Below are 224428 nucleotides of genomic sequence, written 5' to 3' on the forward strand. Positions count from 1 at the left end.
AGAACAACGAGGCGGCCAAAGCGGCCGAGGTCTCGCGCATCGAGGGGCTGATCCAGTCGCTCACCCGCAAGGTCGCGGAGACGCAGGCGGCGGCGCAGGTCGCGTCGGACGAGTTCTACGCCGCCCAGCAGGCCTACTTCGCGGCGATCACCGAGGCGGACAACCTCCAGGCGGAGGCCGATGAGCAGTCCGCGCTCGCCGAGTCCTCCGCGAAGAAGGCCGGACAGATCGCGGCGCAGCTGTACCGCAGCGGCGGAGACGACACGTCGCTGCAGCTGTTCTTCGCCGGCTCCGGTGCGAGCGCCGACCAGCTGCTGTCGCGGCTCGGGACGATGGACAAGTTCCTGCAGTACAACCAGTCGGTGTACGACAACGCCGTCGCGGCGCGCAACGCCGCCCAGTCGCTGAGCGACCAGGCCGCGGTCGCCCGCGATGAGCGCGACCGGCTGCAGCAGGTCGCCGAGCAGAAGATGGAGGCGGCACAGCAGGCCGCGGAGGCCGCGCAGGCCGCGCTCGACGAGCAGTCGGCGAACCTGGCGACCATGCAGGCGCAGCTCGCGGCCCTCAAGGACACCACGGCCACCACGGTCGCGCAGTACCAGGCGGGTGTCGCGGCGCGCGAGGCCGAGGAGAAAGCCCGACGGGAGCGTGAGGCCGCGGCGGCGGCCGCGGCGGGCGGCGGCAACGGCGGCGGGGGAGGCTCGGCCGGTTCGGGCGGCTGGGTGCGGCCGCACGGCGGGGCCCGCAGCTCCAGCTACGGACCCCGCACGTCGATCTGCGGCCCTCGGGGCTGCTCGTCGAGCTTCCACTACGGCGCCGACCTGGCGAACGGCTGCGGTGCCGCGATCTACGCCGCGAACTCCGGCACCGTGGACTACGCCGGATCGAACGGCAACTACGGCAACTACGTGCGCATCCAGCACGGCGGCGGCGTGAGCACGGGCTACGCGCACATCAAGAACGGCGGCATCATCGTGCGCCGCGGCCAGTGGGTCAACGCGGGCCAGGTCATCGCGTACGCCGGAGACACCGGCCGTTCGTTCGGCTGCCACCTGCACTTCGAGGTGTACATCAACGGCGGGTACACGAACCCCGTCCGCTTCATGGAGGACCGCGGCGTCTACGTCTGACCCCGCGGAGGCGCGGCGATCCACCCGGTGGCGGGCCCTCTGCGCAGCCCGCCTGCCACTCGGCTCAGCTCGACGGATACGACGGCGGAGTAGCGGCCGCGTTACTGAGGTTTATGGGTGCTAAAGCTCAGTAACGATCTCGTTACTGAGCTTTATGGATGCTAAACCTCAGTAACGCCCCCGCGTCAGCCCACGCTGACCGGGCGCGAGCCGAGCTGGAGCACGGTCGGCGCGCCGCAGCAGCCGCCTCCGGCTTCGGCGTCGAACCCGCCCGCACCGCCGCACACCCCGGTGGCGGGGAGCACGAGCTCATTGCGCGCGGCGGCCTCGTGGTCGCCCGCGAGGTGCGCGACCACGCTCCGGACCTGTTCGAAGCCGGTCAGTGCGAGGAACGTCGGCGCCCGGCCGTACGACTTGGCGCCGACGACGAACAGGTCCTGTTCGGGCTGGGCGAGCTGTCGCGCACCGGTGGCGGGCACGGAGCCGCACGAGTGGATGTTGGGGTCGATGTCGGCGGCGATGCCGGCGACGGCGTCGAGGGTGGGGTCGAGGGCGATGCGCACCTCGCGCAGGAAGCTCGTGTCGGGCCGGAACCCGGTGAGCGCGAACACCTGGGCGACCCCGGCGATCTCGCGGCCGTCCTCCGCGTGCAGCGAGAGCGTGTCGCCGTGGGAGGCGAGCTCGGCGACGCGGAACCCGGTGACGAGCTCGACCGTCCCGGCGTCGACCACCTCGCGCGCGCGGCGGCCGAGGGCGGCGCGCTCGGCGAGGTCGTCGGCGTCACCTCCGCCGAAGGTGTGCCCTGTGCTGCCGCGCCGCAGGAGCCAGGTGACGCGGGTGCCCGGTTCGCGGCGGGCCAGGTCGGCGAGGCGGAGAGCGGTGTGCGTCGCGGAGTGCCCGGCCCCCACGACCACGACGTGCCGCCCGGCGAACGCGGACACGTCGTCGGGGATCCGGTACGAGACCCGGTCGGCGGCTGCGGTCTCGCCCAGGGCGGGGAAGCCGTCGGCGCCCGCGGGGTTGGGAAGGCCCCAGGTGCCGCTCGCGTCGATGACCGCTCGGGCGACGATGCGGCCCTCCACGCCCTGGCGGTCTCGCGTGTGGACGACGAACGGCTGCGCCGCGCGGCCGCTGTCCACGACCCGGTCTCGTCCCTGTCGGGCGATCCCGGTGACGGTGGTCGCGTAGCGCACCCGCTCGCCCAGGCTCGCGGCGAGGGGTGCGAGGTAGCCCTCGACCCATTCGGTGCCGGTGGGGTACCCGCGGCTCGGCGCGACCCAGCCGGTGGGTTCGAGCAGGCGGCGCGCCGCCGCGTCGGTCAGCTCGGGCCACGCGGAGAACAGGCGCACGTGCCCCCATTCCGCCACGGCTGCCCCGGCGGCGTCGCCGCGTTCCACGACGATCGCGTCGAGACCGCGCTCGGTCAGGTGGGCGGCGGCGGCGAGGCCCTGCGGGCCGGCTCCGATGACGACGACGGGTAGTGCGGACATGCGATGCTCCTCGTATCGATGAATATCAATACGGGGAGCATCACGGATCTATCGAAGAATGTCAATACGTGAGAGACTGGACAGGTGAGTCTCCCCACCGTGATCGACCAGACCGCGTGCTGCGTGCCGCGGGTGACCTCCGCCCTCACGCCGCACGACGCCGAGCGGGCGGCGCGCGTGTTCAAGGCGATGGGCGATCCGACCCGGGTCCTGCTGCTGTCGCTCATCTCGGGCAGCCCGGAGGGGGAGGCGTGCATCTGCGACCTCACCCAGCCCGTCGGGCTGTCGCAGGGGACCGTGTCGCACCACATGAAGCTGCTCGCCGAGGCGGGACTGGTCACGCGTGAGCAGCGCGGGCGGTGGGCGTACTTCGCGGTGAACGACGAGGTGCTCCGCGCCGCCGCCGACGCGCTCCGCCCGGCCTGACGCTCCGCCCGCTCCACCAAGCCGTACGAGACGGGAGGGCCCCCGACGCGCGGTGGACCCTCCCGTGCGACCCCGCGGGATCAGCGCTTGAGGTTGGTCAGCTCCTGCAGCACCTCGTCGCTCGTGGTGATGATGCGTGCGTTCGCCTGGAAGCCGCGCTGGGCCACGATGAGGTTCGTGAACTCCTGCGACAGGTCGACGTTCGACATCTCCAGCGCGCCGCTGATGATGCCGCCCAGGCCCGCGGTCCCGGCCTGACCGAGCTCGGGCTGACCCGAGTTGCCGCTCGGGCGGAACTGCGAGGAGCCGACCTTCTCGAGTCCGCCGGGGTTGACGAAGCCGGCGAGCGCGATGCGGGCGAGCACCTGGGTGTCGCCGTTGCTGAACGTCCCGACCAGGCTGCCGTCGTTGGTCAGCGCGTAGGAGGCGAGCGTGCCGGCCGGCTTGCCGTTCTGCTCCTTGAGGGCGAGGTCGCTCACGTCGGCGAAGCCGGTCACGGCGGACAGGTCGACCGTGATGCCGCCCGACACGATGCTGCCCGCGCCGTTCTGCTTCCCGTCGGTGAAGGTGAGCGAGGTCGTGGCACCGGCACCGTCGGCCACGTCCCACCCGGTCGCGGTGCGGGTGAACGTGAGGCGCAGCGTGGTGGCGGCGCCGTCGGCGTCATAGGTCTTGATGTCGCGGACGAGGGTCTCACCCACGGCGGCACCCGAGGGCAGGTTCCCGGTGGCGCGGGCGGTCGTGGTGGCCGCGGCGGGGCTCAGCGCTCCGACCGGGAGGGTGATGTCGCCGATGCCCTGGCCGGGAACGATCGCGCCGTTCTGCGCCGTCCAGCCCTGCACGAGCGCGCCGCCCGCGCCGACCAGGCGACCGGTCGCGTCGAACGTGAAGCCGCCGTTGCGGGTGTACAGGGTCTCGCCGCCCGACCGCACCACGAAGAAGCCGTCGCCCGAGATCATCAGGTCGGTGGGCACACCGGTCGGCTGCGGGGCACCGCCGGCGAAGTTGGTGCTGATGCCGGCGACCTGCACGCCGAGGCCCACCTGGGCGGGGTTCTGACCGCCCTGGGCCTGCTGCGGCAGCATCGAGTTGCGCAGCAGCTGCGACAGCGAGTCCTGGAACTGCACGGACGACGCCTTGAAGCCGGTCGTGTTGACGTTGGCGATGTTGTTGCCCGTCACGTCGAGCATGGTCTGGTGCGAGCGGAGGCCGGAGATTCCGGAGAAGAGCGAGCGGAGCATGGTGATGCCTTTCTGGGGAGAGGGGTCAGGCAGCGGAGCCGGGAGCGAGGGAGACGCCGGAGACGGCGTCGAGGGGGATGGAGACGTCGCCGATCATGACGAGCGGCACCGCCCCCTTGTAGGACACCGCGGTGACGATGCCCTTCTTGGTGGTGCCGTCGGCGTCGACGTACTGCGCCTCGCGCCCGATCAGCGCGGCGGCGGTCTGGCGCATGCTGAGCGCGAAGTTCTCGGTGGTGGTCGTCGACAGCGCGGTGAGCTGCTCCATCGAGGCCAGCTGCGTGGTCTGCGAGATCATCTCGTTGGTGTTCATGGGCGAGCTGGGGTCCTGATTGGTCAGCTGTGTCACGAGCAGCTTCAGGAACACCTCGGAGTCGAGGGTCTTCTTGCGCTCGGACGCGGGGGTGGTGCTGCCCGTCTGCACGCCGGACGCGGGCGTGCTGCCCGGGGGGATCGTGCCGGGGATGGAGTCGACCGTGGTCATGGGGTCCTCTCTGATCAGGCGTAGACGTCGATGCCGCCGTGCGGCGGGGCGGTCGGGACGGGCGGCGGTGGTGCGGGCGAGGTCGACGGCAGGGGCCGCGCGGCCGCGGGCTGCCGGTCGGTGCCCTGGCCCCCGGCGGCGCCCTGGCCTCCGGCGGTGCCCTGGCCTCCGGCGGAGGGGCCCTGCGGGGTGGACGAGCCGGGGCCGTCCGACGACGAGGCGAGACTCAGGGTGGCCTGGGGCGCGGCGACGGCGAGGTCGCGGCGGAGGTCGGCGAGGATCGCCCGCAGCGCCTCGCGGCCGAGCTCACCGGGCGCCTGCAGCTCGATGCGGATCGCGGCGCCGGAGATGTGGGCGCGCACGGTCACCGGTCCCAGGTTCTCGGGCGACACCGTGAGCGTGATCCGGTGGTCGCCGTCGGACGCGCGGGCGAGCGAGACCACGGGCGCCGACAGCTGCGGCAGGAGCGGGGTCCGTGCCGCGGCGGCGGGCGCGGCGGCGGGTGGAGCGGCGGCGGAGGCCGGGCTGCTCGGGGCGACGGCGGCCACGGGGGCTGCGCCCTCCGACGCCGGGGACGGACCGGCGGCGGGGCTCGCGGTCGCGGCGGTGGCGGGTGCGGATGCGGGGGTCGTCGCGGCGTCGGTGGCGGCGTCGGGGGCGGAGCCGGTGTCGCCTGGCACGAGGCGCAGGGGCGGTGCGGTGTCGGTCGTCGCGGTGGCGGGCGCGGGGGCGGACGACGTGGTGGAGGGCACGGGAGTCGCAGCCGCGGCGGGCGCGGGGGCGGCTGCGGCGGCCGCGGGGGAGGACGCGGCGGGCGCGTGCGCGGGGGAGGCAGCTGCGGGGGAGGCGGCTGCGGGGGAAGCGGCTGCGGGGGAAGCGGCTGCGGGGGAGGCGGTCGTGGCCCCCGCCGGGGAGGCCGCCCCGTCCGCCGCGGTCGCCCCGAGCGCGGAACCGACGGCACCCGGGAGCGGCGCGGGAGCCGTCGCCGGAGCGAGGGCTGCCGCGGCGGTCGCGGAGGGTGCGGGCGCCGCGCGGACGGGGAGGGCGTCGGCGTCGGCGCGGAGTGCGCGTAGCGTGTCGCCGCCCGGGGCCATGCCACCGGAGGCGGTGTCACCCGCGGGCGTCGCGACCTCGGGCACGCCGGGTGCCGCGGGCCCGGTGCCACCCGCGAGCGTGCCGTCGGCCGGGGCAGCGGGGGTCGCCGCAGCGGGGGGTGCGGGCGGCGCCGTGGTGGGGGCGGGGTCGAGGTCTCCGGCGCCGGCGCCGGTGGGGTCGGCCGGCGCCGGGCGCGGCTCGGTCGGGGCGGCCGTCCCGGGGGCGGACTCCGCGGACGGAACCGGCGTCTCGGCGGCATCCGCGGATGCCGTCGCGCTGCGACCGCGATCCTCGGCGGCGTTGCGGCGCTGGGCCGAGCGCTCGGCATCGCGCACCGCGTCGGCGAACGCCGCGGCCCCCGCCGACGGCGCGGCCGCCGGGCCGCCGGAGGGGCGGGGTGCGCGCGCGCCGAGCGCGCCGAGGAGGTCGATCGGGGTCACCGGGGGTCCTCCGTCCGCGTGCGCGTGCCGATCTCGTCGAGCTCCGCCTGCTCCGCGTGCAGGTCGGTGGCACGGAGCTCGGCCGCGTGGGCGTCGGCCAGGCGCTCCAGGCCGCGCAGCGTGCGGCGGGCGTCCGCGTGCTCCGCGCGCGCCTCGGCGACGGTCTCGTGCTGCAGTTCCGACAGCGTGCGCAGGTCGGCGAGCAGCGCGCGGCCAGCCACCCGGGCGGCGGCGAGCGCGGCGAGCGAGCGCACGTCGACGGCCTCGGTGTCGGCGCCGGACAGGTGCGCGCGCAGGGCCCGGTCGCGCGCCTCGGTGTGCTGCGCGTCGATCACGGCCCGCGACAGCCGCTGCGCCGCGGCACGCTCCTGGATCTCCCGCACGCGCAGGAGACCGGCCAGCGAGAACGAACGACTCATGCGACCCCCTCGAAGGCGCCGACCAGGGCGTCCAGCCGGCGCCACGACTCCTCGATGTCGCAGGTCTCGTCGAGCGACTGCGTGAGGAAGGCGGAGATCTCCCGCTCGTGCGCGATGGCGGCGTCGATCCGCGGATCCGCTCCCGCGTGATACGCGCCGATGTCGATCAGGTCGGTGGCGCGACGGCGCGCGGCGAGCACGGCCCGCAGCGTCGCGGCGTGCGCCCGGCGCTCGGCCCCGGTGATCTTGCCCGCGACGCGCGACACCGAGCCGAGCACGTCGATCGCGGGGTGGTGGCCGGACAGCGCCAGGGCACGGTCGAGCACCACGTGGCCGTCGAGGATCGAGCGCACGGCGTCGGCGATCGGCTCGTTGTGGTCGTCGCCGTCGACGAGCACGGTGTAGATGCCGGTGATCGACCCGGTGCGGTCGGTGCCGGCGCGCTCCAGCAGCCCGGCGAGGATCGAGAACGTCGACGGCGGGTAGCCGCGCGTGGCCGGGGGCTCGCCCGCCGACAGCCCGATCTCGCGCTGGGCCATCGCCACGCGCGTGAGCGAGTCCATCATGAGGATCGCGTGGGCGCCGTCGTCGCGGAACGCCTCGGCGATGCGCGTGGCCGTGAACGCCGCCCGGATGCGGGCCATGGCCGGCTGGTCCGAGGTCGACACCACCACGACCGACCGGGCGAGGCCGGCAGGTGCGAGGTCGTCCTCGATGAACTCGCGCACCTCGCGTCCGCGTTCGCCGACCAGCGCGATCACGGTGACCTCGGCCTCCGTGCCGCGCGCGATCATCGACAGCAGCGACGACTTGCCCACCCCGGAGCCCGCGAACAGGCCGACGCGCTGACCGCGGCCGACGCTCACGAGCGTGTCCAGGGCGCGCACGCCCAGGGGGAGCGGGGCGGTGATGCGGTCGCGCTCCAGGAGGGAGGGCGTGGCGTGGTCGAGGCTCACGGTGGGGGCGACGAGCGGGCCCTTGCCGTCGATCGGGCGGCCGAGCCCGTCGAGGATCCGCCCGAGGAGCGCTCGTCCGGTGGGCACCCGCACCGGACCGCCGCTGCCGCGGACGGGCGCGCCGACCGTGAGCCCGGCGACCGGGGCGAGCGGCATGCACCGCAGCCCGTCCTCACCCGTGGCCACGACCTCGGCGTCGATGCCGTCGAGCGTCACGACGTCACCCACCGCGCCGTCGAGTCCGCGCACGTGCACGCTGAGCCCGCGTACCCGGGTGACCTCGCCGATGCGCTCGGGTCGTACGGCGTCGCGCACCGCGCCCCAGGCCGTCATGTCGCGCTCCCGTCGAGCGCGCGGCGGGCACGGTCGAGCGCGGCGGAGACCCGGGCGTCGACCACCCCGTGCTCCGGCACCGCGACGGCGTCTCCGCGGTCGAGCGTGGCGTCGGCCACGAGGGTGAAGCCGTGGCCGGCCGTCTCGGGGTCGCGCTCCAGCACGCGCAGGTCGTCGGGGTGCACCCGGACGGTGCGGGCGGCCGCGGCCTCCGGGGCGGCGAGCACGCGGCGCAGTGCGGCGGCGGCGGAGGCCCCCGGTTCGCTCAGCTCGGCGGCGAGGATCAGCTCGGCCAGCTCGATCGCATGACGCAGCACCTGCTCGTGGGCGACCGCGGCGAGCTCCTGCTCGCGCGCTGCGATCGATGCGGTGGCCGCGTGGAGGGCGGCCACCGCGGCGGCGGTCTCGTGCGCCCTGGCGGCCTCACGCTGCGCCCGCTGCTCCTCGGCCGCCCTGGCCTCGGTCTCCGCCTGGGCGGCACCCGCGCGGTACCCCTCGGCGTGGCCCTCCGCGTAGCCGCGACGGCGTGCACGCTCCTGCTCGGCGCGGTGGTCGGGGCCGCCGAGCCGCGGGAAGGCCGCGGGGGCGAAGGCGTCAGTAGACATATTCGTCCTCGTCGGCGCGCTGCACCGTGATGTCGCCCGCCGCCTCCAGGGCTCGGATCGTGCGGACGATCTCGGCGCGTGCCTCCTCGACCTGCGACATGCGGACGGGCCCGAGCGTGCGGGCCTCCTCGTCGAGGTTCTCCCTGTTGCGCTCGGAGACGTTGCGGCGGATGAGGTCGACGATGGGCTGCGGGGCTCCCTTGAGGGCCAGCGCGAGCGAGCGGATGTCCATGCCGCGCAGCACGCGCTGCGTGTCCCGGTCGTCGAGCTTGACGATGTCGACGAACGTGAACATGCGCGAGCGGATGTCCTCCGCGAGGGCGCTGTCGCGGTCTTCGATGCTCGCCAGCAGCGCCTTCTCGATCGTCGCCCCGGAGCGGCCGATGATCTCCACGAGCGGCTCGACACCGCCCAGCACCTCCGGGGCGTCGCGCGACGCGAAGCTGCCGGTGCGCGACTTGAGGGCGTCGGCGACGATCGCGATGGCCTCCTGCGACGCGGTGCCCATGGTCGCGATGGCCTGGGCGACGTCGGTGCGGGCGGGGTCGGGGAACGCGGCGAGCACCGCGGCGGCCTGATCCGCGGAGAGGTGGGCGAGCACGAGCGCGACGGTCTGCGGCAGCTCGCCGTCCAGCAGCGTGGCCAGTTGCGCGGGGTCGGCCGAGGTGAGGAACTCGAACGAGGCGCTCATCGAGGTCGAGCCGACGCGGCCCAGCACGGCCGCCGCCCGTTCGGCGCCGAACGACGCCTCCAGCAGGCCGGCCGCGATGTCGCGTCCGCCGCGTGCGGGCGGCAGGTGCCCGGCGGCGATGCGGTGGAACTGTCCGAGTGCCTGCGCCGTCGTGGCGGCGTCGAGGTCCTGCAGCCCGATGATCTCCGCGGCCACCGCCTCCGCCTCGGCCTCGGACAGGTGCTTCATCACCTCCACCGCCTGGGCGCGGTCGAGGTTCATGAGCACGACCGCGGCGGTCTGCCGGTCGGTCAGCCCGGTCACGCGTGCGACCGATCGTCGATGAGGGTGCGCAGCAGCTCGGCCGTGCGCTGCGGATCCTGCCGGGTGAGGGCGCCGATCTCGGCGCGGCGGCGCTCGAGGCTGACCTGGGCGGGCTCCGGGTCGGGCTCGGGCTCCGGGTCGAGGTCGGGCGCCGGCTCCAGGAACGCCAGCGGGGTGGTCGGGGCCTCCAGCACGGCGGTGGGCGCGTCGGCGGACAGCGCCGACAGGGCGGGCGGCCGGTCGCCGAACAGCTGGTCGAACTCCTCCACGCGTCCGGCCCGACGGCGGGCGCGGATGATGAACGCGGCGATCGCGGCGATCAGGGGGATCGCGATGGCCGCGGCGATGATGACGGTGTTGAGCAGGGCGGCCTGTCGTTCCGCGTTCTCGGCGTCCTTCGCGGCCTGCAGCGCCGCCTGCGCGGACTCGGCGTCGGTCTTGCTGAACGCGACCAGCTCGACGGTGAGGTCGTCACCGCGGGCGCGGTCGATGCCGGCGGCCGTGGACACCAGGTCGCTGAGCTGCGCGGAGCTGAGGTCGCCGCCCGCCCCGGCGTCGACGGCGACCGACACCGACTGCCGCAGCAGCGTGCCGGCCGGGGTCGAGGTGCTCTCGGTGGCCTTGTTGACCGCGTTGGTGCGGCTCTGCTCGGTCGCCGACGACGTGCCGCCGTTCTCGCTGGGCACGGCGATGTTGTCGGGGCCGAGCACGCCGGCCTCCGAGCTCGCGCCGTTCTGCGTCTGGCTGCGGGTCTCCTCGGTCAGCGGCGGGGCGCCCTCGGCCGGGGTGTAGGTCTCCTCGATGCGCTCGTTCACCGACCGGTCGATCTCGGCGACCACCGTGACGGTCGCGTTGCCGGGGCCGACCACCGTGTCGAGCATCTGCTGCACGCTCGCCGTGACGCGCGCCTCGTAGTCGCCCGCCTGCTGGTCGAGGCCGCCCGTCGAGCCGACGCCGACGGCCGACAGCGTGCGCCCGGTCTGGTCGACCACGGCGACGTTCTCCGGCTTCATGCCGCTGACCGCCGCGGAGGTGAGGTGCACGATCGCCTCGACCTGCTTCTGGTCGAGGGTGCTGTTGCCCGCGGTCTCCACGAACACGGAGGCGGTCGCGTCGACGGTCTCCGACACGAAGACGCTCTCCTCGGGGATCGCGAGCTGCACGGAGGCGGCGGAGACCCCGTCGATCGCGGAGATCGTGGCGGCGAGCTCGCCCTCGATGGCGCGCTTGTACGTCACCGACTGCTGGAACTCGGAGGTGGTGACGCCCATGTCATCGAGCAGCGAGTAGCCGGCGCTGTTGGCGCTGGGCAGTCCGGCGGATGCGGCGGCGAGGCGCTGGTCGTACACGTCCTTCTCCGGCACGAGGACGGTGGCGCCGCCGTCGGCGAGCTCGTACGGCACCGACGCGGAGCGGAGCTGCTCGACCACGGCGTTGGCGTCGGTCGCGCTCAGCCCGGAGAACAGCGGGGTGTAGGTGGGGCGGGTGAGCCAGCTCGACAGGGCGATGATGCCGAGGGCGAGCACGGCGACACCGATGATGGCGATGGTGCGCTGGGCGAGCGAGAACCCCGCGATGACACGGCGGATGCGCTGGAACGCACCGGCGACGGCCGGGGGCATCAGGCCTGCATCCGCATGATCTCGTTGAACGCGTCGACGCCCTTGTTGCGCACGGCGGCGACGAGCTCGAGCGTCACGGCCGCGCGCGACGACGCGATCATGGCCGCGTGGATGTCGTCGAGGTCGCCCGTGACCGCGGCGACCTTGAGCGCGTCGGAGTCGGACTGCAGCGAGCGCAGCTCGTCGATCGCGCCCGTGACGCTGTTCGCGAAGGCGGAGCCGTCGGTCGTCTTCGCCCCGGTGACGGGGGAGGTGGTGAGACCGAGGGACGAGGCGACGGCCTCGATTCCGGAGACCGCGCTCATGCGTTGCGTCCGATCTGCAGGGCCGACTCGTAGGTCGTGCGGGCTCGGTCGACGATCGCCGCGCTGGCCTGGTATCCGCGCTGCGCGAGGATGAGCTGGCTCATCTGGTCGCCGAGGTCGATGTCGGGGTAGCGCACGTAGCCGTTCGCGTCGGCGAGGGGGTGGTCGGGCTGGTGCACGAGGCGGCCCTCGGCGCTGCCCTGCACGGTGCCGGCGACGTAGACGCCCGGCGACTGGGCGCTGGTCTGCGCGAGCACGTAGCGCGCACGGAACGCGGCGCCGTCGGTCGAGCGCACCGTGTTGATGTTGGAGATGTTGTCGCTGATGGCGTCGAGCCACTTGCGGTGCACGGTCAGTCCGGTGCCGGCGATGCCGATCGCGTCGAAGGTCATGAGGTCCTCATCGCGGTGCGCATGGAGGAGAACGAGCCGTTCACGGCCTGCGTCGCGAACTGGTAGCGCAGCATGGTGTCGATGCTGGAGAGGGTCTCGGTGTCGAGGTTGACGTTGTTCCCGTTGAGCCTGGTCGGCTCCAGCGAGGTGCCGACCGTCGCCGACACGCGTCCGTCGCCGCGGGCGATCGAGTCCGCGAGGGCCTCCTCGAACCGCACGCGCTTGGCGTGGTAGTCGGGGGTGTTGATGTTGGCGATGTTGTCGGCGATGGCCCGCTGGCGCAGCGAGAGCCCATCGAGCGCACTCGTGAGTGCGGTGATGGTGACAGAGTCGAACACGAACCGGCTCCCAGTGTGTGGTGGAAATGGCCGATCCCTGGCCGAGTCTTGCGAGCCATCCGTGCTCACGGTGCACTGTCGGCAGGCAGGCCGGGTGCGTTAGGCGGCCGTCAGCCGTCCACGTCGAGGTAGGCCGGTGCGTCGGGTTCGCGCGGTGCCGGTACGCGCCCCACGGCGCCGAGGTGCTGGCGGACGCCGTCGATCTCGTGGCGTACGCGGTCCATGGCCGCGCGCTGGCGGTCGATCACGCGGCGGGCGCGGTCGGCGAGGTGCGCGGGCAGCGGCGCGGGCGGCGGCGTCCAGGGCGGCAGCTCGTGCGTCTCGACGGCTCCGTCGGGTGCGGCGAGGATGCGCTCGGCTTCCTGCTCCAGCCGGTCCAGCAGCTCCTCCCAGGCGTCGGCGCTCACGCGCGACTCTCCGCGAGCGACCGGGACGCCTCGTGCCAGGCGTCGCGCAGCGGGGCGACGATGCCGTGGCAGGCCCTGGTGCGTTCGGGGTCGCGGCCGATGTTCGCGCCGATGAGCGTCTGACTGAGGAAGACGTAGAGCGAGCGGAGGCCGGCGCTGCCGTTCCACTCGTCGGTGAGCGAAGACGACAGTTCGGCGACGATGGCCTGCGCGTGCTGCAGCTGCGCGTTCGCCTCGGCCCAGTCGCCCGCGCGCTGGGCGGTCTCGCCGCGTTCGATGTCGAGCAGCAGGCGGTCGTAGAGCATGGTGACCAGTCGCTCCGGCGGCGCGGAGAGGATGGCGTCCTCGCGGTAGCGCTGCTGGGCGCGCAGGGCGGCGTTCATGCTCACGAGTCCGATCCGGAGCGGCTGCTCGGCAGCGAGTTGATCTGCGACGCCAGGTACGACGATTGCGACTGCATCTGCGACAGCATCACCTCGAGCCGGGCGTAGGTGCGCTCGAGGGTGGCCTTGCGCTGCGCGAGGCGCACGTCCCAGCGCTCCATCTGCTCGCCGAGGCTCTTGACCTCGCTCTCCTGCCCGGTGATGCGGGTGGTGAGCAGTCCGTCGTACTTGTCGGAGAACGACGTCGCGGTCTCCTCGATGCGCGCGGCGACCGCGGAGAAGAGCGCGCCGACCGCATCCGGGTCCTTCGCGAGCTCCTCGGCGAACTTGTCCTCGTCGAACGTGAGCTTGCCGTACATGTCGGTCGAGATGCCGATGGTGGAGGGCGAGACGCCGTCGACCGGGTGCTGCACGGCGTCGGCGAGGGCGGTGCGCATGCCGCGGATGGTGCTGTCGCCGGTGAACACGCCGAGGGTCGTCTTGCCGCCCTGACCGGTGGGGACTGTCGCCTTCGAGCCGTTGTCGATGCGGGTGAAGATGTCGGTCACGAGGGCGATGAACTCGCCGGAGGCCTTGGTGCGGGCGGCCGTGTCGACGGCGACGGTCACGGTGACCGGGGTGGTGGAGGGGGTGGAGACGGTGACGTCGACGCCCTCGAACAGGTCGGTGAAGGTGTTGCTGGTCGAGGTGAGCACCTGCTCGGCGCCGGTTCCTGCCCACAGGCGCACCTGCGCGTCGGTGCCGGTGGCGATCACGGCCGCGCCGGTCTCGGTGGCGACGTCGGTCGCGGTTCCGTTCTGCACGGCGGCGATATCGCCGCGGTAGACGCGGAAGCGCCCGGCCTCGCCGGAGTCCTCGGCGCGCAGCTGCAGGCGGTGCAGCGGGTTGCCGTCGGCGTCGCGCCCGGCGGGCACGGCGGTGGCCACGATCCCCGTGTCGGCGTCGTTGATCGCCTGCGCGATGTCCTGGATCGACGCGGAGTCGGCCTGCACCTGCACGCGCTCGCCCGCGGCGTTCTCCAGGGTGAGCACGGGCGGGTCGACGGCCCAGCCGCGCGAGGCGGCGGTGACGACGGTGTGGGTCTGGGCGACGCGGTCGACGACGATGTCGGTGGTGAGCGGGACGGCTCCGGCCCGTAGCGCGACCTTCACGGTGTCGGACGACGAGGTGCCGGTGAAGCGGTCGAGACCACCGGGGGCTGCGGCCTTCTCGGCGGCGGTCGCGAGGTTCTGCACGGCGGTGTTGAGGGTGCGCAGCTGCGTCATGACGGCGTTCTTGTCGTCGATCTTCGCCTTGAGCAGCGTGCGCGGGATCGCGTGCACGTCCATCAGCGCCTTGATGATGTCGGTGGTCTTCAGGCCGGACACGAGGCCGTCGAGCGAGAGCGACATGCGCGATCCCTTCCGTGTGGGGGAGGGTCCGGGTGACGGACGGCGCCGTCACCCGGACCCCCGCTGCGATTCAGTGCTGCGGTGCGGATCAGCGCAGCAGCTGGAGCACGCCCTGGTTGGCCTGGTTGGCCTGCGCGAGCATCGCCGTTCCCGCCTGCGACAGGATGTTCGCCGACGTGAACTTGACCATCTCGGACGCCATGTCGGTGTCGCGGATGCGGCTCTCGGCGGCGGCGAGGTTCTCGGCCGACACGTTGAGGCTGTTGATGGTCGACTCGAAGCGGTTCTGCAGCGCACCGTAGCCGGCACGTGCGGTCGAGACCGCCTGGATCTGCGTGTCGATGCCCGCCAGAGCAGCGCCGTACGATGCCGCGTCCGTCATGCCCGTCGCGAGCGTCTTGATGTCGGCACCGAGCGTGGCGAAGTTGGTCAGGTTCACCGAGATCTGGTCTTCGGCGGCGACCGCTCCCGCGCCCACCTGGAACGTCAGCGTCGTGCCGCCCGAGAGCAGCTTGATGCCGTTGAAGTTGGTGCTCGCCGCGATCCGGGTGAGCTCGTCGCCCAGGGCGGAGATCTCGGTCTGGATGGCGTTGCGCGACTTCGCGTTGTTCGAGTCGTTCGCGCCCTGGTTGGTCAGGTCGCGAACGCGCTGCAGGATGGAGTGCACTTCGGTCAGGGCGCCTTCTGCGGTCTGGATGACCGAGATGCCGTCCTGGGCGTTGCGGGCCGCGACGTTCAGGCCGTTGACCTGCGAGCGCAGGCCCTCGGAGATCGCGAGGCCGGCGGCGTCGTCCGCTGCGCGGTTGATGCGGAAACCGCTCGAGAGCTTCTCGAGCGACTTCGACACGTCGTTCTGCGTGTTGGACAGGTTGCGGTAGGCGTTGAGCGCCGACACGTTGGTGTTGATCTGCATACCCATGAGGGTTTCCTCCGTGATGTGTTGTACGGGGGACCGTCCGTGGTCTCCCGCTCACACCTATCGGCGGAGGAGGCGCGCGCGTTAGGGATGCGGCGTGGTCAGGCGGGGGCCGCGGTGCGGAACACCTCGCCGATGCGGGCGCCGGCGGCCTCGGCGATCCGGCCGAAGTAGGCGTCGCGGGCGGCGGGGGAGATGCGGGTGGAGGCGACGGGTTCCACCGTGCCCTCGGCGAAGTAGCGGTCGAGCGCGTCGCGCAGCAGCCGCACGGCCTCCGATCGCTGCTGCGAGACGGCGGAGTGGGTCACCCCCAGCTCTTCGGCGATCTCCTTCACGGGCCGTTCCTCGATGTACACGGCCAGCACGATGCGGCGCATGCGCTCGGGAAGGGCGGCGATCGCGTGCTCCAGCACCTCGCGGCGCTCCCCGACCAGGGCGGACTCCTCCGGCAGGGGCACGTCGGCGACCAGGTCGCGGGCGGCCGGGTCGTCGATGGTGGAGACGGTGCGCGCGGCGTCGGCGAGTGCTTCCGACACGGCCTCCCTGGGCGAGCCCATGGCCGTCGCGACCTCGGTCACGGTGGCCGTGCGGCCGAGGGCGGCGGTGAGGGTGTCGCGCACGGCGACGGTCTCTTTGATGCGCTTGCGGATGCCGCGGGACGCCCAGTCCATGGAGCGCATCTCGTCGGCGAACGCACCGAGGATGCGGCGCCGGGCGTAGGCGCCGAAGGGGACGCCGAGCGCGGGGTCGTAGGCGTCGGCGGCGGTCACGAGGGCGAGCGCGCCGACGGCGGCGAGCTCTTCGCGGGGGATGTGGGTTGCCCGAGCATGGGTGTCCGCAGCGAGATAGCCGACCAGGGGAAGGTTGGCCTCGACGAGGCGGTTGCGCTCAGCGCGCGACGACATGGGGGATGATCCACCTCTCTGGATGCACTCCGGAAGCTCCATGGCGAGGGGTAGATGCGCATATCACATAATTCGCGATATGTACATGGGGAGAACTAACCACCGCCGTTCCACATAGTAACCTTATGGGCGCGGCGGCCGATAGGGATTAATGAACCGTTAACAGGCGGGTCGATCGCACCGGCGTTGGGGCGGGGGATCGCTGGGGAACAAGGGGATCATGGGAGCCAACGAACTATCGATGCAGCTCTGGCGCGAGCGCGAGCTGCTCGAGATGCTGCTTTTCAAGCTCGACGAGCAGCAACTGCTGCTCGCGGCTGGCCGATCGCACTGGATACAGTTTGCGGCACGCGAGATCGATCAGGTACTCGATCGTCTGCGCAGTGCAGGACTGTCCAGGGCCGTCGAGGTCGCCGGAGTCGCGCAGGAGTGGGGCGCCTCGGACGAGGCGACCATCACGGAGCTCATCGAGCACGCGCCGGAGGGGGCGTGGGCCGACGTGCTCACCGACCACCTGCGCGCGCTCGTGCGGCTGACGGCGGAGGTCGAGCAGATGCGCGACTCCACCGCCGAGCAGCTCAGCGGCGTGCTCCGCGCGACGCAGGAGACCATCGCCGCACTCGGCCTCGAGAGCGGCGAGTACACCACCCGTGGAGACCGCGCCCGCGAGGACTCCGCCCGCATCATCGACACAGAGATGTGACCGAGAGGGGACCATGTCGACCTTCAGTGGACTGAACACCGCCGCGAGCGGACTCGCCGCGGCACGCCGCGGCATGGACGTCGTCGGACAGAACATCGCCAACCAGAAGACCGAGGGGTACACGCGGCAGCGGGTCGAGACCTCGTCGATCGCCGCCGTCGCCCAGACGGGCCGCTTCAGCATGGGGGCGCTCCCCGGCCACGGCGTGTCGATCGACGGCGTCGCCCGGCTCGGTGACGCCCTGCTCGACGCGCGGGTGCGCGACACCCTCGGCACCTCGGGCTACTGGTCGGCGCGCGCCCTCGCCGCGACCACGGCCGAGGCTGCTCTGGGCGAGCCGACCGACAAGGGCCTCGCCAACCGCCTCACCTCCTTCTGGGCGGGGTGGCAGGAGCTCGCGAACACGCCCGACTCCGGCGCCGCCGCGGCGAGCGTCCTGGAGTCCGCGAAGGAGCTCGCCGCGCACGTGGCCGGCGGCTACCGCACGGTGGCAGCGCAGTGGACGGCCGCACGCGAGTCGGCGGGTCGCGCGGTCGATCAGGCGAATGCGGCCGCCGAGCAGATCGCCGTGCTCAACAGCGAGATCCGCGACGCGCTCGCCGCCGGGCGTTCCGCGAACGAGCTGATGGATCGCCGGACCGTGCTCGCGGAGGATGTCGCCCGCCTCACGGGCGGCACCGGGACCCTGGAGAGCGACGGCACGCTCACGCTGCGCCTCGGCGGCAACGCCCTGGTCTCCGGCGGTGACGCCCGCCGTCTCGCCCTCACCGGGCCGACCGCGATCGAGGCGGGGCAGCGCGTCGGAGTGATCTGGGAGTCGGCACCCGACCTTCCGGTCTCGGTCGACGGCGGCGAGCTGGGCGGCACGCTGTCGGTGCTGGCGCCGGCCGCCGACGGGGGCATGCTCGCGCAGCTCGCCTCGACCTACGACCGTGTGGCGACCGCGCTGGCCGAGTCGCTCAACGCGCAGCACCGGGCCGGTGTCACGGCCTCCGGTCAGCCGGGCGGCGACTTCTTCACCCTCCCGGCGACGGGTTCCGCGGCCCTCGGGCTGCGCGTGGCCGTGACGAGCGCCGACCAGCTGGCCCTGGCGGCTCCGGGCGCGGGGGCGAAGGATGCGAGCAACGCCGATCTCATCTCGCAGATCGGACGGCGCGCCACCTCGCCCGATGCGCTGTGGACCGACCAGGTCACCCGCTTCGGCGTCTCGACCGCGGCCGACGTGCAGCGCGCGAAGGTGTCGGAGTCGGCGGCGGCGGGGGCCATCGGCGCCCAGCAGTCCGTCGCGGCCGTCGACGGCGACGAGGAGACGATCAGCCTCCTCACCTACCAGACCGCGTATCAGGCGGCCGCCCGCGTGCTCACCGCCGTGGACGAGGCCCTCGACGTCCTGATCAACCGCACGGGCGTCGTCGGACGCTGATCGGAGGAGCACCGTGATCTCTCGCGTGACGCAGTCCACCATGACCCAGACGGCCATGCGCCAGTTGCAGGCCAACCTGTCCGAGCTCGCGCGGCTGCAGGACCAGGCGACCTCGCAGAAGGCGTTCGCGTCACCGTCGGACGACCCGACCGCCGCGGCCGCGACCCTGGCGCTGCACGCCGAGCAGCGCCGCACCGAGCAGTACGCCCGCAACATCGACGACGGGCTGGCGTGGGTGACCGCGGCCGACAGCGCCATCACCGCCAGCACCTCGCTGCTGTCCCGTGTGCGCGACCTCACGGCGCAGGGCGCCAACGACGGCGCGCTCGACGCGACCGCCAAGGAGGCCCTGGCGGTGGAGCTGGAGGGCATCAGGGGCGAGCTGCTCGCGCAGGCGAACACCCGTCTGCTCGGCCGCTCCGTGTTCGCCGGCACGTCGGACACCGCGGCCTTCGCGGCCGACTACTCGTACAGCGGCGTCGCGGGCTCCGAGGTCACGCGCCGCGTGTCCGACGCCGCCTCGGTCCGCGTCGACACCGACGGCGCGGCCGTGTTCGGCACGGGGGACGACTCCGTGTTCGCGCTGGTCGACCGCATCGTGGCGGATCTCCGCTCCGGCACCAACGTCGGGCCGCGGCTCGGCGAGATCGACGACCGCCGCACCGCGATGCTCGGGGTGCAGGGCTCGGTCGGCACCCGTCAGTCCCAGATCGAACGCGCCAAGGAGGCGGCCGTGCAGAATTCCGTGTCCCTCGAGTCCCGCCGCGCGGCGGTCGAGGACGTCGACTCCGTGGAGGTCCTCATCCGCCTCCAAGCCCAGGAGCTCGTCTACCGGTCGGCGCTCGCGGTGAACGCCCGCGTGCTGCAGCCCTCGCTGATGGACTTCCTGCGATGACCGCGGCGCTCACCTTCACCGCCCCGCCTCCCGGGCTCGCCCCGCACGTCGACTTCTCGCTCGCGCCGATCGACGGCGCCGACGGGCTGTTCGCGCTGCGGGCCGTGGCCGACGAGGCGCTGCGGCTGTACCTGGTCGACCCGAGCACCGTGCTCGGGGAGTATGCGCCGACGCTGAGCGACGCCCAGGTGGACGACCTGGCACTGCGCTCGCCCGACGATGCCCTGGTGCTCGTGGTCGCGCACCCCTCGGCGGATGGCGTGAGCGTGAACCTCCTGGCGCCCGTGGTCGTGAACCGGACGACGGGCGCGGCCGCCCAGGTCATCCTGGAGGATCAGGACTACCCGGTCAGGGCGCCCCTGGGCTGAGCGGGCGGCCCCTCCTGCACGGCGCCGGAGGGCCCGTGACGACTACCCTGGAGGGGTGATCCTCGCCGTCGACACGTCCCTTGGCACCGCCGTCGCTCTCATCGACCCCGACGGGACGCCGCGGGCCGAGGCGGGCACCGCCGATCCGCTCGGTCATGCGGAGGTGATCGGCGATCTGCTCGCCGGGGTGCTCCGCGACGGAGGCTCCGACGGCATCACCCACGTCGTGTCCGGCATGGGTCCTGGACCGTTCACCGGGCTGCGCATCGGGATCGCCGCCGCCCGCGCGTTCGCCCTCGGCCGCGGCCTGCCCGTGCTGCCGGTCCCGAGCCACACCGCGGCGGCGCTCACGGCCCTGCCGACGCAGTCCGGCCCGTTCGCGATCGTCACCGACGCACGCCGCCGCGAGGTCGCGGTCACGGTGTTCGACGGGCTCGACGACGACGGACTGCCGGTGGTCGTGGCCGACACGGTGCTGGTGCGGGCCGTCGATGCGGACACCCACCTCGACGGCATCCCGCGCGTCGACACGACTGTGCTCTCCGCGGTCGACCTGGCCAGGGCGGGCGCGCGGGCGCTGGCCGCGGGCCGCACGCTCGCCGACGCCGAGCCGCTGTACCTCCGTCACCCCGATGTGACCCTGCCCGGAGCGCCGAAGAAGGTGGGTTCGTGACGCTGCGGGAGGCGGTGCCGGGCGACCTCGACGCGATCATGGCGATCGAGGAGCGGTCGTTCCCCACCGACGCCTGGAGCCGCGAGACCATGGCGAGCGAGCTGTCGAGTCCGCACGGCCGCTATCTGGTCGACGAGGTCGACGGCGAGATCGTGGGGTACGGCGGGGTCAGGGCTCTGCAGGGCGGCGCCGACGCCGACATCCAGACCATCGCCCTGCTCGCGGAGCACCGCGGCCGGGGCCGGGGGCGTGCGCTGCTGCACGCTCTGCTCCGGGCGGCGGCCGCCCGGGGACCCAGGGAGATGTTCCTCGAGGTGCGGGCCGACAACCCGCCGGCGGAGGGGCTGTACCGGGCCGAGGGCTTCGAGGAGATCGGCAGACGCCCCCGCTACTATCAGCCCGACGACGTCGACGCGATCGTGATGCGTCTGGACCTGCGCCGCCACCCCGCGGTCGCCGATACGCCGGAGGAGGCGAACGCATGAGCGAGCCCCTGGTGCTCGGCATCGAGACGAGCTGCGACGAGACCGGTATCGGGATCGTGCGCGGCCGCACGCTGCTGTCCAACACGATCGCGTCGAGCATGGATGAGCACGCCCGTTACGGCGGCGTCGTGCCGGAGGTCGCGGCTCGTGCGCACCTGGAGGCGCTGCAGCCGGCGATCGACGCCGCGCTCGCCGAGGCCGGGGTGCGCCTGGACCAGCTCGACGCGGTCGCCGTCACGAGCGGTCCGGGACTGGCGGGCGCGCTCATGGTGGGTGTCGGCGCGGCGAAGGGGCTCGCGGTGTCGCTCGACAAGCCGCTGTACGCCGTCAACCACCTGGTCGGTCACATCGCCGCCGACATCCTGACGCCGGAGTCGGAGCCGCTCGAGTACCCGACGATCGCGCTGCTGGTGTCGGGCGGGCACACGTCGCTGCTGCACGTGCGCGACCTCACGACCGATGTCGAGCTGCTGGGCGAGACGGTCGACGATGCGGCGGGCGAGGCGTTCGACAAGGTCGCGCGGCTGCTGTCGCTGCCGTACCCCGGAGGCCCCGAGATCGACAGGGCCGCGGTGGGCGGGGATCCCGAGGCGATCCGGTTCCCGCGCGGGCTGTCCCGGGCGTCCGACCTCGCGAAGCACCGGTACGACTTCTCGTTCTCCGGGCTCAAGACCGCCGTCGCGCGGTGGGTGGAGCGGTTCGAGGCGGAGGCCGCGGCGGCGGGCGACGAGGCCCCGGCGCTGCCCATCGCCGATGTCGCCGCGAGCTTCCGCGAGGCTGTGGTCGATGTGCTCGTCACGAAGGCGCTGGCCGCCTGCGCCGACCTGGGAGTCCCGCGGCTCCTGCTCGGCGGCGGCGTGATCGCGAACCGGCGGCTGCGCGAGGTCGCCCTGGCGCGCGCCGCGGAGGCGGGCGTCACGGTCCGCATCCCGCCGCTGTCGCTGTGCACCGACAACGGCGCGATGATCGCGGCGCTCGCCGCCGAGCTGATCTCGTCTGGTCGTCCGCCGTCGACGCTCGCGTTCGGCGCCGACTCGACCCTGCCGGTGACCGAGATCCAGGTCGCGGAGGCGGTGGCGGTATGAGCGACGTGCCGCGACCGGCGGGAGACGCGACCCCGACGCCCCCTGCGCGACTCGAGCGGGCGAGCGAACAGGTGGACCGTTCGGCGGCGACGGCGCGGATCCCCGGCGCGCGGCGCGACGGATACAGCAAGCTGCCCACGGGTCCGGTCGGCATCGAGCCCGTGGTGGTGAGCGGCCCGGACATCGACCGTCACGAGGATGCGGAGTGGGAGCCGTCGGTCACCGAGCCGGCGCCCGTCGACGACACGCGGCTCGCGCCCTGGGCCCTGCTGGCGGCGATCGTGGCGCTGGGCGCGTCGTTCTTCGTCGGCTGGGGGATCCCGGTCGCGGTGGTCGCGGTGATCGCGGCGATCATGTCGCTGCGGCGTCCGATGGAGAACCGCGCGATCGCGCGCTGGGCGCTCGCTCTCGGCCTGTGCGCGACCGTGTACAGCCTGGCCTGGCTGGTGTGGGCCGGTATGCAGTTCGAGAGGCTCGGCTAGCGATGCCGTCGGCGGGGGGCGACGACGAGCTGCGGGCGCTGCAGCGGAAGGCCTACGCCCGCGATGGCGCCCTCACGGCCGCCGAGGCCGCCCGGCTGGCCGCTCTCGAAGAGCTCCGGCGTGCGGGGCGTGCGGACGCCTCCGGGGTGCCGGCTCGCGATGCCGCGGCATGCGACACCGGCCCGGCTTCCGATGCCAACACGGCCTCGGCATCGGGCGCGGACGCGGTGTCCGGTGGCGGCCCGGGCGACGCGTCGCCGGAGAGTGCAGACGGCTCGGATCCGGGTGCCGGCGTCGACAGCGAGTCTTCGGGGCGCACCGACGCGACGGGCGTCCTCGGGGCGCTGCGGAACCGTCGTCCCCTCGTCCTCGCGCTCGCCGCGGTGCTCCTGGTCGCGGTCGGCGTGGGCATCGGCTGGGCGGCGTTCGGCCGATCCGCGGCGCCGGCGGTCGCGCTGACGGCCGAGCAACAGGTGTGGCACAACGACCTCGTCGCCTCAGGCGTCTACGACCCCGGGTCGGTGCGGGCGCTCGCGGTGGAGGACGACGTGGTCATCTGGACGGCGACCCAGGAGCAGCGCGCGCGCATCTGCCTCGTCCTGGGGTCGGGCAAGAGCACCATGCCCAGTTGCGGTCCTGCCGAGCAGGTCGAGAACACCGGGCTGTACGGCTCGCTGACCCTCGGCGCCGACGAGGAGCGGCAGAGGCAGGTCAGCGCGCAGCTGCTGCTGACCGCGAGCGGCGAGGCCGCGGTCGCCGCCGCCTCCTCCGACTACTCGAGCACCGTGACCGGCATCGAGTACGCGAACGACGAGGAGACCGCCACCGCCGAGCGCTTGGCGGAGGACGGGTTCGATCCGAACTCGATCTGGGTGGCCGGGTACGACGGCGATGTTCCGCTGTGGGTGGCCTCGCGGATCGGCGAGGGACGGCAGTGCCTGATCTACGACGGCTCGACCGCGGAGGCGCCGATGACGTGCGAGGCCGCCGAGACGTTCGGCGAGTACGGACGCGGGCTCACGCTGGAGGTCGCCGATGTGGCCTCGGGCGCGATGACGCGCTACGAGCTGCCGATGGATGCGGGGCCCATGTTCCTGGTGATCACGCGCGAGGGGGGTGTCGCCGGTGCCGGAGGGGACTGAGACGCCCGACGCCGCAGCGACGCCCGGCACCGAGGGGTCGTGGACCGACGCGGCGGAGCGTGAGCTGCGCGAGCTGGAGCGTCGCGCCTACGGCCGCGGCCCCGGGCTCGACGACGTGCAGGCGCGCCGCCTCCGCACGCTGCACGACGCCCGCCGCGCCTCCGCCTCCGCCTCCGGTGTGTCCGGCCCCGGTGCGTCCGGCCCCGCCTCCGCCTCCGCCTTCGCGCGGCACGAGAGCGCGGCGTCCGGGCCGCGCGAGGCCGCCCCGGAGGCCGCCGCCGGGCACAACGTCGACCCCTCGTCCGAGGGGGACGCTGTCCCGAAGCCCCACGGCACCGCGGCGGAGGACGCGCCGTCGCTGCCGCTCGCGCGGCGTCGCCGGGCGTCGATCGTCGTCGCCGCGGCCCTCGCACTGGTGGCGGTCGGGGTGGGAGCGGGCTGGGCGTTGTTCGCCCCGCGCGACGCCGCGCTGCCCTTGACCGCCGCGCAGGAGCAGCGCCGCGCCGAGCTCGCGGCCGAGGACTACGACCAGGGATCGGTGCGGGCGGTGGCGCAGAGCGACGACGCGCTCGCGTGGTTCGCGACGCAGGACGACGCCCGGCGACTGTGCCTGGTGCTCGATGTGGGCGACCGCTCGCAGTCGACCTGTCTGCCCGCGGACGACGCCGCGGACGGCATGAACGTCACGGTCCCTGTCCCGATCGACCCGCCGGGCGACGAGGGCGGGGCCGCGGTCGAGAACGTCGTGGCGACGCTGCTGCTGTCGGTCGACGACGAGCCGATGGTGAGCATCCAGCGCTGGAGCATGAACTCGTCGGTGCTGTCGCAGTTCGAGGGCGAGCAGCGCACCAGGGCCGAGGAGCTCCTAGCGGACGGCTACGAGCTCGGGCTGTCGCTGGTGGGGTTCTTCCACGGCGAACCGGTGTGGCTGGCCGACCGTCCGTCGGACACCGGTGTGTCCCTGCGGTGTCTGATCGTGGATGCCGACGCCTCGCGCCAGTGCGCCCCGATCAGCGAGGCCCTGGAGTCCGGGCTGGGGGTGCAGGTGGTCGACGTCGATCAGGAGTCGGGAGACGTGATCGCGGTCTCGGTGGTCCAGGTGGAGTTCACGCGCTGGCAGGCCCCGTACCTGTCGGTCACGACCGGGGCGGTGTTCTCCGAGGCGCCGTCCGGAGACTCGTATCTGGTGACGACGGGTCCGCCCGGCGATCCGATCCGGGTGGAGATCCCCGATCGCGACCCGGACGGCTGAGCGATCAGTCGGCCGCGGACACCCGGTCGGCGAGGATCGCGCGGCGCCGGTCGCCGATCCGCACGAGGATCAGGGTCGCCTCGGCGTCGCCCTTCAGCGTGAGCGTGCGCCGGAACGCCGCGGGATCCACGTCCACCCCGCGCTTCTTGATCTCCAGCCGCCCGATGCCGTTCGCCTTCAACGCCGCGTTGATGCCCTTGGTGTTCATCGGCAGCACGTCCCGCACGCGGAAGCTCTGCACGAACGGGCTCGTCAGGGCGGTGTCCGACGTGAGGTAGGCGATGCGGGGGTCGAGCATGCCCGCGTCGAGGCTGCGCGCGACATCCCCGATCAGGCGGGCGCGGATCACGGCGCCGTCCGGCTCGTGGAGGAACGCGCCGAGGTCGCGCACCGGGGCGTCCTCCGCATCCGCCGCGGCGGTGAGCTCGTGGGACCGGTCGCCGCGGACGAGCAGCGCCGAGCGGCGCACACCGTCTCGCGCGAGCTCGCGCGTCCACACCACGAGCTCGACCACGCTCCCGTCGGCGCTGATCCACTGCGTCTCGGCGTCGTCGGGCAGGGCGTCGCGGTCGTGCGCGGGGCCGAGCTTGATCCCTGTGGGCTGCCGCGCGGCGACCCCGAAGGCCCAGTCGAGCGAGGGGGAGTAGTCGTCCGCGGCGACGCGGCGGGTCTCACTGTGCCCAGAGGTGCGGCGGGCGGGGTCCATCCATACGGCGCGGCCGGGTCGTGGCTCCCCGAGTGCGTCCTCCGCGGTGTCGTGCCGCACGGTGACGCTGTCGCCGAAGGGCGCGAGGTTGTAGGCGGCGATCGCGGCGGTGACCTCATCGGCGTCGACCGCCAGCACGTCGAGTCCGGCGCCCGCGAACGCGAGCGCATCACCGCCGATGCCGCAGCCGAGGTCGGCCACGGCCGTCATCCCCGCGCTGCGCAGGCGCTGCGCGTGCCGGGCGGCGACACCCAGGCGCGTGGCCTGCTCGAGGCCGGCCCTGGTGAACAGCATGCGGGCCGCGAAGGGGCCGAACTTCGCGGCGGCCTTCGCCCGCAGGTGCGCCTGGCCGACCACGGCGGAGACGAGGTCGGGGGAGTGCCCGGCCGCGCGCAGACGCGACACCGCGGCGGCGGCCTCTGCGGTCGAGCCCACCTCGCCGGTGCCGTCGAGCAGTTCGAGGCCGGCGGGGGTCAGCAGGGCACGCAGCTCGGACATCTCCACGCCTTCAGCCTAGGCGCGCGGGGGCGGACGTTCCCGGGCTGGCACTCGCATTGCATGAGTGCCAGCCGACCGCCTACACTGGCATTAGCACTCTCGGGTTGAGAGTGCGAACGAGTCTTTCGTGTCAGCGTCAAGAAAGAAGAGGTAGACCGTGTCGGTTTCCATCAAGCCGCTCGAGGACCGCATCGTCATCAAGCAGGTCGAGGCCGAGCAGACCACCGCGAGTGGCCTGGTCATCCCCGACACCGCCAAGGAGAAGCCCCAGGAGGGCGAGGTCGTGGCGGTCGGCCCCGGCCGCATCGACGACAACGGCAACCGCGTTCCGCTCGACGTCGCCGTCGGCGACCGCGTGCTCTACAGCAAGTACGGCGGCACCGAGGTGAAGTTCGGCGCCGACGAGTTCCTCGTCCTGTCGGCTCGCGACGTCCTCGCGGTCGTCGTCCGCTGATCAGCTGAATCCCGTCCCCGCCGCGCGCGGGGCCACGGATCCGAAGGGGTCCGGATGCCACGGCATCCGGACCCCTTCTGCGTTTCCGCCAATCGTCGGTCACTTCCCGCCGATCTTCCCGAGCGGCCCGGTGACCGGCGCGGTGGGGTCGCGCCGCGGGCATAGGGTTGTGCGGTGACCCCCGAGACCGCCCGCGCCACCCCGACCGCGGGCGTCGTCTACGCCGCGTCCGCCTACGTCCTGTGGGGGGTCCTGCCGCTGTACTTCCTGCTCCTGGCGCCGACGGGCCCGTGGGAGGTCGTCGCGTGGCGCGTGGTGCTGTCCTTCGTGTTCTGCCTGCTGCTGCTCACGGTCACGCGCGGGTGGGCGGCCATCCGCGTGATCCTCCGCACGCCCCGGCTGCTCGGGTGGACGGCACTGGCCGGTCTGCTCATCTACATCAACTGGCAGGTGTTCCTGCTGGGCACGCTCAGCGGCAACGTGGTCGAGACGGCGCTGGGCTACTTCATCAACCCGATCACGACCGTGCTGCTCGGGGTGTTCGTGCTCAAGGAGCGCATCCGCCGCCTGCAGTGGGTCGCGGTGGGCATCGCCGCGATCGCGGTGGTCGTGATCATCGTGGCGTACCGCTCCTTCCCGTGGATCGCGCTGTCGCTCACCGCCTCGTTCGGTGTGTACGGGCTCATCAAGAAGAAGATCGGTCCGGCGGTCGACGCGGTCAGCGGGCTCACGCTGGAGTCGTTCTGGCTGCTGCCGATCGCGGTGGTGCAGCTGGTGGTGGTGGCGCAGACCTCCGGCCTCACGATGGGCGCGAACGGTGTGGTGCACGCGCTGCTGCTGGGTTTCGCGGGCGTCGCGACGGCGGTGCCGCTGCTGTTGTTCGCGGCGGGGACGCGCCGCGTGAACCTGGCCGTGATCGGCATGATCCAGTTCCTCACGCCGATCATGCAGTTCCTGATCGGCGTGGTGGTGCTGCACGAGCCGATGCCGCCGGAGCGATGGATCGGGTTCGTGCTCGTGTGGATCGCGATCGCGGTGTTCGTCGCCGACCTGCTGCTGGCCGGGCGGCGGGGACGCCGGATCGCGCGCGCCGCCCTGCTCTGATCCCCGGGCTCGACCGCGGCGACACCCGGTGTCGGATCGTTAACGCACCGAGATACTTGCACCCCCTGCGCGCTGACCTCACGCCCTAGTGTTAGAGCACCCGCCTGTGGTCACAATCCACGTTCAGTCACGCAAGGGAGCATCCATGAACGCACTGAAGGGCTCGCGCACCGCGAAGGTCTTCGCCGGGATCGCGCTGGTCAGCGCATCCGCCATCGTCATCGCCGGCTGCAGCAGCACGCCGAACGCCGAGCCGTCGGAGGGTGGCGGCGACAAGCCGGCCGCCGACCTGACGCTCAAGCTCGGCTCGCTGCTGCCCGCCACCGGATCGCTCGCCTTCCTCGGCGCTCCCATGGAAGCCGGCGTGCAGCTCGCCGTGCAGCAGATCAACGAGGCCGACGCCGGTGTCACGATCGACCTGACCACCGCCGACGAGGGCGACCTCGACAACAAGGCCTACGAGACGTCGATCACCAACCTGCAGAACGCGGGCATCACCGCGATGATCGGTGCCGCGTCGTCGAGCGTCACCAAGCTGATCCTCGACAGCAACGCCGGTGCGGGCATCCTCACCGTCTCGCCGTCGAACACGTCGCCCGACTTCACGGGCATCAACCCGCTGTACTTCCGCACGGCGCCGAGCGACAACCTGCAGGGCGAGGTGCTGGGCAACCAGATCGCCGAGGATGGCCACAAGACGCTGGGCATCATCTACCAGAACGACCCGTACGGCACCGGCCTGTTCGAGGCCATCAAGGCCACGTTCGAGGGCACCGGCGGCGAGGTCGTCGCCGACGCGTCGTACAACCAGGGTGACGGCCAGTTCAACGCCCAGGTGTCGGAGATCGCGGCCGCCAAGCCCGACGCGGTCGCCGTGGTCTCGTACGACCAGTTCGCGACCATCGCGCCGCTGCTCGCCAACGCGGGCATCGACACCGGCTCGCTCTACCTGGTCGACGGAAACCTGAAGGACTGGGGCTCCGACATCCCGGTGAGCCTCGAGGGTTCGAAGGGCACGCGCGCCGGCGCCGAGCTGCCGCAGGACTTCCTCGACCAGCTCAACGGGGTCTGGACGGCCGACGGCAACGACCCGATCGACGCCGTGACCTACTCGGCCGAGGCCTACGACGCCGTGATCCTGATCGCCCTGGCGGCCCTGAAGGCCGGCTCGGTCGAGGGTGCCGACATCGCCGAGCAGATGATCACCGTCTCGGGTGGCGAGGGCGACGGCGAGAAGTGCAAGGACTTCGCCGAGTGCGCCGCGATCATCAACGACGGAGGCACGCCGGACTACGACGGCCTCTCCGGTGAGATCACGTTCGACGAGAACAACGACCCGAAGGGCGCCGCGATCGGCGTCTACGAGTTCGGCGCAGACAACACCACCACGCGGATCAAGTAAGCCGCATAGCGAAGGCCCCGGGCTCCGGCTCGGGGCCTTCGTCGTGTCCCACGGCGGGCACGGCGCGACGCGTTCCGCACGCAGAAGGGCCCGGCATCCAGCGGATGCCGGGCCCTTCGCGGCGCGTGTCAGGCGGCGTCGGTGCCGAGCGTTCCCAGGTAGAGGCCGATGACCTTGGGGTCGTTCAGCAGCTCGCGGCCCGTGCCCTCGTAGGCGTCGCGGCCCTGATCGAGCACGTAGCCGCGGTCGCAGATCTGCAGGCAGCGGCGCGCGTTCTGCTCGACCATGATCGTGGTCACGCCCGCCTTGTTGATGTCGGAGACGCGGATGAACGCGTCGTCCTGCCGCACGGGGGAGAGGCCGGCCGACGGCTCGTCGAGCAGCAGCACCGACGGGTCCATCATGAGAGCGCGCGACATGGCCACCATCTGGCGCTCACCGCCGGACAGCGACCCGGCGCGCTGCTTCAGGCGCTTGCCGAGTTCGCCGAAGATGCTGGAGACGAACTCCAGCCGCTCCGCGAAGATCTTCGGGTTCTGGTAGAGCCCCATCTCGAGGTTCTCCTGGATCGTGAGCGACGGGAACACGTTGTTCGTCTGCGGGACGAACGCGACACCGCGCGCCACGAGCTTGTCCGCCTTGAGGCCGACGATGCTCTCGCCCTTGACCGTGATGTCGCCGTCGCGCACGTTCACCATGCCGAAGATGGCCTTCAGCAGCGTCGACTTGCCGGCGCCGTTGGGGCCGATGATGCCGATCAGCTCGCCCTTGTGGGCCACGAGGTTCGCGCCGTTGAGGATGTTCACCCCGGGGAGGTACCCGGCGTGCACGTTGGTGAGCTCGACGACCACGTCGTCGTTCTTGATCTCGTTCCGCTCGACGGGCGCGTCGGTCATGGCTTCTCCTCCTCGGCCTCTTCGGCCTCGACCTCGGCTTCGACCTCGGTCTCGATCTGCTCGCGGATGCGCTCCGCGTCGGCGTCCGAGATCACGGGCAGACGTCCGGTCACGGCACCCAGGTCCACGTCCTGATGCGCGCCCAGGTAGGCGTCGACGACCGCGGGGTCCTCCATCACGGTGTCCGGCGGCCCCTCGGCCACGACCCGTCCCTCGGCCATCACGACCACCCAGTCGGCGATGTGACGCACCATGTGCATGTCGTGCTCCACGAACAGCACCGTCATGCCCAGGTCCTTGAGGTCGAGGATGTGGTCGAGCAGCGACTGCGTCAGCGCCGGGTTCACGCCGGCCATGGGCTCGTCGAGCATCACCAGTGTCGGGTTGCTCATCAGTGCGCGCGCCATCTCCAGCAGCTTGCGCTGGCCTCCGGAGAGCGACGCCGCGAAGTCCTGCTCCTTGGCGTCGAGCTTGAACCGCGTCAGCAGCTCGTGGGCGCGCTGTTCGATCTCCTGGTCCTGCTTGCGCCAGAGGAAGGGGAAGAGCCCGGCCCAGAAGCCCTCGCCGCGCTGGTCCTTCGCGCCGAGCTTCATGTTCTCCAGCACGGTCAGCAGCGACAGCGACTTGGTGAGCTGGAACGTGCGCACCTGCCCCATGCGGGCGACCTTGAAGGAGGGGATGCCGGAGAGGTTGGTGCCGTCGAACGACCAGGTGCCGCTGTTGGGCTTGTCGAAGCCGCACAGCAGGTTGAACAGCGTCGTCTTGCCGGCGCCGTTCGGGCCGATCAGGGCCGTGATGGCGCCGCGCGGGATCTCCAGGTGGTCGACGTCGACGGCCGTGAGGCCGCCGAAGCGCCGCTGCACGGCGTCCACGACGAGGATCGGGTCGACCTTCTTGACGCCGGGCACCGCGGGGCCGGCGGTGAGGCCGGTCGTCTTGGCGCGCGGGGTGCTCTTCGCGGGCGTGACCGCCGCGTCGTTCTCACTTGACAAAGGTCATCTCCCTCTTGTTTCCGAGGATGCCCTGCGGGCGGAAGATCACGATCAGCATCAGCACGATGCCGATGAGGATGTACCGCACGACATCGGCCTGCGCGCCCGACATGGGCAGGTAACCGGCGTTCGCCATGGCGGGCAGCAGCGCGCCGAGGAACGCGAACACGATCCAGAACAGCACGGCGCCCAGCGTGGGCCCGAGCACCGTCGCGGCGCCGCCGAGCAGCAGGATCGTCCACAGGAAGAACGTCAGCGACGTGGAGTAGCTGCCGGGGATCACGGCCGACGGCAGGATGAACACGATGCCGCCGAGCGCGCCGATGATGCCACCGACCACGAGCGCCTGCATCTTGTACGCGAAGACGTTCTTACCGAGCGAGCGCACCGCGTCCTCGTCCTCGCGGATGCCCTTGAGCACGCGACCCCACGGGCTGCGCATGAGCGCCCACACCACCAGCACCGCGAGGGCCAGGGCGATCAGGCCGACCACGCGCACCCACAGGTCGGTCGCGTTGTAGGTCCAGGGACCGAAGCCGTACGTGCCGGTGGGGAAGGGGTTCGCGTCGCGGAAGCTCTGGTGGTAGCCGGAGAGGCCGCCCGCGGAGTTGGTCCAGTCCTTGAACAGCTCCGTCACGAACATGAGCCGCACGACCTCCGCGGCCGCGATGGTCGCGATGGCGAGGTAGTCGGCGCGCAGCCGCAGCGTGGGGATGCCGAGCAGCAGGGCGAACAGGGCCCCACCCAGCACGCCGACCAGCACGCCCGCCCACCAGGGGAAGCCGAACGTGAGGATCGAGATCGCGTAGCCGTAGCCGCCGATCGCCATGAACGCGGCCATGCCGAAGTTGAGCAGTCCGGTGTAGCCGAAGTGCACCGCGAGGCCGGTCGCCGCGAGCGCGTACGCGATCGTCGTCGGGCTGAACAGATAGGAGGCGGTGTTGCCGAAGATGCTTCCGAAGTCCATGTGTCAGCCCAACCTTTCCTTGCGTCCGAGGATGCCCTGCGGTCGCACGAGCAGGATGATGATCAGCGCGACCAGGGCGCTGGCGTACTTGAGGTCGGAGGGGACGCCCAGCAGCGTGGACACCTCCACCGCGAGCCCGACGATGATCGAGCCGATCAGGGCGCCGATCGCCGAACCCAGGCCGCCGAGGGTGATGGCGCAGAACATCAGCAGCAGCATCTGCATGCCCATGTCCCACTTCACTCCCGGGCGGAAGTAGGCCCAGAGGATGCCCGAGATGGCGGCGAGCGTGCCGGCGAGGATCCACACGATGCGGATGACCTTGTCGACGTCGATGCCGGAGGCGGCCGCGAGCTGCGGGTTGTCCGAGATCGCCCTCGTCGCCTTGCCCGTCCGGGTGCGGGTGAGGAAGAACGCCACGCCGAGGATGACGATGATGCTGGTGGCCATGCCGATCATGTCGATGTACGACAGCGAGATCGGCCCGAGGCGGATCGGCTCGGGGCTCGCGCCGGGGAGCTGGTAGGTGTTGCCGCCGATGATGTACTGCAGCGTGTACCGCAGCGCGAGCGAGAGGCCGATGCTCACGATCATGAGCTGCACCACCCCGAGGCCCTTGCGGCGCAGCGGCTTCCAGATGCCGGCGTCGAGCGCCCAGCCCAGGGCCGCGCCGCCGATCACCGCCGCGATGATGCCCGCCCACAGCGGCAGCTGCCAGAAGGTCGTGAACACGAGGGTGATCACGGCGCCCCAGGTCACCATCTCGCCGTGCGCGAAGTTCGACAGCCGTGTGGTGCCGTAGATGAGTGCCGCCCCCATCGACGCGAGGCCGAGCAGGAGCCCGAAGTTCAGGCCGCCGACGATGCGCGACAGCAGCTGATCGAGGAACGACACCGTGACCCGCTCGCCCGCGCCGAGGAAGAGGTTGACGATCTTGGTGCCGGTGAGCCCGAACTCGAGCTCGAACGAGGCCGTCGTGCCCGACACCGGCTGGATGCCCTCCGGCAGCTGCGAGGCGTCGACGATCACGCCGTCGGGGAGCGTGGACTCGTCCACCGTCAGGGTGTACGTCTCCTTCTCCGGCACGTACAGACGCCACTTGCCCTCGGCGTCGGTCTCGGTCTCGGCCTCGAAGCCGTTGCCCTCGATCGTCATGACGACACCCTGGACGGGCTCATCGGCGTTGGTCACCACACCCGCGAAGTAGAAGTCGGTGACCTCTTGACCGTCGTCGGTGGTGTCGGCGGAGGCCGCCGAGGGAGGGAGCAGCAGTGAGGCCGCGAGCGCCATGAGGATTCCCAAGAAGACGAAAGCCCAGGGGCGCTTCCGCGGTCCGGCGAGTGCTGTGGGTCCCACGCAACCTCCACTGTGAGTGCTGTCTCCGCGGACTCGGGTCGAACCGCGGGGATGGACGACGCACTTGAGCGTAATGGGCGATCCGCGAATCACCTACCTCCCCGGCCAACGGTCCGGTAACGACGGGGCGCTGGGAATGTTCTCGGGCGTGTCTCGCTTAGAATCTGCATACGGGCTCAGCCCCGCCCCGGCCGATGTCGACCACCCACTCGCACCCGGACCCGCGCCACGCGCGCAGGAGGAGATTCCATGGACCAGCACGATCCCTTCGGCTTCGTCGGACTGACCTACGATGACGTTCTGCTCCTGCCGGGGCATACCGACGTCATCCCCAGTGAGGCCGACACGTCGTCGCGGATCACGCGTCGCATCTCCGTCGCGACGCCTCTGCTGTCCAGCGCCATGGACACCGTCACCGAGTCGCGCATGGCCATCGCCATGGCGCGCGAGGGCGGCATCGGCATCCTGCACCGCAACCTGTCGATCGCGGATCAGGCCGCGCACGTCGACCGGGTCAAGCGCAGCGAGTCGGGCATGATCACCGACCCCATCACCACGACCGCCGACGCGACGGTGGAGGAGGTCGACGCGCTGTGCGCCAAGTACCGCATCTCCGGCCTTCCCGTGGTCGACGCCGAGGGCCGCCTGGTGGGCATCATCACGAACCGCGACATGCGGTTCGTCTCGGGTTTCGAGCGTCAGACCACGTTCGTGAAAGACGTCATGACGAGCGAGAACCTCGTCACCGCACCGGTGGGCGTCGCGGCGGGCGAGGTCATCGCCCTGTTCGCGAAGCACCGCGTGGAGAAGCTGCCGCTGATCGACGAGGACGGCAAGCTCGCCGGGCTCATCACCATCAAGGACTTCGACAAGAGCGAGAAGTACCCGCTCGCGACCAAGGACGACCAGGGCCGCCTGCGCGTCGGTGCGGCGATCGGCTTCTTCGGCGACGCGTGGGAGCGGGCCGAGGCGCTGCGTGACGCGGGCGTCGACGTGCTCGTGGTCGACACCGCCAACGGCCAGTCGCAGGGCGTGATCGACCTGGTCAAGCGCCTCAAGGCCGACGAGTCCTTCGCCCACATCGATGTGATCGGCGGCAACGTCGCGACGCGTGAGGGCGCACAGGCGCTGGTCGACGCGGGCGTCGACGCGGTCAAGGTCGGCGTCGGCCCCGGCTCCATCTGCACCACGCGCGTGGTCGCGGGCGTCGGCGTGCCGCAGGTGACCGCCGTGTACGAGGCGTCGCTCGCCGCCCGTCCGGCCGGCATCCCCGTGATCGCCGACGGTGGCCTGCAGTACTCGGGCGACATCGCGAAGGCCCTCGTCGCGGGCGCCGACGCGGTCATGCTCGGTTCGCTGCTCGCCGGTACCGACGAGTCGCCGGGCGAGATCGTGTTCCAGTCGGGCAAGCAGTTCAAGCAGTATCGCGGCATGGGCTCGCTCGGGGCGATGCAGACCCGCGGCAAGCAGACCTCCTACTCCAAGGACCGCTACTTCCAGGCCGACGTGCCCAGCGACGACAAGCTGATCCCCGAGGGCATCGAGGGGCAGGTGCCGTACCGCGGCCCGCTCTCCGCCGTCGCCTACCAGCTCGTCGGCGGGCTGCGGCAGTCGATGTTCTACGTCGGCGCCCGCACGATCGAGGAGCTCAAGGCCCGCGGCAAGTTCGTGCGCATCACCTCGGCCGGGCTCAAGGAGTCGCACCCGCACGACGTGCAGATCGTGGTCGAGGCGCCCAACTACAAGAAGTGAACAGCGCCCCGCACCGGGGCGACGACGAGGGGCCGGATGCGCGCAGCATCCGGCCCCTCGTGCGTGTGTGTTGCGGGTTCAGCCGCAGCGGTAGGTGACGCCGCCGACCTCCCACACGCCGGGGCCGAGCTCGGCGCACATCCCGAAGATGCCCGCGAACACGGTCACCAGCAGGATGATTCCGATGATCTCCAGGATGGTCAGCACCGCGCCGACGATGATGCCGGCGATCGCGAGGCCCTTCGGCGCGTGCGCCTTCCCCAGCTGCACCGCGGCGATGATGCTGAGGATGAGGCCGATCGGCGGCAGCAGGAACGCCAGCACGAGTCCGACGATCGACAGCACGCGTCCGGGAGGCGAGGCCGGCGCGGTCTGGCCGTAGGCGCCGGGAGCCGCGGGACCGGGCGGCGGCGGGTACGCGGCGGCCGGGTCGTTCGCGGGGGTGCTGTTCCAGGCGGGGGGAGGGGTGTCGGGCTGCGACGCCTCGGGGGGCGGGGGGTTCGTCATGATCTCTCCTCGGTTGAGCGTGCGTAGCCCAGAGCGTAGCGACGGCGCCGTCGGCGTGCCATCCCCTGGGCGTCAGCGCGGTCGTGCGAGGTTCGCCGCGTTCACGAGGTACGAGCACCGGATGGCGACGACATACTTCTCGCTACTCGACAGCGGGCGGTCACCGGCGAGCACGGTCTGGACGACCTCCGTGGAGAGACCGGTCAATCGCGCGATGTTCCCCGGGGTGAGGTGCAGTGCTCCGGTGAGGGACTCGAGGGTCGCGCGGAGCCGATCATCGTCGCCGATCCCGCTGGCTTCCGTGAGTTGGGCCACGAGCGCGGAGAGACGAGCCGCTTCGTGCCCGGTGAGCACAGCCGGTGACGAGTCCATTCCGACGGCCGCCGGTGCTACGACGAGGACCTTCCGCAGCCTCACGTGATCGATACCCGTCATCGCCTCGAGCGCCTTCATCGTGATGGCACCTTCTTCGAGGAGGCGAGCCAGTTCACGGGAAACGTCGAAGCTGGTCGATGACATGCTCACTCCGGGTCAGGGGTAGATGTACAAGGTGTTGTTCGGTACGACATGAGCCACGATAACCTCGGCGAAATCCGCGGTTCCGGTGAGCGTGCCCCAATGCCTGTGATTGTGGCGGGTGCTCGTCTGTGCTTCCGCGGGGGAGGGGCGGGGCGTAGCGTGCGGGTATGTGCCGGAACATCGTGCCCCTGAACAACCTGGCCCCCGCGGCGACCGATGAGGAGTGCCACGACGCGGCGCTCCAGTTCGTCCGCAAGATCTCCGGGGCGACGGCGCCCTCGCGCGTCAACAGGGACGTGTTCGATCGCGCCGTCGAGGAGATCGCTGCGGCCACGCGACGGCTGCTGGACGACCTCGTGACGACCGCGCCGCCCAAGAACCGGGAGGCGGAGGCGGCCAAGCGCCAGGCCCGCTCGGCCGAGCGGTACGAAGCCATCCGGGTGTACCAGCAGGAGAAGCGGGCGGCGCGGGCGGCGACCTGACGCCGCTGCGCGGCCGGGTCTGCCCGCCTGTGCCAGAATCGACGTACCCCGCTCGACTTTCCCCGCGGATCCGGTGATGAAGGCACCGGGATCGCGACGCCGGCCCCCACCGGCAGGGAAGCTCCCCAAGGAGAGCCGTACATGTCTGAGGACGCCCCCCGCATTCTCGTCGTCGACGACGACCACGATGTCGCCCTGCTGGTGAAGACCGTGCTGGAGCGCCGTGCCGGCTGCATCGTCGACCTCGCGGAAGACGGGCGCTCCGCGATCGACCGCGTCGCCGAGGTGCGCCCCGACGTGGTGGTCACCGACATCGAGATGCCGGGTCTCAGCGGGCTCGAGCTGCTCGCCGAGCTGCGCCGCACGATCCCCACCGTGCCGGTGATCGTGATGACCGCGCACGTCTCGGTCGAATACGCCGTGTCCGCCCTGCGCGCGCAGGCCGACGAGTTCCTCACCAAGCCGCTCGACAACGCCCGGCTCGTGGAAGCCGTGACCCGCCTGGTGGAGGAGGGGCGACGGCGACGCGAGGAGGCGAGGACGACCGAGGTGGTGCTCGCGATCGGCGCCCACCCCGACGACGTCGAGATCGGGGTCGGCGGCATCCTCGCGGCCCACGCCGCCGCCGGCGACGCGATCACGATCCTCACCCTGTCCCGCGGAGCCAGGGGCGGAGACGCCGACAGCCGCCAGAACGAGTCGCTCGCCGCGGCCGAGCGGATCGGCGCCCGCCTGTTCCTGAAAGACCTCGTCGACACGGAGATCTCCGGCGGCGGCTCCACCGTGCGACTGATCGAAGAGGTCGTGCGCGAGATCCAGCCGACCATCGTCTACACGCACTCCCCGCACGATCGGCACCAGGACCATCGCGCCGTGAGCGAGGCCACGATCGTCGCGACCCGTCGTGTCGGCACCGTCGCGTGCTACCAGAGCCCCTCCTCGACGATCGACTACCGACCGACGCGCTTCGTGCGCATCGACCGCTTCCTCGACGAGAAGCTGCGCCTGCTGGAGTGCTTCCAGTCGCAGGCCGCCGCGAGCCGTGACTACCTCGCCCCCGAGTTCGTCACCGCGACCGCGCGGTACTGGTCGCGATTCGGCGGGGGCGACGCGGTGGAGCCGCTGGAAGTGGTGCGCGAGACGGCGGAGTTCGTCGGCGCACACGAACTCACACGACGGGAGAGCTGAATGACGCAGCGCGTGCTGGTGACCGGGGCGGGCGGACCGGCCGGGGTGGCGGTGATCCGCTCCCTGCTCCGTCGCTCCGACCTGACGGTGTTCGCCGCCGACATGGACGGCTGGGCGAGCGGGATCTACCTGGTGCCGCCGGAGCAGCGTCGCCTGGTGCCGCCCGGACGCGACGACGACTTCGTGCCCGCGATCGCGCGACTCGTGGCCGAGGACGACCTCGACCTCGTGATCTCCACCGTCGACGTGGAGCTCATCGCGCTCGCGGACCGCCGAGACGAGCTGGCTCCCGCGGTGCTGGCCGCGCCGTCGTCGGACACGCTGCACACGGCCCTCGACAAGCTCGCCCTCGCGGAGCGCTGCGCCCCGACCGGACGCACCCCGCGCACCGTGCTCGCCGGTCCCGACGCCGCCGCGGTCGACTGGGAGTTCCCGGTGTTCGCCAAGCCGCGCCAGGGAGCGGGCAGCCGGGGCATCCGCCTCGTGCCCGACCGCGCCGCGCTCGACGCCCTGCCGACCGACGAGGGCCTCATCGTGCAGGACTTCCTGCCCGGCGAGGAGTACTCGGTCGACGTGATCTCCGACGCCTCCGGTGCGGTCGTCGCCGCGGTGCCGCGCACCAGGGCCAGGGTCGACTCGGGCGTCGCGATCGCCGGACGCACCCTGCGCGACCCCGAGCTGGAGGAGACCGCGTCCGCGATCGCCCGGGCGATCGGCCTGGTGGGCGTCGCCAACGTGCAGCTGCGCCGCGACCGCGACGGCCGTGCCGTGCTGCTCGAGGTCAACCCGCGCTTCCCCGGCGCGCTCCCGCTGACGATCGCCGCCGGCGTGGACATCCCGTCGCTGGTCGCCGACCTGTTCCTGGGCCGCGAGCTGCCCGTGCAGGTGCCGTTCCGCGAGGTCGCGTCGGTGCGGTTCCTGGAAGACGTGATCGTCGAGGTCGACGACGTGCTCGTCTCGGAGCACGCCGGTCATCAGGAGGACGTATGAGTCACGCGGTGCTCCGGGGGGACCATCACGTGCACTCCACCTTCTCCGACGACGCGGTCTCCACACTCGAGGAGAACGTGGCGGCCGCGGTCGCCGCGGGGCTCGACACCGTGCGCCTGGTGGATCACGTGCGCCAGAGCACGACCTGGGTGCCGGAGTACCTCGCCGCCGTCCGCGCCCTGCGAATGCCGGACGGGCTCACGGTGCTGACGGGCGTGGAGGCCAAGATCCTCGACGCGTCCGGAGCGCTCGACATCCCCGCGCTCCCCGCCGGGATCGACCGCATCCTGATCGCCGACCACCAGTTCCCGGGCGAGGACGGGCCGCTCGGCCCCACCGCCGTCCGCGAACGCATCGCCGCGGGCTGGGCGGCCGACGACGTGCTCGACCAGTTCGTGGGGGCCGTCGTGGCGACCATGCACCGCCACCCCGGCAATCAGCTCGCGCACTGCTTCTCGATCCTGCCCAAGATCGGCCTGTCCGAGGAGCAGCTGGGCGCCGAACGGCTGCGCGAGTGGGCACGCGCCGCCGCGGCCACCGGCACGCTCGTCGAGGTGAACGAGAAGTGGGCGTGCCCCGGGCCCGACGCACTGGCCGCCCTGCGTGACGCGGGCGCCGAGGTCGTGGCGTCGACCGACAGCCACGTGGCCACCGACGTCGGCCGCTACTCCCGCATCCTTCCGCTGCTCGACGGCGTGGAGGTGACCGGCTGATGCCCGACCTCGCCTGGTACGAGACCGTGATCGTGGTCGTCCTGCTGCTGTGCGTGCTCGTGGGCACGCTGCCCGTCATCAACACGGGCCTGCAGTTCCTGGCGCTCCCGCTGCACGCGTTCCGGAACCACTACCCGAAGGCCGCCCCATACCACCCGAACGTCGCGGTGGTGATCCCGGCGTGGAACGAGGGCATGGTGATCGGCCCCGCGATCGAGAGGCTGCTGCAGCTGGAGTACCCGGCGGAGCGGCTGCGCGTGTTCGTGGTCGACGACGCCTCCACCGACGACACCCCCGAGATCGTGGCGCAGAAGGCCGCGGCATACCCCGGACGGGTCGTGCATCTGCGGCGCGAGCAGGGCGGCCAGGGCAAGGCGCACACGCTCAACCACGGGCTCGACGTGGTGCTCGCGGACGACTGGACCGAGGCCGTGCTCATCATGGACGCCGACGTGATCTTCGCGCGCGACTCGCTGCGCAAGCTCACGCGTCACCTCGCCGACGAGAAGGTCGGCGCGGTCACGGCGTACATCGCGGAGGGCAGCCGCGACCGCAACTACCTGACGCGCTTCATCGCGATCGAGTACGTGATCGGACAGCTCTCGGCCCGCCGCGTGCAGAACGTCGGCGGCGCCATCGCGTGCCTCGCGGGCGGCGCCCAGCTGCACTCCCGCGCGAACCTGGAGGCCATCGGCGGTCGCATCCCGACCGGGACCCTCGCCGAGGACACGATGACCACGTTCGAGAGCCAGCTCCACGGACGCCGGATGGTGTTCGAGCCGCACGCCGTGGTGCTCGCGGAGGAGCCGCGCACGATCGACAGCCTGTGGAAGCAGCGGCTGCGGTGGGCTCGCGGCAACGTGCAGCTGACGTCCATCTACAAGAAGCTGTGGTTCCGCCCGAGCCGCGATCACAACCTCGGCAGCGTCGGCTTCGGCCTGGCGTGGTTCACGATCCTGCTGCTGCCGGCGTTCATGCTGCTCGCCGCCGCCGGCCTGATCGCGCTCCTGCTGCTGCACAGCGACATCGCCGAGTTCGTGTTCCGCTTCATGTGGATCGCCGCCGCATGCATCTACATCTTCTCGATGCTGTACTCCGTGCAGCTCGACCCGCGGATCGGCCGGCAGTCGTGGCGCGAGGCGATCATGTTCCCCGGCCTCGGCGCGCTGATCCTGATGTTCATCGCGCTGTTCCCGTGGACGCTCGACGGTCTGCTGAACCTCTTCGGCGAAGAGGCGACGGATCAGGCGCGATTCGGGTGGCTGCTGTTCTTCTACCTGTGGGGCCCCGTGTCGATGCTCGGCATCTGGCTGGCGCGCGCCGTCGAGCCCCTGCCCGGAGGGCGTTTCTTCGCCGGGCTGCTCCTCTACGTGTGCGGCTATGGCTCCCTGCTGTGCGCGATCACGGTGGACTCGTACCTCAAGGAGTGGCGCCGCGCCGACGCCTCGTGGATCAAGACCGAGAAGGTCGGACGGGTGGACTCATGACGGACGCACCTTCGCATGACGCCGAGGTCGAGGAGATCGCCGAGGACGCCCGGCGCGAGAAGCGGCTCATCCCGCAGGCCCTGATCTCCCTCGGCATCGTGGTCGTGATCGTGGTCGTGCGAGAGCTGCTCCTCCGATGACCGGGAGGCCGCTGGCGCTCGTGGTCGAGGACGCGGCCGATCAGGCGACACTCCTGGGGCGGTACCTCGACCGGGAGGGCTTCGACGTCTTCATCGCGCCCGATGCCGAGTCCGCGATCGCCGCCTTCCCCGACATCCATCCGGTCGTCGCCGTGCTCGATCTGCTGCTCCCCGGCATCTCCGGTCACGCCTGCTCGCGTCTCATCCACGAGCGCTTCCCCGACTGCTACCTCGTGGTCAGCTCCGTGCTCGATGTCGCGGACTACCCGCCGGCCGACGCGGCGCTGCCGAAACCCGTCACGGGGGCCGACCTGCACCGCGTGGTCGAGGGGGTGCCGCGATGAGGGCCACGCCGCTCGAGCGCGCCGAGAGCCGCTGGTACCGGGTGTTCGACAACCCGAGTCCGATCGTGAAGCAGGCGCCCACCCTGGTCGCGACGGTGATCGCGGGCAGCATGACGTGGGCCATCCCCGGCCTGCCGTTCACGCACCTCGGCGCGGCGCTGATCGGCATCGGCATCGTGCTGCTGGCCACGCTGCAGGCCGGGGTGCTCAGCGCCCTGCACGTGCGCGAGGGCTGGATCGTGCTGGCGGTCCCCATGCTCGACATCGTGGGGCTCGGCCTCTTCCGTGCGGGGACGGGCGGGGCAGCGTCGCTGTTCAGCTCGCTCGTGCTGCTGCCGATCATCTGGATCGCGGCCGCCCCCGGCATCCGGTGGGTGTTCGTGGTCGGCGCGCTGTCGTCGCTCGCCCTGCTCATGCCGTACATCACCGACCCGCCGTCGAACGCCGTCGTGTGGCTGCGCGGCGTGGTGGGGCCGCTCGTGTTCGCGGCGGTCGCCGCCGTGGTGAACGAGCTGTCGCGGCAGCAGAGGATGCGGGTGGAGCAGGCCGAGGATCTGGTGACCGAGCGCACGAGGGCGCTGTCCGAGAACGTGGCGATGATCGTGCAGCTGCGGCAGAAGGAGCACGAGTACCGGGTGCTGCTGGACTCGTTCGAGAGCCTGTGGTCCTCGATCACCGCGCAGGCCGTGATCGCCACCGACCGCGCGGGGCGCATCACGGCGTGGAATCCCGGGGCCGTGCGGCTGCTCGGGCTCACGGTCGACGAGGCGCTCGACGACGTTCGCATCGACCGGTTCTTCTCCCGAACGGTGCTGTCGATGCTCGCGGAGGACACGGCAGCGCGACGGGAGGCGTCGGGTGAGGCGTCCGTCGCGGGGGCGAGTGCGGGGCCGGCGCCCGAGGGCATCCGGGCGCTGTTCGCGCAGGCCGACGAGGGGGTCACGGTCGACGGCGACGTGGAGGTCACCACGGCGGGCGGCACGACCGTTCCCGCGCGCGTGACGGTGAGTCCGCATAAGGACGGCTCCGGTGCCCAGCAGGGCTACCTGTTCGTGCTGACCGATGAGACGCGGGCGGTCGAGGTGGCCCGCATGAAGGACGAGTTCGTGGGCATGATCTCGCACGAGCTGCGCACGCCGCTCAGCGCGATCATCGGCTTCCTCGACCTGTTGCAGAACGATCCGGGCCAGCCGCTGACCGAGGATCAGCAGGAGTTCGTCGGGATCATCGAGCGCAACGCGAAGCGCCTGCTCAACCTGGTGGGCGACCTGCTGTTCACCGCCCAGGTGGAGTCGGGGCGCTTCCCGTTGGAGCGCGTGGAGGCCGACGTCGCCGAGCTCGTGCGGTCGGCGGTCGCATCCGCGGGCCCGCACGCGCAGCGGGAGGGCATCGAGCTGGTGGCGGACGCGGGCGACGAGCCGATCCGGCTGCTCGTGGATCCGGGGCGGATCGGGCAGGCCGTCGACAATCTCCTGTCGAACGCGATCAAGTTCACGCCGAGCGGCGGCCGGGTCACGGCGGCCGTGCGGCGCGTGGACGGCGGCGTGCAGATCTCGGTCGCGGACACCGGCGTCGGCATCCCGGAGGACGAGCAGGGCATGCTCTTCACGCGGTTCTTCCGGGCCTCGACGGCCACGCGGAATGCCGTGCCCGGCGTGGGGCTCGGCCTCACGATCACCCGCGCGATCGTGCTGGCGCACGGCGGTTCGATGGACGTGACGAGTCAGGAGGGCGTGGGGACCGAGTTCCGCTTCGTCCTGCCGGCGGCGCCGAAAACCGAGGTGCTGCAGACCCTGAGCCGCGCGGACTGACCTTCGGCGGCCCGGGCCACGGGGAGGAGCTCGGTGGTACGCTGAGGTCATGGATACCACGTTCGTCGCTCCGATGGGCGATCGCGGTCGGCTGGTGATCCCGGCCGAGTTGAGGGCCCGACAGCACTGGGAGCAGGGCATGCCGCTGCTCATGATCGAGTCGAACGGGGGTGTCGTGCTGGTGACGAGGGAACAGGCGAAGGCGCTGGTCCGCGCTCAGCTCGATGGCGCCAGCGCTCTGGAATCCCTCCTCGCCGAGCGTCGAGCCGCCGCGGCCGCCGAAGACGCCGCCGCGTGATGGTTCTCGACGCGTCGGCGCTGCTGGCGTTCCTGCAGGGCGAGCCGGGCGCCGACCGCGTCGAGGAGGCCTTGGACGGCGCCGTCGTCGGGGCGGCGAACTGGGCGGAGGTCGCGCAGAAGGTCCGCGCGGCTGGGGCGGACTGGGGTATCGCGTCGGGGCTACTGCTCAGCTACCGCCTGACGGTCGAGCCGGTGTCGGTGGCCGATGCCGAGGCGGCCGCGGCGATGTGGCGGCGGGGGAGCGGGCTCTCGCTGGGGGACCGGCTGTGTCTGGGGCTGGCGGAGCGTCTCGGCGCGACGGCGCTCACCGCGGACCGCGCGTGGGGCGAGTCCGAGCGCGTCGAGCAGGTGCGTGGCTGAGTCGGACTGACCTTCGACCACAACGGTCGCAGCATCCTGATAGTCTGGTCGGCTCGCTGTGCGCGGGCGGAAGGACGGCCACGCGCTGTGGGGTACATCGACGCATCAGGCATCTCGCTGACGCTTCCCGACGGAAGACCGCTGCTCGACGAGGTCTCGTTCCGGGTCGGCGCCGGCTCGACGAGCGCGCTCATCGGGCCGAACGGCGCGGGCAAGACCACGCTCCTGCGGATCATCCGCGGCGACCAGGCGGCCGACGACGGCGTCGTCACCATCGACGGCGGACTCGGCGTGATGGATCAGTTCGTCGGGCACGGCGAGCCGGGGCAGACCGTGCATGAGCTCCTCGTGCGCGTCGCCCCCGCCCGCATCCGCGCCGCCGCCGAAGCCCTCGACGCGGCGGAGAACGCCCTGATCGACCGTGATGAGCACGACACGCAGATGGCGTACGCCGCAGCCATCGCGGAGTACGCCGACGCCGGCGGCTACGAGCACGAGACCGTATGGGACCAGTGCACGATGGCGGCGCTCGGCGTGCCGTTCGAGCGGGCGCGGTACCGCGAGCTCACGTCGCTGTCCGGCGGCGAGCAGAAGCGCCTGGCGCTCGAGGCTCTGCTGCGCGGACCCGACGCGGTGCTCCTGCTCGACGAGCCGGACAACTACCTCGACGTCCCGACCAAGCGGTGGCTGGAGGAACAGCTTCGGCAGACCGCGAAGACCGTGCTGCTCGTGTCGCACGACCGCGAGCTGCTCGCCCGCGCGGCCGACCGGCTCATCACGCTCGAACCAGGGGCGGCCGGTTCGACGGCGTGGGTTCACGGCGGCGGCTTCGCGACCTACCCGCAGGCGCGCATCGACCGCATGGAGCGGCTCGACGAGCTGCGCCGTCGGTGGGACGAGCAGCACGAGAAGCTGCGCGTGCTGGTCGCGAACCTCAAGGTGAAGGCCTCGGCGAACGACGGATTCGCCTCCCGCTACCAGGCGGCGCAGACGCGACTGCGCAAGTTCGAGGAGGCGGGGCCGCCCGAGGAGCGTCCGCCCGCGCAGGAGTTCGACATGCGCCTGCGGGGCTCGCGCACGGGCAAGCGCGCCGTGGTGGCCGAGCGGCTCGAGCTCACCGGGCTTATGCGTCCCTTCGACGCGGAGGTGTGGTTCGGCGACCGCGTGGCCGTGCTGGGCTCGAACGGCTCGGGCAAGTCGCACTTCCTGCGACTGCTCGCGCGCGGCGGCAGCGACCCCGACCCGACCCTGGGTCACGTCTCCTCCGCCGCGGAAGACCTGAGTCCCGTCGCGCACACCGGTCGCGCGGTGCTGGGGGCGCGCGTGGTGCCGGGGCTGTTCGCGCAGACCCACACGCACCCGGAGTTCGTCGGACGCACGCTGCTGGAGATCCTGCACCGCGGCGACGACCGCCGGGCGGGGATGCCCCGGGACGCCGCGAGCTCGGCGCTCGACCGCTACGGGCTGGTGCGGCAGGCGCTGCAGACGTTCGAGTCGCTGTCCGGTGGGCAGCAGGCGCGGTTCCAGGTGCTGCTGCTGGAGTTGTCCGGCGCGACCCTGCTGCTGCTCGACGAGCCGACCGACAACCTCGACCTGGAGTCGGCGGAGGCGTTGGAGCAGGCGCTGGCGCGGTTCGAGGGCACGGTGCTCGCGGTCACGCACGACCGCTGGTTCGCGCGGTCGTTCGACCGGTTCCTCGTGTTCGGCTCCGACGGCGAGGTGTACGAGTCGGACGAGCCGGTGTGGGACGAGCGCCGCGTGGCACGGGCCCGGTGACCGCGGGCACGCGCCCCCTCGGGGTGCCCGGTAGGCTGGACGGGTGACCATGGAGATCGAGCTCGGCCGAGGAAAGCGCGCCCGTCGCGCGTACACGTTCGACGACATCGCGGTGGTGCCCTCGCGGCGCACGCGCAACCCGGAGGACGTGTCGACCGCCTGGACGATCGACGCCTTCGGCTTCGAGATCCCGGTGCTCGGCGCGCCGATGGACTCCGTCGTGAGCCCGCGCACGGCCATCATGCTCGGCCAGCTGGGCGGCTTGGGCGTGCTCGACCTCGAGGGTCTGTGGACCCGGTACGAGGACCCGGAGCCGCTGCTCGCGGAGATCGCGGGTCTCGCCGACGACCGGGCGACCGTGCGCATGCAGGAGCTGTACGCCGAGCCGATCAAGCCCGAGCTCATCACGCGGCGCCTGGCCGAGATCCGCGAGGCCGGTGTCACCGTCGCCGGTTCCCTCACGCCGCAGCGCACCCAGGAGTTCTACGACACCGTGGCCGCGGCGGGCGTCGACCTGTTCGTCATCCGCGGCACCACCGTCTCGGCGGAGCACGTGTCGAGCGTGGCCGAGCCGCTCAACCTCAAGAAGTTCATCTACGACCTCGACGTCCCGGTCATCGTGGGCGGCGCTGCCACCTACACCGCGGCGCTGCACCTGATGCGCACCGGCGCGGCCGGCGTGCTGGTCGGCTTCGGCGGGGGAGCGGCGTCCACCACGCGCGCCACCCTCGGCATCCACGCCCCGATGGCCACTGCGGTCTCCGACGTCGCCGCTGCGCGCCGCGACTACCTCGACGAGTCGGGCGGGCGCTACGTGCACGTGATCGCCGACGGCGGCGTCGGTACCTCGGGCGACATCGTGAAGGCTCTCGCGATGGGCGCCGACGCGGTCATGCTCGGCGTGGCCCTCGCCCGCGCGACCGACGCGCCGGGGCAGGGTTTCCACTGGGGCCCCGAGGCGCACCACCCCAAGCTCCCGCGCGGCCGCCGGGTCGAGGTGGGCGGCATCGGCACGCTCGAGGAGATCCTGTACGGCCCCGCGCCCGTGGCCGACGGCACCGCGAACCTCATCGGCGCGCTGCGCAAGTCGATGGCGACCACCGGATACTCCGACCTCAAGGAGTTCCAGCGGGTCGAGGTCGTGCTCGCCCCGTACGAGGCCTGAGCCGCCGCCGCTGCACCGTGACCGCCCCCGCCCCGTTCCCGCCGACCCTCCGTGAGGTCATGCTGCGCGGACGCTGGATCGGCATGCTGCTGCTGTGCCTCGTGGTCGCCGGGGTGTTCGCGTGGCTCGGGCAGTGGCAGCTGGAGCGCGCGATCGAGACCGACCCGCCGCCGCCCGGCGTGACCGAGCAGGTGCGGCCGCTGTCCGACGTGGTCGAGCCGGGGCAGTACCTCGCCGAACCCCTCGTGGGGCAGCGGGTCGAGACGAGCGGGACGTGGATCCCGGACGACTTCCTGGTGGTGTCGAGCCGCTTCAACGACGGCGTCGAGGGGTTCTGGGTCACCGGACAGCTGCGGGTGGACGAGCGTGTGTCGATCGCCGTGGCGATCGGCTGGGCTCCCGACCGCGCGGCCGCCGATGCCGCGGTGGAGCGCCTGGCCGCGGAGGCCGACGGTCGCCCGGTCGAGGTCGCGGGGCGCATCATCTCGGACGAGGGGCCGTCGGTGCCGCCGCGCAGCGACCCGGAGCGTCTCGACCGCATGTCGCCCGCCGCGCTGCTCAGCCGCTGGCACGACACGGAGCAGCTCGACGTGTACCGCCCGTACCTCGCCTCGACCACCGCGACGGCGGGGCTCGAGGACATCTCCTCGCCGGCACCCGACGAGCAGTCGCCGGTGAACTGGCTCAACGTGTTCTACGCGGTGGAGTGGGCGATCTTCGCGGGCTTCGCGTTCTACCTCTGGTACCGCCTGGCGAAGGACGCGTGGGAGCGCGAGGTCGAGGAGTTCGAGGACGCGGCGGCGGCCGAGAGCGTCTGAACGGCGTGCGCATCCGCGCGACCTCCGGTGCGCTTCTGCGCGCGGCCGTGCCCCGATGTGAACCTTCGTCAGGGGTGCGCGCGGCCCTTCGGTGAGCAGTCGGTGACCATCGTGAAAACTCCGTTGAGGATGTCCGACCCGCTTCGTATGCTCGCTCCATGTGCGCACGCTGGGAGTTCCCGATGCGTGCGGTGACAGCGTCCTGAGCAGGGTCGATACACGATCGAGGAGACAGCACCGATGATGTCCGCTTCAGAGCACGGGGAGCCCATGACCCCCCTCTCGCACCGCAGAATCAGGGGGCGCATCGGCGCTCTCGCCGTGACCTGCGTCGCCACCCTGGGCCTCGGCTCGCTGGTCGCGACGCCCGCCGTCGCCGATCCGACCGGGACCGGGGTGGTGATCAATGAGGCGTACCTCTCCGGAGGCAGTGCCGGTGCGGCGTACACGAACAAGTTCGTGGAGCTGTACAACCCCACGTCCGAGGCGGTGTCGCTCGACGGCATGTCCCTGCAGTACCGCTCGGCGACCGGCTCGGCGGCGTTCACCGGGATCGCGCCGCTCACCGGCAGCATCCCCGCCGGCGGCTACTTCCTGGTGCAGGGCAACAGCAACGGCACGAACGGCGCCGCGCTGCCCACGCCCGACGCGGTCACCGGCCTCACCCCGAGCGGCACGAACGGCACCATCGCCCTGGTCGAGGGCACCACGGCGATCACGCTCGCCCCCGGGTCCGCGGCGGGAGCCGACGGCGTCGTCGACCTGCTCGGCTACGGCACCTCCAACACGTTCGAGACGAAGGCGGCCACGGCGCCGTCGGGCAACACCGACGTGCGGTCGCTGAACCGCACGAACGGCGCGGACACCGACGACAACGGCGTCGACTTCTCGCTGTCCGCCACCATCACCCCGCAGAACTCCGGTGGCACCGACCCCGGCACCGACCCGGGCACCGACCCCGGCACGGAGCCGCAGAAGGCGACCATCGCCGAGGTGCAGGGCACCACCGACGTCTCGCCACTGAACGGCACGCGCGTGCAGGTCGAGGGCGTCGTCACCGCCGACTACCGCACGGGCGGCTACAAGGGCATCGTCATCCAGACGCAGGGCTCGGGCGGCGCGACCGACGCGACCCCCGGCGCCTCCGACGGCGTCTTCGTCTTCCTGAACGCGCTGGCCCCCACGCTCGCGATCGGCGACCTGGTCTCGGTCACCGGCACCGTGAGCGAGTACTACGGCCAGACGCAGGTGAACCCGGCCGCCGCGGCGGACGTGACGGTGGTCACGCCGGGCGTCGGCGTGCCCGCGGTCACTCCGCTGCCCGCCACGGTGCAGGGCGCCGACCGGGAGCAGTACGAGAACATGCTCGTCGCGCCCGAGGGCACCTACCGCCTGGCGTCGAGCCACCAGCTGTACAACTACGGCACGCTGTGGCTGAACGCAGGAGATGCCCTGGCCGTGAAGAGCACCGAGACCACGCGTCCCGGTGCCGACGCCGCCGCGATCGCCGCGGCCAACCGCGCCAACCGCATCCTGCTCGACGACGGCTGGTCGATCCAGGTGACCAACAGCGGCCACCCGGGTCAGCAGCCCTACTTCACGAAGGACCAGGTCGTCCGCAACGGCGACACGGTCGACTTCGGCGACAACGGCTACGTGCTGCAGTGGGGCTTCGACGACTGGCGTCTGCAGCCGGTCGTGCCGATCGACGACTCCTCGCCCGCCGAGCTGAAGGTCGGCTTCGCGGCGACGAACCCGCGTCCGACGGAGGCGCCCGAGGTGGGTGGCGACGTGCAGGTGGCGTCGTTCAACGTCTACAACTACTTCACGACGCTGAAGAGCGAGAACTCCAACGCGCGGGGCGCCGCGAACGCCGCGCAGTTCGCGATCCAGAAGTCCAAGATCGTCGCGGCGATCAACGGCCTCGACGCCGAGATCGTCTCGCTCATGGAGATCGAGAACTCGGTCAAGCTCGGCAAGCCGGTCGACACGGCGCTGAAGGATCTGGTCGCCGGCCTGAACGCCGACGCCGGCAGCGACGTGTGGGGCTACGTGCCCACGCCCGAGGCGCTGAACGATGCGGCGACGACCGACTACATCACCAACGCGATCATCTACAAGAAGGACGCCGTGAAGCGGGTCGGTGACAGTCTCACGACGACCGACGAGTCCGTGTGGGGCAACGCGCGCGAGCCGATCGCACAGGCGTTCGACATCGACGGCCGCGTGGTCACCGTGGTCGCGAACCACCTGAAGTCGAAGTCGCCGCCCGAGGGTGCGGGGGCGGAGCCGGCCGACGGCCAGGGCTTCTTCAACGCCGACCGCGTGGCGCAGGCGAACGCGATCCTCGCCTTCACGGCGGAGCTGGAAGAGACGACCGGCAGCAGCGACATGCTCCTGATCGGCGACTTCAACGCCTACGGCAAGGAAGACCCGATCGACGTCTTCACCTCGCAGGGGTGGAGCGACCTGGTCGCCGACGAGACCGACGGTCAGTACACGTACACGTTCGACGGCGAGCTCGGCTCGCTCGACCACGTGATCGCGTCGCCGTCGCTCGTCTCGTCGATCACCGGCGCGGGCGTCTGGGGCATCAACTCGCCGGAGTGGAGCGACCGCGGCTACGCGTTCGGCGCCACCGAGGAGGGCACTCCGTACCGCTCCAGCGACCACGACCCGATCATCGTCGGCGTCTCCGCGGAGATCCCGCCGGTGAGCATCGACGTGGTCACGGTGAACGACTTCCACGGCCGCATCGAGGCCGACGGGGCCGCGGCCGGTGCCGCGGTGCTCGCCGGTGCGGTGCACCAGTTCCGTGACGCGAACCCGAACCTGATCTTCGCGGGAGCAGGCGACCTGATCGGCGCGTCGACGTTCACCTCCTTCATCAACGACGACAACCCCACGATCGACGCGCTCAACGCGGCGGGCCTCGACGTGAGCGCCGCGGGCAACCACGAGTTCGACCAGGGCTGGGAGGACCTGCGCGATCGCGTGCAGGACCGTGCGGACTGGGAGTACATCTCGTCGAACGTGTTCGTCACTGAGACCGGTGAGCCCGCGCTCGCCCCGGCCTGGGTGAAGGAGGTCGACGGCGTGCGCGTCGGGTTCGTCGGCGCCGTCACGGAAGACCTCGACTCGCTGGTGTCCCCGGAGGGCATCGCCGATCTCGAGGTGCGCAGCATCGTCGACTCCGTCAACGCGGTGGCCGACGACCTGCGCGACGGTGACGCGTCCAACGGCGAGGCGGATGTCGTGATCCTGCTCGTGCACGAGGGTGCCGAGAGCACCGCGCTGTCGGCCATCACGGAGGACTCCCCGCTGGGTGAGATCGTCTACGGGGTGGACGACGACGTGGACGCGATCGTGTCGGCGCACACGCACCTCGCGTACAACCACGTGATCGACGGTCGCCCCGTGGTCTCCGCCGGTCAGTACGGCGAGAACCTCGGGCTGATGAACCTGCAGGTCGACCCGACCACGAAGGAGCTGCTCTCGATCACCAACGAGATCAAGCCGCTCACGGCCGCCGGCAAGCCGCTGTACCCGGCGGTGCCGGAGGTGCAGGCGATCGTCGACGCCGCCAAGGCCGAGGCCGACGTGCTGGGCGCCGTGAAGGTGGGTGACATCACCGCCGACTTCAACCGGGCGCGGCAGACGAACGGCTCGGAGAACCGCGGCGGCGAGTCCACGATCGGCAACTTCGTGGCCGACGTGCAGCAGTGGTCCACGGGCGCCGACCTGGCTCTCATGAACCCGGGAGGCATCCGCGCGAACCTCACGTACGCGTCGTCGTCCGCGAGCGATCCGAACGGCAACGTCACCTACCGCGAGGCGGCCACGGTCCAGCCCTTCGCCAACACGCTGGTCACCCTGACCCTCACCGGCACGCAGCTCAAGGGCGTGCTCGAGGAGCAGTGGCAGCCGGCGGGGTCGGCACGTCCGTTCCTCAAGCTCGGCGTCTCGAAGGGTCTCGTCTACACGTACGACCCGACCGCGGTGCAGGGCTCGCGCATCACGTCGATCACGCTGAACGGCGCCCCGGTCGACCCGGACGCGCAGTACACGGTGGCGGCGAACTCGTTCCTCGCGGCGGGTGGCGACAACTTCGCCACCTTCAAGGAGGGCGCGGGCAAGCGCGACACCGGCAAGATCGACCTGCAGTCGATGGTGGACTGGTTCGACGCGAACAAGACCGCGACGCCCGATCTCGCCCAGCGCGCGGTCGGCGTGACGCTCAGCCCGGCCGATGCCGACGGGTACAGCGCCGGCGACCAGGTGACGGTGTCGCTCTCGTCGCTCGCGTTCAGCGGGGGAGAGGCCGCACCGGGCGAGGTGACGCTGTCGCTCGGCGACACGGCGCTCGCCTCGGGCACGGTCGACCCGGCCGTGGTCGACACCACGGACGAGGGCGGCCGTGCGGCGCTCACGTTCGCGGTGCCGTCCGGGGTGTTCGGCGACCAGGTGCTGACGGTGAACGTCCCCGCGACGGGCACCACGGTGCAGGTGCCCCTCACGATCGCCGGCCAGGAGGAGTTCGCCGGCACGATCGAGCTCGGCTCCTCCAAGGTGGCCGCGGGCAAGAAGCTCACGGTCACGGGCGAGGGGTATGTGCCGGGCGAGACCGTGACGATCGCGCTGCAGCCCAAGAAGGGCGCGGCGGTGCAGGTCGGCACGGTGCAGGTCGGCGCCGACGGGACGTTCACCACGCAGGTGACCGTGCCGAAGAGCGCACAGCCGGGCAAGTACACGGTCTCGGCGGCTCAGGCCGACGGTGACGCGGCGACCGCGACCGTCACGGTGAACCGTGCGGGCGGCATCGTCGGCGCGATCATCGACTGGCTGTGGGACCTCATCTCCGGCTGGTTCTGAGTCCGGAGCGGATGATCGCAGCGGAGGCCGTCGGGAGCGATCCCGGCGGCCTCCGTCGTGCCGCGGGAGACGGAGCCGCCGGCCGGATTCGGCATCGGGCGACCCCGACTAGACTGGACCCATGCCCGAACCGAAAGTCGCCAGCTTTCCGGCGATCCGCGGTGCGCTGAAGTTCTACCAGATCGCGTCGATCATCACGGGAGTCATGCTGCTCCTGCTGTTGACCGAGATGGTGCTCAAGTACACGCCGATCCACCTCGAGCTCTTCGCGGGAGGCTCCGGCGGACCGCTCTGGTTCGCGGGCGTGATCGCGGGCCCCGACTGCCAGTGGTGGTCGCTGTTCGCCCCGATGACGAACTCCTGCGAGATGACGTCGCTGGGCGACGGCTTCAACCTGTCGCTGTTCATCCTGGTGGCCCACGGCTGGTTCTACGTGGTCTACCTGTTCGCATGCTTCCGCATGTGGAGCCTGATGCGCTGGCCGTTCCCGCGGTTCATCCTGCTCGCCCTCGGCGGTGTCGTGCCGCTGCTGTCGTTCTTCATGGAGGCCATCGTCGCCCGTGAAGTGAAGTCCTATCTCGCCACCCGGGAGGCCGAGGAGGCCTCCGCGACCGCCCCGGAAGGTGTCCGTTGACCGAACAGTCCGAGACCCAGCAGCGCCCCGCGCTCGTCGTCGACTTCGGCGCGCAGTACGCGCAGCTGATCGCCCGTCGTGTGCGGGAGGCCGGCGTCTACAGCGAGATCGTGCCGCACACGGCCACGGCCGCGGAGATCGCCGCCAAGAACCCGGTGGCGATCATCCTGTCCGGCGGCCCGTCGTCGGTGTACGAGGAGGGGGCGCCGAAGCTCGACCCCGCCGTGTTCGACCTCGACGTGCCCACGCTGGGCATCTGCTACGGCTTCCAGTACATGGCGCAGACCCTCGGCGGCGAGGTCGCGAACACCGGGCTGCGCGAGTACGGCGCCACTGATGCCGTGATCTCCGGCGACGGCGGCGTCCTGCTGGGCGGGCAGCCCGCGGAGCAGAACGTGTGGATGAGTCACGGCGACCAGGTCGCGAAGGCGCCGGAGGGCTTCGAGGTCCTCGCCACGACCGAGGCGACCAAGGTCGCGGCGTTCGCGAACGAGGAGCGCCGTTTCTACGGCGTGCAGTGGCACCCCGAGGTCAAGCACTCCGACCACGGCCAGCGCGTGCTGGAGAACTTCCTCCACAAGGGCGCGGGCCTCGCGTCCGACTGGAACCCCGACAACGTGATCGCCGAGCAGGTCGAGCGCATCCGCGAGCAGGTCGGCGACGCCCGCGTCATCTCGGCGCTGTCCGGCGGCGTCGACTCCGCGGTCTCGACCGCCCTCGTCCACAAGGCCATCGGCGACCAGCTCACGGCGGTGTTCGTCGACCACGGGCTGCTCCGCAAGGGCGAGCGCGAGCAGGTCGAGAAGGACTACGTCGAGTCGACCGGCGTGCGGCTCATCACGGTCGACGCGGCCGAGACCTTCCTCGGACACCTGAAGGGTGTGACCGACCCGGAGGAGAAGCGCAAGATCATCGGCCGCGAGTTCATCCGCGCGTTCGAGAAGGTGCAGCTCGACCTGGTCGAGGAGGCGAAGGCCGACGGCGGCGCCCCGGTGAAGTTCCTCGTGCAGGGCACGCTCTACCCCGACGTGGTGGAGTCCGGCGGAGGCGCGGGCACCGCGAACATCAAGTCGCACCACAACGTGGGCGGCCTGCCCGACGACCTCGACTTCGAGCTGATCGAGCCGCTGCGGGCCCTGTTCAAAGACGAGGTGCGTGCGATCGGCCGCGAGCTGGGCATCCCCGAGGCGATCGTCGGACGGCAGCCGTTTCCGGGGCCCGGCCTCGGCATCCGGATCATCGGTGAGGTCACCGCTGACCGTCTCGAGATTCTGCGTGAGGCCGACGCCATCGCCCGCGAGGAGCTGACGAAGGCGGGTCTCGACCAGGAGATCTGGCAGTGCCCGGTGGTGCTGCTGGCCGACGTGCGCTCGGTGGGCGTGCAGGGCGACGGCCGCACGTACGGCCACCCGATCGTGCTGCGTCCGGTGTCGAGCGAAGACGCCATGACCGCCGACTGGACGCGCCTGCCGTACGACGTGCTGTCGAAGATCTCGAACCGCATCACGAACGGGGTGCGCGACGTGAACCGGGTCGTGCTCGATGTCACGTCGAAGCCCCCGGGGACGATCGAGTGGGAGTGACGGGGGCCGAGTGATCGGCTCCCGCGTCCGCCGAGGAGGTGCGAGACGATGACCGAGGAGTCCCCACCCGTGCTTCCGGACGCGGACTACCTGGTGCTGTCCAGCCGCCTCATCCCGGGGCTCGACGGCGGATACACGATCGCGACCCTCGCCCGCGCCCGGATGCTGGCCGCGGCGGGCGTCGGCGACGGCGCCGGACCGGAACTGCTGACGTTCGATCCGGGTACCGCCGCCGACCACGCGGAGCATCGACGGGTGTTCACGGAGCGCGGCGCGCTGTCCGACCCGGGGCGGATGCGCAACCTCTTCGATGAGGCCATCGCACCGGAGGGCGGGGCGGCTGCGTGGCTGCGGGAGACCGCCGATGCCGCCGTCGTCGCCGACCCCGACGTCGAGTACCGGGTGCTGCGCGACGTCGAGGGCCGCCCGTTCGCCGCGCTCCCGGTGATCCCGGGCAACCCGGACTGGCACCTGACCGACGAGCCGGTGCTGGTGTACGACGCCGCGGGAGTAGTGGCCGGCGCCCTGCACGGCTTCCGCGGCCTGTACCGGGCGTGGCTCGACCACGTCGTGGCCGCCTCGGGCGACCGTCGCGTCGTCGTGATCTGCGAGTCGCGGCAGCTGGGCGAGCTCATCGCTGACTGGGACGACCCGCGCGTGCGCATCGTCCACACGATCCACACGATGCACGTGGAGGCGCCGTACACGCCGGACGCGACCATGAACACGCTGTGGACGCGGTGGTTCCGCCTGGCCGACCGCTTCGACGCGGTGGTCTGGCCGACCGCGACGCAGCGTGACGACGTGGTCGCGCGTTTCGGGGCGTCCGCGAATCACGTCGTGGTGCCCAACCCGATCGCGCCGGTCACGGCCCGCGCCGACCTGCGCGAGGATGGTCTCGTGGTGGTGCTGGGACGTCTCGCGCCCGGCAAGCGCATCGACCACGCGATCCGTGCGTTCCTCGCCGCCGATGTCGCCGGCACGCGACTGGAGATCTGGGGCACGGGGCCGGAGCAGGAGCGGCTGGCGGCGCTGATCGCCCAGCTCGACGCGGGCGACCGCGTGGTGCTCGCCGGGTATGCCGACGACCCGGCCACGGTGCTCGACCGGGCGTCGCTGCTGCTCACGTCGACCGCGTTCGAGGGGCAGCCGCTCGGGGTCGTGGAGGCGCTGCTGCACGGCACACCGGTCGTGTCGTACGACGTCCGCTACGGCATCCGCGATGTGCTGGGGGCGGGTGGCGGCGTGCTGGTGCCCGCGGGCGACGAGGGCGCACTGGCGACCGCGCTCCACGATCTGCTGACCGATGCCGATCGTCTGGCCGTGCTGCGCGCCGAGGCGCCGTCGGTCGCGGCGGCCTGGAGCCCCGAGCGCTCCCTCGCCGCCCTCACGGGCGTGGTCGCCGAGGTCTCCGCCCGCCCCTCTCGACGCGCCTGATCCGCGGCGGCGCGGACGTCGGCGGAAAAGTTCTCCGTCGATGTCGATCCGGGCCGTTCCCGTTCGACGTCTTCAGTGAGAGGGTCGAGAGACGGCCCCATCCGACAAGGAGAACATCATGAAGTTCATGCTCATCATGCGCGCGACCGACGACGCGGTGGCGGCGTACCAGGAGATGCCCTTCGAGCAGGTCATCGAGGCCATGGGGCGGTACAACGAGTCGATGATGAAGGCGGGCGTGCTGGTCGCCGGCGAGGGCCTGACGGATGCCGCGGAGGGCTTCGTGGTGGACTTCAGCGCCGACAAGCCGCTGATCACCGATGGCCCCTACGGGGAGACGAAGGAGCTGTTCAACGGCTTCTGGATCGTGGAGGTGTCGTCGCGCGAGGAGGCTGCGGAGTGGGCGAGCCGTGCGCCGCTCGGACCCGGGTCGTACCTCGAGGTGCGCCGCGTGACCGGCCCGGAGGACTTCCCCGCCGACAACGAGTGGATCGAGAAGGAGGCGGGCTGGCGCGAGGAGCAGGCCCGCCGCGCCGAGCAGCAGTGACCGCCGGCCGATGGACGCGCACGACATGACGGCACGCTCCGCCCCCGCAGAGGGGTCGGCGGAGCGGGCCGTCGCCGCGGTGTGGCGCATCGAGTCCGCACGCATCGTGGGCACGCTCACCCGCATGGTCGGCGACTTCGGGCTCGCCGAGGATCTGGCGCAGGAGGCGCTGGTCGACGCACTGCGCCAGTGGCCCGTCGACGGGGTGCCGCGCAATGCGGCCGCGTGGCTCACCGCGGTCGCCAAGCGCAAGGCGGTGGACGCGTGGCGGCGTCGGGAGCGGCTGGACGACCGTCTGGCCCTGATCGCGCACGACCTGGAGCGCGAGCAGGCCGAGGTGCGGGATCCGTGGGACCCCGATGAGGTCGACGACGACGTGCTGCGGCTCATCTTCATCGCGTGCCACCCCGTGCTGTCGAGGGAGGCGCAGGTCGCGCTGACCCTCCGCGTGGTCGGCGGGTTGTCGAGCGAGGAGATCGCCCGGGCGTTCCTGGTGCCGACCGCGACCGTCCAGCAGCGCATCGTGCGGGCCAAGAAGACGCTCGCAGCGGCCCATGCGCCGTTCGAGGTGCCGCCGCGCGACGAGCATGCGCAGCGGCTCGGGGCGGTCCTGGGCGTGCTGTATCTGGTGTTCAACGAGGCGCACGCGGCGAGCAGCGGCCCGGAGTGGATGCGTCCGGAGCTGAGCGAGGAGGCGATCCGTCTCGCGCGCGTGCTGGCGGCGCTGATGCCGCGCGAGCCGGAGGTGCACGGTCTGCTCGCGCTGATGGAGCTCACCGCCGCCCGGTTCCCGGCCCGCCGCGACGCGAACGGCGAGCCGGTGCTGCTCGCGGATCAGGATCGTGGCCGCTGGGATCGCAGTCGCATCGTCCGGGGTCGCGCCGCGCTGGCGACGGCGGACGGGCTGGGACGCGGTCGCGGGGTGTACGGCCTGCAGGCGGCGATCGCGGAGTGCCATGCCATCGCGGCCTCGGTCGACGACACCGACTGGGATCGGATCGTGCTGCTGTACGAGGCGCTCGGTCGCCTGGCCCCGTCCCCGGTCGTGGAGCTGAACCGCGCCGCGGCGGTGGCGATGGCCACGGGCCCCGCGTCGGCGCTGCGCATCGTCGACCAGCTCGCGGCGTCGGGCGCGCTGCGCGGCTATCACCTGCTCCCGGCGACGCGTGGCGAGCTGCTGCGGCGTCTCGGGCGGGAAGACGAGGCCCGCAGCGAGTTCGCGGTCGCCGCGGGCATCGCGGGCAACGACCGCGAGCGTGCGCTGCTGGAGCGCAAGGCCCGCGGGGCGGTGAGCTGAGCCCCGCCGTAGGGCCGGGCCATCCCCGCGAGGACGGGTCCGGGGGAAACGAAAAGACCCGCCCCTCACGGATGCTGTCGCAGCCGTGAGGGACGGGCGTGATGACGCGGGGGCGCGTCGAGTGGGGTCGCGCGTCAGTCGTTGACCTTCTGGCCACGGCCGACGATGAGGCCGTAGATCAGCAGCACGATGATCGAGCCGCCGATGGCGAGGAGCCAGGTTCCGAGGTCCCAGAACTCCGTGAGAGGACGGTTGAGGATCAGGCTGCCGAGCCATCCTCCGAGCAGGGCGCCGACGACGCCGAGCAGCAGCGTAACGAACCACCCGCCTCCCTGCTTACCGGGCAGGATCAGCTTGGCGATGGCTCCGGCGATGAGGCCGAGGAGAAGAAAGCCGAGAAAGCTCATGGTCAGCTCCTTGATGTCGGGAGCCCCGGGGTGCCGGGGCTTCGTGATATCCACAGTGCCGCGATCGGCAGTCGCGTGCCAACCCCTTGCGCCGCACTCCCCGGATATGGCAAGAGGCCCGCCTCCCCGAGGGGAGACGGGCCTCTGTCGCGACGGGCGTCAGTTGTTGCCGCGGGCGATCGCGATGATCCGCAGGATCTCCACGTACAGCCAGACGACGGTGACCATGATGCCGAAGGCGCCGAGCCAGCCGTACTTGCGGGGAGCGCCGTTGCGCACACCCTGCTGGATCTGGTCGAAGTCGAGCACCAGCGAATACGCGGCCATGATGACCACGAGCACGCCGATGATCAGACCGAGCGGGATACCCATGATCTTCGCGCTGTACAGACCGAAGGCTTGCTCAGCGGGCAGGACGTTCGTCCACATCAGCACGAGGTTCAGCAGCGAGAAGACCAGATAGCCGATCATGGCTACGAGGAAGATCTTGGTGGCCTTCTTGGAGGCACGGATCTTGCCGCTCGCGAACAGTGCCAGGGTGACGCCGACCACAGCGATCGTGGCGAGCGTCGCCTGCAACACGATGCCCGGCCAGCGGACCTCGAAGAACGCGGAGATGCCGCCGATGAACAGGCCCTCGAACGCCGCGTAGGCGAAGATCAGCGCGGGGCGGACCGTCTTGCGCGAGGTGAAGGTGATGACCATCGCGAGCACGAAGCCGCCGAGCGCGCCGATGATCCACGGCAGCATGTTGACGGTGTTGCCGCCGTACGGGTCGAAGCGCGGGGCCGAGATGCCGCCGAGGGTCCACACCCAGCCGACCGCGGCGGTGACGAGGAGGATCGCGAACAGTCCGGCGGTCTTCCACACCGTGTCCTCGACCGACATGCGGTCGGTCTCGATGGCGCCGGCGGGCGGCGCCGCGTACATGCCCTCGAGCTGTGCGTTGGTGGCGGCGTCGACGGAGGCGTGCGTGAACGAGGCGTTCTGCGCACCCTGAGCAGCCTGCGGAGCGCCGGGATACGTCGCGACGTTGCGCGGGTCCTGCTGCTGGAACGCAGGATTGTTGAAAGCGAAGTTGCTCATTGGTGGGCCTCACTCCAAAGGGGGGTAGTAGGTCGCTTTCCTCCACGATACCCGGGCGGCGACACGCGCGGGGTGTTCTACGCTGTGAGCGTGCCCAGGAAAAACCCGCTCGTGATCGGGCATCGCGGAGCCCCCGGCTATCGCCCGGAGCACAGCCGCTCCTCCTATGAGCTCGCGCTGGCGATGGGCGTGGACGCGGTCGAGCCCGACGTGGTGGCCACGAAGGACGGGGTACTGATCGTGCGCCACGAGAACGAGATCTCGGGCACGACCGACGTCGCGGAACACCCCGAGTTCGCCGATCGCCGGACGACCAAGCGCGTGGACGGCGCGACGCTGACCGGCTGGTTCACCGAGGACTTCACGTGGGACGAGCTCGCCACGCTGCGCACCCGCGAGCGGCTGCCCGAGGTGCGGGTGTCGAGCGCGAGCTTCGACGGGGGCCAGGCGATCCTGCGGCTGCGTGAGGTGCTCGACCTCGTGCGCGAGGGGTCGGTGGAGCACGGCAGGGAGATCGGCGTGGTGTTGGAGGTGAAGCACGCCACCTACTTCGCGAGTGTCGGTCTCGACCTGGCGCCGCTCATCGCCGCGGAGCTGCGCGAGGCCGGATGGGCGGACGGCGCGCTGCCGCTGGTGATCGAGAGCTTCGAGTCGACCGTGCTGCGGCAGCTGCGCGCGCTCGGGGTGCCGGCGTCGTACGTGTATCTGATCGAGGCGAAGGGGCGTCCGTACGACCTGGCCGTCGCGCAGGGGAAGCGGGCGCGCACGTACCCCGAGACGGTCACGCCCGTGGGGCTCGACGCGCTGGTGGGTGAGGTGGACGGCATCAGCGTCGACAAGAAGATGCTGCTGGCCGAGGGGAACACGATCGTCGCGGATGCCCACGCCCGCGGCCTGTCGGTGTTCACGTGGACCTGCCGCCCCGAGAACGCGTTCCTCGCCCCGCGGTTCCGCGGCGACGGCGGGCGCGGGGCGTTCGGCGACTACGAGGCCGAGTGGGACGTGATCGCGCGGCAGGGCGTGGACGGCGTGTTCGTCGACCACCCCGACCTGGGTGTCGCGTTCTTCCGGGGCTGACGTCCGCGGGTCAGAGCGTGCGGTCGAAGGCGCCGCGGCGGGTGGAGACGATCTCCTTGCCGAGGGGCATGAGGGAGACCGGGATCATCTTGAAGTCGGCGATGCCCATCGGGATGCCGATGATGGTGACGCACAGGGCGAGGCCGGAGACGATGTGTCCGATCGCGAGCCACCAGCCCGCGAGGATGACCCAGAGCACGTTGCCGAGGAACGAGCCGACGCCGGCGGTCGGCTTGCTGACGACCTCGCGGCCGAAGGGCCAGATGGCGTAGCGGGCGATGCGGAACGAGGCGATCGCCCAGGGGATGGTGACGATCGGGATGCACAGCAGCACTCCGGCGAGCAGATAGCCGAGGAAGAGGGCCCAGCCGGCGAGGATGACCCAGATGATGTTGAGGATCGTGCGCATTCTGCGATTGTGTCATCCGGTCGCGGGCGCGGCTGGGGATCCGCCCGGAGGTCCCGGGTGGGCGCGCGAACCGATGCCAGACTGACCGCATGACCGGAATATTGGTGCAGGACGTCAGCAGGGCCTTCGGGACGGTGCAGGCCGTACGCTCGGCCACCCTCCGCGCGGAACCGGGCAAGGTGACCGGACTGGTCGGGCCCAACGGTGCGGGCAAGACCACGCTGCTGCTCATGCTCGCGTCGCTCCTGGCACCCGACACCGGCACGATCCGCATCGGCGGCGTCGACCCGGCCGAAGATCCGCTCGCGGCCCGGCGACTGCTCGGCTGGATGCCCGACGCCCTCGGCGCCTGGCCCTCGCTCACCGCCCGCGAGACCATCGTCACGACCGCCCGGCTCTACGGCATCACCGCCGCGGATGCCGCCGTCCGCGCCCAGCAGCTGCTCGCCCTCGTCGGCCTGGGCGAGCTCGCCGACTCGCCGGCCAAGGTGCTGTCGCGCGGACAGAAGCAGAAGCTCGGCCTCGCCCGCGCCCTCGTGCACGACCCCCAGGTGCTGCTCCTCGACGAGCCGGCCTCCGGGCTCGACCCCGAAGCGCGCGTGCAGCTGCGGGTGCTGCTGCGCCGGTTCGCGGCCGAGGGTCGCACGATCCTCATCTCCAGCCACATCCTGTCGGAGCTCGAAGAGGTCGTCGACGACGCCGTGTTCCTCGTCGCCGGATCGGTGGTCGACGCCGCCCCCGCGCAGAGCAGCGTGCGCGCGTGGCGCATCCGCCTGGCGGGCGTCACCCCGGAGCGTCTGAGCGCCGACACCTGGCAGGTGGCATCGCAGCTCGGCCTCGCGCCCGAGTCGCTCGCCGTCGACCGCGGCGCCGTGCTCGTGGGGTTCGCCGGGGAGGACGCGGCCGCCCAGTCGCTGCGGCGGCTCGTGGAGGCGGGACTGCCCGTGGCGGAGTTCGCACCGGCGCAGAGCGACCTCGAGCACACGTTCCTGCACCTGCAGCACCCCGCGCCCGCACAGCCGGCGACCGCGCCGACCCCGCCACCGCCCGCCCCGCCCGCGGCCACATCGCCCGCGACCACCGAAGGAACGGAGGCCGGCGCATGAGTCTCGCGAACATCGGCATCATCGCCCGGCTCGAACTCACGCAGCGGCTGCGGAGCGTCGGCTGGTACGTGCTCCTCGGCGTCTTCGCCCTCGTGCTGCTGGGCATCACCGGGCTCGCGTTCGCCGTGTACTCCTGGGGCGACGCGGTCGGCGCCGGGGTGTACTCCATCGTCGTCAACATCGTGCTGCTGCTCGTGGTGCTCGTCTCGCCGACGCTCAGCGGCAACGCGATCAACGGCGACCGCGATGCCGCCACCCTCGGTGCGATCCAGGTCACCGCCGCGTCGACCGGCGACATCATGCTGGGCAAGCTCCTCGCCGCCATCGCGACCGGCGGGGCGTTCCTGCTCGTCGCCGTGCCGTTCCTGGCGCTGTCGTTGCTCGGTGGCGGCGCCGATCCGCTCGTGCTCCTGGTGTCGCTGCTCGTGCTCGCGGCCGAGATCGTGGTGGTGGCCGCGATCGGGGTCGGGCTCAGCGGGCTCATCGCGCGCCCCCTGTTCTCCGTCGCGGCCACCTACCTCGTCGTCTCGGGGCTCGTGGTCGGCACGCTGATCGTCTTCGCGCTGGGCGGCATGGCCATCCGCAGCGAGGCCACCAGCTACAGCCGTCCGTACGACGCGAACGGCAACGTCGAGTGCGACCGGTGGGAGGTGTCGACGACCTACGAGGCGCCGCGCTTCGACCTGGTGTGGTGGGCGCTCGCCGCGAACCCGTTCGTGGTGCTCGCGGATGCCACGCCCACCGAGTTCTCCTCGGACGGGTACCCCGTCGACCTGTTCGGCCAGATCAAGTACGGCCTGCGCAGCGCCCAGCAGTCACCGCTGGAGCAGCGGTGGGACGAGTGCGACAGGGACGGGAACTACCGCACGCCGCAGGAGGTCATCGAGTCGTCGGTGCCCAGCTGGTTCGTGGGGCTCGGGGTGCAGGTCGTGATCGCCGGATCGCTGTTCGCCGGGGCCTGGGCGCGCACCCGCACGCCCGCGCGACGCCTTCCGCCCGGCACGCGGATCGCCTGACGGTACGGGAGGTCACGCCCTGTGCTCGGATTCTCTGACCCAGCTCGAGTACTCGACGAGTGCTCTGACGTCCGACGCCGCCAACACGCGAAGGTCGTCGTCGGGGAACAGGGTCTGAACGGTGAGCACAGGATGGCCCTCCGCATCGAGACGACTTCCCACGGCTTCGAGGTTGAGCGGATCGGCGCGGACGATTCGAGCGTGTGCATCGCGCACCTGCGCGAGCGTGTGGGCGGAGGCTACGACGCGGAGATCGTCGCCGAAGAACGGGCGTAGTCGATCCCGCACCGTGTCGACGTCGTACGCCACCACGTAGTGAAGGTAGTGGCGTGACCCGTGACGCTCCTGGCACAACGGAACCCACTCGGCCGCGAGGGGCGGATCGTCGGAGAACAGCAGGTTCGCTACGTCCTCGGTGAACGGCGCGTCGAACGGCGCGGGAACATGCTCCTCGATTCCGCGGAATCTCGCCGGCGGTTCGCGCGTCAACGCTGGACGCGCCGAGATCACCCGGAGCGCACGCTCCGTCACCGTTGCCTGGATCTGCACGAGGCCGCCGTCCTGAGCGGCCAGAAGTTCGGCGCTCGGATCGGTGAGACGCAGTCGCGCTCCTGGAAGCGGTGGTTCGGAGGGGCGCTCGATCTCAAGCTGGAAATCGCCCTCTCGTCGAAGAGCGCCCGTGCATGTCACCGTCGAGCCCACGCCGAGGAATGCTGTAAGGGGTTCGATAGGGGGCATCAGCATCCGCAGGGGTCGTAGGGGTTGTCTTCCAGGACCCAGAGCGCGTATTTATAAGGCGGCCATGGGTAACCGGGAGCCTTCGTGTCGCGACGGCACTGGTGATCATAGAGGCCGTACTTGGCCGCGAGGCCAGACGACTTCAGGTGCTTCCAGCGAGCTTCGCAGGTGCTGATCGATTTGAAACCGCTTTGCCATGGACGCCAATGCATCGCCGCGCTAGCCTGCTCTGCTGTCCCGATGGTCAGCATGAAGGCCAACAGGGCCGTCAAAATGGCGGCGGAGAATCGGGATCCCCGCCCGGAATTGACTGTCGTTTGCACGTTGCTACTCCCTCGAAACTGGTGGACCCGGGCATCAGGACCGGTCGGAATCCGGGCCTCGTGCGGGCCACGGTAAGTCGAAGTCGCGGGTACGCGGACGCAGGGGTTTTGGGATATCGGGATGAAACAGCGACGGAGGCCGCGGGATCGCCACCCGCCGTTCACCGTCCGTGCACCGGGCGGACCGACGGCGTCCACCGGGGGTCGGTGGTCTGGGCTCGTACCCGTCTGAGCCCGTCCGGGCGATCCCTCCAGGAGACTCCATGCCCCGCTTGCAGTCCGCAGCGGCGGTCGCGGCGGTGTGCGCACTGAGCGCCGCCGCCCTGCTCGCCGCCCCCGCCGCGGTCGCCGCCACCGGCGTCCGTCCGACCGAAGAGACCGCGTCGGTCGCCGACCCGTCGGGGCTCGTACTGAACGAGATCGTCTACGACGACGCGCCCACCGGGCTCGCCGACCAGGTCGAGCTGTACAACGCGGGCGACACCCCCGTGGACCTCGCGGGCTGGACCATCGCAGACGAGAAGCGCGACAGCGTCGGTCGAGCACCGGAGGGCACGGTGCTGGCGCCCGGCGAGTTCCTCGTGCTCGTGAAGGACGTGGACTTCCCGTTCGGGCTCGGCAAGGGCGACGAGGTCGTGCTCGTCGACCCCAGCGGCGTCGAGGTCGACTCCTACGCGTACGACAACACGGCCCCGCTGTCGGTATGGGCGCGTTGCCCCGACGGCACGGGGGCCTGGGCGCCGGCGACCGCGGTGACGCCGGGAGCGCCCAACGACTGCAGCGTCGCGCCCGTCGACGGCTCGATCCGCATCAACGAGGTTGACTCGCAGCCCGCCGACTGGGTGGAGTTCCACAACCCGGGCGCCGAGGCGCTCGACCTCTCCGGATACGAGGTCCGCGACAACTCCGACGACCACCGCTGGACGTTCCTGCCGGGCACGCAGATCGCGGCGGGGCAGTTCCTCGTGGTGGAGGAGGGCACGATCGGCCTGGTCGATGGCGTCGAGACCGCGTTCCGCGACCCGATCGGCATCGGCAGCGCCGACCGCATCCGTCTCTTCGACGCGTCGGGAGCGATGATCGACGACACGCTGCCCTGGCAGGGTCATGCCGCGATCGACGGGGACGCCGCCGCGGCCACTCTGGCCCGCTGCCCCGACGGGGTCGGCGCGTTCGTGCTCGCCTACGCGACCCCGGGAGCGGCGAACTCCTGCGTCCTGCCGTCGGTCGCGATCAACGAGATCGAGTCGAACGGCGACGCCACCGACTGGGTCGAGGTCATCAACACCGGCAGCACGCCGGTCGACCTGTCGGGGTGGACCGTGATGGACAACGACCCGGTCGGGCACGCCGCCGAGACCACGCCGCTTCCCGCCGGCACCGTGCTGGCGCCCGGCGGTTACCTGGTGTTCGACCAGCCCGAGGATTTCGTCTTCGGGCTCGGCAACGGCGACACCGTGACGATCCGCGACGCGAACGGCACCGCGGTCGATCAGCACGTGTACCCCGCACACGCCGAGGGTGTGTGGGCGCGCTGCGCCGACGGCTCGGGCGAGTTCATCGATGCACCAGCCGCCACCAAGGGAGCGCGCAACGCCTGCGGCAACCCGGTGCGCATCAACGAGGTGGAGTCCGACGGCGGCTCGCCCGACGACTGGGTCGAGCTCGTGAACCCGACGACGGCGGCCCTCGACGTGTCGGGCATCGTCGTGAAGGACGACGACGACGCGCACGCCTACGCGATCCCCGCCGGCACCTCGATCGCCGCGGGCGGCTACCTCGTGATCGAGCGCGCGCAGCTCGGGTTCGGCCTCGGCGGAGGCGACGCGGTGCGGGTGTTCGACGGCGATCTGCTCGTCGACGAGACCAGCTGGGGTGAGGGGCACGCGGCCGTCACCTGGGGCCGCTGCCCCGATCTGACGGGCGCCTTCGCGGTCACTGCGGAGTCGACCAAGGGTGCAGCAAACGTGTGCGCCGGCGAGGTGCCGGTGGGCGCGTGGCCCGGCTCCGCGGAGGTGCGCGTGGTCGACGAGACCCCGACGTTCCTGGAGGACAGCTCCGGCCTCGACGTGCAGGAGACGGCCGACGGTGCGGTGCTGTGGGTCGTGGACAACGGCGAGGGGCGCATCTGGAAGCTCGACGCGCACGCCGACGGCTCGGTCGAGAAGGCCGACGGCTGGGACGAGGGCAAGCGCGTCCGCTTCCAGAAGGATGCGCAGGACCCCGGCGCCGCCGGCCCCGACACCGAGGGCATCACGGTCGACGGCGACGGCTTCGTCTACGTCGCCTCCGAGCGCGACAACAGCGCGAAGGGCGTGAACCGGAACGTCGTGCTGAAGGTCGACCCCGAGGCGAACGCCGGAGACCTGGTCGCCCTGCAGGAGTGGGATCTGACGGCACTGCTTCCCGCGGTCGGCGCGAACCTCGGCGTGGAGGCCGTGCAGTGGGTGCCGGACGCGGCGCTCGCCGGGAAGCTCTTCGACGACACCACGGGCGCCGCCTACGACCCCGCCGACCACGCCGGTCACGGCAGCGGCCTGTTCCTGGTCGCGGTGGAGGACAACGGGCACGTCTACGCCTTCGCGCTCGCCGCGGACGGCACCGCGACCCTGGTGTCGGAGCTCGCGCCGGGTCTCGCCGGCGTCATGGCCCTCGACTGGGACACGGTGCGGAACACGCTGTGGGCGGTCTGCGACGACGGCTGCCAGGGTCGTTCTGCCGAGATCACCCTCAACGGCACCGCACAGCCGGGCATCGCCCACTATGCGCGACCGGCGGGCATGCCCGACATCAACAACGAGGGCTTCGCGACCGCGCCGGCCTCGCTGTCTGTCGACGGACAGCGCCCGGTGTGGTGGTTCGCCGACGGCTTCGCCGCGCAGGCGCTGCGCACCGGCACGCTGCCAGGCGGCGTGGACGGCGAGAACCCGGGCGGCGAGAACCCGGGCACCGGCACTCCGCCGCTGCCGGGGACCGACCTCGTCGACGGCAACCGTCACGGCGTGACGGTCGACCCGGCGGTCGCGAGCCGGGGTCAGCGGGTCACGGTCACGGTCGGCTCCGCCGCCGCCGGCTCCGCCGCCGAGGTGTGGCTGTACTCCGACCCGGTGCGCCTCGCCACGGGGACCCTCTCGGCGACGGGCGCCCTCACGGTCACGGTCCCGGCGGACGCGGCCCTCGGCGCCCACCGCATCGCGGTCTATGCGGCGGACGGAGCCCTGCTGGGCTGGGCTGACCTGCGCATCGCGGAGGGCACGGGCGCCGCGGGCGGCCTCGCTGCCACGGGCGCAGAGCTTCCGGTCGCGGCGGCGGTGCTGGCGCTCGTGCTGCTCACGTCCGGTGCGGTGGCGGTCGGACGCCGCCGTCGCGCGCACTGATCGGGCGGAGGGGCGCGCGGGCGAGGCTCGCGCGCCCCTCTCGGCGTGCGCACGACTCCCGGGACCGCGATGTCGGTGCCGCCGCCTAGACTCGTAAGGTCATGACCGAAGCCCCTCTCATCGTCCCCGGATCCGTCGGCCCCCAGTCCTCCGGCGCCCCCGCACAGGACGACCTCCTCGCCGGCCTGAACCCGCAGCAGCTCGAGGCCGTCACCTACCGCGGCCCCGCACTCCTGATCGTCGCGGGGGCGGGGTCGGGCAAGACCAGCGTGCTCACGCGCCGCATCGCCTCGCTGCTCCGCAACCGCGAGGCATGGCCGAGCCAGATCCTCGCCATCACCTTCACGAACAAGGCCGCCGGCGAGATGCGCGAGCGTGTCGAGGGCATCATCGGCGACGCCGCGCGGGGCATGTGGATCTCCACCTTCCACTCGGCCTGCGTGCGCATCCTCCGCCGCGAGGCGCAGCAGTTCGGCTTCACGAAGAACTTCACGATCTACGACTCCGGCGACTCGCGCGCGCTCATCAAGCGCCTGGTGAAGGAGCACGAGGCCGACGCGTACGGCCTCACCCCCGCCTCGGTGCAGGGGCGCATCTCCAAGCTCAAGAACGAGCTGTCCGACGCCGAGTCCTACGCGCGCCAGGCGAACATGACCGATCCGGCGGAGCGCGTGTTCGTCGAGGTGTTCGCCGACTACCAGCGGCAGCTGCAGCGCGCGAACGCGTTCGACTTCGACGACCTGATCGGGCAGACCGTGTACCTGTTCCGGGCGTTCCCGCAGGTCGCGGACACGTATCGGCGGCGGTTCCGGCACATCCTGGTCGACGAGTACCAGGACACCAACCACGCCCAGTACGCGCTCATCCACGAGCTCACGCGTCCGGTGTCGGGTGTGGGATCGGCGCCCGATCCGTATGCCTCGAACGGCATGATGATCTTCGAGCCCGACCCCGAGCCCTCCGCGGGCGCGGGCGAACCGGGAGCATCGCTCACGGTGGTCGGCGACTCCGACCAGTCGATCTACGCGTTCCGCGGTGCCGACATCCGCAACATCAGCGAGTTCGAGCGCGACTTCCCCGGCGCGAAGGTCGTGCTGCTGGAGCAGAACTACCGCTCTACGCAGAACATCCTCTCCGCGGCGAACGCCGTGATCGGCAACAACTTCGACCGCAAGGACAAGAAGCTCTGGAGCGACCGGGGCGACGGCGACAAGATCATCGGGTTCACCGGCTACTCGCAGCACGACGAGGCGCAGTTCGTCGCCGACGAGGTCGAGGCGCTGCACCGCGCCGGCATGCCATACTCCGAGATGGCCGTGTTCTATCGCACGAACTCGCAGTCGCGCGCGCTGGAGGAGATCTTCATCCGCTCGGCCGTGCCCTACAAGATCATGGGCGGCACCAAGTTCTACGAGCGCGCCGAGATCAAGGACGCGCTGGCCTACCTGGTCGCCGTCGCGAACCCGGCCGATGAGATGGCGGTGCGCCGCATCCTCAACAAGCCGCGGCGCGGCATCGGCGATGTGACCGAGACCGCGATCGCCCGGTTCGCCGACGAGCACGGCATCACGTTCCGGGAGGCGCTGTCGATGCCCGGTCAGCTCGGTGTCGGGCCCAAGATCCAGGCCGCGATCGCGCAGCTCGACGCCGTGCTCGCGGAGGCGACCGCGATCATGCTGCCCGCCACGGGCGAGGTGCCGCCGCCCACGTCGGTCGCCGACGGTCTGAGCCTGCTGCTGTCCAAGAGCGGCTACCTCGACGCGCTGCGCGCCAGCCGCGACCCGCAGGACGAGGCGCGCGTGGAGAACCTCGACGAGTTCGTCGCCGTGACCCGCGACTTCGCGCGCAACAACCCCGAGGGCACGATCACCGACTTCCTCACCGAGGTCGCCCTGGTGTCCGACGCCGACGACCTCGACGACGAGTCGGGGTCGGTGTCGCTCATGACGATGCACACCGCCAAGGGCCTGGAGTACGACGCGGTGTTCGTGACGGGTGTGGAGGAAGACCTCATCCCGCACCGCATCTCGGCGGGGGAGCCCGGGGGGCCGCAGGAGGAGCGTCGACTGTTCTACGTCGGCATCACCCGCGCCCGCAAGCGCCTGCACCTGTCGCTCGCGATGACGCGGGCTCAGTTCGGCGAGGTGTCGGTGGCGATGCCGAGCCGGTTCCTGCAGGAGATCCCCGCGGCGCTGATCGATTGGCGGCAGTCGCCCGGCGACGTGAACTCGCGCGGCGGCATGCAGTCGAGGGCCCTCAACGCGCGGCGCTCGGGCGGCTTCGGCGGTTCGGGCTCCGGCGACCGGTTCGGCGTCAAGCCGCTGCCGCGGGAGTCGCTCAAGCCCCTGTCGACCGCGATGGACAAGATCCCCAACCGGGTGACCGCCAAGATGCGCGACAACGGCGACCTGGAGCTCGCGGCGGGCGACCGCATCCGGCACGTCGACTTCGGCGAGGGCCGCGTGGACGCGGTCACGGGCGAGGGGGCGAAGCGGATCGCCCACGTGCGGTTCGACACGGCGGGGCAGAAGAAGCTGCTCATCAAGGTCGCGCCGATCGAGAAGCTGTAGCGCCGCGCGCGGGGCCGGAACACGCAGACGGTTAGGCTGGCTCATATGGCCCTCTTCTCCCGCCGCAAGAAGTCCGGCGACGACGCTGTCGCTTCCCCCGAGGTCGAGTCCACCCCGGTCGAGTCTCCTGAGACGACCGCACTCGAGACGACCGCACTCGAGACGACCGCGCCCGAGGGAACCGCGTCCGAGGCGAGCGCGCCCGAGGGAACCGCCTCCGCGACCGGAGCGCCGGCGACCGAGGGTACGGATCCTGCGCCCGAGGCCGCCGCGACGCCGACCGTGGGCATCTCCGTGCAGGCGTTCCGCGGCGTCGGCGCCGAGGCCGGCCCCGAGGTCGCGCCCCCCGCTGCCGAGCCGGACCCCAGCGCCCCCACCGTCACCTCTCCCGCCACCGCCCCCGCCTCCACCGCCCCCGCTTCCGCACCCTCCGCGACCGCCCCCGCCGCGCGCCCGACCGGGCAGCCCGCGACGCCGCAGGAGCGGAAGCTGCCGCTGGCCCCGGCCCTCCCGCCGGAGCAGACGGAGAGCGTCCCCGGCATGAAGGACAACGTCCTGCTGCGCGAGGCCCTGGCCCAGATCGAGGCCGGAGCGTCGAACGAGCAACTGCTCGGGGTGCTGCGGCAGGCGCTGCAGAGTCACCTGTTCATCCGCGTGAACGGCGACGCCAGGGAGCAGATCAGCGAGGGCAAGCCGCTCGCGGTCGCGGTCGTGCGCGACGGCGATCGTCAGTTCATGCTCGCGTTCAGCTCGGCGGCCGCGGTGCGCGACTCCGTGCAGCTCGAGGGTGACCCCTCCGCGACGTCGGCGGTCGCGCAGCCGTCCACCTCGGTCATGCAGCACGTGGTCGCGGGGGAGTTCGCCGGACTCATCATTGACAACGCCTCGGCGCCGCACCGCGTGGTGTTCCCCACGGAGCTGCTGGAGAAGACGCTGGAGCAGGCCGACACCGAGATGACGGTCAAGTCCCTGATCGCCGGTCCGCGCGCGCAGGACACCCCCGCGAAGGTGGGGGAGGCCCTCGCGACGACGCGCATGTGGGTGGCCGTGAACGACGGATCCGGAACCGGTCAGGTCGGCATCGCCGAGGCCCAGACCGCCGACGGCCGCCGGTTCCTGCAGCTCTTCTCGCACCCGCTGGAGGTCATCGCCCTGGGGCGTGGCGACCGGCCGCTGCCGTTCGAGCCGGAGCAGCTGGCGAAGGTGCTCACGAGTCACGCCGAGATGGCGGGCGTGATCGTGGACTCCGCCGGTCCGTCGATCGTGGTGGAGCGCGACGCCCTCGCACCGGTCCTCGTCCGCGCCGTGCAGATCGACGACTGAGCCGAGCGTGTTCCCCCGGCCGCCGGGGGTTCCGCCCGTCGGAGGTGCGCCCTAGGGTCGGATCATGGCCTCCGAACGCGTGACCCTGACCGTCTCCGACCCCGACGGGGAGCGCGAGGTCTCCCTCTCCAGCCCGAACCGGGTGGTGTGGCCCGACCTCGGCATCACCAAGGCCGAGCTGGCGGAGTACGTGCAGCAGGTCGCGCAGCCGTTCCTGTCGGCCAACGGCCATCGCCCCGTGTCCCTCGAACGGTTCCGCGACGGCGTCGGCGCGAGCGGGGAGCCGAGGGCGGAGGGCTTCTTCTCGAAGAACCCGCCCAAGGGCACCCCCGACTTCGTCGATGCCGTGACCGTGACGTACAACAGCGGCCGCCGACACCCGCAGATCGTGCTCACCCGGCCCAGCGCGATCGTGTGGGCGGTGCAGATGAACACGATCGTGTTCCACCCGTGGGCGTCGCTGGCGGAGAACTCCGACAACCCGGTGGAGCTGCGCATCGACCTCGACCCCCAGCCCGGCACCGGCTTCGCCGAGGCCGTGCCCGCGGCCCACGCGCTGCGGGAGGTGCTGCACGAGGCCGGTCTGGAGGCGTTCGCGAAGACGAGCGGCAACCGCGGCCTGCACGTGTTCGCGCCGATCGAGCCGACGCACGAGTTCCTCGACGTGCGGCACGCGGTGATCGCGGCAGGGCGCGAGCTGGAACGACGCATGCCCGACCGGGTCACGACGAACTGGTGGAAGGAGGAGCGCGGCGAGCGGCTGTTCGTGGACTTCAACCAGGCCAACCGTGACCGCACCATGGCCGGCGCCTACAGCCCCCGTGCGCTCCCGGGAGCGACCGTCTCGACGCCGGTGCACTGGGACGAGCTCGACGACGTCGATCCGCGCTCGTTCACGGTGCGCAGCATCCCGCAGCGACTCGACGACATCGGCGACCCGTGGGCCGACATGCAGGCGACGCCGGGACGCATCGACACCCTCCTGGAGTGGTGGGAGCGAGACCTGGCGGCGGGGCTGGGCGAGCTGCCGTTCCCGCCCGAGTTCCCCAAGATGCCCGGCGAGCCGCCGCGCGTGCAGCCCAGCAAGAAGAACGCCGCGAACTGGGACGAGAACGGCAACCCCGTCGAGGACTGACCCGGCTCAGCTGAGCACGTCGGCGAGGTCGTAACCCGCGACCGTGTCGAGCTGGTCGTACGTGCAGGAGCGCGCGTCCCGGTCGGGTCGCCACCGCTCGAACTGCACCGTGTGGCGGAAGCGCGCACCCTCCAGCTGGTCGTACCGCACCTCCAGCACGCGCTCGGGGCGGAGGCGCACGAACGACACGTCCTTCGACCCGCTGAACCGCGAACGCTCACCCTCGCCCGTCACGGCCGCTCCGGAGGCGTCGCGCTCCACGAGCGGCGCGAGCTCCTCCACCAGCTGCTGGCGCCGCGCGTCGCTCCAGGCCGCGACACCGCCGACCTGGCGCAGTGTCCCGTCGGCGTCGTACAGCCCGACCAGCAGCGAGCCCACCCCGGAGCCGGACTTGTGGATGCGGTAGCCGAGCGCGACCACGTCGGCGGTGCGGGCATGCTTGATCTTGAGCAGGGTCCGCTTGCCCGGCGCGTAGGGCTGGTCGAGCGGCTTCGCCACGACGCCGTCGAGCCCGGCACCCTCGAACTCCTCGAGCCAGCGGACGGCGGCGTCGCGGTCGCGCGTGGTGCGGGTGAGGTGCAGGGGATGCTCGACCGCCTCCATCACGCTCTCCAGCCGGGCGCGCCTCGTCTCGAAGCTCTGCGTCTGCAGGTCGTCTTCGCCGTACGCGAGCAGGTCGAAGGCCACGAACATGGCAGGGATCTCCGCGGCGAGCTTCGCGACGCGCGAGGCGGCCGGGTGGATGCGCTGGCTGAGGGCTTCCCAGTCCAGCCGCTGCGCTCCCTGCGGCCCGGTCGCCACCACGATCTCCCCGTCGAGCAGGCACGGGCCGGGGAGCAGCTCCGGGATCACGTCGACGAGCTCGGGGAAGTAGCGCGTGAGGGGCTTCGCGCCGCGGGATCCGATCTCGACGGTCTCGCCGTCCCAGGCGATCAGCCCGCGGAAGCCGTCCCACTTCGGCTCGAAGAGCAGTCCGCCGGGATGCTTCACGGGGTCGGGCACCGTGGCGGTCGCCTTGGCGAGCATGGGGGCGGGGATCTCGTAGCGCATGCACCCATCCTGGACCGCGGGCATCGCGGGGAGGAAGGGGTTGCGGTCAGCCGAACAGGTCGCCCAGCTCCGCCGGCGTGCCCGCGTCGCGCAGCACGGTGTGCGCCGCGTGCCAGCCGGCCATGCCGTTGACCGCGGGGCCGGGCGGGGTCGAGGCCGAGGCGAGGTACACGCCGGGCATCGGGGTGCGCCAGGGCGCGGGGGAGAGCACGGGACGCCGCAGCGCCTGCCGCATGTCGAACACGCCCCCGGAGATGTCGCCGCCGATCTCGGCCGGGTTGAGGGCCTCGCGGGAGGACGCCGGCACCGCGTGGTGGGCGAGGATGCGGTCGCGGAACCCCGGAGCGAACCGCTCGACCTGTGCCGTGATGAGCTCGGTGGGGTCGAGGTCGCTGCCGCCGGGGACGTGGATGTAAGCCCACAGCACGGCCTTGCCCTCCGGAGCCCGCGTCGGGTCGAACACCGAGGGCTGCACCGCGAGCACGTAGGGCCGGTCGCTCACGCGCCCGATCGCCACCGCGTTCTCGCTGTTCCACACCTCGTCGCGGTCTCCGGCCACGTGCACGGTCGGGGCGTTCCGCACGTGCGGGTTGGCCCACGGCACGGGGCCGTCCAGGGCGAAGTCGACCTTGGCGGCGGCCGCACCGTAGCGGTAGGCACGCACGGCCCTGGCGTAGCGGGCGGGGATGTCGGGGTGCGTGAGGGCGAGCCGCGGCGAGGTATTCAGCAGCAGCACGTCGCCGCGCGCGGGGTCGCCCCCGTCGAGGCTGGCGAGGTCGCCGACGTGCACCCCGGTCTCGACGGTGCCGCCGTGCGCCTCGAGATCGGCGATCAGGGCGTCCGCGATGGTCTGGGATCCCCCGCGCGGGTACGGCCACCCTCCGGCGTGCGCGAGCGCGGCCAGCAGCAGCCCCGCCGCCGCGCCCGCGAGCGTCGGCTGCGGCGAGTTCGCGTGCGCCACGACCCCCGCCATCAGGGCGGCGGCCTCGTCGGTGCGGAAGGCGGCGCGGGCGAGGGGAGTGCCCTGATCCAGCATCCGCACCGCGTAGCGCGCCGCGGTGACGGGGTCGCGCGGGATGCGCAGGAGCTGGTTGCCGGTGAAGTCGGTCACGCCGTCGATGTGCGTGGTGAGCGGCCGCAGTCGTCGCAGCCAGGCGTCGCGGTCGGGCCCGAGGTCGGCCGCGGTGCGTTCCAGGTCGCGCCACGCGATGGCCGCTCGCCCGTCGTCGAGCGGGTGGGCGAAGGAGATGTCGGGCCGGATCCACGTGACGCGCTCGTCGAGGCCGAAGGCCCGGAAGAACGGCGAGGCGAGGGCGGCGGGGTGCACGGCGGAGCACACGTCATGCCGGAACCCCGGGAGCGTGGTCCCCTCGGTCGTGCGCAGGCCACCGCCCGCGGTGTCCGCCGCTTCGAGCACGCGTACCCGGTATCCGGCTCTGGCCAGCGCGACGCCCGCCGAGAGGCCGTTCGGTCCGGAGCCGATGATCGTCGCGAGGGGCATGGCGCCAGTCTCGCATGCGGCAGACGGTCGGCCGAGGGGGTTGCGCCGTGCGATCCTGGAAGGGATGAATGAAGTCCAGGGCCCGACCCCCGCCGGCACCTCCCGTCCGTACCGCTCGCTGCCGGAGGCGCTCCGCGCCCACCGCATCGATCCGGTGAACCACGCCTTCATCGGCGAGATCGTGGACCAGATCGGGGTGACCTCCCTGATCGACCGCGGTCGCTACATCGAGGCCATCCGCCGGGGCGACGGCGCGGCGCTGCACATCGGCCGCACCTACACCAACGGATTCACGGAGGACGAGGTGGTCACGGTGGGCTCGACCCGCCTGCGCCTGCAGCCGAGCGAGGGGCGCGCACCGTACTTCTACGTGACGCACCCGAGCGAGTTCGCGCCGCCGACCGCCGTGCGGGCCAAGCGCTCCTCCGCGCCGCGCACTCCCGCGGCCCCGCGCACGCCCGCGGCGCCCAAGCCCGTCGAGCGCGACTACGGCGTGTGCGACGTGTGCTTCATGGTGAAGACGCCCGCGGGCGGCTGCGGCTGCGATTGACCCGCGACCGTGTGATGCGGGCGCCCGGCGTCAGGCGAAGGCACTCATCCCCGTGATGTCGCGGCCGAGCAGCAGCGCCTGCACCGACTCCGTGCCCTCGTAGGTGTGGATGGCCTCGATGTCGGCGAGGTGCTGCATCACGCCGTTCTCCAGCAGGATGCCGTTGCCGCCGAGCAGGTCGCGGGCGGTCGCGGCGATGCGGCGGGCGGCGCGGGTGTTGTGGAACTTCGCGAGCGAGGCCTGGGTCGGCCGCAGCTGCCCCGCCTGCTCCAGGTCGGCCATCCGGCGGCAGTACAGCTGCATCGCCGTGAGGTCCTCCAGCATGTGCGTCAGCCGCTCCTGCACCATCTGGAACTTGGCGAGCGGCTTGCCGAACTGCACGCGCTCCTTCGCGTAGGCCAGCGCGGCCTCGTAGCAGGCGGTCGCGTGGCCGAGGGCCGACCACGCGACACCCGAGCGCGTGGCGTACAGCACGGTCGACGCATCCTTGAAGCTCGTCGTCCCCGGGAGCACGGCGTCGAGGGGCACGCGCACGTCGTCGAGGCGGATGTGGGCCTGGTGGATCGCGCGCAGCGAAGCCTTGCCGCGGATCACGGTGCCGGTGTAGCCCGGGGTGTCCTGCTCGACGAGGAAGCAGCGCACGGCGCCGTGCTCCGCGGCCGACTCGTCGTCGACCCTGGCCCAGACGAACGTGATGCCGCCCGAGGCGCCGTTGCCGATCCACTTCTTGGTGCCGCGGAGCACCCAGGAGTCGCCGTCGCGGCGCGCGGTGGTCTCCAGGGAGACGGAGTCGGACCCGTGGTCGGGCTCGGTCAGTGCGAACGAGCCGAGCACGGAGCCGTCCGCCAGCGCGGTGAGCCACCGTTCCTGCTGGGCGGGGGAGCCGAACAGCGCGAGGGTGCGAAGGGCCAGGCCGCCCTGCACCGCGAGGATCGTGCCGAGGGAGCCGTCGCCGCGGGAGATCTCCATGTTGACCAGCCCGGCGGCGAGGGGGGAGAGGCGCGTGAGCGACGGGTGGTCGATGCCGTCGACCACGAGGTCCAGCTCGCCCATGCGGCGGGCGGCGTCGAGGGGGTACTCGGCGCGGTCCCAGGCCTCGGCCATCTGCGGGGCGACCTCGTCGACGTACGCCTTGGCGCGGTCCCAGGCCTCGCGGTCGGCCGCGGGGATGTCGGTGAACACGGCGTAGTAGTCGCTGTCCTGCCGGCCGGTGACGTCGTACGACGAGACGCGCTCGCCGGGGAACGGGGAGGCTTCGATGCTCATGGGTGCTCCTTCGTGGACCTGAGTATCGTACTCCTCGATACTGGGTCCCACGAGCGCCGAGCTCGCCGCGGTATCAGTCGAGCCGGGAGCGCAGCCGCCGCGTGACCTCGGCGACGGGCATCGCCCGCGGGAACACCGCCACCACCACGTCGTCCGGGGCATCCGCGGCGGACCCGTCCGCGACGCCGTAGCGGCGCCGCACATCCGCGAGCGCCGACTGCAGGGTCGACAGCGGCACCTTCCTGCGGCCACGCAGCAGCTGGCGCAGCACGTGATTGTGCACCGCGGTGACGAGCGCCGCGAACCCGACCGCGTCGAGCGGATCGACGCCGGGGAGGGCGCCGCGCAGGTACTCGTCGAACAGTCGCTCGTAGCGGAACACCGTGATGATCTCCCGCTCGCGCAGCACCGGCACCTGGCGCACGATCTGGTAGCGGCGACGTGCCATCTCCGGGTCGCTGGAGAAGTGCGCGAACACCGATTCCGACGCCGCGCATACCGCCGCCCACGGGTCGTCGTGCCCCTCGGCGAGGAACTCCCTGAGCTGATCCAGCAGGACCTCGTGGTCGGCGAAGACCACATCCTCCTTGCCGCCGAACTGTCGGAAGAAGGTCGAGCGGGACACCCCCGCGGCCTTCGCGATCTGCTCGACGGAGGTCTGGTCGAAGCCCTGGGTCCGGAAGAGCTCGAGGGCGGCGGCGACGACGGCGTCGCGCGATTCGGGGAAGTCTCGCATGACGAAATCCTAGGTCCTCGTCGACCGGCCGCCGCGGTCATCGCCGCCCGCCCCGCGCTCCGGAGCGGTCAGGCCGAGGTAGTAGGCTGGGGGACTGGTCGATGTCTCGACATCGAGAGAATCACCAGACCAACAGCAGCCCAGTGAAGGAACCACAGTGGATCTGTACGAGTACCAGGCACGAGACGTTTTCGAGAAGTACGGAGTGCCGGTCCTCGCCGGCATCGTCGCCGACACCCCCGAGGAGGTGAAGGCGGCCGCCGAGAAGATCGGCGGTGTGGTGGTCGTCAAGGCCCAGGTCAAGACCGGTGGCCGCGGCAAGGCCGGCGGTGTCAAGGTCGCCAAGACCCCCGATGAGGCGTACGAGGCCGCGAAGGCGATCCTCGGCCTCGACATCAAGGGCCACGTCGTCAAGCGCGTCATGGTCGCGCAGGGCGCTCGCATCGCCGAGGAGTTCTACTTCTCCGTGCTGCTGGACCGCGCGAACCGCTCCTACCTGAGCCTCTGCTCGGTCGAGGGCGGCATGGAGATCGAGGAGCTCGCGGTCGAGCGCCCCGAGGCCCTCGCCCGCGTCGAGGTCAACCCGCTCACGGGCATCGACAAGGACAAGGCGGTCGAGATCGCCCGCGCCGCGAACTTCCCGGAGGACCTCGTCGAGAAGGTCGCCGACGTGTTCGTGAAGCTCTACGACGTCTACAAGGGCGAGGACGCGACGCTGGTCGAGGTCAACCCGCTCGTCCGCACCGAGGAGGGCGACATCATCGCCCTCGACGGCAAGGTCACGCTCGACGACAACGCGTCGGAGATCCGCCACCCCGAGCACGAGGCGCTCGAGGACAAGGACGCCGCCGACCCGCTCGAGGCCAAGGCCAAGCAGAGCGGCCTGAACTACGTCAAGCTCGACGGCGAGGTCGGCATCATCGGCAACGGCGCGGGTCTGGTCATGTCCACGCTCGACGTCGTGGCCTACGCGGGTGAGAACCACAACGGCGTCAAGCCGGCCAACTTCCTCGACATCGGCGGCGGCGCCTCGGCCGAGGTCATGGCGGCGGGCCTCGACGTCATCCTCGGCGACCCGCAGGTCAAGAGCGTGTTCGTCAACGTGTTCGGTGGCATCACGGCGTGCGACGCCGTGGCCAACGGCATCAAGGGGGCACTGGAGACCCTCGGCGACACGGCCTCGAAGCCGCTCGTCGTCCGTCTCGACGGCAACCGCGTCGAGGAGGGTCGCGCGATCCTCGCGGAGTACGCGCACCCGCTCGTGACCCTGGCCGCAACCATGGACGAGGGCGCCGACAAGGCCGCCGAGCTCGCCAACGCCTGAGACTGAAGGACGAGAGAAATGTCGATCTACCTCAACAAGGACTCCAAGGTCATCGTCCAGGGCATCACCGGCGGCGAGGGCACCAAGCACACCGCGCTCATGCTCAAGGCCGGCACCCAGGTCGTCGGTGGCGTGAACGCGCGCAAGGCCGGCACCACGGTCTCGCACACGGACAAGGACGGCAACGCCGTCGAGCTCCCCGTCTTCGGCTCGGTCGCCGAGGCCATGAAGGAGACCGGCGCCGACGTGTCGATCGCCTTCGTCCCCGGCGCCTTCACGAAGGACGCGATGATCGAGGCCATCGACGCCGAGATCCCGCTGCTCGTCGTCATCACCGAGGGCGTCCCCGTGGGCGACTCGGCCGAGGCCTGGGCCTACGCGCAGAGCAAGGGCAACAAGACCCGCATCATCGGCCCGAACTGCCCCGGCATCATCACCCCCGGTGAGGCGCTCGTCGGCATCACGCCCGCGAACATCACCGGCAAGGGCCCGATCGGCCTCGTGTCGAAGTCGGGCACCCTGACCTACCAGATGATGTTCGAACTGCGCGACCTGGGCTTCTCCACCGCCATCGGCATCGGCGGCGACCCGGTCATCGGCACCACGCACATCGACGCGCTGGCCGCGTTCGAGGCCGACCCCGAGACCAAGGCGATCGTGATGATCGGCGAGATCGGCGGCGACGCCGAGGAGCGCGCGGCGGAGTACATCAAGGCGAACGTCACGAAGCCGGTCGTCGGCTACGTCGCGGGCTTCACGGCTCCCGAGGGCAAGACCATGGGTCACGCCGGTGCGATCGTCTCCGGCTCTGCCGGTACCGCGCAGGCGAAGAAGGAGGCCCTCGAGGCCGCGGGCGTGAAGGTCGGCAAGACGCCGTCCGAGACCGCCGCGCTGATGCGCGAGATCATCGAGGCGCTGTAAGGCGTACACTCGTAGCGAAGGCCCCGGGCTCCACCCCGGGGCCTTCGTCGTGTCCGGGGCATCGTCGTGCCCAGGTCCTCGTCGCGTCCGGTCTCAGTGCGCCGACGTCACGGCGTCGAGCAGGCGGTCGAGTGCGCGGTGTGCCTGCCGTCGCGCCGCGGTGTCGTCGGGGCGGGCGGCGAGCCACAGGGCGAGCTCGTTCATGGCGCCGGACAGCGCGGCGGTGAGGGCGTCGACCTGTGCGGACGGGACCCCGGCCTCGCGCAGTCCCGCACGCAGCTCCTGCTCCGGCCCCTCGGCGTCGAGCCGACGCCACTGCTCCCAGCCGAGCACGGCGGGGCCGTCGACGAGCAGCACGCGCGCGGCGGTTCCCGCGGTGATGGCGTCGAGGAAGGCGTGACTGCCGTCGCGGAGCGCGGCGGGGCCGGGGGTGTCGCGCGTGGCGGTCGCGATGACGGAGGCGACCCGCTCCTGCGCGGCGGCGGCGACGGCCGCGAACAGTCCGGGCTTCGAGTCGTAGTGGTGGTACACGGCGCCGCGCGTCACGCCCGCGGCCCGGGCGATGTCGTCGACCGAAGCCGCCGCGTATCCGTGTGCGGCGAAGTGCGCGGTGGCGGTGTCGAGGATGCGGCGGGCCGTGGCGGCGGCGTCGGCGGCGGAGGCGCGGGGCATGCGGGTTCCTTTACGTACGTGTTGTATGTATTCTAGCCGGACGAATACAAACACGCAGTATGTAAAGGAGTGACGATGGAGATCACCAGCTTCTACCCGGTGCTGATGGTGGACGACGTGTCCGCGGCCGCGCGGTTCTATCGCGAGGAGCTCGGATTCGACACGACGTTCGAGGCCGACTGGTACGTGAGCCTGCGCTTCGACGGGGGAGAGCTCGCGATCCTCGACCGCACGCACGAGACCATCCCGGAGGGCTTCCGCGCACCGGTCACCGGACTGCTGCTGAACGTCGAGGTGCCAGACGCCGCCGCCGAGCACGCCCGGCTGGTGGGGGAGCGCGGACTGACCGAACGGCTGGCCCTGCGCGATGAGGACTTCGGTCAGCGGCACTTCATCGTCGAGGCCCCCGGCGGGGTGCTGATCGACGTGATCGAGCCGATCGAGCCGTCCGCCGAGTTCGCCGCTGCCTACGCCTGAGGCCCAGGGAAACCACGGAGGGGCGGGTGCCGCAGCACCCGCCCCTCCGTGGATCCGCTCGTCAGATCCCGACGCCGAACAGCGCCTCGATGGGTCCGCGTGCGAAGAAGATCAGGAAGCCGGCACCGACCACCCACAGCAGCGGGCTGATGGTCTTCGCCCGGCCGGAGAACGCGTGGATGAGCACCCAGCTCACGAAGCCCGCGCCGATGCCGTTCGCGATCGAGTACGTCAGCGGCATCACGGAGACCGTGAGGAACACCGGCAGCAGCACGCGGAAGTCGCCGAAGTCGATGTGCCGGATCTGCGCCATCATCATGGCACCGACGATGATCAGGGCCGCCGCGGCGATCTCGGTCGGGACGATCGAGGTGAGCGGGGTCAGGAACATCGCGATCAGGAACACCACGCCGGTCACGACGTTGGCCAGGCCCGTGCGGGCACCCTCGCCGATCCCCGCGCCCGACTCGATGAACACCGTGCTCGACGACGACGAGGTCGCGCCACCCGCGATCGCACCGACGCCCTCGACCACCAGCGCCGACTTGATGCGCGGGAAGTCGCCGTTGTCGTCGGCCAGGTTCGCCTCCTTCGCGAGACCCGTCATGGTGCCCATCGCGTCGAAGAAGTTCGTGAAGAGCAGGGTGAAGACGATCATCACGAGCGCGACGAGGCTGACCTTGCCGAGGTCGAACGAGAAGTCCACCGCGCCGATCAGGCTCAGGTCGGGCACGCCCACGGGGGAGCCGTTCAGCGCGGGAACCGTCAGACCCCAGCCGCCCGGGTTGATCACGTTGCCCTCGTCGTCGAAGCCGCGGGCGCCGATGTGCCAGACGGCCTCGACGATCACGGCGAGCACGGTGCCGCCGATCAGGCCGATCAGCATGCCGCCCTTGATGCGCAGCGCGACGAGGATGCCCGTCAGCAGCAGCGTGATCACGAACAGCAGGCTCGGCACGGTCGCGACGGAGCCGTTGACCCCGAGCCCGACGGGCGGCGAGGAGGCACCGGTCGCGGTGACGAAGCCGGAGTTGACGAAGCCGATGAACGCGATGAACAGGCCGATGCCGACCGTGATCGCGATCTTGAGCTGGAACGGCACCGCGTCGAAGATCGCCTTGCGCAGTCCGGTGGCGGCGAGCAGCACGATCACGACGCCGTTGATCATCACCAGCGCCATGGCCTCGGGCCAGGTCACCTGGCCGACCACGGAGAACGCGACGAACGCGTTGATGCCGAGTCCGGCGGCGAAGCCGAACGGCAGACGCGTGACGAGCCCGAACAGGATCGTCATGACGCCGGCGGTCAGGGCGGTCGCGGCACCGACCGCGTTGAAGTCCAGCATGTTCCCGGCGACGTCGGGTTTGCCGGACAGGATGATCGGGTTGAGGATCACGATGTAGGCCATCGTGACGAACGTCACCAGGCCCCCTCGGATCTCGGTGCCGATCGTCGATCCGCGCTTGCTGATCTCGAAGAAGCGGTCCAGGGCGCCGGTGGGCTCGGCGGTCGCCGGGGCGGGCGGGGCAGTTGTCATCGGGTAACCTCCGGAGAAACGCTACCGTGTCGCCCGCCCCGCGCGCGCCCCGAGGAGCCGCACGGCAACTCGTCGTAGTCTCGAATCGCTATGCAACGCCTCCTCGTCGCGCTCCTCGCCGCCTTCGACGCCGCCATCGCGGCCGCGGTCGGACTGGCCGTGCTCCTGGCGCCGCTGACGCTGCTGTGGACGGTCGCGTTCGGCATCACGGCCGACTGGGGTGCGCTCTGGCCCCTCACGGGCACGCTCTGGCAGTTCGGGCACGGCGTCCCGCTCGAGGTCACGATCCCCGACGAGCTCCTCGTCACGCTGGGCATCCCCGCGCAAGCCGCATCGTTCGCGGTGTCGATCACGCCCCTGCTGCTGCTGTTCTTCACGCTCCTGTTCGCCGCGCGCTCCGGAGCGCGCGCCGCCCACGCGGGGGCGTGGCTGCTGGGTGCCCTGTCCGGCTCCGCCGTGTTCGCCGCGATCTCCACACTGGTCGCGCTGACGGCACGGCTCGATGCGGTGCGCACGCCGCTGCCGCTCGCGATCCTGCTGCCCGCCGCCGTCTATCTGGTGGGCGCCGTCTGCGGCGCCGTCCGGGTGGCCTGGGACGACGGCGACGGCGGCCTCCTCGACCGCCTGCACGACCGCCTCGACGCGCGGGAGGACTGGGCTCCCGTGCCCGCGGCGATCGTCCGGGGTGCGGCCTTCGCCCTGGTCGGCGTGACCGGAGCGGCGGCGCTCGCCGTGGCCCTGTCGGTGCTGACCCGCGGCGGTGACGTGGTCGCGCTGTTCCAGGGTGCGCGCGTCGACGCGCTCGGCGCCACCGTGCTCACGCTCGCGCAGCTGGCGTATCTGCCCACCCTGATCGTGTGGGCGGCGGCGTGGCTCGCCGGTCCCGGCTTCGCGGTCGGCGCCGGCACCGCGGTGTCGCCCGCCGGCACCCAGCTCGGCGTGGTCCCCGGCATCCCCGTGTTCGGGCTGCTGCCGGAGAACACCTCCATGTGGATGCTGATCGTGGTGCTCGTCCCCGTCGCGGCCGGCGCGTTCGCGGGCTGGGCCGTGCGCTCCCGGCTCGTCTGGGAGGGCACACCGCTCGGGCTGCTGCAGCGCGCCGTCATCGCGGTGGGCATCGCCGCGGTGACGGCGGGAGTCGCGGGGCTCGCGGCCGAGCTCGCGAACGGGTCGATGGGGCCGGGGCGCCTGGGCGTCGTCGGTCCCGCCGTGCTGCCCTTCGCCCTCGCGCTCGGCGCCGAGGTGCTGGTGGGCGCGGCGATCCTGCTGCTCGCACCGCGCAACCGGGAGGAACTCGCGGAGGAGCGCACCGACCGCTGGCTCGCCGAGATGACCGAGGCCGAGCGCGACCGCGGTCCGCTTCCCGCCGAGCCGACCGCGTGGCCGTCCCTGCCCGACGACACCGCGCCACTCGGCGACCTGCGCGTCCCGCCGCTGCCCGACGGCGACGACCGCGATCGGCGCAGCTGAGTCCCGCCGCCCGCGCCCGAGGCCGCACGGGGCGGTCCCCGCGCGCCGGTAGACTGGGCGCGTGCTCACGGTCGCCGTTCTCATCTCGGGCGCCGGCTCGAACCTTCGCGCCCTCCTCGAGGCCGCTCGTCACCCCGATTTCCCGGCCAGGGTGGTCGTCGTCGGCGCGGATCGCGAAGCAGAGGGGCTGGCGCACGCCGAGGAGTTCGGCATCCCCAGCTTCACCGTCCCGTGGCACGAGCACGAGAGCCGCGAGGCCTGGGGCGAGGAGCTCGGCAGGCAGCTGGCGGTGTGGAACCCCGACCTGGTGGTCCTCAGTGGCCTCATGCGTCTGCTGCCCGCGTCGCTGGTCGCCGCGTACACCCCGCGGATCATCAACACGCACCCTGCGTACCTCCCGGAGTTCCCCGGCGCACACGGAGTGCGCGACGCCCTCGCGGCCGGGGTGCGCGAGACCGGGGCGAGCGTGATCGTGGTCGACGACGGCGTGGACACCGGGCCGATCCTGGCGCAGGAGCGCGTCCCGATCCGCGCCGACGACACCGAGCACACCCTGCACGAGCGCATCAAGCCCGTCGAGCGCCGCCTGCTCATCGACGTCGTCCGTCGCATCGCGACCGGCGATCTCGTCCTGACCTGAACCCCCGAACCCCCGCACGCCCCCGCACGAAGGAGCCCATCATGGCCGGCCCCCGCCACGACCCCACGCTCTACCGCGATCGCGACACCGTGCCGATCCGGCGCGCCCTCGTCTCGGTCAGCGACAAGACCGATCTGCTCGTGCTCGCCGCGGCCCTCGCCGACGCCGGGGTCGAGATCGTGTCGACCGGCTCGACCGCCTCGACCATCCGCGACGCCGGCTTCGAGGTCACCGACGTGGCCGCGGTCACGGGCGTGGCCGAGATGCTCGACGGCCGCGTGAAGACGCTGCACCCCAAGGTGCACGGCGGCCTGCTCGCCGACCTGCGCCTCGAGGATCACGAGCGCCAGCTCGCGGAGCTCGACATCGCCCCGTTCGAGCTGGTGGTGGTGAACCTGTACCCGTTCGTGGAGACCGTGGCCTCCGGCGCCGTGGGCGACGACGTCGTGGAGCAGATCGACATCGGCGGGCCCGCCATGGTCCGCGCTGCGGCGAAGAACCACGCGAACGTCGCGATCGTGGTCTCGCCCGAGTCCTACCCGGCGATCGTGTCGGCCGTCGCCGACGGCGGCACCACGCTCGGCCAGCGCCGTGAGCTCGCCGCGCGCGCCTTCGCCCACACCGCCGCCTACGACACGGCCGTGGCGCAGTGGTTCGCCGAGGGCACGCTCACCGAGCCCGGCGATCTCCCCGCCCACCTCACGATCCAGGCCGAGCGCCTCGCGACCCTCCGCTACGGCGAGAACTCGCACCAGCGCGGGGCCATCTACACCCGCGCCGGCGGCCACGGCATCGCCCAGGCCACGCAGCTGCAGGGCAAGGAGATGTCGTACAACAACTACGTCGACGCGGATGCCGCGCTGCGCGCCGCGTACGACATGATCAAGCCCGCCGTCGCGATCATCAAGCACGCGAACCCGTGCGGGATCGCCACGACCGCGCCGAACGCGCTCGACCCGATCGCCAGCGCCCACCTGCGCGCACACGAGTGCGACCCGGTCTCGGCGTACGGCGGGGTCATCGCCGCGAACGGCACCGTCACGCTGAAGATGGCCGAGAACCTGAAGGACATCTTCACCGAGGTCATCGTCGCGCCGTCGTTCGAGCCCGCCGCGCTCGAGGTGTTCAAGGCCAAGAAGAACCTGCGTCTGCTGCAGCTGCCCGAAGACTGGCAGCAGGAGCGCATGGACGTGCGGCTGGTGTCGGGCGGGCTGCTGCTGCAGGACGCCGACCGCTTCCCCGACGACATCGTGTCGGTCGCGAAGGACTGGGAGCTGGTGTCGGGTGAGCGTCCGAGCGACGAGGAGATGGAGAATCTGATCTTCGCGTGGAAGGCCTGCCGCGCCGTGAAGTCGAACGCGATCGTGCTGGCGAAGGACAACGCCACGGTCGGCGTCGGCATGGGTCAGGTCAACCGCGTCGACTCGTGCCGCCTCGCGGTCGAGCGAGCGGGCGACAGGGCGGCCGGATCGGTCGCCGCCTCCGATGCCTTCTTCCCGTTCGCCGACGGTGCGCAGGTGCTCATCGACGCGGGGGTCACCGCGATCGTGCAGCCGGGTGGGTCGGTGCGCGACGAGGAGGTCGTCGACGCCGCGCGCAAGGCGGGCGTGACGATGTTCTTCACCGGGGAGCGTCACTTCTTCCACTGACCTCCGCGCATCCGCGTCCGGAACCCGCTCTCCTCGGGAGGGCGGGTTCCGTCGTCTCCGGGGCCTTCACTGTCGTGTCCGATTTCCGCCAGCCGTGGTCGGTGGTCGGTGGCAGAGTGGAGGACATGAGCCTCCCCGTGATCGACTTCGACGAGCGGTACCGCGCCATCAGTGCGCGCGACACCCGCTTCGACGGGCAGTTCGTGACCGCGGTCCGCTCGACCGGGATCTACTGCCGGCCGAGCTGCCCTGCCCGCACCCCGAAGCCGCAGAACGTCACGTTCTATCCCACGAGTGCGGCCGCGCACGAGGCCGGCTACCGCGCCTGCAAGCGCTGCCTGCCCGAGGCCGCACCGGGGTCGCCCGCGTGGGACGTGCGCGGAGACACGGCGGCGCGCGCCATGCGGCTGATCGCGACCGGGGTCGTGGAGCGCGAAGGCGTGCCGGGCCTCGCCGCCCGCCTGGGTTACTCCAGCCGGCACCTCACGCGGCTGCTGACGACCGAGCTCGGCGCCGGCCCGCTCGCGCTCGCCAGGGCGCACCGCGCGCACACGGCCCGCATGCTGCTCGTGGGCACGGACATGCCGGTGGCGGATGTGGCGTTCGCCGCGGGGTTCCAGAGCATCCGCCAGTGCAACGACACGATCCGCGAGGTGTTCGGCCTCACGCCGGGCGAGCTGCGGGCGCGGCGACGCACTCCGGCGTCCGACGTGCCGGGGGCGATCGACCTGGCCCTGCCGTACCGCGGCCCGTTCGACGCGGCCGGGGTGTTCGCGTGGATGGCGGCCAGGGCGGTCGCGGGGGTCGAGGAGGCGCGGTCCGACGCGTTCGCGCGCCACCTGCGCATGCCGGGCGGCCCCGCGTGGTTCGAGGTGCGGCAGGACGGCGAGCGGCTGCGGCTGCGGGCTCGCGTCGCACGCCTGAGCGACCTGGCGCCGCTGGTGTCGACCGCGCGGCGCCTGTTCGACCTCGACGCCGACCCCCTCGCGATCGACGAGGCCCTGGCCGCGCATCCGTCGCTGGCGGCCCTGGTCGCACGCACGCCGGGGATCCGGGTGCCCGGTGCCGCGGATCCGCACGAGATGCTGATCCGGGCGATGATCGGGCAGCAGATCACCGTCGTCGCCGCCCGCACCGCGCTCACCGCACTCACCGAGGCGCTGGGGGAGAGGACACCCGAGGGGCTGCTGTTCCCCACCATGACCGCGATCGCGGAGCACGGGGCCGAGGTGCTGCGGGGCCCCGCGGCCCGGATCCGCGCGGTCACGGGGGCCGCCGCGGCCCTCGCCGACGGCAGCCTCACGCTGACCGTGGGCGATGACGGCGCGGAGCAGCGCGCGGCCCTGCTGGCCATGCCGGGGATCGGACCCTGGACGGCGGACTACGTGCGGATGCGTGTGCTCGGCGACCCCGACATCCTGCTCCCCGGCGATGTCGCGCTGCGCGCGGGCGCGGCGGCGGTGGGGCTCCCCGGCGAGCCGAAGCCCCTGGTCGCCTGGGCCGAGCGCACGGCCCCCTGGCGGAGCTACCTCAGCGCGCACCTGTGGCGTGCGGCACCCCAGCGCCCCGCGGGGCCGCGGTCGCCTGCCGCCCGCGCGGCCGCGACCGACGACGAGACCCAGACGAAGGAGACGCCATGACCGCCCTGATCCAGACCATCGACACCCCGGACGGCCCGTTCACGATCCTGGCCGACGCCGAGCAGCGCGTCCTCGCCTCCGGGTGGACCGACGACGTGGAGGCGATCCTCGGTCGCCTCTCCGCCGCCGCCCGTCCGGAGGAGCTGCGCGACGCCGAGACCGACGCGGCGGCTGCCGCCCTGGCCTATTACGCCGGTGACGTGTCGGCGATCGACGCCGTCGCGGTGAAGCAGACCGGAACCGCCCTCCAGCGCGCGGGGTGGGATGCGCTGCGCGGCATCGAGCCGGGTCGGCCGCTCACCTACACGGGCTTCGCCGCGCGCCTCGGCAATCCGAACGCGGTGCGCGCGGCGGCGTCGATCTGCGCCCGCAACGCCCCGGCCCTGTTCGTCCCGTGCCATCGGGTGCTGCGCACCGACGGCTCGCTGGGCGGCTTCGCGTGGGGTCTCGCCGTGAAGCAGAGCCTCCTGGCCCGTGAGAGCGCCGCGCGCTGAGCCGTCCGAAGCCCCGCCCCGTCTCCGCGCGGGACGGGGCTTTCGGCTGCCGCGGGAATTCCTCTTGCGCCCAGCTGGTTCACAGCAATAGGCTGATGGGCTGTCGCGCCAACCGGACGACCTCGCCGAGCCCATGAGGAGGACACCATGACCACGATCGCCGCCGCGCAGATCGCCACTCTCGGCTCGACCCCGGTGCGCCCGCTCTCCTAGAGCCGCCGCCCCCGTTCTGCACCGGATGCCGGGCTCCAGGAGCCCGCTCTCGCATCCGTCCCTCTTCCTCTTCGTTTCGCCTCGACTCCTCTGAGAGACATGTCTTCCTCGTCTTCCGCGCACAATCCGTCGTCCACCCTGTCCACCCCCGCCGCGCTGTGGCGGCTCAAGCCCTTCGTGAAGCCGGTCGTCTGGCGTCTCGCCGGAGGGGCCGCGAGCGCGCTCGCCGCCGCTCTCATCGCGTTGATGATCCCGATCGTGCTCGAGCAGATCATCGGCGGACCGGTCCGCTCCGGTCACATCGATGCGATCGTGTGGGGCGCGGCCGCCGTGTTCGCCCTGGCGCTCGGCGAGGCGCTCATGGTGTGGCTCCGCCGTCAGTTCGTGCTGTTCCCCGCCACGCAGGTCGAGTACACGATGCGCACGGAGCTGTACTCGCGGCTGCAGACGCTGCCGGTCGCGTTCCATGACCGCTGGCAGTCGGGACAGCTGCTGAGCCGCATGATGCAGGACATCGGTCTCATCCGCCGCTGGCTCGCGTTCGGCCTCGTGCTGCTCGTGGTCAACGTGCTCACGATCATCATCGGCTCGGTGCTGCTGTTCCGCTGGCACTGGCTGCTGGGCACGATCTTCCTGGTGACCGCGATCCCGCTGTGGATCCGCGGCTACCTGTTCGAGAAGCGCTACGGCGCCCTCACCCGCCGCAGTCAGGACCAGGCGGGCGACCTCGCCACGAGCGTCGAGGAGAGCGTGCACGGCATCCGCGTGCTGAAGGCGTTCGGCCGCGGCAAGCACGCCCTGCGTCGCTTCAGCCGTCAGGCGGAGACGCTGCGCGAGACCGAGATGAGCAAGGCCGGCGCGATCGCGTCCATCTGGTTCTGGCTCGACCTGATGCCGCAGATCGCGTTCGGCCTGAGCCTGATGTCGGGTATCTGGCTGATCTCGCAGGGTGCGATCACCGAGGCGGAGCTGTTCGCCTTCTTCGCGATGGCGGTGGTGCTGCGCTGGCCCATCGAGTCGATCGGCTTCCTGTTCTCGTTCATGCTCGACGCCCGCACGGCGACCGACCGCGTGTTCGAGATCTTCTCCGAGACCAACACCATCACGGACCCGGAGCACCCGGTGCACATCGACGAGCCGCGGGGCGAGCTCGCGTTCGAGAGCGCGCACTTCCGCTACCAGGACGCGGGTGCCGAGGAGCGCGACCTGCTCGACGGCATCGACCTCGTGCTGCGGCCCGGCGAGACCATGGCGCTCGTCGGTCTGACCGGAAGCGGCAAGACCACGCTCACGACGCTCCCCACGCGGCTGTACGACGTGACGGGCGGACGGGTCACTCTCGACGGCGTCGATGTGCGCGACCTGCCGCTCGCGGAGCTGCGTCGGCACATCGCGATGGCGTTCGAGGACGCGACGCTGTTCTCGGCGTCGGTGCGCGAGAACGTGCTGCTCGGACGCGCCGACCTCGACATGCACAGCGACGAGGGGGAGCGTGTGCTGCGCGAGGCCCTCGACGTCGCCCAGGCGTCGTTCGTCGACACGCTGCCGGAGGGGGTCGAGACGGTGATCGGCGAGGAGGGCCTGAGCCTGTCCGGCGGGCAGCGGCAGCGTCTGGCGCTCGCGCGTGCCGTCGCCGCCGCGCCCAAGGTCCTCGTGCTCGACGACCCGCTGTCGGCGCTCGACGTCGACACCGAGGCCCTGGTGGAGGAGGCCCTGCGGCACGTGCTGGCCGAGACCACGGCGCTGATCGTGGCGCACCGCCCGTCGACGGTCGCCCTGGCCGATCGGGTCGCGCTGCTGGAGGCCGGCAGGGTCACCGCGGTCGGCACGCACGCGGAGCTTCTGAAGACCAGCCGCCACTACCGTCACGTCATCTCGAGCCTGGAGGCCGAGGAGGCGGCGCGCACCGGCGCGATCCCGGTCATCCGCGACACCGAGGCGGAGATCCACGATGCGGTGCAGGACGGCCTCCGGGAGGACGCCGCCGACGACGATCTGATGAGCGAGAAGGAGGTGCAGCGATGAGCTCCACCCTCACCGGCACCCAGGACGAGGACCGTTCCCGCCTGACCCGCGAGGAGAGCAGGGCGATCCGCAAGCGGTCGCTGCGCCTGCTCGGCTCGCTCGTGCGGCCGCTCAAGCCGCAGATCGTGCTCGCCGCGGTGGTGCTCGTGATCTCGACGGCGCTGCAGGTCGCCGGTCCGATCCTGATCAGCATCGGGCTCGACCGTGCACTGCCGGCCGTGATCGAGAACACCGACTGGATGCCGACGTTCGTGGTGGGCGGGATCTACCTGCTGGCCGGTGCGCTCGCGGCCGCCCTGATCGCCTGGTACGTGATCATCGCGGCGAAGCTGACGCAGGCGATCCTGCTCGATCTGCGCAAGCGCATCTTCCTGCACACCCAGCGGCTGAGCCTGGAGTTCCACGAGTCGTACACCTCGGGGCGCATCATCTCGCGACAGACGAGCGACCTCGACTCGATCAGGGAGCTGCTGGACGGCGGCCTGAACGAGCTCGTGTCCGGCGTGCTGTTCGGGCTGTTCACCTTCATCGCGCTGTGCGTGTGGGACTGGCAGTCCGGCCTCATCCTCGCGCTGGGCGGGGTGCCGCTGTTCTTCCTGATGCGCTGGTTCTACTCGCGCTCGCAGCTGGTGTACCGCGAGTCGCGCGTGATCAGCGCCAAGGTCATCGTGCAGTTCGTGGAGACCATGACCGGCATCCGCGCGGTGAAGGCGTTCCGCAAGGAGCCGCGCAACGACGAGGCGTTCCAGCAGGTCGCCGGCGACTACCGCGACGTGAACCGCCGCTCGATGCTGCTGTTCGGCACGTTCGAGCCGGGGCTCATGGGCGTCGCGGCTCTGGTGCTCGGGATCGTCGTGCTGTGGGGCGGCATCCGGGTGTCGACGGGGGCCCTCACGGTCGGCGTGCTGCTGTCCGCCGTGCTGTATGTGCGCAACTTCTTCGCGCCGATGCAGGAGATCGCGATGTTCCTGAACTCCTACCAGTCCGCGACCGCGGCGCTGGAGAAGGTGTCCGGCGTGCTCGAGGAGGTGCCGACGGTGCCCGACCCCGAGAAGCCGGTGGACCTGTGGGAGTCGCGCGGACACGTCGAGTTCGACGAGGTCACGTTCGGGTACAACGGCGAGAAGACGATCCTCCCGAACTTCTCGCTCGACATCCCGGCCGGGCAGACGATCGCCCTCGTGGGGACGACCGGTGCGGGCAAGTCGACGCTGGCCAAGCTCATCTCGCGCTTCTACGACCCCTCGGAGGGTCGGGTGACCCTCGACGGCGTCGACCTGCGCTCGCTGCACCCGAAGGACCTTCGTCGTGCGATCGTGATGGTCACGCAGGAGGCGTACCTGTTCAGCGGGACGGTCGCGGACAACATCGCCCTGGGCAAGCCGGACGCCTCGCTCGACGAGATCAAGGCCGCCGCCCGCGCGGTGGGCGCCGACGGCTTCATCTCGGCGCTGCCCGACGGCTACAACACCGACGTGAACAAGCGCGGTGGGCGCGTCTCGGCGGGGCAGCGACAGCTGATCTCGTTCGCGCGCGCCTTCCTCGCCGACCCGGCGGTGCTCATCCTCGACGAGGCCACCGCCTCGCTCGACATCCCTTCCGAGCGGCTGATCCAGGACGCGCTGCAGACGCTGCTCGCTGACCGGACGGCGATCATCATCGCGCACCGGCTGTCGACGGTCGCGATCGCCGACCGGGTGCTCGTGATGGAGCACGGCCGCATCATCGAGGACGACACCCCGGAGGCGCTCATCGGCGGCTCCGGCAAGTTCGCGCAGCTGCACGCCGCGTGGCAGGAGACGCTCGTCTGACGGCGTCCGCGTGCGCGGAGGGCCCGGTCTCCCCGTGGAGGCCGGGCCCTCGGCGCATCGCCGCCGTCGGTACGGGTCGGTAGCATCGAGGTATGGACCCCGTGCTGCTCCTCGCCGAGTGGTGGTGGATCGCGCCGACCGCCGCCGCCGGCGCGACCGCTGGTGCGATCGGGCTGCGCCGCCGCAGCACACGGAGCGGGCGGCGGCTCGAGTACGACGCGGCCCGACATGATCTGCGGATCGCGCAGCAGACGGCGGTCGCTCGGCGCACGACGCTGAAGATCGCGCGCGCCGATCTCGCGAGGGTCACGGCGGAGCGCGCCGCGCAGCGGGCCACGGCCGAGCAGGTCGCGGGGGCGCGACGGATGCTGCGGGAGCGGGAGCGCGACGCACGCGCGGCGTCGGCGGAGGTGCGGGCTCGGCGGGTGCGGGTGAACGCGGCCCGTGCGGCGATCCCGGCCGGCTCGGCGCCGCGGCCGCTGGAGCGGCTGTACGCCGAGCACGACGCGGTCACGGCCCGGTGGATGCGGTACGAGACCGACCCTGCGCTGCAGATCGCGTATCCGGCGATGACCGACGTCAAGCGCCCGGAGACCGCGGCGTACCTGCGTGCCGCGGGCACGGCGGTGGAGGCGCGCCGCGGCACCACGGGGCGGATCACGGCGGCGGAGTTCGCCGCCTACCGCGACGCGGTCGCGGAGCTGGAGCGCGCGTTCGAGGCGGCGGAGCATGCGGCCAGGGTGCACGCGGGGGAGGCGCCGACCACTCCCGCGTGGCAGGACGCCGCGCACGACATGGTGAACCGCTCGGTCGAGGCGATCGACCGTGCCGCGGGAGCCGCCGCCTCGGCACTGGCCGCGTGGAGCAGCCGCCGCAGCCGCCCCCGGTCGGACGACGACGCCTGATCAGCCCGCACCGGGTCGACGCCCGGCTCGGTACTCGCGCGTGATCAGCGGGGAGAGCCGCACCAGCAGCTCTTCACCGACCGTGCCGATGAGTTCGGCCAGGCTCGTCGCGTCGAGCTCCCCGCGGGCGCCCGGCCCCCACACGGCCACCTCCTCGCCGATCGCCGCCCGCGGCCAGGGGCGCACCACGCTCTCGGTCGGCCCGATCCGCAGCACGCGTCTGGCGCCGGCGGCCGTCCCGACCTCGAAGCAGCCGGCGAGGGTCGAGGGGAGGCCGTCGAGACTGCCGATCCCGATCGTGACGGCCTCGGCGTCCACGCGGATCACCGGGGCGAGCAGCGTGGAGGCGAGGGCGATGTCGTCCGGCGGCGGCGCCCCCACCGACCGGATCCCGTACGCGAAGGCCCCGAAGCGCACCAGGTCGAAGCGGAACTCGGAGCGGGCGGCCCCCGCGGCGCTGGCAGCCAGATGCCGCACGGTCGGCGTGAGGCCCAGCGCCTCCGCCCGCTGCACCGCCTCCCGGAACGCGGCTCGCGCCAGGTCGTCGTCGCGGTCGCTCACCTCGGCGATGTGGCTCCAGATGCCCTCGACCCTGATCGCTCCCGCGGCCTCCAGCTCCGCCGCCCGCCGGACCACCTCGGTCCACTGCTCGGGGCGGATCCCGCTGCGATGCAGACCCGTGTCGATCTTGAGGTGCACGGGCTGTGGGCGACGCTGATTCACCTCGACGATGCGTTCCAGGTAGTCGGCGTCACCCACCCCGAGGGTGACGCCCGCGCGCACCGCCGCCGCGATCTCGCTCCGGGTCATGGTCACCCACGCGAAGACCCGCGCGTCGGGGCCGGCGGCGGCGCGCGCGCACCGCGGTGGCGCTGTCGAACGCCCCGAACCAGCGCACCCCTTCGGCGGCCGCAGCCGTGACGACCCGTTCGAGCCCGTGTCCGTACGCGTCGCACTTCACGATCATCATGACCTCGGCGGGCGCGCTCCGGCGCTGCACTTCGCGGATGTTGGCGCGCAGTCGGCGCAGATCCACGACCAGTCGGGGGAGGGTCATGGTGTCTCCTCTCGCGCGGCGCGCAGCCCGAGCGCGCACACGAGCTCGGCGGCCGTCCAGCCGGTGATGCGGGTCCAGTCGGCCAGTGCGTGCCGCGCGGGACCGGGCCCGCCGAAGTACACGACCTCCTCACCGTGCCGGATCGGCGCGTGACCGATGTCGACGACGCACACGTCCATCGCCACCCGTCCGATGATCGGGAACAGCCGGCCGCGGATCTCGACGTCGGCCTCGTTCCCGAGCGCCCGGGGGATGCCGTGGCCGAACCCGCCGGTCACGAGCGCCACACGGGTGTCGGTGCCCGCATGGTGCGTGTGGTTGTACGACACCCCTTCGCCCGCCCGCAGCTCCTTGGTGGAGAGGACGCGCCCGGCGACGCGCATCACGGGCTCCGTGTCCGCACCGGGCCAGCCGAACAGGCGCGCGGAATCGATCGTCGCTGGCTCGTCGCACGGGGTCAGGCCCGACCGGGCCGCGCTGCGCCCGGCCGAGGCGTCGAAGATCGCGTGGCGGATACCGGCGTCGTGCGCGATCCCCGCCACCCAGGTCAGGCCGTGTCCCCACGCGTCCCGGCGCAGGTCGATCACCGGGACGCCGATGCTCGCCGCTGCCTGACGGTGCGCGTTCGAGGCGAGCGCGGCGCGGGAGAGGCGGGCACGGATCAGGGCGTTCAGAATCCCATCGCCTTCTGGAACCGGGGCCGGTGGCCGGTGCGGATGCCGAGCACGCTCGGCTTCACCTCGTACACTCCCGTGCCCCAGTTCCCCTCGATGATCACGGGACCCGTCGGGGTGACCGCCACGTCCCATCCGACGTACTGCACCTGCGGCACGCGGCGGGCAGCCCGGTCGATCAGCGCGATCACCTCGTCGTACAGCGGTAACTGGAAATCGGCGATCCGGTAGCCCGTGTCGGGATGGAATCGGTGGACGTTGCCGTGCGAGTCGTAGCCGTCGCCGAGGGCGCGCCCGGTGTCCGCGTCGAGCATGGTGTAGAAGCCGCCCCAGTCCATCTGGTCGGCGGCCTGGCCGCGACCGAACTTCTGGGCGATGGACAGGATATGCGTCCGATGGCCGTCGAAGAACGCCGTGATGCGCGTGGAGTTGACGGTCCCCGGGCACACCGCCGACAGCGCGTCGTGCTGCACGATGTTCTCCTCGACGAGCAGCTCGCCGTTCTCCATCAGCCGGTGGTGGAACGCGTCCCAGTCGGAGACGTCTGCGCCGTGGTACCGGTGGATCGCATGGCCGGAGCGCCCGAGCTGCTGCTTGGTGATCAGCGTCTGGTGCCGGTCCGCGAACGAGCGCAGAGCGTCCGCATTGTCGTTGTCCAGCAGCATCCACTCCCGCCCCAACAGATCAGAGAACACGCGCACGAACTCCCACTTGTCGTGGAAGATGTGCCGGTAGTCGGCGTGGTCGAACAGGTAGGACAGCCGATTCGACAGCGGATGCGTCATCATGGTGCGGCGCTCCGCCGCCGTGAGCATCGCGAAGTCGTAGTCGACGTAGTCCTGGAAGCCGACCTGGTGGAAGGCCGCCTCCCTGAGCATGTCGACGAGCACCGCAACCGTGCGCTGATCATGGTGCGCCGCCACCGCACGCGCACGGCGCATCAACGAACCCACGTCGATGCGCCGTGCGCGACCCAGCAGATAGCGGAGGCGGATCACGCCGGCGTGAACGGTCGAGCTCACTGCCCGGCGGGGTCGTTCTCGACGACGCGGGGGCGACGGGTGCGGCGTCCGGCCGACGCGCCGGGGTCACCCGTGATGATGACGCGCTGGAGCCAGCGGTCGGTGCCGTCGTAGCGCGGCTCGAAGCTGGTCCGGGCGTGGAGCACGCGACGGTTGTCGAACAGCAGCAGGTCGCCCGCCTTCAGATTCACGGCGATACGGGCGGCGTCCGCCGCGTCGTGGAAGCGCCGCAGCGCGGCGGCCGCCTCCTCGTCGCCCTCGACGGCGGCCGCGCAGTCCATGTCCACGCGCACGAAGCGCTCGCCGTCCTCGCCGTACAGGACCGGTCCACGGACCCCGTCCTCGGGGCGTCCCGTGCCGCCCGATGCCTTATCGATGCCGTGCAGGAATCGGGGCTCGCGCAGGATCCGCTCGTCTTCCGGGCTCAGGACCACGCGGTCGATCGGAGCGAGGGCCGTGTCGGCGTTCACATCGCCGCGCACGCACAGCAGGCCCACGTAGTGCGGGTGGGCGTCGTCGAACGCGTCCTCCGTGTGCCAGTCGAGCAAGCCGCGGCTGCCCGTGCCGACCGCGTCGTATTCGTGGCCCTTCACCGGCGCGACGTTCTGGATCTGGGCGCCGGCGTGCTGGCGCGCGAACGCGAAGATCTCCCCCGCGGTTCCGGCGAGGGCGAGCAGCGTGGCCTCCGTGACGGGGTCCCGGTCCTGATTCTGGAACTCGAGCTGCCACCCCTCCGGGGTGCGCCCCATCTGCTCCTGGTCCACGGTGAAGCCGGTGAAGAGGACGGCGCCGTCGGGGACGTCGGCGGCCGCGAAGCGTCGGATCACCGCGACGGTGTCGGGGTCCTCCGCGGCGAGTGCGGCGGTCGCCGACGCCAGCAGGTCGTCGAAGGCCGCGTCGTCGCGGTAGATGCCGCGGCGCCCCACGGCGAGGGCGGAAAGGGCGTCGAGTGCCGCGGGAGCGAGGGCGTGCGTGATCATCGCGTCGCTCCCGTCGTCTCGCTGGGCGCGCAGAGGCAGAGAGGCATGGTGAGCATGGGTATCGCTTTCTTCGAGGGGGGCCGCAGCTGCGGCACGACAACGATACCAACTAAGGGGTAACACGTTACTGAGGAGCGGCTGAGTCGCTACGGGAGGTGGCTCAGCCGGGGGCGACGGGGTCTCGATGGGGGAGGGGATTCGAGACCCCGCCGCCGGTCTCAGGGCTCGACGCGGATCTCGGCGATGACCTCGCCGTAGGCCGTCTCGCCGACCGGGGTGAAGCCGACGCGACGGAAGAAGGCCTCCGGCCCCTCCTCGCCCGCCTCGTAGATGACGTTGACGTGGTCGACGCCGCGGCGGCGGGCCTCCTCGATGAGGCTCTCGACCGCGAAGCGACCGACCCCGCGGCCCTGGTCGTCGGCGTCGACGTTGATGCGCCACAGCACGGAGCGGAAGTGCTCCTCGGGGGCCTCGTCGTCGAAGTTCGCGCTGACGAAGCCGACGACCTCGTTGCGGTCGAGGATGACGCGCTGCCACGACGTCTGCGGGTTGATCACGGTTGCCGCGATGCCGTATGACACCGGAGCGAGGAACTGCTCCTGTCCGGGCTTGAGCGACAGGTTGTTCACGGCGACGATCGTCGCAGCGGAGAGTTCGACCATGCGCAGTTCGGACATGCCCCCAGGCTAGCCCCTCCCGGCGGACTCGACACGTCCCGGCTGAACATTTTCGGACCGGGGGAGGCGGGCGCACACCGTCGGCGGGAGGCGTCCAGCGGGCGGGCGGGCGTCGAGCGCGCTCGGGGTATCTTGGTATCGAGACAAATCGCCCCGTGAACGGAGAACCTCCCGGTGACCGACGACGCCATCATCTACACGTACACCGACGAGGCACCGGCACTGGCCACCGCCTCGTTCCTGCCCATCATCCAGGCCTACACCGGCCAGGCAGGCATCGAGGTCGAGACGCGGGACATCTCCCTGGCCGGCCGTATCCTCGCCGCCTTCCCGCAGAAGCTCGCGCCGGAGCAGCAGGTCGGCGACGCGCTGGCCGAGCTGGGTGGCCTGGCCACTCTTCCCGAGGCCAACATCATCAAGCTGCCGAACATCTCGGCGTCGATCCCGCAGCTCAAGGCCGCCATCGCCGAGCTGCAGCAGCAGGGATACGACATCCCCGACTTCCCCGACGAGCCCACGTCGCTCGAGGAGAAGGACGTGCGGGCGCGGTACGACCGCATCAAGGGTTCCGCGGTGAACCCGGTGCTGCGCGAGGGCAACAGCGACCGCCGCGCCCCGCTGGCCGTGAAGAACTACGCCAAGAAGCACCCGCACCGCAACAAGCCGTTCGCGGAGGGGTCGAAGACTCGTGTGGCCACGCTCGGTCACGACGACTTCAAGCACAACGAGCGCTCGTGGGTCGCCGCCCACGACGACGTCCTCTCGTTCCGTCACACCGCGAAGGACGGCACCGTCACGGTCCTGAAGGAAGGCCTCAAGGTCCTCCCGCGCGAGATCATCGACGCCACCTTCCTGTCCGCGAAGGAGCTCGACGCCTTCCTCGCCGAGACGCTCGAGGCCGCCAAGGCGGACGACGTGCTGTACTCGGTGCACCTCAAGGCCACCATGATGAAGGTCAGCGACCCGATCATCTTCGGCCACGTCGTGAAGGCGTTCTTCAAGGACGTCTTCGACCAGTACGGCACGCAGCTGGCCGAAGCCGGACTCAGCGCGAACGACGGCCTCGGCTCGATCCTCGCGGGGCTGGCCGACGTCGCGAACGGCGACGAGATCGCCGCCGCGTTCGACAAGGCCATCGCCGAGGGGCCGCGCCTGTCGTACGTGAACTCCGACAAGGGGATCACGAACCTCCACGTGCCGAGCGATGTCATCGTCGACGCGTCCATGCCCGCGCTGGTCCGCAACGGCGGGAAGCTGTGGGGCAAGGACGGCGAGGAGGCCGACACGATCGCCGTGATCCCCGACTCCTCCTACGCCAGCGTCTACCAGGCGGTCATCGACGACGTGATCGCGAACGGCCCGCTCGACCCGGCCACGATCGGCACCGTCCCGAACGTCGGGCTCATGGCGCAGGCGGCCGAGGAGTACGGCAGCCACGACAAGACCTTCGAGATCGCGGAGGACGGCATCGTCCAGGTGCTCGACAGCGAGGGCACCGTGCTCATCGAGCACGAGGTCGGCAAGGGCGACATCTGGCGCGCGACCCAGACGAAGCACATCCCGGTCATGGACTGGGTGAAGCTCGCGGTCTCCCGCGCCCGTGCGACCGGAGCGCCCGCCGTGTTCTGGCTCGACGCCAACCGCTCGCACGACGCGCAGATCATCGCGAAGGTGCACCAGGGTCTGGCGACACTCGACACCAAGGGGCTCACGATCACGATCCTCGCGCCGGAGGAGGCGACGCGCTACACGCTCGCCCGCATGCGTCATGGCCTGGACACCATCTCGGTGACCGGCAACGTGCTGCGCGACTACCTGACCGACCTGTTCCCGATCCTCGAGGTCGGAACGAGCGCCAAGATGCTCTCGATCGTCCCGCTGCTCGCGGGCGGCGGGCTGTTCGAGACCGGCGCCGGCGGCTCCGCCCCGAAGCACGTGCAGCAGCTCGTCGAGGAGAACTACCTGCGCTGGGACTCGCTGGGCGAGTTCTTCGCGCTCGCGGCCTCGCTCGAGCACTTCGCCGACCGCACGGGCAACGAGAAGGCCCGCGTGCTCGCCGAGACGCTCGACGCCGCGACCGGCACCTTCCTGGAGGAAGACCGTTCGCCCGGTCGGGCGCTCGGCACGATCGACAACCGGGGCAGCCACTTCTACCTCGGCCTGTACTGGGCGCAGGAGCTGGCGAAGCAGACGAAGGACCCGGAGCTCGCCGCGGCATTCGCCCCGGTCGCCGAGAAGCTCGCCGCGAACGAGGAGGCCATCGTCTCCGAGCTCAACGCGGTGCAGGGCAAGCCGGCCGAGATCGGCGGCTACTACCGTCCGGACGAGAAGCTCGTGGCCGCTGTCATGCGCCCGTCCGCGACGCTGAACGAGATCGTCGACGCCCTGCGCTGAGATGACGAGAAGGGGGCGGATGCTGCGGCATCCGCCCCCTTCTCGTATCCGCGGACCCGAGGTGCGTCAGTTGTGGACGGAGACCTCGAGGCCCACGGGCGACCAGTCGTAGACGTACTTCGCGAGGTCGATCGGCAGGTTCACGCAGCCGTGGCTCATGCGGTTGCCGAAGTTGTTGTGCCAGTACGTGCCGTGGAAGCCGATGTTCGTGGTGAACCAGGTGATCCACGGGACGTTCTCGGTGCAGTACGGGGCGCCGGGGTAGCAGCCCATGTCCTGCATGCGCGTGTGGGCGAAGACCTTGAAGTTGCCCGTCGGCGTCGGAGTGCCGGGCAGCCCGGTCGAGACGGCCCACGACTTCACGACCGCATTGTTCTCGTACAGCGTGGCCCGCTGCGAGCTCAGGTCGATGTCGATGCGACGGAACAGGTTGACCGTCTCGAACGGCGTCTCGGTGACGGTCAGCGCGAACACACCGTCGCCGGCGGCGAGCTGGGTCGCGAACTGCTCCGCGATCTGGGAGGTGTCGCCCAGCGCGCGTCCGGTGACGCCCTCCTGCTCGGCGCGCAGCACGGTGCCGGCCGAGTCGACGATGACGGTCGCATTGACCGGGGCGCGGTCGACCGCGGCCGGAAGCGCGTCGACGGTCGCCTGGATCGCCTGCGGGTCGGCCTGGATGCGCAGCTGACCTTCGTCGTCCACGACGGTCAGCCAGGAGGCGGCCGTGGCGGGGTCGATCGGGACCGTGCGCTCCTCGCCGACGTAGAAGCCGATCGTGGCGAGCATGGTGTTGAGTTCGCTCGCCGTGGCGGTCGCGTCGGCGTCGCTCACGGAGGGAAGGGCCTCGGCGGGGCCGCCCGGATACTCGAAGGAGGTGCGACCGTCGCCGACCGCGTCGACGAACGCCGTGCCGAGGTCGCCGAGGTCGATGCCGGTGCCGGCTTCCGAAGGCGTGATCGTGTACGCGCCGGTCGCGGCGTCGAACACGACTCCCGCATCGACCGGGTCGACGAAACTCGCGGGAACGGCGTCCCGCAGGGCGGCCGTGGCCTTCTCGGGGTCGAGGGTGATGTCGGCCGGTACCGGGTCTCCCATCCAGGACCCGAGGTTCCAGAGCGGGTGGGCGGCGAAGGCGGCATCGGCCAGGGCGGTGGCATCGGCCGTGGCGCCCAGGTCGGCGCCCGTGAGGACCGCGCCGTCGCCCTCGCCCGTGAGCGTGACCTCCGTCTGCGCCAGGTGCGTGCTGATCGCGTCGGCGGCGGCGCCCGGCGTCATCCATCCGACAGGGATGCCCGCGACGGTCGTCCCCGGTGCGATGAGGATCGCGGAGGCCGCTCCCGCGCCGAGCAGGACGACTCCGACGCCGAGACCGATCCACAGGCCGAGGCGGCGCTTCTTGGGAGACGGTTCGATCGGAGCCCAGGCCAGGGGCTGCTCACCGGTGTGCGGCGGAACCGTCTCGGTGGGCGCATCCGCGGGCGCGAGCACGCTGGTGGGCGTGCCGTCGTCGGCAGGAGCTCCCGTCGCAGCGCCCGGTACGGAAATCACATCGGTCACGAACTACACCCCCCGCGGTTCTGACGCATCCAGTCTCTCAATGGTACGGGATGGCAGGTAACGGGGAGGCAACGGTCTGCTACCCTGCCTCCCCGTTCTCCGGACACGTCCGGCTGCGCGGTCAGTCGATGACGGCGAGACCGTCGATCTCGACGAGCATCTCCTCGCGCGGAAGGCCGGTGAAGACGGTGGTGCGCGAGGGCAGGACCCCGCTCGTCGTGTGCGCCTCGACGAACGCGCCGTAGGCCTCGTTCATGATGGGGAAGTCCTCGCGCTTGGTCAGGTAGACGCGGAGCATCACGACGTCGTCGAACGTGGCGCCGGACGCCTCGACGATCGCCTTGACGTTCTCGAGCGTGCGGGTGGTCTGTGCCGCGACATCGCCGGGGTGGAGGTACTCGTTCGTGACGGGGTCGACCGGGCCCTGGCCGGAGACCTGCACGATCGGGCCCTTGCGCACTCCCTGCGAGAAGGTGTGGGCGGGGGCGGGGGCGGCGTCGGTCGAAACTCGTGTCTTCGCGGTCATGCCGCCAGCCTAGTAGCCTTGTTAGATGCCTCTACAAATTCCGGATCCCGTTCTCGGCGCCTGGGCGAAGGGGTTCCCGGCGCGCGCCGCAGGGCTGCGGCTCTCCGAGGTCGGGCAGGCCGGACTGCACCTCTCCGACCTGGTCACGCCGGTGCTCACGGTGCACGCCGACGCGCTGACGCACAACGAGCAGACCGTGTTCGCGTGGGCCGCACAGCAGGGCGTGGGCCTGGCCCCGCACGGCAAGACCACGATGGCCCCCGCGCTGTGGCAGCGGCTGCTCGACGCGGGCGCCTGGGGCATCTCCGTCGCGACGCCCTGGCAAGCGGAAGTGGCCGTGACCGCCGGAGTGCCGACCGTCCTGATCGCCAACGCGGTCACGGATGCCGCTGCCGCCCGTCGCCTCGGCGAACTGCTCGCCGCCGACCACGACCTGCGGATCCTGTGCTGGGCGGACGCGGTCGACGGCGTCCGCATCCTCGCCGATGCCCTCTCCGATGCTGCCCGCCCCCTCGACGTGCTCGTGGAGCTGGGCGGCGCGCACGGACGCACGGGTGCCCGCAGCGTGGAGGAGGGCGAGCGCATCGCCGCCGCGATCACCGCCGCACCGGGCCTGCGCCTCGCCGGAGTGACCGGATACGAGGGGCCGTTCGGGCCGGATCGGTCCGCGGCGTCGGTCGCCGCGGTCGACGCCTACCTGGACACCCTGGTCGAGCTGCACCGCCGACTCGACTACCCGGAGGGGCCTCGTCCGGTCGTGAGCGCGGGCGGGAGCTCCTTCCCCGACCGGGCCGCCGCCGTGCTGTCGCCGCTCGCTCCCGAGGCCGACGTGGTGCTGCGCTCCGGAGCGTTCCAGATCCACGACGACGGGTTCTACGCCCGGATGTCGCCCTTCGGCCCGCTGACCGGTACGGCACCGCTGCGGTCGGCCATGCACGCCTGGTCGCGCGTGGTCTCCCAGCCCGAGGATGCCCTGGCGCTGCTCGACGCCGGACGCCGTGACGTGCCGTTCGACCTCGACCTGCCGGTGCCGCAGAGCGTCGAGGGCGAGATCACGGCGCTCAACGATCAACATGCTTTCCTGCGGCTCGCGGACGGCGCCGCGGTCGCGGTCGGCGAGGTCGTGCGGCTCGGGCTCTCGCACCCGTGCACCGCGTTCGACAAGTGGCGGGTGGTCGCGGTGATCGACGATCCCGACGCGGACGACCCTCGAGTGATCGGAGCGGTGGCGACGTGCTTCTGAGTGCGGAGAAGGCGGCGGCCGGGCTGGTCAGGGTCTACCGCTCGGCCACGGTCGTCGACGGCTCCGGTGCGCCGCGGTTCACGGCGGATGTGGCGGTGGAGGGCCCGCGGATCGTCGCGGTCGTGCCCGAAGGGGAGGACGCACAGCTCGAGCTGCCCGAGGGCGGCGTGGAGGTGGAGGCCTCCGGCCTCGTGCTCGCGCCCGGCTTCATCGACATGCATGCGCACAGCGACCTCGCGGTGCTGAGCGGTGCCGCGCACGACGCGAAGATCCGTCAGGGCGTGACCTGCGAGGTGCTCGGTCAGGACGGCCTCGGGTACGCGCCGCTCGACGACGCGACAGCCGCGGTGATCCCCGCGCAGATCGCGGGGTGGAACGGCCTGCCCACCACGGTGCCGTGGCGGTCGATGAGCGATCTGCTGGCCGAGATCGACGCCGCCGCGGTCGCGAACGCCGCGGTGCTCGTTCCGCAGGGGAACCTCCGGATGATGGTGGTCGGGCACGAGAACCGCGCGGCGACCGCGGAGGAGATCGAGGCGATGGCCGCGCTGCTCGGCGAGGCTCTGGACGCGGGGGCGTTCGGCATGTCGAGCGGCCTGACCTATACACCGGGCATGTACGCCGACACCGCGGAGCTCGAGGCCCTGTGCCGTGTGGTCGCCGAGCGCGGGGGATACTGGGCGCCGCACACCCGCAGCTACGGCGCGGCCGCGTTGGATGCGTACCGCGAGGCCGTCGAGATCGGCCGTCGCACGGGTTGCCCGGTGCACCTGACGCACGCCACGATGAACTTCGCCCCCAACCGCGGCCGGGCCGACGAGCTGCTCGAGATCGTCGACGCGGCGATCGCGGACGGCGTCGACGTGACGCTCGACACCTATCCGTATCTCCCCGGCGCGACCACGCTCTCTGCCCTGTTGCCCAGCCGGCTGGCGGCGTCGGGCGACCTGCTGGCCGCCATCGCCGGGCTGGATGCCGAGGGGCGCGAGGCCGTCCGCGTGGAGCTGGAGGAGCTCGGGTGCGACGGCTTCCACGGGGAGCGTGCCGACTGGTCGGCCATCCAGATCTCCGGCACCGCGAATCCGGCTCTCGCGGGCCTCGTCGGCCGCACGGTCGCCGAGATCGCGAACGACTCGGGGCGGCGGGCCGTCGACGTGGTGCTCGACACGATCCTCGAGGACGCCGGGGCGACCGGCGTGCTGATGCACATCGGCGACGAGGACAACGTGCGCGCGATCATGCGGCACCCGCGGCATTCCGGCGGCAGTGACGGCATCCTGATCGGGGCCCGTCCGCACCCTCGCGGCCGCGGCACGTTCGCGCGCTACCTGGGGCATTACGTGCGCGAGCTCGGGGTGCTGACGCTGGAGGAGGCCGTGCGCCACCTCTCGGGCAACCCCGCGGCTCGTCTGGGACTCGACCGCGGCGATGCGCCTCGCGGCATCATCCGCGTCGGCGCCACCGCAGACCTGGTGCTGTTCGATCCGCTCACGGTCGCCGCGGGCGCCACGTTCGAGGAGCCGCATCGGCCGCCGATCGGCGTCCACGAGGTGCTGGTGGCGGGCGTGCCCGTGGTCCTGGACGGCGTCGCGACCGGTGCCGTCGCCGGACGGGCCCTGCGCCTGCCGCCGCCCGCGCACCGGGCGACCCTGCCGGCGATTGCGGCGCACGTCGATGCCGCGGCGGCTCGGTTCGCGTGGCGGCCGGACACCCCGATCGACGCGGTGTCCGAGCTGTCCGCGTCCGTCGACTGGCTGGGCGGGGGAGGCCAGGGGACCGGTCAGGGCATCCGACTCACGCTGGATGACGCCCTCGGGGCCGCGGCCGCCCGCGCCGGCCGCGTGGGGGACGAGGCGTTCCGCGTGACCGTGTCCGCCGACGGGGTCGAGATCCGCGGTGCGAGTCCGCTCGGGGTCTTCCGCGGCGCCACCGTGCTGCGGCAGCTGCGCGACCCCGACGCCCCTGCGCAGGCCGAGGTGCTGCTTCCGGCCGGTGTGTGGGAGGGGGCGCCGGCGTACGGCTGGCGCGGCGTCATGCTCGACGTGGCGCGGCACTTCCGCCCGGTCGACGACGTGCGGCGTCTGATCGACCTGCTGGCGCTGCACCACCTGAACATCCTGCAGCTGCACCTCACCGACGATCAGGGCTGGCGGTTCGAAGTGCCCGGCTACCCGCGGTTGACGGAGGTCGGCGCGCGACGGGAGGCCACCCAGCGCGGGCACGGGCCCGAGGCCACGGTCGAGCCCGGCGTGCACGAGGGCTTCTACACGACGGACGAGCTGCGCGACCTCGTCCGTTATGCGGCGGAGCGCGGCGTGACCCTGGTGCCGGAGGTCGAGCTGCCCGGGCACATCCAGGCCGCGCTGGCCGCGTACCCCGAGCTCGGCAACACCGATGTGGGCGTGCCGGCGAGCGGCCCGTGGGAGCGGTTCGGCGTGAACGCGCGTACGCTCGCCCCGACGGAAGCGGCGTTGGCCTTCGGCCGTGCGGCGATCGATGCCCTCTGCGACGTGTTCGACGCGGAGTGGATCGGGATCGGCGGGGACGAGGTGCCCGTGACGGAGTGGGCGCAGAGCGAGGCGGCAGCGGAGCGGATGCGCGCGCTGGGCCTGGCGACGCCGCATGATGTGCAGCCCTGGTTCACCGCGCACTTCGTGGCGCACGTGCGCGCGCGGGGTCGCACGGCGCTCGCGTGGGACGAGGTGCTGGAGGGCGAGGTGCCGGAGGGCGTGCGCATCCTCGCGTGGCGCGGACCCGTCGCGATGCGGGAGGCACTGAGCCGCGGGATCCCCGTGGTGGCGTGCCCCGACCTGGAGGTCTACCTCGACTATCCGCAGTCGGAGTCGCCCGAGGAGCCGATCAGGGTGGGACCCCCGCTGCCGCTCGCCCGCGCGTACTCGCTCCGGATCGAGGACGGTGCGGTGGGCGGTCAGGCGAACGTGTGGAGCGAGCACCTGCCCAGCCGGGACCGCGTGGACTTCGCGATGTTCCCGCGGCTCGCCGCGATCGCCGAGCGGCTGTGGGAGGGCGGGGAGCCGCGGCCGTTCGCGGACTTCATGCGGCGGCTTCCGACGCATCTGCGTCGCCTGGCGGCGGCGGGGGTGCGGTATCGTCCGCTGGATGGCCCGTCCCCGGATCAGCGCCGCCCCGGCGTTCCGGGAAAGCCGCTGACGGTGGAGGCGCGCGAGGCCATCGTCGCGGGGCTGGTGGAGCGGCTCCTGGACGGTTCTGCGGCACGGGCCCGCGCGGCTCGAAAGTAATGTAACGTTTCGGTAACCCTGGCCGCGGCCCCGCGGGCAGAGGTTGCGCAATTTTTGTTCGTAAGGTCTACTAACAAACATGTCCGTTTCGGATGATCAGCGCCCCGCGGCGACGACAGACTTCGTCGCCGCGAACGCGCACGCCTTCGGGCCCGCGCGGCACCTGCGCTCGCGCACCAAGGTGCTCCCCGAGCACGCCCGCGGACACAACCGCGCCCTCGTGCTGCAGACGCTGTACCACTCCGGAGCGATGAGTCGCGCCGACCTCTCCCGGGAGACCGGACTGACCCGGGTCACGATCTCCGACCTCGTCGCGGAGTTCATCGCCGACGGCATCGTGATCGAGATGGGCGTCCGCGAGGCGGTGGGTCCGGGGAAGCCGCCGATCCTCATCGACATCGACCGCGCCGGGCACCAGATCGTCGGCCTCGACCTGTCGGGTCCGAACGCTTTCGAGGGAGCCGTGCTGAGCCTCGACGGCGACGTGCTGGAGCGCCGCCAGGTGCCTCGCCCGGAGCGCCCGGACGGGGAGGCCGCCTACGCCGCCCTCCGCGAGCTCGCACAGAGCCTCGTCGACGCCGCCACGCGCCCCGTGCTCGGCGTCGGCATCGGCACGCCGGGCGTCGTGCGACCGGACGGTCTGGTGCTGAGCTCGCCCAACCTCGGCTGGACCGACTTCCCGCTCGAGGCGAAGCTCGGCGCCGAGCTCGACCTGCCCGTCCTCGCGCGCAACGACGCGAACGCCGCTGTCCTCGCGGAATACACCTTCGGCGAGGCGAAGGCCGACTTCATGCTCATCAAGATCGGCCGAGGCGTGGGTGCCGGCCTCATCACGGGCAGCCAGCCGCTGCTGGGCAGTCGCTTCGCCGCGGGGGAGATCGGACACGTGGTCGTCGGCACCGATGGCGGCCCGCGCTGCGCCTGCGGCAAGATCGGCTGCCTGGAGGCCTGGCTCAGCGTCAGCCGGATGCGGGAGGCCCTCGACGCCGACCCTTCGGCGCGCGAGGACATCCTGCGCGACGCCGGCACGCGCATGGCCATCGCCATCGCCCCGATCGTCGCCGCGCTCGACCTGTCCGAAGTCGTCCTCTCCGGCCCGGCGGAACTGCTCGACGGCACGCTGATCGACGCCGCGGTCGAGACCCTGCACGCGCGCACCCTGGAGGGCGTGTTCGAAGACGTGATGGTGCGGCTCACGCATCAGGACGACATCGTGCTCCGCGGAGCCGCGGTCATGGTGCTCTCCGGGCAGCTGGGGGTGTCGTGACCTCCGCGACCACGACCGAGACCGGCATCCGATGACCGGAACCGCTGCCGCCGACCTCCCCGGTCGGCCGATTCGTGTTGGCCTGGATGTCGGCGGAACCAAGATCGACGCCGTCGCCGTCGACCCCGCCGGTGAGATCCTCGGACGCCTGCGCCGCGCCACGGGCTGGGGCGAGGACGCCGTCGTCGACAGCATCGTGTCGACCGTCGTCGCCCTCGCCGATGAGACCGGGGTCCCGCTGTCGGCCGTCGGGTCCGTCGGTGTGGGCATCCCCGGGCTGGTCGATGCGGACGCGGGGCGCGTCGTGCACGCCGTCAACCTCGGGGTCGAGTCGCTCGACCTGGCCGACCGGGCGGAGCGAGCGCTCGGCGTGCCGTTCCGCGTCGAGAACGACGTGAAGGCGGCGGCGCTCGGAGCCGCCGTGCTCAGCGGCGTGAGCGGTTCGATGGCGTACCTGAACCTCGGCACCGGTGTGGCCGCGGGCATCGTCGTGGACGGTCGCATCTGGCGAGGATCGCGCGGGACCGCCGGCGAGGTCGGCCACATCTCGGTCGACCCGCACGGACGCCTGTGCGGGTGCGGACAGCGCGGTTGCGTGGAGACGTTCTGCGGCGGCGGCGCACTCGCCAAGGCCTGGGGTCGACCCGGCGCGCTGCCGGTCAGGGACATCTTCGACGCCGCCGATGCCGGCGACCCGCTGGCGCTCGCGCTGCGTGACGACCTCTTCTTCGGCGCGGCCGCCGCGGTCCGCGTGCTGGTGCTGTCGGCCGACGTCGAGACGGTGGTGATCGGGGGCGGCCTCACGGCCATGGGAAGCCGCCTCGACGAAGGCATCAGGGCCGCACTGCACGCCGGCGCCGAGGCGTCACCGTTCGCGAGGTCTCTGCGCCTGGATGAGAGAATCGAACTGCTCCCCGCGGGTTCCCCCGCCGCCGCACTCGGCGCCGCTCTGGTGGGCGCATCCATTTCTGAGAAGGAGATCGTTCCGCATGGCTGAGGTCGTCATCGTCGAGAGTCCCGAGGCCGCCGGTGCGCTGGTCGCCACCGAGATCGTGGAACTGATCGACCGTCGTCCGGACGCCGTCCTCGGCCTGGCCACGGGCTCCACGCCGCTGCCGGTCTACCAGGCCCTGCGCGCGCAGCTCGCCGGGCGCGACGTCTCCCGGGTGCGCGGCTTCGCCCTCGACGAGTACGTCGGCATCGACCCCGCCCACCCCGAGAGCTACCGCTCCGTGATCACCCGCGAGGTCGTCGAGCCCCTGGGCCTCGACCCGCAGCGCATCCACGTGCCCAACGGCGCGGAGGCGACCATCCAGCACGCGGGTGAGGACTACGAGGCCGCGATCCAGGAGGCGGGCGGCGTCGACCTGCAGATCCTCGGCATCGGCACCGACGGGCACATCGGCTTCAACGAGCCCGGCTCCTCCTTCGCGTCGCGCACCCGGGTGAAGACCCTCACCGAGCAGACGCGCGAGGACAACGCCCGCTTCTTCGACTCGATCGACGATGTCCCCATGCACTGCATCACGCAGGGCCTGGGCACGATCCTGCAGGCCAGGCACCTCGTGCTCCTCGCGTTCGGCGAGGGCAAGGCGGAGGCGGTCGCCGGAGCGGTCGAGGGTCCGCTGACGGCCCTGCTGCCCGGCTCGGCGATCCAGCTCCACCCGCATGCGACGATCGTGGTCGACGAGGCGGCGGCCTCCCGGCTGCAGCTCGCCGACTACTACCGGTACACGTTCGCGAACAAGCCGGCCTGGCAGGGGATCTGACCCCGACTCACCGGGTCGCGGCCGGCCAGGCGAGGGGGAGCAGGTGCTCCACGCTCAGCGGCGCCAGCGGCAGCGTCTCCGCGTCTTCCGGGGTGATCCATCGCAGCTCCGCGAGCTCGGCCTGCACCCGCACCCCGGCCGGGTCGATCGCTGCGGTGAAAGCATCGGCGACGACCCGGTGACCCGGTTCGTTCGCGGCGGCGGACACGAACCGTCCGAGCGGACGTAGGTCGCTCTCGCGCAGCGCCACGCCGAGTTCCTCGTGCAGTTCGCGGATGAGCGTCTGCGCGGCGCTCTCGCCCGGCTCCGGCTTGCCTCCAGGCTGCATGAACCTGGTCGTGCCGTGCTTGCGGACCACCAGCACGCGGCCCTGGTCGTCGACGATCACCGCCGCGCTCACGTGGATGTCAGGCATCGGGGACGAACACCTTCCCTGGGTTGAGGATCCCGAGCGGATCGAAGACGGCGGCGATCTCGCGCTGCAGCCGCCACTGGTCGTCGCCGAGCTCCTCCGCAAGCCAGCGCCGCTTGAGCACCCCGATGCCGTGCTCGCCCGTGAGCGTGCCGCCCAGGCGGATCGCCGCGCGGAACAGCGCATCGGCGGCGGCCCAGACGTGTGCCGGGGTCTCGGGTCCCTCGAACACGAAGTTCGGGTGCAGATTGCCGTCCCCCGCGTGCGCGACCGTGGGGATCACGAGACCGTACTCGCGCTCGATGCGGGCGATCTCGTCGAACATCGCCGGCATGGCGCTCCGCGGCACGGAGACGTCTTCGATCAGGGTGGTGCCGAGGGAGGCCATCGCGGCGTGCATGGACCGGCGGATCGCAAGCAGCCGCTCGCCCTCCGCGCGATCGTGCGACACCTCGGTGACGCCGTCGTTGGCGCGCAGGATGGCGTCGATCGCGTCGGCCTCGGCGGCCGCCGCGGGCCCGTCGGTCTGGATGGTCAGCTGCGCCGTGCCGGGCGTCGGCGCCGGCAGGCCGAGCAGAGCGTGCACGGCCGCGAGGCTCGGGGCGTCCATGAGCTCCATGATCGCGGGCTGCACCCCGGCGGCGGTCACGGCGGCTGAGGCGGCGGCCGCGGCGCGGACACCGGGGAACAGAGCCGTCACAGTGCAGCTCTCGCCGGGGACGAGCCGCCGGAGCTTGAGCGTCGCGCCGACCACGACGCCGAGGATGCCCTCCGAACCCACGACGAGAGCCGTCAGGTCGAGGCCCGTGACGCCCTTGACGCTGCGATGCCCCAGGTGCAGAAGCCGCCCGTCGGCCAGTACGAGGTCGACGCCGAGGACGGCATCCCGCACGACGCCGTACTTCGCGCAGAGCAGTCCTCCCGCGCCCGTGGCGATGTTGCCACCGACCGTCGAGATGTCGCGGCTCGCGGGGTCGGGTGCCCACCACAGGCCGAAGGACGCGAGGTGGGCATTGAGCTCGGCGTTGAGGATGCCGGGCTCGACCACGGCCAGCAGATCGTCGGGGCGGACCTCGTGGATCGCCGTCATGCGTCGCAGCGACAGCACGATCTCACCCTCGCCCGCGTTGGCCGCCCCGGCGAGGCCCGTGCCGGCGCCGCGGACCACCACGGGCGTGCGCGTCGCCGAGGCGATGCGCAGGGTCTCCTGCACGTGCTCCACGCGCTCGGCATGCACGATCGCCAGCGGGCGCCCCGCGGCGGCATGGCCGGAGCGGTCGGAGCGCGCCCGTTCGAGCGCGTCCTCGTCGGTGTCGACGAGCGCGCCGAGCGCCTGCTGCAGCAGCGGGACGACGCTCACGACGGGATGCTCACGACGGCGAGTTCACGTCAGGGCGCGGCGACCGCTCAGAACACCGGCGACCACGGCGACGAGGGCGAAGGCGGTGCCGATCAGGGCCTGGCCCATGGACCACCACGCGATCGTCACGCCCACGTAGATGAGCAGTTCGACCAGCGCACGCAGGAACGGGTGCACGCGCAGCACGGGGCGGGGCGACAGGAACAGTGCCCACAGCAGCAGGGCCGTGACCGGCGCGCCGATGCCGATCACGATGTTCCACGGCAGGTCCCAGCTCGCGAAGCCCCACAGGGCGAGAGAGGCGATCGCCGCGATCAGGACGACGACGCGCACGAGGTCGAGCGCGGTCAGCGCCTGACGTTCGACGCCGGGGACGGGGGCGGGATCCGGAGTCATGACTCCAGTCTATTCGGCGATCGTCGAGCCCTCTGCCGCCGCAGCGACGGGCTCGGAGAGGGTCGCGACGGCCTCGACGGGAGCCGGTGCAGCCTCGGCCGGTGCAGCCTCGACCGGGGCCGGAACCGACGCGGGCTCGACGGGGGCCGGTGCGGGCTCGACGGGGGCCGGTGCGGGCTCGACGGGGGCCGGAGCGGGCTCGGCCGGAGCGGGCTCCGCGTCAGCCGGTGCCGGAGCGGACGCTGTCTCGTCGGGGACGACGGCCGCATCCGCCGCGGCCGTCGTGTCGCCGACGGGCGCGGTGTCCTCGGCGGGCTGCTCCGGGACGACGGGCGTCTCGAGCGCGAGGGACAGCAGCGTGGTGTCTGTCGAGGCCCCCGGTCCGTCCGGGAACACGTAGCGGAAGGTGACCGTGGTGGTGTCCGCGTTCCACAGCTGACGCGCGGTCGGGCGGAGATCGATGGTCCCCGTGCCGGCATCATCCAGCGTGATGCTGTCGCCGCCACCGGTGGCGCCGTCGATCAGCGCCTCCACCTGGAGACCCGGGGCTCCGGAGACGGGCACCGTGTAGTGCAGCTGGATCCCGGTGAAGGAGAGGGTCGCGGCGCTCCACCGCGGCCCCTCCGTCGGCTTCGCGGGCTCGACCGGGTCCGTGGGATCGGTCGGGTCCGTGGGGTCCGTGGGATCGGTCGGGTCCGTGGGGTCGGTCGGATCGGTCGGGTCGGTGGGGTCGGTCGGGTCCACCTGCTCGGGCGGCGCGATCGGTGCGACGGGTTGCGCCGACGGGACGACGACGGTGCCGGACTGCTCGGTCGGCTGCGGTGTCGGCGCCTCGGCGGCCGGAGGAGCGGGAGGTTCCTCCGCGGGCGCCTCGATCACGATGGGCTCGTCGAGCCCGAGCGACGTGTCGGGCGCGATGTCGGTCGTGATCGAGGAGTCGCCGTCCGCGGCGCTCGGGAGCGACGTCGCGGGACTGGCGCCGGCGAGACCGGGAACGATCGCGGCAGCGGTGACGACCCCGGCGACCACCAGTGCGGCCGACCCCGCGCCGACCAGCGCTCCCATGCCCGTGAACGCCCCTCCGGTGCTCGCGCTTCCACCGCCGGCGCTGCTGCCTCCCGCGGAGCCGGACCCACCGGACGCGCCGGAGCCGGACGCGGCGACACCCGTTGCCGCGTGCCCCGCCCCGCCATCGCCGACCAGCACGCCGCCGGCGATGCTCGACGGCATGGCCGCCATCGCGACGATCGGAGCGCTACCGCCCTGCAGGGTCGCGAGGTAGCCACCGGCACCCGCGACGCCGAGCACCAGCGGCAGCATGACGAGCGCGAGGCGCATCGAGACGTCCTTGGCCTCGGCGGCGACGATCATGCAGCGCGCGCACTCGTCGAGGTGGAGTTCGAGGCGCTTGTGGTCGCGCGTGCCGAGGTTGCCGCGGGAGTACGCGCCGAGGTGCTCGATCGTCCACTGGCAGTCCGACCCGGGGGTCGCGCTGCGCAGGTGCGCCTGGATCCACGCCTCGCGCAGACCCTCGCGCGCGCGGAACGCGAGCTGGGAGACGGCGCCCGCCTTCATGCCGAGCAGCGGTGCGACCTCCTGCGGCTTCATCTGCTCGATCTCGGTGTACCAGAGCACTTCCTGCCAGCGCGAGGGAAGGCTGCGGAATGCCTGCGCCGTCAGGCTGCGGTCGAGCGCCTCGTTGGAGGCGTTCTCGGTGCTGCTCGGGTCGGCCACCGTGTCGAGCTCGTCGATCGCGGTCTCGCGGCGCGAGCGTCCCCACGCGGCGGCGGTGTTGCGGATGCTCGTGAACAGGTAGGCGCGGAACGACCCGTTGGGCCCACCGCCCTTGGCGATCGCCTGGTAGATGCGGGTGTACGCCTCCTGCACCAGATCGTCCGGGTCGATCGACGAGGTCACCGATCGTGCGACGGCGATGCCGGACGGGTAGTGACGCTTCCAGAGTTCGCCGAACGCCGTCGTGTCGCCGGAGCGGGTGCGGAGGATCAGGTCGGCATCGCCGATGGGCTCGTCAGGTGTGGTGTTCTCTCGGTGCACAATCATCCATCTGTCCCGGGGCGCGGATCGGCCCTCAGGGGAAGAGACGCGCGAGCGCGCGTCTTATTACGCGGTACGACGATTGTCCCGCGAAAGTCCTGATAAGGCCACCCCTTCGTGCTCTGTTCGAAGGAGATCCATCGGGTTCTGTCATTCGGCATCCAGCCCCGAAAACTTTTTCCGAAGTCGCGTAATGAACTGGAGATCGCTTCGTCTCATCCCGTAGAGACAGCCATGCGAACTCCACCGGGGGGCGGAGTTCAGGCTCTGATGCGGGGGGTTCTGCATCAGGGGAAGGGTCGAGGTCCTCGGGGGAGGAGCCCTCGGCCCCGCCCGCTCGACACGGGAGGGAACGGGCCGCCGATCTGGGGAGAACGGCGGCCCACCATCCCGCTCTACGGGAGAGACAGCCGCCGATCTGGGGAGTCCGGCGGGTGTCACGACCTGTTCGATCGGAGGCCGCAGCGCTGCGCGTCGCGCGGAGTGCTGTCCTTCTAGGCGGACAGTGCGTGGCCCGTCCAGACCCGCGCGACGCGCAGCCTCGCATCGAGCAGCACGGCGTCGCCGAGCATGCCCGCGCGCAGCGCGCCGAGACGCGTGTGCCGTCCGACGGCCCTCGCCGGTGTCTCGGTGAGCGCGCGCACCGCCTCGGTCAGGGGCACCCCCGCGCGTACGGCGCGCTGCAGTGCCACATCCTGCGTGAGCGTCGACCCGGCGATCGAGCCCGTGTCGTCGGCGCGCGCCACCCCGTCGAGGACCGTCACGCGAACGGCGCCGAGGTCGTACTGCCCGTCGGCGCTGCCCGCGGCGGCCATGGCGTCGGTGATCAGCGCGACCCTGGTCGGCGCCGCGTCGAACACGAGCTTCACGACAGCGGGGTCGAGGTGGATGTCGTCCGCGATCGCCTCGAGGATCACCCGGTGATCGGCGGCCGCGGCGAGCACGGGGCCAGGGGCGCGGTGGTGGATGCCGTTCATCGCGTTGAACGCGTGGGTGAGGATCGACGCTCCCGCCTCGAACGCCGCGATCGCCATGTCGGCGTCGGCGTCGGTGTGCCCCACGGCGGCCGCCGCTCCGGAGGCGACGATCTGCCGCACGGCGTCCAGCCCACCCGGCAGCTCCGGCGCGATCGTCACCTGGCGCACGGTGCCGCGCCCCGCGTCCAGCAGCCGGGCGACGTCCCGCTCGGAGGGGTGGCGCAGCAGCGACGGCTCGTGCGCGCCGTGGTGGCCGGGGTCGAGGAACGGGCCCTCGAGGTGCGAGCCGAGCACGTCGACGTCGGTCTCGGTGAGGTCGGCGATGGTCGCGACGCTCTCCGCCAGTGCGTCCAGCGTTCCGGTCACCAGCGAGATGACGGCGCGGGTCGTGCCGTGCGCGCGGTGCAGGTCGCGCCCGGTCCGGATCGCGTCGATGCCGTCGTCGTACGCGGCACCGGCGCCGCCGTGGCCGTGGATGTCGATGAAGCCGGGGGTCAGCACGGCGTCGGGACCTGCGGCCTCCGCCGCGTCGACCACCTGGTCCGCGGACTCCCACTCCGACCCGGTGCCGCGCGAGACGACGACGCCGTTCTCGATGCGGACCCATCCGTCGTCGGTGACCTCACCGCGGTCGACGATGCGGGCGGAGTGGACGACCAGCGAGCCGGTCGCGGAGGAGTGGGTGGTCAACGTTCGCTCCAGGGGATGTCAGCGGCGGGGTGGAAATCGACCCCCTCAGCCTTCCACAGCGGCGCGAGTCGTCCGACCCGCGCCCGGAACGACTCCCAGCTCCGACCGGCACCCTCGCGCGGGGACCACGCGACCTCGGCCTGGGCCGCCGCGCGGGGGAACACCAGCTGCTCGACCTCGTCGAGCGTGCGGGTGGTCTCCGACCACAGGGGCGCCTCCACGCCGAGGATCGCGGACTCCGGCACGTCGAGCACCGCGGTCGGCTCCCACTCGTAGGCGGAGCGGACGTCGATGATCGCCGCCCACGTGAGCCCCAGCGGGAAGTCCTCGGTGTACTTCATGTCGAGGTAGGTCACGTTCGCGGCGGACATGATCAGCGCGCCACCGCGCTCGACGAAGTGCGCGGCCTCCGCCGCGTGCGTGCCCTCCGGCGTGGTCTTGCCCCAGTACTGTCCGACGGTCCCCTCGGCGATGTTCGCGGCGGAGCCCATCTCGTGCCAGGCGACGGGGGTCTTGCCCTCCGCGACCACGATCGCCGTCGCGCGCTCGGCGAACAGGTCGAAGTCGGCCTGCGGGGTGCCGAGCGACTCGTCGCCGCCGATGTGGATGTACGGACCGGGCGTCATCTCGGCGAGCTCCCGGACGACGTCGCGCACGAAGTCGTAGGTGCGCTCCTCGTGGATGCGCACGCTGGAGTGGCCGACGCCCCATCCGAGATACGTCTCGCCGGCGACCGGGAGCGGCTGCCCGAGCCGCTCGGAGTCGGCGACGAGGGCGTCGTTCAGCACCGGCTCCTCGACGAGCTCCGGATAGGCGACGCCGATCGCGTGCGTGTGTCCCGGCAGGTCGATCTCGGGGATCACGATCATGTGCCGCGTCGCGGCGTAGGCGACGATCTCGCGGTAGTCGTCCTTCGTGTAGAAGCCGCCGGGGTGACCGTCGACCGAGGTCGTGGCCGCACGCTCGGTCAGCAGCGGCCAGGCGTCGATGTGCACCCGCCAGCCCTGGTCGTCGCTCAGGTGCAGGTGGAGGTGGTTGTACTTCAGGGCGCTCGTGCTGTCGATGAAGCGCTTCACGTCGTCGACGCCGAAGAAGTGGCGCGCCACGTCGAGCATCACGCCCCTGCGCGCGAACCGTGGGGCGTCGGCGATCTCCACGTGCGGCAGCGCCCAGCCTCCGGCGTCCTCGCGCAGCAGCTGCAGCAGCGTCTGGACGCCGTAGAACAGCCCGGCCTCGTCGGCGCCGGTGACCACCGCGCGGTCGTCGATCCGCAGCGTGTACCCCTCGGCAGCCGCGACACCGCTGTCGAGGCGCAGCTCGATGTCGGCCGGCCCTTCGGCGGCCGTTTCCAGCCGCAGGCCGGTGCGGCGCTCGACCGCGGCGGCGAGCTGCGCGGCGGCGGGGGAGGAGCCCTGGATGCGGGACGTGGAGGTTATCGCGAGGCGGCCGTCGCCGACGGTGGCGGAGGCGGGGGCGGGCACGAGGGGGAGCTCGAGAGGAAGGACCATGAACAAAACCTATCGGCCGCGGACGCCCGGGGGAACAGCGGAATCGAAACGATTCTGCGTGGCCGGTCGGGCACCCGCCGGCAGCGCGCTGTCCCGCTCCGCTGATCCGCTATGCTCGTAATCGTCGCGACTGGCGTCTGGGTGGACTACCACCGGGGAGCGACTGACCACGGAATTCGACCGCGCGCCTGGGCCGATGCGAACACCCCTCGAATCCGTCGTCAAAGGAGCACGTCATGACCGACCGTTACTTCAACGCCCCGCTCGCCGAGGTCGACCCGGAGATCGCCCAGGTCCTCGACCGCGAGCTGAAGCGTCAGCAGACCTTCCTCGAGATGATCGCCTCGGAGAACTTCGTCCCCGTCTCGGTGCTGCAGTCGCAGGGCTCCGTGCTGACCAACAAGTACGCCGAGGGCTACCCGGGCCGCCGCTACTACGGCGGGTGCGAAGAGGTCGACGTCGCCGAATCGCTGGCGATCGAGCGGGCCAAGAGCCTCTTCGGTGCCGAGTTCGCCAACGTCCAGCCGCACTCCGGCGCGTCCGCCAACGCGGCCGTGCTGCACGCGATCGCCCGCCCCGGCGACACGCTCCTGGGCCTCTCGCTCGACCAGGGCGGGCACCTCACGCACGGCATGAAGATCAACTTCTCCGGCCGCCTGTACGACATCGTCGCCTACGGCGTGAACCCCGAGACCTCGACCATCGACATGGACGAGGTGCGTCGCCTCGCGCTCGAGCACAAGCCGAAGGTGATCATCGCCGGCTGGTCGGCGTACCCGCGCACGATGGACTTCGCGGCCTTCCGCGCGATCGCCGACGAGGTCGGTGCGGTGCTGTGGGTCGACATGGCGCACTTCGCCGGCCTCGTCGCCGCGGGTCTGCACCCCAACCCGGTCCCGCACGCGCACGTCGTCTCCTCGACCGTGCACAAGACGATCGGCGGCCCCCGCTCCGGCTTCATCCTGACGAACGACGCCGACATCGCCAAGAAGATCAACAGCGCGGTGTTCCCGGGCCAGCAGGGCGGTCCGCTCATGCACGTGATCGCCGCCAAGGCCACCGCGTTCAAGCTCGCCGGCACCCCCGAGTTCAAGGAGCGGCAGGAGCGTGTGCTCCGCGGCGCCGCCCTCATCGCCGAGCGCCTGTCGCAGCAGGACGTGCAGGACGCGGGCATCGCCGTGCGCTCCGGCGGCACCGACGTGCACCTCGTGCTGGTCGACCTGCGCGACGCGGAGATCGACGGCAAGCAGGCGGAAGACCTCCTGCACGACATCCACATCACCGTGAACCGCAACGCCGTGCCGAACGACCCGCGTCCGCCGATGGTGACCTCGGGCCTGCGCATCGGCACCCCGGCGCTCGCGACGCGCGGCTTCGGCGACGCGGAGTTCACCGAGGTGGCCGACATCATCGCGCTCGCGCTGCTGCCCGGCGCCGACGTGGAGGCCCTGCGCGCCCGCGTGGACGCGCTCGCCGCCGCCTTCCCGCTCTACCCCGACCTGCAGCAGTAGTCCCTCGCGCCGAGCGCACCGGATCCTGCCGAGTGCACGGCCTGCTCACGCGAGCGGGGCGTGCACTCGACGGGAAGCCCTGCACCCGGCGGGAGGGGAGAGAAGAAGAGGAATCACATGACCGCGAAGATCCTGGACGGCAAGGCCGCCGCGGCCGAGATCCGGGCCGAGCTGACCGAGCGGGTCGCCGCACTGAAGGAGCGCGGGATCACGCCGGGCATCGCGACCGTGCTCGTCGGTGCCGACCCGGCCTCGCAGCTGTACGTCGGCATGAAGCACCGGCAGTCCGAGGCGATCGGCATGAACTCGATCCAGCGCGAGCTGCCCGCCGACGCGACCCAGGAGGACGTCGAGGCGCTGATCGACGAGCTCAACGCCGACCCCGCCTGCCACGGCTACATCGTGCAGCTCCCGCTGCCGAAGCACCTCGACACCGACGCCATCCTGGAGCGGATCGACCCGGCGAAGGACGCCGACGGCCTGCACCCGACCAACCTCGGCCGGCTCGTGCTCAACGTCAACGCGCCCATCCACACGCCGCTGCCGTGCACGCCGCGCGGGGTGATCGAGCTGCTGCTGCGCAACGACTACGACCTGAAGGGGAAGCACGTGGTGGTGGTCGGCCGCGGCGTCACGATCGGCCGCTCGATCGGGCTGCTGCTGACCCGCCGCGACCTCAACGCCACCGTCACGCTCACCCACACCGGCACGGTCGACATGCCGCGCTACCTGCGGGAGGCCGACGTGATCGTGGCCGCCGCGGGCGTGAAGCACCTCATCCGCGCCGAGGACGTGAAGCCGGGCGCCGCCGTGCTCGACGTGGGCGTGACCCGCGAGACCGACCCGGAGACGGGCAAGAGCCTGGTGTTCGGCGATGTCGCGCCCGATGTGGCGGAGGTCGCCGGCTATCTGTCGCCCAACCCCGGCGGCGTCGGACCGATGACGGTGGCGCTGCTCATGACCAACGTGGTCGAAGCCGCCGAGCGCGCGGTCTGACACCGGCGGCCCGTCACCGCGGGATCGAGAAGGCGCCCCACCCGGCCGGGAGGGGCGCCTTCTCCATTCCGCAGCGCGAGGAGACGGTGCGAGGAGACGGTGCAGGCGGGAGGAGACGGGGCTCAGCGACCGTGCAGCGAGCTCTCGACGCCGCTGATGCGCGCCTGCTCGTCGAAACGGAACGTCGCGGTGCCGCTCGTGTCGACCACGGTCGCACCGGAGAACGCCTCGTCGGTCCACGTGAGCGTCCAGCCGGCCAGACGGGCGAGGTCCCACACCGACGTCCGGGCGTCGGGCAGCGCCGCACCGGAGAGCACGCGGGGGAGCGCGACCACGGCGTCGGCCACCGTGAGCGGCGCCAGCGGTGCGTCGAGGAGGAACACCGCGCGCGTGCCGCCGTCGACCGGCGCGGAGTAGTACGGGGAGCGCCCGGTCAGCTCGACCGCGACCCCGCCGATCGTGTGCGCCGCCTGCGCGATCCAGTCCGCGTCGCCCGAGGCCTCGGCCGGGAACGGCACCTCGGGGGAGGTCAGCTCGGCGACCCCGTGCTCGGTGCCGTACGCGCGCAGCTGGGCCGCGACACCCTGGGGGTCGCCCTGCGGGTGCGCCCACGCCCACAGCAGCGAGCGCGGCCCCGGGGCGATCGTCGCGATCAGGTGGGCGCGGGTCACCAGCTGCCGCGTGGGATCCGCGTTCGCCGTGAACGTGAGCGTGCCCGCAGTCAGGTCGGCATCCCAGCGGTGCTCGCCGAGCGCATCGGCAGCCGCGGAGAGGGCGTCCTGGCGGAGCGCGGTGAACAGGGCGGCACGGTCGGCGAGCGGCTGGAGGGCGGCGAAGGTCATGCCCCCAGTCTCCCCGTGATTGCTATGAATCCGCCACCTCGGCGCGGGCCGGAGCGACCGCCGCCGCCGGTCGTCCCATCCGCCAGACGCTGGGGACCGCGAGCGTCGTCAGGGCGATCGCGCCGTATACCGCGCCGGACGCGATCAGCACGGTGGCCGGATCGGCCTGGGTGATCAGCCAGCCGTACACGAGCGTGCCGATCGGCATCACCACGAAGCTGCCTAGCATGTCGTAGCTGGCGACGCGCGAGAGCTTCTCGCCGGGCACGTTCTCCATCATCGCGAGGTTCCAGCCCGTCGCGAACACCTCGGCTCCGGCCCCCGCGAGGAACGCGGCCATCGCCAGCAGCACCACCCCGGGGTGCACGCCGAGCACGGTGAGCGGGATCGCGAACGTGGCCATCCCGATCATCCCGTAGCGCAGCGGACGCCGCAGCGGCACCCACATCAGCAGCAGCGTCATCAGCAGCACGCCGACGCCCTCCGCGCTGAGCACCCACCCCCAGCCGGTGATGCCGAGCCGGTCGTCGTTCTTCGCGATGTAGGGCCCCACCACCCCCCACGCCCCGACGTGGATCGCGTTCATGATCATGAAGGCCAGCACGATGGTCCACAGCCAGCTGCGGCTCCAGAACTCGTGCCACCCGATCCGCAGGTCGTGGAACATCGTGGTGCCGCCCTCCGCGGCGGGCGGAGGCAGCTTCACGAGCGCGAGGACCGGGATCGCGACCAGCCAGCCCGCAGCCTGCACCACCATGGCCCACGCGGGGCCGGCGGCCGCGACCACGACACCCGCGATGACCGGTCCGCCGATCGTGACGGCCGACCGCACGAACGACAGCATCGCGTTCGCCTGCTGCAGGTGCTCCGGGGTGGTCAGCTGCGGGATGATGCCCTGCATCGCCGGGAGCACGAACGCGGTGGAGGCGCCGTTGACCACCGACAGGATCGCCAGCAGGGGGACCGTCGCGGTGCCGGTGAAGAGCAGGGCGGCCATCGCGCCGATCGACAGGATGTCGACGACGTAGCAGGACTGGATGATGAGCGCGCGTGGCAGGCGGTCGGCGATGACCCCGCCGAACAGCACGAACACGATGTTGCTGACGGTGAACGCGGCCAGCACGATCGACAGCGACCGGGCGTCGTTGTCGATCTCCAGCACCGCGAAGGCCAGCGCGATCGACGACATCGAGCCGGTGATCATCGTGATCGCGCGCGCCAGGAAGAACCAGCGGAAGTTGCGGTCCTGCATCGCCGCGAGACCGCGGATCATCGGGACGCCTCGCTGCTGTGCACCGAGTCATCCTGCCACGGATCACGCGGCGCGGCGGGTCAGTAGCTGGAGCGCGGTGTGCCGTCCGTGCCGATGAAGCGCGTGGCCAGAGCCTCGGACGCCCGGGCGAGCAGCGCCACGTCGGCGCCCACCGCCACGAAGTCCGCGCCCGCCGCGAGGTAGGCGTCGGCCGCGGCGGGGTCGAACGCGTTCACGCCCACCGGCTTCCCAGCGTCGTGCACGGCCGCGAACACCCGCTCCACCGCGGCGACCACGTCGGGATGCGTCTGCTGGCCGAGCAGCCCCATCGACGCGGACAGGTCGGACGGGCCGACGAACACGGCATCGACGCCGTCGACCGCCGCGATGTCGGCCGCGGCCTCCACCCCCGCGGTCGTCTCGATCTGCACCGTGAGCGAGGTGTGCTGCGCCGACTCCTGCAGGTACCGCTCGACGCGGTTCCATCGGGCGCTGCGGGCCAGGGCGCTGCCGACGCCGCGCACCCCCTCCGGCGGGTAGCGGGTCGCGGACACGGCGGCGCGGGCCTCCTCGGCGGACGAGACCATCGGCACGATCAGATTCTGCGCGCCGAGGTCGAGGATCTGCTTCAGCGCGACCGCATCGTTGAAGGGGGCTCGCACGAGCGGGGTGACCGGGTACGCCGCGACCGCCTGGAGCTGGAGGAGCACCGACTCGAGCGTGTTGGCAGAGTGCTCCATGTCGATCAGGAGCCAGTCCAGGCCGGAGCCCGCCGCCACCTCGGCGAGCAGCGGGCTGCCGGAGCACACCCACATCCCCACGAACGGCCGGTCGGACTCCGCGAGCTGTGCGCGGAACGACGGGGCTAGACGAAGCGGCATGTGATGGTTCCCATCGGTCCGTAGTCGCACAGCACCTCGTCGCCGCGCGACACCCACATCGGGCGCGTGAACGATCCTGCCAGGATGATCTCGCCAGGCTCCAGCCGCGCGCCGTGCTGGTGGAACTTGTTCGCGAGCCACGCGACGCCGGTGGCGGGGTGCCCGAGGACGCCGGCGGCCACGCCCGTCTCCTCGATCTCGCCGTTGCGCGACAGCACACCCGGCACCCAGCGCAGATCGATCTCATCGGGGCGCTTGCGCACGGTCCCCAGCACCATCGCCCCGTAGGCGGCGTTGTCGCTGATCGTGTCGACAATCGTGCGGCCCTCCAGCTCGATGTGCGAGTTGAGCACCTCCAGCGCGGGGACCGCGTAGTCGATCGCGGCCAGGGCGTCGTCCAGCGTGCAGTCCGGACCCTCCAGGGGTTCCTTCAGCACGAAGGCGAGCTCGACCTCGATGCGCACGTTCGAGAAGTGCGCGGTCGGGATCTCGGCGCCGGACTCGTAGACGGTGTCGTCGAACATGACGCCGTAGTCGGGCTCGGTGATGCCCGTCGCCTGCTGCATAGCCTTCGAGGTCAGCCCGATCTTGCGGCCCACCAGCCGGCGCCCCGCCGCGACCTGCGAGTCGCGCCACACGCCCTGGATCGCGTAGGAGTCCTCGACGGTGGCCTCCGGGTACCGCGCGGTGATGCGCGGGATCACGCCGTGCGTGCGGTCGGCCTCGGCGAGCTCCGCCGCGATCTGCGCGATCGTCTCCTCAGACAGCATCCGTGCCCCCTAGAGCTGGTGGCCCAGCTTGTACTCGCCCTGCTTGTACTCGGGCATCGAGCCCTCGCCCTCGTCGGCACGCGTGTACGAGAAGCCGTCGGCGCCGATCGTGACCGCCATCTCGCTGGAGTCCGTGCGGGCGACGACCGGCTGCGGGTTGCCGTCGAGGTCGAGCACGAGCGACGCGTCGGTGTACCAGGACGGCACGACCGGGGTGCCCCACCAGTCGCGGCGCTGGTTGTCGTGCACGTCCCACGTGACCACGGGGTTGTCGGGGTCGCCCGTGTAGTAGTCCTGCGTGTAGATCTCGACGCGGTGGCCGTCGGGGTCGCGCAGGTAGAGGTAGAACGCGTTCGAGACGCCGTGACGGCCGGGGCCCCGCTCGATCGCGTCGGAGCGGCGGAGCGCGCCGAGCTTGTCGCAGATCGCGAGGATGTTGTGCTTCTCGTGCGTCGCGAAGGCGACGTGGTGCATGCGCGGGCCGTCACCGCCGGTCGCGGCGGTGTCGTGCACGGTGGGCTTGCGGCGCATCCACGCGGCGTACACGGTGCCCTCGTCGTCCTGGATGTCCTCCGTCACGCGGAAGCCGAGGTCCTGGTAGTGGCGCACGGCGCGCGGCACGTCCGGGGTGACCTGGTTGAAGTGGTCGAGGCGCACGAGCTCACCCGGGGTGTGCAGGTCGTACCGCCAGGACAGGCGCTCGACGTGGTCGGTGGCGAAGAAGAACTCGTACGGGAAGCCGAGCGGGTCGACCACGCGCACGGAGTCGCCGATGCCCTTCACGAACCCGTCCTCCTTGCGGCGCACGTCGCAGCCGAGCTCGGTGTAGAACTCCACGGCGCGGTCGAGGTCCTCGGCCGAACGCACCCGGTACGAGAACGCGGCCACCGCGGCGATCGGGCCCTGGCGCAGCACCAGGTTGTGGTGGATGAACTCCTCGGTGGAGCGCAGGTAGATGGCCTCGTCGTCCTCCTCGGTCACGTACAGGCCGAGGATGTCGACGTAGAACTGGCGCGAGGCGGCCAGGTCGGTCACCACGAGCTCCATGTACGCGCAGCGCAGGATGTCGGGCGGGGTGCTCTTCGGCGTCGCGACGGGGTTGTCGGACTCGATCGGAGCCTCCTGGCTCACGTAGTACCCCGAGGAGGTCAGCGTCTTCTTGGTCTTGTCGGTCATGTCAGCGTCCTTGCTCGTGCGACGGGTGTCAGTTCTTGCCGAAGGTCGGGTTGTGGGGCGTGGAGGCGAGCGTGATGTGCACGCTCTGCTGGTCGGTGTAGAAGTCGATCGAGCGGTAGCCGCCCTCGTGGCCGAGGCCCGACGCCTTCACCCCGCCGAACGGGGTGCGCAGGTCGCGCACGTTGTTGCTGTTCAGCCACACCATGCCCGCCTCGACCGACTGCGCGAACGTGTGCGCGCGCTTGAGGTCGTTGGTCCAGATGTACGCCGCGAGCCCGTACTTGGTGTTGTTCGCGAGCGCGAGCGCCTCCTCGTCGGAGTCGAACGGGGTGATGGCGACCACCGGGCCGAAGATCTCCTCCTGGAAGATGCGGGCGTCGGGGGAGACATCGGCGAACACGGTCGGCGCGACGAAGTTGCCCTCCTCGAAGCCCTCGGGGCGGCCGCCACCGGCGACCAGACGCCCCTCGGACTTGCCGATCTCGACGTAGCTCATCACCTTGTCGTAGTGCTCGGGGTGAACGAGCGCGCCGACCTCGGTCGCGGGGTCGTGCGGGTAGCCCACCTTCACGCGCTTCGCCTGGGCGGCGTAGCGCTCCACGAACTCGTCGTAGATCGACCGCTCGACGATGATGCGCGACCCGGCGGTGCAGCGCTCGCCGTTGAGGGAGAAGACGCCGAAGATGGTCGCGTCGACCGCGGCCTCCAGGTCGGCGTCGGCGAACACCACGGCGGGCGACTTGCCGCCGAGCTCCATCGACAGTCCCTTGAGGAACGGAGCGGCGTTGCCGAAGATGATCTGCCCGGTGCGGCTCTCGCCCGTGAACGAGATGAGCGGCACGTCGGGGTGCTTCACGAGGGCGTCACCCGCGTCTTCACCCAGGCCGTTGACGAGGTTGAACACGCCCTGCGGCAGCCCGGCCTCCTCGAAGATGCCCGCCCACAGCGAGGCGGACAGCGGCGTGAACTCGGCCGGCTTCAGCACGACCGTGTTGCCGGTCGCGAGCGCGGGACCCAGCTTCCACGACTCGAGCATGAACGGCGTGTTCCACGGGGTGATGAGCCCGGCGACGCCGATCGGCTTGCGGTTGACGTAGTTCATCTGCTTGCCGGGCACCTTGAACGCGTCGTCGGCCTGCGCCACGATCAGGTCGGCGAAGAAGCGGAAGTTCTCGGCGGCGCGGCGGGCCTGACCCAGCGCCTGCGTGATCGGCAGACCCGAGTCGTACGACTCCAGCTCGGCGAGGCGGGCGTCGCGCGACTCGACGATGTCGGCGATGCGGTGCAGAACGCGCGAGCGCTCGCGGGGGAGCATGCGCGGCCAGGGCCCCTCGTCGAACGCGCGCTTGGCGGCGGCGACGGCGAGGTCGATGTCGGCCTTCTTGCCGGCGGCGGCCGTGGTGTAGGTCTGGTTCGTCACCGGGTCGAGCACGTCGAACGTGTCGCCGTCGACCGAGTCGACGAAGGAGCCGTCGATGTAGTGCTGGATGTGGTCGGGCAGGTCGGCGGGGATGCGGGAGTCGGTCATGATGCTTCTCCTTCGGCGGGGACGGAACGGGTGTGCAGCGCATCGAGGAACGCGTCCCTCGTGCGCCAGCGGTGGTTGCGGGCGGCGAGCTCGATCTCCAGCGGCTCGGCGCCGTCGCGGATCAGCTCGAGGATCTGGGCGTGCTCGTCCACGGAGTGGTGCGCACGGCCGGGCACGTAGGCGAACGTGGAGTCACGGATGCCGGACAGCCGGGCCCAGCCGCGGTGCACGAGGTCGAGCAGGTGCGGGTTGGGGCACGGCTCGAACAGCACCGAGTGGAACTGGCGGTTCAGCTCCGTGAACGCGTGCGGGTCGAAGTGGTCGAGCAGCCGGGCCATGCGGTCGTTGACCTCGGCGGCCTCGGCGAGGGCGTCGGCGTCGAGCAGGGGAGCGGACAGCGCGGTCGCCGCGCCCTCCACCAGCCCGAGCGTCTGCATCGTGTGGGCGTACTCGCCCTCGTCGACCAGGGTCACCCGGGCGCCCACGTTCCGCTCGAACGTCACGAGCCCCTCGGCCTCCAGTCGGCGGATGGCCTCGCGCACCGGCACCACGCTCATGCCCAGCTCGTCGGCGATCGGGCCGAGCACCAGGCGGTAGCCAGGGCCGTAGGTGTGTGCGGAGATGCGCGAGCGGATCCAGGCGTACGCCTGCTCCGACTTGCTCGCGCTCTCGACCGTGCTCACCGCTGGTCCTTCCCGGCCCCGGTGGCCTGCTCGTAGCGGGCGCGCCACTCGGCGTTCAGCGGGAAGAGGCCGTCGACCGGGTGGCCGGCGGCGACCTGCTCGGCGATCCAGGCGTCCTCGACCTCCTGCGCGATCGCGTCGGCGGCGACCTCGGCCGCCAGAGCCGGCGGGATCACGATCACGCCGTCGCCGTCGCCCACGATGATGTCGCCGGGCTGCACGGTCGCGCCGCCGCACGAGATGGTCACATCGACGTCCCACGGCACGTGCTTGCGGCCGAGCACCGAGGGGTGCGCGCCCTGCGAGAACACGGGGAGCCCGATCTCGGCGACCGCGTCGAAGTCGCGCACGCCGCCGTCGGTCACGACACCCGCGGCCCCGCGATTCTGCGCCCGCAGCGCGAGGATGTCGCCCAGCGTGCCGGTGGTGGCGTCGCCCCGGGCCTCGATCACGATGACCTCGCCCTCGGCGACCGCGTCGAACGCGCGCTTCTGGGCGTTGTAGCCGCCACCGTGCGAACGGAACAGGTCTTCGCGGAACGGCACGAAGCGCAGCGTCTTCGCGGTGCCGACGATCTTGGTGCCGGGGAGGTTCGCCGAGACGCCGTCGATGAAGCAGGAGTGGTGGCCGCGCTTGCGCAGCTGAGCCGACAGCCCGGCGGTCGGAGCCTCGAGCAGCTGGGCGCGCAGCTCGGGCGTGAGCGTGGGTGTGTCCTGTTCCGGCGGCAGGCCCGCCTCCTCGCGGGAGCCCCAGGCCTCGGTGCGCTGCAGGTCGTCGACGGCGGGAAGGGAGCCGAGGTCGCCGTCGAACGGCACCTCGCCCTGCGTCACCGTGGTCACCAGGCGGCCGGAGCTCGGAGCGCCGGGCGCGTCCGGCGCGTCGACCTCGACCTGGACCACGTCGCCCGGCACGATCACGGACGAGCCCGCCGGGGTGCCGGTGAGGATCACGTCGCCGGGCTCGAGGGTGAAGTGCTGCGACAGGTCGGCGACGAGCTGGGGGAGCGGGAAGATCAGTCCGGCGGTGGTGTCGTCCTGCCGGAGCTCGCCGTTGACCCAGGTGCGCACGCGGAGAGCGGCGGGATCGACCGTGCGGGCGTCGATGAGCTCGGGGCCCAGGGGCGTGTAGCCGTCGCCGCCCTTGGAGCGGACGTTGGAGCCCTTGTCGTTCGCGCGCAGGTCGTACAGGCCCAGGTCGTTCGACGCGGTGACCGCGCCGACGTGGTCCCACGCATCGGCGAGCGAGACGTGGCGCGCCGTGGTGCCGATCACGAGAGCGATCTCGCCCTCGAAGGCGAGCAGCTCGGTGCCGGCCGGGCGCTCGACCGTGCCGCCGGAGACGCCGACCGAGCTGGCGGGCTTGAAGAAGTAGGAGGGAGCGGCGGGGCGGCGGCCGCGCTGGTCGGCGCGGGACGCGTAGCTCAGGTGGATCGCGATGATCTTGCCGGGGCGGGTGATGGGTTCCGTCACGGGGGCGCCTCCTCGCGCTCGGTGCATGTCGTGTCGGACGCGTTGTGCGTCGTATCCGAAATCATATATCATCGTGTCACCCCTCGGCAAGCACATCGGATTCACGTCCGCGCACGCCGTGACAATGCGGTCACAAGCAAAGGAGACACCCCATGAGCGGGCAGTCACAGGATGGGTTCACGCCCACCGGAACCATCGCGACGGCGGCCGATCGGCGCCGCGTCGTGTTCGCCACCGTCGTCGGGACCACCGTCGAGTGGTACGACTTCTTCATCTACGCCACGGCGGTCGGGCTCGTCTTCGGACAGCTCTTCTTCGCGCCGCTCGGCGCCAACAGCGCCCTGGTCGGCTTCGCCACGGTCGGCGTCAGCTTCCTGTTCCGTCCGCTCGGCGCGTTCCTCGCCGGCCACTTCGGCGACAAGCTCGGGCGCAAGGCCGTGCTCATGTGGACGCTCATCCTCATGGGCGCCGCGACCGCGCTGATCGGTGTGCTGCCGACCTACGAGACCATCGGCGTGATGGCACCGATCCTGCTCGTGCTGCTGCGCATCGTGCAGGGCATCTCGGCCGGTGGCGAGTGGGGCGGCGCAGTGCTGATGGCCGTCGAGCACGCCCCGCGCAAGAAGCGCGGCATCTTCGGCGCCTCGCCGCAGATCGGTGTGCCGCTCGGACTGCTGCTCGCCTCCGGCGTCATGGCGCTCATGACGGCGATCGCCCCCGGCGACCAGTTCCTCGCGTGGGGCTGGCGCGTGCCGTTCCTGCTCAGCGTGGTGCTGATCCTCGTCGGCTACTACGTGCGCCGCCGCGTGGAGGAGAGCCCGGTCTTCGCCGAGCTCGCCGAGCGCAAGGAGAAGGCGAAGATGCCCATCGTGCAGCTGTTCCGCAAGCACGCGCTGCTCGTGATCATCGCGGCGCTCGTCTTCGCCGGCAACAACGCGGTCGGCTACATGACCACGGGCGGCTACATCCAGGGCTACGCCACCAACCCGGAGGGCCCGATCGGCCTCGAGCGCGGACCCGTGCTGTGGGCCGTCACCGGCTCGGCGGTCACCTGGCTGCTCACGACGCTGCTGGCGGGCTGGGTGTCCGACCGCCTCGGCCGTCGCACCACCTACCTCATCGGCTGGGTGCTGCAGCTGGTCGGCGTGTTCACGCTCTTCCCGCTCGTGAACACCGGCGAGATCGGCCTGCTGTTCGCCGGGCTCGCGATCCTCACGATCGGGCTCGGCTTCACGTACGGTCCGCAGGCCGCGCTCTACACCGAGCTGTTCCCGGCGAGCATCCGCTTCTCCGGCGTCTCGATCTCGTACGCGATCGGGGCCATCGCGGGCGGCGCGTTCGCGCCCCTGATCGCCACCGCGATCGTCGCGGAGACCGGTTCGACCGCGGGCGTCACCTGGTACCTCGTGGGCATGACCCTGCTGGGTCTGATCGCGACGCTCCTGCTGCGCGACCGCTCCGGCATCCCGCTGGGGCCGGATCACGAGGAGGAGCAGGCGGTCAGCCCGATCCGCGGTCTCGCGAAGGCCTGACGCCGAGGATCGATCCTGCGGGCGCCCCGTTGCCGGACGGCGACGGGGCGCCCGTTCGCATGGCCGGTGCGGTGCGCCCTCTCGCGCGTGCCCGGTGCCGTGCGTTCTCGCTCGCGCGCGCGGTGCCGTGCGTTCTCGCTCGCGCGCCGGTGCCGTGCGTTCTCCCTCGCGGGGCGAGGGCGCCATCGCGCGCCGGTGCGCGGCGATCGATCCGAGGATGCGGCGGGCGTGAGCCCCGGGTGGGATCAGCCGTCGAGGGCCTCGCGGATCACGGCGGCGGAGCGTTGCAGGCGGGCGGCGATGTCGGCGTCGTCGAGGTCGGTCGCCACGTGCACGACGGCGATCGCGCACGGGCGCTGCCCGCGCAGCACCAGCGGCACGGCGACGGCCTGCACGGTGGGGATGACCTCGTCGTGGCTCGTGGCGTACCCGCGCTCCGCGGCGGCCTCGACCTCGCGTCGCAGCGCGGGGGAGATGCCGTCCGGCCGCTCGGTGACCGGGAGCTGCGCCAGGATCGCCTTGCCGGGGGCGCCCACCGTCACCGGGTGCCGGGCGCCGGGGCGCTGAGCGACGCTGGCCACCGCGTGCCGCGGCTCGACGCTCGCGAGGGTGATGCAGTCGGTGCCGTCGAGCACCGCGAGGAAGCACGTCATGCAGAGCTCGTTGGCGATCGCGGTGAGCTCGGGCAGCGCCTCGGCCTGCAGGTCGTGCGCCACGCCGGCGGCGAGGGCGGCCATGCGTGCGCCGAGGCTGACGGCGCCCGCCGCGTCGCGGTTGACGAGCCCGTGGTCCTCCAGGGTGCGCAGGAGGCGGTAGGCGATCGAGCGGTGCACGTCGAGCCGCGCGGCGATCTCGTCGATCGTGAGCGCATGGCGTGCGTCGGACAGCACCTCCAGGATGCGGATCCCGCGGCTGAGCGTCTGCGAGGCGGGCGCGGCGGTCGGGCTCTCGGACATGCGGCTCCTTGCGGCGCGCGCGGCGCCGGTTTAGGCTGTGTTCAATAGTAGAACGGTGTGTTCGAATATAGAACACGCTCGTCTCGGACGCAAGACCCCGCAGCACCCGACAGCGACACCCGACAGCGACGTCCGGAAGGAATCGACGACGATGCAGTTCCACCACCACGGCTACGTGTCCGGAGACCCCCGCGTGCAGGACGCCGCGGGGATCGGCACCGACCGCCCCGCCGACCTCCCCGACGAGATCGACGTGCTCATCGTCGGGTCCGGCCCCGCCGGTATGCTCCTCGCGGCACAGATGTCGCGGTACCCCGACGTCTCCACGCGCCTCATCGAGAAGCGCGAGGGGCGACTCGTGCTCGGCCAGGCCGACGGCATCCAGCCGCGCAGCGTCGAGACCTTCCAGGCGTTCGGGTTCGCCGAGCGCATCATCGCCGAGGCCTACAACATCGGCTGGATGAACTTCTGGGGTCCCGACCCCGAGCACCGCGATCGCATCGTGCGCACCTCCCGCACCGCCGACTACGCCTACGACATCTGCGAGTTCCCGCACCTGATCGTCAACCAGGCGCGCGTGCTCGACTACTTCGCCGAGGCCGCGGCGAACGGGCCTGGCCGCATCACGCCCGACTACGGCGTGGAGTTCACGGGGCTCACCGTGCACGACGAGGGCGAGTACCCCGTCGAGGTCGGGATCCGCTACGTCGCGGGCGACCGCGCCGGCGAGGAGCGCACGATCCGCGCGAAGTACGTCGCCGGCTGCGACGGCGCCCGCAGCGGTGTGCGCCAGGCGATCGGCCGCACGCACGTCGGCGCCAGCGCCGCCCACGCCTGGGGCGTCATGGACGTGCTCGTCAACACCGACTTCCCGGACTGGCGCACCAAGTGCGCCATCAACTCGGCCGCGGGCAACATCCTCCACATCCCGCGCGAGGGCGGCTACCTCAGCCGGATGTACATCGATCTGGGAGAGGTCGCCGCCGACGACGACCACCGCGTGCGCCAGACGCCCATCGAGGAGATCATCCGCAGGGCGAACGAGATCCTGCACCCCTACACGCTCGACGTGCGCGAGGTCGCCTGGCACAGCGTCTACGAGGTCGGGCACCGCGTGACCGACGGCTTCGACGACGTGGACGAGGGCGAGTCGCGGACGCCGCACGTGTTCCTCACCGGCGACGCCTGCCACACGCACAGCGCCAAGGCCGGCCAGGGCATGAACGTCTCGATGCAGGACGGCTTCAACCTCGGCTGGAAGCTCGGCTCCGTGCTCACCGGCCGCGCGCCCGAGTCCCTGCTCGCCACGTACGGCGCCGAGCGGCGGCCGGTCGCGCAGCAGCTGATCGACTTTGACCGCGAGTGGTCGAGCCTCATGGCGCGCAAGCCCGAGGAGATCTCCGACCCGAACGACCTGGCCACGTACTACCTCGCGACGGCCGAGTTCCCCTCCGGGTTCATGACGCAGTACACGGGCTCCATGATCACGGGCACCGATGCGCATCAGGAGCTCGCGGTCGGGTATCCGCTGGGCAAGCGCTTCAAGTCCGCCGAGGTCGTGCGGGTCGGGGACGGCAACGTCGTGCACCTCGGACACCACGCGAAGGCCGACGGCCGGTGGCGCGTCTACGCCTTCGGCGACCGGACGGGCGAGGCGCTCACGGCCTGGGCCGAGGCCGCGGCACCCGTGTTCGCGCGGTTCACTCCGGCCGACGGCGACGAGGACGCGGTGTTCGACGTGAAGGCCGTGTACCCGCAGCCGTTCGAGGAGGTCGAGGTGACCTCGGCCCCCGCGCTGTTCCAGCCGAAGACGGGTCCCCTCGGGCTCACCGACTGGGAGAAGGTGTACGCCGCCGGTCCCAGCAAGTGGTGCGCGACGGACATCTTCGAGGCGCGCGAGCTGTCCCGCGACGGCGTCGTGGTCGTGGTGCGCCCCGACCAGTACGTGGCCGCGATCTTCCCGCTCGACGGGGTGGCGGAGCTCGAGGGCTTCCTGGAGGGCGCCTTCCTCCCCGCGCGCTGAGGTCCGCCGCATGACACGTGTCATGTCGAGGAGATGACACCGGGCTCCGGCGCCGCGGCCGGGCGGACGCGAGGCTGGAGGCATGAACGACACCTCTGCGGGCGCGATGGCGATGCGGGTCGCCCCTCGCCCGGCACCCGGACCCGACACCGAACCCGCGGCCGCTCGCGCGGACGCCCCGATCGTGCTGGAGCTGCGCGACGTGCGCCGACACTACGGCTCGGGCGACCGCCGCGTGCAGGCCGTCGACGGCGTTGACCTGTCGATCCGCCGCGGTGAGGTCGTCGCACTGCTCGGGCCCAACGGCGCGGGCAAGACCACGACGCTCGACATGCTGCTCGGCCTCACGGCCCCCAGCAGCGGGACGGTGCAGGTCCTCGGCATGACCCCGGAGCGGGCGACCGCGAGCGGAGCGATCGGCGCGGTGCTGCAGACCGGCGGGCTGCTGGGCGACCTCACCGTCGGCGAGACCGTGCGCCTCATCGCCTCGCTGCACGGCGGAGAGGCGCTCGCGCGGGTGGGCGACGTGATGGCCAGGGCCGACCTCACGCGCCTCGCGCGCCGCCGGGTCGCGAAGTGCTCGGGGGGAGAGCAGCAACGCGTGAAGTTCGCCCTCGCGATGGTGTCCGACCCGGACATCCTCGTGCTGGACGAGCCGACCGCGGGGATGGACGTCACCGCGCGCCGGCACTTCTGGGACGTGATGCGTGCCGACGCGGACGCCGGGCGCACGATCGTGTTCGCCACGCACTACCTGGAGGAGGCGGAGCAGTTCGCCCGCCGCACCGTCGTGATGCACCGGGGCACCGTCGTCGCCGACGCCCCCACCGCCCTGCTGCGCGCGAGCCTGGGGGAGCGCACGGTCGCCGCGACCGTCGCCCCGGGGACCGCGGAGGCGCTCCTCGCCGCGGTGGCCGCCGCCGAGGGCGTGACCGGGGTGCGCCAGGACGGGGACCGCCTCAGCCTGCGCGCGACCGACTCCGACGCGGCCGCCCGGATCCTGCTCGACGGCGGTGCGCACGACCTGGAGATCGCCGCGCCCACGCTCGAGACCGCCTTCACCGCTCTCACGGAGGACTGACCATGCTCGTCTCACCCACCATGCTGCGCATCGAAGGCGTCCGCCAGCTGCGCAACCCGTACACCCTCGCGTTCACCCTGGCGATGCCCGTCGCGATGTATCTGCTCTTCGGGGCGGGCATGGGCTACGGCACCCTGTCCGCGGGGAACGGCAACGTCTCCTTCTACGTCATGACGTCGATGGCCGCCTACGGCACGGCGGTCGCGATGAGCTCGCTCACGTCTCTCGCCGCCACCGAGGCCAAGCAGGGGTGGGGGCGCCAGCTGGCGATGACCCCGCTCACCACGGCGGGGTACGCGCTCACGAAGCTGCTGACCGCGGTGTCGTTCGCGGCTCTGGCCCTCGTGGCCGTGTTCGTCGCCGGCATGCTCACCGGCGCGGAGGTCGAGGACGGGTGGCGCTGGGCCGCGACCGCCGGCATCATCCTCGGCATCGGCCTCATGTACGGGCTGTTCGGTCTCGGTGTCGGCCTGTTCTTCAGCTCCGACTCGGCCGCCGCCCTCGCGTCCATCTCGATGACGTTCTTCGCGTTCTTCGGCAACGTGTTCATGCCGCTCGACGGCGTGATGCTCGACATCGCGCGCTTCACGCCGCTGTACGGCTTCGTCGCGCTGAGCCGCTGGCCGCTCACCGAGGGCGTGCTCACGACCGGGCAGACCGACCCGCTGTGGATGCTCTTCCTCAACGTGGCCGTGTGGCTCGCGGTGTTCGCGGTGCTGGTCGCGATGGGCATGCGGCGCTCGCGGGCTCGGCAGTGACCCGCGCCGGCCGACAGTAGGTTGGACGGATGACGCAGCGCACGCAGCGGGAGCGCTCCGGCAGCCCCCGAGCCTCCCGCGACACCGTCCGGTCCGGCGCGGCCGGAGCTCCGGTCGCGTCGCCGCCTCCCGGCGCCGCGGACCGCTCCGGGAAGGAGCCGTGGGCACGGTTCGGATGGCTGATGGCCGTCATCTGGCTCGTGTTCCTGGTGTACCCGGTGATCGCCCTGCTGCACTCGACCGCACCGCTCGGGTGGGTCGTCACCGGCTGGGTGGCGCTCGTCGCCTTCATCGTCCTGTACGTCACGGGGTTCCTGCACGGCATGCGCGGCGGCGGAGGGCTCGGGCGGCCCCCGACGCCGCGCCAGTGGATCACCTTCGCGCTGCTCATCGCGTGCGCACTCGTGACCGTGCCGGCGGTCGGCGGTTCGGCGCTGAGCTTCCTTCCGTTCATCATGTCGTTCGCGTCGTACGGCCTCACCCGGGTGTGGCACTGGATCGCGACCGTGGCGGCGGTCGTGGTCGCCGCGGGGTGCGTGCTGCTCATCCCCGGCAACCTGACGTACGCGTCAGTCCTGGCGATCGTGGCGCTGCTCGGGGTCGTCAACACGGTGTCGACCTGGCTGATCCTGCGCTCTGCCGAGGCGGAGCGCCTCGGACTGGAGCTGGCGACGAGCGAGGGGCGCGAGGCGGTCGCACGCGACGTGCACGACCTCATCGGCCACTCGCTGACCGTCGTCGGCCTCAAGGCCCAGCTCGCGCGACGCCTGATGGACACGGACCCCGAGCGGGCGCGGGCCGAGCTCGCCGACATCGAGCGCCTGACCGCGGAAGCCATCGCGGGCGTGCGGCAGACCGTCTCGGGGGCGCGTGCGACCACGCTGATCGAGCAGCTCGCCGCGACGGGGGACTCCCTGCGCGCGGCCGACATCCGGCTCGAGACCACGGGCGGGCCCGAGGCGCTCTCGCCCGCGCAGGCCATCACCGCGAGCTGGATCCTGCGCGAGGCGACCACGAACGTCCTGCGTCACGCGCGAGCCGACACGGTTCGGGTGCTGCTCGCGCCGGGGCGGGTGGTCGTGGAGGACGACGGCATCGGCTGCGCCTCCCGCGCCGTCGACGGCAACGGCGTCCGCGGGATGCGCGAGCGCGCCGCGGCCGCGGGAGCGTCGTTCTCGATCGGACCCGCGGGGGCGTCGGGCACGCGGGTGGAGGTGACGTGGTGAACGCGGACACGGGAGCGGGCGACAGCATCCGGCTGCTGATCGCGGACGATCAGGCTCTCGTGCGCGGCGCGCTCGCGGCCCTGCTCGACCTGGAGGCCGACCTGACCGTGAGCGGCATGGCGTCGGACGGAGCGGAGGCGGTGCGGCTGGCGGCCGAGGTGCGTCCCGACGTGTGCCTGATGGACATCCAGATGCCGGGCGTGGACGGGGTCGAGGCGACGCGGCGGATTCGTGAGGTCAGCCCGGGCACGCGGGTGCTCGTGGTGACCACGTTCGCCAGGCCCGGGTATCTGCGGTCGGCCCTCGACGCGGGCGCGAGCGGCTTCATCGTGAAGGACACTCCCGCGGAGGATCTCGCCGAGGCCGTGCGCCGCGTGCACTCCGGGTTGCGGGTGCTCGACCCCGCGCTCGCCGAGGAGAGCCTGTTCGACGGGGCGAATCCACTCAGCGACAGGGAGCGACAGGTGCTGCGGCTCGCCGCGGATGGCCGATCCGCCGCCGCCATCGCCGCGGAGGTCTTCCTGTCGGCGGGCACGGTGCGCAACCATCTGTCGGCTGCGATCGGCAAGACCGGTGCGGTCAACCGGGCGCAGGCGGTGCGCATCGCCTCGGACAAGGGCTGGATCTGACGCGGACCCTGCCGCGGCGGTGGCGGGTGTCGGTGCCCCGGCGTACCGTGAGCCGCGACGGGCGAGGGAGCCCGGACAGGAGGAGTGCGTGATGGAGTGGAAGATCGAGCTCATCTTCGTGCCCGTGTCGGACGTCGACCGGTCGAAGGAGTTCTACGAGAGGGTCGGCTTCCACGCCGACTGGGACCACACGCCGACGGAGGGGCTGCGGTTCGTGCAGATGACGCCGCCCGGGTCGGCCTGTTCGATCGCGTTCGGCACGGGCCTCGGGGTCGCGCTGGAGCCCGGGCAGCAGAACTCGATCCAGGTGGTCGTGCCGGATGCCGACGAGGCGCTGGCTCATCTGCGCGGCCTCGGCGTCGAGGCGCGCGGGGTGCAGGAGCTCGACTGGGGGCGGTTCGTGTCGTTCGACGACCCCGACGGCAACACCTGGACCCTGCAGGAGCTCCCGGACTACAGCGCGCAGGGCTGAGGGGCACGCGCGTCTCGGCGCGTGCACGGGATCGCGCCGGGGGCACGGGACGCCCGCGCGGCCGACCCGTGCCCTCGACAGCACGTTGAACGCTCGAAGCGCGCCGGGCGGGGAGAGGGCGTCACCCGATCCGCACCGCGCCGCCGGAGACGAGGATGCCGCCCGTCGCGGGCACGGCCACGCGCAGTTCGCTGGGGCGTCCGACATGGGCGCCCTGGCGGATGCGCACGCTGTCGCCGGGGAAGCCCTGGGCGCGCAGGTACGCGCCGACCGAGGCCGCCGCGGAACCCGTCGCCGGATCTTCCGTGATGCGCCCGACCGGGAACAGGTTGCGGGCCTCGATGTCGGCCGGATCCTCGGCGTGCAGCACGGTCACCGTGCCGAGCCAGCCCTGCTCGCGCATGAGGGCGGCGACCGCGGCCGGGGCGAAGCGGAACTGGTGGAACAGCTCACGGTCGGCGACGAAGACGATCGGGTGCCAGTTGCCCGCGAACGCCTCCCGCACGGGGAAGCGGGGGTCGACGTCGTCCGCGGTCATCCCGAGCAGTCCGAGCAGCCGGTCGCGCACCGCCGGGTCGAGGTCGCGCACCTGCGGCTCGACGCTCGTGAACGACACCGTCACCTGCCCGTCCGCGTCGGCGAACGACTCCATCGTCACGGCACCGGCGGCCGTCTCGAACACCACCGTGCCCGGGCCGTCGCGCTCCGCCAGTGCCACCGCCGTCGCCACCGTCGCGTGACCGCAGAAGGGGACCTCCGCGGCCGGCGACCAGTACCGCACCCGCAGCCGTGCCCCGTCGTCGGAGGCGCCGGTCACGAACGCGGTTTCGGAGTACCCGACGTCGGCCGCGATCCGCTGCATCTCCGCATCGTCGAGGCCTCCGGCGTCGAGCACCACCCCCGCGGGGTTGCCGCCGTCCGGCGTCGCCGCGAACGCGCTGAAGCGGAGGATCTCGGGGGCATCCGTCATGGGGCGAGCCTAGCGGCGGGCCCGGTCAGGAGTTCACGCGGATGATCTCCTGCTGATACGGGGCGATCACGCCGCCGGAGATGCGCAGGTCGACGACGAGGAAGCGGCGCGTCGCCGGGTCCTCGGCGGTCCACGCGGCGAGCCGGTCGAGGTCGGCCAGCGTGCGCACCACGAGCCCCTCCGCCCCGACCGCGGCACCGAACGCCGCGAAGTCGACCTCGGGGATGCGCATCGGCGCCTCGGCGAGTCCCTTCAGGCCGTAGAGGTTGACCTCGGCGCCGTAGGCCGCGTCGTTCCACACGACCGCCAGCCCGCGGCCACCCGCGGCGCGGACGGCCGACTCCAGGTCGGCGATCGCCATCAGCCCGCCACCGTCGCCCGAGGTCAGCACGATCGTCGAGTCCCGGCGGGCCAGGGCGGCGCCCACCACGCTCGGCCAGCCCTGACCGATCGACTGGAAAGCCGTGCCGACCATCATCATGCGGTCGGGCGCCGCGACCGGCCAGTACATGTTCGCCCAGCCGATGAAGTGCCCGCCGTCCGACACCACCACGCGGTCCTCCGGCAGCAGCTCGGCGATGCGGCGCGCGGCCGAGCGGGGGTCGAGGCGTCCGTCTGGCGCGAGCTCGTCACCGGCGTCGTACGTGCGCGCGGCTGCGACATCGACGCTCTCGCGCCACGGACGGGTCGGCGTCGCGTGCTCCGCCGCGGAGCCGGTGCCGGAGTGCCGGCTCTCGTCGCCGAGGTCGTCCCCGGCGGTCGGGGGAGTGGCGCCGGTGAGCCGTGTCACGAGCGCCTCGGCGGCGAGCCGCGCGTCGGCCCGCACGAACCCGCCGACGTGGGCGTGCGTCGCGGCCGGGGCGACGTCGATCTGGAACACCCGCGTGCCCGGGGCGAACAGCTCGCCGAACCGCATCGTGAACTGGTTGAGCGAGGCACCGAAGACCACGGCGACGTCGGCCGTGCGCACGAGCTGCATGGCCCCGTCGGCACCGAACCCGCCCGTCACGCCCAGGTCGTACCGCGACTCGGGGAAGACGCCGCGACCGAGCGCGGACGAGGCGGTGAGCGCACCGGTCAGGGCGGCCAGCTCGCCCAGGGCGGCGCCCGCTCCGGCGAGCCACGCGCCGCGGCCGGCGAGGAGGAACGGACGCTCGGCGCCGCGCAGCGCCTCCGCGATCTCGTCGAGCATGCCCTCCGCGAACTCGCCACGGGGCGCGAGGGGAGCGGGCAGCCGCGGCGCGGGCGCCGCCGGGACGTCGCCGGCCTCCAGGGCTGCGACGTCGTAGGGGATCGCGAGCACGACCGGGACACGGTAGGTCAGCGCGTGCTCCACCGCGATGACCGTGGTCGCCGCGGCGTCCGCGCGGCCGACGGTGTAGGTGCGGGCGCCGACGGCCGAGGCGAGCGCGATCTGATCCACGTCCCACGGGCGGGGGCCCGACGTGGGCTCGTCGCCCACCACGAGCACGAGCGGGACGTGCGCCTGCACGGCCTCGGCCAGCGCCGTGATGGTGTTCGTGAAGCCCGCGCCATAGGTCGAGGTGCCGGCGGCGATGCGCCCGGAGGCGCGGAAGTGCGCGTCGGCGGCGACCACGGCGCCCTGCTCGTGCCGCACGGCCGTGAAGACGGCGTCGGTGTGCTTCTCGATCGCGTCGAGGAAGTAGGCGTTGCCGTTGCCCATCACCCCGAAGACGGCATCGACGTGCTGGGCGAGGGTGAGGGCGACGTGCGCGGAGACCGTGGGCATGGGGGTGCCTTTCGAGAGACAGGGACGGAGGGACTGCGGGATCCGTATGTGTCTCGCCTCCGCGACATCGCGAAGCGCTTCGTGCCTCTTTTTCAGGCACCGGCCGGGCCGGACCAGCCCAGTCTAGCGGCGGCTCCTGCCTCGCGGATGCGCGAGAATGGACCGATGACGGATGCGGCGATCGAGCGCGAGACGCTCACCTGGGACGGCTTCGGCGCGGCGACGCGCGACCTGGCGCGGAGCATCCTCGCCAGCGGCTTCGAGCCGGAGGTGGTCGTGGCCATCGCCCGCGGGGGACTTCTCCCCGCCGGTGCCATCGCCTACGGCCTCGGCGCGAAGAACTGCGGCGCGATCAACGTCGAGTTCTACACCGGCATCGGCACGGTGCTCGACGCCCCCGAGGTGCTGCCGCCCGAGCTCGACATGGCGTACCTCGACGGTCGCCGCGTGCTGCTCGTGGACGATGTGGCCGACTCCGGCCGCACCCTCGCCCTCGCGGTGCAGCTGCTGAAGGACAAGGGCGCCGACGTGCGGTCGGTGACGATCTACACCAAGCCCTCCACGATCATCCAGCCCGACTACGCCTGGAAGGACACCGATCTGTGGATCAACTTCCCGTGGTCGTTCCAGGGCACCGTGCGCGAGGAGGACGAGGGCCTCGCGCCCTCCGCCTGACTCAGCCGCGCAGCAGCGCCCGCAGCGTCTGGATCGTGTCGGCCTCGGCCGGGGTCTTGTCGTCGCGGTAGCGCTTGACCCTGGCGAACCGCAGCGCCAGTCCACCCGGGTAGCGCGGCGACCGTTGCACGCCGTCGATCGCGATCTCCACCACCAGCTCCGGTCGCAGGAACACGGTCGATGCGGTGCGATGCGACTCGTGCGCCGGGAACTCCTCGGTCTGCCACTCCAGCAGCGCGTCGGTCAGGCCCTTGAACGTCTTGCCCACCATCACGAACGAGCCGGGGTCGCCGAACTCGCCCTCCGGATCGCGGGCGCCGAGGTGCAGGTTCGACAGCCACCCGCGCCGTCGGCCGGAGCCCCATTCGGCCCCGAGCACGACCAGGTCGTACGTGAGGACGGGCTTCACCTTGACCCAGGACTTGCCGCGGCGGCCGGCGGCGTAGGGGGCGTCGACGGCCTTGACCACCACGCCCTCGTGTCCGGCCGCGAGGGCCTCGCGCGACAGCTGCTCGGCGGCCTCGGGGTCGTCCGTCACGATGCCCGGCATGCGCCAGTCGCCCGCGACGGCCGCGAGTACCTCCTGGCGCACGGACAGCGGCTCGTCGAGCAGGTCGCGGCCGTCGAGGTGCAGCACGTCGAAGAACCACGGTCGCAGGGCGAGTTCGCGCGCGGCGTCGGCCCCGAACCGCGACATGGTCTCCTGGAACGGTCGCGGCCCGCCGTCTTCGTCGAGCGACAGCGTCTCGCCGTCGAGGATCACGTCGTGTGCGGGAAGCGCCCGCACGATCTCGACGATCTCCGGCAGGCGGTGCGTGACGTCGGCGAGGCTGCGGGTGTAGATGCCCACGTCGTCGCCGTGCCGGTGCACCTGGATGCGGGCGCCGTCGAGCTTGTACTCCACGGAGGCGCGGCCCGTAATCTCGAGCGCGGCGGTGGGCGTGGCCGCGGTCGCCGCCAGCATCGGCAGCACCGGGCGGCCCACCCGGAGCCCGACCTCCTCCAGCGCGCCCTCGTCTCCGGTCAGCGCCAGACGGGCGGTCTCGCCGAGGTCGCCCGAGAGCATCGCCGCGCGTCGCACGAGGCCGATGGGCTGATCGGACGCCCGGGCGATCGCGTCGAGCAGCACGCCGCCGAGCGCCCCCGTGCGCAGCTCGCCCAGCATGGCCCTGGCGAGGAAGTCCCACTCCGCGGCGGTGGACCGCGTGGCCAGGGCGCGCAGGAGGTCGCTGCGGACGCCGGCGGAGCCAGCGCCCGACGCGGTGGACAGCTCCTCGAACGCGTGGTCGACCTCGGCGATCGTGAGACTCGACTCCGCGGCATGGGCGATGTCGAGCGACGACAGCCCGCGCCAGCCCACCCCCAGTCGCCCCTGCCGCGGGGAGGCGAGCAGGAGACCCACGAGCGCGGGCACGACGGCCTCGTCCGCACCGCGCAGCAGCTCGGCGATCGCGTCGATCTTGGCGAGGCGCGACGAGGTGGACGCGACCTTCTCGGTTGTGGTGACGAGCTCGGAGAGCAGCATCCCCGCATCATGCCACCGGCCGCGGACACCGCGGAAGGAGCTTGACACCGCCCGCCCCGGGGCGGGGGCGCTCGTTCAGCGCCCGCGGAACTGCGGCCTGCGCTTCTCCTGGAACGCGGCGAAACCCTCGCGGTAGTCGTCGGTGTCGCACAGGGCGGCCTGCGCCGCGTTCTCGATGCCGACCGCGTCCCACAGCGTCAGCTTCTCGTCGCGGATCCGCGCCACGAGCTCCTTGCTCGCCAGGAACGCTGCCGTGGCGCCCCGGGCGGCAGCGGCGGCGGCCTCCGCGGTCGCCGACACCACCTCGTCGTCGGGGAACACGCGGGAGAACAGGCCCGACTGCACGGCCTCGGTTCCGCTCATCAGGCGCCCGGTATAGATGAGGTCGAGCGTCTTGTGCGCGCCGAGCCGGTCGAGGAACAGCGCGTGACCACCGGAGTCGAGCGTGGCCCCCAGGGCCGCGAACGGGGAGCCGATCTTCGCGGACTCGGCCACGTACACCACGTCGGTCGCGATCAGCAGTCCGAGTCCGACGCCCAGACAGGCCCCGTGCGCGACCGCGAACGTCGGTGCGGGGAACCGCGCCATGCGCTGCAGCAGCGGGGTCACCGCGCCGCCGAGGTAGCCGAGCACATCGTCGTCGCGCGGGTCGACCGCCGAGATGTCGCGACCGGCGCAGAACGCCCTGCCCTCGCCGCGCAGCACGAGCGCCCGCACCCCGGCGTCCTCCGCCGCGTCGTAGGCGGCGTCGAGCTCGTCCAGCGCGGTCTCGTCGAGGGCGTTGAGCTTCGCGGGCGCGTTCAGCACGACCGTGGCGACGTCGTCGGCGATGGTGAGGTCGATCATGGGGCCCTCCGGATCAGACGTCGTAGTCGACGACCAGGCGGTCGCTCGTGGGGTGGGACTGGCACGTCAGCACGTAGCCGCGCTCGAGCTCGTCGGGTTCCAGCGCGTAGTTCTCCGTCATGGTGACGCTGCCCTCGATCACCCGCGCGCGACACGTGCCGCACACGCCGCCCGCACACGCGAACGGGGCGTCGGGGCGCACCCGCAGGGCCGCGTTGAGCACCGACTCGCGTGCCGCCACGGGGCTCTCCACCGTCGAGGAGACGCCGTCGAGGTTCACCTCGATGCGCACCGTCTTCTCCCCGGCGCTCACCGTCACGGGGCGCGCGGCCCGCACCGGCTCGTCACCCGTGGTGAACAGCTCGAACCGGATGTGCTCGCGCGGCACGCCCACGTCGGCGAGCACCGCGCGGCACAGGTCGACGAGCGCGAGCGGCCCGCACAGGAACCACTCGTCCACATCGGAGGGGTCGATCAGCGATCCGAGGATCGTGCGCAGCTTGGGCTCGTCGAGGCGGCCGGACAGCACGGGGGCCGTGCGCTGCTCGCGCGACAGCACGTGATGCAGCGTGAGCCGGGTGGGGTAGCGGTCCTTCAGGTCGGCGAGGTCCTCCAGGAACATCACGTCGAGGGTCGAGCGGTTCGTGAACAGCAGCGTGAACCGCGAGGTCCGCGACCGCGTCAGCACGGTGTGCGCGAGAGCCATCAGCGGAGTGATGCCCGATCCGGCGGCGATGCCCACCACGTGCTTCTGGTCGAGGTCGTCGAGCCCCGAGGTGAAGGTGCCCTGCGGGCTCATCACGTCGATGCGGAAGCCGGGGTGCAGACCCGTCTGCGCCCACGTGGAGAAGAGCCCGCCCTCGTCGCGCTTGACCGCCACGCTCAGGCGCGTCGGCCGTCCGTCGGTGCGGTGCTCGGGAGCGCGGCACAGCGAGTACGAACGCCGCACCTCCTCGCCGTCGAGGGTCGTGCGCAGCGCCACGTACTGGCCCGGCAGATGGTCGTAGTCGTCGGCGAGCTCGGGCGGCACCGTGAAGGTGACCTCGACGGAATCCTCGGTCAGCGGACGCACGTCCTCGACCTCGAGCGTGTGGAACCGGGCGCGCGTGCGCTCGCGGGAGGCGGGTGCGGCGGCCGCGGGCGGCGTCGCCCGCGCGGGGGAGAACAGCGACATCAGTGCACCTTGAAGTGGTCGAAAGGTTCCAGGCACGCGCGGCACTCGTACAGCGCCTTGCACGAGGTCGAGCCGAAGCGCGACACCTCACGGGTGTCGAGCGAGCCGCAGCGCGGGCACCGCACGCTCAGCGCGAGCCGGATGGGCCCCGACGACACCGCGGCGCGGCCGCTGGGCGGGGCGATGCCGTACTCCCGGAGCTTCTGCGCGCCGGCGTCGCTCATCCAGTCGGTGGTCCACGCGGGGGACAGCACGAGCCGCACCTCGACCTGCGCCCAGCCCGCCGCGGTGAGCGCCAGCACGACGTCGTCGCGGATGGTGTCCATCGCCGGGCAGCCGCTGTACGTCGGGGTGATGTCGACCCGCACCGTGTCGCCGTGCACCTCGACCGCGCGCAGCACGCCGAGGTCCTCGATCGTGAGCACGGGCACCTCGGGATCGGGCACGGCCGCGGCGATCCGCCACGCCTCGGCCCGCGACCCGGCCGCTGTGCCGGTCACCACGACGCCCCCGGGTGCCGTCGCGCCAGCACCTGCATCTCGGCGAGGAGGTGGCCCAGCGGGGTCGCATGAGCGCCGCGGCGGCCGCCCGCCGACGACGCCGACACGGCGGGGACGGCGAGGTCGGCCTCGGCGAACACGGTGTCCACGACCGCGTCGAACCCCGGGCGCAGCGCGGAGGGGCGCACGGCCGCGTCGCCGAGTCGATCGATGAGCGGCTCGTCGCGGAACAGCTCGTCGACATACGGCCACACGTCGGTCAGGGCCCGGATCATCCGCGCGCGAGACTCGTCCGTGCCGCCCGCGAGCCGCAGCACCCACTGCACGGCGTGGTCGCGGTGGTAGTCGACCTCCTTGAGGGCCTTTTCCGCGATCGCCGCCAACGTGGGCTCCGAGCTCGCGCGCAGGGCGGCGTACAGATCCACGAGGTACACCGACACGACGAACTGCCGCGCGATGGTCTGGGCGAAATCGCCGTTGGGCTGCTCCACGATCCAGGCGCTGCGGAACTCGGGCTCGTCGCGGAAGTAGGCCAGGTCGTCCTCGGAGCGGCCGTCCCAGGATCCGGCGAAGTGCAGGAACGAGCGGGCGTGCCCGAGCAGGTCGAGGGCGATGTTGCCGAGCGCCACGTCCTCCTCCAGCTCCGGCGCGCGGGAGATCCACGCGCCGAGCTGCTGCGACAGGATCAGGGCGTCGTCGCCCAGCCAGAGCGCGTACTCGGCGAGGTCGGCGCTGGTCGCGGTGGTGCCGGCGCCCGCCAGCTCCTCGCTCAGCCGCAGTTCGTCGACCGAGACGTCTCCGTGCACGTCGGTTCCGTGCACGTCGGTGTGCCCGTGCTGCTGCGCGCTCACAGGTGCGGCACCCCCTCGGAGGCGGTGTAGTACACCGCGTGCCGGTAGTTCTTGCCGGCCGGGCTCTCGAAGTAGGCGCCCTTGGCGTCGGGGTCGCTGGTGGTGATGGCGTCGGCCGGCACGGCCCAGATCGACACGCCCTCGCCGCGCCGCGTGTAGAGGTCGCGGGCGTTGCGGATCGCCATGTCGGCGTCTGGCGCGTGCAGCGAGCCGACGTGCACGTGGCTCAGGCCGCGGTTCGCGCGCACGAAGATCTCCCACAGGGGCCAGGGCTCGCGCTCGTCGGCGCCGGGGGTGGCCATCACGCGACCGCCTTCGTCTTGAGGGCCTGCTTGCGGGCGTACTCGGCGGCGGCCTCGCGCACCCAGGCGCCCTCCTCGTGGGCGGTGCGGCGGCGCTCCAGCCGTTCCGCGTTGCACGGTCCGTTGCCGCGCAGCACCTGGAAGAATTCGTCCCAGTCGATCTCGCCCATCTCGTAGCGGCCGGTCTCCTCGTCGAAGCGCAGATCGGGGTCGGGCAGGGTGACGCCGAGGATCTCGGCCTGGGGCACGAGCATGCTCACGAAGCGCTGGCGCAGCTCGTCGTTGGAGAAGCGCTTGATCTTCCAGGCCATCGACTGCGCGGAGTTGGGGGACTGGTCGTCGGGCGGGCCGAACATCGCCAGGCTCGGCCAGTACCAGCGGTCCACGGCGTCCTGCGCCATCTGCCGCTGCTCCTCCGTGCCGCGCATGAGGGTGAGGAGGATCTCGAAGCCCTGCCGCTGGTGGAACGACTCCTCCTTGCAGATGCGCACCATCGCCCGGCCGTAGGGGCCGTAGGAGGCGCGGCACAGCGGCACCTGGTTGCAGATGGCGGCGCCGTCGACGAGCCAGCCGATCGCCCCCATGTCGGCCCAGGTGGGGGTGGGGTAGTTGAAGATCGACGAGTACTTGGCCTTGCCGGAGATGAGCTGGTCCATCATCTCGTCGCGCGTGATGCCGAGGGTCTGCGCGGCGGAGTAGAGGTAGAGCCCGTGTCCGGCCTCGTCCTGCACCTTCGCCATCAGGATGGCCTTGCGCTTGAGGCTGGGCGCGCGCGTGATCCAGTTGCCCTCCGGCTGCATGCCGATGATCTCGGAGTGCGCGTGCTGGGAGATCTGCCGGATGAGCGTCTTGCGGTATGCCTCCGGCATCCAGTCGCGCGGCTCGATGCGCTGCTCGTTCGCGATGAGCTCCTCGAACAGGCGCTCCTCCGCGGAGGCCTCGTCCGTCACGAGGGACAGGTCTGCAGGACTGGTCATCGTCGACTCCTCGCCATCCGGCCTTCTTTACTGACCGATCGTTAGGTAATTCTGACACAGCGATCGTCGGTATTCAACCGGCGCCGGATCAGAGCGAGCGCGACACGAGCGCGAGCAGGGCCCGGCCGTAGGCCTCTGCGGGGTCGGGGTGCTCGAACGTCAGCGGCTCCCCGGCGATCTCGATCTCCACGCGGAACGTGTCTGGCAGCCGGACGAGGGCGCGGAACGTACCGCGGAGAAGTTCGCGCAGCTGATCCTCGCGGGGCAACCACACCGCATCAGCCAGGGTCACCGCATCGAGCGCCCACTCGGTCGTGCCGTTGAACGCCAGGTCGGTGCCGCTGGGGGTCTGCCGCGCCTCGATCGTCATCCCGCTCACGGTGAACACGTCGGCCTCGGCCTCCAGCTCCACCTCGTCGGGGAGGTCCAGCTGGAAACGGTCGCCCTCCGCGGGGTGCCAGGTGAGTCCCGCATCGCGCAGGGCGACGGCGAGTTCGCGCGTGATCATCCCTCCACGCTAGACGCCATGCGGCAGCCGTCCCCCGATCGCGGGCCGCGACGACCGGGCTGTCGGCGGTGTGCGGCAGAGTGGAGGACATGACCTCCGCACCCGCCGACACCGCCCGCGACACCGCCCGCGCCGCCCTCGCCGAGCTGGTCGGGCGCGCCGACGTCGACTTCCACGACGGGCAGTACGAGGCGATCGAGGCCCTGGTGGAGGGGCGCCGCCGCGCGCTCGTGGTGCAGCGCACCGGCTGGGGCAAGTCCGCGGTGTACTTCGTCGCGACGCTGCTGCGCCGACGGCAGGGCGCGGGCCCCACCGTGCTGGTGTCGCCGCTGCTCGCCCTCATGCGCGACCAGATCGCGGCCGCCGAGCGCGCGGGCGTGCGGGCGGTGGCGATCAACTCCACGAACGCGCACGAGTGGGCGGAGGTGGAGGGGCGGCTCGCGCGCGACGAGGTCGACGTGCTGCTGGTGTCGCCCGAGCGGCTCAACAACCCCGCCTTCCGCGAGCAGCAGCTGCCCGCGCTCGTGGCCCGCCTCGGCATGCTCGTCATCGACGAGGCGCACTGCATCAGCGACTGGGGGCACGACTTCCGGCCCGACTACCGCCGCCTGCGCGACCTGATCGGCCAGCTCCCGACCGACGTGCCGGTCCTGGCCACGACCGCGACCGCCAACAGCCGCGTCGTGGCCGACGTCGCCGAGCAGCTCGGAGCGCTGCCGACCGGGGAGGCCGGTGGGGCTGTGGCGTCCGCTGCACCGGGTGCGGGTGCGGGTGCGGGAGCCGTGCCGGTGCTGACGATCCGTGGACCCCTGGCCCGCACGTCGCTGCGGCTCGGCGTGCTGCGCCTGCGCGACTCGGCCAGCCGCCTGGCCTGGCTGCTGAGCCACCTCGACGACCTTCCGGGCTCCGGCATCATCTACACGCTCACGGTCGCCGCGGCCGTCGACACCGCGCGACTGCTGCGTGAGCACGGGCATGAGGTGCGCGCCTATACCGGGCAGACCGATGCCGAGGAGCGCGCCGAGTCGGAGGGCATGCTCAAGCGCAACGAGGTCAAGGCGCTCGTGGCCACCAGCGCCCTGGGCATGGGCTTCGACAAGCCCGACCTCGGCTTCGTCGTGCACCTCGGCGCGCCGTCGTCGCCCGTCGCGTACTACCAGCAGGTGGGCCGTGCGGGCCGGGCGAGCGACAACGCCGACGTGCTGCTGCTGCCCGGGGTCGAGGACCGCGACATCTGGCACTACTTCGCGACCGCGTCGATGCCCGACCGTGAGCGCGCCGAGCGGGTGATCGCCGCGCTCGGCGACGCTCCGATCTCGACCCCGGCGCTGGAGGCCCTGGTCGACATCCGCCGCACGCCGCTGGAGTTGCTGCTCAAGGTGCTCGACGTCGACGGAGCCGTGCGGCGCGTGCAGGGTGGCTGGATCGCGACGGGAGCGCCGTGGACCTACGACGCCGAGCGCTACGAGCGCATCGCCGCCGAGCGGGTCGCCGAGCAGCAGCACATGCTCGACTACGAGCGGACCGACGGCTGCCGCATGGAGTTCCTGCAGCGGGCGCTCGACGACGAGACCGCCGCGCCCTGCGGTCGCTGCGACACCTGCGCGGGCGTCTGGTTCCCGACCGAGGTGGCGTCGACGGCCAGCGCGCAGGCGGCGGAGTCGCTCGACCGCGTGGGCGTGCCGATCGAGCCGCGGCGCGCCTGGCCGACCGGCGCCGACCGCCTCGACGTGCCCGTCAAGGGCCGCATCCCCGCGGACGAGCAGGCCGAGGAGGGGCGTGCGCTGGCGCGGCTCACCGATCTGGGCTGGGGCGGCGCACTGCGCGACACCTTCGCCGCGGGCGCCCCCGATGCCGCGGTGACCCCGCGGCTGGTGCAGGCGTGCGTGCGCGTGCTCGCCGGGTGGGGGTGGGTGGAGCGGCCCGTCGCCGTGGTCGCCCTGCCCTCGCGGTCGCGGCCGCTGCTGGTGGACTCGCTGGCGCGAGGACTGGCCGACATCGGGCGACTGCCGTACCTGGGCGCTCTGGAGCTGCGCGGCGGGGGACCGTCGGGCCAGTCGGGAGGGAACAGCGTGTTCCGGCTCGCGGGCGTGTGGGACCGCTTCGACGCGTCGCACCTCGAGGTGCCAGCGGGCCCCGTGCTGCTGGTCGACGACCTCGTCGACAGTCGCTGGACCATGACGGTCGCCGCGCGCACCCTCCGTCGTGCCGGGGCCACCGCGGTGCTCCCGTTCGCGCTCGCCCTCCGCGGCTGACGCCGGGGCCCCGGGCTCAGTCGTCGGCGGGGGAGATGCGCGGGGGCCAGGAGGTCGCGCCGAGTTCGCGGGAGATGTTCCTCGCGGTCTCGCGCAGAGCGTTCACGACGGCGTCCGAGGCGGGGGTCTGCGAGGTCGGCAGGACCACGGCGACCGCGGCGACGATCGCGTCGGAGGCATCGGCGACGGGCGCCGCGAGCGACGACTCACCGAGCACGGCCTCGTCGAACTCGCCCGCCATGCCCCGCTCGGCGATCGCGGGCAGCTCCAGCGTCAACCGCGCGACGTCGGTGACCGTGTCGCCGGTGAGGCTGCGCAGCGGTGCGTCGAACACCGTCCGCTGGAACCCCTGGTCGTACGCGAGCAGCACCTTGCCCATCGCGGAGGCGTGCGCGGGGATCGCCATACCGGTCTCGAGCATCTGCTGGCTGTCGTCGGGGCGCAGGTTGTGATGGATCACCAGCACGTCGGTGAAGTGCGGCGCTCCCAGGCGCACGGAGAGGTGCGTGCGGCGGGCGAGCTCCTGGGTCCAGCGCATGGACCGCGCCCGCACGTCGAGGCTGTCGAGGTACACGTTGCTGAGGCGCAGCAGGGTGGGGCCGAGCATGTAGCGCTGCCCTCCGCGCTCCTTGGCGACCAGACCGTGCGCGCGCAGCGACTTCACGATGCCGTGCACGGTCGACGGCGGCAGGCCGAGCGCGCTCGACAGGTCGGTGATGCCGAGGTGGCGCGCCCCCTGCAGCAGGTCGAGGATCTTCGCCGCACGGTCGATCGCCTGGATCATCCGCGTCTCCTTCCGGTCGTCGTCGACCCGGTCGCGCCGGTCGCCTGAACGATCTTGACAAGCCGGCAGGCTCCGAGCATATTCGACATTAACGAATTCCTTTCGGATTTTCGGGACAGCGCACGATGCATCAAAGGAGATCGCACGATGAAGAAGCTCATCAACGCCCCGGAAGACGTCCTCGTCGAATCCCTGCGGGGCGTCGCCGCCGCTCATCCGGAGCTGTCGGTGGATCTGGAGAACCACGTCATCACGCGGGCCACGCCCAAGGCGCAGGGCAAGGTCGCCGTCGTGTCCGGCGGCGGGTCGGGACACGAGCCCCTGCACGGCGGCTACGTGGGCACGGGCATGCTCGATGCGGCCGTCGCCGGGGAGGTCTTCACCTCACCCACCCCCGACCGCGTACAGGTGGCGACCCAGGCCGTCGACCGTGGCGCCGGCGTGCTGCACATCGTGAAGAACTACACCGGCGACGTGCTCAACTTCGAGATGGCGGCCGAGCTCGCGTCGATGGAGGGCATCGAGGTGGGCACGGTCGTGGTCGAGGACGACGTCGCGGTGCAGGACTCGCTGTACACGGCGGGACGCCGCGGGGTCGGGCTCACGGTGCTGCTGGAGAAGCTCGTGGGCGCCGCCGCCGAGGAGGGCCGCGACCTCGCGTCCGTCGTCGAGCTGGCGAAGCGCATCAACGGACAGGGGCGCTCGATGGGCATGGCGCTCACGAGCTGCACCGTGCCCGCCGCGGGCAAGCCCACGTTCGACCTCCCGGACGACCAGATGGAGATCGGCATCGGCATCCACGGCGAGCCGGGCCGGCACCGCGAGCCGCTCGCGCCCGCGTCCGACATCGCCCGCCAGCTCGTCGAACCCATCCTGGGCGACATCGACGCGGCCGGTCCCGCGATCGTGATGCTCAACGGCATGGGCGCGACCCCGCTCATCGAGCTCTACCTCATGTACGGCGAGGTCGCCGCGATCCTGGAGAAGTCGGGCGTGCAGATCGCCCGCAACCTCGTCGGCAACTACATCACCTCGCTCGACATGGCCGGCTGCTCGGTCACGGTGCTGAAAGCCGACGACGAGCTGCTGCGGCTGTGGGACGCACCCGTGGTCACCCCCGGCCTGCGGTGGGGCGCCTGATGGCGGCCGTCGGCACCGCGCAGCTCGCGGACTGGATCACCCGCTACCGCGACGCGGTCACCGCGCAGCGCGACTGGCTCACCGAGCTGGACTCCGCGATCGGCGACGCCGACCACGGCGCCAACATGGCCCGCGGCTTCGCGGCCGTGGGAGACAAGCTGGCCGCGGGGACCCCGGCCACGGTCGACGAGCTGCTGAAGACGGTCGGCATGACGCTCGTGAGCTCGGTGGGCGGAGCGAGCGGCCCGCTGTACGGCACCTTCTTCCTGCGCATGGGCATGTCCGCCGGAGCGGTCTCGGAGATGGACGGCCCCGCGCTCGCCGCGGCCCTGCGTGCCGGACTCGAGGGCATCGTCGCCCGCGGCAAGCCCGAGGCGGGGGACAAGACCATGTACGACGCGATGGCGCCGGCGGTCGATGCGTTCGACGCGGCGCTCGCCGACGGATCCTCGGTGGGCGACGCCGCCCGGGCGGCGGCCGACGCGGCGGCCGCGGGGCGCGACGCCACCCTCGACCTGGTGGCGCGCAAGGGGCGCGCCAGCTACCTGGGCGAACGCAGCGCGGGGCACCTCGACCCGGGCGCGGCCTCCACCGCGATCCTGTTCGACACGCTCGCCGCCGCGATCGCGGACAGCGCCTGATGATCGGCATCGTCGCCGTCTCCCACAGCGCCCGGCTCGGGGAGGCGGCGCTCGAGCTCGCCCTCCAGATGGTGCCGGGGGGAGGCGTGCGCGTCGAGGTGGCGGCGGGCGCGGGGGTCGACGCCGACGGTGCCCCGGTACTCGGGACCGACGCCGTGGCCGTCGCGACCGCGATCGATGTGCTCGCCGCGGACTGCGACGGGGTGCTGGTGCTGATGGACCTCGGGTCCGCGGTGCTGAGCGCCGAGCTCGCGCTGGAGCTGCGGGCGAGCGACGTGCCGGTGCGACTGGCGCCCGCGCCGTTCGTGGAGGGGCTGCTCGCCGCGGTGGTCGCCGCCGCGGCCGGGGCCGACCTCGACGCCGTGGCCGCGGAGGCGACCGGAGCGCTGGTGGCGAAGAGCGGACAGCTCGGGGAGCCCGAGGCGGAGGCGGGCGCCGCCGGGAGCACGGGGGTGGGAGCGGGTACGACGACCGGGTCCGCGGCCGTGCCGGAGTCGGAGCCAGGGACGCGGGGGGACTCGCCGAGCGGGTCAGGATCCGCGGCGACGGGCGGGACTCCGGCGGACCCGCCGGAGCCGGGCGCGCATGAGGAGGGCGTGAGTGTGCGTCGCGTGCGGGTGCGCAACCCGCTGGGCATCCACGCGCGCCCGGCCGCCCTGATCGCGGAGGCCGCCGGTGGCGCGGACGTGCGCCTGCGACGGCTGCCCGATGGGATCGAGGCGGCGGCGCGCAGCCTCACGCGCCTGCTCGCGCTCGGAGCGCGGCAGGGCACGGAGTTCGAGCTGATCGGCCGCGGTCCCGACGCCGGGGCCGCCCTCGACCGGCTGGTCGCCCTGTTCGACGACGGCTTCGGCGAGGGCACGGAGGACGCACAGCGCGACGACACCCGAGCCGCGGACGGTGCCGGCGGAGAGGGCGCTCGCGCCACCGTCGGGGGTCCGGATGCGTCCGGCGCGGCGGACGGCCCGGGTGCTGCCGCCGCCGCGGAGACCGGGGGCCGTGGCGCCGGCGCGGAGACGAACGACGCCCGCGGGGCGAGAGCGGGTTCGGCTGCGGACGCAGCGGGTGTGGACGGCGATGCGGACGGACCGGTGCCGATCGAGCCCGGGGCCGTGCTGCGGGGGCGCGGTGTGAGCCCGGGGAGGGTCGCGGCGCCGGTGGTGCACGTGGCGCCGCCGCTGCCGGAGCCCGACGCCGAGACGGTGGTCGCGCCGGACGAGCGCGAGGCCGAGGTGTCGGCGATCGAGTGGGCCGCGGTGGCCGTGGCCGACCAGCTGCGTTCGCGCACGGCTCAGGCGACCGGCGAGGCCCGCGCGATCCTCGATGCGTCCCGGCTCCTCGCGTCCGACCCGGAGCTGGTGTCGGAGGCGACGGAGCTCGTGCGCGCGCAGGGACGCACGGCCGCGCGCGCCGTCTGGGAGACGTCCGCGACGCACGAGAAGGCCCTCCTCGCGCTCGGCGGCCGGATGGCCGAGCGCGCCGCCGACATCCGCGACGTGCGCGATCGCATCATCGCGGAGATCCTGCGGGTCGACCTGCCCGGTGTGCCGGAGCGCGACGAGCCGTTCGTGCTGGTGGCGACCGATCTGTCTCCGGCCGACACCGCCACCCTGGACGGGGGGCGGTGCGTGGCGCTGGTGACGGAGCAGGGCGGCCCGACCTCGCACACCGCGATCATCGCGCGCTCGCTCGGACTTCCCGCGGTGGTGGGACTCGCGGGTGCGCTCGGGATCCCCGAGGGGACGACCGTGCTGGTGGACGGGGATCGTGGCACGGTGTCACTCGATCCGGACGAGGCAGACGTGGCGTCGGCGCGTACCGCCTCCCCCGTCATGCGGTTCGACGGACGCGGGCGCCTGGCGGACGGCCACCGCGTGCCCCTGCGTGCGAACGTGGGTGGCGCGGCGGATGCGGTGACGGCGGCAGCGGCGCAGGCGGAGGGCGTCGGCCTGTTCCGCACCGAGTTCTGCTTCCTCGGCCGTGTCGATGCGCCGACGATCGACGAGCAGGTCGAGGCGTATCGCGGAGTGCTCGCCGCGTTCCCCGGCCGCAAGGTGGTGGTGCGCACGCTCGATGCGGGCAGCGACAAGCCGCTGCCCTTCGCGAACGCCGATCACGAGGACAACCCGGCCCTCGGTGTGCGCGGACTGCGCATCGCCCGGCGGAACCCCGCCCTGCTCGACGATCAGCTGCGGGCCCTCGCGCGCGCGGCGGATGCGGAGTCGGCCGAGGTCGAGGTGATGGCGCCGATGGTCGCGACCGTCGAGGAGGCGCGGGAGTTCGCGGAGCGGTGTCACGCCGCCGGGCTGGACCGCGTCGGGATCATGATCGAGACGCCCGCTGCCGCCCTGCTGGCGGCCGAGCTGTTCGAGGTCGTGGACTTCGTGAGCCTCGGGACGAACGACCTCGCCCAGTACACGCTGGCGGCCGACCGCCTGCTGAGCGACCTCGGCGAGCTGAACGACCCGTGGCAGCCCGCAGTCCTGCGCCTGATCGGCATGGTGGGCGCGGCGGGTCGCGCGGCGGGGAAGCCGGTCGGGGTGTGCGGTGAGGCCGGGGGCGATCCGGCCCTCGCTCCCGTGCTGGTCGGGCTCGGCGTGACCTCCCTGTCGATGACCCCGCGTGCGCTCGGACGGGTGGCCGCGGCGCTGGACGCGGTGACCGTCGAGGACTGCCGTCGGATGGCCGAGGCCGCGGCCGGCGCCCCCACGGCGGCCGAGGCGCGGGCGGCCGTGACGCGCGCCGGGTGACGGCGCCCGACGCGGGCTTCTGCGGTCGGGGCGCGGTGTATGCCGATGCGGGCATGCGATCCGTATCGTTCTCGTCACGGTGGTCGGCTGGCCAGTATTTTGGTGGGCCGGACCACTACGCTCGCGGCAGGGGACGCGCCGTCGGCGCGTGAGAGACCACCGGAGGGTCGAATGTCCAGCATGTCGTTCGTGAAGAGATCGATCGCGCGAGGCGGCCTCGCGGCCGTCCTCGTGGGGGCGCTCGCGGGGGTGTCCGCGTGCGCACCGACTCCCGAGCCCGCGTCGAGTCCTTCGGCCGCGCCGTCGACCTCGGCGCCGGAGCCGTACGATGGGCCGCTGCTCTTCGTCGGCGACGAGCTGGAGTCGTTCGCACTGACTCCGCAGGAGGTCGCCGGCCTCTTCCCGGGGGCACCGCCCGCGACCGCGATCACGGACACGCTCGTGCAGTACGCCGACGGCGGCGGTCCCGACTTCGCTCCGGCCGTCTGCAGGCTCCTGATCAGCGAGACGTCGATGCGCAGCGTCGGCGCGCGCACGGTGCCGTGGGTCGATGGCGCAGACGCCGGGAACAGCGGAAGGCAGGAGATCCTGCAGTTCGCCTCGGAGGAGAACGCGTCCGCTCGAATGGACGACCTCGTGTCGACGGTCGAGAGCTGCGCGCAGTTCGACGCCCAGGGGCCGGGGTCCTTCACGGCCTCCGTGGCTCCCGACGGCGATGGTGTCCGCGCCTTCGCCGGGACGCTGGAACTCGACTCCTCGGGGAGCCCGTGGCGTGCACACCACGCGTTCGCCGCGGTCGGCAACGTGATCGTGCACGCGTGGCAGCCGGCACAGGACGGTTCCGCGTTCGACGCGGAGGCCGCTGCGCTCCTGCTGCGCGACCGTGCGGTGGAGGCGAAGACCGCGCTCGTGGACGAGCTCACCGCGCAGCCGCCCGTCACGCCGACGCCGTCCGCGCAGGATCCCTCCGCCGACTGGAGCACGTGGGAGCTGACGCCGACGGGCGTCGGTCCTCTGATCTTCGGTGCCGACCGCGCCGCCGCGCTCGCCGCGGTTCCCGGTGCGACGGCCGAGGAGTTCACCTGGACGGACACGGCCGCGCGCCTGGTGAGTCCGGACGGACAGTCCTCGCTCATCCTGCACTTCACCGAAGACGGGGCGCGGCTCAGCGGCGTGACCGCCGGCATCGCGAACCTGGACGGTGACGTCGAGCCGAACGGCGACCTGCTCCCGGCGGCCCAGGGCGTGCGCATCGGGGCGCCGCTCGCCGACGCCGTCGCCGCATTCCCCGATGGCACGTTCCTGCAGATCGTCTCGTCCGGCGAGGACTTCTATCAGTGGGCGACGAGGGAGGGCGGCGTGGTTCGCTTCCGCGCGGACCGCGACGCCGCTGATCCGGCGGCCGTCATCACCGGGATCACGGTGGAGGACGCGACGCTGACCCCGCCCCTCACCGTCGACTGACGCACGCTCTGCGTCGGGCCGCGGTCCCGCTCTGTCTTACTGACCGATCGTTCAGTTAGTATGGGCCGAGCGGGACCGCGGCGTCCCGTCCCCAGCGCGACGAGGAGGTCGGCGATGACGGATGTGACGACGGAGACGGCGGAGGCCGTGCAGCCCAATCGCGCCATGATGCAGCGCGACCGCGCGTCCGCGATGCTCGGGCTCACGGTCGAGCGCGACGACCCCGGTCATGCGGTCGTCTCGATGCGCGTGCGCGACGACATGACCAACGGCTTCCGCATCACCCACGGCGGGTTCGTGTTCGCGCTCGCCGACACGGCCTTCGCGATCGCCTGCAACGAGGACGACCGGGTCACGGTCGCGGCCGGAGCCGACATCGCCTTCCTCAAGCCGACCGTCGCCGGGCAGACCCTCACGGCCACGGCCGTGCGACGCACCCGCACCGGGCGCTCCGGCATCTACGACGTCACCGTGGTCGACGAGCAGGGCGACACCGTCGCCGAGTTCCGCGGCCGCTCCCGCACCACGCCCCAGACCCACTGACCCGCCGAAACCCGAGGAGCCCCCGTGTCGACGACGACCGCCCCCGCTTCCGCCCTCCGCCCGCCCGCCGCCGAGGAACTCGACCCCGAGGAGCGCCTGAGCCGTGCGGAGCTCGAGGCCCTTCAACTGGAGCGGCTGCAACGGACCGTGCGCCACGCCTACGCGCACGTGCCGCTCTACACCCGCAAGTTCGACGAGGCGGGCGTGCACCCCGACGACATCCGGTCGCTCGACGACGTGCGCCGCCTGCCCTTCACGACGAAGGACGACCTGCGCGAGACCTACCCGTTCGGGATGTTCGCGGTGCCGATGGACGAGGTCGCCCGCATCCACGCCTCCAGCGGCACCACGGGCCGCCCGACCGTGGTCGGCTACACCCGGGGCGACCTCGACCGCTGGGGTTCGCTCGTGGCGCGGTCGCTGCGGGCCAGCGGCATCCGGCGGGGCATGAAGGTGCACAACGCCTACGGCTACGGCCTGTTCACGGGCGGCCTCGGAGCGCACGCGGGCATCGAGGCCCTGGGCGCCACGGTGATCCCGATGTCGGGCGGGCAGACGGCACGGCAGGTGCAGCTGATCCGCGACTTCGAGCCGGACGCCATCCTGTGCACGCCCAGCTACCTGCTCACGATCGCGGATGCGATGGCCGCGCAGGGCATCGACCCCCGGTCGACGTCGCTGAAGGTGGCGGTGCTCGGTGCCGAGCCGTGGACGAACGAGATGCGGCACGAGCTCGAGCAGCGCCTGGACCTCGACGCGCTCGACATCTTCGGGCTCAGCGAGGTGATGGGGCCCGGGGTCGGGAACGAGTGCCTGGAGACCAAGGACGGGCCGCACCTGTGGGAGGACCACTTCCTTCCCGAGGTGATCGACGGCGACACGCTCGAGGCGCTCCCCGACGGGGAACGCGGCGAGCTCGTGTTCACCTCGCTCACCAAGGAGGCGTTCCCGGTGATCCGATACCGCACGCGCGACATCACGCGCCTGCTGCCGGGCACCGCGCGGCCGGGCATGCGGCGCATGGAGAAGGTGACCGGTCGCAACGACGACATGATCATCCTGCGCGGCGTGAACCTGTTCCCGACGCAGATCGAGGAGCTGGTGCTGGGCATCGAGCAGCTGACCCCGCACTTCATCCTGGAGCTGACGAAGGAGGGGCGGATGGACGCCCTGACCGTGCGCATCGAGCGTCACCCCGACCTCTCGGTGGACACGTGCGCGGCGGCGGCGAAGGTGCTGGCGCAGCGCATCAAGGTGTTCGTCGGGTCGACGGTCGCGGTGCGGCTGGAGGAGCCGGGTGCCCTGCCCCGCAGCGAGGGCAAGTACAAGCGCGTCTACGACCTGCGCTGACACGGCGCCGAGATCGCGCCGCCTGCACGGCGCGGGGGCGCCGCGATGGGAGACTGTGGGGGATGTCCGAGATGCAGACCACGCGGCGCGGCCGCCCCGGGTACGACCAGCAGGGGATCCTCGACGTCGCGGTCGCCGCGTTCAACGAGCACGGCTACGACGCGACCTCGATCGGCAAGCTGGCCGAGCGCCTTGGCCTGTCGAAGTCGGCGATCTACCACCACTTCGCCTCGAAGGACGACATCCTCGACCGGGCGCTCGACGCTGCCCTGAGCGGCCTGGAGGCCGTTGTCGACGACCCGCTGCCGCTCACGGACGGCGGCCGGGCGCCCGACGCCGTCGCGCGCCTGGAGCACGTGCTGCGCGGCGCCGTGCACGTGCTCGTGTCGCAGCTGCCCGCCGTGACCTTGCTGCTGCGGGTGCGCGGGAACACCGACGTGGAGCGGCGTGCGCTCACTCGCCGTCGCGCGTTCGACCGGCGCATCACCGCGCTCGTCGGAGAGGCGCAGGCGGAGGGGTCGCTGCGCTCCGACATCGACGCGGCCGTCGTGGCCCGCCTCACGTTCGGCATGATCAACTCGATCGTCGAGTGGTACCGCCCCGGAGGGCGTGAGGGCGCGGACCGGCTCGCCGACGACGTGGTCGCCATCGCCCTCGACGGCCTGCGCCGCCGCTGAGGCGCCGGACACCCCGCCCGCCCGGCGCCCCGCGCTTTCACACGGCGGCGAGCTCCTTGGCGACGAGCGTGAGCACGTCGTAGGTCGCGACGATCTCGTCGTCCTGGTTCTTCAGCACCGCATCCCACCGCACCTCGCCGTACTCGTCGGTCTCGCGCGGGGTGATCTGCTTGGCGGTGAGCTCGACCCGGATCTCGTCGCCGGGTGACACGGGCGTCACGAAGCGCAGGTTCTCCAGGCCGGAGTTGGCCAGCACGGGCCCGGGCGCCGGGTCGACGAACAGCCCAGCGGCCCACGACACCAGCAGGTAGCCGTGCGCGACCCGTCCGGGGAAGAACGGGTTCGCGGCCGCGGAGGCCTCGTCCATGTGCGCGTAGAAGGTGTCGCCCGTGAACGCCGCGAACGTCTCGATGTCGTCGAGGGTCACGGTGCGCGAGGGGCTCGCGACCTGATCGCCAATCCGCAGCTCGGACAGCGACTTGCGGAACGGATGCACGCCGTCGTTCGCCTCGAACGGGCGGGCCGTCGCGCCCTGATGCCACACGCCGGTGAGCGCGGTCATCATCTCGGGGGAGCCCTGCACGGCCGTCCGCTGCATGTGGTGCAGCACCGCGCGGATGCCGCCCAGCTCCTCGCCGCCGCCCGCCCTGCCCGGCCCGCCGTGCACGAGGTTGGGCAGGGGGGAGCCGTGACCGGTCGAGCTGCGCGCGTCGTCGCGGTCGAGGAACAGCACCCGGCCGTTGTAGGCGGCGATGCCGGCCGCCAGGGTCGTCGCGACCTCGGGGTCGTGGGTCGCGACACTGGTGACGAGGGAGCCGCCGCCGCGGGCCACGAGTTCCGACGCCTCGGCCAGCGACCGGTACCCGACGATGCTCGACACCGGGCCGAACGCCTCGATCTCGTTCACGGCGGGGCTGGTCGCGTCGGCGAAGCGCAGCAGCATCGGGGCGACGAAGGCGCCTTCGGGGGCGGTCGCCTCGCTGCCGTCGGCGTGACGCACCGCGGGGTCGTCGGTCGAGCCGATCACGAGCTCGCCGCCGCCCTCCTGCAGCCGTCGCACCTGGCGGCGCACCTCGTCGCGCTGTGCGAGGGAGGCGAGCGGGCCCATCGTGACGCCCTCGGCCCGCGGGTCGCCCACGACGATCCGCTGCTCCAGGCGCGCGCGCACGGCGGCGATCACGTCGTCCACGGCGTCCTCGGGCACGATGGCGCGGCGGATCGCGGTGCACTTCTGCCCGGCCTTCGAGGTCATCTCGGTCACGAGCTGCTTCACGTAGGCGTCGAACTCGGGGGTGCCGCTCACGGCGTCGGTGCCGAGGATCGACGCGTTGATCGAGTCGGTCTCGCTCGTGAAGCGCACACCGCCGGTCTGCACCGCGTCGTGCGCGCGCAGGCGCTCCGCGGTCGAGGCCGAGCCGGTGAACGCCACGAGGTCGCCCAGGCGCAGATGGTCGAACAGGTCAGGCACACTGCCCGACACCAGCTGCAGCGAGCCGTCGGGCAGCAGCCCGGACTCGACCATCACGCGCACCATCGCCTCGGTGAGGTAGCCGGTGGGCGTCGCGGGCTTCACGACCGTGGGCACCCCGGCGAGGAAGGCGGGCGCGAACTTCTCCAGCGACCCCCACACCGGGAAGTTGAAGGCGTTGATCTGCACGGCCACCCCGGGCAGGCGCGTGTAGATGTGGCGGCCGAGGAACGAGCCGTCGCGCGAGAGGTTCTCGACGGCGCCGTCGACGTAGACCTTCGCGTTGGGCAGCTCACGGCGGCCCTTGCTGGAGTAGGCGAAGAGCACGCCGATGCCGCCGTCGATGTCGACCCAGGAGTCCTGCGCCGTGGCGCCCGTGCGGCTCGACAGCGCGTACAGCTCCTCCTTGCGTGCGGTGAGGGCGAGCGCGAGCTTCTTCAGCAGCACGGCCCGCTGGTGGAAGGTGAGCGCGCCGAGAGACGCCTGCCCGACCGTGCGCGCGTGGTCCAGGGCGGCGCCCAGGTCGAGCCCGCTCGTGGAGACGCGCGTGACCACCTCGCCCGTGGAGGCGTCGCGCACCTCGGTGGCCTCGGTGTCGGCGGACGGGGTCCACCACGCACCCTGCACGTAGCTGGGGAGGATCTCGGTCATGGGGGTTCCCTTCATCAGTCGTCCCAGTCGTAGAAGCCGCGTCCGCTCTTGCGGCCGAGGTGGCCCTCGGCGACGAGACGGCGCAGCAGAGCGGGGGGTTCGAAGCGCGGGCCCAGGTGCGCGGCCAGGTACTCGGCGATGCCGAGCCGCACGTCGAGCCCCACGAGGTCGGTGAGCCGGAGCGGGCCCACCGGATGCTTGTAGCCGAGGGTCATGGCGGCGTCAATGTCGGCCGCCGAGGCGACGCCGTCCTCCAGCATCCGGATCGCCTCCAGGCCGAGCGCGACGCCCAGTCGTGAGGAGGCGAAGCCCGGCGCGTCGGCGACCACGATCGGCGTCTTGCCGAGGGCGTGCACCCAGCCGCGGGCCGCGTCGGTCAGGGCCGCGTCGGTCGCCGCGCCGCGCACGATCTCCACCAGGGTCGAGGCGGGCACCGGGTTGAAGAAGTGCAGGCCGAGGAAGCGCGCCGGGCGGTCGAGCACGGCGGCGAGCTCGTCGATCGCGATGGAGGATGTGTTGGAGGCCAGGGCGGCGGCGGGGGAGAGCTGCGCCTCCACGCGGGTGAGCGCCTCGATCTTCAGGCTCAGGTCCTCCGGCACGGCCTCGACGACGAGGTCGCAGTCGGCGAAGAGGGCCGCGTCGGTGCCGGTCGCGAAGCGTGCCCGATACGACGCGACCGTGTCGGTGGCGGAGCCGCGGGCGATCGAGGCGTCGACGGAGCCGAGCACGCGCGCGGACGCCGTCTCCGCCGCCGCGTCATCGCGTTCCACCACGGTCACGCGGGAACCCGCGAGCAGGAAGGCGTGCGCGATGCCGGCGCCCATGCGCCCGCCGCCGAGCACGCCGACGCGCGCCGGGGCGGTGGGCGGGGCCGTCGCGGCGGCCGCGGAGGGGGAAGGTGAGGTGGTCGTCATCGGTCTCTCCGCTCCAGGAAGGCGGTCATGCGGCGGAACTTCTCCGGGCTCTCGAAGAGCACGGACTGCTCCTCCAGGTCGACGGCGGGGTGCCGGTCGCGCGGGGCGCGCAGCACGCGCTTGGTCGCCATCGTGGCCGCGGGGTCGTTGCGGGCGATGCGGTCGGCCACGGCGTGGGCGGCGTCGAGCAGCTCGTCCGGCTCGTGCAGAGCGGAGACGATCCCGAGGCGCAGCGCCTCGTCGGCGAGCACCGTGCGACCGGTGAACAGCAGCTCGGCGGCCCTGGCCTCACCCACGATCTCCTTCAGCCGCCACGATGCCCCGGCCGCGGCGATGATCCCGAGACCGGTCTCGGGGTTGCCGATGCGGAGCGCGGGCGTGGCGAGGCGGATGTCCGCGGCGTAGGCGAGCTCGGCCCCACCGCCCAGGGCGTAGCCGTCGATCGCGGCGATCACGGGCATCGGCAGCTCCGCGAGGCGCACGAACGCGTGGGCGTTGATGCCGCGCAGCGCGTCGGCGGCGCGGCGCTCCCGCAGCTGGGCGATGTCGGCACCCGCGGCGAACACGCCCTCGGCCCCGGTGAGGATCAGCGTCTTCGGCGTCTCCTCCAGCTCCGCGCACAGGGCGTGCAGCGCGTCGATCGTGGCCTGGTCGATCGCGTTGCGCTTGTGCGGACGATTCAGGGTCGCGATCACCCGGTCCTCGCGGTGCTCGACCAGCAGCGGCGTCGCGGGCGGGGTCTCGGCGGTCGGCGCCGCGGTCATCGCACGGCCTCCAGGATCGTGGCCGCCCCCTGCCCGACGCCGACGCACATCGTCGCCAGGCCGTATTGCGAGCCCTCACGCTCCATGCGGCCCATCAGCGTGACCAGCAGCCGCGAGCCCGAGGAGCCGAGGGGGTGGCCCAGCGCGATGGCTCCGCCGTCGGCGTTCACCCGGTCCTCGTCGAGTCCGAGGCGGCGGATGCACGCGAGCGACTGCGATGCGAAGGCCTCGTTCAGCTCGATCGACCCCAGGTCGTCCAGCGACAGCCCCGAACGGTGCAGTGCCTTCTCGGTCGCGGGCACCGGCCCGAGCCCCATGACCTCGGGGGCGAGTCCGGCCGAGGTGCCCACCACGATGCGCGCGCGGGGCGTGAGGCCGTAGCGCTCCACGGCCGCAGCGCTCGCCACCAGCACCGCTGACGCGCCGTCGTTGAGGGCGCTGGAGTTGCCCGCGGTCACGACCTCGCCGCCCGCGACCACGGGGCGCAGCCTGGCCAGGACCTCGAGGGTCGTGTCGGGGCGGGGGCCCTCGTCGACGAGCACCTCGCCGTTGCGCACGGGCACGCCGACGATCTCGGGGGCGAAGCGACCGGCGCTGATCGCGGCGGCGGCGCGCTGCTGCGACCGCACGGCGAACGCGTCGGCCTCCGCGCGCGTGATGCCGTCGACGCGGGCGACCTCCTCCGCAGTCTCCGGCATCGTGAACGTGGCCTTGTCGCGCGCGAGCAGCCGCGGGTTGGGGAAGCGCCAGCCGATCGAGGTGTCGAACGCGGCTCCGGGCTTGGCCCAGGCCTTCTCGGGCTTCGCCTGCACCCAGGGCGCGCGGGTCATCGACTCCACGCCGCCCGCCACGATGAGGTCGGCGTCGCCGGCGCGGATCGCCTGGGCGGCCATGGTCACGGCCGACATGCCGGAGGCGCAGAGCCGGTTGACGGTGATGCCGGGCACGGTGTCGGGGAGCCCCGCGAGCAGCACCGCCATCCGGGCGACGTTGCGGTTGTCCTCACCGGCCTGGTTCGCCGCGCCGAGGATGACCTCGTCGAGCTCCGCGGTCGCGGGGTCGAGCCCGGCGCGCCGCACGGCCTCGCCGACGACGAGGGCGGCCAGATCGTCGGGGCGGACCGTGGCGAGGGTGCCGCCGTAGCGCCCGACCGGCGTGCGCACGCCTCCGACGAGATAGGCCTCTGGCATGCGGATCTCCTGACATCGTCGTCCTGCGGGTGGTCCGGGGAGCGGCCGGCCGTGAATTACTGACCGATCGTAAGGTAATTATGGCACAGGCGCACGGCCGGCCGCGATCCCGGATCCCGCGCGTCAGACGGAGAGGTCCACGCCCTTCGTCTCCTTCACGAGCGACACCCCGATGAGCGAGATGACCGAGGCGATGGCGATGTAGAGGCCGATCGTCCACGCCGCGTGGAACTGGTTCAGCAGCGACTCCGCGATCATCGGCGCGAACGCCCCGCCGAGGATCGCGCCCAGCGCGTAGCCGATCGAGACGCCCGAGTAGCGCACGTTCGCCGGGAACATCTCGGCGTACAGCGCTGCCTGCGGGCCGTACGACAGCCCGAGGGCGAACGTCATCACGAACAGTGCCACGAAGTACCAGACGATGTTCGCGGTGTCGATCAGGAACCACATCGGGATCGCCCACACCGCCAGGGCGACGTACCCGATCTGGAAGGTGCGGATGCGCCCGAGGCGGTCGGAGAGGTGCCCGCCCCACAGCGTGAAGATCAGCCAGCCGAACGAGGCGAGCGTGGTCGCCAGGAGCACGGGCGGACGCTCCATCCCCAGCGCGGTGACCGCGTAGGTGGCGAAGAACGCGATGAGCAGGTAGCCGGCGGCGTTGTTCGCGATGAAGATGACGGCCGTCAGCACGACCTGCTTGGTGTTCGAGCGGAACAGCTGCCCGAGCGGGGCCGAGGCCTCCTTGCGGCGGCGGCGCAGGTCTTCGAACACGGGGCTCTCGTCGACCGCGCGGCGGATCACGTAGCCGACCGCGATCAGCACGATCGACAGCAGGAACGGGATGCGCCAGCCCCACTCCAGGAACGCCTCGGGCGACATCGAGCTGGTCAGCGCCCACAGCGTGAACGTCGCCAGGATCATGCCGACCGGCACACCGATCTGCGGGAAGGCGCCGAACAGGCCGCGCCGGCCCGTCGGCGCGTGCTCGACGGCCATCAGGGCGGCGCCACCCCACTCGCCGCCCGCGGAGAAGCCCTGCAGGATGCGGAGGAGGATGAGGAGGATCGGCGCGGCGACACCGATCGCCGCGTACGTCGGCAGCAGGCCGATCAGCGAGGTGGACAGGCCCATCATGACGAGCGTGAAGACGAGCATCTTCTTGCGGCCGAGCTTGTCGCCCAGGTGTCCGGCGACGATCGCGCCGAGCGGGCGGAACAGGAACGAGATGCCGATCGTGGCGAACGACAGCACCTGGGCGAGCCCCGGGCTGGACTCCGCGATCGGGGCGAGGAAGAGCGGCGCGAGCACGAGGCCGGCGGCCTGTGCGTAGATGAAGAAGTCGTACCACTCGATCGAGGTGCCCACGAGGGTGCCCGCGAGCACCCGGCGCTCTTCGGCGGGCATCCTTCCGGTGGACGAGGCGGCAGCGGTGGCTGAGGTCATGCGAACTCCGTTGTTCTGCGTCGGGTCGGGCGGCGCGGGGGACGCCGTCGATTACTTACCGAATGATCGGTCAGTAATCGCCGAGCGTAGCGCATCGTCCGCCGCTCCACGAGAGTGCGCAGCGGGTTGCGGCCTCAGATCCTCCCGAACGCACGCAGCGGATGCTCGATCAGCTCCGTCACCCGGCGCAGGAACCCGGCCGCATAACCGCCGTCGCAGACCCGGTGATCGAACACGAGCGACAGCTGGGCGATCCGCCGCGGCACGATCGCTCCCTCCACGACCCACGGGCGTTCGATGATGCGACCGATGCCGAGGATCGCGACATCAGGATGGTTGATGATCGCCGCGGAGCCGTCGACCCCCAGGCCGCCGTAGTTGTTGAGCGTGAAGGTCGAGCCGCGCAGGCGCTCGGGCGGCATGGACCCGGAGCGGGCGGTCGCGGCCAGTTCGCGCAGCGCCGTGTCGAGCTGCGCCACCGTGAGCGCGTGCGCCCGCGGGACCACCGGCACCAGGAGGCCGCGCTCGGTGTCGGCCGCGACGCCCAGGTTCACGCCGTCGAAGGAGATCAGCTCGCCGCCGTCCTCGCTCAGCCGCGACGCGAGGACCGGATAGTCCTCCAGCGCCAGCAGCACGAACCGCGCCAGCAGTGCCGTGATCGACGGCGGCCGCTCGCCCTCCGGGGCCATCTGCCCGCGGAGGTCCCACAGTTCCGTCGCATCCACGTCGACCCAGACCGTGGCCTCGGGGATCTCGGAGCGGCTGCGCGCGAGCTTCGCGCTCACGGCACGCCGCAGCGGCGACAGGCGCTCGCGGGATCGCACGGGGAGGCCGTCGAGCTCGCCGGTGCCGGTCGTGGAGGTCGGGGCTGCGGCGCCGGAGGCCGAGGTGGCGCCTGCCGTCGTGCCGAGGGCCGCGGAGTCGGAGGCCGTGTGATGCGGCGCGGTGACGCCGTCGACCGCGTGGTCCACGGCGGCGCGCAGGACGTCGGCCCGGGTGATGGCGCCGTCGGCTCCGCTCGGGGTGATGGTGTGCACGTCGAGCCCCAGGTCTCGCGCGAGGCGTCGCACGAGGGGTGAACGGACGGCCACGGGGCGGCGCGGCGCGGAGGGGGGAGCATCGACGGAGCCCGAGCCGCCCGCGGCCGCGCCGGTGCCGGGGGTGGGAGCGCCGGGAGCACCGGGAGCACCGGGCTGCGGTTCGGCAGGCGCGGCTGCGGGGCCAGCGGATCCGGCGGAGGCGTCGCGGGGAGCGGCCGCGCCGACGTGCGCGGGTCGGCGGCGCCGGCCCTTCGTGGTCGACGCCGAGGTGCCGTAGCCGATGAGCACGTTGCCGGAGCCGGCGCGCTCCTCCTGCCGGTACGCCTCCTGCTCGGTCGTCGCGGCGGGGTCGGCGTCCGGCGTGCCCGCGGCGTCGTGCGGCACGTGTCCGGGGTCGGCGACCTCCAGGACCGGGGCGCCGACGTCGATCGTGTCGCCCGGGGTGCCGTGCAGCGCCGTGATCACACCAGCGAACGGCGACGGCAGCTCCACGACGCTCTTCGCGGTCTCGACCTCGGCGATCGCCTGATCGGTGACGATCGTGTCGCCCACCGCGACCAGCCACTGCACGAGCCCGGCCTCGGTGAGCCCCTCGCCGAGATCGGGCAGGCGGAACACGCGGACGGCGGTCTTCACGGGAGTGCTCATGCGTCCTCGTCCCAGTGCAGCGTGTCGATCGCGTCGAGCACGCGGTCGACGTCGGGCAGATACCAGTGCTCGAACTTCGGCGGCGCGTACGGGGTGTCGAAGCCCGTCACGCGGCGCACGGGCGCGGCGAGGTACTCGAAGCACCGCTCGAACACGCGCGCCTGGATCTCCGAGGCGACGCTCACGAAGCCCGGCGCCTCGGCGATCACGACAGCCCGCCCGGTGGAGCGCACGGCGGCGGTCACGGTCTCGTCGTCGAAGGGAGACAGCGACCGCACGTCCACCACCTGCACGCTGCGCCCCTCCGCCGCCGCGACCTCGGCCGCCTCCAGGGCGAGCGCGACGGAGGCGCCGTAGGCGAGCAGCGTGACATCGGTGCCGTCCCTGGCGACGCGCGCGGAGCCGATCTCGGCCGTGACGGTGGTGTCGACCTCGCCCTTCGACCAGTAGAGCTTCTTCGGCTCCAGGAACACCACGGGGTCGGGCGAAGCGATCGCCGCGCGCAGCAGCGAGTACGCGTCTTGCGGGGTGGATGGGCTGACGACCGTGAGCCCCGGGGTGTGCGCGTAGTAGGCCTCGGACGAGTCGCAGTGGTGCTCGACCCCGCCGATGCCCCCGCCGAACGGGATGCGGATCACGAGGGGCATCCGGATGCCGCCGCGCGTGCGGTTGCCGAGCTTCGCGACGTGGCTGACGATCTGCTCGAACGCCGGCAGGGCGAACGCGTCGAACTGCATCTCGACCACGGGGCGCAGGCCGTTCATGGCCATGCCGACCGCCGTGCCGATGATGCCGGACTCCGCGAGCGGGGTGTCGAAGCAGCGGTCCTCGCCGAAGCGGGCCGTGAGGCCGTCAGTGATGCGGAACACGCCGCCCAGCGCGCCGACGTCCTCGCCGAACACGACCACGTCGGCATCGGAGGCCAGCGCGTCGGCGAGCGCGAGGTTGAGGGCGGCCGCCATCGTCATCGTGGCCGGTGCGGGGGCGGCGTCCGGTGCGTGGGTGCCGCCGGTGCCGGTGTTCGCGGTGTCGGTGTTCGCGGTGTCGGTGTTCGCGGTGTCGGCGGGGGCCGCGGGGCGGGTGTCGTGCTCGGCGATGCTCATCGCTGTCCTCCGTTCGTCGCGGCTGCGGCGTGGGCGAGCCCGTCTCGTTCGAGCTCGCCGTGCAGCAGCTGCCACTGTTCCTCGAGCTGAGGCGACCGGCTCGTGGTCACGAAGCGGAACAGGTCTTCCGGGTCGAGATCGGCGTCGGTGTTGAGCGCCTCGCGCATCGCGGCGGCGATCTCCTCCGCCCCGGCGGCGAAGCGCTTCTCGGTGTCCTCGTCGAGCGCGCCAGCGGCGGTCAGGTGTGCGCGCAGTCGCAGCAGCGGGTCACGGGCGATCCACGCCTGCACCTCGTCGCGCTCGCGGTAGCGGGTGTCGTCATCGGCGTTCGTGTGCGCCTGCATGCGATACGTGTGCGCCTCGACGAGCGACGGCCCGCCGCCCGCCCGCGCGCGATCCACGGCCTCGGTCAGCACCGCCAGCACGGCCGCGACGTCGTTGCCGTCGACGCGCTGGCCCGGCATGCCGTAGCCGATCGCCTTGTGGGCGAGCGAGGGAGCGGCCGTCTGGCGCGACAGGGGCACCGAGATGGCGAACTCGTTGTTCTGCACGAAGAACACGACCGGCACGTGGAACACGGCGGCGAAGTTCATCGCCTCGTGGAAGTCGCCCTCGCTCGTCGCGCCGTCGCCGCACAGGGCCAGCACGACCGTGTCCTCCCCGCGGTGTTTCGCCGCCTGCGCGAACCCCACCGCGTGCAGCAGCTGCGTGGCCAGGGGAGTGGCCTGCGGTGCGACCCGGTGCGCGCGGACGTCATACCCCGAGTGCCAGTCGCCCTTGAGGAGCACCAGAGCCTCGGCCGGAGCGACACCGCGGGCGATCACGGCGACCGAGTCGCGGTAGGTCGGGAACAGCCAGTCCCGGTCGCCGAGCACCATGGCCGCCGCGACCTGGCACGCCTCCTGTCCGTGCGAGGACGGGTACACGGCGAGGCGCCCCTGTCGCACGAGCGCGTTGGCCTGCTCGTTGATGCGGCGGCCCTCGACGAGACCCCGGTAGGCGGTGAGCAGCGTGTCCGCGTCAGGCAGCGCGTAGGCCTCGTCGTGGACGGTCGTGCCGTCCGCCGTGATCAGATTCACCGCGGTGTCCCGCGGCAGCAGGTCCGTGTGCAGCATCGTCCGCCTCCCTCGCCGAACTCGATGAGGACAGCATGCCCCGGTCGCGACAGTCATCCAATATCCCCGGTCAGATCGTGGACGATTGCACGATGGTTGCGGATCTGGCGTTCACAATGTCAGGATTCAGAACGGGATGAGAGGGGTGCCATGACGGCCCTGGACGACACGGATCGCGCGATCCTCGCCGAGCTCCGACGGGACGCGCGGGCGTCGATGACCGCGATCGCCGAGGCCGTGCACATCTCCCGTGCCGGGGCGCACGCGCGCATCAAGAGGCTGACCGACGCGGGGGTCATCACCGGCTACACCGTGCGCACCGACCCCGTGCTGCTGGGTCACCACGCGAGTGCCTACGTGACCCTCGCGATCGAGCAGGCCACGTGGCAGGACGTCCGGGCTCGGCTGCGGGCGATCCCCGAGATCGAGCACATCGCCCTGGTCGGCGGAGACTTCGACGTGCTCCTGCTCGTGCGGGCGAACGACGCCCGCGACCTCCGCCGCATCGTGCTCGAGGACATCCAGGCGATCCCCTCGATCCGGTCGACCCGCACGATCCTGATCTTCGAGGACGACGACCGCACCTGACGCTCGAGCCACGGCGACGTGGTGCCCGGGTGAACGACGTGGAGACGGGGCGGGCGGTTGATCGTGCGCCCGTCGTGCGCTGCCGTCGAGGGCTGTCCGCGAGCCCGCGCTGGTACGGGATGTCTCGCTCGCGTGTTCCGGAATATCTCTCTGGCCTGGGGTTATCCGGCTCCGAATGTCGGTGGCCCCCGATGGAATCGTCCCATGGAGAGCACATCGGCAGCGGTTCTGGGCGACACGGTCGTCGCCCTCGATGCGGTGCTGCGATCCGGCACCCTGAGTGCTCTCGCCGCGGGGGACATGATGGAGCTGCTGCGGGTGGCGGGCGAGATCCAGCGACGGGTGGAGGCCGTGGTCGTGGAAGCGGTCGCGAACGTCGATCAGCGTCCTGCGGGGTCGGGGGAGCCGGCGTTCTGCGGGCGGCTCGGCTGCCGGTCGATGAACGAGCTCCTGCAACGCGTCCTCCGGGTGGACGCGGCGACCGCCGCACGGACGCTGAAGGCCGCGCGGCTGGTGCGCCGCGAGGTCGACCTCTCCTCCGGGGAGTGGCTCCCGGCGCGGTGGCCGGCGCTGCGCGACGCCCTCGTCGAGGGGGCGATCGGCGTGACGGGGCTGCTGGCCGCGACCGGGCCGATCGAGCAGGCCGGCGCCCGCGTACGCCTCGAAGACCGGTGGCGGGCCGACGCGTATCTGGCTGAGGTCGCGCGCGGCGCGGAGACCTGTGAGGGCGCGGCGGCCGGCGAGGGCGCGGTGGCCGGCGACGGGGCGGACGGGGCGCGCGCGACGCACGCCCACCGGACGGGCACGAGGCAGGCCCCGTGCCGACTCCCCAGGATCTGCGGGTGCGGGCACAGATGATCCTGCAGTATCTCGATCCCGATGGCGCGGAGCCTGCGGAAGACATCGCGATGCGAGCTCGGGGCGTGGTGCTCGCACGCGCCAAGGACGGCGTCATCCCGATCCGGGGCGCGCTGCTGCCCGAGGTCGCGGGGCAACTGCAGCGGATCTGGGACGCGTATCTGAACCCGAAGGTCGAGGGACCGCCGGTTCCCGGCGTCCACTTCGTCCCGTCCGCAGATCTCGATGACGCCTCCGCCGGCGACCTGCCGCTCTCTCCGGAGGGCGACGCGCTCCCGTCCGGAGATGCCGGAGGGATGGTCGATGGGCGGACCCGCGCGCAGAAGCAGCACGATGCGCTCGCGGCGGCCCTGGGGATCGCGGCCCGCCACGACGACATGCCGCGGTTGGGTGGCGGCGCCCCGACCCTGGTGGTCACGGTCGCCGCCGAGGACTTCGCCCGAGGACGAGGCTGGGCGCAGGTCGAGGGCGTCGGCACACCGGTCTCGACCCGGGTCGCCGCGCACGCGGCCTGCGGCGGCACGGTGCAGCGGGTCGTCCTCGGGGCGGACGGGCGGATCGTCGGGCTCGGGTCGAGCGAGCGGATCTTCACGACCGCGCAGCGCCGCGCGATGAGTGTCCGAGATCGCGAGTGCCTCATCCCCGGGTGCCACGTCCCCGCCGCCTGGTGCGAGATCCACCACGTCACGGAGCATGCCCGCGGGGGCCCGACCCACACCGACAACGGCGTCGCGCTGTGCTGGCACCATCACCGCACGCTCGACACGTCCGGCTGGCAGATCCGCATGCGAGGGGGAGTGCCCCAGGTGCGAGGACCGGCCTGGTGGGATCCCGCGCGACGATGGCGCACCCCGCCGCCGAGGGGGCCGCGCCCCGGTGCGGAGCCGCCGCACGCCCGCCGCGCACGCATCCTTCGCGCGGAGACATCTGCGGCGCGCTCCGCGACAAGTGCCGTCGGAGGGGCCGACCGACAATGAGAAGAAGACCGGCGTCCGCGCCGTGACCCGCCGAAGGAGAGACACCGATGTCCGATTCCGCCGTTCCCGTAGCCGTCGACTCGGGATCCACCGATTCCGCCGCGTCCGCAGCCGCCGCTCTGCTCGACCGCATCCAGGCGCCGGAGGGTGCCGGCCGGGAGATCCCGGACGCCGCGACCCGGGAGGTCATCGGCCGCGCCCCCGTCGCGACGGTCGCCGACCTCGACGATGCGATCGCCCGCGCCAAGGCAGCGCAGCCCGCATGGGAGGCCCTCGGACACGAGCAGCGCAGCGAACTCCTCCTGGCCGCGGCCGACGCGATCGACGCCAACGCGGAGGGCCTCGCCTATCTGCTGTCGCGCGAGCAGGGCAAGCCGCTCAACGGCCCGAACGCGCGCTTCGAGCTGGGGGCCTGCTCCGCGTGGCTGCGCACCAACGCCACCACCGTGCTCGAACCGCAGGTGCTGGTCGACGACGAGACCCTGCACGCCGAGCTCGTGTACAAGGCGGCGGGCGTCGTCGGCGCGATCGGCCCGTGGAACTGGCCCCTCATGATCACCATCTGGCAGATCGGGCCGTCGCTGCGCATGGGCAACACGGTCGTCGCGAAGCCCAGCGAGTACACCCCGCTGAGCGTGCTCGCGATGCTGGCCGTCATGAACGAGGTGCTGCCCGCGGATGTGCTCATCGGCATCTCCGGCGACCGCGAGGTCGGTGCGCGACTGGCCTCCCACCCCGACATCGACAAGATCATGTTCACCGGCTCCACCGCGACCGGCCGCCGCATCATCGAGAGCTCCGCAGGCAACCTCGCCCGCCTCACCCTCGAGCTGGGCGGCAACGACGCCGGCATCGTGCTCCCCGGCACCGACGCCGCCGCGATCGCCGAAGACCTGTTCTGGGGCGCCTTCATCAACACCGGCCAGACCTGCGCCGCCATGAAGCGCCTCTACGTGCACGACTCGATCTACGACGACGTGGTGAACGCGCTCGCCGCGATCGCCGAGCAGGTGCCCATGGGCAACGGCCTCGACGAGGGCAACGTGCTCGGGCCGCTGCAGAACCGCCCGCAGTTCGACATCGTCAGCCGGCTCGTGGAAGACGCGAAGAGCCGCGGCGCCCGGATCGTCACCGGCGGCGAGCCCGCATCCGACCTCGGCGAGCTGTTCTACCGCCCGACGATCGTGGCCGACATCGACAACGACGCCGCGCTCGTGCAGGAAGAGCAGTTCGGCCCGGCGCTGCCCGTCATCCGCTACAGCGACGTGGACGAGGCGTTCGACCTCGCCAACGCGCTCGACGTCGGCCTCGGCGCGTCCGTGTGGTCGAGCGACCCCGAGGCCGCCCGCGAGGCCGCGTCGCGCATGCAGTCCGGCACCGTGTGGATCAACTCGCACGGCGGCCTGCACCCGATGGTGCCGTTCGGCGGCGTCAAGAGCTCCGGCTACGGTCTGGAGTTCGGCGTCGAGGGCCTCAAGTCGGTCGCGGTCACCCAGGTCGTGTCCGGCCCCGGGCGCAAGGCCTGACCGTGGCAGCCGAGAACCCGGGCGTGACCGAGGGGCCGGGCGCGGCCGAGGACCCGGGCGCGGCAGTGAACCCGGGCGCGGCTGTGAACCCGGGCGTGACCGAGAACCCGGGCGCGGCCGAGAACCCGGAGTCGGAGCAGCCCGCGATCCGGTCCGCGATCGTCGTGGGCGCCGGCACGTCGGGCGCGATCGTCGCGCGGCGCCTCAGCGATGCGGGCGTGGCGGTCACGCTGATCGAGGCGGGCGGCTACGACACCAACCCGGCCATCCACGACCCGTCCCGTGCGGGGGAGCTGTGGCACTCGGCCGAGGACTGGGACTTCTTCACGGTGCCGCAGCCCCATGCGGGAGGCCGTCGACTGCACCTGCCCCGCGGCAAGGTCACGGGCGGGTCGCACGCGCTCAACGCGATGATCTGGGTGCGCGGCGCCGCGTCCGACTACGACCGCTGGGACCGCGAGGGCGCCACGGGCTGGAGCTGGGCCGACGTGGAGCCGGTGTTCGCCGCGATCGAGAACGACCTGCTCCCGGTCACCGACGACTATCCGCTCTCGCCGATCCAGGCGTCGATCATCGAGGCGGCCGTGCAGGAGGGCCTGCCGCACAACCCGAACTACAACGGCGGTGTGCTCGACGGGGTCTCGCAGGAGCAGGTGACGATGCGCGACGGACGCCGCGTGAACACGTGGACCGCGTACGCGCAGCCGATCGCCGAGCAGCTCACCATCCTCACCGGCCGCGAGGTGCACTCCGTGATCGTGCACGACGGCCGCGCGGTCGGCGTGCGGCTGGGCGAGGGGGCGGAGACGGAGGAGGTGCGCGCCGACGAGGTGATCCTCGCGGCAGGCGCGATCGGCACGCCGGTGATCCTGCTGCGCTCCGGCATCGGCCCGGCCGTCGAGCTCGACGCACTCGGCATCCCCGTGGTGCTCGACGCGCCCGGCGTGGGCAGGAACCTGCACGACCACCTGCTGTCGCCCGTGATCTTCGCCACCGGGAAGAAGCCCGTCGGCCCGCCGCAGCCCGGTGTCTCCGTGACCCAGAGCCACCTGTTCTGGCGGAGCCGCGAGGGCCTGCCCGAACCCGACACCCAGCCCATCCACTTCTCCGTGCCGATGTGGGGCGAGCTGGAGCCGCGCGGCAGCGACGGCTTCACCCTCATGGCCGGTCTCGTCACGCCGTACAGCCGCGGGTCGCTCCGGCTCACCGGGCCGGGACTCGCCGACCCGCCCGCGATCGACCTCGCCGCCCTCGAAGACCAGCGCGACGCCGACGCCCTCGCCGCCTCCGTGCGCCAGTGCCGCCGCATCGGCACCCGGCCGGCGCTCGCCGAGGAGTGGGGTGCGACCGAGGTCTACCCGGGGCCGGACGTGCCCGACGACGCGGTCGAGGACTGGGTGCGCCGCACCGCCATCACCTACCACCACCAGGTCGGCACGTGCCGCATGGGCTCCGACGCCGAGGCCGTGGTGGATCCGCAGCTGCGGGTGCGCGGCATCGACGGCCTCCGCGTCGTCGACGCCTCGGTCATGCCCACGGTCCCCACCGGCAACACGAACGCACCGGCCGCCATGATCGGGGAGCGCGGCGCGCGCTTCGTCCTGGCGGGCTGACGGGGGAGGGTCCGGTGCGATCAGCGGGAGGGCGGGGCGGCCGGGCGGCGCAGCGTCGACAGCAGTGCGTCGAGCGCGTCGTTCAGCCGTCCGTCCCCCGCGGAGTCCGGCATCAGCACCGAGATCATCTGCCAGCCGGCGTTGCGGGACGCGATCTCGTTGACCGCCGTCTCGATGTCGACGTGGTCGGCCAGCTCGCCGTCGTCGCGCGCCTCGATCAGGCACTGGCGGAACAGGTCGCGCCAGTGCAGGTTGTTCACGCGGTGGATGCGCGTGACCTCCTCGTCCTGCGAGGCGTGGTCCCAGAAAGCGATCACGACCTTCGCGTACAGCGGGCCGTTCGGGCTGTAGGGCAGGATCTCGCGGCACATGCGCTCCAGGGCCTCCAGCCCCCGCACGCCCTCGATGCGCGCGTGGATGCGGTCGTTCGCGAGCGTGTACAGCCGGAGGAACGCGGCGGTGAGGACGCTGCGCTTGTCGGGGAAGTACCGGGCGATCGCGCCGTGCGCGTACCCCGCCTCGGTCGCGATCTCCCGCATGGTGAGCTTGTCGAATCCCACCCGGATGATGACCTGCGTGGCGGCGTCGGCGATGTGGTCGCGGCGCTCGTCGTGGTCGACGATCTTCGGCATCGATATCCCCCTCTGCATCAACCCTCATCTGCATGACCTTTTTCGTCACCATTCGGTGACTAACGTAACCCGATCGTAACCGCAGCCCTGCAAGGCACGAGTACGATCTTTAAAATCACCAGCCGGTGACTAACTCGAAGAGGAGTTCTCCATGAACATGAATCGACTCGCACGACGGGCGGCCGGAGTGGTCGCCGCGGCGGGAGTGCTCGCGCTGGCCGCGTGCACGTCGTCCCCGGCCGACTCCGGCTCCGGCTCCGGCTCGGGCGCGGGCGGCGAGCTGACCACCCTCAAGGTCGCCACCATCGGACTCGTCTCCGACGGGGCGCTGCTGCTCGGACAGGAGCAGGGCTTCTTCGAGGACGAGGGCCTGGCGATCGAGACGTCGGTGGTCGCCAACCCGCCTGCGGGCCTCGCCGCCGCGCAGAGCGGCCAGGTCGACATCGCCTACGCCCCCAGCATCCCGCTGCTCAACGCGCTCGCGAGCGGGGTGCCGCTCAAGGTCGTGGCTCCCGCCGACGGTTACGTCGACGGCGCGGCCGACGCCGAGGACCCGGCCGAGGTCGACGACACCGGCCTCTACGCCTCCGCGGCGAGCGGCATCACCGACGTCGCCGACCTGGAGGGCGCGACCATCGCCATCCCCGCCCGCAAGGCGCAGCTGGAGGTCGTGATCACCGATGCCCTCGACCGCGCCGGCGTCGATCCCTCCTCGGTCGAGTGGGTCGTGCTCGACTTCACCTCCGCGGTCGCGGCGCTCAAGAGCGGCACCGTCGACGCGGCCGGCCTCGTGAGCCCGTTCACCGGCGAGGCCGCCGCGGCCGGGGCGACGTTCGTCTCCGCCCCGTCGGTCGGCTTCTTCGAGGAGGGCGCCGTCGGACTGTGGACCACGGGGGAGAGCACCCTCTCGGGCAAGGCCGACGCGATCGCCGCGTTCCAGCGGGCCATCGCCAAGAGCAACGCCTACGCGAACGAGCATCCGGAGGACGCGATCCAGGCCGGCATCGACGCCACCGGCTCGACGCTCACGGTCGACGAGGTCAAGCTCCCGTTCTGGCCCGCCGAGGTCGCCCCGATCGACCTCGAGCGCGTGAACGAGAAGCTCGGGAAGCTCGGCTTCCTGCCGTCCCCGGTCGACCTCGAGGGCGTCGTCGTCGCCGCGGAGTGAGCACCATGACCCGTTCCCCCCTCGTCCCACCCCTCGTCGGAGCGGTCGGCGTCCTCGCGGCGCTGGCCCTCTGGGAGTGGTCCGCGACCGCCGGGCCCCTCGCCGACTCCCCGCTGCCGCCCGCGACCGCCGCGATCGGCGAGGCCGTGCGCCTGCTCGGCACCCCCGCCACCTGGACCGCGCTCGGCGACACCCTCACCATGGCGCTCGTCGGGCTCGTGCTCGCCATCGTGATCGGCGTGGTGCTGGGCGTCGCGATCGGCACCTCGCCCCTGGCGATGCACGCCACCCGCGTGCCCCTCGAGTTCCTCAAGCCGATCCCGCCGATCGTGATCCTGCCCGTGGTGGTGCTCGTGCTCGGGCCCACCCTTGGCATGGGGATCTTCCTGGTGTTCTTCGGCTGCTTCATCGCGATCGCCGTGCAGGCCTCCGCCGGCGTCTTCGACACCGATCCGGTGGCCAGGGCGACCGGGCGTTCGTACGGCATGGGGCGCGGCGAGATCCTCGGCCGCATCGTGCTGCCCAGCGCCCTGCCCTACATCGGCACCGCGATCCGCGTCGCGGCGCCCACCTCGCTCGTGGTCGCGGTCGTGGCCGGGCTGCTCGGCGGCGGGCCCGGTCTCGGCCAGAGCCTGCTGCTGTCGCAGATCAGCGGCAACCAGGCGCAGCTGTTCGCCTACGTGCTCCTCCTCGGCGTGCTCGGCCTGCTCGTGCAGGGACTGAGCCAGTGGGGCGAGCGGCGGCTGCTGCACTGGCACCCCCAGTACCGGAAGCAGGTCGTGTGATGACCCTGACCACCTCGATCCAGACCCCCTCGCGCCTGTCCAGGAGGCGCGGCCAGGGCGGTCTCCCGCGGGGCGTGCTGATCGGTGCGGAGATCGCCGTGCCGGTGCTGCTGCTCGTGCTGTGGTGGGTCGCCTCCGCAGCCTCGACCAACGCGTTCTTCCCGCCGCTGCAGGTGATCCTCCAGCGCCTGTGGCAGCTCGCGCAGACGCCGGCGTTCCTGGTCGACGTCGCCTCCTCGGTCGGCAACCTCGCGCTGTCGTTCGTGCTGGCGACCGTGATCGGCGTGCTGCTCGGCCTGGTGCTCGGGCTCATCCGTCCGCTCAGCTGGCTGGTGGAGCCGACCGACCGTGCACTTCTTCCGCGCGATCCCGCCCGTCGCGCTCGTGCCGATCTTCGTGTCGCTGATCGGCTTCGGCACCGAGACCCGCATCCTCTCGATCACCCTCGCCGCGGTGTTCCCGATCCTCATCTCGACCATCGACGGGGTGCGCGCAGGGGAGCCGACGCTCGACATGGTCAGCCGCGTCTACCGGCTGACCGGCCCCGAGCGGCTGTTCTCCGTGATGCTGCCCGCCGCGGGGCCGCGCATCCTGTCCGGCATGCAGGTCAGTCTCATCACCGCGTTCGTCGTGATGATCGCGAGCGAGATGCTCGGCTCCTCCACCGGACTGGGAGCGGCGACCCTGCTCGCGCAGCAGTCGTTCGCGATCCCCGACATGTGGGCGGGCATCCTCGTGCTCGGCATCATCGGCTACGCCGCCACCGCCCTGTTCACCCTCTTCCGGCGCCGCGTGCTGCGCTGGTACATCGCCTCCCAGCAACAGGAGAAGAACGCATGACCACCATCGAGAGCGCCCCCGTGCGCCTGCGCGTCGACGGACTCGCCAAGTCGTACCAGACCCGCAACGGCCTCGTGCCGGTGATCGCCGACCTCACGTTCGACGTGCGCGCCGGCGAGGTGTGCTGCATCGTCGGCCCGTCCGGCATCGGCAAGACCACGCTGCTGAAGTGCCTCACCGGGCTCCAGGGCATCACCGCCGGGAGCGCCGCGATCGACGGCGTGCCCATCGACGGGCCGCCCCAGGAGATGGCCCTCGTGTTCCAGGAGTACACGCGCTCGCTCATGCCGTGGCTCACCGTGGAGAAGAACGTGCGGCTGCCCCTGAAGCACCTGCGTCTGCCCGCCGCGGAGCGCGAGGAGCGGATCGGCGCCGCGCTCGCCGCGGTCGGCCTCTCCGGTGCCGAGGCGAAGTTCCCGTGGCAGCTGTCGGGCGGCATGCAGCAGCGCGTCGCCATCGCCCGGGCGATCGCCTACCGGCCCGAGGTGCTGGTGATGGACGAGCCCTTCGCCTCGGTCGACGCGCAGACGCGCTTCGAGCTGGAGGACCTGTGCCTGCGGATCCGCGAGCAGTTCGGCATGACCATCGTGATCGTCACCCACGACATCGACGAGGCCGTGTACCTGTCCGACCGCGTCGTGGTGCTGGGCGAGCGGCCGGCCAAGGTCACCGAGATCATCGACATCGACCTCGGCCCGCGCGACCAGCTGACCACGCGGGCGCTCCCGGCGTTCGCGGAGCTGCGCACGCGCATCTTCGAGCTGATCCGGAGGGCCGGCTGAATGGCGGCCGCAGACGCCCGCGGCTACGAGGGCTTCGAGGGCACGGCGGCGGAGTTCACGTCGGAGTCGGAGCCGTGGTGGCCCGAGCCGCGGCGGGCGCGGGCGGGGGCGCCGAACGTGATCGTGATGCTGATCGACGACCTGGGTTTCAGCGACCTCGGCCCGTTCGGCAGCGAGATCGACACGCCCCACATCGACGCCCTCGCCGACGACGGCTGGGTGTTCACGAACTACCGCACCGCGCCGATGTGCTCCCCGGCGCGGGCGGCGCTGCTCACCGGCCTCAACCCGCACCGCGCGGGCTTCGGGTTCGTGGCGCACGTCGACCCCGGCTACCCCGGCTTCTCGTGCGAGCTGCCCGCGGCGGCCCCCACCCTCGCGGAATCGCTGCGCGCCGGCGGTTACGCGACCTTCATGGTCGGCAAGTGGCACCTGACGCTGGAGTCGCGGCTGCACGACGGCGCCGACCGCCGCACCTGGCCGCTGCAGCGCGGGTTCGACCGGTACTTCGGGAGCATGGACGGCTTCACCTCGCTGCACCACCCGCACCGGCTCGTGCAGGACAACTCCGTGGTGGACGTGCGCGAGTTCCCCGACGGGTTCTTCCTCACCGACGAGCTGACCGACCGCGCGATCGGCATGATCGACGACCTGCGCGTGAACGAGCCCGACCGCCCCTTCTTCCTCTACTACGCGCACACCTCGGTGCACGGGCCGATCCAGGCCAAGGAGGCCGACATCGAGAAGTACCGCGGCCGCTACGAGGACGGCTGGAACCGGATGCGCGAGCAGCGGTTCGCCCGGCAGCGCGAGCGCGGCATCGTGCCCCCGCACGCCGAACTGCCGCCCGACCCGCTCGCCGACGGCGCGAGCATCCCCGCGTGGGACGCGCTCGACCCCGAGGAGCAGCGCCTGTTCGCCCGGCACATGGAGGTGTACGCGGCGGCGGTCGACGAGATCGACCAGAGCGTGGGGCGGCTGCGCGCGCGCCTGGAGCGCAGCGGCGAGTGGGACAACACCCTCGTGGTGCTCGCGAGCGACAACGGCGGCACCGCGGAGGGCGGCCCGACGGGCACCCGCAGCTACTTCGCCCAGTTCGGCGCCTCCGGGGCGATGCCCGACGGCTGGGTGCGCGACGTGCCGCGCGACGTGGACGACATCGGCGGCCCGCGGCTGTTCGGGCAGTACCCGACCGGCTGGGCACGCGTGTCGAACACGCCGTTCCGCTCGTTCAAGGCCACGACCTACGAGGGCGGGGTGCACGCGCCGCTGATCGTGTCGTGGCCCGACGCCCCCATGACGGGCGGCCTGCGCGACCAGTTCGTGTTCGTGTCGGACCTCGCCCCGACGATCCTGGAGCTGTGCGGCGTGCCCCCGCTCGACGAGCGGCACGGACGGCCGGCACTCGAGATGGACGGCGGCAGCATCGCGTCCGTGCTCGCCGACCCCGCGGCCGACGGCCGGGAGGCGCAGTACTTCGAGTGCGTCGGACGGCGGGCGATCGTCGAGGGCGGCTGGAAGGCGCTGTCGCCCGTGCCCCCGACGCGCGACGAGGGGCCGGAGGGCGGGGTGTGGGAGCTGTACGACCTCGCCGCGGACCCCACCGAGACCCGCGACGTGGCGGCCCTGCACCCGGAACGCGTCCGGGCCCTGGCGGCGCGGTGGCACGCGGAGGCCTGGCGCAACACCGTGTTCCCGCTCGACGACGAGGGCGCCCTGTTCCGGCTGCGGCCCGACACCGAGGAGCCCCTGTCGGCTCCGGTCGACCTCATCCCGTTCCGCCCCGCGCTGGAGCGGTTCCGGTCGTCCAAGCTCACCGTGCTGCGGTCGTTCCTGGTCGAGGTCGACGTGCTCGTACGCGACGATGCGGCGGGCGTGATCGTGGCGCACGGCGACCAGGGCGGCGGTTACCTGCTCGCGCTCGACGACCGCGCGCCGCTGCTGGCGTACAACGCGTACGGGGCGATGCACCGGGCGGACGGCCCCCGGCTCGCTCCGGGGTCGCACGAGCTGGTGCTGCGCGTGGACGAGCGGCCGGGACTGCGGTGGCGGGTCGCGCTCGACGTGGACGGCGCCGAGGTCGCCCGCATCGACGACGTGCCGATGCTGCTCGGGATGGCGCCGTTCACGGGCATCAGCGTCGGCTACGACTACGGCGGCCCGGTCGACTGGGAGCTGCACGAGCGGCACCGTTCCTTCCCGTTCCGCGGCGGTGAGCTGCGGCGGGTGCGCTACGTGCCCGGACAGCGGTCGACGCATGACGCGACCGAGCTGCGGGCCGTCGGACGGGCCGTGCTGGCGGTCGCCGACTGACCGGGACCGCGGTCGGCGCCGGCGTCTGAGGGGTCGCCGGCGCCGACCGCACCGGTCCGTCCGGCGCCGACCGCACCGGTCCGTCCGGCGCCGACCGCACCGGTCCGTCCGGGTCGCCCGCACCGGACCGACCGCAGGCGGGAGGGGCACGACCCGGGCCGGCCCCACCGGTCCCCGCGGCTCAGGCCGTGAGCTGCGCGACCGCGACGAGCACGAGCGCCACCACGCCGAAGCCGCTCGCGAACACGGTCAGCAGCAGCGGCAGCCCTCCGCCGGGCAGGGGTCCGGTCGCGCGTTCCGTCAGCACCGCGGTCGTGCGCGCCTGACGCCGCCGCGCCGCGACCCACAGCACGCAGGCCGTGGCCACCCCGAGGATCCCCGGCACGACCCCCCAGGCCCCCGCGGCCGGGGGCAGCGCGAGCGGGAACACCCGCAGCGACAGCAGCGAGCCGATCGCGATCGCCAGGGCCGTGCGCCGCCAGGCGAGCTCCGTGCGCTCGGGCTGCAGCCCCGGGTCGTACAGGCGATCCGGTTCCGCCGCCCCCCGCCGCATCAGGGCCGCCGCCCCGTCAGCGCCACAGCACGCCCGCGAGGACGAGCAGGCCGACCGTCACCACGACCACCGCGAGCAGCACGGCGGAGAGCGCCCCGGGCAGCGGCCGCGACTGGCGCAGCGCCCGCTCGGCCCGCATCCACTCGAACCACGCGAGGGGAGCGACCGCGGTGCCCGCGACCATCAGCAGCAGCGACGCCGCGAGCCGGAATCCCGGGTGCAGGTCGAGCCCCAGCACCTCCAGGGCCACACCGCCCGCGATCAGCGCGAGTCCGGTGCGGGTCCAGGCCAGGAACGTGCGCTCGTTCGCGAGCGAGAACCGCGGATCGGGCTCCTCGCCCACGCGGTAGACGGAGGCGGGGAAGCGGCGCATGGCCTCATCGTAGCGGCGCATCCGCCGCTCAGCGCTCGTGCACGGGACGCCCGGCGAACCAGGTCGACACGACCTCCGTGTGCACGATCTCCTCGGCGGGCCCGGCGATCGCGTCGCGCTCCAGCACCACGAAGTCCGCGGACTTGCCCGGCGTGAGGGAGCCCGTCTCGGCGCCGAGACCCATCGCGGTCGCGGCGTTGATCGTGAACACCTCCAGCGCCTCCTCGGCCGTGAGCGCCTGCTCCGGCCACAGCGTGCCCGGCGCGCGCCGGAGCGGATCGGCGCGGGTCACCAGACCCTGCAGTCCCTCCAGGGTGTTCGGCGACTCGCTCACCGGCCAGTCCGAACCGCCGGCGACGAGGGCGCCCGCGTCGAGCAGCGACCGGTTGGGCTGCGAGTGCTCGGCCCGCGCACCCAGCACGTCGGCCAGCGCCTGCGGGATCACGCCCGGGTACCAGATGAAGGGCGAGATGTCGGCCGAGACGTCGAGCGCCGCCAGCCGCGGGATGTCGCTCTCGGCGAGGAACTGCCCGTGCGCGATCTGCACGGGCGTGGTGAACCCCTCCGCCCTGAGCTGCTCCGCGGCGTCGAGCACGAGCCGCGCCGAGCCGTCGCCCGTGCAGTGCGCCTTGGCGCCCAGGCCGCGGGCGGCGACCGTGCGCAGCCAGCCGGTGAGCTCGTCGAGGGTCATGGTCGTCTCGCCGTGGAAGTGCGCACCGTGCACCGGGTCGGCGGGGTACGGGTCGAGGAACGAGGCGGTGCGCGCGGGCGGCACGCCGTCGAGGAAGATCTTCACGAAGTCCGGCCGGTGGTGGGCGGTGCGATACTCCTCGCCGCGGTCGAGCAGGGGACTGCCGATCGGGTCGAAGCCGAAGATCTCGTCGTTGATGAGCAGCGACGACACCACCCACGCGTGCAGCTCGTCCGCGCGGTCGAGCCCGGCGAGCGCGGCCAGGATGTCGACCGAGACCCCCGCGTCCTGGAAGGCCGTGATCCCGAACGAGTTCAGCAGCTCGACGCCGCGGCGGGAGGCGGCCGCGTGCTGCTCCGGGGTGAGTCCGCCGCTGCGGTCGTACGCCTCCTGCACCGGGATGCCCGCCGCCTCCAGCAGCACGCCGGTCGGGGTGCCGTCGTCGGGGTCGAGCAGCGTGACGCCGCCCGCCGGGATGCTGCCGGCGGTGATGCCCGCCAGCTCCAGCGCCCGGCTGTTCGCCCAGCGGTTGTGCCGGGAGTCCTCCATGAGCGCGACCGGGCGCCCGCCCGCCGCCTCGTCGAGCCGCCGCCGGGTCGCGGTGTTCGCGAGGGTCGGCAGCAGGGTGGTGGCCACGGCGCCGCCGACGATCCACGCGTCCTCCGGCAGCGTCGCCGCCTTCTCGCGCACCCGGTCCAGGATCTCGTCGAGGCTCAGCGACGGCGCCAGCGACAGCTCGAACAGCTCGGTGCGTCCGGCGAGCGCGTGATGGTTGTGCACATCGACGAAGCCCGGATACACGGCGGCGTCGCCGACCTCGAGCGTCCGTGTGCGGCGCCCGCGGAGGCCCTCCACGTCGGCGCGGTCGCCGATGGCGAGGATCCGCCCGTCGCGCACGGCGAAGGCCTCGGCGCGGGGCCGCGTCCGATCGGCCGTGCGGATCGTGGAACCGGTGACGATGAGGTCGGCGACGTCGGTCATGTCAGGCGTCTCCGAAGGTCGCGGGCTCGAGCTCGGGCGTGTGGTGCGTGGTCGACAGCAGTCGTCCGTAGGCGCCGAACGTGAAGTGCGTCGGCACCTCGCCCGACTCGTCCAGGCCGAACAGCACGCCGTGCGAGCGGATCGCGTTCACGTCACGGTGGTCGGCGATGGTGACCGACGCGCACGGGATGACCTTCTCGCGCCACGCGAACACGTAGATGCCCGGTCGCACCTCCCACACGCTGTTCTCGTCGGTGTCGGCCAGGCCGCGCTCCGGGCCGGCGAGGCACTGCCACGAGTACCACCGCGGCGACAGGTACACGTGCTCGTAGGCGTGCTCCTCGCTGTACACCCACTCCACGCGACGTCCGATGAGCGTCGTGGTCGGGGCGGCCTCGGCGCCGGTCACCTCCGTGCCCTCGATGGTGCCCGGCGCGAAGTGGTGCTGCACGCGCGTGCGGCCCTGCTCGGGGGCGGGGAGGATGTCGGAGATCACGGCCAGCGAGCGCCCGTGCCGCAGGTCGAGGATCAGCGACACGGCCTCGTTCGGCAGGTAGCGGTGGTGGAACTGCACGAAGTACAGCTCGTCGTCGACCTCGAACGCCTCGTAGTCGTCGGTGTCGCTCGCGGCCTCGGTGCTGTCGTCGGCGCCGGGGCGGTAGTCCCACGTGACGGTGGAGTCGTCGAAGCGGTGCACGATGCGGGTGCCGCGGCCGTCGACCACGGTGATCTCGCGGCCGCTCAGCGCCCTGCTGTGCGGGGCCTTGTTGGCGTCGAAGCCGGGGGCGAGTCCCTCCAGCGGCAGCCACGTGGAGGTGTCTGCGGGGTTCAGCGTCGTCGTCATGGGGTTCCTTCCTTCGGAGGGCGGGGGAGCGGAGCGGATCAGCGGGCGCTGACCCTCTCCAGGTCGGTGGCGAGCCCGTCGTACACGGCGGGCCGGGAGCGCTTGAGGTAGGCGGCGTAGACGATGCCGCCGATCAGCGCGAGCACGAGCAGCAGCGGCATCAGCCGGATCGCGAGCTCCTCGGAGCCGGCGACGATGTTGAAGTTCACGATCGCGAGGATCGAGATCGCGGCGATGCCGAGGAAGCCGATGCCCGGCGCGATGAACGTGCTCCACCAGCGCGGGTCGCCCTGGCGGCGGAAGTACACGACGATCGAGATCGCGGCGAGCCCCTGCAGGATCAGCACGCTCAGGGTGCCGAAGCCCAGCATCGCGGGCACGAGCGTGAGGATGGGGTCGGCGCCGGCGATCGCGAACAGGATCGCGACGATGCCGGCGAACCCGGCCTGCACGATGCCCGCGAGCTGCGGCGCGCCGTTCGCGCGGGTGCGGGCGAGCGCCTGCGGCAGGATCTTCGCCCGGCCCAGCGAGTACAGGTAGCGGGTGGCGGAGTTGTGGAACGCGAGCATCGCGGCGAACAGGCTCACCAGCAGCAGCACCATCATGACGGTGGTCAGCGGGCCGCCCAGGTACTGCTGCGACAGCGAGAAGATCAGGTCGCCGGTGGGCAGGTGCTCCAGTGCCGTGGCCTGCGCCTGCGCCACACCGGTCGCGCTCACCACGGCCCACGTGGTGACGCCGAGGATCACGCCGATCGCGATGATCGAGGTGTAGGTGGCGCGGGGGATCGTGCGCAGCGGCTGCTTGGCCTCCTCGCTGAACAGCGCGGTCGCCTCGAAACCGAGGAAGCCGGTCGCCGCCAGCAGCAGGCCGATGGGCAGCGATCCGGAGAACACGGCCTCCGGGCTGAACGCCGACACGTCGTAGCCGGTCTGCACGAGCACCGAGACGTCGAAGATCACGAGCATCAGCACCTCGAGCACGAGGCACACCCCGAGGATCTTCGAGCTGAAGTCCACGCCGATGCGCGCCAGCACGAAGCACACCACGATCGACAGCAGACCCCACACGAGCCAGTTCACGTCGAGGCCGGTGAGGTCGCGGATGATCGTCTGCATGAAGAAGCCGCTCGTGCCGATCGTGCCGACCACGAAGAAGTTGTAGCCCAGCGTGGCGATGAGTCCGGCGACCAGACCGCCGGTGCGGCCGAGGCCCTTCACGACGAACGCGTAGAACCCGCCGGCGTTGACCAGCTGCTTCGACATCTGCGCGTAGCCCACCGCGAACAGCAGCAGGATCGCCGCGACGAGGAAGAAGGACATCGGGGTCCCTCCGCCGTTGCCGAGGGCGATCGCCAGCGACGCGACGACCACGATCCCGGTCAGCGGGGCGACCGCGGCCAGGACGAGGAAGACGATGCCGGCGACGCCGAGGGCGCCCGGTCGGAGGGAGGTGTGGTGCGGCGTCGTGGACGCGGACAGCTGCTCTGCCACGTCGGCTCCTTTGCTCGGTGACGGCCGTGCGGACACGGCATCGACGACGAGGGGAATCGTCGATAGAGCGAGTCTGCTCGTCGGCCCGGCGCCGCACTTGACCGTGAGCGAAGGACGATGGTGCCACCGTGCACACCCCGCACACGCCCGTGCTGACGCCGTGGCGTGGGGAGCAGGATGACCGGGACGACACCGCCGCCGTTCCCCGCGCACCGCCGGGCACCGGGCGGCAGGGAGGACCACATGGAGCTGCGGCTGGACGGGACGACGGCCCTCATCACGGGCGCGGGCAGCGGCATCGGCCGGGCCGTGGCGCTCGCGCTCGCCGCGGAGGGGGTGCGCACGGCCCTGCTCGACCGCGATGCGTCCGCCCTGCGCGACACCGCCCGCGGCTGCGTCGAGCGCGGGAGCGCCGACCCCGTGCTGCTGGCCGCCGACGTGACCGACGAGGAGCAGGTGTCCGCGGCGGTCGCGGCCGGAGTCGCGGCGCTCGGCGGGCTCGACGCGGTCGTGTGCTGCGCCGGGGTCTCCGGCCCCGTCGGCACCGCGGTCGAGGACACCGCGCTCGCCGACTGGAACCGCGTGCTCGCCGTCAACGTGACCGGCGCGTTCCTCGTGCTCAAGCACGCCCTGCCGACGCTGAGGGCCGCCCGCTCGGCCTCGGTCGTGCTGCTCGCGAGCGACTCGGCCGTCGTCGCCTCGCCCGGCATGGCGCCGTACTGCGCCTCGAAGGCCGCGCTGGTGCAGTTCGGCCGGGCGCTGTCGGTCGACCTGGCCGGCACCGGGGTGCGGGTCAACGCGGTCGCCCCCTCCGTGGTTGACACCCCGATGAGCCGCGGCGACCTGGGCGCCGACGCCTTCGACGACCCCGCCTTCCCCGTGCAGACCGCCGAGGAGGTGGCGGCGCACGTGACCTACCTGGTGTCGCCGCGCAGCAGGGCGGTCAACGGCACCACCCTGCTGAGCGACTTCGGCTTCACCGCCCGTTCGGGTTTCCCCGCCTGACGCACCCGCGTCCGGCCCCGCGGCGCCCCGCGCGCCAGAACACACAACAGGAGCACACATGGCAACCGTGGTCGGATCGAGCGTCTCCGGACGCGTCGTCGTCATCACCGGAGGCGGCACGGGCATCGGTGCCGCCGTCGCGGAGCGCTTCGCGGCCGAGGGCGCGCACGTGGTCGTGGTCGGCCGTCGTCCCGAACCGCTGCAGGAGGTCGAGCGGGCGGTCGGCGCCCTGCCGATCGTGGCGGATGCGGCCGACACCGCCTCCGCGAAGGCCGCGGTCGCCGAGGTGCTCGCGCGCTTCGGCCGCATCGACGTGCTGGTCGCGAACGCCGGCGGCCACGGCTTCTCGCCCGTGGCCGAGACCGACGACGCGAGCTGGGAGGCCGCGATCCGCGCGAACCTCACGACCGCGTTCACGATGGCCCGCGAGGCCCTGCCGGCGCTCATCGAGGCGAAGGGCCAGGTGGTGGTCGTGTCGTCGCTCGCCGGGCTGTTCGCGGGGCCGTCCGTGGCCGGGTACACGGTCGGCAAGCACGCGCTGATCGGGCTCACCCGCACGCTCGCCCGCGACTACGGGCGGCACGGGGTGCGCGTCAACGCCATCTGCCCCGGGTGGGTGCAGACGCCGATGGCCGACGAGGAGATGGACGAGTTCGCGTCGCACGCGGGTCTCGGCTCCCGCGAGGAGGCCTATGCGACGGTCACGGCCGACGTGCCGCTGCGGCGTCCGGCCCGCCCCGCGGAGATCGCCTCCGTCGTGCGGTTCCTCGGCTCGGGGGAGTCGTCGTACATCACGGGTGCCGTGATCGTCGCGGACGGCGGCTCGCACGTGGTCGACGTCCCCACGATCGCGTTCGACCACGCCGGCATGTGACCAGGGGCGCGGCGGCGGGTGCCGTCGCCGCGTCGTCAGCCGATGCGCAGCTCGAAGCCGTCGTCGAGGTGCGTCAGGGTCACGGCGGTGAGGTCGTCGACGTGCACGGTCGGCGCGTGCGCCCCCGCGTGCCGGCCCACCCCGACCACGCGCATCCCCGCGGCGAGCCCGGCCTGGATGCCCGCGCCGGAGTCCTCGAACACGACGCACTCGGCCGGAGCGACGCCGAGCATGCGGGCCGCCAGCAGGAACCCCTCGGGGTCGGGCTTCGACGCAGACACGTTCTCCGCGGTCACCGCCAGCTCGGGCACCGTCAGCCCCGCGGCCTGCATCCGGGCGGTCATGAGCGCCACGTTCGCCGAGGTCACGATCGCGTGCGGCACCGTCTCCAGCGCCGCCAGCAGCCGGTCGGCCCCGGCGATGCCGACCACGCCGTCCACGTCGCCGGCCTCGGTGGCGAGCATGATCTCGTTCTCGTGCAGGTTGATCGCGTGGTCGCGCTCGGGCAGCAGGATCGCCATGCTCTGATGGCCCTGGCGTCCGTGCACCACCCGCAGCACCGTTTCGGGGTCGAGCCCGTGCGGCTCCGCCCACGCCAGCCACAGGCGCTCCACTACGGCGGTCGAGTCGACGAGGGTGCCGTCCATGTCGAGCAGGGCGGCGCGGGCGCGGAGGATCTCGGTCATCCGCTCAGGCTAACCCCCGGCAGCCCGTCTCAGCCGCCGAGGTAGGCGCGGTGCAGCAGGGCGGGGTCGTCCTGCAGCGCCTGCGGGCTGCCCTGGAACGACACCCGTCCGCCGGCCACGACCACCGCCTCCTGCGCGAGCCCGAGGGCCAGCTGCGTGAACTGCTCCACGAGCAGCACGCCCACCCCGGACTGCGCGATGGACTGCACGATCGGCATGAGCCGCAGGAACACGACGGGGGCGAGGCCGAGCGACATCTCGTCGATCAGCAGGATCCGCGGTTTCGCGGCGAACGCCCTCGCCAGGACGACCATCTGCTGCTCGCCGCCGGAGAGCAGCGCGGTGGGGGCGTCGATGCGCTTCTCGAGCTCGGGGAACTGGGCGAGCACGGCGTCCACCTCGGACGGGGTGCGCGCGGTGAGCGAGAGGTTCTCGCGCACGGTCAGTGACGGGAACACGGCCCGCCCCTGCTCGATGTGCACGATGCCGCGGCGGGCCCTGGCCACCCGGGACAGGCGGTCGATGGGGTCGCCGTCGAGCGTGATCGTCCCGGCCGAGTGCGGCGTCACACCCGACACCGACTCGATCAGGCTGGTCTTGCCCGCGCCGTTGGGGCCGACCAGGGCGAGCACCTCGCCGCCGGACACCCGCAGCGACACGTCGGAGATCACCGGTCCGGCGCCGCGGCTCACCGTGACGCCGTCGAGCACGAGTTCGCTCATGTCAGCAGCTCCGTCTCTCCCATGTACGCCTTCACGACGTCGGGGTTCGCGAGGACCTCGGCCTGCGGACCGCTCGCCAGCACGCGCCCGAAGTCGAGCACCGTGAGCGTCGGGCACACGGAGCGCACGAGGTCGAGGTCGTGTTCGATGATGATGAGCGCCACGCCGTAGCGGGCGGGCAGCTCCCGCAGCCGCGCGGCGAGCGCGAGATGCTCCTCGTGCGACAGCCCGGCGGCGGGCTCGTCGAGGATGAGCAGCCGCGGACGGGCGGCCACGTTCGCCGCGACCTCCACCAGCCGCCGCGTCCCCACGTCCACGCTCGACAGGCGGGAGCGCGCGGGCGGGCAGCCGAAGAACGCCAGCACCTCGTCGATGTCGGCCGCGGCCAGCCGGCGTCGCGCGACGAAGCGCACGTATGCGCCCACCGTGAGCGCGGGCGGCACGCGGTCCTGCTGGAACGTGCGGCGCAGTCCGAGCCGGGCGCGCCGCGTGGGGGAGAGCCCGGCGAGGTCGCGGTCGCCGAGCAGCACCCGGCCGTCGTGCTGCGGCAGGAACCCGCTGATGGCGTCGACGAACGTGGACTTGCCCGCGCCGTTCGGCCCGATGAGACCCATGATCGACGCGGCGGGCACCGTGAACGACACGTCGTCGAGGGCCTTGAGTGCCCCGAACTGCACCGTGAGACCGTCGACCGTGAGCACGGGCGCGCCGTCGAGGGCCGCCTCGTCGACGGTCGCGGTGGTCGTGGTGGTGATGGCGGCCGCGTCGGCGGCGGCGTCGTCGGGCAGCGCGGTGAGGTCGGCGTTCGCCGTGCGGCGGTCGGCGCGGCGGTAGATCAGGTTGCGGATGCCCTGGCCCAGGTTCGTGCCGCTGGTGAGGGCCTGCACGCCCAGCACGCCGAACACCACGAAGCCCCAGTCCTGGGGCACGCCCCAGCGCTTGAGCAGCTCGGGCACCAGCACCCACAGGAGCCCGCCGAAGATGGCCATGTCGATCAGGTGCGCCCCCGACATGATCGCCAGCACGTACAGCGCGAGCGACTGCAGCGGCGTGAAGCTCGACGCGAACGGCAGCTGCACCTGCCCGGCGAGCAGCCCACCGGAGATGCCGCCGAGGGCCGCCGAGACCGCGAACGCGGTGAGCTTGGCTGAGCGCACGCTCTGACCGGCCGCGGCGGTGCCGCGCTCGGAGAACGCCACGGCCTTCCAGCTCGCCCCCCAGCGGCCGCGCTGGAGGAAGAACACCCCGAGCGCGCACACCGCGAGCACGATGATGGAGAGGAAGAAGAACTGCCGGTCGTTGGAGAACAGCCCGGGGCGCTCGACCGCGATGCCGTCGGCCGATCCGGGGAACTGGATCTGCACGAGCGTCACGTCGGCGGCGGCCGCGAAGCCCAGCGTGACCACCGCGAGGTTCACCCCCCGCAGGCGCAGCGCCGGCAGCCCGACGAGGATCCCGACGAGGCCAGCCGCGACCCCGCCGCACACGAGCCAGACGAGGAAGCCGCCCGGCGCCTGCATCACGTTCAGCAGCGACACGATCCACGCGCCGACGGCGGCGAACGTGAGCTGGCACAGGGCGATCATGCCGGCCGAGCCGGTCACGATGCCGAGTCCGAGGATGGCGATCGCGGCGGTCACCGCGCTGATCGCGAGGAAGACGAAGTACCCCGGCAGGGCGGCGCTGAGGATCGCGCCGGCGCCGATGCCGAGGGCGGCCACGGCGAACGGCCAGGTGGTACGGAACCAGGGGCGGTCAGCGGGCGGCATCCCACACCTCCTTGCGCTGCGTCCAGAGCAGCAGGACGACGATGAACAGGAACGGGAGGAAGTTGCGCACGAGCGCGACCTCGTCGATCTGGGCGACGAGCCCGCCGAGCACGCCCAGCACCAGGCCGCCGACGACGGCGAGATCGAGACGGCGGAAACCGCCGAGCAGCGCGGCGGCGGCCGCGGGGACGATCAGCATCGACAGGCTGGTGGCGTCGTTGGACTGCGAGGGCGCGACGATGATGATCGCGATCGCGCTGATCACCCCGGTCACGAACCACACCGCGATCGACAGCGGACGCGAGCGGATGCCGAGCAGCTCGGCGGTGGTCGGCCGCTCCGACAGGGCGCGCAGCTGCGTGCCCACCCTGGTGCGGCGGAGCACGATCCGCACGACGAGCGCGGTGACGACCGCCATCAGCACGGTCGCGACCGTGACCTGGCTGATCACGACACCCCCGAGGGAGAACGCGGGACCGGCGATGATGGGCGTGAACGGCTGCGGCTTGTTGCCGAACAGGATGAACGACAGCGAGATGAGCAGCAGCAGCGGGCCCACGGTCATGGCGGAGCGCGTGGTGGTGGAGGCCTCGGAGAGCCAGGTGGCCGCGATGAAGCCGATCGCGGCGGACAGCAGCCCCGCCACCAGCACGCCCAGCACGGAGCCGAGCCAGATGGGCAGCCCGAGCTCGCGCACGAACCAGACGGCCGTGAACGCCCCGAACATGCCGGTCGCGGCCTGCGCGAAGTTCACGACGCGCACGAGCCGCGACATGAGGGTGAGACACACGCCGAGCACGGCGTAGAGGCCGCCGGCGGCGAGACCGGCGATGGCGCCTTGCAGCATCAGGCGTCCTTTCTGGTGAGGGGGGAGGGGTGTCCGACGGGCTCGGCGACCGGGCGGGTCGCCGAGCCCGTCGACGCGGGGACTACTCGCCGATGCGCAGCCAGTCGTCCGCGACCTTCTCCCAGGCGTTGGTGCCGGACTTCAGGATGATCGGCCAGCCCGCGGTGTTCTGCGTGCCGAAGGCGTAGGGCGTGCCCACCATCGGGTTCTCGATCGGCTCCATGCTCTTCAGGGCCTCCGAGACGCTCTCGCGGGTGATGTCGCCGTCGATGCTCTTGAGCACCTCGATGAAGTACGTCGCCGCCAGGTAGCCGCCCTGGCTGAACGAGGTGAGCGGGATGTCGTTGGCCTCCATCAGCTTCCGCCAGTCGGCGTTGATCTCGTTGTCGTCGGTGAACGGGTAGAACTCGGCGGGGACGTAGATGCCCGCACCGGCGTCGTCGATCGCGTCGGCGAAGTTCTCGCTGTACACGCTGGTGAGGTATAGCCAGGTCACGTCGTCCCAGCCCTGGGCGTTCGCGGCCTTGACCTGTCCGATCGCGTCGGGCTCGACGGGGTTGATCGCGAGGGCCTTGCAGCCCTGGTCGCGCGCCTTGACGATGTAGGGCGTGTAGTCGGACGCGCCGTACGGCACGGTGTCGTCGATGTACTTCGGCTCCTTGCCGGTGATCTCGGTCCACTTGTCGATGGCCGCCTGATACGTGGGGCGGGTGGATCCGGCGATCTCCAGCAGGATGCAGATGTCGTCCAGGCCGAGCACCTCGGAGCCGTACTGCAGCGTGAGGGTCATGTCGTTGAACGGCCCGACGTTGGCGGGCGAGATGTTGTCGCTGTCGAAGCAGCCGGTGTCGACGCCGATGCCCGGCAGAGACAGGATGCCCTCCTGCTCGTAGTACTTGGCGTTGATCTCGCACTCGATCAGGCTCGCGGAGCCGACCAGCGCCACGGCTCCGTCGCTGCCGACGATCTCGCGCGCCGAGGCGGTGGCCGTGGCCGGGTCGCCCTTGTCGTCGAGCATCTTGTACTCGATCTTCCGGCCGTCGAGCCCGCCGTCGTCGTTGAACGCGTCGAAGACGGCCGCGGCCGCCTGCGAGGCCTCGGGGAACGTCGCCGGGCCGCTGATCGTGTTCACGGAGCCGACGACGATGGGGGCGCCGTCGCCCCCGCCTGCGCCGTCCCCGCCGGCGCAGCCGGCGAGAGCGAGGGCGGCCACGGCGAGGACTGCCGCGGTGCCGGTTGCTCGTCTGTTCATGTGCTTCCTGCCTCTCGTGTTCGGTGGTGCTGTGTCGCGTTCGTGGGTCAGTCGCGCAGCGCGCGGTTCACGAGCTCGGTGTCGGTGAACTGCTCGAAGGCGACGATCTCGCCGCCCGCCACCCGCCAGACGTGGGCGACGCGGGCGGCGAAGAAGCGCCCGGTGCGCTTGTAGGTGCCGGAGTAGGTGCCGATCCCCACCACGACGTCGCCGCCGTCGACCACCTCGTCGATCGCGACGGTGTAGTCGTCCCACTCCTCCTGGATGCGGCCGAACACGTTCTCGGCCACCGCCTCCGGGCCGATGTAGGTGCCGGCGTAGGGGAAGCCGGCGGCCTCCGTCCACTCGATGTCGGCGGCGAACGGGGCCAGCATGCCGTCGAGGTCGCCGCGGTCGTTGGCGGCGTAGTGCTCGCGCACCAGGTCTGCATCGCTCATCGGGGTCTCCTCGGGTCAGACGGGCTGCACGTCGGGGTAGGCGACGGCGCCCAGCGGGTAGATGTGGCCGCCGGCGCGGGAGTGCTCCGACTCGCCGTCGCCGTTGAGGCCCAGGAAGATGCCCGTGGTCATCAGCTGATAGCCGAGGTCGTGCAGCCACACGCTTGCGACCGCGATGCGGAACTCGCGGAAGCAGAACAGGTACAGGCCGTCGGCGAACTTCCACACGGTCGACAGGTCCATGTCGCCGTGGCCGCGCTGCACGCCCTCCAGGCACTGCCAGGCGTAGCGCTGGCTCGACACGTACACGTGCTCGTACAGGTGGTGCGGGCTGTAGCGGTAGACGTTGCGCTTGCCGATCAGATCGCGGCTGGGGCCCGGCACCTCACCCGTCGCCTCGCCGCCGTCGATCGTCGCCGCCCAGAAGTCCTGCCCGACCTGGGGTGTGCCCTCCACGGCCTCCGCGGCGATGCGGGAGCGGACGACGGTCGCGCGACGGGTCGTGGTGCAGAACACGACCGTGAGGGCTTCGCGCTCGCGGCTGGTGAGCGGCAGGTTGACGAACACGACGTCGTCGCGCACGCGGACCGCGTCGTACGGGTCGCGGCCCGTGGCGCCGAGGCCGTCCCAGTGCGCCGACTCCTCGTCGAAGCGGAGCGCGAGGCTGCCGCCGTCGTCGAGGGTGAGCGTGAACGCGGTGCCGGCGAGTCCGGTGTTCGGCAGCCGGTACGTGTCGATGCCGGCGGCGAACTCGTCGTAGGTGCGCCACTCGTCCAGCGCGGGGTCGGCGGTGATGTCGGTCATGGGGGTCCTGACGTCGCACGCGGCGGGGCCACCTCGCCCCGGGCACCGCGTCATCGCGGTGCGCTTGCCTCATGCTCGATCCGGGCCCCGCAGCCGCTCAAGCGCGCGCTCCCCATCGCGCGCCGAGAGTCAACCGGCGTGCCCTCCCGGGCAAGTCCGGTGCGGTGCGGTGCGGGCCGCGGGGTGCGGTGTCGTGCGGTGGGGCCGGGTGTGCGGGGTGGAAAAGGGGCCGGGGGTGGGGGCGGGAGGCGCGTTTGTGATCCCGGATGCGGCGGGTGCGGGGCGTCCGCGGGGCCCGGGGTGGGAAACGGGCCGGGGGTGGGGGTGGGAGGCGCGTTTGTGATCCCGCACCGCGGACCGCGGGCCAGCGGGCGGGCGTCAGTGGGCGGTGCGGTACTCGCTGGGGGAGATGCCGTAGGCGGTCTTGAACGCGCGGCTGAAGTGCGCGGCGTCGACGAAGCCCCAGCGGGCGGCGATCGCGGCGACGGGACGGTCGCCGAGCATCGGGTCGAGCAGGTCGCGGCGGCACTGCTCCAGGCGGCGCGTGCGGATCCAGGTCGAGACCGTGACGCCCTGCTCCTGGAACAGTCCGTGCAGGTGTCGGGTCGAGATGAAGTGCGCGGCGGCGATGGTCGCCGGGCCCAGGTCGGTCGAGGCGAGGTTCCGGTCGATGTGCGAGCGGATGCGCTGCATGAGCGCCCGGTGCGGATCGGCCGAGGCCTGATCGAGCCCGAGCTCACGCGTGAAGACGGTCGTGACGAGGTCGAGCGCGCTGTGCGCGAGGCGGGCGCCGGTCGTGCCGGCGAGCTGGTCGAGGTTGCCCGCGAGCTGCGTGAGGTAGGGCACGACCATGCCGCCCAGACCCTCCTGCCCCGAGATGCGCACGGCCGTGAGCTGTCCGATCATGTCGGCGGGGAGGCTGATGAGGTGCTTCGGGAACATCACCACCATGGTGCGGAAGTCCTGGTCGAACACGAGCGAGTACGGGCGGTCGGTGTCGTACACGGCGAGGTCGCCCGCCTGCAGCACGGCTTCCCGGTCGTCCTGGATGAGCAGCCCGGTGCCGGCGAGCATGAGGCTCACCTTGAAGTACGAGCGGTCGCCGCGGGCGATCAGCTCCGACGTGCGCTCGACCACGTGGGAGGTGGCCCGGATGTCGTTCACGTGCACCTCGTCGACCGAGGCGCCGCGGATCACGCCGCGGAACTGGTCGGCCCCGGCGGTCGTGACCTGGAGGGGGACGAAGGACTCCGAGACGGCGGCGCGGAAGTCGCTGATGTTGCGCGCGACCAGGGTCGACACCGATTCGGCGGGGGCGGCGAGTGCACCGTTCATGACTGATCACCTCGGGCTGGTGGAACGACGACGTTGTATACGATCCGTTCCGCGATGGTATCACCGGGACCGCGCGAACGGGATGCCTTCTAGGATGTGGACCGTGAGTGACGGGGCGATGAGGATGCTCGCGGATCGGGTCGTGCGGGTGCTGCGCCAGGTGCGCGGACCGGGCACGCCGGAGGCGGTGTACGAGGCGACGGCCCTGATCGTGGGTGCCGCGTTCCTGGTGCTCGGGTTCGTCGTGGCGCTGCCGGTGTTCTGGGGCCATCAGCTGTCGATCAGCGGCACCGGCTCGATCGGCGTGTTCGCGGCGTACGGAGGCGCGGCCACCGCGGCGCTCGCCTTCGCCCTGGGGCGTCTGGCGGTGCGGCCCGAGCAGCCCGACCCCGCCGCCGTGCGCGACGGCTTCAGCGTGCCGGGCGACCGCCTGCGCTGGTACGACCTGATCGCGATCGCCTTCGCCCACGCCGCGATCGCCTACCTCGGCTGGCTGGGCATCGCGGAACTGCTGGAGCGCAGCTTCGTGGATGCCCCGGTGTTCCCGTTCCCCGGCGCGATCCTGATGGCGGTGGCCTTCGCGCTGACCGCGTACGTGTCGTTCCTCAGCGCGGTGGCCCTCACGCCGATGGTGCTGTCGCTCGTGCTGGCGGTGTTCCTCGTGGTCGGGGCGTTCGCGAGCATGCTGGCGTCGAGCGACGTGCACTGGTGGCGCGACAACCTGTCGGCGCTCGGGATGAGCAGCAACAGCGCCTCGGTCGCGTTCAACGCGACGCTGGTGATCGCGGGCGTGATGGTCACGACGATCGCGCGGTATGCCACGGCCGGGCTGCCCGCCGACGATCAGGCCGAGCGCCGTGGACGCCTCGTGGTGCGCGGCGGCCTGATCCTGATGGGTGTCTTCCTCGCGTGCGTCGGGCTCTTCCCCGTGGACGAGTTCTTCCTGCTGCACAACACGGTCGCGACCGGCATGGCCGTGGTGTTCGCCGTGGTCGTGGTCGGGCTGCCGTGGTTCCTGCCCGCCATCCCGCGGGTGTTCGTCGGCCTCGGCTGGGCGTACGTGCTGGTGATCGTGCTGCTCGGGGCGTTCTTCGCGGTGGGGTACTACAACCTCACCGCCGTGGAGCTGATCGCGGCGGTGCTGATCTTCAGCTGGATCATCGTGTTCCTGCGCACGGCGGGCTCGATCGGGCAGGGCGTCACCGGTGCCGGTGCCGGTGCGGGTGCGGGGGAGCGCGTACCGGCAGGACCGGAGGCGGCGATGCCGGCGGAGGCGGAGACCGGACGCGGCTGAGGCGCGACGGCGCGATCAGTCACGCAGGGCGTGCGTGGCCTGGCGGGTGCGACGCAGGGCGTCGACGGTCTCGGCGTAGCGTCGCTTGGCCACGCCGATGAACAGGCAGTCGACCAGGGTGAGCTGCGCGATGCGGCTGACCATTGCCCCGGCGCGGAAGGCCGACTCCCGCACCTCGGTGAACAGCGCGTGATCGGCGGCGTGCGCGAGCGGGGAGTCCTTGGCCGAGGTGACGGCGACGGTCGCGGCGCCGTTCGCGCGCGCCGTCTCCAGGAACCGCACGGTCTCGATCGTCGAGCCCGCGTGCGAGAAGCCGATCGCGACGGTGGGGGCCGCGTGCAGCACGGTCGCCGCGACGGCCTCGTGCGGGTCGGCGAGCACGTGCGCGTTGCGGCCGACGCGCAGCAGCTTGTGCGCGAGGTCCTCCGCCACGAACTGGCTCGCGCCGATGCCGTACAGCAGGATGCGGTCGGCGCCGTCGATCGCGTCGATGGCGGCCTCGAGCACGTCGAAGTCGAGCTGGGCGACGGTCTCCTCGATGGCCAGGAGTTCGAGCGCCGCGAGCTTCGACACCGCCTCCTGCAGCGTGTCCTCGTCGGAGATCTCCGAGCCGAAGGCGCCGCGGGCCGAGAACTGCGCGGCCTCTTTGCCGAGCTCGGTCGCCAGGGCCATGCGCAGCGGGGCGTAGCCGCTGAAGCCGATCGCGCGGCAGAACCGCACGACGGAGGCGACCGAGGTCTGGCACTCCTCGGCGAGCTCGTTGATGGTCTTGTCGATGACGATCGAGGGGTTCTCGCGGACCACGGTCGCGATGCGGGCGAGCGAGGGCGGCAGCGTCGATGCGGCCGCTTCGATCGTCGACTGGATGCTCAATCGGTCCTCCGGGGATGTGGGATTCTCAAGTATGTCGTGACGGGGGTCGTGACAAGAATGGTAAATTCTTTTCAGTGAGTCTACTTCGCATGTAGTCTCTTTTCGTCATATCCACCGCGTCCCCGAGGAGAGCCGATGAGCGCCCCGCCGACCGCCACCGTCGATCTCGGCAAGTCCCGCTGCCGCGTCGTCGTGCACGCGGAACCGCGCGTGGAGCGCTCGGGCCTCGGCGCCCCGGGTCTGGCGTCCGCCGGCGGCGTGACCGCGGCCCTCGACGCCATCCTCCCGCTGCTCGACGGGCTCCCGCGGCTCGATGCGATCGGCGTCGGAGCGGCCGGCGCGTGGTTCGCGCCGGACGCGGCCGTCGAGCTCGCCGGTCTGCTCGCGGCGCGCACCGGGGCCCGCGTCGCGGTCGCCTCCGACGTCGTGACCGCCCACGCCGGAGCACTCGACGGGGGAGCGGGCGTGCTGCTCATCGCGGGCACCGGCGCCGCGGCCCTCGGCATCGACGCGGACGGCGCGCGGCTGATCGACGGCTGGGGCCCGGAGCTCGGCGACCTCGGCAGCGGCTCCTGGCTCGGGCGCGAGGCGCTGCGGGCCGTGCTCCGCGCCGCCGACGGCCTGGCCGGCCCCACCGCTCTCACCGCCGCCGTCGCGGGACCCGTCGGGGCCCCGTCCGACGTGCAGGCCTGGCTCGCGGGCGACGGCGCGCTCGCCCGGCGCCTGGCGACCCTCGCCCCGCTCGTGCTCGACGCCGCCGAAGCCGGAGACGACGTCGCCGCCGCGATCGCGACCGAGGCCGTGCGCCTGCTCACCACCAGCGCGGTCGCCGCCTCCGCCGTCACGACCGACGTGGCCGTGCACGGCGGGCTCGCCGATCACGCCTGGTTCCGCGACACCCTGAGCTCCTCCCTGCGTGCGGCCGGCCGTCGTGTCGTCCCGGCGCGGGGCGATGCCCTGGCCGGCGCGCTGCTGCTGACCCGCCGCGTCGACCTCCCTCACGAAAGGTTCGTGCACCGTGCCGAATGACGACTCCCGCCTCGCCGCCCTCCTCTCCGTCCTGGAGACGCTCGACACCGAGGCGTCGACGACCGAGCGCGGCGACCTCGACCTGCTCGAGACGACCGAGCTCGTGCGCCGCATGAACGCCGAGGACCGCCGGGTGCCCGAGGCCGTCGCCGAGCGGACGGCCGACATCGCCGCCGCGGTCGACGGCATCACGGAGCGGTTCCGCCGCGGGGGACGCCTGATCTACATCGGCGCGGGGACGGCCGGGCGCATCGGCGTGCTCGACGCCAGCGAATGCCCGCCCACCTTCGGCACCGACCCCTCCATGGTGGTCGGCCTGATCGCGGGCGGCGAGACCGCGATCCGCTCCGCCGTCGAGAACGCCGAGGACGACGAGGAGGCCGCCGGAGACTCGCTGCGCGCGCTCGACCTCACCGAGCGCGACACGGTGGTCGGCATCTCCGCGTCCGGTCGCACGCCGTACGTCGTCGGTGGGCTCGAGTACGCCCGCAGCGTCGGCGCGCTGACCGTGGCGATCGCGTCGAACGCGAACTCGGCGATCGGCGCGGTGGCCGACATCCCGATCGAGGTCGTGACCGGGCCCGAGTTCATCTCCGGCTCCACGCGCCTGAAGTCGGGCACGGCGCAGAAGCTCGTGGTCAACATGCTCACCACGCTCTCCATGATCAAGCTCGGCAAGACGTACCGCGGCGTCATGGTCGACCTGCTCGCCACCAACGAGAAGCTGCACGCGCGGTCGATCCGCACCGTGTCGCAGCTGTCGGGGGTCGGCGTCGACGAGGCCGCCTCGGCACTGCAGCAGGCGCAGGGCTCGGTCAAGCTCGCCCTGCTCATGCTCGCCACGGCTGCTCCCGCCGAGACCGCCGCGACCGCGCTCGCCGGTGCCGACGGCATCCTCCGCGACGCGATCTCCGCCCTCGCCTGACCCCCGCCCGCGACGCATGCGGGCGGAGGACGCGGCTCGTCAGTGGCCGCAGGTGCAGTCCGCCCCGCCGCCGCAGCACGACGAGGCCGCGGCGCCGCCGTGGGCCTGCGACGACTCGGGCACGTCCATCGCCGGGTTCTGGTCGAGGAAGCCGTAGGGCTTGAACCAGAAGCCCGCATAGTCGACGGGCATGATCGGCCAGTCCTCCGGGCGGGGGAAGTGCGTGAGGCCGAACGTGTGCCACAGCACCAGATCTTCGCCGTCGATGCGACGGTCGCCCGCGCTGTACTCGGGGAGGCCGGAGCCGCCCTGGTGCGCGTTGGGGTAGCGGCCGGCCGGCCAGATCTGCCCGTGCTCGTAGCGCGTCGCCCACAGGTGCTTGGTCGCGAACGTCGCCCGCGCCGCCACCGACGAGGCGGGGTCGGCCATCAGCAGTGCGGTCGGCTCCGGCACCAGGTGATAGGCGGTGGGGCGGCCGACGTGGTTCGTGCGCGAGGCGCTCTGCACCTCCCACACCCGGGCGACCGAGGTGTCGGCCTCGCGCTGTGCGGCGTGCTCGGTCTCCAGCACCGTCTCCGACCAGGAGAACGCGTTGCCGAAGGGGTTCTCCGGTCCCATCGGCACCCGCTGCGCGTCGACCTCGACGAGCCGGTTGTCGGAGCCGTCGATCGCCACGTCGAGCCGGGCGCAGAAGAGGTGCTGGTGCACGGGGGCGAACACCCCTGGCGCGAGCTCGGTGGCGTGCTTCTGCCGCACGCCCGGCTCCCCGGCGCCCGCGAACACGATGCCCGTGGCCTTGGCGACCACCTCGATCGAGCCGTCCAGTCCGAAGTTCCAGTAGAAGCCGTAGTCGTAGTTGCCGATCGTGGAGAAGTACGACACCACGAAGCGCCGGGAGCGCCGCACGTCGGATCGGCCCGCGAGATCGGTGTGCTTCCACAGGATCCCGAAGTCCTCCTCGTGCATGCAGATCACGTTCGGGATGCGCACCGGGTGGCCGTGGTCGTCGGCGACGTAGCCGTCGAGGTAGCGGATCACGCCGAGGCAGTCGCACCCCAGTTCCAGGTGGTTGGCGTTCTTGCCGAGCAGGTACTCGCCCGCGTCGAAGTAGCTGATCCAGAATCGCCCGGGGGCCGTGTCGCCGTAGGGCACCACCATCTCGGGCACGCTCGCGCGGTGCAGCACGGAGCGCCCCTGGAACGAGACGTCGTGCAGCACGAGGCCCTCGCGGGCGTTGAAGCCGACGCGCATCGACCAGCCCTCCCACTCGACGAGCGAGCCGGACACGTGGAAGCTCGTGCCCTGCGGCTGGGTGATCTCGATGGGCATGAGCGTCGTGCGCGCCTCGCCCTGCACCTCGGGGTAGTAGTTGCCGTGACCGGCGGGCACCGGCACATCCCCCTCGTCCTCCACGCGGATCACGCTGTTCGAGGTGAGGTCGATGTGCACGATCAGACCCTCGACCGGGTGTGCCCACGGCGAGTCGTTCTCGTCGTACTTGAGGAAGGTGAGCGAGCGGATGACGCGGCGGCCCACCTCGTCGGCGCGACCCGTGTAGCCGGGAGCGAGGGGGGAGCAGAACGCGAGGTCGATGTGCTCCGTGAGGCCCCGTCGCTCCATGGCGGCCCGCCACTCGGGCGACGCCTTCGCGATGGACTCGGCCCGCTCGTACTCCTCGAACAGGTACTGCGGCTGACCGTACGGCGGGGCGTCGTTGGGCACGCGCTCGCTGCGCACGATCTCCCCGCGCGTGATCGACACGATCACCTCGGTGGCGACGCCCGTGGCGGTGTCGAGCAGCGTCACGTCGGCGCGGCGATCGATGGGGGAGCCGGGGCTCCACGCCGCGAGCTCCTCCTTGGTGGCCTCGTCGGGCAGCAGCATCGGCACGCGGGTGGTCTCGGTCATCAGTCCGGCCGCCTCCAGCACCGCGCGGGCGGCGGCGATCTCGGCACCGGTGAGCGGGTCGAGCGGGTGCGGAACCGCGATCTTCTCGACGGAGACGGGCTGCGGGGCGTGGTGGGACATCGTCGACCTCACTATTTTCGAGCAAACGCTCAAGAAACGGGATGGCACGATGATAGGCCGCGCGGACGCGCGTGCACAAGCGCCGGCTCGCGGGTCAGGCGCGCCAGGGGGCGAGGATGCCGTCGAGCACTGCGAGGTGGGCCGCGGCGGGCTGCGGCTCGGTCACCTCGACGATCTGCTGGCCGTACGTGATGGAGCGCAGCAGCGCCATGACCGCCGCGGTGGGCGTCTGCGGCCGCAGCTCTCCGTCGTCGACCGCCTCCTGCAGGGCCTCGCGGATGCTGTCCTGCCAGGTCGCGAGGGTCGGGGAGGCCGCATCGGGCGCGGGGGCGAGCGTGGCCAGGCGCCCCCAGAACCCCACCACGACGTGCGCCTCGGTGCGGGTGCGCTCGTCGACCGGCAGCACCTCGCGCATCAGGGCGTCGAGGCGCGCGAGGCCGCGCAGCCCCGCGGTGGCCTCGGCGATGCGCTGGTCGGTGCGGCGGGTGACCTCGGCGGCGGCCGCGCGGACGACGTCGTCGAACCCGTCGAAGTAGTGCCACAGCGAACCGGTGGCCACCCCGAGCTCCTTCGCGACCGCGCGGGAGGACACGCTCTCGTGGCCGTCGCGGGCGGCGACGGCGAGCAGCGCCTCGGCGATCTGCCGGCGGCGCTCATCGTGGTCGACGATGCGGGGCACGTGCCCATCCTCTCGTAGACGGTCGGGTCTAGCGATATTGAGCGCTCGATCAATATACTGCGACCGTGGAACCCCTCGTCCCCGCAGCACCGTGGCTGATGGCCGCGGCCGCGCTCGTCTCCGCCGTCGCGTGCGTGGCGGCGTGGCGGGCGGTGCCGTGGCAGGGGAGGCAGTCGGCGCTGGTGATGGCCGCCGGGATGCTCGTGCTCGCGATCCCCGGGGTCGACGCCCTGACGCGGCTCGCGCTCGGCGCGGTGCTCCTGGTCTCCGCAATGCTCGGCACCATGGGCGTGCGCGGCACCGCGGCCGCCGCCACCTGCTGTCACCGGGCGCTGGTGTCGCTCGTGATGGCGGTGTGCGCGTTCGACGGATCCGTCGTGGTCTCCTCGGTCGAGCGCGCCGTCACGCCGACCGGCCACGGCGGGCACGGCCTCGGGGGCGTGCTCTCGGCGCTCGTGATGATCGGGGTCGCCGCGGTCGTGCTGTGGACCGTGGCGGCGGCGTGGTTCGTGCCTCCGCAGCACCACGGTCGCACCGGGCGTCTGCTCGCCACGGAGTCGTGGGCGATGGCCGCGGGCGTCGCCGTCATGTGCCTCGGCTTCTGACCGCGGGGCGGGCGGGACTCGGGCGACCCGACCGGGCGGCTCAGGTGCGCGCGGCCGGACGCACGAACGCCCACGCGGCGACCGCGGCGACGGCGGCCGCGAGGGTCATGGTCACGGCCATGGTCATGGCGTTCGTGCCGCCGACGCCCGCCGCGACCGGGGCCAGCACGGGCCCGAACAGGAAGGTGGACATGCCGAGCAGGGCCGATGCGGTGCCCGCGCGCGAACCGTGGTGCGCGAGCGCGAGGGTCTGCCCGTTCGGGCCGCCGACGCCGGAGCACAGCATGAAGCCGACCAGGGCCGCGATCACCCCGGTCGCCCCGGTCCCGGCGACGGCCAGCACCAGGAAGGTCGCGGTCGCCAGCAGCGTCGCGGTGCTGCCGCCCAGGTACACGCGGAGCGGGCCCCACCGTCGCACCACCAGCCGGCTCGTCTGGCTGCCCACGATGCTCGCGAGCGCCCCGGCCGCGAACGCCAGGCTGAACGCCTGCGGGCTCAGCCCGAACTCGTCCTGCAGCACGAACGACGACATCGACAGGTAGGTGAAGAACGCCACCCCGCCGCCCGCCGAGGCGCACAGCACCGCGGTGAACAGGCGGTCGTGCAGCACGGCGCCCGCGTGACCGCCGAGCGTGCGCAGGCCGCCGCCGTGCCGGTCGTCGGGGTGCAGCGTCTCGGGCAGGGCGAACACGACCACGAGCAGCAGCACGACCCCGACCGCCGCGAGCACGCCGAAGATGCCGCGCCAGTCCATGACCCGTGCGAGCTGGCCGCCCACCACGGGGGCGATGATCGGGGCCGTGCCCGAGACCAGGAACAGCAGCGACAGCATGCGCGACAGCTCCACGCCCTCGAACTGATCGCGCGCGACCGCGAGGCAGATGACGATGCCCGCCGATCCGGCGAGACCCTGCAGGAACCGCGCCACCAGCAGCAGCTCGATGCTCGGGGCGACCGCGCACACGGCGGACAGCGCCGCGAACGCGGCCACGCCGACGAGGAGCGGACGCTTCCGGCCCAGCCGGTCGCTGAGGGGACCGGCGATGAGCTGCCCGAGACCCAGGCCGATCATGCACGCCGACATCGTGACCTGCGCGAGCGCCTCGGTCGTGCCGAGCGACGCCGCGAGCTGCGGCAGCTGCGGCAGGTACAGGTCCATCGACAGCGGCCCGAACGCCTCCAGCATCCCGAGCACGAGCATCGCCCGGAGCGTGCCCATGCGGGCGGGCTCCGGGCGCGCCGGGATGCTCATCCGCCCGGGCGCAGCACGCGGCGCAGCCAGCTCTCCCGCGCTGCGACCGCCGCCAGCGACACCTCGGCCTCCGGCGAGAACCCGGAGAAGCCGTGGTACCCGCCGGCCCACACGTGCAGCTCGGCCTGACCGCCGGTCGCCCAGATGCGCAGCGCGTAGTCCACGGCCTCGTCGCGGAAGGTCTCGGCAGCCCCGACCTCGATGAACGCGGGGGCGAGTCCGGACAGGTCGGTGGCGCGTGCGGGGGCCGTGTACGGCGAGACCCGGTCGGTGAAGCGGTCGTCTCCGGCGATGGCGTCCCACGCGGTGTCGTTGTTGTTGCGGTCCCAGGCGCCGAAGCCGTCGTACTGCCGGGCGGACGGCGTCTCGTTGCGGTCGTCCAGCATCGGGCAGCCGAGCAGCTGCCCGGCCAGCCGCGGTCCGCCGCGGTCGCGGGAGAGCAGGGCCACCGCGGCGGACAGCCCGCCGCCCGCGCTCTGCCCCGACGCGATGATGCGGTCGGGGTCGATGCCGAGGTCGTCGGCGTGCGCGGCCATCCACTCCAGCGCCGCGTAGCAGTCCTCCGCCTGCGCGGGACCCGGATGCTCCGGCGCGAGGCGGTACTCCACCGCGACGCCGACGACGCCGTGCCGGTCGGCCAGGTCGATCAGCTCGGCGGTGCCGAAGAAGCGGGTGCCGAGCACCATGCCACCGCCGTGGATCGACAGGACGGCGGGCGCCGGTCCGGTCGCGGGGGCGGACGGCCGCACGATCGTGACCTCCAGGTCGGGCGCGCCGGCGGGGCCGGGGATCACGCGGTCCTCCCACGTCACCGCCCTGCCCTCGGCCTGCACCGCGATGGGCGGGATGATCGTGGCGAAGTGGTCGCGGTTGGCGTGGATGGTGTCGGCGCGCAGCGGGATGCCCTCCACGAGCTGCACGAACGCGTCGAGCCCGGCGACCAGCTCGGGGTCGTACGGCACGGGAGCGGGCGCGGTCATCGGGCGGCCCGCCAGATCCGGCGCAGCCACGACGACCGTGCGGCGAGGGCGGCCCGGGTGATCTCCGCCTCCGGCATGTACATGTCGAAGCCGTGCGCGCCGCCGCCCCACACGTGCAGCTCGGCCTGGCCGCCCGTGGCCCAGATGCCGAGCGCATACGCGGTGTCCTCGTCGCGGAAGGTCTCCGCCTCGCCCACCTCGATGTACGCGGGGGGAAGACCGGACAGATCGGTCGCGCGGCTCGGGGCCGCGTAGGCGGGGGCCTCGTCGCTGAACGCGAGGTCGTCGCCGAGCACGCACGACCACGCCAGCAGGTTCATGTCGCGCTGCCACGTGCCGATGCCGTCGTACTGCAAGCTGGCGACCGAGGTGTTGGTGTTGTCGATCATGGGGCACAGCAGCAGCTGCCCCGCCATGACCGGGCCCTTCCGGTCGCGCGCCAGCAGGGCGACCGCGGCCGTGAGCCCGCCCCCGGCGCTGCCGCCGCCGACGACGAGGCGCTCCGGGTCGATGCCGAGCTCGGCGGCGTGCTCGTGCGTCCAGACGAACGCCGCGTAGCAGTCCTCCACACCGGCGGGGTACGGGTCTTCCGGGGCGAGCCGGTACTCCACGTTCACGGCGACCACGCGGTGCTCCGCGACGATGTCGACCACGCGCGCGGTCTCCCACGAGCGGTGGCCGACGATCATGCCGCCGCCGTGGATGTTCACGAACCCGGGCAGCACCTCGGTCGCGGAATCCGCGGGGCGGAACACCGTGATCTCGATGTCGGGTGCGCCCGCGGGGCCCGGGATCACGCGGTCCTCCCACACGATCGGGCGGCCCGCGATGACGGTGTCGTTGTCGGGGAACATCCGGTCGACGCCCTCGCGCGGCAGCGTGTCGCGGGTGAGGGGAGGCTGCGGGTTCTTCGCGATCTCGTCCAGCACGGCCTGCACCTCGGGGTCGAACGGGACGGGCGGGACGGTGGGGTGTCCGGCGGCGGTGGCGGTCATGTCTCTCCTCAGTGGGGCGGGGGCGGCCTGGGGCGTGGTGCGGGGCGGGTGTGTGGGGGTCTGCGGACGGTGTCAGGGGCCTTCGGGGTCGACCACGCCGCGGTCGGCCCAGAAGGGTTCGACCAGGCGGCGCAGCTCGTCGGCGCCGATGCGGTCGACGAGGTCGGCGGCGTCGAGGTTCGCGTGCAGCTGTGCCACGCGGGAGGCCCCGAACAGCGTGGTCGTGAGGGCGGGGTGCGTGAGCGTGAACGCGATGCCGAGCTGGGCCGGGGTCGTGTCGAGCGACTCCGCGAGCGCCGTGAAGGCCGGCACGTCGGCGATGATCCGCTCCCGGATGTCGCCGGGGTCGCGGCCGATCTGGCGGTCGCCCTTCACGTTCCCCGCGAGCACGCCGCCCTCCAGGCAGTCGGAGGCCTGCAGCGTGAGGCCCTGCTCCCAGAGCCGCGCGAACGGCTCGCCGTCGGGGATCGAGCGCCGTGCCACGCTGTACTTCAGCTGCGCGATCTGCGGCCCGGGCACGCCCTCCGCCGCGGCGAGGTCGAGCAGGCGCTGGATGGACAACGCCGACCAGTTGTTCACGCCCCACGCGCGGATGAGTCCCGCATCGGCGAGGCGCGCGAGGTCGAGCACGAGGTCGCGCAGGTCGAGGTCGTCGCGGCGCAGGTCGCCCAGGATCACGAGGTCGGCGTGCTCCACGCCCACCCGCATCAGGGCGTTCTCGAGCTGCGGGCGGAAGCCGTCGTCGCCGAAGGCCTCCAGCCACAGCTTCGACGACAGCAGCCACTCGTCGCGGCGCAGACCCGCCGCGCGCACCATGGCCGAGAAGATCACGTCGGTGAACACCGGAGGGGCGCCGGGCGCGGAGTACACGCCGACGTCGAAGAGGTTCACGCCGCGGGCGGTCGCCTGGCGCAGCAGCTCGACGGCGTCGGCGAAGTCCATGCGGTCGTAGGTGTGCCACGAGCCGAGCGAGAACAGGGAGGCGTGCAGGCCGCTGCGGCCGATCTCGCGGCGGGGGAGAGGGGTGGTCATGGTGCTCCTCAGAGGCTCGGGTCGATGACGGCCTTGACCTCATCGAGGTGGTGCATGTGGGCGATCTTGGCGGAGGCCTCGGCGAGACCGACCGGGGCGCTGAACAGGTCGTCCCAGGGGAAGCGGTCGGCGAACGCGGTGAAGAAGTCGATGGCGCGGGCGTAGTCGGAGATGTCGCCGTTGAGCGAGCCGACGACCGTGAGTTCCTTGCCCATGATCGTGCTGAGGGGGAAGCCGTCGCCCGCGGGGCCGGTGGAGCCGACGATCGCGATGGTGCCGCGCTGCGCCGCCATGCCCACCGCGTCGGGACCCACGCTCGGGGCGCCCGCGAAGTCGAACACGTGGGCGGCGCCGTGGCCGCCCGTGAGCTCCATGACCTGGTCGACGACGGGCCCGTCGCGGAAGTCGACCACGGCGTCGGCGCCGAAGCGGGCGGCGAGCTCCAGCCGGGCGGCGGGGGCGCCGACCGTGATGACCTGCCCGGCGCCCGCGATGGTGGCGACGGCGGTGGCGAAGATGCCGAGCGCGCCCGACCCCTGCACCACGACGCGGGAGCCGGGGCGGATGCGGCCGGCGCGCTCGAACGCGCGCAGCACGGTCTTGGCCGCGCAGCCCGCCATCGACGCCCAGGTGTCCTTCACCGCCGCGGGCAGCAGCAGCTTCGCGGCGCCGGGGGTGACGTAGGCGTACTCCGACAGCCCGGCGGTGGCGTACGGCGGTACGTCGGACCGCTGCAGGAAGCCGTAGCCGCGGCGCGAGCAGGCGACGGGTTCGCGCAGCACGACGCAGCCGTGGCACTCGCCGCACGTGGACTCCGACCAGCCGATGCGGTCGCCGGGGGAGAGCGGGCGGCCGAGGGCGTCGCGCGTGTCGGGTCCGGTGGCCACGATCTCGCCGACCATCTCGTGGCCGAGCACCATCGGGAGCATGCCGGGGAAGGTCATCCGGCCGTCCCAGATCTCGATGTCGGTGCCGCACAGGGTCGTGCAGGCGATGCGCACGAGGGCGGCGCCCGGCTCGATCTCGGTCGGCAGCGGGAGGTCCTGCAGGGTGAGCGGCTCGCCGTGCGCGGTGAGCACGGCGGCGCGGGTCGTGGTCGGGAGGGTCGGGGCGGGGAGGGTCATGCGGTTCTCCTGTCGCGGGACGGGTGGGGGATCGGGAACGCTCCGCGAGGGGTGGGGTGCGGATCCGATCCCGTGACGGATGCGGGCGGACGGGTCAGACCAGGAGCTGGCCGCCGTCGACCGGCACCGAGACGCCGGTGATGTGGCCGGCGGCGTCGCTCGCGAGGAACAGCACGAGCGGCGTGACCTGGTCGACCTCGGCGATCGTGCCGAGCGGGATGCGCGACTCCCAGGCCGCGCGGGCGTCGGGGTTCGAGGCGAAGTCGGCGGTGAGCGGGGTGAGCACCGGGCCGGGGGCGACCGCGTTCACGCGCACGCCCGCGGTGGCGAGCTCGATCGCGGCGGTGCGGGTGAGGGCGTCGACCGCGGCCTTGGTGGCCTCGTAGTGCCCGAGGCCCGGGGTGGGCTGTCGGGCGCCGATGGACGAGATGTTGACGATGCTGCCGCGTCCGGCCGCCGCGAGCAGTGCGCCGAACACGCGGAGCATGAGGAACGTGCCGCGCACGTTGACGCGCAGGGCCGCATCGACCGCGTCGACCGGGACCTCCTGCAGCGTGCCGCCGCCCGCGACGACCCCGGCGTTGTTCACGAGCACGTCGAGCCCGCCGGCGGCCGTGACGCGGTCGGCTGCGGCCAGGACGGAGACCTCGTCGGCGATGTCGAGGGGGAGGGCGGTGGCGCCGATCTCGGCCGCGACCGCGGCGGCGGCGTCGGCGTTCACGTCGCCGAGGAACACCTCGTCGCCCGCGGAGCGGAAGGCGGTGGCGATGCCGCGGCCGAGGCCGGACGCCCCTCCGGTGACCAGGATGCGGCGCGGGGATGCGGTCATGTTCGTCCTCACTGACGGTGCTCTGACGGGATGAGTCCGTTATATTCTACAACCATAGAAAAACACAACCCCGGTTGCTGAGCGAGGAGCGCAGCGACGAGACGAAGCACGCGAAGGAGCGTCATGCCCGAATCGACCCACCCCCGCCGTCCGCTGCAGACGGGCGGTGCCCCGGTGCCGCCCCTCGCCCTCGGCTCCTGGAACACGTGGGACCGCATGGCGCCGGAGGAGGCGGTCGCGCTGATCCGCCGCGCGGTCGAGCTCGACGCCGGGTTCTTCGACGTCGCGTACTACAACATGGGGCCGCACGCCGAGAACTCGACGACCGACATCCTGTTCGGGCAGGCGCTGCGGGCGAGCGGTGTCGACCGCGACGACATCGTGCTGTGCGGCAAGCTGTGGCTGTGGGACTGGCCGAACCAGGGGTTCCGCGCGCAGCTCGTCGAGTCGCTCCAGCGGGCGGGGCTCGACCGGTTCGACACGCTCGTGGTGGGCGACTACCTCGATGCGCCCGACCTCCCGCGGCTCGTCGCCGACGTGAACGCCCTGATCGACGAGGGTCTCGTCGGCTCGTGGGGTATCAACAACTGGCGCATCGCCGACACCCGCGCCGCGCTCGCCGAGGCTCGGACGCGCGGGCTGGCCGGCCCCGCGTTCGCGCAGCTGAAGTACGGCATCGCGCGGCGGTCGATGGCCGAGGGCGACGCGTACGGGCCGCTGTTCGCCGACGGCACCCTCACCCTGCAGGCGTCCGACGTGTTCGAGGGCGGCATCCTCGCCACGGGCCGGACGCCGCAGCGCAAGATCGGCGCCGACGTGGGCGGCATCCGCGAGCGGATCGCGGCCCTGTACCCCGAGGTCGCGCGGGTGGCGGGGGAGTTCGGGGTGACGCCGGCCGCGCTCGGCATCGCCTTCTGCCTCGCGAATCCCGCCACCGCGAACGTGCTGTTCGGCGCCTCACGGCTCGAGCAGCTCGAGCAGAACCACGCCGCGCTCGCGCTCGTCCGCGACCACGGCCCCGAGGTGCGGGCGGCCCTCTCCGACGTCGCCGTGGACCGCGACGTGCGCGCGGACGGGGTGTGGTGACGGGAGTGGCGAGACGGGATGCTGCGCGCAGAGACAAGCCGGGTGCGCCCGGTGGCATGAGCTGTGCCCGTTGCCGCGGGAAACATGCTTGCGCTCTTTTTCCACACATGTAGACTAACCAGCACGACACATCGAGGTGGCGTCGATCCGGTCTCCCGGTCAGCGGCTCTTCGAACCTTCTTCACCACCCCTGCACCCGAGAGAAGGAACCATGAAACGAATGCCCCTCGCGCTCGCCGCAGCCGTGGCCGCGACCCTCGCGCTCACCAGCTGCAGCGGCGGCGGAACGCCATCGCCCTCCGAGGGCGGCGGCGCCGAAGGCCCCGACGCGCTCAACATCGGCAACTTCCTCGACATCACGTCGTGGGATCCGTCCCTGGCCGACATCGGGTTCGACGGCCCGTATCTCTCCGCGGTCTACGACGCCCTGATCGCCCTCGACGCCGACGGCGACCCGATCCCGTCGCTCGCCACCGAGTGGACCGTGGCCGACGACGACCTGAGCATCGACCTCGACCTCCGCACCGACGCCGTGTTCAGCGACGGCACCCCGGTCGACGTCGACGCCGTGCTCGCGAGCCTCGAGTACCTCAAGGCCGGCGCCCGCTCGGGTGAGGCCTACGTCAACGTCGACAGCTTCGAGAAGGTCGACGACGACACCGTCCGCATCAACCTCACGCAGCGCGACGACACGATCCTCTACTTCATGGGCCTCGGGCGCAGCTACATCGCGTCGCCCGCGTCGATCGAGGCCGGAACGCTCGGCAGCGAGCCGGTCGGCTCCGGTCCCTACGTGCTCGACAGCGCCACCAGCGTCCCCGGCGCGGAGTACCACTTCACCAAGACCGAGGACCACTGGGACGCGAAGACCTACCCCTTCGCCGAGCTCGCGATCTACCCGATCACCGACGCGACCGCCCGGCACAACGCCATGCTCAGCGGCCAGATCAACGTGCAGTACGGCGACGTCGCCAACCTGGAGCAGGCCGAGCAGCAGGGCTGGAACACCGCGCAGCGCGTGTCCGGCTGGGCGGGCCTGGTCATCACCGACCACACGGGGGCCAAGAGCGAGCCCCTCGGCAAGCTCGAGGTGCGCCAGGCGCTGAACTACGCGTTCGACGGTGCCGCGATCCTCGCCGCGGTCGGCAGCGGCGCCGGTGTCGCCACCAACCAGGTCTTCCCCGACGGAGGGCCGATCAACGACCCGTCCCTCAACGACGCCTACGCGGTCAACATGGACAAGGCGAAGGAGCTGCTCGCCGACGCCGGGTACCCAGACGGCTTCGCGATCTCGATGCCCATGTCGCCCATCTTCGAGATGTGGAAGCCCTCGGCGGAGCAGGCGCTCACCGAGCTCGGCGTCACCGTCACGTGGGACAACATGCAGATGCCGGACTACCAGCTCAACGCGCCGAACTACCCGATGTTCATCTCGTTCCTCGCGATGGACGGCAACGACGTCGCCACGGTGGCCCGCCAGGTCACGAGCGTCCAGTGGTTCAACCCGGAGCCCGACTACGCCGAGAACGACGTCATCGCGCCGCTCGTCGAGAAGGTGCAGACCGAACGCGGCGACGCCCAGACCGCGGCCGTCAAGGAGCTCAACGAGGCCCTCGTCGACCAGGCGTGGTGGTCGGTCTGGTACCAGGCGAACAACATCTACTACACGGCGCCCGGCATCCAGCTGCAGCCCGTCGTGGGCATGATGTTCCCGACCCTGCGCTACATCACCCAGGGCTGATGCCCGCCGGGGCGGCCACCCGACACCGGCCGCCCCGGCACCCTTCCCCCTCCGACCCTCCTCACCCCGAGAGGCCCCCATGCTCCTGTTCACGGCGAAGCGGGTGCTGTCCGGCATCCTGCTGCTCGTCGCGGTCTCGATCGGCACCTTCTTCCTGGCGCACCTCGCGATCAGCGACCCGACCGCCTCGCTGCTGGGCACCACCGCGAGCCCCGCGCAGCAGCAGGCCCTGGCCGAGAAGATCGGCCTCGACCGCCCCCTGATCGTGCAGTTCTGGGACTGGTTCTCGCACGCCGTGCTCCTCGACTTCGGCGAGTCGTGGCGCAACTTCCAGCCCGTCGGCGCCCAGCTCGCGATCAAGGTCCCCGTGACGCTCTCGGTGGTCACGTTCGCGACGCTCATCACAGCCGTGATCGGCATCGCGTTCGGCTTGATCACCGGGCTGCGCCCCGGCACCTGGTTCGACCGGATCATCAAGGGCATCTCGGTCGTGCTGTTCGCGCTCCCCGGATTCTGGGTGAGCCTGGTGCTGGTCATGTGGCTCGCCGTGCAGCTGAAGTGGTTCCCCGCGGTCGGCTACGTGCCGCCGACGCAGTCCGTCGAGGGATGGCTGCGCTCGATCACCCTGCCGGCGATCTCCCTCGCGCTCGGCGGCATCGTCGCCGTGTCGGAGCAGCTGCGCAACGCCGTGATCGCGCAGAGCAGGCAGGACTGGGTGCGTACGCTCCGCAGCCGCGGGCTCTCCGCCGGGCGGGTCAACCTGCACATCCTCCGCAACGCCTCGCCCGCCGCGCTCACCGTGATCGCCCTCATGTTCGTGGGACTGCTGTCCGGCGCGATCGTGGTGGAGCAGATCTTCAGCCTCCCCGGCCTCGGCCAGCTCACCAACCAGTCCTCGCAGAACGGCGACATCCCGATGCTCCTGGGCATCACGGTCATCTCCATCGTGTTCGTCGTCGTGATCAACCTCCTGCTCGACCTCGTGCTCGGCTGGATCAACCCGAAGGTGCGCGTCGCATGACCACGACCGACATCCGCGTCGCGTTCGACCGCGCCGCCCAGAAGCGGCGGTCGAGCCTGTTCCGGCGCTTCCTCCGCCACCCCGGCGGCTACCTCCCGCTCGCGATCTTCCTGCTCATCGTGCTGGTCGGCGTCTTCGCGCCGCTGCTGGCGCCCATGGACCCGAACCTCGTCGACCTCGCCGCCGCCAAGGCGCCACCATCGCCCGAGCACCTCCTTGGCGGAGACTCCACCGGCCGCGACATCCTCAGCCGCCTCATCTACGGCACCCGGACGACCCTCTGGGGCGCGCTCATCACGATCGTCACGGCCCTCGTGATCGGTGTGCCCACCGGCGTCGCTGCGGGCTACTTCGGCGGCGTGTTCGACCGGGTCGCCACCTGGATCAGCGACGCGCTGCAGTCGATCCCCGGCATGATCATCCTGCTCGTGGTCGCCGCCGGCAGCCGCAACAACTTCGAGCTGCTGATGGCCACGGTCGGCGTGTTCATGGTGCCCGGGTACTTCCGCATCGCCCGGTCGCAGACGCTCGCGGTGCGCGGCGAGCCGTACATCGATGCCGCCCGCGTCTCCGGGCTCTCCGACGGGCGCATCATCTTCCGCCACGTGATCACCGCCGTGTACCCGCCCGTGATCATCCAGACCGCGCTCACCGCCGGCATCGCGATGGGAATGCAGGCGGGACTGCAGTTCCTCGGCATCGGCGACTCGAACGTCCCCAGCTGGGGCGCCATGATGCTCGAGGGCTTCCGCCTGATGCTCACGTACCCGCTGATGCTGCTGTGGCCCTCCGCCGCCCTCGGCCTCACGATCGCGGTGCTCGCGATCATGGGCTCGACCCTCGCGGAGCTCGTGCAGGTGCGCACGCCCCGGGCCCGCCGCCGGAAGGACGCCGCGGTGGTCGCCGCCGCCGACGCCCCCGCCCCGACCGGGGCCGCGCAGCACGAGGCCGCCTCGTCGGCGCTGCGCGTCGAGAACCTGCGCGTCGTGCACGCCACGCCGAACGGCGAGACCGAGGTCGTCCACGGGGTCACCCTCGACGTGGCCCCCGGCGAGGTCGTCGGCATCGTGGGCGAGTCCGGATCGGGCAAGTCGCAGACGGTGTTCTCGGTGCTCGATCTGCTGCCCTCCACCGGCCGCGCCACCGCCGACGCGATCTGGGTGGGCGGCACCGACGTGACCGCGGCGACGCCCGCCCAGCGGCACGCACTGCTCGGGCGCACGATCGGCTACGTGCCGCAGGAGCCCATGAGCAACCTCGACCCCTCGTACACGATCGGGCACCAGCTGGTCGAGCCGCTGCGCCGCGTGCACGGACTCAGCCGCGCGGCCGCGACCGAGCGGGCGCGCGCCGTGCTCGTGCGGGTCGGCCTCACCGACCCCGACCGGGTCATGCGCAGCTACCCGCATCAGGTGTCCGGCGGCATGGCGCAGCGCGTGCTCATCGCGGGCGCGATCGCCGGGCGGCCCTCACTGCTCGTGGCCGATGAGCCCACCACGGCGCTCGACGTGACCGTGCAGGCCGAGGTGCTCGAGCTGCTGCGCGAGCTGCAGGCCGAGTACGGCATGGCGCTGCTGATCGTCACGCACAACTTCGGCGTCGTCGCCGACATCTGCGACCGCGTGATCGTGATGCGCGGCGGCGACATCGTGGAGTCCGGACCGGTCGACGACCTGTTCGCCGCGCCCGCGGAGCCCTACACGCGCGAGCTGATCGCCGCCTCGCTCGACGACGCCGCCGGCCGCGCCGAGCTCGACCGCCACCGTACGGAGGTGCCCGCATGACCGCCGCGACCGACACCGCGACCCGCCCGCTGCTCGAGGTGAGCGACCTGGTGGTGGAGTACGGGCGCGGGCGCACCGCGTTCCGCGCGCTGCACGGGGTCTCGCTCGACATCGCGCCGGGGGAGTGCCTCGGGCTCGTGGGCGAGTCCGGGTCGGGCAAGTCCACGCTCGGCAAGGCCATCCTCGGCCTGGCCCCGGTGACCGAGGGGAGCATCCGCTTCGACGGCCGCGAGATCAGCCGCCTGGGCGGTCGTGCCCGCCGCGCGCTCGCCGACGACGTGCAGGTCGTGTTCCAGGACCCGTACGGTTCGCTCAACCCCGCCCTCACGATCGGCGACATCCTCACCGAGCCGCTGCTCACGACCGGCCTCGGGGCGAAGGCCGCCGAGGCGAAGGTGCGCGAGATGCTCGACCGGGTGCGGCTGCCCTCGGCCAGCATGGACCGCTACCCGAGCGAGTTCTCCGGCGGTCAGCGGCAGCGCGTCGCGATCGCCCGCGCCCTGGTGCGCGGACCGCGGCTGATCGTGTGCGACGAGCCCGTGAGCGCGCTCGACCTCACCACGCAGGCCACCATCCTCGACCTGTTCATCGAGCTGCAGCGCGACACCGGCGTGGCGTACCTGTTCGTGTCGCACGACCTCGGCGTCGTGCGGCGCGTGTGCCACCGGGTGGCCGTGATGTACTGCGGCGAGCTGGTGGAGGTGGGCGAGGGCGAGCAGGTCACCCGCGCCCCACGGCACCCCTACTCCGAGCGGCTGCGCCTCGCCTCGCCCGTGGCCGACCCGGTCGCGCAGCGGGAGCGCCGGGCGCAGTGGCTCGCTCTGCGGGAGGTGCCCGATGCGGCGGTACGGTAGCTCCAGGCCGGAACTCGCACTCACCCGGACCCGGCCGGAAGGACGCCATGCCGAAGATCATCGACCACGACCAGCGGCGACGGGACATCGTCGAGGTGGCCAAGAGCATCATCCTGAAGGGCGGCTTCGAGGCTGCGACGATGCGCAGCATCGCCGCGGAGGCGGGGTTCGCGAACGGGGCTCTGAAGCACTACTTCCCCGGCAAGGAGAGCATCGTCGCGGCGACGTTCGAGACGATCCTGCAGCAGATGTCGGAGGGCGTGCAGGCGGCGGGCGAGGAGCCGGTCGCGGCCGACGATGCGCTGCGGGGCTTCCTGCAGGCGACCATCCCGCGCGACCGGGAGCAGATCGCCGCGGGGCGGGTGCTGCTGGCGCTGTGGGAGTACGCGATGGCGAACGAGGCGCTCGCGGAGCTGTATCGCGGGCACCTGGCGTCGTGGCGGCGCTCGCTGATCGAGCGGATGGAGGCGGCCCGCGACGAGGGGTCGATCCGCGAGCAGGACTACGGCTCGCTCGCGGACGAGTTCATCTCGGCGGCGGTGGGCGCGACCGTCATCAACCTCATGTATCCGGACGGCGACCGCATCGCCGACTACGAGAGCTACATCGACCGGTTCCTGGCGCGGCTGCGCTGATCGCGGGGCGCCGGTCCGCACAGGGAGGCGCCGCATGACCGCACAGACAGCTCGACCCGTGGTGTTCCTGCACGGCCTCGCCTCGCGCGGCTCCCAGGACTGGCCGGAGACGGAGTGGACGGGGGTGCTCGGCGACCGCCCGCGCGTCGTGATCGACCTCCCGGCGCACGGCGCGGCGGAGGCGCTCGGCGTGGTCCCGACCTCGGCCGTGCTCGACGCGCTCGCCGAGACGATCGGACCGGACGAGATCGATCTGGTCGGCTACTCGCTGGGCGCCCGGCTCGCCTGGGACCTCGCTCGTCACCCGCGCGTGGCGGTGCGCCGCCTGGTCCTCGGCGGGCTCAGCGCGGGGGAGCCCTTCGCGCTGGTCGACCTTCCGGCTGCCCGTGCCGCCGTCGGGGGAGGGGCGGCGCCCGCGGATCCGCTGACCGCGATGATCGTGCACATGGCGACTCTGCCCGGCAACCGCGCCGGCGAGCTGCTCGACCTGATCGAGGGGCTCGCCACTGAGCCGTTCGCGCCCGAGGGCGGCGTGCCCGCGCAGCCGGTGCTGCTGCTGGGCGGCGCCGACGACGCGATGGCGGCGGGCATCGACGGCCTCGCCGCACTGCTGCCCGACGCCCGCGTGCAGCGGGTGCCGGGGGACCACCTCACGGCGCCGCACACGCCGGAGTTCCGCGCGGCGGTCCGCGACTTCCTCGCGGACTGAGCCGGGGCCCGTCGGACGGCCCGCACCCTGACCTTTATTTCCCACGTTCGTAGACAATCGAAAGGCACCCCATGACCGACACCTCCACGCCGGACGCCGCGCGGATCCTCGACATCGCCACCGGCTACATGGCCGCCAAGCAGCTGTTCCAGGCCAGCCGGATCGGCCTGTTCGCCGCCGTCGCCGACGGCGCAGACACGGTCAGCGCGATCGCCGAGCGCTGCGGGGTGAGCGAGCGCATCGCGCGCCTGCTCGCCGACGCGATGGCGGCCAAGGGACTGCTCGTGCGCACCGACGGACGCTACGCCCTCGCCGACGACGCCGCGGCCTACCTCACGGGCGACGCCGCCGCGATCGACCTCGCGCCGTTCCTCACCTTCCTCGACGAGATCAGCTACCCGCACTGGCTGCAGTTCGCGCACACCGTCGACACCACGCAGCCGGGTGACCTGCAGATGGACGACGCGCGCTGGGGCACGTTCATGGCGGGCGTCATGACGTACAACCGCCTGCACGCGCAGGAGTTCGGACGCCTCGTCGACCTCTCCGGTGCCACGAACGCCCTCGACTTCGGCGGGCTCTCGGCCGAGTTCGCGCTGTCGGTCATGGCGCGCAACCCGCAGCTGCACACGACCTTCGTGTACGCGCCAGGGTTCGAGGACGGCCTGGCCGAGGCCGTGCAGTCCGCGGGCGTGGCCGACCGCACGACCGTGGAGGTGGGGGAGACCGCGACCGCGACGCCCGAGGGCTCCTACGACGCCGTGTTCGCCAACCACGTGATCCACCGCTTCTCGGCGGAGGAGAACGCCCAGATCTTCCGCAACCTTCGGGCGGCCGCGGCCGACGGGGCGACCCTGACCGTTCTCGACTTCTTCCTCGACGACGACGCCGAGCAGCGCGCGCTCGACGCCCTCCACGCGGGGGAGTACCTGGTGATCGACGGCACCGTGGTGTACCCGGAGTCCGAGGTGCGCGGCTGGCTGAGCGACGCTGGCTGGTCGGTACGCGACACGATCGCCCTGCCGGGGAGCCCGCGGGTGCTGGTGGCCACCGCGGTGTGAGAACCGCGGTCTGAGACTGGTCCGAGGGGGATCAGAGGCGGGCGGCATGCGTGAACATGCCGCCCGCCGTTTTCGTGTGTGCCCGTCGCGTGACGTGCGGGGATGCGGGCGCGAAACCGCGCCTTCCCGGCGGGTTTCCGGCACGTTTTCGATCCCGCACCGGGGTCGCGGGCGGTGGTGCGCGGATGCGGGCGCGAAACCGCGCCTTCCTGGCGGGTTTCCGGCACGGTTTCGATCCCGCTTCCGGAGGCCGGGCGGGGCCGCTGCCGCCTCAGTCGCGCGCGAAGACCGTCCGGCCGTCGACGACCGTGCGCTCCACCGTGACGGAGGTGAACGCCCGCCCTGGTTCGAGCGGATCCTCGTCGAGCACCGTGAGGTCGGCGACGCGACCCGGCTCGAGCGTGCCCTTCCAGTCGGCGGCGCCGTCCTGCCGCGCGGCCTCCACGGTCATCGCGCGCAGGAGCCGTCGCCGCAGCTCCGCGTCGTCCGCCCCGCCCGCCGCGGTCACGAGCCGCAGCGAGGCGTCGAGGCTCGGGCGCCAGTCCGGGGTCGCGATCGGGGCGTCGCTCGTCAACGTGGTGAGGGCGCCCGAGCCGAACATCTCGGCGAGCGGCCAGGCCGCGGCGACCCGTGCCTCGCCCAGCTGGACGGCGGCCCACGAGTGGGTGTGCGCGGCGATCAGCGGCTGGATCGCGAACCCGGCGCCGATGTCGCGCATGCGGGCGATCTGCGCGGGCGTCGCGAGGTCGCCGTGCACGACGTAGTGCGGTCCCGGCGCGGCGGGTGCCGGGTCGAGCCGTTCCAGCACCGCGAGGAACTCGGCGATCGAGCGGTCGCCCGTGGCGTGCACCGCGATCTGCAGGCCGCGCGCAGCGGCAAGCTCGATCATGCGCTGGAACGCCGACAGCGGATCGCCGCCGCCGCGCGTGAGCAGGTGTCCGGTCGTGCCGTCGGCGTAGGGCTCGTCCGTCCAGGCGGTGGCCATCGGCGGGATGCCGTCGGCGAAGATCTTGACCCCGGGGATCGCGAGCCAGCGCGCGTCGGTCGAGGGCGGCGGGGTCTGGAGCCCGCGCTCGAAGTCGTCGAGCGTGCTCTCGCCGTCGATCGTGCCGAACAGGCGCAGCAGCGTGACGCGGGAGGTCTGCGCGCCCTCGCGGTGCAGCTCCACGTAGGCGTCGAGCATGTCGCTGCCGAAGCACCCCGTCTCGCCGTCGTCCTCGCCGGGGCCGATGCCGGGTTCGGTGTAGCTGGTGATCCCGAGCTCGGCGAGCAGCCGCCATGCCCGTCGCAGGGTGGCGCGTCGCTCCCCGGCCGTGGAGACCAGGCGGCCGGACGGCTGCTGCTCCGGCGGGGTGTCGGAGAAGAAGAGGTGGGGCCAGCGGGCGCCGAGCCAGGCGGCGTGCAGGTGGGCGTCGTTGAGGCCGGGCACGACCGTGCGGCCGTCGAGCTCGAGCGTGCTCCGGGCGGGGAGCGCCTCGGCATCCGCACCGGTGGCGACGATCACCCCGTCGCGCACGGCGAGGGCCGACGTGGTGGTGTCGCGCGGGTCGAGGGTGTGGATGCGGCCGCCGCGGATGATCAGGTCGGCGCCGTCGCCGGAGAGTGCAGTGCTCATTATTCCACCAGTGTAGACGAAAAGAACGGACGGGCGGGGACCCCGGACACCCGATTCGGCGCTGCCCTCGCCCGGCTTGTACGCTGGGGGCATCCCCCGAATCCACCGGCAACCTCGCGCGAGCCGGCGACCTCGGCGCGCGCTCACACATGCAAGGACGCAGATGAACGATTCCGCGGCACCCCGCGACGAATGGACGGCGAGCGAAGAGCTGGCGGAGCGGATGATCCCGCTCGTCGGAGCGCTCAAGCGGGAGCACGACGTGGTCACGTCGTTGCACGGGCACCGGCTGCTGGGCCTGTCGGCGACCGGTCTCGTCGAGGTGCACGACCGCGTCGCGCAGCTCGGCCACGAACGACTCTCGATCGACGACACCCTCGCCGTGCTCGAGGCCATCCACGCACTCGGACCAGGAGCCTCCTCGCTCGACGTGGCCCGGCTCGCGGAGGGCCACGCGTCGAGCGGCCGCCCGCTCGACGAGTACCTGGCAGAGGCGCTGGCCCCCGCGATCGGTGCCGTGCCCGCCGACCCGACCGACGTGGTGCTGTACGGCTTCGGTCGCATCGGGCGTCTGCTCGCGCGCATCCTCATCGCCCACACCGGCGGCGGCAGCGGACTGCGCCTGCGTGCCATCGTCGTGCGCCGGGGCTCCGACAACGACCTCGTCAAGCGCGCCTCGCTGCTGCTGCGCGACTCGGTGCACGGCCGCTTCGCCGGCTCGGTCACGGTCGACGAGGAGGCCGAGCAGATCATCGCCAACGGCACCCGCATCCAGGTGATCTACTCCGACGACCCCGCCACGATCGACTACACCGCCTACGGCATCCACGACGCGATCGTCGTCGACAACACCGGCCGCTGGCGCGACGAGGCCGGGCTCTCGCAGCACCTGCGGTCCGCCGGGGTCGCGCGCGTGCTGCTGACCGCGCCGGGCAAGGGCGCGCTGAAGAACATCGTGCACGGCATCAACGACGCCGACGTCACGCCGGAGGACCGCATTGTCTCGGCGGCGTCCTGCACCACCAATGCGATCACCCCGGTGCTCGCCGCGATCGACGAGGCCTACGGCGTGGTTGCCGGGCACGTGGAGACCGTGCACTCGTTCACGAACGACCAGAACCTCATCGACAACTTCCACAAGGGCGATCGCCGCGGCCGCTCGGCCGTGCTCAACATGGTCATCACCGAGACCGGTGCCGCGAAGGCGGTCGCCAAGGCGCTGCCGCAGCTGGAGGGCAAGCTCACCGGCAGCTCCATCCGCGTGCCCACGCCCGACGTGTCGCTCGCGGTGCTGCACCTGACCTGCGAGCGCCCCGTGGAGAAGGAGCAGGTCAACGACTACCTGCGGCGCATCTCGCTGCACTCGAAGCTGCGCCAGCAGATCGACTACGTCGAGAGCCCCGACGTCGTCTCCACCGACTTCGTGGGATCGCACAGGGCGGGCATCGTCGACGGGCTCGCGACCGTCGCCCACGGCAACACGCTCATCCTCTACGTCTGGTACGACAACGAGTTCGGCTACTCGTGCCAGGTCATCCGGGTGCTGGAGGTCATGGCCGGGTCGCACCCGATCGTGCTTCCGGAGCGCCGCGAGGTCACGCTGCAGGCCTGACCCGCGAATGGGGGAGGCACCCGCCATGATGGGGGCATGACTCCCGCGGCCCTGCTGTCCGAGCGCCTCCGCTCCCACCGTCTGACCGCGCCGGCGCCGACGGTCGCCGACGCCGCGCGCCACCTGCTGGCCGTGCAGAGCCAAGACCTCACGGCCGGCCGGTGGGCACTGGCCTGCCGCGCCAGGGGCGCCGTCCGCCTGCGCGATGTGGACGCCGCGTTCGCCCGCGGGGAGCTCGTGCGCGCGTGGACCATGCGCGGCACGCTGCACACCGTGCCCGCGCGCGACCTCGGCTGGATGCTGGAGGTCACGGCCGAGCGGCAGCGGCAGCAGGCGGCCTCCCGGCAGCGGCAGCTCGGGATCGACGCGGAGGTCACGGCGACCGCGGTGAAGGCGCTCGTCCCGCGACTGCGCGACGGCGGGCTCACGCGGGCCGAGGTCTTCGCGGTGTGGGAGGCTGCGGGCATCGACCCGTCGGGCCAGCGCGGCATCCACCTCCTGTTCGACCTGACCATCGATGGGCTCGTGTGTCAGGGGCCGATCGTGCCGCGCTCCGGCATCACGCGCGACCAGCGGTTCGTGCTCGTCGAGGAGCACATCCGTGCGCACGAGCGGCCGGACGACCCGCTGGCCGAGCTGTTCGTGCGCTACATCGACGGACACGGCCCCGCGGGCGTCGCGGACTTCGCGTGGTGGTCCGGGCTCACCCTCGGGCAGTCGAGGGAGGCCGCGGCGCGCGCCGCCGGGCGCGTGACCGAGGTCGCGGAGGGCCTGTTCACCGCGGTCGCGCACCCCCGCCGGGCGCCCGCCGCGTCGTCGGTGCAGGCGCTGCCCGCGTTCGACGAGTACTACATCTCCTACGCCGACCGCACGCCCGTGTGCGACCCGGCGTACTTGGGTCGCGTCGGCCCGGGCAAGAACGGCATGGTGCGCGCGACGATCGTGGAGGACGGACGCGTCATCGGCTGCTGGACCCACGCGGCCGCCGCGCATACGGCCGATCCCGAGCTGTTCACCGAGCCGGGCGACCCCGATGCCGTGAGCGCCGCGCTCGCCCGGTTCGCCGCGTTCATCGACGGCTGACCCGCCCGGAGCGGCCCGGCGTCAGCCCGCGACCGGCACCGGGGCGAGCAGTGCGGCGATCTGCGGTGCGAGCGCGATGAGGCGATCGTTCGCCTCGGTCTCGGCCACGGTGGCCCGCAGGCCCTCGCCGGGGAACGGGCGCACGAGCAGCCCGTGGTGCTCCAGCAGTTCGGCGACCGCGGCGGTCGTGTCGCCCAGCGGCAGCCAGACGAAGTTGCCGCGGCTCTCGGGCACGGTGATCCCGGCGGCGGCGAAGGCGGTGACGACGCGCTCGCGCTCCTGCACGAGGGCGTCGACGCGCTCCTGCAGCTCGTCCTCCGCAGCGAGGGAGGCGACCGCGGCGGTCTGGGCGAGGTTCGTGACGCCGAACGGGATGGCGACCTTGCGCAGCGCGATGCCCAGCTGCTCGGGGGCGATGGCGTAGCCCACCCGCATGCCGGCCAGCCCGTACGCCTTCGAGAACGTGTGCGCGACGGCCACGTTGGGATAGCGGCGGAAGTACTCGATGCCCACGGGCGAGTCGGCGCGGTCGTTGAACTGCACGTACGCCTCGTCGATCACCACGACGATGTGCGCCGGCACCTGCGACAGGAACCGGTCGAGCTCGGCGTCGCCGACGGTCGTACCGGTCGGGTTGTTCGGGTTGCACACGAGGATCAGGCGCGTGCGGTCGGTGATGGCGGCGAGCATGGCGTCGAGGTCGTGGCGGTGGTCGGCGGTGAGCGGCACCATCACGGGTACGGCTCCGGCGGCCCTGGCCAGCATCGGGTACGCCTCGAACGAGCGCCAGGCGAACAGCACCTCGTCACCCTCGCCGGCGGTGGCCCGCATCAGCTGCGACACGACCTCGACCGAGCCGCTGCCGAGCACCACGTTGACGGGCTCGACACCGAAGCGCGCGCACAGCTCGGTGGTGAGGGCGGTGGCCGCGGTCTCGGGGTAGCGGTTGATGGTGGCGAGCTCGTCGGCGATCGCGGCGGTCACCGAGGGGAGCGGGGGATACGGGTTCTCGTTCGACGAGATCTTGTGCACGGGCCCGGTGGTCTCGGTCTGCGGTGCCGCCTTGCCCGGCTTGTAGCCGGGGATCGCGTCCAGGTCTCCCCGCAGTCTCAGCTCCGACATCCGATGGCCCTTCTCTCGTGTGCGCTCCTGCGGCCGTGTCCGTTTGACAGGCCCGAGCGGACTTCATACTATCGCAATTGAATATAAAGAATGTTGTCAATCCGATCCGCGGCGATCGGATGCGACGGAAGGAGCGGAGCGACGGTGCCCCACACTGCGGTCGATTCCCCGGAACAGCGCCTCGCCCTGCGCGTACGCGCCATGCGCCAGGAGGCGAAGGACGTGCTGTCCCTCGAGCTCGACGACCCCACCGGCGCCGAACTGCCGGCCTGGGAGCCGGGAGCGCACATCGACCTCCGCTTCGCGAACGGCGTCGAACGCCAGTACTCGCTGTGCTCCGACCCCGGCGACCGCACCGCCTGGCGCATCGCGGTGCTCGCCGAGAGCCCGAGCCGCGGCGGCTCCCGCTACGTGCACCAGACGCTGCGCGTCGGTGACCCCGTCACGGCCTCCGCCCCCATCAACCACTTCGCACTCGCGCCGGCGGACGACTACGTCTTCGTGGCCGGCGGCATCGGCATCACGCCCATCCTGCCGATGCTGCAGGAGGCCACCCGCCGCGGCGTTCCGTGGCGGCTTGCGTACCTCGGCTCGGCGGGGGAGCGCATGGCATTCCTCTCCTCGACCCAGCTCGCGGGCGGCGAACTGCTGCTGGTGCGCGGCGACGTCGACGACCGGCTCGACCTGGCCGCCTGGATCGGTGCGCCCTCCGCCGAGACCGGTGTGTACGCGTGCGGTCCGGAGCGCATGCTCGATGCGC

The 224428-nt window shown here is 72.1% G+C and carries 206 protein-coding genes and 1 riboswitch (2 of these 207 only partly in view); of the genes, 105 read left to right on the top strand and 101 right to left on the bottom strand.

The genetic code is table 11. From position 1 onward, the window contains the following. Window positions 1-1130: the 3' portion of a M23 family metallopeptidase gene (locus ACFWCH_RS09820; RefSeq protein ID WP_378803452.1), read on the top strand. Its footprint begins 229 nt before the window's first position; only the last 1130 of its 1359 coding nucleotides appear in the window; the start codon falls outside the window, past its left edge; its stop codon occupies window positions 1128-1130. Window positions 1131-1315: 185 nt separating this feature from the next. Here the strand turns inward: ACFWCH_RS09820 and ACFWCH_RS09825 are convergent, their stop codons facing one another. Beyond that, the gene (locus tag ACFWCH_RS09825; RefSeq protein WP_378803453.1) at window positions 1316-2620 is read right to left on the bottom strand and encodes an FAD-dependent oxidoreductase; all 1305 of its coding nucleotides are present in this window, start codon (window positions 2618-2620) and stop codon (window positions 1316-1318) included. An 84-nt stretch (window positions 2621-2704) separates the two neighbouring features. On the opposite strand from ACFWCH_RS09825, the gene ACFWCH_RS09830 reads away from it, so the two are divergent. Next, window positions 2705-3046, top strand: coding sequence for an ArsR/SmtB family transcription factor (locus ACFWCH_RS09830; protein WP_378803454.1), 342 nt, complete (start codon window positions 2705-2707; stop codon window positions 3044-3046). Between the two features lie 80 nt (window positions 3047-3126). Here the strand turns inward: ACFWCH_RS09830 and ACFWCH_RS09835 are convergent, their stop codons facing one another. The 16 genes from ACFWCH_RS09835 to ACFWCH_RS09910 form a co-directional block, all read right to left on the bottom strand. Then, window positions 3127-4287 (bottom strand): flagellar hook protein FlgE, encoded by a 1161-nt coding sequence (locus tag ACFWCH_RS09835; RefSeq protein ID WP_136034174.1) that lies wholly within the window; start codon window positions 4285-4287, stop codon window positions 3127-3129. Between the two features lie 25 nt (window positions 4288-4312). Further along, window positions 4313-4771 carry a flagellar hook capping FlgD N-terminal domain-containing protein gene (locus ACFWCH_RS09840; RefSeq protein ID WP_136037090.1) on the bottom strand — a complete coding sequence of 153 codons (459 nt, stop codon included), beginning with the start codon at window positions 4769-4771 and terminating at the stop codon, window positions 4313-4315. 14 nt (window positions 4772-4785) lie between these two features. Then, complete coding sequence (locus ACFWCH_RS09845) at window positions 4786-6306, bottom strand: flagellar hook-length control protein FliK (protein WP_378803455.1); 1521 nt, start codon at window positions 6304-6306, stop codon at window positions 4786-4788. After that, entirely contained in the window at window positions 6303-6725 is a 423-nt protein-coding gene (locus ACFWCH_RS09850) for a hypothetical protein (protein WP_206251671.1), read from the bottom strand. Before ACFWCH_RS09850 ends, ACFWCH_RS09845 begins: the two co-directional genes overlap by 4 nt. Then, complete coding sequence (locus ACFWCH_RS09855; RefSeq protein ID WP_378803456.1) at window positions 6722-8014, bottom strand: FliI/YscN family ATPase; 1293 nt, start codon at window positions 8012-8014, stop codon at window positions 6722-6724. The genes ACFWCH_RS09850 and ACFWCH_RS09855 overlap by 4 nt, the downstream gene beginning before the upstream one ends. Further along, window positions 8011-8619: a FliH/SctL family protein gene (locus ACFWCH_RS09860; RefSeq protein WP_378803457.1), complete on the bottom strand. Its 609-nt coding sequence runs from the start codon at window positions 8617-8619 to the stop codon at window positions 8011-8013. The genes ACFWCH_RS09855 and ACFWCH_RS09860 overlap by 4 nt, the downstream gene beginning before the upstream one ends. Then, window positions 8609-9613: a flagellar motor switch protein FliG gene (gene fliG / locus ACFWCH_RS09865; RefSeq protein ID WP_136031068.1), complete on the bottom strand. Its 1005-nt coding sequence runs from the start codon at window positions 9611-9613 to the stop codon at window positions 8609-8611. Before fliG ends, ACFWCH_RS09860 begins: the two co-directional genes overlap by 11 nt. Beyond that, entirely contained in the window at window positions 9610-11235 is a 1626-nt protein-coding gene (gene fliF / locus ACFWCH_RS09870; protein ID WP_206251669.1) for a flagellar basal-body MS-ring/collar protein FliF, read from the bottom strand. Before fliF ends, fliG begins: the two co-directional genes overlap by 4 nt. Then, window positions 11235-11540 carry a flagellar hook-basal body complex protein FliE gene (fliE, locus tag ACFWCH_RS09875; protein ID WP_136031064.1) on the bottom strand — a complete coding sequence of 102 codons (306 nt, stop codon included), beginning with the start codon at window positions 11538-11540 and terminating at the stop codon, window positions 11235-11237. The genes fliF and fliE overlap by 1 nt, the downstream gene beginning before the upstream one ends. Next, window positions 11537-11932 (bottom strand): flagellar basal body rod protein FlgC, encoded by a 396-nt coding sequence (locus ACFWCH_RS09880; protein WP_136031062.1) that lies wholly within the window; start codon window positions 11930-11932, stop codon window positions 11537-11539. Before ACFWCH_RS09880 ends, fliE begins: the two co-directional genes overlap by 4 nt. Then, window positions 11929-12270 (bottom strand): flagellar basal body protein, encoded by a 342-nt coding sequence (locus ACFWCH_RS09885; RefSeq protein WP_136031061.1) that lies wholly within the window; start codon window positions 12268-12270, stop codon window positions 11929-11931. The genes ACFWCH_RS09880 and ACFWCH_RS09885 overlap by 4 nt, the downstream gene beginning before the upstream one ends. 110 nt (window positions 12271-12380) lie before the next feature. Then, entirely contained in the window at window positions 12381-12677 is a 297-nt protein-coding gene (locus ACFWCH_RS09890) for a hypothetical protein (RefSeq protein WP_136031059.1), read from the bottom strand. Then, window positions 12674-13060, bottom strand: coding sequence for a flagellar export chaperone FliS (fliS, locus tag ACFWCH_RS09895; protein WP_136031073.1), 387 nt, complete (start codon window positions 13058-13060; stop codon window positions 12674-12676). The genes ACFWCH_RS09890 and fliS overlap by 4 nt, the downstream gene beginning before the upstream one ends. A 2-nt stretch (window positions 13061-13062) precedes the next feature. After that, entirely contained in the window at window positions 13063-14451 is a 1389-nt protein-coding gene (gene fliD / locus ACFWCH_RS09900) for a flagellar filament capping protein FliD (protein WP_136035470.1), read from the bottom strand. Between the two features lie 88 nt (window positions 14452-14539). Continuing rightward, window positions 14540-15370, bottom strand: a complete 831-nt coding sequence (locus tag ACFWCH_RS09905) for a flagellin (protein WP_136031054.1) — start codon at window positions 15368-15370, stop codon at window positions 14540-14542. 98 nt (window positions 15371-15468) lie between these two features. After that, window positions 15469-16272 (bottom strand): sigma-70 family RNA polymerase sigma factor, encoded by an 804-nt coding sequence (locus ACFWCH_RS09910; protein ID WP_136031052.1) that lies wholly within the window; start codon window positions 16270-16272, stop codon window positions 15469-15471. A 220-nt stretch (window positions 16273-16492) separates the two neighbouring features. Between ACFWCH_RS09910 and flgN the strand changes: the two genes are divergently transcribed. Genes flgN through ACFWCH_RS09960 form a run of 10 tightly spaced genes read left to right on the top strand, consistent with a single transcriptional unit; the run spans window position 16493 to window position 24780 of the window. Beyond that, window positions 16493-16975 (top strand): flagellar export chaperone FlgN, encoded by a 483-nt coding sequence (flgN, locus tag ACFWCH_RS09915; protein ID WP_136031050.1) that lies wholly within the window; start codon window positions 16493-16495, stop codon window positions 16973-16975. 13 nt (window positions 16976-16988) lie between these two features. Further along, window positions 16989-18398, top strand: a complete 1410-nt coding sequence (gene flgK / locus ACFWCH_RS09920) for a flagellar hook-associated protein FlgK (RefSeq protein WP_378803458.1) — start codon at window positions 16989-16991, stop codon at window positions 18396-18398. Between the two features lie 13 nt (window positions 18399-18411). Next, entirely contained in the window at window positions 18412-19293 is an 882-nt protein-coding gene (gene flgL / locus ACFWCH_RS09925) for a flagellar hook-associated protein FlgL (protein WP_378803459.1), read from the top strand. After that, window positions 19290-19661 (top strand): flagellar assembly protein FliW, encoded by a 372-nt coding sequence (locus ACFWCH_RS09930; protein ID WP_136035474.1) that lies wholly within the window; start codon window positions 19290-19292, stop codon window positions 19659-19661. Before flgL ends, ACFWCH_RS09930 begins: the two co-directional genes overlap by 4 nt. A 55-nt stretch (window positions 19662-19716) precedes the next feature. Further along, window positions 19717-20334 (top strand): tRNA (adenosine(37)-N6)-threonylcarbamoyltransferase complex dimerization subunit type 1 TsaB, encoded by a 618-nt coding sequence (tsaB, locus tag ACFWCH_RS09935; protein WP_247638451.1) that lies wholly within the window; start codon window positions 19717-19719, stop codon window positions 20332-20334. Then, on the top strand, window positions 20331-20819 hold the full coding sequence (rimI, locus tag ACFWCH_RS09940; RefSeq protein WP_378803460.1) for a ribosomal protein S18-alanine N-acetyltransferase: 489 nt from the start codon (window positions 20331-20333) through the stop codon (window positions 20817-20819). Before tsaB ends, rimI begins: the two co-directional genes overlap by 4 nt. Then, complete coding sequence (gene tsaD / locus ACFWCH_RS09945; RefSeq protein ID WP_136031037.1) at window positions 20816-21904, top strand: tRNA (adenosine(37)-N6)-threonylcarbamoyltransferase complex transferase subunit TsaD; 1089 nt, start codon at window positions 20816-20818, stop codon at window positions 21902-21904. Before rimI ends, tsaD begins: the two co-directional genes overlap by 4 nt. After that, window positions 21901-22386, top strand: a complete 486-nt coding sequence (locus tag ACFWCH_RS09950) for a hypothetical protein (protein ID WP_136031035.1) — start codon at window positions 21901-21903, stop codon at window positions 22384-22386. Before tsaD ends, ACFWCH_RS09950 begins: the two co-directional genes overlap by 4 nt. 2 nt (window positions 22387-22388) lie before the next feature. Beyond that, on the top strand, window positions 22389-23528 hold the full coding sequence (locus ACFWCH_RS09955) for a hypothetical protein (RefSeq protein ID WP_378803461.1): 1140 nt from the start codon (window positions 22389-22391) through the stop codon (window positions 23526-23528). Beyond that, window positions 23512-24780 carry a hypothetical protein gene (locus tag ACFWCH_RS09960; RefSeq protein WP_378803462.1) on the top strand — a complete coding sequence of 423 codons (1269 nt, stop codon included), beginning with the start codon at window positions 23512-23514 and terminating at the stop codon, window positions 24778-24780. Before ACFWCH_RS09955 ends, ACFWCH_RS09960 begins: the two co-directional genes overlap by 17 nt. A gap of 4 nt (window positions 24781-24784) precedes the next feature. Here ACFWCH_RS09960 and ACFWCH_RS09965 read toward each other — a convergent pair whose 3' ends face one another. Beyond that, window positions 24785-25990 (bottom strand): SAM-dependent methyltransferase, encoded by a 1206-nt coding sequence (locus ACFWCH_RS09965; RefSeq protein WP_378803463.1) that lies wholly within the window; start codon window positions 25988-25990, stop codon window positions 24785-24787. 151 nt (window positions 25991-26141) lie between these two features. Here ACFWCH_RS09965 and groES point away from each other — a divergent pair, with 151 nt between their 5' ends. The 3 genes from groES to ACFWCH_RS09980 all read left to right on the top strand — a co-directional run bounded on the left by groES (window position 26142) and on the right by ACFWCH_RS09980 (window position 28944). Next, window positions 26142-26438 (top strand): co-chaperone GroES, encoded by a 297-nt coding sequence (gene groES / locus ACFWCH_RS09970; RefSeq protein ID WP_017203655.1) that lies wholly within the window; start codon window positions 26142-26144, stop codon window positions 26436-26438. Between the two features lie 174 nt (window positions 26439-26612). Then, window positions 26613-27542, top strand: a complete 930-nt coding sequence (rarD, locus tag ACFWCH_RS09975) for an EamA family transporter RarD (RefSeq protein ID WP_136035192.1) — start codon at window positions 26613-26615, stop codon at window positions 27540-27542. A 145-nt stretch (window positions 27543-27687) separates the two neighbouring features. Then, window positions 27688-28944, top strand: coding sequence for an ABC transporter substrate-binding protein (locus ACFWCH_RS09980; protein ID WP_378803464.1), 1257 nt, complete (start codon window positions 27688-27690; stop codon window positions 28942-28944). A 128-nt stretch (window positions 28945-29072) separates the two neighbouring features. Here the strand turns inward: ACFWCH_RS09980 and ACFWCH_RS09985 are convergent, their stop codons facing one another. The 4 genes from ACFWCH_RS09985 to ACFWCH_RS10000 are packed head-to-tail and all read right to left on the bottom strand — an operon-like array spanning window position 29073 to window position 33089. After that, window positions 29073-29840, bottom strand: coding sequence for an ABC transporter ATP-binding protein (locus tag ACFWCH_RS09985; RefSeq protein WP_136035190.1), 768 nt, complete (start codon window positions 29838-29840; stop codon window positions 29073-29075). Then, complete coding sequence (locus ACFWCH_RS09990) at window positions 29837-30832, bottom strand: ABC transporter ATP-binding protein (protein WP_168387197.1); 996 nt, start codon at window positions 30830-30832, stop codon at window positions 29837-29839. Before ACFWCH_RS09990 ends, ACFWCH_RS09985 begins: the two co-directional genes overlap by 4 nt. Beyond that, window positions 30822-31799: a branched-chain amino acid ABC transporter permease gene (locus ACFWCH_RS09995; RefSeq protein ID WP_136035189.1), complete on the bottom strand. Its 978-nt coding sequence runs from the start codon at window positions 31797-31799 to the stop codon at window positions 30822-30824. Before ACFWCH_RS09995 ends, ACFWCH_RS09990 begins: the two co-directional genes overlap by 11 nt. A 3-nt stretch (window positions 31800-31802) precedes the next feature. Then, complete coding sequence (locus tag ACFWCH_RS10000; protein ID WP_378803465.1) at window positions 31803-33089, bottom strand: branched-chain amino acid ABC transporter permease; 1287 nt, start codon at window positions 33087-33089, stop codon at window positions 31803-31805. Window positions 33090-33404: 315 nt separating this feature from the next. On the opposite strand from ACFWCH_RS10000, the gene guaB reads away from it, so the two are divergent. Then, the gene (guaB, locus tag ACFWCH_RS10005) at window positions 33405-34907 is read left to right on the top strand and encodes an IMP dehydrogenase (RefSeq protein WP_136035187.1); all 1503 of its coding nucleotides are present in this window, start codon (window positions 33405-33407) and stop codon (window positions 34905-34907) included. Window positions 34908-34985: 78 nt separating this feature from the next. Here guaB and ACFWCH_RS10010 read toward each other — a convergent pair whose 3' ends face one another. Both ACFWCH_RS10010 and ACFWCH_RS10015 read right to left on the bottom strand, forming a co-directional pair. Beyond that, the gene (locus ACFWCH_RS10010) at window positions 34986-35414 is read right to left on the bottom strand and encodes a DUF4190 domain-containing protein (protein WP_136035186.1); all 429 of its coding nucleotides are present in this window, start codon (window positions 35412-35414) and stop codon (window positions 34986-34988) included. Between the two features lie 72 nt (window positions 35415-35486). Further along, window positions 35487-35933, bottom strand: a complete 447-nt coding sequence (locus ACFWCH_RS10015; protein WP_378803466.1) for an HTH domain-containing protein — start codon at window positions 35931-35933, stop codon at window positions 35487-35489. Window positions 35934-36100: 167 nt separating this feature from the next. On the opposite strand from ACFWCH_RS10015, the gene ACFWCH_RS10020 reads away from it, so the two are divergent. From ACFWCH_RS10020 to ACFWCH_RS10110, 19 genes are all read left to right on the top strand, one after another. Then, a complete protein-coding gene (locus ACFWCH_RS10020) occupies window positions 36101-36415 on the top strand; it encodes a DUF2277 domain-containing protein (protein WP_136035184.1) in 315 nt (104 codons plus the stop codon). 141 nt (window positions 36416-36556) lie between these two features. Further along, window positions 36557-37603 carry a response regulator gene (locus ACFWCH_RS10025; RefSeq protein ID WP_136035183.1) on the top strand — a complete coding sequence of 349 codons (1047 nt, stop codon included), beginning with the start codon at window positions 36557-36559 and terminating at the stop codon, window positions 37601-37603. Beyond that, a complete protein-coding gene (locus ACFWCH_RS10030; RefSeq protein WP_136035182.1) occupies window positions 37604-38593 on the top strand; it encodes an ATP-grasp domain-containing protein in 990 nt (329 codons plus the stop codon). Next, window positions 38590-39306: a PHP domain-containing protein gene (locus ACFWCH_RS10035; RefSeq protein ID WP_136035181.1), complete on the top strand. Its 717-nt coding sequence runs from the start codon at window positions 38590-38592 to the stop codon at window positions 39304-39306. Before ACFWCH_RS10030 ends, ACFWCH_RS10035 begins: the two co-directional genes overlap by 4 nt. Next, window positions 39306-40793 carry a glycosyltransferase family 2 protein gene (locus tag ACFWCH_RS10040; protein WP_136036406.1) on the top strand — a complete coding sequence of 496 codons (1488 nt, stop codon included), beginning with the start codon at window positions 39306-39308 and terminating at the stop codon, window positions 40791-40793. Before ACFWCH_RS10035 ends, ACFWCH_RS10040 begins: the two co-directional genes overlap by 1 nt. Beyond that, entirely contained in the window at window positions 40790-40933 is a 144-nt protein-coding gene (locus tag ACFWCH_RS10045) for a hypothetical protein (protein WP_168387313.1), read from the top strand. The genes ACFWCH_RS10040 and ACFWCH_RS10045 overlap by 4 nt, the downstream gene beginning before the upstream one ends. Beyond that, a complete protein-coding gene (locus tag ACFWCH_RS10050) occupies window positions 40930-41277 on the top strand; it encodes a response regulator (RefSeq protein ID WP_136033572.1) in 348 nt (115 codons plus the stop codon). Before ACFWCH_RS10045 ends, ACFWCH_RS10050 begins: the two co-directional genes overlap by 4 nt. Beyond that, window positions 41274-43088 carry a cell wall metabolism sensor histidine kinase WalK gene (locus ACFWCH_RS10055; protein WP_136033570.1) on the top strand — a complete coding sequence of 605 codons (1815 nt, stop codon included), beginning with the start codon at window positions 41274-41276 and terminating at the stop codon, window positions 43086-43088. The genes ACFWCH_RS10050 and ACFWCH_RS10055 overlap by 4 nt, the downstream gene beginning before the upstream one ends. Window positions 43089-43137: 49 nt before the next feature. Then, complete coding sequence (locus ACFWCH_RS10060) at window positions 43138-43386, top strand: AbrB/MazE/SpoVT family DNA-binding domain-containing protein (RefSeq protein WP_378803467.1); 249 nt, start codon at window positions 43138-43140, stop codon at window positions 43384-43386. After that, entirely contained in the window at window positions 43386-43748 is a 363-nt protein-coding gene (locus tag ACFWCH_RS10065) for a PIN domain-containing protein (protein ID WP_241115343.1), read from the top strand. Before ACFWCH_RS10060 ends, ACFWCH_RS10065 begins: the two co-directional genes overlap by 1 nt. An 87-nt stretch (window positions 43749-43835) precedes the next feature. Beyond that, window positions 43836-45524 (top strand): ABC-F family ATP-binding cassette domain-containing protein, encoded by a 1689-nt coding sequence (locus ACFWCH_RS10070; RefSeq protein WP_206251653.1) that lies wholly within the window; start codon window positions 43836-43838, stop codon window positions 45522-45524. Window positions 45525-45573: 49 nt separating this feature from the next. Next, the gene (locus ACFWCH_RS10075; protein WP_136033579.1) at window positions 45574-46689 is read left to right on the top strand and encodes a GuaB3 family IMP dehydrogenase-related protein; all 1116 of its coding nucleotides are present in this window, start codon (window positions 45574-45576) and stop codon (window positions 46687-46689) included. A 59-nt stretch (window positions 46690-46748) separates the two neighbouring features. Further along, a complete protein-coding gene (locus ACFWCH_RS10080) occupies window positions 46749-47507 on the top strand; it encodes an SURF1 family protein (RefSeq protein ID WP_136036415.1) in 759 nt (252 codons plus the stop codon). A 270-nt stretch (window positions 47508-47777) separates the two neighbouring features. Beyond that, a complete protein-coding gene (locus tag ACFWCH_RS10085; protein WP_378803468.1) occupies window positions 47778-52379 on the top strand; it encodes an ExeM/NucH family extracellular endonuclease in 4602 nt (1533 codons plus the stop codon). 121 nt (window positions 52380-52500) lie between these two features. Then, window positions 52501-53013 (top strand): DUF3817 domain-containing protein, encoded by a 513-nt coding sequence (locus ACFWCH_RS10090; RefSeq protein ID WP_136033563.1) that lies wholly within the window; start codon window positions 52501-52503, stop codon window positions 53011-53013. Then, the gene (gene guaA / locus ACFWCH_RS10095; protein WP_136033560.1) at window positions 53010-54596 is read left to right on the top strand and encodes a glutamine-hydrolyzing GMP synthase; all 1587 of its coding nucleotides are present in this window, start codon (window positions 53010-53012) and stop codon (window positions 54594-54596) included. Before ACFWCH_RS10090 ends, guaA begins: the two co-directional genes overlap by 4 nt. 48 nt (window positions 54597-54644) lie before the next feature. Next, window positions 54645-56033, top strand: coding sequence for a glycosyltransferase (locus tag ACFWCH_RS10100; RefSeq protein WP_206251651.1), 1389 nt, complete (start codon window positions 54645-54647; stop codon window positions 56031-56033). Window positions 56034-56151: 118 nt separating this feature from the next. Beyond that, a complete protein-coding gene (locus tag ACFWCH_RS10105) occupies window positions 56152-56580 on the top strand; it encodes a YciI family protein (protein WP_136033557.1) in 429 nt (142 codons plus the stop codon). 25 nt (window positions 56581-56605) lie between these two features. After that, entirely contained in the window at window positions 56606-57877 is a 1272-nt protein-coding gene (locus ACFWCH_RS10110; protein ID WP_378803469.1) for an RNA polymerase sigma factor, read from the top strand. Window positions 57878-58011: 134 nt separating this feature from the next. Here the strand turns inward: ACFWCH_RS10110 and ACFWCH_RS10115 are convergent, their stop codons facing one another. Further along, window positions 58012-58284, bottom strand: a complete 273-nt coding sequence (locus ACFWCH_RS10115; RefSeq protein WP_136033553.1) for a GlsB/YeaQ/YmgE family stress response membrane protein — start codon at window positions 58282-58284, stop codon at window positions 58012-58014. A 159-nt stretch (window positions 58285-58443) separates the two neighbouring features. Beyond that, window positions 58444-59370, bottom strand: coding sequence for a Bax inhibitor-1/YccA family protein (locus tag ACFWCH_RS10120; RefSeq protein WP_136033551.1), 927 nt, complete (start codon window positions 59368-59370; stop codon window positions 58444-58446). A gap of 90 nt (window positions 59371-59460) precedes the next feature. Between ACFWCH_RS10120 and ACFWCH_RS10125 the strand changes: the two genes are divergently transcribed. Further along, entirely contained in the window at window positions 59461-60447 is a 987-nt protein-coding gene (locus ACFWCH_RS10125) for a glycerophosphodiester phosphodiesterase family protein (RefSeq protein ID WP_378803470.1), read from the top strand. A 10-nt stretch (window positions 60448-60457) separates the two neighbouring features. Here ACFWCH_RS10125 and ACFWCH_RS10130 read toward each other — a convergent pair whose 3' ends face one another. Beyond that, entirely contained in the window at window positions 60458-60856 is a 399-nt protein-coding gene (locus ACFWCH_RS10130) for a YccF domain-containing protein (RefSeq protein WP_136033547.1), read from the bottom strand. Window positions 60857-60945: 89 nt separating this feature from the next. Between ACFWCH_RS10130 and ACFWCH_RS10135 the strand changes: the two genes are divergently transcribed. Together ACFWCH_RS10135 and ACFWCH_RS10140 are read left to right on the top strand one after the other, a co-directional pair. After that, window positions 60946-61962 carry an ABC transporter ATP-binding protein gene (locus tag ACFWCH_RS10135; protein ID WP_136033545.1) on the top strand — a complete coding sequence of 339 codons (1017 nt, stop codon included), beginning with the start codon at window positions 60946-60948 and terminating at the stop codon, window positions 61960-61962. Further along, window positions 61959-62978: an ABC transporter permease gene (locus ACFWCH_RS10140; protein WP_378803471.1), complete on the top strand. Its 1020-nt coding sequence runs from the start codon at window positions 61959-61961 to the stop codon at window positions 62976-62978. Before ACFWCH_RS10135 ends, ACFWCH_RS10140 begins: the two co-directional genes overlap by 4 nt. A gap of 12 nt (window positions 62979-62990) precedes the next feature. Here the strand turns inward: ACFWCH_RS10140 and ACFWCH_RS10145 are convergent, their stop codons facing one another. Further along, window positions 62991-63722 (bottom strand): hypothetical protein, encoded by a 732-nt coding sequence (locus ACFWCH_RS10145; RefSeq protein ID WP_136033541.1) that lies wholly within the window; start codon window positions 63720-63722, stop codon window positions 62991-62993. 580 nt (window positions 63723-64302) lie between these two features. Between ACFWCH_RS10145 and ACFWCH_RS10150 the strand changes: the two genes are divergently transcribed. The 4 genes from ACFWCH_RS10150 to ligD all read left to right on the top strand — a co-directional run bounded on the left by ACFWCH_RS10150 (window position 64303) and on the right by ligD (window position 72444). Then, window positions 64303-67416: a lamin tail domain-containing protein gene (locus tag ACFWCH_RS10150; RefSeq protein WP_378803472.1), complete on the top strand. Its 3114-nt coding sequence runs from the start codon at window positions 64303-64305 to the stop codon at window positions 67414-67416. Window positions 67417-67517: 101 nt separating this feature from the next. Next, window positions 67518-69986: an ATP-dependent helicase gene (locus ACFWCH_RS10155; RefSeq protein WP_136033538.1), complete on the top strand. Its 2469-nt coding sequence runs from the start codon at window positions 67518-67520 to the stop codon at window positions 69984-69986. A gap of 45 nt (window positions 69987-70031) precedes the next feature. Further along, complete coding sequence (locus tag ACFWCH_RS10160) at window positions 70032-71309, top strand: SseB family protein (protein WP_378803473.1); 1278 nt, start codon at window positions 70032-70034, stop codon at window positions 71307-71309. 64 nt (window positions 71310-71373) lie between these two features. Next, complete coding sequence (ligD, locus tag ACFWCH_RS10165) at window positions 71374-72444, top strand: non-homologous end-joining DNA ligase (protein ID WP_378803474.1); 1071 nt, start codon at window positions 71374-71376, stop codon at window positions 72442-72444. Window positions 72445-72450: 6 nt separating this feature from the next. Here ligD and ACFWCH_RS10170 read toward each other — a convergent pair whose 3' ends face one another. Both ACFWCH_RS10170 and ACFWCH_RS10175 read right to left on the bottom strand, forming a co-directional pair. Continuing rightward, the gene (locus ACFWCH_RS10170; RefSeq protein ID WP_378803475.1) at window positions 72451-73494 is read right to left on the bottom strand and encodes an ATP-dependent DNA ligase; all 1044 of its coding nucleotides are present in this window, start codon (window positions 73492-73494) and stop codon (window positions 72451-72453) included. Between the two features lie 46 nt (window positions 73495-73540). Further along, window positions 73541-74995: an NAD(P)/FAD-dependent oxidoreductase gene (locus ACFWCH_RS10175; protein ID WP_247638466.1), complete on the bottom strand. Its 1455-nt coding sequence runs from the start codon at window positions 74993-74995 to the stop codon at window positions 73541-73543. Between the two features lie 64 nt (window positions 74996-75059). Here ACFWCH_RS10175 and ACFWCH_RS10180 point away from each other — a divergent pair, with 64 nt between their 5' ends. After that, window positions 75060-75545 carry a hypothetical protein gene (locus ACFWCH_RS10180; protein ID WP_136031186.1) on the top strand — a complete coding sequence of 162 codons (486 nt, stop codon included), beginning with the start codon at window positions 75060-75062 and terminating at the stop codon, window positions 75543-75545. A gap of 30 nt (window positions 75546-75575) precedes the next feature. On the opposite strand, the gene ACFWCH_RS10185 is transcribed toward ACFWCH_RS10180, so the two are convergent. Then, window positions 75576-76811, bottom strand: coding sequence for an acyl-CoA dehydrogenase family protein (locus ACFWCH_RS10185; RefSeq protein ID WP_136031185.1), 1236 nt, complete (start codon window positions 76809-76811; stop codon window positions 75576-75578). Between the two features lie 73 nt (window positions 76812-76884). Next, window positions 76885-77547, bottom strand: a complete 663-nt coding sequence (locus ACFWCH_RS10190) for a TetR/AcrR family transcriptional regulator (RefSeq protein ID WP_136031183.1) — start codon at window positions 77545-77547, stop codon at window positions 76885-76887. A 157-nt stretch (window positions 77548-77704) separates the two neighbouring features. Between ACFWCH_RS10190 and sucC the strand changes: the two genes are divergently transcribed. Then, window positions 77705-78871, top strand: a complete 1167-nt coding sequence (gene sucC, locus ACFWCH_RS10195; RefSeq protein ID WP_136031181.1) for an ADP-forming succinate--CoA ligase subunit beta — start codon at window positions 77705-77707, stop codon at window positions 78869-78871. 18 nt (window positions 78872-78889) lie between these two features. Continuing rightward, the gene (gene sucD / locus ACFWCH_RS10200) at window positions 78890-79792 is read left to right on the top strand and encodes a succinate--CoA ligase subunit alpha (RefSeq protein WP_136036215.1); all 903 of its coding nucleotides are present in this window, start codon (window positions 78890-78892) and stop codon (window positions 79790-79792) included. Between the two features lie 93 nt (window positions 79793-79885). Here sucD and ACFWCH_RS10205 read toward each other — a convergent pair whose 3' ends face one another. After that, the gene (locus ACFWCH_RS10205; RefSeq protein ID WP_378803476.1) at window positions 79886-80464 is read right to left on the bottom strand and encodes a TetR/AcrR family transcriptional regulator; all 579 of its coding nucleotides are present in this window, start codon (window positions 80462-80464) and stop codon (window positions 79886-79888) included. A gap of 75 nt (window positions 80465-80539) precedes the next feature. Between ACFWCH_RS10205 and ACFWCH_RS10210 the strand changes: the two genes are divergently transcribed. Next, complete coding sequence (locus ACFWCH_RS10210) at window positions 80540-80941, top strand: VOC family protein (RefSeq protein WP_136031025.1); 402 nt, start codon at window positions 80540-80542, stop codon at window positions 80939-80941. Between the two features lie 61 nt (window positions 80942-81002). Here the strand turns inward: ACFWCH_RS10210 and ACFWCH_RS10215 are convergent, their stop codons facing one another. Then, window positions 81003-82478, bottom strand: a complete 1476-nt coding sequence (locus tag ACFWCH_RS10215; protein WP_136031023.1) for an NCS2 family permease — start codon at window positions 82476-82478, stop codon at window positions 81003-81005. Between the two features lie 90 nt (window positions 82479-82568). Here ACFWCH_RS10215 and ACFWCH_RS10220 point away from each other — a divergent pair, with 90 nt between their 5' ends. From ACFWCH_RS10220 to ACFWCH_RS10255, 8 genes are all read left to right on the top strand, one after another. Next, a complete protein-coding gene (locus ACFWCH_RS10220) occupies window positions 82569-83948 on the top strand; it encodes a DUF6350 family protein (RefSeq protein ID WP_378803477.1) in 1380 nt (459 codons plus the stop codon). Window positions 83949-84009: 61 nt separating this feature from the next. Further along, window positions 84010-84588: a phosphoribosylglycinamide formyltransferase gene (purN, locus tag ACFWCH_RS10225; protein WP_378803478.1), complete on the top strand. Its 579-nt coding sequence runs from the start codon at window positions 84010-84012 to the stop codon at window positions 84586-84588. A 41-nt stretch (window positions 84589-84629) separates the two neighbouring features. Further along, entirely contained in the window at window positions 84630-86237 is a 1608-nt protein-coding gene (gene purH, locus ACFWCH_RS10230; RefSeq protein WP_136031019.1) for a bifunctional phosphoribosylaminoimidazolecarboxamide formyltransferase/IMP cyclohydrolase, read from the top strand. Between the two features lie 125 nt (window positions 86238-86362). Next, window positions 86363-87877: a DNA-3-methyladenine glycosylase 2 family protein gene (locus ACFWCH_RS10235; protein ID WP_378803479.1), complete on the top strand. Its 1515-nt coding sequence runs from the start codon at window positions 86363-86365 to the stop codon at window positions 87875-87877. Further along, window positions 87874-88371, top strand: a complete 498-nt coding sequence (locus ACFWCH_RS10240; RefSeq protein ID WP_136031014.1) for a methylated-DNA--[protein]-cysteine S-methyltransferase — start codon at window positions 87874-87876, stop codon at window positions 88369-88371. The genes ACFWCH_RS10235 and ACFWCH_RS10240 overlap by 4 nt, the downstream gene beginning before the upstream one ends. A gap of 312 nt (window positions 88372-88683) precedes the next feature. Further along, the gene (locus ACFWCH_RS10245; protein WP_136037202.1) at window positions 88684-90609 is read left to right on the top strand and encodes an ABC transporter ATP-binding protein; all 1926 of its coding nucleotides are present in this window, start codon (window positions 88684-88686) and stop codon (window positions 90607-90609) included. After that, window positions 90606-92420, top strand: coding sequence for an ABC transporter ATP-binding protein (locus tag ACFWCH_RS10250; RefSeq protein ID WP_378803480.1), 1815 nt, complete (start codon window positions 90606-90608; stop codon window positions 92418-92420). The genes ACFWCH_RS10245 and ACFWCH_RS10250 overlap by 4 nt, the downstream gene beginning before the upstream one ends. Before the next feature lie 92 nt (window positions 92421-92512). Further along, window positions 92513-93325 carry a hypothetical protein gene (locus ACFWCH_RS10255; protein WP_136031008.1) on the top strand — a complete coding sequence of 271 codons (813 nt, stop codon included), beginning with the start codon at window positions 92513-92515 and terminating at the stop codon, window positions 93323-93325. Here ACFWCH_RS10255 and ACFWCH_RS10260 read toward each other — a convergent pair whose 3' ends face one another. From ACFWCH_RS10260 to ACFWCH_RS10285, 6 genes are all read right to left on the bottom strand, one after another. Further along, window positions 93326-94135, bottom strand: coding sequence for an alanine racemase (locus ACFWCH_RS10260; RefSeq protein WP_378803481.1), 810 nt, complete (start codon window positions 94133-94135; stop codon window positions 93326-93328). Then, window positions 94077-94382 (bottom strand): alanine racemase, encoded by a 306-nt coding sequence (locus tag ACFWCH_RS10265; RefSeq protein WP_378803482.1) that lies wholly within the window; start codon window positions 94380-94382, stop codon window positions 94077-94079. The genes ACFWCH_RS10260 and ACFWCH_RS10265 overlap by 59 nt, the downstream gene beginning before the upstream one ends. Further along, window positions 94379-94969, bottom strand: a complete 591-nt coding sequence (locus ACFWCH_RS10270) for an alanine racemase C-terminal domain-containing protein (RefSeq protein ID WP_378803483.1) — start codon at window positions 94967-94969, stop codon at window positions 94379-94381. Before ACFWCH_RS10270 ends, ACFWCH_RS10265 begins: the two co-directional genes overlap by 4 nt. Before the next feature lie 83 nt (window positions 94970-95052). Further along, window positions 95053-96078, bottom strand: a complete 1026-nt coding sequence (locus ACFWCH_RS10275) for a sugar-transfer associated ATP-grasp domain-containing protein (RefSeq protein WP_247981355.1) — start codon at window positions 96076-96078, stop codon at window positions 95053-95055. Next, entirely contained in the window at window positions 96075-97058 is a 984-nt protein-coding gene (locus ACFWCH_RS10280) for a TauD/TfdA family dioxygenase (protein WP_136031003.1), read from the bottom strand. Before ACFWCH_RS10280 ends, ACFWCH_RS10275 begins: the two co-directional genes overlap by 4 nt. A 218-nt stretch (window positions 97059-97276) precedes the next feature. Continuing rightward, window positions 97277-97735, bottom strand: a complete 459-nt coding sequence (locus tag ACFWCH_RS10285) for an N-acetyltransferase (protein WP_136031001.1) — start codon at window positions 97733-97735, stop codon at window positions 97277-97279. A 174-nt stretch (window positions 97736-97909) separates the two neighbouring features. Between ACFWCH_RS10285 and ACFWCH_RS10290 the strand changes: the two genes are divergently transcribed. After that, window positions 97910-100129, top strand: coding sequence for an NADP-dependent isocitrate dehydrogenase (locus ACFWCH_RS10290; RefSeq protein WP_136030999.1), 2220 nt, complete (start codon window positions 97910-97912; stop codon window positions 100127-100129). Between the two features lie 66 nt (window positions 100130-100195). On the opposite strand, the gene ACFWCH_RS10295 is transcribed toward ACFWCH_RS10290, so the two are convergent. Then, window positions 100196-101686: a L,D-transpeptidase family protein gene (locus ACFWCH_RS10295; protein ID WP_247638477.1), complete on the bottom strand. Its 1491-nt coding sequence runs from the start codon at window positions 101684-101686 to the stop codon at window positions 100196-100198. A gap of 121 nt (window positions 101687-101807) precedes the next feature. Then, on the bottom strand, window positions 101808-102212 hold the full coding sequence (locus ACFWCH_RS10300; RefSeq protein ID WP_136030997.1) for a RidA family protein: 405 nt from the start codon (window positions 102210-102212) through the stop codon (window positions 101808-101810). A gap of 25 nt (window positions 102213-102237) precedes the next feature. Between ACFWCH_RS10300 and ACFWCH_RS10305 the strand changes: the two genes are divergently transcribed. The 5 genes from ACFWCH_RS10305 to nagB all read left to right on the top strand — a co-directional run bounded on the left by ACFWCH_RS10305 (window position 102238) and on the right by nagB (window position 109751). Beyond that, window positions 102238-103455, top strand: a complete 1218-nt coding sequence (locus tag ACFWCH_RS10305; protein WP_136030995.1) for an alanine racemase — start codon at window positions 102238-102240, stop codon at window positions 103453-103455. Further along, window positions 103446-106715: a family 20 glycosylhydrolase gene (locus tag ACFWCH_RS10310; RefSeq protein WP_378803484.1), complete on the top strand. Its 3270-nt coding sequence runs from the start codon at window positions 103446-103448 to the stop codon at window positions 106713-106715. The genes ACFWCH_RS10305 and ACFWCH_RS10310 overlap by 10 nt, the downstream gene beginning before the upstream one ends. Before the next feature lie 79 nt (window positions 106716-106794). Next, on the top strand, window positions 106795-107982 hold the full coding sequence (locus ACFWCH_RS10315; RefSeq protein ID WP_136030992.1) for an ROK family transcriptional regulator: 1188 nt from the start codon (window positions 106795-106797) through the stop codon (window positions 107980-107982). Window positions 107983-108013: 31 nt separating this feature from the next. Then, window positions 108014-108979 (top strand): ROK family protein, encoded by a 966-nt coding sequence (locus ACFWCH_RS10320; RefSeq protein ID WP_247638478.1) that lies wholly within the window; start codon window positions 108014-108016, stop codon window positions 108977-108979. Further along, the gene (gene nagB, locus ACFWCH_RS10325) at window positions 108972-109751 is read left to right on the top strand and encodes a glucosamine-6-phosphate deaminase (RefSeq protein WP_136030990.1); all 780 of its coding nucleotides are present in this window, start codon (window positions 108972-108974) and stop codon (window positions 109749-109751) included. The genes ACFWCH_RS10320 and nagB overlap by 8 nt, the downstream gene beginning before the upstream one ends. 7 nt (window positions 109752-109758) lie before the next feature. Here the strand turns inward: nagB and ACFWCH_RS10330 are convergent, their stop codons facing one another. The 6 genes from ACFWCH_RS10330 to ACFWCH_RS10355 form a co-directional block, all read right to left on the bottom strand. Further along, entirely contained in the window at window positions 109759-110166 is a 408-nt protein-coding gene (locus ACFWCH_RS10330; protein ID WP_136030988.1) for an NUDIX domain-containing protein, read from the bottom strand. Further along, the gene (locus ACFWCH_RS10335; RefSeq protein WP_378803485.1) at window positions 110159-111523 is read right to left on the bottom strand and encodes an FAD-binding oxidoreductase; all 1365 of its coding nucleotides are present in this window, start codon (window positions 111521-111523) and stop codon (window positions 110159-110161) included. The genes ACFWCH_RS10330 and ACFWCH_RS10335 overlap by 8 nt, the downstream gene beginning before the upstream one ends. 24 nt (window positions 111524-111547) lie before the next feature. After that, window positions 111548-111919 (bottom strand): YrdB family protein, encoded by a 372-nt coding sequence (locus ACFWCH_RS10340; protein WP_136030984.1) that lies wholly within the window; start codon window positions 111917-111919, stop codon window positions 111548-111550. A gap of 9 nt (window positions 111920-111928) precedes the next feature. Continuing rightward, window positions 111929-113980 (bottom strand): sigma-70 family RNA polymerase sigma factor, encoded by a 2052-nt coding sequence (locus tag ACFWCH_RS10345; RefSeq protein WP_378803486.1) that lies wholly within the window; start codon window positions 113978-113980, stop codon window positions 111929-111931. 488 nt (window positions 113981-114468) lie between these two features. Then, the gene (locus ACFWCH_RS10350) at window positions 114469-115641 is read right to left on the bottom strand and encodes an N-acetylglucosamine-6-phosphate deacetylase (protein WP_378803487.1); all 1173 of its coding nucleotides are present in this window, start codon (window positions 115639-115641) and stop codon (window positions 114469-114471) included. Beyond that, complete coding sequence (locus ACFWCH_RS10355; protein WP_378803488.1) at window positions 115638-117149, bottom strand: beta-N-acetylhexosaminidase; 1512 nt, start codon at window positions 117147-117149, stop codon at window positions 115638-115640. The genes ACFWCH_RS10350 and ACFWCH_RS10355 overlap by 4 nt, the downstream gene beginning before the upstream one ends. A gap of 116 nt (window positions 117150-117265) precedes the next feature. Next, window positions 117266-117350, top strand: a riboswitch (ZMP/ZTP riboswitch). 35 nt (window positions 117351-117385) lie between these two features. Between ACFWCH_RS10355 and glyA the strand changes: the two genes are divergently transcribed. Beyond that, window positions 117386-118660, top strand: coding sequence for a serine hydroxymethyltransferase (gene glyA / locus ACFWCH_RS10360; protein ID WP_136033951.1), 1275 nt, complete (start codon window positions 117386-117388; stop codon window positions 118658-118660). A 117-nt stretch (window positions 118661-118777) separates the two neighbouring features. After that, window positions 118778-119656: a bifunctional methylenetetrahydrofolate dehydrogenase/methenyltetrahydrofolate cyclohydrolase gene (locus tag ACFWCH_RS10365; RefSeq protein WP_136033953.1), complete on the top strand. Its 879-nt coding sequence runs from the start codon at window positions 118778-118780 to the stop codon at window positions 119654-119656. A 122-nt stretch (window positions 119657-119778) separates the two neighbouring features. On the opposite strand, the gene ACFWCH_RS10370 is transcribed toward ACFWCH_RS10365, so the two are convergent. From ACFWCH_RS10370 to ACFWCH_RS10405, 8 genes are read right to left on the bottom strand one after another with little or no spacing between them, the layout of a single operon-like run. Next, complete coding sequence (locus tag ACFWCH_RS10370) at window positions 119779-120498, bottom strand: DUF6882 domain-containing protein (RefSeq protein WP_136044387.1); 720 nt, start codon at window positions 120496-120498, stop codon at window positions 119779-119781. Between the two features lie 22 nt (window positions 120499-120520). Continuing rightward, window positions 120521-121771 carry an MFS transporter gene (locus ACFWCH_RS10375; protein WP_378803489.1) on the bottom strand — a complete coding sequence of 417 codons (1251 nt, stop codon included), beginning with the start codon at window positions 121769-121771 and terminating at the stop codon, window positions 120521-120523. A gap of 59 nt (window positions 121772-121830) precedes the next feature. Next, window positions 121831-122631 (bottom strand): HpcH/HpaI aldolase/citrate lyase family protein, encoded by an 801-nt coding sequence (locus ACFWCH_RS10380; RefSeq protein ID WP_136033959.1) that lies wholly within the window; start codon window positions 122629-122631, stop codon window positions 121831-121833. Further along, window positions 122616-123401: a fumarylacetoacetate hydrolase family protein gene (locus tag ACFWCH_RS10385; protein ID WP_136033960.1), complete on the bottom strand. Its 786-nt coding sequence runs from the start codon at window positions 123399-123401 to the stop codon at window positions 122616-122618. Before ACFWCH_RS10385 ends, ACFWCH_RS10380 begins: the two co-directional genes overlap by 16 nt. Window positions 123402-123410: 9 nt before the next feature. Continuing rightward, on the bottom strand, window positions 123411-124577 hold the full coding sequence (gene hpaD, locus ACFWCH_RS10390; protein ID WP_136036961.1) for a 3,4-dihydroxyphenylacetate 2,3-dioxygenase: 1167 nt from the start codon (window positions 124575-124577) through the stop codon (window positions 123411-123413). Between the two features lie 28 nt (window positions 124578-124605). Next, window positions 124606-126105 (bottom strand): 5-carboxymethyl-2-hydroxymuconate semialdehyde dehydrogenase, encoded by a 1500-nt coding sequence (gene hpaE, locus ACFWCH_RS10395; protein WP_136033965.1) that lies wholly within the window; start codon window positions 126103-126105, stop codon window positions 124606-124608. Then, the gene (locus ACFWCH_RS10400) at window positions 126102-126788 is read right to left on the bottom strand and encodes a GntR family transcriptional regulator (RefSeq protein WP_136033966.1); all 687 of its coding nucleotides are present in this window, start codon (window positions 126786-126788) and stop codon (window positions 126102-126104) included. Before ACFWCH_RS10400 ends, hpaE begins: the two co-directional genes overlap by 4 nt. Continuing rightward, entirely contained in the window at window positions 126785-128284 is a 1500-nt protein-coding gene (locus ACFWCH_RS10405) for a fumarylacetoacetate hydrolase family protein (RefSeq protein ID WP_378803490.1), read from the bottom strand. The genes ACFWCH_RS10400 and ACFWCH_RS10405 overlap by 4 nt, the downstream gene beginning before the upstream one ends. A 125-nt stretch (window positions 128285-128409) precedes the next feature. Between ACFWCH_RS10405 and ACFWCH_RS10410 the strand changes: the two genes are divergently transcribed. Further along, window positions 128410-129789 carry an MFS transporter gene (locus tag ACFWCH_RS10410; RefSeq protein WP_136036963.1) on the top strand — a complete coding sequence of 460 codons (1380 nt, stop codon included), beginning with the start codon at window positions 128410-128412 and terminating at the stop codon, window positions 129787-129789. 245 nt (window positions 129790-130034) lie between these two features. On the opposite strand, the gene ACFWCH_RS10415 is transcribed toward ACFWCH_RS10410, so the two are convergent. Further along, window positions 130035-130745 (bottom strand): IclR family transcriptional regulator, encoded by a 711-nt coding sequence (locus tag ACFWCH_RS10415; RefSeq protein WP_378803491.1) that lies wholly within the window; start codon window positions 130743-130745, stop codon window positions 130035-130037. A 151-nt stretch (window positions 130746-130896) separates the two neighbouring features. Between ACFWCH_RS10415 and ACFWCH_RS10420 the strand changes: the two genes are divergently transcribed. The 6 genes from ACFWCH_RS10420 (at window position 130897) to ACFWCH_RS10445 (ending at window position 136934) form a co-directional block, all read left to right on the top strand. After that, a complete protein-coding gene (locus ACFWCH_RS10420) occupies window positions 130897-132768 on the top strand; it encodes an FAD-dependent monooxygenase (RefSeq protein ID WP_378803492.1) in 1872 nt (623 codons plus the stop codon). A gap of 82 nt (window positions 132769-132850) precedes the next feature. After that, window positions 132851-133849: an ABC transporter ATP-binding protein gene (locus ACFWCH_RS10425; RefSeq protein WP_378803493.1), complete on the top strand. Its 999-nt coding sequence runs from the start codon at window positions 132851-132853 to the stop codon at window positions 133847-133849. Window positions 133850-133851: 2 nt separating this feature from the next. Continuing rightward, on the top strand, window positions 133852-134607 hold the full coding sequence (locus ACFWCH_RS10430; protein WP_136028501.1) for an ABC transporter permease: 756 nt from the start codon (window positions 133852-133854) through the stop codon (window positions 134605-134607). Window positions 134608-134636: 29 nt separating this feature from the next. Then, window positions 134637-135833, top strand: coding sequence for a sensor histidine kinase (locus ACFWCH_RS10435; protein ID WP_378803494.1), 1197 nt, complete (start codon window positions 134637-134639; stop codon window positions 135831-135833). Continuing rightward, entirely contained in the window at window positions 135827-136462 is a 636-nt protein-coding gene (locus tag ACFWCH_RS10440) for a response regulator transcription factor (RefSeq protein WP_136028503.1), read from the top strand. Before ACFWCH_RS10435 ends, ACFWCH_RS10440 begins: the two co-directional genes overlap by 7 nt. Before the next feature lie 91 nt (window positions 136463-136553). After that, a complete protein-coding gene (locus ACFWCH_RS10445) occupies window positions 136554-136934 on the top strand; it encodes a VOC family protein (RefSeq protein ID WP_136045970.1) in 381 nt (126 codons plus the stop codon). Between the two features lie 121 nt (window positions 136935-137055). On the opposite strand, the gene ACFWCH_RS10450 is transcribed toward ACFWCH_RS10445, so the two are convergent. Further along, a complete protein-coding gene (locus ACFWCH_RS10450; protein WP_247981371.1) occupies window positions 137056-137904 on the bottom strand; it encodes a PhzF family phenazine biosynthesis protein in 849 nt (282 codons plus the stop codon). A 25-nt stretch (window positions 137905-137929) separates the two neighbouring features. Then, window positions 137930-139654 (bottom strand): thiamine pyrophosphate-binding protein, encoded by a 1725-nt coding sequence (locus ACFWCH_RS10455; RefSeq protein WP_378803495.1) that lies wholly within the window; start codon window positions 139652-139654, stop codon window positions 137930-137932. A 165-nt stretch (window positions 139655-139819) separates the two neighbouring features. Between ACFWCH_RS10455 and ACFWCH_RS10460 the strand changes: the two genes are divergently transcribed. Continuing rightward, window positions 139820-140329, top strand: coding sequence for a phosphoribosyltransferase (locus ACFWCH_RS10460; protein WP_136035815.1), 510 nt, complete (start codon window positions 139820-139822; stop codon window positions 140327-140329). A gap of 1 nt (window position 140330) precedes the next feature. Here the strand turns inward: ACFWCH_RS10460 and ACFWCH_RS10465 are convergent, their stop codons facing one another. The 8 genes from ACFWCH_RS10465 to ACFWCH_RS10500 form a co-directional block, all read right to left on the bottom strand. Further along, window positions 140331-141854, bottom strand: a complete 1524-nt coding sequence (locus tag ACFWCH_RS10465; RefSeq protein WP_378803496.1) for an ATP-dependent DNA ligase — start codon at window positions 141852-141854, stop codon at window positions 140331-140333. A 75-nt stretch (window positions 141855-141929) separates the two neighbouring features. Next, on the bottom strand, window positions 141930-142700 hold the full coding sequence (locus ACFWCH_RS10470; protein ID WP_378803497.1) for an enoyl-CoA hydratase/isomerase family protein: 771 nt from the start codon (window positions 142698-142700) through the stop codon (window positions 141930-141932). 13 nt (window positions 142701-142713) lie between these two features. Next, complete coding sequence (paaE, locus tag ACFWCH_RS10475; RefSeq protein WP_136030008.1) at window positions 142714-143874, bottom strand: 1,2-phenylacetyl-CoA epoxidase subunit PaaE; 1161 nt, start codon at window positions 143872-143874, stop codon at window positions 142714-142716. After that, window positions 143874-144374 carry a 1,2-phenylacetyl-CoA epoxidase subunit PaaD gene (gene paaD / locus ACFWCH_RS10480; RefSeq protein ID WP_136035818.1) on the bottom strand — a complete coding sequence of 167 codons (501 nt, stop codon included), beginning with the start codon at window positions 144372-144374 and terminating at the stop codon, window positions 143874-143876. Before paaD ends, paaE begins: the two co-directional genes overlap by 1 nt. Then, on the bottom strand, window positions 144371-145225 hold the full coding sequence (paaC, locus tag ACFWCH_RS10485; protein WP_378803498.1) for a 1,2-phenylacetyl-CoA epoxidase subunit PaaC: 855 nt from the start codon (window positions 145223-145225) through the stop codon (window positions 144371-144373). The genes paaD and paaC overlap by 4 nt, the downstream gene beginning before the upstream one ends. After that, entirely contained in the window at window positions 145222-145527 is a 306-nt protein-coding gene (gene paaB, locus ACFWCH_RS10490) for a 1,2-phenylacetyl-CoA epoxidase subunit PaaB (protein WP_042539384.1), read from the bottom strand. Before paaB ends, paaC begins: the two co-directional genes overlap by 4 nt. Continuing rightward, window positions 145527-146504 carry a 1,2-phenylacetyl-CoA epoxidase subunit PaaA gene (paaA, locus tag ACFWCH_RS10495; RefSeq protein WP_136030268.1) on the bottom strand — a complete coding sequence of 326 codons (978 nt, stop codon included), beginning with the start codon at window positions 146502-146504 and terminating at the stop codon, window positions 145527-145529. The genes paaB and paaA overlap by 1 nt, the downstream gene beginning before the upstream one ends. Window positions 146505-146592: 88 nt before the next feature. Beyond that, window positions 146593-147012: a pilus assembly protein CpaE gene (locus ACFWCH_RS10500; RefSeq protein ID WP_136030270.1), complete on the bottom strand. Its 420-nt coding sequence runs from the start codon at window positions 147010-147012 to the stop codon at window positions 146593-146595. Between the two features lie 89 nt (window positions 147013-147101). On the opposite strand from ACFWCH_RS10500, the gene ACFWCH_RS10505 reads away from it, so the two are divergent. After that, window positions 147102-149267, top strand: a complete 2166-nt coding sequence (locus ACFWCH_RS10505; RefSeq protein WP_378803499.1) for a DEAD/DEAH box helicase — start codon at window positions 147102-147104, stop codon at window positions 149265-149267. A gap of 16 nt (window positions 149268-149283) precedes the next feature. Here ACFWCH_RS10505 and ACFWCH_RS10510 read toward each other — a convergent pair whose 3' ends face one another. Next, window positions 149284-150051, bottom strand: a complete 768-nt coding sequence (locus tag ACFWCH_RS10510) for an IclR family transcriptional regulator (RefSeq protein WP_136030274.1) — start codon at window positions 150049-150051, stop codon at window positions 149284-149286. 147 nt (window positions 150052-150198) lie between these two features. On the opposite strand from ACFWCH_RS10510, the gene dhaK reads away from it, so the two are divergent. The 7 genes from dhaK (at window position 150199) to ACFWCH_RS10545 (ending at window position 158616) form a co-directional block, all read left to right on the top strand. Continuing rightward, entirely contained in the window at window positions 150199-151191 is a 993-nt protein-coding gene (gene dhaK / locus ACFWCH_RS10515) for a dihydroxyacetone kinase subunit DhaK (protein ID WP_378803500.1), read from the top strand. Further along, window positions 151191-151832, top strand: coding sequence for a dihydroxyacetone kinase subunit DhaL (gene dhaL / locus ACFWCH_RS10520; RefSeq protein ID WP_378803501.1), 642 nt, complete (start codon window positions 151191-151193; stop codon window positions 151830-151832). Before dhaK ends, dhaL begins: the two co-directional genes overlap by 1 nt. Then, window positions 151832-154582 (top strand): phosphoenolpyruvate--protein phosphotransferase, encoded by a 2751-nt coding sequence (gene ptsP, locus ACFWCH_RS10525; protein ID WP_378803502.1) that lies wholly within the window; start codon window positions 151832-151834, stop codon window positions 154580-154582. The genes dhaL and ptsP overlap by 1 nt, the downstream gene beginning before the upstream one ends. Window positions 154583-154762: 180 nt before the next feature. After that, window positions 154763-156046 (top strand): sensor domain-containing protein, encoded by a 1284-nt coding sequence (locus ACFWCH_RS10530; RefSeq protein WP_136044817.1) that lies wholly within the window; start codon window positions 154763-154765, stop codon window positions 156044-156046. A 114-nt stretch (window positions 156047-156160) separates the two neighbouring features. After that, window positions 156161-156589: a hydroxyphenylacetyl-CoA thioesterase PaaI gene (gene paaI, locus ACFWCH_RS10535; protein WP_136035418.1), complete on the top strand. Its 429-nt coding sequence runs from the start codon at window positions 156161-156163 to the stop codon at window positions 156587-156589. Window positions 156590-156613: 24 nt separating this feature from the next. Then, window positions 156614-157939, top strand: coding sequence for a phenylacetate--CoA ligase PaaK (gene paaK / locus ACFWCH_RS10540; RefSeq protein WP_247638495.1), 1326 nt, complete (start codon window positions 156614-156616; stop codon window positions 157937-157939). Window positions 157940-158001: 62 nt separating this feature from the next. Continuing rightward, window positions 158002-158616, top strand: coding sequence for a TetR/AcrR family transcriptional regulator (locus ACFWCH_RS10545; protein WP_136035420.1), 615 nt, complete (start codon window positions 158002-158004; stop codon window positions 158614-158616). A gap of 37 nt (window positions 158617-158653) precedes the next feature. Here the strand turns inward: ACFWCH_RS10545 and paaZ are convergent, their stop codons facing one another. From paaZ to pdhA, 8 genes are all read right to left on the bottom strand, one after another. Continuing rightward, the gene (paaZ, locus tag ACFWCH_RS10550) at window positions 158654-160735 is read right to left on the bottom strand and encodes a phenylacetic acid degradation bifunctional protein PaaZ (RefSeq protein WP_378803503.1); all 2082 of its coding nucleotides are present in this window, start codon (window positions 160733-160735) and stop codon (window positions 158654-158656) included. Between the two features lie 14 nt (window positions 160736-160749). After that, window positions 160750-161649 carry a 3-hydroxyacyl-CoA dehydrogenase family protein gene (locus ACFWCH_RS10555; protein ID WP_247638497.1) on the bottom strand — a complete coding sequence of 300 codons (900 nt, stop codon included), beginning with the start codon at window positions 161647-161649 and terminating at the stop codon, window positions 160750-160752. Then, window positions 161646-162413 (bottom strand): enoyl-CoA hydratase/isomerase family protein, encoded by a 768-nt coding sequence (locus ACFWCH_RS10560; protein WP_378803504.1) that lies wholly within the window; start codon window positions 162411-162413, stop codon window positions 161646-161648. The genes ACFWCH_RS10555 and ACFWCH_RS10560 overlap by 4 nt, the downstream gene beginning before the upstream one ends. Then, complete coding sequence (locus ACFWCH_RS10565) at window positions 162410-163603, bottom strand: thiolase family protein (protein ID WP_378803505.1); 1194 nt, start codon at window positions 163601-163603, stop codon at window positions 162410-162412. Before ACFWCH_RS10565 ends, ACFWCH_RS10560 begins: the two co-directional genes overlap by 4 nt. A gap of 123 nt (window positions 163604-163726) precedes the next feature. Next, the gene (locus ACFWCH_RS10570) at window positions 163727-165046 is read right to left on the bottom strand and encodes an MFS transporter (protein WP_206251595.1); all 1320 of its coding nucleotides are present in this window, start codon (window positions 165044-165046) and stop codon (window positions 163727-163729) included. A 134-nt stretch (window positions 165047-165180) separates the two neighbouring features. Continuing rightward, window positions 165181-166734 carry a dihydrolipoamide acetyltransferase family protein gene (locus ACFWCH_RS10575; protein ID WP_378803506.1) on the bottom strand — a complete coding sequence of 518 codons (1554 nt, stop codon included), beginning with the start codon at window positions 166732-166734 and terminating at the stop codon, window positions 165181-165183. Beyond that, window positions 166731-167702 (bottom strand): alpha-ketoacid dehydrogenase subunit beta, encoded by a 972-nt coding sequence (locus ACFWCH_RS10580; RefSeq protein ID WP_136044543.1) that lies wholly within the window; start codon window positions 167700-167702, stop codon window positions 166731-166733. The genes ACFWCH_RS10575 and ACFWCH_RS10580 overlap by 4 nt, the downstream gene beginning before the upstream one ends. 131 nt (window positions 167703-167833) lie before the next feature. Continuing rightward, window positions 167834-168952 (bottom strand): pyruvate dehydrogenase (acetyl-transferring) E1 component subunit alpha, encoded by a 1119-nt coding sequence (gene pdhA, locus ACFWCH_RS10585; RefSeq protein WP_136029125.1) that lies wholly within the window; start codon window positions 168950-168952, stop codon window positions 167834-167836. A gap of 150 nt (window positions 168953-169102) precedes the next feature. Between pdhA and ACFWCH_RS10590 the strand changes: the two genes are divergently transcribed. The 5 genes from ACFWCH_RS10590 to ACFWCH_RS10610 all read left to right on the top strand — a co-directional run bounded on the left by ACFWCH_RS10590 (window position 169103) and on the right by ACFWCH_RS10610 (window position 174514). Further along, on the top strand, window positions 169103-169540 hold the full coding sequence (locus tag ACFWCH_RS10590) for an Lrp/AsnC family transcriptional regulator (protein WP_205812604.1): 438 nt from the start codon (window positions 169103-169105) through the stop codon (window positions 169538-169540). A gap of 204 nt (window positions 169541-169744) precedes the next feature. Continuing rightward, window positions 169745-170398, top strand: coding sequence for a hypothetical protein (locus ACFWCH_RS10595; protein WP_378803507.1), 654 nt, complete (start codon window positions 169745-169747; stop codon window positions 170396-170398). After that, window positions 170359-171375 carry a DUF222 domain-containing protein gene (locus tag ACFWCH_RS10600; RefSeq protein ID WP_378803508.1) on the top strand — a complete coding sequence of 339 codons (1017 nt, stop codon included), beginning with the start codon at window positions 170359-170361 and terminating at the stop codon, window positions 171373-171375. Before ACFWCH_RS10595 ends, ACFWCH_RS10600 begins: the two co-directional genes overlap by 40 nt. Window positions 171376-171422: 47 nt before the next feature. Beyond that, window positions 171423-172901, top strand: coding sequence for an aldehyde dehydrogenase family protein (locus ACFWCH_RS10605; protein ID WP_378803509.1), 1479 nt, complete (start codon window positions 171423-171425; stop codon window positions 172899-172901). A 146-nt stretch (window positions 172902-173047) separates the two neighbouring features. Then, window positions 173048-174514, top strand: a complete 1467-nt coding sequence (locus ACFWCH_RS10610; protein ID WP_378803853.1) for a GMC family oxidoreductase — start codon at window positions 173048-173050, stop codon at window positions 174512-174514. A 20-nt stretch (window positions 174515-174534) separates the two neighbouring features. On the opposite strand, the gene ACFWCH_RS10615 is transcribed toward ACFWCH_RS10610, so the two are convergent. Beyond that, on the bottom strand, window positions 174535-175146 hold the full coding sequence (locus ACFWCH_RS10615; protein ID WP_136029129.1) for a TetR/AcrR family transcriptional regulator: 612 nt from the start codon (window positions 175144-175146) through the stop codon (window positions 174535-174537). A gap of 151 nt (window positions 175147-175297) precedes the next feature. Between ACFWCH_RS10615 and ACFWCH_RS10620 the strand changes: the two genes are divergently transcribed. From ACFWCH_RS10620 to ACFWCH_RS10640, 5 genes are all read left to right on the top strand, one after another. Further along, window positions 175298-176314 (top strand): ABC transporter substrate-binding protein, encoded by a 1017-nt coding sequence (locus tag ACFWCH_RS10620; protein ID WP_136029131.1) that lies wholly within the window; start codon window positions 175298-175300, stop codon window positions 176312-176314. A gap of 5 nt (window positions 176315-176319) precedes the next feature. Further along, a complete protein-coding gene (locus tag ACFWCH_RS10625; protein WP_136029132.1) occupies window positions 176320-177099 on the top strand; it encodes an ABC transporter permease in 780 nt (259 codons plus the stop codon). 348 nt (window positions 177100-177447) lie between these two features. Beyond that, window positions 177448-177939: an ABC transporter permease gene (locus ACFWCH_RS10630; RefSeq protein WP_378803510.1), complete on the top strand. Its 492-nt coding sequence runs from the start codon at window positions 177448-177450 to the stop codon at window positions 177937-177939. Continuing rightward, entirely contained in the window at window positions 177936-178721 is a 786-nt protein-coding gene (locus tag ACFWCH_RS10635) for an ABC transporter ATP-binding protein (RefSeq protein WP_136029137.1), read from the top strand. Before ACFWCH_RS10630 ends, ACFWCH_RS10635 begins: the two co-directional genes overlap by 4 nt. Beyond that, window positions 178722-181034: an arylsulfatase gene (locus ACFWCH_RS10640; RefSeq protein ID WP_378803511.1), complete on the top strand. Its 2313-nt coding sequence runs from the start codon at window positions 178722-178724 to the stop codon at window positions 181032-181034. Window positions 181035-181215: 181 nt separating this feature from the next. On the opposite strand, the gene ACFWCH_RS10645 is transcribed toward ACFWCH_RS10640, so the two are convergent. Genes ACFWCH_RS10645 through ACFWCH_RS10665 form a run of 5 tightly spaced genes read right to left on the bottom strand, consistent with a single transcriptional unit; the run spans window position 181216 to window position 185969 of the window. Beyond that, a complete protein-coding gene (locus ACFWCH_RS10645; protein ID WP_206251588.1) occupies window positions 181216-181587 on the bottom strand; it encodes a DUF202 domain-containing protein in 372 nt (123 codons plus the stop codon). Between the two features lie 16 nt (window positions 181588-181603). Next, window positions 181604-181960, bottom strand: coding sequence for a YidH family protein (locus ACFWCH_RS10650; RefSeq protein ID WP_136029142.1), 357 nt, complete (start codon window positions 181958-181960; stop codon window positions 181604-181606). Window positions 181961-181988: 28 nt separating this feature from the next. Continuing rightward, entirely contained in the window at window positions 181989-183632 is a 1644-nt protein-coding gene (locus tag ACFWCH_RS10655) for an amidohydrolase (RefSeq protein ID WP_206251586.1), read from the bottom strand. Between the two features lies 1 nt (window position 183633). Continuing rightward, window positions 183634-184476, bottom strand: coding sequence for a molybdenum cofactor biosynthesis F family protein (locus ACFWCH_RS10660; RefSeq protein ID WP_206251585.1), 843 nt, complete (start codon window positions 184474-184476; stop codon window positions 183634-183636). Window positions 184477-184514: 38 nt separating this feature from the next. Beyond that, entirely contained in the window at window positions 184515-185969 is a 1455-nt protein-coding gene (locus tag ACFWCH_RS10665; RefSeq protein WP_136029148.1) for an APC family permease, read from the bottom strand. Window positions 185970-186146: 177 nt separating this feature from the next. Between ACFWCH_RS10665 and ACFWCH_RS10670 the strand changes: the two genes are divergently transcribed. Next, entirely contained in the window at window positions 186147-186974 is an 828-nt protein-coding gene (locus ACFWCH_RS10670) for an SDR family NAD(P)-dependent oxidoreductase (protein ID WP_206251583.1), read from the top strand. Window positions 186975-187032: 58 nt separating this feature from the next. After that, entirely contained in the window at window positions 187033-187848 is an 816-nt protein-coding gene (locus tag ACFWCH_RS10675) for an SDR family NAD(P)-dependent oxidoreductase (protein WP_136034199.1), read from the top strand. 35 nt (window positions 187849-187883) lie between these two features. On the opposite strand, the gene ACFWCH_RS10680 is transcribed toward ACFWCH_RS10675, so the two are convergent. The 8 genes from ACFWCH_RS10680 to ACFWCH_RS10715 form a co-directional block, all read right to left on the bottom strand. Continuing rightward, window positions 187884-188534, bottom strand: a complete 651-nt coding sequence (locus tag ACFWCH_RS10680; protein ID WP_136034197.1) for an HAD-IA family hydrolase — start codon at window positions 188532-188534, stop codon at window positions 187884-187886. 29 nt (window positions 188535-188563) lie between these two features. After that, on the bottom strand, window positions 188564-189256 hold the full coding sequence (locus ACFWCH_RS10685; protein ID WP_378803512.1) for an ABC transporter ATP-binding protein: 693 nt from the start codon (window positions 189254-189256) through the stop codon (window positions 188564-188566). Continuing rightward, window positions 189253-191025 carry an ATP-binding cassette domain-containing protein gene (locus tag ACFWCH_RS10690; protein WP_378803513.1) on the bottom strand — a complete coding sequence of 591 codons (1773 nt, stop codon included), beginning with the start codon at window positions 191023-191025 and terminating at the stop codon, window positions 189253-189255. The genes ACFWCH_RS10685 and ACFWCH_RS10690 overlap by 4 nt, the downstream gene beginning before the upstream one ends. Continuing rightward, on the bottom strand, window positions 191012-191872 hold the full coding sequence (locus tag ACFWCH_RS10695; RefSeq protein ID WP_378803514.1) for a branched-chain amino acid ABC transporter permease: 861 nt from the start codon (window positions 191870-191872) through the stop codon (window positions 191012-191014). The genes ACFWCH_RS10690 and ACFWCH_RS10695 overlap by 14 nt, the downstream gene beginning before the upstream one ends. 82 nt (window positions 191873-191954) lie before the next feature. Continuing rightward, a complete protein-coding gene (locus ACFWCH_RS10700; RefSeq protein ID WP_378803515.1) occupies window positions 191955-193124 on the bottom strand; it encodes an ABC transporter substrate-binding protein in 1170 nt (389 codons plus the stop codon). A gap of 47 nt (window positions 193125-193171) precedes the next feature. Continuing rightward, a complete protein-coding gene (locus ACFWCH_RS10705) occupies window positions 193172-193561 on the bottom strand; it encodes a nuclear transport factor 2 family protein (RefSeq protein ID WP_136034188.1) in 390 nt (129 codons plus the stop codon). A gap of 15 nt (window positions 193562-193576) precedes the next feature. Continuing rightward, complete coding sequence (locus tag ACFWCH_RS10710) at window positions 193577-194365, bottom strand: MoaF C-terminal domain-containing protein (protein ID WP_378803516.1); 789 nt, start codon at window positions 194363-194365, stop codon at window positions 193577-193579. A gap of 378 nt (window positions 194366-194743) precedes the next feature. Continuing rightward, window positions 194744-195700, bottom strand: a complete 957-nt coding sequence (locus ACFWCH_RS10715; RefSeq protein WP_378803517.1) for a helix-turn-helix domain-containing protein — start codon at window positions 195698-195700, stop codon at window positions 194744-194746. A 103-nt stretch (window positions 195701-195803) separates the two neighbouring features. Between ACFWCH_RS10715 and ACFWCH_RS10720 the strand changes: the two genes are divergently transcribed. Beyond that, window positions 195804-196994, top strand: coding sequence for a DUF998 domain-containing protein (locus ACFWCH_RS10720; protein WP_378803518.1), 1191 nt, complete (start codon window positions 195804-195806; stop codon window positions 196992-196994). A 15-nt stretch (window positions 196995-197009) separates the two neighbouring features. Here ACFWCH_RS10720 and ACFWCH_RS10725 read toward each other — a convergent pair whose 3' ends face one another. After that, window positions 197010-197867, bottom strand: a complete 858-nt coding sequence (locus ACFWCH_RS10725) for a MurR/RpiR family transcriptional regulator (RefSeq protein ID WP_136034182.1) — start codon at window positions 197865-197867, stop codon at window positions 197010-197012. A gap of 135 nt (window positions 197868-198002) precedes the next feature. Here ACFWCH_RS10725 and ACFWCH_RS10730 point away from each other — a divergent pair, with 135 nt between their 5' ends. After that, window positions 198003-198896 carry a BadF/BadG/BcrA/BcrD ATPase family protein gene (locus tag ACFWCH_RS10730; protein ID WP_366626952.1) on the top strand — a complete coding sequence of 298 codons (894 nt, stop codon included), beginning with the start codon at window positions 198003-198005 and terminating at the stop codon, window positions 198894-198896. Further along, window positions 198886-199821: an N-acetylmuramic acid 6-phosphate etherase gene (murQ, locus tag ACFWCH_RS10735; protein ID WP_378803519.1), complete on the top strand. Its 936-nt coding sequence runs from the start codon at window positions 198886-198888 to the stop codon at window positions 199819-199821. The genes ACFWCH_RS10730 and murQ overlap by 11 nt, the downstream gene beginning before the upstream one ends. 39 nt (window positions 199822-199860) lie before the next feature. Here murQ and ACFWCH_RS10740 read toward each other — a convergent pair whose 3' ends face one another. After that, complete coding sequence (locus tag ACFWCH_RS10740; RefSeq protein WP_378803520.1) at window positions 199861-201849, bottom strand: primary-amine oxidase; 1989 nt, start codon at window positions 201847-201849, stop codon at window positions 199861-199863. 94 nt (window positions 201850-201943) lie between these two features. After that, window positions 201944-202528 carry a TetR/AcrR family transcriptional regulator gene (locus tag ACFWCH_RS10745; protein ID WP_136029017.1) on the bottom strand — a complete coding sequence of 195 codons (585 nt, stop codon included), beginning with the start codon at window positions 202526-202528 and terminating at the stop codon, window positions 201944-201946. Window positions 202529-202593: 65 nt separating this feature from the next. Between ACFWCH_RS10745 and ACFWCH_RS10750 the strand changes: the two genes are divergently transcribed. Further along, window positions 202594-203133, top strand: coding sequence for a hypothetical protein (locus ACFWCH_RS10750; RefSeq protein ID WP_136029019.1), 540 nt, complete (start codon window positions 202594-202596; stop codon window positions 203131-203133). Window positions 203134-203173: 40 nt separating this feature from the next. Here the strand turns inward: ACFWCH_RS10750 and ACFWCH_RS10755 are convergent, their stop codons facing one another. The 6 genes from ACFWCH_RS10755 to ACFWCH_RS10780 form a co-directional block, all read right to left on the bottom strand. Then, on the bottom strand, window positions 203174-204385 hold the full coding sequence (locus ACFWCH_RS10755) for a multidrug effflux MFS transporter (RefSeq protein ID WP_378803521.1): 1212 nt from the start codon (window positions 204383-204385) through the stop codon (window positions 203174-203176). Continuing rightward, window positions 204382-205365, bottom strand: a complete 984-nt coding sequence (locus ACFWCH_RS10760; protein ID WP_136029021.1) for an alpha/beta hydrolase — start codon at window positions 205363-205365, stop codon at window positions 204382-204384. Before ACFWCH_RS10760 ends, ACFWCH_RS10755 begins: the two co-directional genes overlap by 4 nt. Then, window positions 205362-206360 carry an alpha/beta hydrolase gene (locus ACFWCH_RS10765; RefSeq protein WP_136035479.1) on the bottom strand — a complete coding sequence of 333 codons (999 nt, stop codon included), beginning with the start codon at window positions 206358-206360 and terminating at the stop codon, window positions 205362-205364. Before ACFWCH_RS10765 ends, ACFWCH_RS10760 begins: the two co-directional genes overlap by 4 nt. A gap of 72 nt (window positions 206361-206432) precedes the next feature. Then, window positions 206433-207392: an aldo/keto reductase gene (locus ACFWCH_RS10770; protein ID WP_378803522.1), complete on the bottom strand. Its 960-nt coding sequence runs from the start codon at window positions 207390-207392 to the stop codon at window positions 206433-206435. An 8-nt stretch (window positions 207393-207400) separates the two neighbouring features. Continuing rightward, complete coding sequence (locus ACFWCH_RS10775) at window positions 207401-208516, bottom strand: zinc-binding dehydrogenase (protein WP_378803523.1); 1116 nt, start codon at window positions 208514-208516, stop codon at window positions 207401-207403. Between the two features lie 94 nt (window positions 208517-208610). Continuing rightward, window positions 208611-209345 (bottom strand): SDR family NAD(P)-dependent oxidoreductase, encoded by a 735-nt coding sequence (locus ACFWCH_RS10780; RefSeq protein ID WP_378803524.1) that lies wholly within the window; start codon window positions 209343-209345, stop codon window positions 208611-208613. A gap of 123 nt (window positions 209346-209468) precedes the next feature. Between ACFWCH_RS10780 and ACFWCH_RS10785 the strand changes: the two genes are divergently transcribed. From ACFWCH_RS10785 to ACFWCH_RS10820, 8 genes are all read left to right on the top strand, one after another. Then, entirely contained in the window at window positions 209469-210431 is a 963-nt protein-coding gene (locus ACFWCH_RS10785) for an aldo/keto reductase (RefSeq protein WP_136035482.1), read from the top strand. A gap of 211 nt (window positions 210432-210642) precedes the next feature. After that, window positions 210643-212172, top strand: coding sequence for an ABC transporter substrate-binding protein (locus ACFWCH_RS10790; RefSeq protein ID WP_240745293.1), 1530 nt, complete (start codon window positions 210643-210645; stop codon window positions 212170-212172). Window positions 212173-212251: 79 nt separating this feature from the next. Next, the gene (locus ACFWCH_RS10795; RefSeq protein ID WP_136035483.1) at window positions 212252-213193 is read left to right on the top strand and encodes an ABC transporter permease; all 942 of its coding nucleotides are present in this window, start codon (window positions 212252-212254) and stop codon (window positions 213191-213193) included. Continuing rightward, window positions 213190-214977, top strand: a complete 1788-nt coding sequence (locus tag ACFWCH_RS10800; protein WP_136029035.1) for a dipeptide/oligopeptide/nickel ABC transporter permease/ATP-binding protein — start codon at window positions 213190-213192, stop codon at window positions 214975-214977. Before ACFWCH_RS10795 ends, ACFWCH_RS10800 begins: the two co-directional genes overlap by 4 nt. Beyond that, entirely contained in the window at window positions 214974-215831 is an 858-nt protein-coding gene (locus tag ACFWCH_RS10805) for an ATP-binding cassette domain-containing protein (protein ID WP_378803525.1), read from the top strand. Before ACFWCH_RS10800 ends, ACFWCH_RS10805 begins: the two co-directional genes overlap by 4 nt. A 47-nt stretch (window positions 215832-215878) precedes the next feature. After that, on the top strand, window positions 215879-216466 hold the full coding sequence (locus ACFWCH_RS10810; protein WP_136029039.1) for a TetR/AcrR family transcriptional regulator: 588 nt from the start codon (window positions 215879-215881) through the stop codon (window positions 216464-216466). 34 nt (window positions 216467-216500) lie between these two features. Beyond that, a complete protein-coding gene (locus ACFWCH_RS10815; RefSeq protein WP_378803526.1) occupies window positions 216501-217175 on the top strand; it encodes an alpha/beta fold hydrolase in 675 nt (224 codons plus the stop codon). 71 nt (window positions 217176-217246) lie between these two features. After that, window positions 217247-218236, top strand: a complete 990-nt coding sequence (locus ACFWCH_RS10820; RefSeq protein ID WP_136029043.1) for a methyltransferase dimerization domain-containing protein — start codon at window positions 217247-217249, stop codon at window positions 218234-218236. Between the two features lie 271 nt (window positions 218237-218507). Here ACFWCH_RS10820 and ACFWCH_RS10825 read toward each other — a convergent pair whose 3' ends face one another. Further along, window positions 218508-219851 carry an amidohydrolase gene (locus ACFWCH_RS10825; protein ID WP_136045709.1) on the bottom strand — a complete coding sequence of 448 codons (1344 nt, stop codon included), beginning with the start codon at window positions 219849-219851 and terminating at the stop codon, window positions 218508-218510. A 163-nt stretch (window positions 219852-220014) separates the two neighbouring features. On the opposite strand from ACFWCH_RS10825, the gene ACFWCH_RS10830 reads away from it, so the two are divergent. Further along, window positions 220015-221463 (top strand): glyceraldehyde-3-phosphate dehydrogenase, encoded by a 1449-nt coding sequence (locus ACFWCH_RS10830; RefSeq protein WP_136036810.1) that lies wholly within the window; start codon window positions 220015-220017, stop codon window positions 221461-221463. A 36-nt stretch (window positions 221464-221499) separates the two neighbouring features. After that, window positions 221500-222546 carry a winged helix DNA-binding domain-containing protein gene (locus tag ACFWCH_RS10835; RefSeq protein ID WP_378803527.1) on the top strand — a complete coding sequence of 349 codons (1047 nt, stop codon included), beginning with the start codon at window positions 221500-221502 and terminating at the stop codon, window positions 222544-222546. A gap of 21 nt (window positions 222547-222567) precedes the next feature. Here ACFWCH_RS10835 and hisC read toward each other — a convergent pair whose 3' ends face one another. Continuing rightward, window positions 222568-223668 (bottom strand): histidinol-phosphate transaminase, encoded by a 1101-nt coding sequence (gene hisC / locus ACFWCH_RS10840; protein WP_378803528.1) that lies wholly within the window; start codon window positions 223666-223668, stop codon window positions 222568-222570. Between the two features lie 144 nt (window positions 223669-223812). Between hisC and ACFWCH_RS10845 the strand changes: the two genes are divergently transcribed. Continuing rightward, window positions 223813-224428, top strand: the 5' portion of a protein-coding gene (locus ACFWCH_RS10845; protein ID WP_240753157.1) for a PDR/VanB family oxidoreductase. The gene runs 353 nt beyond the window's last position; the window shows 616 of its 969 coding nt (coding positions 1-616); it begins with the start codon at window positions 223813-223815; the stop codon falls past the right edge of the window.

The organism is Microbacterium sp. NPDC060132 (assembly GCF_042729675.1).
Lineage (GTDB): Bacteria > Actinomycetota > Actinomycetes > Actinomycetales > Microbacteriaceae > Microbacterium > Microbacterium sufflavum.

Excerpts from the sequence above, each read along its gene's own strand:
- ACFWCH_RS09825 (WP_378803453.1), bottom strand. The coding sequence starts at position 2,620 with ATGTCCGCACTACCCGTCGTCGTCATCGGAGCCGGCCCGCAGGGCCTC.
- ACFWCH_RS10280 (WP_136031003.1), bottom strand. The coding sequence starts at position 97,058 with ATGATCACGCACGCCCTCGCTCCCGCGGCACTCGACGCCCTTTCCGCC.
- ACFWCH_RS10575 (WP_378803506.1), bottom strand. The coding sequence starts at position 166,734 with ATGAGCACTCCCGTGAAGACCGCCGTCCGCGTGTTCCGCCTGCCCGAT.
- ACFWCH_RS09855 (WP_378803456.1), bottom strand. The coding sequence starts at position 8,014 with ATGACGGCCTGGGGCGCGGTGCGCGACGCCGTACGACCCGAGCGCATC.
- ACFWCH_RS10455 (WP_378803495.1), bottom strand. The coding sequence starts at position 139,654 with ATGCCCACGGTCTCCGCGCACGTCGCCCTCACCCTCGCCCAGCACGTC.
- ptsP (WP_378803502.1), top strand. The coding sequence starts at position 151,832 with ATGATCGGCATCGTCGCCGTCTCCCACAGCGCCCGGCTCGGGGAGGCG.
- ACFWCH_RS10570 (WP_206251595.1), bottom strand. The coding sequence starts at position 165,046 with ATGACCTCAGCCACCGCTGCCGCCTCGTCCACCGGAAGGATGCCCGCC.
- ACFWCH_RS10160 (WP_378803473.1), top strand. The coding sequence starts at position 70,032 with ATGGCCCTCTTCTCCCGCCGCAAGAAGTCCGGCGACGACGCTGTCGCT.
- ACFWCH_RS10685 (WP_378803512.1), bottom strand. The coding sequence starts at position 189,256 with ATGAGCGAACTCGTGCTCGACGGCGTCACGGTGAGCCGCGGCGCCGGA.
- ACFWCH_RS10795 (WP_136035483.1), top strand. The coding sequence starts at position 212,252 with ATGCTCCTGTTCACGGCGAAGCGGGTGCTGTCCGGCATCCTGCTGCTC.
- ACFWCH_RS09995 (WP_136035189.1), bottom strand. The coding sequence starts at position 31,799 with ATGGACTTCGGAAGCATCTTCGGCAACACCGCCTCCTATCTGTTCAGC.
- ACFWCH_RS10445 (WP_136045970.1), top strand. The coding sequence starts at position 136,554 with ATGGAGTGGAAGATCGAGCTCATCTTCGTGCCCGTGTCGGACGTCGAC.
- ACFWCH_RS10425 (WP_378803493.1), top strand. The coding sequence starts at position 132,851 with ATGAACGACACCTCTGCGGGCGCGATGGCGATGCGGGTCGCCCCTCGC.
- glyA (WP_136033951.1), top strand. The coding sequence starts at position 117,386 with ATGACCGACCGTTACTTCAACGCCCCGCTCGCCGAGGTCGACCCGGAG.
- ACFWCH_RS10080 (WP_136036415.1), top strand. The coding sequence starts at position 46,749 with ATGCTGCGCGGACGCTGGATCGGCATGCTGCTGCTGTGCCTCGTGGTC.
- ACFWCH_RS09930 (WP_136035474.1), top strand. The coding sequence starts at position 19,290 with ATGACCGCGGCGCTCACCTTCACCGCCCCGCCTCCCGGGCTCGCCCCG.
- ACFWCH_RS10655 (WP_206251586.1), bottom strand. The coding sequence starts at position 183,632 with ATGACCGACGTCGCCGACCTCATCGTCACCGGTTCCACGATCCGCACG.
- paaB (WP_042539384.1), bottom strand. The coding sequence starts at position 145,527 with ATGGCCACCCCCGGCGCCGACGAGCGCGAGCCCTGGCCCCTGTGGGAG.
- ACFWCH_RS10075 (WP_136033579.1), top strand. The coding sequence starts at position 45,574 with ATGGAGATCGAGCTCGGCCGAGGAAAGCGCGCCCGTCGCGCGTACACG.
- ACFWCH_RS10330 (WP_136030988.1), bottom strand. The coding sequence starts at position 110,166 with ATGCCTGACATCCACGTGAGCGCGGCGGTGATCGTCGACGACCAGGGC.
- ACFWCH_RS10775 (WP_378803523.1), bottom strand. The coding sequence starts at position 208,516 with ATGACCCTCCCCGCCCCGACCCTCCCGACCACGACCCGCGCCGCCGTG.
- ACFWCH_RS10590 (WP_205812604.1), top strand. The coding sequence starts at position 169,103 with ATGACGGCCCTGGACGACACGGATCGCGCGATCCTCGCCGAGCTCCGA.
- ACFWCH_RS10530 (WP_136044817.1), top strand. The coding sequence starts at position 154,763 with ATGTCGTTCGTGAAGAGATCGATCGCGCGAGGCGGCCTCGCGGCCGTC.
- ACFWCH_RS10055 (WP_136033570.1), top strand. The coding sequence starts at position 41,274 with ATGAGGGCCACGCCGCTCGAGCGCGCCGAGAGCCGCTGGTACCGGGTG.
- ACFWCH_RS10220 (WP_378803477.1), top strand. The coding sequence starts at position 82,569 with ATGCAACGCCTCCTCGTCGCGCTCCTCGCCGCCTTCGACGCCGCCATC.
- ACFWCH_RS10405 (WP_378803490.1), bottom strand. The coding sequence starts at position 128,284 with ATGCACCGAGCGCGAGGAGGCGCCCCCGTGACGGAACCCATCACCCGC.
- nagB (WP_136030990.1), top strand. The coding sequence starts at position 108,972 with ATGGCTGAGGTCGTCATCGTCGAGAGTCCCGAGGCCGCCGGTGCGCTG.
- ACFWCH_RS10710 (WP_378803516.1), bottom strand. The coding sequence starts at position 194,365 with ATGACCGACATCACCGCCGACCCCGCGCTGGACGAGTGGCGCACCTAC.
- ACFWCH_RS10385 (WP_136033960.1), bottom strand. The coding sequence starts at position 123,401 with ATGCTGTCTGAGGAGACGATCGCGCAGATCGCGGCGGAGCTCGCCGAG.
- ACFWCH_RS10035 (WP_136035181.1), top strand. The coding sequence starts at position 38,590 with ATGAGTCACGCGGTGCTCCGGGGGGACCATCACGTGCACTCCACCTTC.
- ACFWCH_RS09835 (WP_136034174.1), bottom strand. The coding sequence starts at position 4,287 with ATGCTCCGCTCGCTCTTCTCCGGAATCTCCGGCCTCCGCTCGCACCAG.
- ACFWCH_RS10380 (WP_136033959.1), bottom strand. The coding sequence starts at position 122,631 with ATGCCGCTTCGTCTAGCCCCGTCGTTCCGCGCACAGCTCGCGGAGTCC.
- ACFWCH_RS10260 (WP_378803481.1), bottom strand. The coding sequence starts at position 94,135 with ATGACCCGGAGCGAGATCGCGGCGGCGGTGCGCGCGGGCGTCACCCTC.
- ACFWCH_RS10770 (WP_378803522.1), bottom strand. The coding sequence starts at position 207,392 with ATGACCACCCCTCTCCCCCGCCGCGAGATCGGCCGCAGCGGCCTGCAC.
- ACFWCH_RS10470 (WP_378803497.1), bottom strand. The coding sequence starts at position 142,700 with ATGATCGACCTCACCATCGCCGACGACGTCGCCACGGTCGTGCTGAAC.
- ACFWCH_RS10285 (WP_136031001.1), bottom strand. The coding sequence starts at position 97,735 with ATGTCCGAACTGCGCATGGTCGAACTCTCCGCTGCGACGATCGTCGCC.
- ACFWCH_RS10420 (WP_378803492.1), top strand. The coding sequence starts at position 130,897 with ATGCAGTTCCACCACCACGGCTACGTGTCCGGAGACCCCCGCGTGCAG.
- ACFWCH_RS10375 (WP_378803489.1), bottom strand. The coding sequence starts at position 121,771 with ATGATCCGCGGTCTCGCGGCGATGCAGGACCGCAACTTCCGCTGGTTC.
- ACFWCH_RS10810 (WP_136029039.1), top strand. The coding sequence starts at position 215,879 with ATGCCGAAGATCATCGACCACGACCAGCGGCGACGGGACATCGTCGAG.
- ACFWCH_RS10465 (WP_378803496.1), bottom strand. The coding sequence starts at position 141,854 with ATGCTGCTCTCCGAGCTCGTCACCACAACCGAGAAGGTCGCGTCCACC.
- ACFWCH_RS09950 (WP_136031035.1), top strand. The coding sequence starts at position 21,901 with ATGAGCGACGTGCCGCGACCGGCGGGAGACGCGACCCCGACGCCCCCT.
- ACFWCH_RS10410 (WP_136036963.1), top strand. The coding sequence starts at position 128,410 with ATGAGCGGGCAGTCACAGGATGGGTTCACGCCCACCGGAACCATCGCG.
- ACFWCH_RS10450 (WP_247981371.1), bottom strand. The coding sequence starts at position 137,904 with ATGACGGATGCCCCCGAGATCCTCCGCTTCAGCGCGTTCGCGGCGACG.
- ACFWCH_RS10340 (WP_136030984.1), bottom strand. The coding sequence starts at position 111,919 with ATGACTCCGGATCCCGCCCCCGTCCCCGGCGTCGAACGTCAGGCGCTG.
- sucD (WP_136036215.1), top strand. The coding sequence starts at position 78,890 with ATGTCGATCTACCTCAACAAGGACTCCAAGGTCATCGTCCAGGGCATC.
- ACFWCH_RS10555 (WP_247638497.1), bottom strand. The coding sequence starts at position 161,649 with ATGACGACCACCTCACCTTCCCCCTCCGCGGCCGCCGCGACGGCCCCG.
- ACFWCH_RS10595 (WP_378803507.1), top strand. The coding sequence starts at position 169,745 with ATGGAGAGCACATCGGCAGCGGTTCTGGGCGACACGGTCGTCGCCCTC.
- ACFWCH_RS10090 (WP_136033563.1), top strand. The coding sequence starts at position 52,501 with ATGCCCGAACCGAAAGTCGCCAGCTTTCCGGCGATCCGCGGTGCGCTG.
- ACFWCH_RS10780 (WP_378803524.1), bottom strand. The coding sequence starts at position 209,345 with ATGACCGCATCCCCGCGCCGCATCCTGGTCACCGGAGGGGCGTCCGGC.
- ACFWCH_RS10825 (WP_136045709.1), bottom strand. The coding sequence starts at position 219,851 with ATGAGCACTGCACTCTCCGGCGACGGCGCCGACCTGATCATCCGCGGC.
- hpaD (WP_136036961.1), bottom strand. The coding sequence starts at position 124,577 with ATGACCGACAAGACCAAGAAGACGCTGACCTCCTCGGGGTACTACGTG.
- ACFWCH_RS10180 (WP_136031186.1), top strand. The coding sequence starts at position 75,060 with ATGAATGAAGTCCAGGGCCCGACCCCCGCCGGCACCTCCCGTCCGTAC.
- ACFWCH_RS10615 (WP_136029129.1), bottom strand. The coding sequence starts at position 175,146 with ATGCCGAAGATCGTCGACCACGACGAGCGCCGCGACCACATCGCCGAC.
- dhaK (WP_378803500.1), top strand. The coding sequence starts at position 150,199 with ATGAAGAAGCTCATCAACGCCCCGGAAGACGTCCTCGTCGAATCCCTG.
- ACFWCH_RS10680 (WP_136034197.1), bottom strand. The coding sequence starts at position 188,534 with ATGACCGAGATCCTCCGCGCCCGCGCCGCCCTGCTCGACATGGACGGC.
- ACFWCH_RS09955 (WP_378803461.1), top strand. The coding sequence starts at position 22,389 with ATGCCGTCGGCGGGGGGCGACGACGAGCTGCGGGCGCTGCAGCGGAAG.
- guaB (WP_136035187.1), top strand. The coding sequence starts at position 33,405 with ATGGACCAGCACGATCCCTTCGGCTTCGTCGGACTGACCTACGATGAC.
- fliD (WP_136035470.1), bottom strand. The coding sequence starts at position 14,451 with ATGTCGCTCTCGCTCGACGGCCTCGTGTCCGGCCTGAAGACCACCGAC.
- ACFWCH_RS09980 (WP_378803464.1), top strand. The coding sequence starts at position 27,688 with ATGAACGCACTGAAGGGCTCGCGCACCGCGAAGGTCTTCGCCGGGATC.
- ACFWCH_RS10255 (WP_136031008.1), top strand. The coding sequence starts at position 92,513 with ATGGACCCCGTGCTGCTCCTCGCCGAGTGGTGGTGGATCGCGCCGACC.
- ACFWCH_RS09860 (WP_378803457.1), bottom strand. The coding sequence starts at position 8,619 with ATGTCTACTGACGCCTTCGCCCCCGCGGCCTTCCCGCGGCTCGGCGGC.
- ACFWCH_RS10170 (WP_378803475.1), bottom strand. The coding sequence starts at position 73,494 with ATGCGCTACGAGATCCCCGCCCCCATGCTCGCCAAGGCGACCGCCACG.
- ACFWCH_RS10800 (WP_136029035.1), top strand. The coding sequence starts at position 213,190 with ATGACCACGACCGACATCCGCGTCGCGTTCGACCGCGCCGCCCAGAAG.
- ACFWCH_RS10265 (WP_378803482.1), bottom strand. The coding sequence starts at position 94,382 with ATGACCCTCCCCCGACTGGTCGTGGATCTGCGCCGACTGCGCGCCAAC.
- ACFWCH_RS10365 (WP_136033953.1), top strand. The coding sequence starts at position 118,778 with ATGACCGCGAAGATCCTGGACGGCAAGGCCGCCGCGGCCGAGATCCGG.
- ACFWCH_RS10175 (WP_247638466.1), bottom strand. The coding sequence starts at position 74,995 with ATGCCCCTCGCGACGATCATCGGCTCCGGACCGAACGGCCTCTCGGCG.
- ACFWCH_RS10065 (WP_241115343.1), top strand. The coding sequence starts at position 43,386 with ATGGTTCTCGACGCGTCGGCGCTGCTGGCGTTCCTGCAGGGCGAGCCG.
- ACFWCH_RS10695 (WP_378803514.1), bottom strand. The coding sequence starts at position 191,872 with ATGCTGCAAGGCGCCATCGCCGGTCTCGCCGCCGGCGGCCTCTACGCC.
- ACFWCH_RS10820 (WP_136029043.1), top strand. The coding sequence starts at position 217,247 with ATGACCGACACCTCCACGCCGGACGCCGCGCGGATCCTCGACATCGCC.
- ACFWCH_RS10705 (WP_136034188.1), bottom strand. The coding sequence starts at position 193,561 with ATGAGCGATGCAGACCTGGTGCGCGAGCACTACGCCGCCAACGACCGC.
- flgK (WP_378803458.1), top strand. The coding sequence starts at position 16,989 with ATGTCGACCTTCAGTGGACTGAACACCGCCGCGAGCGGACTCGCCGCG.
- ACFWCH_RS10545 (WP_136035420.1), top strand. The coding sequence starts at position 158,002 with ATGTCCGAGATGCAGACCACGCGGCGCGGCCGCCCCGGGTACGACCAG.
- ACFWCH_RS10500 (WP_136030270.1), bottom strand. The coding sequence starts at position 147,012 with ATGATCACGCGCGAACTCGCCGTCGCCCTGCGCGATGCGGGACTCACC.
- ACFWCH_RS10320 (WP_247638478.1), top strand. The coding sequence starts at position 108,014 with ATGACCGGAACCGCTGCCGCCGACCTCCCCGGTCGGCCGATTCGTGTT.
- ACFWCH_RS10755 (WP_378803521.1), bottom strand. The coding sequence starts at position 204,385 with ATGAGCATCCCGGCGCGCCCGGAGCCCGCCCGCATGGGCACGCTCCGG.
- purH (WP_136031019.1), top strand. The coding sequence starts at position 84,630 with ATGGCCGGCCCCCGCCACGACCCCACGCTCTACCGCGATCGCGACACC.
- ACFWCH_RS10460 (WP_136035815.1), top strand. The coding sequence starts at position 139,820 with ATGACGGATGCGGCGATCGAGCGCGAGACGCTCACCTGGGACGGCTTC.
- ACFWCH_RS10715 (WP_378803517.1), bottom strand. The coding sequence starts at position 195,700 with ATGAACGGTGCACTCGCCGCCCCCGCCGAATCGGTGTCGACCCTGGTC.
- flgN (WP_136031050.1), top strand. The coding sequence starts at position 16,493 with ATGGGAGCCAACGAACTATCGATGCAGCTCTGGCGCGAGCGCGAGCTG.
- ACFWCH_RS10670 (WP_206251583.1), top strand. The coding sequence starts at position 186,147 with ATGACCGGGACGACACCGCCGCCGTTCCCCGCGCACCGCCGGGCACCG.
- ACFWCH_RS10435 (WP_378803494.1), top strand. The coding sequence starts at position 134,637 with ATGACGCAGCGCACGCAGCGGGAGCGCTCCGGCAGCCCCCGAGCCTCC.
- ACFWCH_RS10415 (WP_378803491.1), bottom strand. The coding sequence starts at position 130,745 with ATGTCCGAGAGCCCGACCGCCGCGCCCGCCTCGCAGACGCTCAGCCGC.
- ACFWCH_RS10345 (WP_378803486.1), bottom strand. The coding sequence starts at position 113,980 with ATGATTGTGCACCGAGAGAACACCACACCTGACGAGCCCATCGGCGAT.
- paaZ (WP_378803503.1), bottom strand. The coding sequence starts at position 160,735 with ATGACCGAGATCCTCCCCAGCTACGTGCAGGGTGCGTGGTGGACCCCG.
- ACFWCH_RS10760 (WP_136029021.1), bottom strand. The coding sequence starts at position 205,365 with ATGACCGCGCCCGCTCCCGTGCCGTACGACCCCGAGCTGGTCGCCGGG.
- ACFWCH_RS10565 (WP_378803505.1), bottom strand. The coding sequence starts at position 163,603 with ATGCCAGAGGCCTATCTCGTCGGAGGCGTGCGCACGCCGGTCGGGCGC.
- ACFWCH_RS10145 (WP_136033541.1), bottom strand. The coding sequence starts at position 63,722 with ATGCTGATGCCCCCTATCGAACCCCTTACAGCATTCCTCGGCGTGGGC.
- ACFWCH_RS10430 (WP_136028501.1), top strand. The coding sequence starts at position 133,852 with ATGCTCGTCTCACCCACCATGCTGCGCATCGAAGGCGTCCGCCAGCTG.
- ACFWCH_RS09905 (WP_136031054.1), bottom strand. The coding sequence starts at position 15,370 with ATGGGTATGCAGATCAACACCAACGTGTCGGCGCTCAACGCCTACCGC.
- ACFWCH_RS10115 (WP_136033553.1), bottom strand. The coding sequence starts at position 58,284 with ATGAGCTTTCTCGGCTTTCTTCTCCTCGGCCTCATCGCCGGAGCCATC.
- ACFWCH_RS10505 (WP_378803499.1), top strand. The coding sequence starts at position 147,102 with ATGACCTCCGCACCCGCCGACACCGCCCGCGACACCGCCCGCGCCGCC.
- hpaE (WP_136033965.1), bottom strand. The coding sequence starts at position 126,105 with ATGACCGACTCCCGCATCCCCGCCGACCTGCCCGACCACATCCAGCAC.
- ACFWCH_RS10150 (WP_378803472.1), top strand. The coding sequence starts at position 64,303 with ATGCCCCGCTTGCAGTCCGCAGCGGCGGTCGCGGCGGTGTGCGCACTG.
- hisC (WP_378803528.1), bottom strand. The coding sequence starts at position 223,668 with ATGTCGGAGCTGAGACTGCGGGGAGACCTGGACGCGATCCCCGGCTAC.
- ACFWCH_RS09985 (WP_136035190.1), bottom strand. The coding sequence starts at position 29,840 with ATGACCGACGCGCCCGTCGAGCGGAACGAGATCAAGAACGACGACGTG.
- ACFWCH_RS10190 (WP_136031183.1), bottom strand. The coding sequence starts at position 77,547 with ATGCGAGACTTCCCCGAATCGCGCGACGCCGTCGTCGCCGCCGCCCTC.
- ACFWCH_RS10690 (WP_378803513.1), bottom strand. The coding sequence starts at position 191,025 with ATGCCGCCCGCTGACCGCCCCTGGTTCCGTACCACCTGGCCGTTCGCC.
- ACFWCH_RS10805 (WP_378803525.1), top strand. The coding sequence starts at position 214,974 with ATGACCGCCGCGACCGACACCGCGACCCGCCCGCTGCTCGAGGTGAGC.
- ACFWCH_RS10105 (WP_136033557.1), top strand. The coding sequence starts at position 56,152 with ATGAAGTTCATGCTCATCATGCGCGCGACCGACGACGCGGTGGCGGCG.
- ACFWCH_RS10135 (WP_136033545.1), top strand. The coding sequence starts at position 60,946 with ATGACCGGAATATTGGTGCAGGACGTCAGCAGGGCCTTCGGGACGGTG.
- ACFWCH_RS10645 (WP_206251588.1), bottom strand. The coding sequence starts at position 181,587 with ATGCGGCGGGGGGCGGCGGAACCGGATCGCCTGTACGACCCGGGGCTG.
- ACFWCH_RS10185 (WP_136031185.1), bottom strand. The coding sequence starts at position 76,811 with ATGAGCATCGAAGCCTCCCCGTTCCCCGGCGAGCGCGTCTCGTCGTAC.
- ACFWCH_RS10240 (WP_136031014.1), top strand. The coding sequence starts at position 87,874 with ATGACCGCCCTGATCCAGACCATCGACACCCCGGACGGCCCGTTCACG.
- ACFWCH_RS10675 (WP_136034199.1), top strand. The coding sequence starts at position 187,033 with ATGGCAACCGTGGTCGGATCGAGCGTCTCCGGACGCGTCGTCGTCATC.
- ACFWCH_RS10660 (WP_206251585.1), bottom strand. The coding sequence starts at position 184,476 with ATGACGACGACGCTGAACCCCGCAGACACCTCCACGTGGCTGCCGCTG.
- ACFWCH_RS10315 (WP_136030992.1), top strand. The coding sequence starts at position 106,795 with ATGTCCGTTTCGGATGATCAGCGCCCCGCGGCGACGACAGACTTCGTC.
- tsaD (WP_136031037.1), top strand. The coding sequence starts at position 20,816 with ATGAGCGAGCCCCTGGTGCTCGGCATCGAGACGAGCTGCGACGAGACC.
- ACFWCH_RS10355 (WP_378803488.1), bottom strand. The coding sequence starts at position 117,149 with ATGGTCCTTCCTCTCGAGCTCCCCCTCGTGCCCGCCCCCGCCTCCGCC.
- ACFWCH_RS10210 (WP_136031025.1), top strand. The coding sequence starts at position 80,540 with ATGGAGATCACCAGCTTCTACCCGGTGCTGATGGTGGACGACGTGTCC.
- ACFWCH_RS10605 (WP_378803509.1), top strand. The coding sequence starts at position 171,423 with ATGTCCGATTCCGCCGTTCCCGTAGCCGTCGACTCGGGATCCACCGAT.
- ACFWCH_RS09840 (WP_136037090.1), bottom strand. The coding sequence starts at position 4,771 with ATGACCACGGTCGACTCCATCCCCGGCACGATCCCCCCGGGCAGCACG.
- ACFWCH_RS10045 (WP_168387313.1), top strand. The coding sequence starts at position 40,790 with ATGACGGACGCACCTTCGCATGACGCCGAGGTCGAGGAGATCGCCGAG.
- ligD (WP_378803474.1), top strand. The coding sequence starts at position 71,374 with ATGGCCTCCGAACGCGTGACCCTGACCGTCTCCGACCCCGACGGGGAG.
- ACFWCH_RS10120 (WP_136033551.1), bottom strand. The coding sequence starts at position 59,370 with ATGAGCAACTTCGCTTTCAACAATCCTGCGTTCCAGCAGCAGGACCCG.
- ACFWCH_RS10370 (WP_136044387.1), bottom strand. The coding sequence starts at position 120,498 with ATGACCTTCGCCGCCCTCCAGCCGCTCGCCGACCGTGCCGCCCTGTTC.
- fliS (WP_136031073.1), bottom strand. The coding sequence starts at position 13,060 with ATGAACGCCGCCCTGCGCGCCCAGCAGCGCTACCGCGAGGACGCCATC.
- ACFWCH_RS10110 (WP_378803469.1), top strand. The coding sequence starts at position 56,606 with ATGACGGCACGCTCCGCCCCCGCAGAGGGGTCGGCGGAGCGGGCCGTC.
- ACFWCH_RS09910 (WP_136031052.1), bottom strand. The coding sequence starts at position 16,272 with ATGTCGTCGCGCGCTGAGCGCAACCGCCTCGTCGAGGCCAACCTTCCC.
- ACFWCH_RS10025 (WP_136035183.1), top strand. The coding sequence starts at position 36,557 with ATGTCTGAGGACGCCCCCCGCATTCTCGTCGTCGACGACGACCACGAT.
- ACFWCH_RS10785 (WP_136035482.1), top strand. The coding sequence starts at position 209,469 with ATGCCCGAATCGACCCACCCCCGCCGTCCGCTGCAGACGGGCGGTGCC.
- ACFWCH_RS10830 (WP_136036810.1), top strand. The coding sequence starts at position 220,015 with ATGAACGATTCCGCGGCACCCCGCGACGAATGGACGGCGAGCGAAGAG.
- ACFWCH_RS10130 (WP_136033547.1), bottom strand. The coding sequence starts at position 60,856 with ATGCGCACGATCCTCAACATCATCTGGGTCATCCTCGCCGGCTGGGCC.
- ACFWCH_RS10700 (WP_378803515.1), bottom strand. The coding sequence starts at position 193,124 with ATGAACAGACGAGCAACCGGCACCGCGGCAGTCCTCGCCGTGGCCGCC.
- ACFWCH_RS10625 (WP_136029132.1), top strand. The coding sequence starts at position 176,320 with ATGACCCGTTCCCCCCTCGTCCCACCCCTCGTCGGAGCGGTCGGCGTC.
- ACFWCH_RS10100 (WP_206251651.1), top strand. The coding sequence starts at position 54,645 with ATGACCGAGGAGTCCCCACCCGTGCTTCCGGACGCGGACTACCTGGTG.
- ACFWCH_RS10140 (WP_378803471.1), top strand. The coding sequence starts at position 61,959 with ATGAGTCTCGCGAACATCGGCATCATCGCCCGGCTCGAACTCACGCAG.
- ACFWCH_RS10580 (WP_136044543.1), bottom strand. The coding sequence starts at position 167,702 with ATGACGATGGCGGCCGCCCTCAACCTCGCGCTCGCCGACGCGCTGGCC.
- ACFWCH_RS10085 (WP_378803468.1), top strand. The coding sequence starts at position 47,778 with ATGACCCCCCTCTCGCACCGCAGAATCAGGGGGCGCATCGGCGCTCTC.
- ACFWCH_RS10740 (WP_378803520.1), bottom strand. The coding sequence starts at position 201,849 with ATGTCCCACCACGCCCCGCAGCCCGTCTCCGTCGAGAAGATCGCGGTT.
- fliE (WP_136031064.1), bottom strand. The coding sequence starts at position 11,540 with ATGAGCGCGGTCTCCGGAATCGAGGCCGTCGCCTCGTCCCTCGGTCTC.
- ACFWCH_RS10765 (WP_136035479.1), bottom strand. The coding sequence starts at position 206,360 with ATGACCGCCACCGCCGCCGGACACCCCACCGTCCCGCCCGTCCCGTTC.
- ACFWCH_RS10650 (WP_136029142.1), bottom strand. The coding sequence starts at position 181,960 with ATGCGCCGCTTCCCCGCCTCCGTCTACCGCGTGGGCGAGGAGCCCGAT.
- paaE (WP_136030008.1), bottom strand. The coding sequence starts at position 143,874 with ATGTCGCTGTTCTCCCCCGCGCGGGCGACGCCGCCCGCGGCCGCCGCA.
- ACFWCH_RS10790 (WP_240745293.1), top strand. The coding sequence starts at position 210,643 with ATGAAACGAATGCCCCTCGCGCTCGCCGCAGCCGTGGCCGCGACCCTC.
- ACFWCH_RS10010 (WP_136035186.1), bottom strand. The coding sequence starts at position 35,414 with ATGACGAACCCCCCGCCCCCCGAGGCGTCGCAGCCCGACACCCCTCCC.
- ACFWCH_RS10250 (WP_378803480.1), top strand. The coding sequence starts at position 90,606 with ATGAGCTCCACCCTCACCGGCACCCAGGACGAGGACCGTTCCCGCCTG.
- fliF (WP_206251669.1), bottom strand. The coding sequence starts at position 11,235 with ATGCCCCCGGCCGTCGCCGGTGCGTTCCAGCGCATCCGCCGTGTCATC.
- ACFWCH_RS10635 (WP_136029137.1), top strand. The coding sequence starts at position 177,936 with ATGACCACCATCGAGAGCGCCCCCGTGCGCCTGCGCGTCGACGGACTC.
- dhaL (WP_378803501.1), top strand. The coding sequence starts at position 151,191 with ATGGCGGCCGTCGGCACCGCGCAGCTCGCGGACTGGATCACCCGCTAC.
- ACFWCH_RS10510 (WP_136030274.1), bottom strand. The coding sequence starts at position 150,051 with ATGATCCAGGCGATCGACCGTGCGGCGAAGATCCTCGACCTGCTGCAG.
- ACFWCH_RS10155 (WP_136033538.1), top strand. The coding sequence starts at position 67,518 with ATGACCGAAGCCCCTCTCATCGTCCCCGGATCCGTCGGCCCCCAGTCC.
- ACFWCH_RS10245 (WP_136037202.1), top strand. The coding sequence starts at position 88,684 with ATGTCTTCCTCGTCTTCCGCGCACAATCCGTCGTCCACCCTGTCCACC.
- ACFWCH_RS10560 (WP_378803504.1), bottom strand. The coding sequence starts at position 162,413 with ATGACCGCGGCGCCGACCGCCGAGACCCCGCCCGCGACGCCGCTGCTG.
- ACFWCH_RS10040 (WP_136036406.1), top strand. The coding sequence starts at position 39,306 with ATGCCCGACCTCGCCTGGTACGAGACCGTGATCGTGGTCGTCCTGCTG.
- ACFWCH_RS10215 (WP_136031023.1), bottom strand. The coding sequence starts at position 82,478 with ATGACAACTGCCCCGCCCGCCCCGGCGACCGCCGAGCCCACCGGCGCC.
- ACFWCH_RS10020 (WP_136035184.1), top strand. The coding sequence starts at position 36,101 with ATGTGCCGGAACATCGTGCCCCTGAACAACCTGGCCCCCGCGGCGACC.
- ACFWCH_RS10235 (WP_378803479.1), top strand. The coding sequence starts at position 86,363 with ATGAGCCTCCCCGTGATCGACTTCGACGAGCGGTACCGCGCCATCAGT.
- ACFWCH_RS10060 (WP_378803467.1), top strand. The coding sequence starts at position 43,138 with ATGGATACCACGTTCGTCGCTCCGATGGGCGATCGCGGTCGGCTGGTG.
- ACFWCH_RS10000 (WP_378803465.1), bottom strand. The coding sequence starts at position 33,089 with ATGGCGCTCGCGGCCTCACTGCTGCTCCCTCCCTCGGCGGCCTCCGCC.
- ACFWCH_RS10620 (WP_136029131.1), top strand. The coding sequence starts at position 175,298 with ATGAACATGAATCGACTCGCACGACGGGCGGCCGGAGTGGTCGCCGCG.
- paaA (WP_136030268.1), bottom strand. The coding sequence starts at position 146,504 with ATGACCAGTCCTGCAGACCTGTCCCTCGTGACGGACGAGGCCTCCGCG.
- ACFWCH_RS10030 (WP_136035182.1), top strand. The coding sequence starts at position 37,604 with ATGACGCAGCGCGTGCTGGTGACCGGGGCGGGCGGACCGGCCGGGGTG.
- ACFWCH_RS10015 (WP_378803466.1), bottom strand. The coding sequence starts at position 35,933 with ATGTCATCGACCAGCTTCGACGTTTCCCGTGAACTGGCTCGCCTCCTC.
- ACFWCH_RS10300 (WP_136030997.1), bottom strand. The coding sequence starts at position 102,212 with ATGACCGCGAAGACACGAGTTTCGACCGACGCCGCCCCCGCCCCCGCC.
- ACFWCH_RS09850 (WP_206251671.1), bottom strand. The coding sequence starts at position 6,725 with ATGAGTCGTTCGTTCTCGCTGGCCGGTCTCCTGCGCGTGCGGGAGATC.
- ACFWCH_RS10305 (WP_136030995.1), top strand. The coding sequence starts at position 102,238 with ATGCCTCTACAAATTCCGGATCCCGTTCTCGGCGCCTGGGCGAAGGGG.
- paaI (WP_136035418.1), top strand. The coding sequence starts at position 156,161 with ATGACGGATGTGACGACGGAGACGGCGGAGGCCGTGCAGCCCAATCGC.
- ACFWCH_RS10815 (WP_378803526.1), top strand. The coding sequence starts at position 216,501 with ATGACCGCACAGACAGCTCGACCCGTGGTGTTCCTGCACGGCCTCGCC.
- ACFWCH_RS09880 (WP_136031062.1), bottom strand. The coding sequence starts at position 11,932 with ATGACCTTCGACGCGATCGGCATCGCCGGCACCGGACTGACCGTGCAC.
- ACFWCH_RS10205 (WP_378803476.1), bottom strand. The coding sequence starts at position 80,464 with ATGCCCCGCGCCTCCGCCGCCGACGCCGCCGCCACGGCCCGCCGCATC.
- ACFWCH_RS10050 (WP_136033572.1), top strand. The coding sequence starts at position 40,930 with ATGACCGGGAGGCCGCTGGCGCTCGTGGTCGAGGACGCGGCCGATCAG.
- ACFWCH_RS10835 (WP_378803527.1), top strand. The coding sequence starts at position 221,500 with ATGACTCCCGCGGCCCTGCTGTCCGAGCGCCTCCGCTCCCACCGTCTG.
- ACFWCH_RS10640 (WP_378803511.1), top strand. The coding sequence starts at position 178,722 with ATGGCGGCCGCAGACGCCCGCGGCTACGAGGGCTTCGAGGGCACGGCG.
- pdhA (WP_136029125.1), bottom strand. The coding sequence starts at position 168,952 with ATGCTGCACACGGACCTGCTGCCGCGGGACACCGCGGTGAATCTGATC.
- ACFWCH_RS10730 (WP_366626952.1), top strand. The coding sequence starts at position 198,003 with ATGAGCGCCCCGCCGACCGCCACCGTCGATCTCGGCAAGTCCCGCTGC.